This window comes from Bacillus sp. L381 (assembly GCF_030284525.1).
In the GTDB taxonomy this organism is placed as follows: domain Bacteria; phylum Bacillota; class Bacilli; order Bacillales; family Bacillaceae; genus Bacillus; species Bacillus amyloliquefaciens.
The window spans coordinates 1,725,896-1,956,581 of record NZ_CP127224.1 but is presented as its reverse complement, the minus strand read 5'-3'; the positions used below and the strand labels follow the sequence as shown (position 1 = coordinate 1,956,581).

The window sequence follows — 230,686 nt, the reverse complement described above, 5'->3', positions numbered from 1 at the left end:
TTTGACGACCCGGCCACATATCATTTTTATTTCGGCAACCAAAACGGAGAACCGGGCACGATTATTACATTTTTCCCTTTTCAGGGAAGCCGCCCGGGAACCGTGGGAAAAGGGCAGGCCGGAAGAATTTATTTCTCTGTGCCGAAAGGAGCACTCCCGTTTTGGCAGCGCCGGCTTGAAGAAAACGGCGTATCTGTAATAGAGGAGACCATGCTGTCTGAACAAGTGCTCCTCTTTGATGATACAGAAGATCTGCCGCTTGCCATAATGGAAGATGAAAGAAGCGGACAGAGTGAATGGACCCCTTCGGGAATTACTGAGAAAGAAGCGATTACAGGCATGAGAGGTGTTCTTCTGTACTCGTACCGTCCTGAAGCAACCATTCAATTTCTGATGGAACGCTTCGGTTATTCCAAGACAGGAGAAGAAAATCAGATTGTCAGACTGCAATCGGAGGCACGGATCGGACATATCATAGATGTTGACCTTGCACCGAAAGAAGCAGGTATCGGCGGTTACGGGACAGTGCATCACGTCGCATTCCGCACCACCAAAAAAGAGCAGGCGGAATGGAAGGATATTCTTGCTGATTCCCATCTTGCTTCATCTGATATTCTTGACAGATCTTACTTTACATCAATCTATTTCAGAGAAAGCGGCGGCATTTTATTTGAAATGGCAACCGATGAACCAGGCTTTATGACGGATGAATCCTTTGAAAATCTCGGAACAGAGCTGAAGCTTCCGGAATGGCTGGAAGAGCACCGCAGTCAAATTACCGCCATTCTTCCCAAAATGGTGAAAGGAGATTGATCTAATGAAACATGTGTTTGAACAGGGAACGTCAGAAAATGTCCTGCTGCTTTTGCACGGAACGGGGGGAAATGAACATGATCTCCTCTCACTCGGGCGTTTTATCGACCCGAATGCAAGTTTGCTCGGGGGCAGAGGATCAGTGCTTGAAAACGGCATGCCCCGTTTTTTTAAACGGCTGAAAGAAGGCGTATTTGACGAGAAAGATTTAATTGAACGGACGGAAGAATTAAAGAATTTTATCGATGAAGCGGCGCAAATGTACGGATTTAGCAGAGAAAACGTGATTGCTGCCGGCTATTCAAACGGCGCCAACATTGCAGCGAGTCTTTTGTTTCATTACAAAGACGTACTGAAAGGAGCGATTCTGCATCATCCCATGGTGCCGATTCGCGGAGTGAAGCTCCCTGATATGGCAGGGCAGCCTGTTTTTATCGGGGCAGGAAAACGGGATCCGCTTTGTACAAAAGAAGAATCAGAGGAGCTTTATCAGTATCTGACAGATGCTGGTGCATCCGTTTCTCTCGTTTGGCAGGAGGGCGGCCATCAGCTCACACAGCAGGAAGCCGAGCAGGCACGAATTTGGTACAGTGAGCGATTCTTATAAAAAAAACCTTAGTCTGCATAAGCGGACTAAGGTTTTTTTCGGCTTACAGCCAAGTTGACACTTGTGATACAGGCAGCCGGTTGCTTTTGTGCGCCGGTTTAACGGCTTTACCGATTGAAATCAGCATGACGGGCACGAAACGTTCACTCACGTCGAATTCCTTAACGAATTGCTCTTTATTGAATCCGCCGATCGCGCAAGTGTCATATCCCTTTGCTTTAGCAGCAAGCATCAGCTGCATCGCTGCTAAAGAAGCGTTTAAAAATGCTGAATCACGGGCAAACTGTTCATTTTGGTATGCACCGTTAATCTGGCCTAACAGCGTCTGTTTAATCTCTTCTGTGATATTGCCTTGCTCAGCCAGTTCAGAATAAACTTCTTCACCATTTTCGTTTGCTTTTAAGTCGCCTAATACGGCAATGACTGCTGATGAATCAATAATCTGTTTTTGATTAAAAGCAACCGGAAGCAGGGCGGCTTTTGCTTCATCACTGTGGAATACTTGGAAATGCCAATGTTGAAGGTTCCAGGCAGATGGGGCTTGCGTCGTAATGTCCAGAAGTTCTGTTAATTCTTCTTTTGTAATGACCGCATCTTTATCGTATTCTTTAACGGATGCGCGTTCTTTTAAAACGTCTAATACGGATGTCATCATGTTTCCTCCTTCGGATAAACGTGTTATCATAATAGAAAAGTTAGAAGCTTACTAAATGTAACTCGGGAACTAATTTTAATGGATTACAGAAAACTTGTCAATTCATAGATGAAGGGATGAACTTACGTGGGATATACAATGTGTCCTAAAATGGAATCCGCTTTTTCGCTTTTGGGAAAGCGCTGGAACGGCCTTATTATTCATGTACTGATGGATGGGCCGAAACGTTTTAAAGATATGACCGAAACCATACCGACGATCAGCCAAAAAATGCTCGCGGAGCGGCTCAAAGAGCTGGAACAAAATGAAATCATCGAACGCCAGGTGCTGCCTGAAACACCTGTCAAAGTCATTTACAAGCTGACTGATAAAGGCATGGCCCTGCAAGCCGTTTTTCAGGAAATGCAAAAATGGGCAGACAGTTTTTGCGAGCCCGGGGCATCTGTCAAAGACGAAACATGCCATGAATAACAAAGGCTGCCCTGAGGCAGCCTTTTCTTCATAATATGATGTTCACTCTTTGTAAAAACAGTTGATATCAAAATTGTCCAGAAGGAAATGATTCCCCCGGAATATCATTTTGAAGATTCTTTCCTCAATACCACTGTTTCCGGTACAGCTGAAATGCTGTTTCAATGAAATGATCCGGCGTTGCAATAACACCAAATCTTACGTCATAGACTTCACTATAGCCGAACTCAAGCCCGCAGCAGGAGCAAATATCGAATGTCATTATAAAACAGGACTTTTCTTTAATCCTTTACTTCCGCATACCAAACAAGGATACATACAACTCACTAGCTAAGGCGGAGAGGCGTTTTACATACTTCCGGTTAAAAACTGAGCCTCCCCAAGCCCGAAGCTCCAGTCGGCGTTCCCGTTTTCTGTAATGGAAATCATGACGTCCTCGGGTGATATACCGCATTCTGTTTGAAGCTGTTCAGCCATCAGTTTATACAACGTTTCTTTTTGATGTTCGGTGCGGGCTTTGCTGACAATGCTGATGATGACAAGGTCTTTGCTTCTTTTGAATCCGAGCCCGGTATCTTCAAAGATGAGCTCATGGGGCGGATGCTGGTGGACGATCTGATAACGGTCTGTTACAGGGACGTTAAACGCTTTAACCATGGCGCCATGGGCGGTATCCAGTAATTTTTTTAATGCTGCATCATCCCGTCCCTCAATGACGTCAAAACGAAGTAATGGCATATTTTTTCCTCCTGATGGTTTTATATTGTCGCAGTTTGAGAAAAAAGTATAACAGTTAATCAAAACATATTCAAATTATAACCGTAACTTTATATATTGATGTAATGGTTGAGAGACCCATCGTTTTACAATCGCCCAATCAATTTTCTCGCTTTATGAATACCTTTAAGAATAGGCAGACATAAAGGAGGAAAAAACATGTACCCTCGTCATGCATTGTATCGCGGGAATTTCGGACCTGCCGGATTTCCGGCGAGAAGTCCTTTTTTGTTCGGCGCTCCTTTATTCGGCGGATTTTTAGGCGGTCTTCTCGGAGGCGTGATTGCCACAGGTTTTACGAGACCCCGGTATCCGTACGGTTTCGCCGGTTACGGATACGGAGGCGCCCCATACGGCGGTTTCGGTCCGGGAGTGGGCGGTTATCCGCCATTTTATTAAAGAAAAAACGGCCCATCGCGCGGGCCGTTTTTTTTTATCTTAAAATCTCCACTTCCGATAAATTGTAGTCTTCCTGTTTTGAAAACATGACTTCAATCATCCCGTCTTTATAGACTGCTTTTGTTCCTTTCCGTTTGACGAGGCTCGGAAGAACGATTTCTTTTTTTCCCTCCGCCAGACTGCTGTTCTCTACAACAAGGCTGTGTGACGTATGCTTGATCCTGATCCGGTCGAGTTCATCCTGTTCGGCGGGAATTTTCACAAAAACATGATCTGATGTTTCAAACAGGTCAATTTCCGGCTTGGGCGGTTCTGCTTCGACCGGCTCGGCTTTCTTCGACATCGGATCACGAAAAGGGAATTGCCCGGCATAATCGGCACCGAATACGCTTTCCATTACTCGGTTGACATAGGTCTCGACATCTTTCGGATCAGCATTTTTAAACGTTTCTTTCGAGAACTGATTTTGGAAGGGAAAATATCTGTTCCAATCAAACACGGCATCTCACCCTTTCTTAACGGACAACATAGTATATGCCCGCCGGAAGCTTCCCGTGATATAATATAATCTGTTTACAGAAAGGAAGGGGAAGGCCGTGCAAGGGAATACCGCAAGAAAAGGAATCATTTATACCGCTTGTTCTTTCGCCATGTGGGGGCTGTTTCCGGTCTATTGGAAACTACTTGAACATATACCCGCATTGGACATTTTAGCTCACCGGATTTTATGGTCGTTTGTCTTCATGTGCGTGCTTTTAACTGTGCTTAAAAAGTGGAAAATCGGATGGCGTGAACTGCGTCTTTTGAAATCTGAAGGGGGCCTGCTGGCGCTGTTTTTCGCTTCCGTTTTAATTTCCGTTAATTGGTTTGTGTACATATGGGCCGTCAATCACGGCTTTTTGCTTGAAACAAGTCTAGGGTACTATATTAATCCGCTCGTTTCCGTTCTTTTGGGCATCCTATTTTTAAAAGAAAAGCTTAACAGGATGCAAACGGCAGCCGTTTCTATTGCCGGGGCGGCCGTCATTATATCCGCGTTTCAGTATGGCGCGGTTCCTTATATCGCATTGCTGCTTGCATTCAGCTTCGGTCTTTACGGCTTATGCAAAAAAAGAACCCGCATGTCCAGCACGATCGGGCTGACGCTGGAGACGCTTCTGATTACTCCCGTTGCCCTTATTTATTTAGGTTATACAGCTGACGGGAGCACTTCAGGGGCTTTGGGGGCAGGAACATGGACGCTGCTTTTTTTCGCAGGCGTATTTACGGCCCTGCCGCTGTTAATGTTTGCGGAGGGGGCAAAGCGTCTGCCGCTGTATCAAGTCGGCATTTTGCAATATATATCGCCGACCATCACCCTTATGCTCGGTGTATTTGTGTATCATGAACCGTTTTCCGGTCAAAAAGCGTTTACCTTTATTTGTATATGGGCGGCATTGCTCTTATTTACCTTTTCACAGATAAAATGGAAACGGCCGTTAAAAAGCCGCTAAGCCTTTCGCTTTCCAGCGGAAGCGTAAATTATGTATAATCATTACGAGTATGTAAAGGAGCTGTACAATGGGCACTGATAAAGACATAGCCAAAGCCTATCAAGAACTGTGGAATAACCGCACCCTCCCGGCTTCAACTCTTGAAGAAGCGGAGAAGGCAATTGATCTTGAACTGCTTGATCAAAGAACACATCCGAGGCTCCGGAAGACGCCCGAGGAAAAGTTTGCTCTGGCGGTGCAGCGAATTGTAGATTCCCGGCTGCAGCCGATTGAGAAATATGAATTGGTTGAACTACATACGAAGCGTTTGCAATTTTTACGAGAAGAAAGAGGGGAGCAGCTATGAAAGCGATCATAAAAGAAGATGTGCAAACTTCTTTAGAACGATATGCCGATCGTCCTGTATATATCCATTTGGAAACAACGACCGGTTCTTATTCAGCGCATCTGAATGAGAAAAATATGACGGTTGTAGCCTATATACGCAATGCCAAAGTGACGTACCATCAGGCGAAAATCAAAGGAAACGGCCCGTATCGCGTCGGTTTGAAAACAGAAGAGGGCTGGATTTATGCAGAAGGTTTGACTGAATATACAGTGGATGACGAAAACCGCCTGTTAATGGCAGGGCATCTGCCGGGCGGAAAATTGGCGATTTCGCTACAAATCAGCGAAAAACCGTTTACAGTTTAAAGAAAAGGGTGAAAATCATGAAAGAACATGTACTCGTCATCCTGCCTCACCCTGATGATGAATCATACGGAGTGGCAGGACTGATTGCTTTACACAGACAAAAAGATATTCCCGTTACGTATGCATGCGCAACACTTGGCGAAATGGGCCGGAACATGGGAGATCCCTTTTTCGCGAACCGTGAAACACTGCCGCTGTTAAGAAAGCAAGAGCTGATTGACGCATGCAAAGCAATGGACATCACTGACCTGAGAATGCTCGGGCTTCGTGATAAAACACTTGAATTTGAAGATGACGAGTGGCTCGCGGATATGATGGAAGAGATTATCGACGATGTAAAACCGAGTCTGATTGTCACATTCTATCCGGGACACGGCGTCCATCCCGATCATGATGCATGCGGCGAAGCGGTCATCAGAGCGCTCTACAGAAAGAAAAAAGAAGACCGGCCGCGCACGCTTTGCATGGCAATCACCCGCAACAGGGAGGAAGCCGTCGGCAAACCTGATGTCATTCTTGATATTAAAGAGGTCGCTGATATTAAAATGAATGCCTTAAAAGCACACCGCACTCAAACGGAAGGCATGCTGAGAGAGCTGGAAGAAAAAATAAAAAATAACGAGCCGGTTCTCCAGACCTGGTTTGAAGAAGAAGTGTATTGGACATATCCGTGGAAAGACTGATAAAAAAAGGATAAGGCATTTAGCCTTATCCTTTTTTACGTCAGATCGGAGGCGATCGCTTCGGCGAGCGAAGACCGTATTGACAAATTTGAAAAACTCAGTCCGAGCTGCACCGCGGTTTGGGCGATTTCAGGACGGATTCCGGATAATGTCGCTTTCACGCCGAGCATTCCGAGTGATTCAATTAAGGTGAAAAGCTGTTGGGCAACCATCGTATCAATCATGGCCACGCCTGATAAATCAATGTACAGCTGTGTTATCCGCTTCTCTGAACACTGGTGCAGCGTATTCTCCAAGATCATTTTGGCCCTTGCCGTGTCAATATCCCCAATCAGAGGCAGCAGTCCGACGTTGTCAAAAAGCACAATGACAGGTGAGCTCAGTTCGGTAATCAATTCTTTTTGAGCTTCAAGCTGAATGTTTGTGTTTTTATACATCTCCTCTATGAAAATATGAATGACCACATCAAACGATTTAATCAGCGTATGGAATATATCTTCGGCATCTTCTTCTGTCACGGTGTCTGAATGCAGTCTGGTAAACTGCTTCACATGGCCGACATACAAATCACGAACTCTGATAAACTCGCGAATGATGTAATGGATAGGAGTTTTTAAACGTTCTTTATCCTGTGCGGCTTCGAACGCCCACTTTTCCAATGCCGCCGTATAAACTTCTTTTTCTTCAGAAAAAATCCGATTGATTTGATAATTAAACGCCAGATTTTGTTTTTTCAGATTCGTGAGCACCGCCGGATCAGAAGAAGCGTAAACAGAATCAGGATCCGTTTCATGAAGGGTGTCAAACCATGTCTGACTGATGTCTTCTGCCCGTTCGGTTAAATAATCGTACAGCCGTGTATGTTTTGGCATGCTGTGCCTCCTTTATGAAATCATCATTTTTTTCATATAACGCTTTTGCAGCTTGAGCAGTCTGAAGAATAAACCGGCAGCTCCTGCGGCGAGTCCTGCAATTAACCCGATCCAATAGCCGAATGCCCCGAGGCTTGTGCAGGTGCCGACTGCGTAACCGAGAGGAAGCCCGATGATCCAATAAGAAACAAACGCCGCACCGAGTGTATAATTGACATCCTTATATCCTCTCAAAGCGCCTTGTATCGGAGCTGCTACGGCATCAGAAAGCTGGAAAAAGAGTGCATAGATTAAAAAATGCTGCGTCAAAATGAGCACGTCCGGATCAGATGTATACATTCCGGCGATCTGCGGTCTGAACAGCAAAATGAAAGCCGCCGTGCATAAAGAAAAACAAAGGGCCATCACAATCCCAATATAGCTGTATGAACGGGCATCCCTGTAGCGTTTTGCGCCTGCTTCAAAGCCGACTAATATGGTGAGCGCCATCGATACGCTGAGCGGCAGCATATACAAGAGGGAAGCAAAATTCATTGCCGCCTGATGGGCTGCAATCGTCACCGTTTGGAAATGGCTCATGAGCAGTGTGACAGCCGCAAAAATGCTCGTTTCAAAAAATACGGCAAACCCGATGGGCAACCCGATTTTCAAAAGCTTTCTGCATTCAGACGGAGAAAACCGGTACAGCTTCCGAAATACAGAGTATCCGGCAAACGGCTCAAATCTGCAGACGATAAAAAAGCTGATGGCGCAAATACACCAGTAAGTCAGGGCGGAGGCAAGACCCGCACCGACTCCTCCCAATGCCGGCATGTTGAATTTCCCGAAGATAAACACATAATTCAAGACAAAATTGATAGGCAATGAGCAGAGCGTAATAAGCATAGTGATTCTCGTTTTGCCGAGCGCATCAATAAACGATCGCAAAACGGCGTAGACAAACAAAGGAAAAATGCCAAGGGATAAAAACCCTAAAAAGTGTTTGGCGATCGTCCGGACATGCGGTTCCAGGCCCAAATGTCCCAAAATCAAATCAACAGTCAAAAAGCCGATAACGATAACCGCCGCACTAAGTATGGCCGCTACATAAACGGCCTGGATGACGGAAAACGGCGCTTCCTTTTGTCTGCCGGCTCCAAACAGCTGCGATACAACGGGCGTAACGGCCATCAATATTCCTGCAAGCCCCGTATAAACCGGTGTCCACAGGCTTGAACCGATTGCAACGCCGGCTAAATCAGCGGCGCTCACTTTCCCTGACATCACCGTATCCAAAAAGGTAATCAAAGAAAGACCCGCCTGTGTAATTAAAATCGGAACAAAGATATGTAACAGCTGTCTGACCTTTTGGCCGATCGAGTTTGTTTCTCTCAAGTTAGGTTCCCCGTTTCTTTATTTTAACGAGAGAAATTATAACATTTTATGTATAAAAAGCAATGAGGCCCGGCCTACTCTTTTTTATCCGGTTTCGGCTTTTTAAACATCTTGGCATAAATGAATGAAAGTGAAATGACCCCTAAAAAGGTGCAGATATACTGCATCAGCCGTGCGAATTCCATATCAAGTCCGCCTCCTTTCATAATTATCGTGCACACTGCGGCGCATATCCATGCGCGCGATGCAGAAAATAAGAGAAAGGAGCTGATGTGACATGCAACACATTCAAATGTCGGAAAGTGCGTTTACCGCTGCCGTTCAAACGTATTTGAAACAAATTACGGAGGATGCCGCAATGATACTGGGGACATTGGATGAAAAAGATCAATGCCTTCTTTGCGAACTAGATGAACTGGGACATACCTTTCAGGAAATGCAGGCTGTCGCTTCGTCATTTTACCTGCAGTCATATATCGAACATTTTACGCCTTCCTATATAGAGCTGGCGAAAGCCGTGCAGCATCTGGCAGAAGAAAAGCATGGGGCGCTGATTGTGATTGAACGTACAGAACCGTTGGACGGAATGATACAAAAAGGGACAAGTCTGCATGCCGAGATCAGTTCAGCTTTAATTGAGAGTATTTTTTATCCCGGCAATCCGCTTCACGACGGAGCCGTATTGGTGAGAGAAAACCGGGTGGTATCAGCAGCCAATGTGCTTCCGCTCACAACAAAAAATGTTGATCTTAAATACGGAACGCGCCACAGGGCCGCGATGGGTCTTTCAGCCGTGACTGATGCACTCGTGCTCGTTGTTTCAGAAGAAACGGGAAAAATGTCCTTTGCTAAAGACGGCGGACTGTATCCGCTTGTCTCGCCGCGGGCGCTTCACGCGAAATAATAAGAAAATGGGAATATTGTACCTATTTAATATTAATGAAGTGAACATCTTTACCTTTTTCTGTATTGATGTTATCGTTTAAATATACATAAAATTTAAAAGAATAGGGAGTGGAAAGATGGCAAATGTATTGATGATCGGTTTTCCGGGAGAAGGCCATATTAACCCGTCTTTAGGCGTTGTAAAAGAATTAAAGGCAAAGGGCGAACATGTCGTATATTACGGCGTGAAGGAATATGAGAACAAAATCGCGTCAAGCGGAGCTGAATTCCGTGAATATGAGGATTTCCGGCAAGATGAATTCGGAAAAAACGCAACGGGTGATGAACAGCGGGACGCTACAGAGTTTTTGCTATTAATGATTGAGACCTCTAAAAAAGCCGCACTCCGCATTCTTGAGGAAGTAAAAGATGAATCCTATGACTACATCATGTATGATCATCATTTTCTGGCTGGCAGGCTCGTGAGAAACCAGCTGAAACTGCCGGCATATTCACTTTGCACGACATTTGCAATGAATGAAGCATTTATTAAAGAGGTTTTCTCAAATACAAACCTTGTATCAGAGGAATCATCCCATTATCCGGCTTATACCGAAGCGGTCAGCATGCTCAATGAAGAATTCAGCGCAGACATTAAAACTGCGTATGATATTTTCTCGAATGACGGCAGAAAAACCATCGTGTTTACTTCAAGAGCTTTTCAGCCGAAAGAAGAAGAGTTCGGTGATTCTTATCTCTTTGTCGGTCCGTCCATAACTGACAGGGCGGCCGCTCATGATTTTCCGTTTGAACAGCTTGAAGGAGAGAACGTCCTGTTTATTTCAATGGGTACGATTTTTAATAACCAGAAGGAATTGTTTAATAAATGCTTAAAAGCGGTCAGGGACTTTAAAGGAAAAGTCGTCATGTCAATCGGCAAACATCTTGATCCGGCGGAGCTTGATGAAATTCCGGAGAATGTTATTGTAAAGCCTTATGTTCCGCAGCTTGAGATCTTAAAGAGAGCGGACTTATTTATCACGCACGGCGGAATGAACAGTACGAGCGAAGGGCTTTACTTCAAAACCCCGATGATCGTCATTCCGATGGGCGCGGATCAGTTTGCCGTCGGAAGCCAAGTGGAAAACACGGGCGCGGGCAAGATGTTTAAAAAAGAGAATGTTACGGCGGAACTGCTCACTGAAGCAATAAAAGAGTTGAGCGAAAACCCTGAATATCAGAAAAAAGCTGATGAAATCGGAGAATCCCTGAAAGCGGCCGGGGGAGCACAGCGTGCAGCAGAATTGATATTGGAAGACGTAAAAACTGCCGAGACCCGGGTTCTGTAATCAGCCATCTCCCGTTTCCTTTATAGGAAGCGGGTTTTTTTGATTGTTTTTCGGGAAGGATTTTTCCTGACACAAAGAGAATTGTATGAAAAACAGACAAGAAAGGTGGAATGTCGCGGAAAAAAGCCATGTTATGAAAATGATTCCAAAGTCTTTTGTGAAATATTCTCAATTTATGTAAAATGTGTGGCATTGGTAATGATCTAAGGTACTAAATGAAACAGAAATGATGTCGACTTCTGAATGAATTCTGCAAAACAGGCGGCGTTCAAAGAAAAGGAACGTCCCTTTCAGCAATGATAAATAGGAGGTTTTTCGTTATATGAAGAAAAAAATCGCAGCCGGTCTGGCTGTATCTGCAGTAATGACTTCAACCTTCGCCGTGCATCCCGCTGAAGCAAAAACCATTCAAGTAAAAAGCGGCGACTCTCTTTGGAAGCTTTCCCGACAATATCATACAAGCATTTCAGCTCTCCAGACGGAAAATAAATTGAAATCAACGATACTTCACCCCGGACAGCGGCTGAATATTCCTGGCGGCGGAAGCAGCACACATAAAACGGACCAAAAAGGAAAAAAAAGCACGGGTGCTTATACAGTTACATACGGAGATTCCTTATGGGTGATCGCAAAAAAATACCGCATGAGTGTTTCTGAGCTGAGAAGCCTGAACCGTTTGAGTTCAGATGTCATCTATCCGGGTCAAAAACTGAAAGTTAAAGGTTCTGCCGGCAGCACGGACAGAGGCGGCAAACAGACAAAGCCTGATAAAGGCGTATCAGGGACTTACACTGTAAAACCGGGTGACTCGCTGTGGAAAATCGCCAATCAAATCGGCATTACGATAGCTGAACTGAAAAAGCTGAATCAATTAACGTCAGACGTGCTGTATCCGAATCAAGTATTAAAAACCAAAGGCTCTTCACATAACGGAAACAGCGGCCCAACACCGCCATCTCATTCAAACCCTTCTGAGAAGCCATCCACTTACAAAGTAAAATCAGGCGATTCCCTCTGGAAAATTGCCAATCGGTTCGGCATCACCGCCCAGCTCATCAGAGAAAAAAATAAACTGACAACCGATGTGCTTCAAATCGGACAAGTTCTGGTGATTAACGGGACGGAAAAAACAGAAGACCCTGTTCGCCAGCCGGAAAACAAACCGGCCAAGCCAAACAAACCAAATACTCCAGAACCTCCGGTGACAGGATCGAAGATTGACAGAATGATAGGTGAAGCGAAAAAATATGTCGGCGTGCCTTACCGCTGGGGAGGCAATACGCCTGCAGGATTCGATTGCAGCGGCTATATCTATTACCTCTTAAATAAGGTAGGCTCCGTTTCCCGTTTGAGCACGGCCGGATACTGGAATACAATGAAACATATCAGCCAGCCGTCAGCAGGCGACTTCGTCTTTTTTACGACATATAAAGCGGGCCCTTCTCACATGGGAATTTATTTGGGCGGAGGAGATTTCATTCACGCCAGCTCCTCCGGGGTTGAAGTTTCAAACTTAAGCAATCCATATTGGAAAAAAGCTTATTTAGGAGCACGCAGTTATTTTTAAAAAAGCCTTTCGGGGCTTTTTTTTGTTTATCATTTTTACGTTTTGACAAGACTGATGGGTAAAAATAAGGTGGAGAAACCATGAATCGTCTCTTGTTTTTTCTCATGCTCACATCAATCACGCTTTGCGGCTGCAGGGGCGGACCCGCTCCTGTTCCGTCCAAAAAACATGGAGAAAGCCGCGCATTGGAAGCGTCCGCATACCGTGAGCATGCCGGACTCATCAATCAAAACGGAAAAAACATCGGTTATATTGAAGTAAAAGAATCTGATGATGAAGGGTCAGACATTCATATATCAGCGGGACATCTGCCCCCCGGCGCTTCTCTCGGATTTCACATTTATGAAAAAGGGGTGTGTCAGACACCTGATTTCGAATCAGCCGGCGGGCCGTTCAACCCTTTGAACAAAGAGCACGGCTTCAACAATCCGATGGGGCATCACGCCGGAGATCTTCCCAATCTTGAAGTGGGTGCTGACGGTAAAGTGGATGTCATTATGAATGCGCCGCAAACTTCGTTAAAAGAAGGGAGCAGACTCAGCCTGCTTGACCGGGACGGGAGCGCGTTCATCATTCATGAACATACGGACGATTATTTAACAAACCCGAGCGGAAATTCCGGAGCCAGAATCGCCTGCGCTCCTCTGAAAAAAAGCGCCCGCAGGGAATGAGCCCTTTTGTATTGAGAATACAAGGGCTTTTTTAGTATACTCGGTTATGGAATACAAATGGAAAGGAAACATCACCTATGACTTCAGAATTACAGCACTTATCACTGCCGGAAGATATACAAAACAAACTGCAAGCTTATCAAAATCATCCCGTTTCCCAAGAATTTCAGGATTTAATCGGATCATCGGGCTATGAAGCCGAAGATAAAGCGATTATATTCGATGCGGTCATCGCTTTGACAATGGGAAAAAATATTCTATTAAAAGGACCGACGGGTTCAGGGAAAACAAAATTGGCGGAAACGCTTTCGAACTATTTTCATAAACCGATGCACAGCGTCAACTGCTCCGTAGACCTCGACGCAGAAGCGCTTGTCGGCTATAAAACGATTGAAAATGAACAGGGCCAGGCGACAATTGAATTCGTTCCCGGACCTGTAACAACCGCAATGAACGAGGGACATTTTTTATACATTGACGAAATCAATATGGCGAAGCCTGAAACCCTTCCGATTCTGAACGGCGTGCTTGATTACAGAAAAATGATGACAAACCCGTTTACAGGAGAAGTGGTTAAAGCAAGCGAAGGATTCGGTGTCATCGCCGCCATTAATGAAGGCTACGTCGGCACCGTGCCGCTGAACGAAGCCCTTAAAAACCGTTTTGTCATTATTGATGTGCCGTATATTAAAGGAAGCCTTCTGAAACAGGTTCTGACCTCTCAATCTGTTTTAAAAGATGAGAAATTAATTGAGCGCTTTATGACATTGTCTTCTGATTTAATCGCACAAGCGCATAACGGACAAGTGTCAGAGGAAGCGGCGTCCATCAGGGCTCTCATTGATACGTGCGACTTGGCTGCGTATATTCCGCCGAAACGGGCGATTGAAAGAGGCATTGTGGAAAAACTTGATGACGACAGGGAAAAAGCCGCTGTCAGAAATATTGCAGAAACGCTGTTCGAATGAGGAATGTACAATGAAGTTTATCAAATTTAACGACAGCACGATCGATTCGTTTTTGTTCATGATGCTGACTGATCTGGCCAAAACACTGACCAGAAGCAGTGAAGTGGAAGTGGAATACGGCGTGCAGTCATACTACAATCCCTTTGAAAAGAAAATTTATATGAGCCACTTTTGGAAAGACAGGTCAGCCGGGGATATGGAAGCCGGCCTGAAAAGCGATGTGTATTTGCGCGCTGTCGGCACACGCAGCAGCTCATTCCGGGAATTTGCCGGGTTTTTAAATGACGTTCACCGGCGCTTCAACCGCCAAAGCTTTGCAAAGCAGCTGTTCATGCTGCTTGAGGATATCAGAATTGAAGAGCTGATCAAAAAAGAGCGGCCGGGGACGAAACGTGTATTTCAGAAGCGGAGGGAGATGTACAGGAAACATTTCACAACGCAGCTGACATTGAATTTAGAACGAAGCATTTTCACCGACGCTTTGTATTGCGCGATATTTGTCAAGCTGACGGCTGAGTCTCCGCTTGAAGGCATTCCTTCCATGCAGGAAGATATTGATATGATGATACCGTATATTGAACGCCAGCTCATCCGGGTGTATGAGGCGGATTCTACGGAACAGATCGCAAGAATAACAGAAGACCTCATGGAAGGCCTTGATGAAGTGCTGGAGAAAGATATGCTGAACACATACTTTTTTCTGCCGGAACTTGATTATGAGAAAGCGGCTGAAGAGCCTTTATTCGAAAGCATCAAAAGAGCGCCGTCATTAAGCGACGATATCACACTCCCAGAGTCTTCCGACGGAGATGAAGATATCCATGAAGAGAAAATGAATACGTGGCATCGGGAAACCGAAGCGCCGTCAAAAAGTTTCCTTCAATTTGATATTGAGCACGGCGCGAAATCAGATATTGGGAAAGACGCCGCCAGAGAAGGGGATGACGGTGATCAGGCGCTCGGCTCCGTTCAAGGCTCCGCACGGCAGACGAAAAGAGAGGATTACTCCAAGCTTGAGGCGCTTGAATCCAGACAGGATGAACATGAGGGCGCGGGGCTTGCCGACGGAAAAGAAAACAAGTTTGCTTTCCCGGTTTACCAAACACCTCATCAAGCGTCGCCCGAGGAGGAGCAGTCTTATAAAGAACAGGCGAAAACGATTGAATCATATCAAAAACGCCTGAAGCAGATGATACAAAAAACACTTGAACACAAAAAAACGCTTCCGCGAACCGACCTTCACGCGGGCCGGCTGAATCGCAAGCTGCTCCGCTACTTTACGGAACGGAATCCGCGTCTTTTCTATAAAAAGCAAGATCCCTCTTCGGAAATTGACGCTGTTTTTACGTTGCTTGTCGATTGTTCGGCCAGCATGTTCGACAAAATGGATGAAACAAAAAGAGGGATCGTTCTATTCCATGAAGCCCTGAAATCAGTGTCCGTCCCGCACCAGATCGTCGGATTTTGGGAGGATACAAACGAAGCGACCGAAACGAGCCAGCCGAATTTCTTCAATACCGTGATTCCGTTTGAAGAGTCGCTGCTGCAGGCGGCTGGTCCGCTGATCATGCAGCTTACGCCGGAGGAAGATAACAGAGACGGATATGCCATCAGACAAATGACGAAACAGCTGATGCGGCGGAGTGAGGCGCAAAAGTTTTTAATCGTGTTTTCAGACGGAGAGCCGGCGGCATTCGGCTACGAACAAAACGGCATCGTCGATACGAGCGAGGCTGTCATCGAAGCGAGAAAAAGAGGGATAGAAGTCATAAATGTTTTTCTGTCCAATACTGCGATAGAAGAATCACAGATGAAAACCATTCAGGATATGTACGGAAAGTACAGTATTTTTGTTCCGGATGTCGATCAGCTGCCTGATGTGCTGTATCCGCTCTTGAAAAAACTGCTTCATAAAAGCATAGGATAGGCTTTTTCCTATGCTTTTTCGCTTTTTATTTTAAAATGATTTAATTTTTTCGTTATGGATCTGTTTTTTTTACTATTTTGTGAACAATCAAGGTAGAATCCAAACGCAATCAGTGGTAAAATACCCTTGGAAGCGTTTTTATTACATAATTTTGGGCACAGCGTTCAAAAGTTATTTCAAGATAGTGAATTGATCACTTGATTATCTAGGTTGGGGGTAATATTCAAATGTTTCAAAATAATATGAAACAAAGAATGAATTGGGAAGATTTTTACGGACCGAACCTCGGCTACGCACTGGAGCTGTACGACCAATATGCTGAAGATCCAGACAGCATTGATCCGGATCTGAAAGACATGTTTGACGAACTCGGCGCTCCGCCAAGCCAAATAAAAGAGGCATCGGGAACAAAGGAACAGGGACGAGTCACCGCAGATCTGATTCAAAAGATCGCAGCAGCAGTTAAACTTGCAGAAGATATTCGAACCTATGGCCATCTGAACGCTTCCGTCAATCCGCTCAGAAAGGATCAAAAAAAGAGCGAGCTCTTTCCGCTATCCGAGTACGGGCTTACAGAAGAAGAAATGAAAGCAATACCCGCGTCTGTCATTTGTAAAGACGCACCTGCCAATATAACGAACGGCTTAGAAGCCATCCAGCATTTACGCAATACGTATAAAAGAACCATCTCCTTCGAATTTGACCATGTGCATGATTTCGAAGAGCGGGCATGGATTACAAAAATGGTCGAATCCGGAGAACTGTTCCGGAAGAATTCACCGGAAAAACTGTCAGCCGTTTTAGAAAGACTGACGGAAGTAGAAGGATTTGAACAATTTTTACACCGGACATTCGTCGGCCAGAAGCGTTTCTCAATTGAGGGATTAGACGCGCTTGTGCCGGTTCTTGACGACATTATCGCCCAGTCTGTGAAAGCAGGCACAACCAATGTCAATATCGGGATGGCGCACAGGGGCCGCTTAAATGTGCTCGCGCATGTGCTCGGCAAACCGTATGAGATTATTTTCTCAGAATTCCAGCACGCGCCGAATAAAGACCTTGTACCGTCTGAAGGCTCGACCGGAATCAGCTATGGCTGGACGGGAGACGTAAAATACCACCTCGGTGCAGACAGACAGTTACAGGATGCTGAAACCAAAAGCGCCCGGATTACGCTTGCAAATAACCCGAGCCATCTGGAATTCATCAATCCGATTGTTGAAGGAAGCACGCGGGCGGCACAGGAAACAAGAACGCAAAAGGGGTACCCGGTTCAAGACGAAACAAAATCGCTCGCCATTTTAATTCACGGTGACGCAGCGTTCCCGGGAGAAGGAATTGTCGCTGAGACGCTGAACTTAAGCTCTTTGAAAGGCTATCAGGTCGGCGGGGCCATTCATATCATCGCCAATAATATGATCGGCTTTACAACTGAAAGCGATGAATCACGCTCTACGAAATATGCCAGTGATTTGGCGAAGGGTTATGAAATCCCGATCGTTCACGTCAACGCCGATGATCCTGAAGCATGCCTATCAGCCGTTAAATTTGCGGTTGAATACCGGAAGCGGTTTAATAAAGATTTCTTAATCGATTTAATCGGGTACAGACGGTACGGCCACAATGAAATGGATGAGCCGTCCACGACACAGCCGATGCTGTATGACGCCGTAAGAAAACACCCGACTGTCAAGCGGATCTTTGCGGAAAAACTCGTAAGTGAAGGACTGATCAGTGAGGAAAAAGCGCAAAACATTGAAGCGGCAGTGACAAAACGAATTGAAGACGCCTATAAAAAGGTGCCCGCCAAAAAAGAAGATGCCGTACGGGAAATCGAATTGCCGGAACCGGTATCCAACGGTTTTCCTGACGTTGATACAGCCATTGATTTTGATGTTCTCCGCAAGCTGAACGGCGAACTCATCAATTGGCCGGAATCCTTTAACGTGTTCGGCAAGCTGAAAAGAATCTTGGAAAGACGTGCAAAAGCGTTTGATGATGACCGTAAAGTGGAATGGTCATTGGCTGAATCGCTTGCGTTTGCTTCCATTTTGAAAGATGGCACTCCGATCCGGCTGACCGGACAGGACTCAGAGCGCGGAACGTTCGCTCAAAGAAACCTTGTGCTGCATGACAGCGAAACAGGCAAGGAATTTGTTGCACTCCATCATTTAGACGACTGCGCTGCTTCATTTGCGGTGCATAACAGCCCGCTTTCTGAAGGATCGGTTCTCGGTTTTGAGTATGGATACAACGTGTATTCGCCTGAAACTCTTGTGATGTGGGAAGCGCAGTACGGGGACTTTGCCAATGCGGCTCAAGTCTACTTTGATCAATTCATATCTGCAGGACGGGCAAAATGGGGACAAAAATCAGGATTAGTCATGCTGCTTCCTCACGGTTACGAAGGACAGGGTCCTGAACACTCCAGCGGCCGTGTCGAACGATTCCTGCAGCTGGCGGCGGAAAACAACTGGACGGTGGCCAACCTGACAAGTGCGGCTCAGTATTTCCATATTTTAAGAAGACAAGCGAAAATGCTGCTTCGTGAGGAAATCCGTCCGCTTGTGATTATGACGCCGAAGAGTCTGCTCCGCAACCCGAATACAGTATCTGAAGTACAGGAACTGAGCGAAAGCAGATTCAAGCCTGTCTATGAGCAATCCGGTCTTTCCCACGCTTACGAAAAAGTGACTCGCGTCGTATTATCAAGCGGAAAAGTGTCAATTGACATCAGCGATCACTTTAACAAAATGGAAGGCGATAAGGATTGGCTTCATATTGCCAGAATCGAACAGCTGTATCCGTTCCCGGCAAAAGACGCGAAAGAGCTTTTCGCCAAACTGCCGAACTTGCAAGAGATCGTTTGGGTTCAGGAAGAGCCGCAGAACATGGGGGCATGGAGTTATATCAGCCCGTATCTGACGGAAATCGCGCCGAAAGGAGTAAATGTTCAATACATCGGCCGAAGAAGACGATCCAGTCCCGCAGAAGGAGATCCGACAGTCCACAAAAAAGAACAGGAACGCATTGTATCTGATAGCTTGACTCGCAAAAACTAAGGGGGAAATGAAAAAATGGCGGAAATTAAGGTACCTGAATTAGCAGAATCAATCTCAGAAGGAACGATAGCCCAATGGTTAAAGCAGCCCGGTGACTATGTAGAACAGGGTGAGTACTTGCTTGAACTTGAGACGGACAAAGTAAATGTTGAATTGACAGCAGAAGAATCGGGTGTTCTAAAAGAGGTATTGAAAGATTCGGGTGATACCGTCCAAGTAGGAGAAATTATCGGTACCATTACAGAAGGCGCTGGCGAAAGTTCTGCACCTGCCCCTTCCGAAAGTGCTCCAGCCAAAGAACAAACGAAAGAGGAAGCAAAAGCTGAACCGGCTGCACAAGAAGTCAGCCAGGAAGCACAATCAGAAGCGAAATCCAGAACGGTAGCGTCTCCGGCTGCACGCAAGCTGGCAAGGGAAAAAGGAATTGATCTTTCACAAATTCCGACGGGGGACCCGCTCGGCCGCGTGCGCAAACAAGACGTGGAAGCTTATGAAAAACCGGCTTCAAAACCTGCGGCACAGACGAAACCGCAGGCTCAAAAAACACAGCAAAGCTTTGACAAACCTGTTGAAGTGCAAAAAATGTCCCGCCGCAGACAAACGATCGCGAAACGATTGGTTGAAGTGCAGCAGACTTCTGCGATGCTGACGACATTTAACGAAGTGGACATGACGGCCGTTATGAATTTAAGAAAACGCCGTAAAGACCAATTCCTTGAGCAAAACGAAGTAAAACTCGGTTTCATGTCTTTCTTTACAAAAGCAGTAGTGGCAGCATTGAAAAAATACCCGCTCCTTAACGCTGAAATTCAAGGCGATGAGCTGATCGTGAAAAAATTCTATGACATCGGTATCGCCGTTGCGGCTGAAGAAGGGCTTGTCGTCCCAGTCGTGCGTGACGCTGATCGTCTGACATTTGCCGGCATTGAAAAAGAGATCGGCGAACTTGCGAAGAAAGCGCGAAACAATAAATTAACATTAGGTGAGCTGCAAGGAGGTTCCTTCACGATCACAAACGGAGGTACATTCGGCTCGCTTATGTCAACACCAATCCTAAACAGCCCTCAGGTCGGGATCTTAGGTATGCATAAAATTCAGCTGCGCCCTGTAGCGATTGATGCAGAGCGTTCTGAAAACCGTCCGATGATGTACCTTGCTTTATCATATGATCACAGAATCGTAGATGGTAAAGAAGCGGTCGGATTCCTTGTCACAATTAAAAACCTGCTGGAAGATCCGGAACAGCTGTTATTGGAAGGATAATTTGAGACAGGCAAAAAGTACACTGCCCTTATGAGCGGTGTACTTTTTTATTTGAGAGAAGGGGAGATGTACATGAAAAGCTGTTATCCGCTTGAGATTGAATTTGAATATAATGAAGAGTTGCATTCTATCACTCCGGTTCTTCTGCAAGACGAACATGACACGGTTTTAATAGACTGCGGATATCCCGGTTTTATAAATCATCTTCAAAATGCTGCTGCCCGGCATGGATTGTCGCTTCAGTCACTGACAAAAATCATTGCAACACATCACGATATAGACCATATCGGCTCACTCGCTGCACTGCACCGTCTGTACCCGGGTATCAGCGTGACAGCACATGAACATGAAGCGCCGTATATTGACGGCTCTAAAAAATCATTACGGCTTGAGCAGGCTGAATCAACGTTTTGTTCATTGCCAGAAGAGGCAAAACCTTATGCAAAACAGTTTATCTGCTCGCTTCAATCAGTCGAAGCGGCTCCTGTTCACCGGAAAGTAACTGATGGCGAGCTGCTGCCTTGGTGCGGAGACATTCGCATTGTGGCTACGCCGGGTCATACACCCGGCCATATCAGCCTTTATCTGCCTGCCGAAAAAACAATGATCGCAGGTGATGCGGTCGTCATTGAAGACGGAAAGCTGAACCTTGCGAATCCCCGCTATACGTTACATATGGATGAAGCGGTCCGTTCCGTAGAGCGCCTGCTTGATTACGATATCCGTCAATTGATTTGTTATCATGGAGGTGTGTTTCAGGGAAATGTAAAAAAAGCGCTCCTGCGCCTGCTTCGTGACCTGCAGAAAAAACAAGGATAGAGGCGGCAGCCGCCTATCCTTGTTCAGTTATTAAAGCGGAATCTTTGCCGTTTCATCCTCTCCGGTGCTGTTTTTCTCTTTTTTCTTTGACCAATAAGTGGCGAGAATTGATCCAGATAGATTGTGCCATATGCTGAAAATGGCGCTCGGTACGGCTGAAAGGGGGGAAAAGTGCGCTGTTGCAAGCGCCGCGCCCAATCCGGAGTTTTGCATTCCGACTTCTATCGCAATCGCTTTTTGCGAAGCATAATCCATTCTGAACAGCTTTGCACCTAGGAATCCTAACATATAGCCGATTCCGTTATGTAAGATGACGACGCATACAATCAGCAGTCCTGATTGAAGCAGGTGCTCACGATTTACGCTGACAACAGAGGATACAATCGCTACGATGCCGATTACCGACACGAGAGGAAGCGCGTGAACGGCTTGTCCGACCTGTTTTTTGAAGAACAGCTTCACAATCACTCCGAGGACGATCGGTAAAAGCACGGCCTGCATAATTGAAACAAACAATGAGCCGAAAGAAACAGGGAGCCACTCTTTCGCAAACAGCATAATAAGTGCCGGCGTTACAATAGGAGCAAGCAATGTTGAGATCGTGGTGACCGCAACCGAAAGCGCCGTATTGCCTTTTGCTAAAAAGGTCATGACATTTGAGGCGGTGCCGCCCGGACAGCAGCCGACCAGAATGACGCCCGCTGCAATTTCTGCGGGCAGGCGGAGCCCGACTGATAAACAGAAAGCCGTAAGCGGCATAATCGTAAACTGGGCAATGACTCCGATCACGACATGCCAAGGTTTTCTGATTAATTCTTTAAAATCGTCTGCTTGAAGAGTAAGCCCCATACCAAACATAATAATACCCAGAAATATTGTCATATAAGAACTGATCCAAGAAAACAAATCTGGATAGGCGAATCCTAAACAAGCAAAGACGATCACCCATAAGCCGAAAGTTTGTCCCGCAAACCCGCTTATTTTTTTCAACCATTCCATAAACACAGCTCCTTTTTCATCCAATCAGCCAAAAATAGACTGACTTTTCTGTATTCCATTATAAATAATATTCTGAATAATTCAATATTAAAGTTGAGTTTTTAATAATATTATTATGTAAACTAATATCTTCTTGACTATTCAGACATATATTCTTACAATTGATTTTTATACTGAAATGAATTGGGAGTGCTGAAGTGAAAGAAGCTAATCAATGGTCATCTAAGCTGGGATTTATTTTAGCTACGGCCGGCTCTGCAATCGGGCTCGGCGCAATATGGAAGTTCCCTTACGTAGCGGGAACCAGCGGAGGCGGCGCTTTTCTGCTCGTTTTTATTTTATTTACGATTTTAATCGGACTGCCGCTTCTGCTTGCTGAATTTATTATCGGCAGAAAAACACAAAAAAACGCCGTTGAATCCTACAAGGCGCTTGCGCCGGGGAAAAAGTGGCACTGGATCGGATATCTCGGAATCATTACGTGTTTTATTCTATTATCCTTCTACAGCGTAGTGGGGGGATGGATATTAATCTACATTATAAAAGGCTTTACAGGCGGTTTATCGCTCTCATCCGGATTTGATACGTTATTTATCAACACCATTTCAAACCCTTATGCAGCGGTTTTCGGACAGCTGCTGTTTATCGTGATGACGATTTTAGTTGTTGCAAAAGGGGTGAGCAGCGGAATCGAAAAAGTAAGCCAGGTACTTATGCCGGCTCTGTTTATTCTGTTTATTCTCTTAATGATCCGCTCCGTTTCGCTCCATGATGCAGCGAAGGGGTTAAAATTCTTCTTCATGCCTGATTTTGGCGCGATGGATGCCAATACCATTTTATACGCGATGGGACAGTCATTTTTCTCGTTAAGCGTTGGTGTGTCCGTAATGGTTACATACAGCGCGTATTTAGAAAAAGAAGAAAATATTGTTCAATCCGCAGTTTCGGTGACGATATTAAATGTCCTTGTTGCCGTGATGGCGGGAGTGGCGATTTTTCCGGCGGTGTTTTCATTCGGCCTCAAGCCGGATCAAGGTCCGCAGCTTTTATTTAACGTGCTTCCGACCGTCTTTAACCAAATGCCCTTCGGCATCGTGTTTTTACTCGCCTTTTTGCTGCTGTTTTTATTTGCGACGCTGACATCAGCATTTTCAATGCTTGAGATTTTGGTTGCCGTTTTGTCAAAAGGCGATTCGGCAAAACGGAAGCGGTATGCATGGCTCGGGGGACTTGCCATATTTATTGTCGGAGTGCCTTCGGCTCTGTCGTACGGAATTTTGAGTGATGTTTCCATTTTTCACCGCAGTATTTTTGACGCTGCGGATTTTCTGGTCAGCAATGTCTTAATGCCGCTGGGCGCGCTTTTAATTGCCGTTTTCGTACCGCTGAAAATTCCGAAACAGGCGCTGTTTGACGAACTGAAAAGCGGTTCAGGCATAAAACGAAAATGGTTTGCAGTGTGGCTCTTATTAATCCGTTACGTGTCTCCTGTAGCCATTATTATCGTTTTTCTGCACGTGCTCGGTATTTTTTAAATCAAAAGAAGCAGGCCCCCGTTCTAAACGGGGGCTTTTTTAATAAAGCGGCCACATCACGCGGTGCGCTTGCTCAAACCGTTTCTCCGCCTCCCGCCAATCCACGACATTCCACCATTGATCCACGTAAGCTGCGCGGTCGTTTTTATATTGTAAATAATAAGCGTGTTCCCACACATCCAGAGGGAGCAAAGGGATGATGTCCCATTGACTGAAGTGCTGATGCTTCTCAGCGGCCAAAATTTCCAGCCGTCCCGAGCGCGGCGCCCAGACAAGGATAGCCCAGCCGACTCCTTCGACTTTTTTCGCCGCCTGAGAAAATTGTTCTTTAAAAGCAGAATAGCTTCCGAATGATACATCAATCATTTGAAAGAGAGCGCCCGTCGGCCGTCTTTTTCCGTTTGGATTCATGGAAAACCAGAAAATACTGTGCAGATAATGGCCGGCGCCGTGAAATGCCAATTGCCGCTCCCAATGCGCCACTAAGTCGTACTGTTTCGTCTGGCGCGCGTTTTTCAGCTCAAGTTCAGCTTTATTCAGGCCGTCAACATAGCTTTGATGGTGTTTTGTATGGTGAAGTTTCATAATCTCCCTTGAAATATACGGTTCCAGTGCGGAATAACTGTAAGGCAGTTTAGGCAGAACATGCTTGCCGATCGGTACATAGGCTCTGCGCTCCTCCGGCTCTTCCGATTCGGAAATGTCCCGGTAAAGAGCTGATGCCTGTTCGTACCATTCCGCCTCCGTTAATCCATCATCCTGAAGGGTGTGAAAAATCCGGTCGATTTGTGCCGCGAAGCGATCGAACCGCCCTTGCTGAATGACTTGTTCCTTCAAGGTTTCACACCAATTCAGCATCTCGGTTTGATAAGCGTGCCGTTTCATTTTTCTTCCTCCTTTTCACTCATTTTCATAAAAGTGCTGAGCGCAAGCAAAGAAAACACATACGGGTAGCTGTGATACTTGATGTAAAACTGCTTCGGAAGGCCGATTCCAGTCGGATAGCTGAAATGAGCTCCTTCGTAATGCCGGTTTTCAATAAGAAACGATATACCTTTTGTGACGGCTTGGTGATGAGGTTTTTCGTATTGCAGCAAAGCTTCCGCCGCCCACGCCGTCTGTATAACCGTCCCGTAAGAAAGCGGGACATAGGTTTTGATTTCTGCGCTTTTACAGGATTCTCCCCAGCTTCCGTCCTCGTTTTGAATAGACTTCAGCCAGCGGATCGCTTTTTTCACGGCCGGGTGGTTATGGCTGACGCCGCAAGCCTTCATGCCCGTCAGCGCTGCCCATGTTCCGTAAATATAGCAGACACCCCATCTGCCGTACCACGATCCGTCCTCCTCTTGATGGCGGATCAGCCATTGGACGGCCTTTTCAACCTGGGGATGATCAGATGAAAGCCCCGCTTTTCCTAAACAGTGCAGCACCCGTCCGGTTAAATCGCTTGTTGAAGGGTCGACGGCAGCTTCTTCAGCCGATTCAAGCGGCAGCAAGCGGATCAGCGGATGATTCACATTTTTCTCAAAAGCAGAGAAGCCCCCGTCACTGTTTTGCATTGACAAAAGCCAGCTCAGTCCGCGCTCCCATGAGGCGGGATAAAGTTTTCGCGGGATGGCTTTAAGCACTGCGGCTGTGTCATCACAATCAGGATTATTCGTGTTGATGTTTGAAAAACCCCATCCTCCCGGTTCTGCATGTGGGTTGTGGACGGCCCAATCCGCTACTTTCGTCTGCTGCCGTTCACGTAAAAATCGGGCGGCGCTCGTGATCATCTGATCGTTATCTGAGATGCCGCTTTCCATAAGCGCATAGTTAAGAAGCGCTGTATCCCAAACAGTTGACGTTGAATTTTCCAGGTACGGTATATTGCCGCAAGACGTGAGTAAAGCTTTCGTGCCGGCAAGCGCCTTTCTAATAACGGGGGAGTGGCGTGATATACCGAGAGCGAGCAGGCTGTACACCATAAAAATAGTGGCGCTTGCATAGCTGTACAATGTGCCGTCTTCTTCTATCCGGTCAAGCATATATGTTTTGGCCGTACGCAGACCAAGCTGGTGAAAAGCGGCAGGAATCTGCAAAAGCCGCTTCCAGTGCGCAAAAAGAGAAGCGAGGTCTCTGTCCTCTGCCTGATCGGAACGAAGCCATGTAAACGGATTTTTGGTCATATGCTGATCTAAATGCTCAAGAGACGGAACGTTTGGGTTTTTCAGCGAAAATCTTTTGTTTAGCGTCACAGCCATCGGAACAAAATGAATACGCGCGTATGTACTGAACTGATAAAAATGGAGCGGAAAGGATGGGGGAATCACTAAGAAAGATAATGGCAGGTGCAGTGCGGGCCATGGATATAGGCCGTTTGCCGCAAGCATCCACTTTGTCATGAAGTGTACGTTACGCAAGCCGCCGTTTGAGATGATAAAGCGTTCGGCCTGAATCATATGCGCCTCAGAACGGTTATATAAGCCGGAAGCCAGCAAGCCGACATAGCCCTGTACAGTGGCGGTCACATTTCCTTTCCGTTCATCAGGATAGTTGGCAAATGTTCCGTCAGGGCGCTGCTTCGCGCGGATGCCTTCTGCAAGCTCAGCGATCAGGTCTTTATCATTGTCTCCGAGAGAAGTGAGAAGGAGGATCAGAAACGCGTTAGTCAAGATCGGGCCTTCAAAACAAAATGACCATGAGCCGTCCGCATTTTGTTTTTCTCTTAATAGGGAGATGGTTTTCTTTTGGCGGCTTCTGACTTTTTCATGAATTGTGCTCACACTCGCTCAACTCCTTCAGAAGCATATATATTCATATGCAAATGGCGGCATGACAAAAGAAAGAAACTGCTGGCAGGCAGCAGTTTCTTGTTTTATCAATCAATCTTCCAGACTGATCCAGACGCTTTTCACTTCTGTATAATTATCCAGCGCATAAGAGCCCATTTCCCGTCCGAGGCCGGATTGCTTATAGCCGCCGAAAGGTGACGCCGCATCAAATACATTGTAGCAGTTGACCCAAACGGTGCCGGCCTGAAGACGGTCAGCAATGTAATGGGCGTTTTTCACATTCTCGGTCCATAGTCCGGCTGCAAGGCCGTATTCCGAGCGGTTCGCCCGCTCAATGACTTCATCAACCGTATCATACGGAATGGCGGCTAAAACCGGACCGAAAATTTCTTCTTTTGCAATGGTCATGCTGTCATCCACGTCCGCAAATACGGTCGGGGAGACAAAATACCCTTCTTCAAACGGGCAGCTTCCGCCTGTGACAGCTTTGGCGCCTTCCGCTTTTCCTTTTTCAATATAAGAAAGCACGCGCTCATGCTGTTCCTGGCTGACGAGCGGGCCGATTTGCGTATCCTGATGAAGGCCGGCTCCTTGCCGAAGTGATTTCGCATATGAAACCATTTCGCTTACGACTTCATCATATTTGTCTTTATGAATGAAGACACGGGAGCCTGCACAGCATACCTGCCCCTGATTAAACATAACCCCGTTTAAAGCGCCGGGGATGGCTTTTTTTAAGTTGGCGTCAGGTAAAATGATGTTAGGTGACTTACCGCCAAGCTCCAGCGTTACGCGCTTAATATTTTTCGCGGCTTTTTCCATAATCTTTTTGCCGATTTCTGTAGAACCGGTAAAAGCGAGTTTATCAACATCGTCATGGTTGGTCAGCGCTTCCCCGGCTGTCTCGCCGAACCCGGGAACAATATTGATGACGCCGTCAGGGAAGCCCGCCTGATCTATTAATTCCGCTAAATAGAGGGCGGTCAGGGGTGTCTGCTCCGCCGGTTTCAAAACGATTGTGCAGCCTGTGGCAAGGGCGGCGCCCATTTTCCACATCGCCATAAGGAGCGGGAAGTTCCAAGGGATGATTTGCCCCACGACGCCGACAGGCTCATGGCGGGTGTAATTAAAATATGAGCCGGCGACCGGGATCGTTTGTCCGGTTATCTTTGTGGACCACCCGGCATAATAACGCATATGCTCGATTGCCAGCGGGATATCTCCATTCGTCGTTTCATTAATCGGTTTTCCGTTATCAAGTGTTTCAAGCTGCGCGAGTTCAGTTTTGTGCTCTTCCATTAAATCGGCAAGCTTATACATCAGCCTGCTTCTGGAAGCGGCCGGCATAGTGCGCCATTCGCCGTGATCAAAGGCTTTGCGTGCCGCTTTCACTGCGCTGTCAATGTCTTCAGCCTGTGCCTCGTAAAGCGTCATCAAAGTTTCTCCGGTTGCCGGATTCGGTGTGACAAATGTTGCTCCTGAAGCACTCGGAACAAATTTTCCGTCAATATAAAGCTTCTTCGTGCCCTGTAAAAATGTTTCCAGCCTTTTTGTGATCTGCATCGTTAAAGAACTCATTCGTAACAAACCTCCCGAAATTTTTTATGGTCTGTTTTGAGCATCTTGATGTCCGCGCAAAGTAAGCGCATACAGTCATTCTATAATACAGACCCCGGTAAAATCAATTGATAACCGTTATTGCAATTCACAGGAAAAAACGGCTACAATAAGCTTATCGATGAAGAAAAGGAGTTTTACAGATGATTCATAATAATTGGCAGACAAAAGAAAGCGTCAAAAAAGTAAAATGCGTACATACAGATGCGAAAAAATACATTGTCAAAAACGTGCTGACGCCCGGCAAAGAGTACGAAGTCAAAAATGAAACAGAAGAGTTCATTTTTGTGGTGGACAATACAAATAAAGTCGGGGGCTTCTATAAAGAGTATTTTGAAGAGGTCTGAAGCTGAATGAATTTATTTGCACAGCTTCAGCAGGTGTAATCAGAAGAAGGCTGACACTGCGATGGATCAAATCTCAGATACCTATAAAGAAAGAACAATGATACGGTTCGTTGATGTTTTGCAGAAACCGCGGCATTCAGAAGCCGCGGTTTTTTACCGTGAAAAGAAAAAACTGACTTTTCGAAAAAAATATGGTTTTCTTGAAACCTTTTCATCCGCTGAACCGTATTACTACATAACAGAGCACCTTTCGCGAAAAGGCTTATCTAATGAACGTTCTAAAAATGTAATCTGTTCGTAATGGTTTAAATGCCGCCTATGTCGTATTCTTATATAGGGATAAAGAACTTATTTTTTATGATTGTAATAAAACAATAGTATAGAAGCAGAAAGTGGGGTTCTTCATTGGGAATTTTTTCTGTCAGCAGATCAACCGACACAAAAAAGCTGGAGGCTTTGCTCGTTGAGGGAGAACGGATCGAAACGATTTATAAACTGCGGGTTGACCAAATTTGCTTTACAAATAAACGAGTGATTTTCTTTGATAATAAAATGTTCTCCAAAAAGAAAGTGCGCGTATTCCTTCCATATAAAACAATTGAAAGCTTCGCCATTCAAGAAGCCGGGATGTTTGATCCCGATACGGGTCTTGTTTTAATGACAAGAGGAAAAACATTCGAATTGGAATTTGCAAAAGAAACGGACTTGACCGAGGTTCAAGCCATCTTGACAAAATACTTATGCAGTTAAATATGACATAAAAGCCATCCGAATGCAGGCGGATGGCTTTTTTATTAGATAATGCTTGTTTTTCCGGAGTTCGAATCAATAAGATCCGGATCAGCAATAGAACTGATGGGGATATAAATCGGTGCCAAATCACCATTTTCCTCACCGAATCCGTAGTTGATCTTATTGGATAAAAAATAATCGATTTGCTGATACGGGCCGATCGTAATAGAAGAACCGCGGTCGGCCGCATTCACTTTAAAGCCCCCTACATTTACCAAAACCGGCGAAAACATCATAATGGGCCTCCTTTCCCGGCGGGAATTTTATCGCATGCTGACTCGAAGGTAGACGGAGAATCAATTTGATCCCTGTCATCCACTTTGCCGTTCGTGCCAAAAAAGCCGCTCGCATCCCCAAAATTCTGTCCGTATCCCTGATTCTTTTTATCAGAATTCTGCCATTCTGCCAGTAAATTTTGTCCGACATTCACCGCTGAAGCATTTTCAAAGGAATTAATTTTCAACATGAAAATATTAATATTGATATATGGAGTTGGTTGAACCACAGGCAAACCTCCTTTAATACAGGTGTATGCCGGCTGTTATGACCGTATGCTTAAGCAGGGGGCGATAAAAATGGACTTCGACAAGATGAAGCAATGGATGGAAATGGCACAAAACATGTCCGGCGGCGATTTTTGGAAAAACGTTTTTGATGATGAACAATTGAAATCATTTCAAAACGGCCATTCTAACTTTCCCTTTCAGCAGGGAGATGGGCAAATGAGAAGGAATGAGGATGCTTTTCCTCTTATAGATATTGTGGAAACCCATGATGAACTCCAATTTTTGCTGTATTTGCCCGGCTACCGGAAACAAGATGTTCAGCTGCTGTCCTACGGAGAATATATTGTCGTAAAAGGCACGAGAAAATCCTTCTTCAATGAACAGGATTTTAAACAGAAGACCGGAAAATACGGCGATTTCGAAAAAAAACTTGACCTTCCTCATTCCGCTCAGGGAACGAAGGGAATGCAGGCGGTGTTCAAAGACGGAATTTTATATATATCAATTGCTAAGCATCTGGGGGATGCAAGCCAAATCATTATCGAAGGCTGACCTTATTGGCGGTGCTGTCGATTAGATCTGTATCATCGATACTCATGATAGGGATAACAACAACGGTGCAATCTCCGCTTTGTTCACCGTACCCTTCATTTCTTTTATTAGCGGCTGTGCGCCTCAGTATCACGGTAGAACCGGTGTTAAACGTCGCTCCGCCGCTGACACCGTTCATTTTTATATGCTCAAAGTTGATAACGGATGGAAAAAACATCATGATTCACCTCCTTTTTGTATACCATGTTTATATATTCGCAATGCAGGACGCATAGAACTTTCCAAGAGTGACGGGGAAAGAAGTGATTTTTCTTGAAAAAGATAATGAAAGAGCTTTTCAAAAAAGTATGTGAAGAAGAATTAGACAGGCTTAAGAAAGTAGAGCAACAGCTTGATGAGCTTCAGGATAAATGTCATCCTGAGCCTCAAACGATTGAAGGGGAAAAAACATATGTCCATATCGAGCACGTCAAAGTGGACAAAGTCGTCTACAACATTGATTTTGAAAAGCTGAATATAGGAGAGCTGAGCGGAATGCTGAATATCGGCGCAACATACCATACGCCGGAGCATCAGCTCAAAAAAGCCTGCCCTGAAGAATTTCGGGACAACCAGCAAAATGATGGTGCAAAAGAAAAAAGACAGACAAAGCAGCCGGCACCGAATGTCACGATCAGGGGGAGAAAGCCCTGATCTCCATTGTTTCAGCCGCCTTTTTCGAGGGTATGTAATAACTGTGACTCTAGGAATACAGACGAAAAAGGAGATGCTGATATGTCATTATCAAAAGAACAGCGAGACAGTCTTTATCATAAATTAATCGATTTAAAGGAAAGTCTTCAGGGAGAATCAAAAGAAAATCATTCAATGAGTGAAGACACAGGGGAACTGTCGAACGGAGTAGATAATCACTTAGCTGATCACGGAAGCATTTATTTGGACAGGGTCACGAATCAGACCTTGGATGAAGTCGATCAGAATCTTTTAGATGAAGTGAACGACGCCCTCGAGCGAATGGATAAAGGAACATACGGAATATGCGAAAAAACGGGAAAAGAAATTCCGTATGAAAGGCTTGAAGCCGTTCCGTACGCCAGAATGACCGTCGAAGCGCAGCGAGAAGCAGAAGGGGATGTGAAAACAGACGCTCCGTCATATGAAAGGGAATTTCACGAGCAGGTGAAAGACCTCTCAAATAAAGAAACCGTTGATCAAAAAAGCTCACAAACTTACGAAATCCTGGATCGCGAGCAGGATTCACAATAATAACAGCAGGTACATTCACATGTACCTGTTTTTTTATTCCATAAAAAAATCTCGGAATCGAAATAAAAACGTTGACTTTATATAAAAAAGAAAGTAACATACTATTTGTAAGTAAATATTAAAAGATTACCGGGAGGAATTTAGAATGTCTCAAGTATTATTTGTAAAATCAAGTGACCGTACAGCTGAAGAAGGCGTATCCGTAAAATTATACGAAGCGTTTTTGGCTGCTTATAAAGAAAACAATCCGAATGATGAAGTGATCGAACTTGACCTTCATAAAGAAAACCTTCCTTACCTCGGAAGAGATATGATTAACGGAACATTCAAAGCTTCAAAAGGTATTGAAATGACAGACGAAGAGAAAAAACAAGCATCAACTGCTGACATTTACTTAAACCAATTCGTCAAAGCTGACAAAGTCGTGTTTGCATTCCCGCTTTGGAACTTCACAGTGCCTGCAGTGCTTCATACTTATGTTGATTACCTATCTCGCGCAGGAGTTACTTTCACATACACGCCTGAAGGGCCTAAAGGTTTGATGGGGGATAAAAAAGTAGCGCTCTTAAATGCACGCGGGGGTGTATATTCTGAAGGACCGATGGCATCTCTTGAAATGTCATTAAACTTCATGAAAACCGTTCTCGGCTTCTGGGGAGTTCAAGATCTGCACACTGTTGTCGTTGAAGGCCATAACGCCGCACCGGATAACGCTCAAGCGATCATTGAAAAAGGACTGCAAGAAGCGAAAGATCTGGCTGCAAAATTCTAATTTACAAAGACTCTTGCGCCCCTTAGGGTGTAAGAGTTTTTTCTATTATATATAGAAGAAACTGGTGACAACTTTCGCAGTGATCTTATATTGATATATTGATACTTTGTCGAAAAAACACCTTTTATGGAGATAAAAGCATTTTTTACACAGAAAAAAGGTTTTCTGTAAAAGAATTAACCCTCTTGCCAAAATACGACTGATGGTGTAGGATATAAGAGAAGCTACAGTGTTCGTATTGTTAATTAAGTTTTAACCTTTAAGCTGTAATAGGGAGTTTTATATCGGAGCCGGAATGTCATGCCTCCATTGCAGAGGACGACAAGAACGCTTCTGCAAACACCCACTTTGAGGAGTGGTGGTTTAAAACTTTCTTACTTGCGTACGGCATACGTAGCGAAAGCCATTTCCCTTGCGGAGATGGCTTTTTATTTTGGATTGCCTATGAGCTGAACTCTTTATCAGTATGATAAAATGAAAGAATCAAAGACAAAGTGAGGTTTTACAACATATGCTGGATAAAGCCCAATCCCTTCTGGCGCATTATTTTGGCTACGACAGTCTTCGCGCGGGCCAAAAGCAGGCGATACAATCAGTTGCGGAGGAGAGAAAAAACACGGTCTGCATTATGCCGACGGGGGGCGGAAAATCAATCTGCTATCAGATTCCCGCACTGCTGTTTGAAGGTACCACTATCGTTATTTCCCCTCTTATTTCCTTAATGAAAGATCAAGTCGACGCGCTTGAAGAAGCGGGTATCGCGGCAGCTTATATTAACAGCACTCAGACAAGCCGGGACATTCATAAGCGACTGACCGGTTTGAAAGAAGGGGCTTACCGGCTCTTTTACATAACACCGGAGCGTTTGACTTCTCCTGAATTCATTCACATCCTGCAGAATATTACGGTTCCTCTTGTCGCCATAGACGAAGCTCACTGTATATCGCAATGGGGGCATGATTTCAGGCCGAGTTACCGGAATATCGAAGTTCTTTTTAATGAATTAAAAGAACCTCCCGTCATTATCGCGTTAACGGCGACGGCTACGCCTGAGGTTCATGAGGATATCTGCAAGCAGCTTCATATTCATAAAGAACATACAGTCTTTACCGGTTTTGCCAGAGAGAATTTAACGTTCAAAGTAGTAAAGGGCGAAAACAAAGACCGTTTTATCGAGCAGTATCTGGAAAGAAATAAACACGAAGCCGGCATTATATATGCAGCGACCAGAAAAGAAACCGACCGTTTATATGAGAAATTAAAACGCAGCGGCATTAATGCCGGCCGTTATCACGGCGGTTTGGCAGATGATGACAGAAAAGAGCAGCAGGAACGGTTTCTTAACGATCAGATACAAGTGATGGTTGCCACGTCAGCTTTCGGAATGGGAATCGACAAGAGCAACATCAGATTCGTTCTGCACGCGCAGATTCCAAAAGATATGGAGAGCTATTATCAGGAAGCCGGACGGGCCGGGCGCGACGGTCTTGATAGCGAGTGCGTGCTCTTGTTTTCTCCGCAGGATATTATGGTGCAGCGTTTTTTAATAGACCAATCGGCCGCCGGAGAAGAAAAACAAAAGCAGGATCTCAAAAAACTGAGACAGATGGTGGATTACTGTCATACGGAAGATTGCCTGCAGCGGTTTGTTCTGAAGTATTTCGGCGAGAGTGAGGCAGAAGCTTGCGGAGCATGCGGCAATTGCACTGATACAAGAACAGCCCATGACGTCACAAAAGAAGCGCAGATGGTATTGTCATGTATTATCAGAATGAATGAGCGTTTCGGAAAAACGATGGTGGCGCAGGTGCTTAACGGGTCAAAAAATAAAAAAGTGCTGGAAAACGGCTTCGGCAGCCTGTCCACATACGGCATTATGAAGCATCAAACAACAGGGGAAATCAGCGATTTTATCGAATTCCTGATTTCAGATGAATATATCAGAATGGCGGATGGTACATTTCCGACGCTTATGGTCACACAAAAAGGCAGGGACGTTCTGCTTGGAAAGAGCGCAGTCGTGAGAAAAGAAGCCTTACAGGCCGCCGCCGTGACCGAAAACGATGAATTATTTGAGATTCTCCGGCGTCTCCGCAAAGAGATCGCAGCGGAACAGGGCGTGCCGCCATTTGTCGTGTTCTCAGATCAGACGTTAAAAGAAATGTCGGCGAAACTTCCGAAAACAGATCATGATCTTCTTTCCGTAAAAGGGGTAGGGGAACAAAAAAGATTGAAATACGGAGCGCTTTTTTTAGAAGAAATCCGAAATTATGTAAGAGAAACAGAGTGAAAAAAAGTTTTTTTAGAGATTTGCACATTATGTTTTCCGTTCGCAACGGAAAAATCAGAAGCTTGAAAACCCTTGCTGTATCAAGGTTTCAGCAAGACTTACCAAGCGAGAGAAATGTTTCATGTAAAGGAACTGTAATCTAAATCAAATCGTTTTGTTATTGAACTGACATTTTCATATGTTACGATATCACCTGTTAGCCGCCAATAAAAAGCTAACAAGGGAGGATTTACTTATGAAGAAGACGATTATGTCCTTTGTGGCAGTTGCAGCAATTTCAACAACTGCATTCGGAGCTCACGCTTCTGCAAAAGAAATCACGGTGCAAAAGGGTGATACGCTCTGGGGGATCTCGCAAAAAAACGGAGTGAACCTAAAGGACCTAAAAGAATGGAATCAGTTATCTTCTGATTTAATCATTGAAGGAGAGAAACTGACTATTTCTTCAGTAGAAACAACCACATCTGGGCAGTACACAGTGAAGCAGGGCGACAGCCTCTGGAAAATTGCTCAGAAATTCGGAACATCAGTCAACAATCTGAAAAGCTTGAATAACTTGCAATCAGATATCATTTACGCAGGCACAACGTTAAAGGTGAAAGGTCAGGCTCAGGCTGCACAGCCGGCTCAAGAAGCCAGCCAGCCGCAAACTGAACAAAAACCAGCTGCAGAGACAGCACAGCCGAAACAAGAAGCTGTCCAAAAAGAGCAGCCTAAACAAGAACCTGTTCAAGAACAACAACAACCTAAACAAGAAGCGAAGGCTGTCGAAGCAAAACAGCAGCCTGTTCAATCAAATACAAACCAACAAGAGCCTAAAAAGCAGCTGACAATGACTGCAACTGCTTACTCTGCTAACGACGGCGGCATTTCCGGTGTAACGGCAACCGGAGTTGACTTAAACAAAAACCCTGATGCAAAAGTCATCGCGGTAGACCCAAGTGTCATTCCGCTGGGCTCTAAGGTTTATGTTGAAGGTTACGGAGTGGCAACAGCAGCAGATACAGGCGGCGCAATTAAAGGAAATAAAATTGACGTATTTGTTGCAAAGAAAAGTGACGCTAACAACTGGGGCGTCAGAACAGTAAATGTTAAAGTATTAGACTAGTTTCATATAGAGAGTGAAGGACACAAGGCAAAATGCCTTGTGTTCTTTTTTCTTCCCTTTTTTGTCTGTGTATAACCGTTATATGCTGAAAAAGAAAAAGCGTTCCTCGAATATGATATGGAGGCAATGATTTTGAAAACGGCATCTGAAGGGATGAATCGAATGGAGCCGGAACTTATATTTTTATGGAATGCCTTCACAGAATCACCGATATTTCAAGCAGGTATATGCACCGCTTGCGCGATTGTACTGGTCATCGGATTGTCTATGCCGGCTGTGAGGCTGTCTCAGGCGCTTGAAAGAGGGAAGGGAAGACCCGCCGTTATTGAAAAGGTGAGACACACCGGCGTAACGATGAATGGCAGGCACGGACTTGTGCTCCTTTTAGACATGAAAAATCAAGACGGAACGCATGATAAACGCGAACTGGCACATGCCGTGTGTCATGAAGAAATCAGCCGTTTTTATGAAGGAGCGCCCGTATGGGTGATGACAGCGGCTGACGGCCGGGTCAAGATCGTTCCTCGCACGCCGGGGAATTAACAATAAAAAACGGGAAAGCAGCCCCGTCTTTTTGCATTAATGCCGGTCGATCCATATCCGTCCGCCTTCTGAGCCTGCTTCTATCCTGCATGTTCCTCCGATCGGGAATGTCATCAGAGGTGTGGTATGGCCGAAATCAGCATTTGCGATAACGGGCATGGACGACAGTTCTTCTTTTGTACGGATGACGGCCCGCAGAGCCTCCTCAGACACATTTGAAGCATGCTGGAACCGTCCGATGACAATTCCTTTTACGGCTGAAAAAGCGGGGAGATGGATGAGTGACTGCAAATCCCGATCAAACATATGAATGTCAGACATATGATCATCTTCTATGAACAGAATCACTTGTTCCATCTCCGGAAAGTATTCCGTGCCTTGCAGAAGATTCAGGGTGCATAGGTTTCCCCCGATCAGTGTTCCTTCCGCATAACCGGATTGAATGACGAGCGGTCCCGGATTCCGATAAAAACGTCTGTCCTCCTGATTCATATACCATTTGTCATCACTCCACTCGTCTGAAGGCATTACTTCATACGGAGTGTCAGAAGCACAGCAGGCTAAGAAAGAGTTAATCGTATAGTCCAATCCTTTTTTCATGGCGAATGAAGAAAAATGGGGGCCGGAATATGTAACAAGCCCGGTTTTTTGATAAATGGCATGGCCGAGGGCGGTAATATCTGAATAGCCGCAAAGGATTTTCGGGTGCCGTTTAATGTTTTCATAATTAAGATAACGGAGCAGCTGATTTGATTGGAATCCGCCGAGTGTCGTCAAAACGGCTTTGATGTCAGGATCAGCGAAAGCTTCGTGCAGATCCCGTACACGCGATTCAATGGATGATGAATCAAATTCATTTATTTCTTTCGCATGCTCTGAAAAAGAGACACAAAAACCCAGCTCCTCCAATTTTGTCTTCGCAGCGTTTATATTTTCTTCTGACATGACGGACATGCTTGTTGCCGGAGAAACAATACGAATGCCGTCGCCTTTTTTCAATTTTTCCGGGTACAAGAAAAAACCCTCCTCTTATGGTTTTATCTATTACACCATATAAAAGAGGGTTTTTCTATTGTTTTTTACAGGTCGACCCATTTAATGCCGCCTGATTGCGTATCATTGTCAATCCAGACATCAAACTGATGCTTCTCATAAAAATGAATGAGTCTGTCGACATGATCCCAATCACGCTTAGCAATGTCACCCGTCACTTTCGGGATATTCTGCTCTCTGGCGATATGTTTTAAAAATTTCATGCAGATCGAGCCGTAGCCGTGGTTCGGCGGGCCTTTAATGTCCCCGATATGAATGGCATTTTCATAATAGGAAGCGATCAGTGAAAAACACCCTCTTCCCCGGTAGGCTGATTCACAATCAGTCAGCATAATCTTACATGTTTGGCCATCATCAATCGAGGAAACAATGATCCAATCGTCATTGTTCGATTGATCAATACCAAGCACTCGCGCGTCTTTAGATACATCTTTCAGATTTTCCCGCATCCTGAAAATCTGAAATTCAAGCTTATGAAGTTCTTTTTCCAGCTCTTTCTGGTCTCTTTCTTCTGCAGTAAACAAAATCATACTCCTTTCACAGCACAATCTTAGTCAAACACAAGTATCCATTGTAGTAAATGATGTCTTGGTTTGTAAATGGGTTTTGCAAAAACTTTTTTTAGAAAAGTCTGCCGTGCATATGAGGATTGACGTTTTTAAAGCCGCCAGGTTAGGGAAAGGAACAGTGAGCAGCGGAAAAAGGAGGAATCTATAATGGCAATTGACTCACTCATCGGCAAATTGAAGTACGTGATGACGGAATCTCCTGATAAAATGCTCTCCTTATATGTAAATACGGATATGAGAAATCCGGATCAGCAGGGGGGAGAGTGGAAAATCGCCTTAAAAACCGGTTTTCGGAGACTAAAAGAGTATCTGTCTGCCAGTGACCCGGAAGAAGAAAAATCTCTCGTCCGAATCATGGAACGTGTCTATCAATATATTGATGGGCTCGGTAAAGAGATGCCGCGAAGTCTCGTATTTTTTGCATCGGGAGAAGGCAGTATCTGGGAGACGATTGAATTGCAGGTGCCTGTTGAAACACGGTTTTATTGGGAAGAAACGGCTGTTCTTGATCAACTAGAACATCTTCGTGAACAATATCCGAGCACGGCTTTTATTCTCACACAGCAGAATGAAGTGAAGATCATAGAAACAGTACTCGGAAAGATTGAGGGTGTGGAACATTATCAATACGATGTCATCAATGAATCGTGGAAACCGCAGGATGTAAGCGAAAACTCCGCATCGATGGACGAAGACGCTGCCAAATCCCACGTCGAAGAAAACCAAAAAAGGCTGTATAAACGATTGGCCTCAAACCTTGATCAAAAGGCCGCATCACACAAATGGGAGCGTCTCGTAATCGCGGGGGATAAGGAAACAGCCGATATTCTCGATCACCATATGAACAAACCGATTGATAGAATCATCCAAAAAAATCTGCTGAATGAAAACGAGCATAAGGTCATAGAAGAACTGTTAAAGGAAGCGTAACAAGACGAAAGGCCGGGTTTCTTAAGACCCGGTCTTTTTGGGGCTTAAGTTTGTCTAATTTCTGACGAAGCGGGCGAAACCGTTGACATCAAAGCTGAATTCTCATACCATTTGGATAGTCAGTAAAATTGAGAGAGGTCATAAGATGAACCAGACAGAAAACAAACCTAAAAGTTATACCGGTATCGTGCTGACATTGACCGTTCTGATCAACGGGTTAATTGCGGTGCTGTTTTTTATGCCGAAATCGGGTGAGGTCAGCATAGCCAATATTCATATTCTGCCAATGTTAAATGCTATTTTTAACAGCTTTACTTTTATCTTTTTGCTGGCAGCGCTCTTTATGATTAAGCAAAAGAACATTCAGGCGCATAAACGCTTTATTTTAGCCGCGTTTACGACGACTCTGCTGTTTTTGATCTGCTATGTCGTGTACCACTCGATAGCTGAGAATACTTTATTCGGCGGTCACGGCATTATTCGCGGAATTTATTTCTTTATTTTGATTACGCATATTTGTCTTTCCGCCATTATCGTGCCGCTTGCTCTGTTTACGCTGATCAGAGGCTTCAGTATGCAGGTGGAGCGTCACAAAAAAATCGCCAGATGGACGATGCCGCTCTGGCTGTATGTCAGTCTGACGGGTGTCATTGTATACTTAATGATATCGCCGTATTATTAAAAAACCGTGCTCTGCGCGGTTTTTTAATTGAAAAAAGGCGCCTCATACAGGGCGCCTTTTACTCTTCAAGCGTTTCAAGTGTTGTTACATTTAAGGATTGTTCAACGGTTTTGGTTTTTGCTTTTACTTTTTCTGCGTACGTGTAATCACCGTAGCAGTAGGGATAACGGAAATTGCCTTTATTCCCTCCGCAAGTGTATAATTTCGGATTTTTTTTGACCTGCTGCTCGGAGTATTGTTTTGCCAGTTCCTCAGTATGCGATCCTCCATGTTCAGCCACAAAATCAATATAGCCGGCTCCCATGTTGTAGCTTTGTATAATCGTATCCAAATCTACGCCTTTTTTCTTGCCTGCTTGATACATGAGAGTGAATTGTTTGATTCCCTGTTTGATACTGGTTTGAGGGTTTTTAATTTCATTTCGCTTTAAACCCAGAGATTCTGAAGACTGCATGGGATCATTTCCTCTTCCTTTTGACTCCTGATATATCATGCCGAGTACCAGCGATGTATATTTGGTGAGTCCTTTTTCATCCAGCTCGTCTTCTACGAGCGGTTTGTAATCTGTCAGCCGTTCAAGCACGATCGGTTTGACATCAAACGGAAGACTTTTGAGCAATTCATTATTTGAGAATAACAGGATGAGAAAGAAGGAAACCATGACAAAAACACATATCATCATAAGACCCGCGGCAGCGAAACAGCCTTTTTTCTTTTTCTTCACTGTGTTTCACCCTCAATTTCAGGAGCATTATGACTTTTTCATTATGACACAGATGAACGCACGAAACCAAGCAGAAACCCGTATTTGAAACATAAATTTAAAATAACGGTTCTTTTGCCAGGCGCAGGATGTATCTGCATCAATTGACATTTGGTATAATTGGGCTACTTAAAAAAAGAAGGGTGAGGTATATGACTGAATTTCACGAATCCGGAAACATGAATGACCCCGCTGTCGATTTAGATGAGGAAACATTATTTTTGGTTGCCCAGACCTTTAAGGCGCTGTCTGATCCGACCAGAATCAGAATCCTCCATTTGCTGTCACAGGGTGAGCATGCGGTAAATGATATCGCAGAAAGGCTGAATTTGCTGCAGTCCACCGTTTCTCATCAGCTGCGTTTTCTTAAAAATCTGCGCCTCGTCAAATCACGGAGAGAAGGAACATCCATTTATTATTCTCCTGAGGATGAACATGTGTTGGATGTGCTTCAGCAAATGATTCACCATACGCGGCACGATTAAAAAACATCCCTGCTTTTTAGACAGGGATGTCAGCCGTACTGGCCGTTATTGGTTTGGTCTCTGCTCGTTTTTAAAACATAAAAAGAGAATCCGCTGTAATAAACAGCAATGAAATAAAAGACACTGATGGTCAGCGGATCTGCGCCGACCGTTTGGCTGTACGCCTCCGGATGGGTGAAGTCCGCTGTGACTCGGTAAATTTCAATAACCCGATAAACAAACCTCGAGATGAATAACGTTAATAGAATAAGTTCAATCCACAGATGAGTGCGAAAATACATTTTTCCGCGGCGCTTTTCAAAAGAAATGTTCCGTTTGGCAAAAAGGACCAGAAGCCAGCCGCAAAAAGTGCCGAATAACAGATGACCGTATAAAGCCGGGTGTGTGATGCTGAAAAACGCCAGAGCGGCGGCCAGCAATGAAAACAAAATCATTCTTGTGTAAAGCCAACGGGGTTTCAAAGGCTGAAAGCCGACGGACCGTTTCACCTTTTTATACAGAAAAAAGGCAATCATTAAGACAGGGCAGATGCTTTGAAGTGTGATATGCATGGTGCGGAACTCCCCCTCCGTTGAGTAGTGTATGCTTATCCGGCTGGTTTTAGTAGTCTGATTTATTCGCAGGCTGCAAGCATCTTTTATCACAGTATGCGCGTTTCTTTTTTTGGCATAAGAGAAGCGCCTGCGCCTTTATCAGGATTTAAACAGAAAGTTCTTGAAAAACTAAGGGCATTAGTTATAATAAAACTAATAATATTAGTTTTTAGGGGGATATTGATGAGAATCTTACAATACGGAACCGTTTGGCAGCTGACCTTTTTTCCCGCGCTTTTCCCGGTGAATTGTTATTTGGTTGAAGAGGAAGAAGGAGTAACCCTGATTGACGCCGGACTGCCCAACAGTCATAAAGGAATCAAACAAGCATTACAGACGCTTAAGAAACCGCTGAATAATATCTTACTCACCCACGCGCATGGAGATCACGTAGGTTCGCTTGACTCATTATCCGCGGAATTTCCGGATGCTTCCGTCTATATTTCTGAACGGGATTCTTTCTTGCTGAAAGGTGACACTGCTTTATTTGAACATGAAGCACAAACGCCGATAAAGGGGGGAGTGCCGAAACATATTCAGACCGAACCTGATCAGCTGCTGAAAGGCGGCGAGCGGGTCGGATCTTTGCTTGTCATTCCCGCCCCCGGGCATACACCGGGAAGCCTCGCTTTTAAAGATCTGAGAAATGATATGCTGATCGTCGGAGATGCTTTTCAAGTACGGGGAGGCCTCGCTGTTTCAGGTAAGCTGAAATGGAGATTTCCGTTTCCGGCTTTTGCTACATGGAATAAAGAAGAAGCTGTCAAAACCGCAAGAACGCTTATCGCTCATAAACCAAGTATTTTGGCCGCCGGTCATGGAAACGTTCTTCATAATCCCGCTGATTTGATGGCTGAGGCGGCTGATGAAGCCGAACGCAGCCTGCCGGGAGGCCGATCATAATGTCGCCGAGAGTCGGAATGAGCCTTGACATGATTATCGGAGCCGCATCAAACATCGCTGACGAAAAAGGGCTTAACGAAGTGACGCTTGCGGCCGTTGCAAAGTCCTTAAACGTAAAACCGCCTTCCCTTTATAATTTTGTCGATGGTCTTCATGGAATTAAAACCGAGCTGGCCATCTCCGGTTTAAGCATGTTATATGAAAAAATGGCGGCCTCCTCAGCAGGCCTGTCAGGTGAAACGGCTTTGCTCGCTCTTGCTGATGCCTATATCCATTTTGGCGAAGCCAATCCCGGATTATATGAAGCAACATTTCAAAAAGTAAAAGACGGCCGAATGGAGAAGCTGTCCAGCCTGCTTGTGGATCTTGTTGTCAGGCAGCTGACAGCAAACGGTTTTGCACGTCCCGAAAACGCAATCCATGCCGCAAGAGGACTGAGAAGCCTGCTTCACGGTTTTGCCGTGTTAAGAAAACAGAGTGCATTTGAATTAACGGAATCAATTAAGGAAAGCCGGAAGTTTGCCGTTGTTGCTTTTTTAAGAGGTTTACAAACGAGTGAACAATAATAATATTATGTAAACTAACGAATGAAACGGCTTATCCAGAAGGAGGGACAAATGGATTCATTACAGCACCTCATTTGTGAACGGCGCACGTATTCACATATTTTTGATTCTCATACTCACACCTACTGTCAAATGCTCTTTCCGCTTGAAGGACAGCTGGACTTGGAGACAGAAAGCTGTGAGATTAGATTAAAACCGGATCAAATGCTGTATATTCCGCCTGGGCATGAACATCGGTTCCGTTCTATGGAACGAAATGAATGTCTCGTACTTGACATGCCGGCATATTTTTTAAAAGGATCATTTGAACCCGGCGTTATCAATAAGCTTGATTCTTTTTGGGCATCGATTCGGTTTCTGCTGACGGAAGAGACAAAGCAGCAGTCGGTTCATTCATTGAGTCTGCTTGCAGAATATATTGCTGAAAAGATGCAAGAAAGCGCTGCGAATGATTCAATCGCGTATATCCGCCGAAACCTCTCAAAGACATTTACAATTAAAGAGCTCGCCGCAATGGAACATTACCACCCGGCTTATTATTCCGACTGGTTTAAAAGGCAGACGGGGAAAAGCCCCAAAGCTTATATTGCCGAGCTCCGGATGAAGAAAGCGGAGCAATTGCTTATTGAAACAAAAGACCAGCTGACAGACATCGGACATGAGGTCGGCTTTCAAAATTTGTCTTCCTTTACCAGATGGTTTGTCAGACATAAGGGAATAACGCCGCGCGCTTACCGAAACACCTTTCAAACGGATAAATAAACCCGAAGATCGGTTAAAAAAACTGCGTCTTTTTTTGGTATCATGATTGTAAAAAAGGAGTTTTTGAAATGGCAGTCATCGAAGATTTTATCAAGCTCGATCTCAGAATAGGAACGGTGGTAAAAGCAGAAGTATTCCCTGAAGCAAAGATGCCGGCCATAAAGATGACAATAGATTTTGGCGAAGACATCGGTATGAAGCAATCAAGCGCCCAGATTACAAAACGGTATGAACCGGATGACTTGACGGGCAGGCAGGTCACCGCTGTTGTCAACTTTCCGCCTCGCCGGATTGCCGGATTTAAGTCAGAAGTACTCGTTCTCGGCGGCATCCCGGAAAAAGGAGACGTGGTCCTGCTTACGCCCGAGCAGACCGTACCGAACGGAACGAAAATCGGATAATAAAAAAAGACGTTTGCAGAAGCAAACGTCTTTTGCGTATTGAGGCGATACACCACACGCCACATTCGTGTGTGCCGCAAGGGCATGTGCATCGGCTTACACAATTCAGCTCATCGCTATATGAATATAGCATGGCGGGTGCAGAAATGCAAGAGAAATCGTCATATTTTGACGTAATCTGTGGAAATTAGGGTTGAATTACCGAATGACTATCTAATTGCAAAGAATAAATAGTTAAAATATGTAAGAAGGTATTCAGAAAAGCATTTGAGCGTGGCTTGAGTGCGGACCCAACTGTGACCTCAAATGCGCTTTTGTGAACTGCTAAAAACGTTATTAAATCAATCAAAATGTACTGAAAATTAAAGTGATTACAAGGTGTAAGTGTGAGCTGGAATCCATTCTGGATCTTTTTTAAAAAAAATGCCCTGCAAAGGACATCATTTTTAGTCTAGAGTTTTAGGTTTACCTAACGATGTTTTTGAAAAGAGTCGGAGTTTGAACCCAATTTACATCTTACTCTCTTGTACTAGCGAATAGATGCCATTAATCGTCCTCCTTGATATCATTATAACTATTAAATAATAAAATAAATATATACTCTTATTTTGTATATCCCCAAATGACTTTTCTAACGCACTATCAATGTAAATAAACCAGTAATTATTATAATTGCTCCACAAACTGTAATAAATGTGCCATTTTTTCGGTGTTCTGATTTAGCCGTTGTGATCCCTCTGATTAGATAATAAAGACCGACTAATATTAGAGTCCAATAAAAGAAGGCACCATTTAAGGTAAAGCCTAATATGAGAAATAAAAGAACCAATGCTAGCGATGTGTAGTGGAAAAGTCTGAATGCAAGATTAGTCATTATAGACCTCCTAGTTTAAATTCTCCTTAAAATACAATTAATAGGTTGAATTATACTCTATAAACCTCCGGAATTGTAAAATGTTCCTCCGAAATTCGGAAGAGCAGGATCTTCTCGAAGACCTCCCAGTATCCCTAACATATGAAATAGACGAGTCCTCAAATTGAGGATTTGCTCTAAACATTGGTTGCAGTCGCATTTCCGACGTCAATATTTGCAGGTTGGAGAGCAGGAAGTTACATCACCATTCAAAGCTTCTTATGGCGAGGCAGAGGGAAATTTTAATCAACGTAAATAATTATAATTTCTCGGGCATACGCATAGTGATGAAACTGGATTAGACAAGCTTTCACACGTATGTGTAAGTGTAGAGAACACTGATTTCAAGCCTGTTTCATCTGAATGGATTAACTCTAAAGGATGAGAGGGACTATTGGGAAAAATAGCTTAACGTAAGCTTCAAAAACAACATGAAAAAACGCCATAAAAACTTATTATGGCGTCTGTCCGAACTAGGAGGTACTGTTCATGGCGGAGAGGGGAGGTCTTACATGCCCACGAAGGCTGCACCAACGATGATTAATAAGATGAACAGCACCACAATCAATGCAAAGGAATTCCCATACATAATGTCTCACCTCCCTCTTGAGAGGATTAATACAAGTTATGCTGAATCGAAGTTTTTCGACAGGGATTGCGGTCTATTTGAACTCAAAATGATTATTTTATCCAAGTGATGGATGGTAACCAAAGGTTTACTCAAACGGAAAATAAGCTGAAAATACAATGAAGATAATGAGAAAAAACAAAAGTTGGAAACTAGACTGTTTATGTAGAGAGTGTCTACAAGAAAGGGTATGTAACCGGCTAGAAGCTGGGTGCACGAATCGTTCAGTCTGCTAAATCACAGTGTGTTAAAATATGGATGTGTATTCTGTTCATCATAACGGAGAAGCGAAGAAGGGATTACGAATGAATTAAAAAGATTACTTTAAAACAGCTATTAAGTCATACTGCAAGCGACATAATATATCACCCAAAAAGCAAGATTTACAAAGCAAGATGCGTTGTACCTATTAGTGTGAAAAACTATTTGGAAATGGGATAGATATAGACTGTTTTAAAGCCCTTGACTTAATTGTGGCCGAGAAAAATTGAATTTTAGCCAAATAATTTTTATGTTTGCAGACTCTAAAAAAGTACATAGAGTAACAGTTTCTTTTGCAGAAAAAGATTATAATGTATCAAACGCATTAAGTTCAGTATTCTAACTGCTCATTACCATTAGTTGAACATAGTTAAAACCAGTCTCTCATGATACTATTCCGTTGCATACATAATATACATTTTTGCAAATAAAATATAGAGAGTGTAAGCATGACGGAGAAAGAGTTAATCGAGAAGTACAACCTGCAAAATTGCACTTTCACATTTATTAATGAGCCTAACTTTGAACGAATGACAAAAGGATTTACGGTTGGTTTTCACAGGGGAGAGGGATGCAAAACCCTTGGAAAAGTTTGAAGGATACTTTATTAGGAAACAAAGATATCACAGGTAAGAGAAATAGTAGGGGACTCAAAGCTGAATCCAAAGTGAGAAGGTGTTTGACATGCAGAAAGTGAACTGGTCAGAACAGTATGAATGGTTCAATAAACAGGATGAAAAAGACGGGCGTTTGATGGCGCTCCTTCGTCATGAGCTTTCATATGGTGAGATCATACGATTATATAAGAAAGGGTTTTATTTGAAATCAAAAGGAGGGGGTGTTTCCTTAAATAAGGACGATATCCGGTGTATGTTTGGGGTTGAGGAGACATAGGACGGCATGTCTTAATGAACGGGAAGAGAAAAACTCTTCCCGCTTTTCGTGGCAGGTGTTAATCTTTTTCCAGCATGGCAGTCAGCCATTCTCTTAATGCAGTCTTTTGTACGTACCGCTTTCCGTTTCTGGTAATGTGCGGAATGCCGGAAGTGTCAGGCACGATTTGTTTCGCTTCTTCCTTAGTAACTCCTAAATAATAGCCAATATAGAAGTACAGATCTTTTTCTTTAATGAGAATTTGGTCAGTGTGTTCATGAGGGTCAGGTGATTTAAAGTTTTTTAATCCGTCTCCTATGAAATATCCGGCTAAAGCGATTCCGATGCCGGTAATGATATCCATACAGCAAACCTCCAATAAAAGTTATTATGTTTTATACGGTCAAATCCGCCGAAAGGATTCACCTTCAGTAAGACGGGGGGAGCTTATTTTTGCTTTCCGAGCTTTTCGATCTGCACCTTTCCGGAGAAGAAAACAGCGCCTCCGCCCATATCTGCAAGCCGATCGGGAGTGAGTGAATTGACCAGCTGTTTTTTATCATCCATGTCGGCCCAAAGACCTTGGCTGACTGCAACGCCGGGAAGGACCTGTTCGCCGACTGAAGCTGTCAATTCACATTCACCGCGGTGATTCCAAACCCTGACGGTTTCTCCGTCTTCTATGTTTAGGCGGGCAGCATCTTCTGTATGAATAAAAAGTTTTGGCGCCCTTTCCAGTTTTACGTGTTTTTCATTATTCGAAAATGTTGAATTTAAGAAATTATGATTCGGTCCCGGAACAAATAGAAACGGAAAATCGTCATCGCTCTTCAGAGGAATGTGCGTCGGCAGCGCCGGATAACCTTCCTGTTTCATCTTTTCAGAATATAATTCAATCTTTCCGCTTGGTGTCTTGAGCTTGCCCGGTAAAAGCGGTTTTTTCCGTTTGGCTCTCATAAAGGAATGGCGTGAGAGCGAATCGTAATCAATATCCTCGATATACGGGTTGTCGGGACAGTCCAGCGCCTGTTTGATTAATTCTTCATCAGAATCCTGAAGCTCCTGCTCGGTAAAACCCATCGCCCCGGCAAGCAAACGGAACACTTCTGTATTCGATTTGCTGTCTCCATACGGTTCGATCACCGGTTTTTGCAGCTGAATAAAATGATGCCAGTAAGACGTGTAAAAATCCGTGGTCTCAAAAGCAGATGCAGCAGGGAGCACAATATCCGCATATTTGGCGGTTTCCGTTAAAAATAAGTCATGAACGACTGTAAATAAATCCTCCCGCAGCAGGCCTTTTCTGACTTTATTCGCTTCCGGCGCAACCACTGCGGGATTGGTGCCGTATATAAACAGGGAGCGCACGGGCGGATTTGTTTCTAAAAGAACGCTTCCGAGCCTGTTCATATTAAATGATCTTGGCTTTCTGCCGTATAGCAGATCAGGACGCTGTAGCGCCTGTCTGTTATAGTTTAATACCGCGCTGTTATGTTTGATTGCGCCTCCCCCGGTGTTGAGCCACTGTCCTGTTACAGCCGGAAGACAGGCAACGGTGCGGACGATCATTCCGCCATTGTCATGATGCTGAATGCCGTTTCCGATCCTGATAAGGGAAGGGGAGGTTTCACCGTACATTCTCGCAAGACGTCTGATATCGTCGGCTTTAACGCCTGTAATAACAGAAACCGTTTCCGGATCATACTGTTTGACATGCGCTTTTAATTCTTCGCTGCCTTCAGTGTATTCTGTGAGAAATGCTTCATCGTGAAGGTTCTCATCGAATAAGACATACATGATACCGAGAGCGAGTGCGGCATCTGTGCCGGGACGAATGGGAATAAACCAATCGGCAAGCCGGCCGGTTTGATTCTTATGTACATCGATAACGACAATTTTAGCTCCTTTTTTCCGGGCTTTTTGAGCAATCATAACTTGGTGCATATTTGTGCTGACAGCATTGATTCCCCAAAAAATAAAAAGTTTTGCATGGATGGTCTCCTCAGGATCAGTACCCGCGCCTTCTCCCATTGTATAGTTATAGCCTTCAGATCCGGCTTTGCTGCAGATCGTACGTTCAAGATGACTCGCCCCGAGACGATGGAAAAAACGGCGGTCCATTCCCTCTGCCGCCAGTTTTCCCATATTGCCGTAAAAGCTGTACGGAAGAATGCTTTCTGCTCCTTCTTCGGCAATCAGCTCTTTCCAGCGCGCACTGATCGTATTGATCGCTTCCTCCCAAGAAATAGGCGCAAACTTGGCTTCGCCTTTTTCACCGATCCGTTTTAACGGAGCTGTTAAACGCTTCTCATCATAAATGCGCTCAGCCATGTGTCTGACTTTGTTGCATATGTTCCCTGATGTGACCGGGTGATCGGGGTCTCCCTGAATTTTTACGATTTTTCCGTCTTTTTTTGTCACAAGCAAACCGCATTGATCGGGACAGTCCAGTGAGCACACCGACTTAAAGACCCCGTTTGGCTGTTCTGCTGCAGAATTCATAGCCCATTTCTCCTCTTTTTTTATATTGTAAGCATTATAACATTTCGAAATCGAACGTCAATTCAGAAAAAAGTGTTGACATCCAAGAAAGACTTTTCTATGATGGGTTTATTCTTTTAAACAGCCTGACAATTTCATCATTTTATTTTCTATCAAGAGAGGTGGAGGGACTGGCCCTATGAAACCTCGGCAACATTTATTGTGCCAATTCCAGCAAGCGTACGCTTGAAAGATAGGAAAGAATGATCTATACATATTTGTGCGCTTCAAGCGGATAAAGACGGTATATGAATCTCTTTCCTTCTTCGGGGAAAGAGATTTTTTTGTGGAAAAATTTATGTGAAAAGGATGTTTTGCACCATGACGGTTTTAATTACCGCACCATATCACGATGAGGGGCTGAAGGAGCTGACAGAGCTGTTCGGCCGGACTGTGCACAGGCCGTGGAAGAAGCACGGCCGGGCTTATCGGGAAGACGAATTAATCCGGATGATCCAAGAGACAAATGCGGCGGGGCTTATTACTGAACTTGATGAGGTATCTGAGCGTGTCATTGACATATTGCCGGATTCCGCTTTTATCGGCGTCTGCAGAGGGATGCCGTCTAATGTGGATATTGAGGCGGCGAATAAAAGAAAGATTCCTGTTTTCTTTACACCGGCCCGAAATGCCCAGGCCGTTGCTGAACTGTTTATCGGAAATGTGATTTCATTTTTGCGTCATACGTATTCTTCTCATCAGTGGCTGAAGGATGGGAAATGGAATGGTGATTATTTGCAGGCTTACGTCAAATTCAGAGGATATGAGCTGACGGGAAAAACAGTCGGCCTTATTGGTTTCGGAGCTGTTGGACAGAGAATCGCCCGGCTATTGGCCGCCTTTGACTGTAAGGTGCTGTACTACGACCCATTTGTCAATCATGAAAACCGGGAGTATGAAAAAACGACGATGGAACGGGTATTTTCTGAAAGTGATATTGTTTCCGTTCACTTGCCGCGCACAGAAGAAACCATCGGCCTTATCGGCGCCAAGCACTTTCAGTTGATGAAACAAGAAGCTGTTTTTGTCAATACGTCAAGAGCGGCGGTAACAGACAGGGAAGAGCTGTTGCGGGTGTTGAAAGAACGGCGGATTAAAGGAGCGATCCTTGATGTATTTTATCACGAACCGCCTGAATCTTCTGATTATGAATTGATCTCTTTGCCGAATGTGTTAGCGACTCCCCATTTAGCGGGAGCAACATTTGAAGTGGAGGATCATCATGTGAGAATTTTAAATGATGCGCTTTTCAAATGGAAAAAAGATCAAACCTGCTCAATACGTGAACTTTATAACAAAAGAGAACTTGTAACAAAGGGATAGCAAAAGGAGGAATCTGTAATGGCCGGACAAAAAGGCTACCTTGTATTTGATATCGGGACGGGGAATGCACGAGTCGCGGTTGTGACTGCCGGCGGCGAAGTGACCGCACTAGAAAGGGAAGACATTGAATATGTGACGGAGCCGCTTTATCCAGACGGCCGCTATTTCTCGCCGGAAAGAATATGGACGAAAATCAGCGCGATGGCAAGGACGGTTATTGCCAAAAGCCCTCATATTACATTAATCGGAATTACCTCAACAAGCCAGAGGCAGGGAGTTGTTCTGATCAATAAAGATAAAAAAGCATTTCTCGGTCTGCCCAATATTGATAACAGAGGGCGCGAATGGGAAAGCGGAATTGAATTAAAAGATGAAGTGCATCAGCAAACCGGACGTCTCCCGAGCGCTCTATTTTCCGCAATGAAACTTGTGGGATTAAAAGAAAGACAGCCGTCATTATGGAAAGAAGTGGCGTATATCACAAGCATCAGTGACTGGGTGACATTTGAGCTGAGCGGAATTTTGAGCTATGAACCGTCACAGGCTGCCGAGACGCTGCTGTTTGACGTAAGGAAAAAAGCGTGGTCCGAAAAATTATGCAATATCTTCGGTGTTCCTTCTTCCATTCTTCCTTCACTCGTCCGCTCTGGGACGGTTGTCGGAATGTTAACGTTTAAGAAAGCGGAGGTTCTCGGCCTTCCGGAAAGAGTGCCTGTGATTGCAGGCGGAGGAGACACACAGCTTGCCATCAAAAGTGCGGGTGCAAAGCCGGGGGATATCGTCATCATATCCGGCACGACAACGCCGATTACAAAGATAACGGCGGAGGCCGGAACTGAAAGTTTAGAGAAAGCATGGCTGAATTGCCACACAGAAGAAGGTCAATGGCTTCTAGAAACAAATCCGGGTGTAACCGGGCTCAATTATCAAAAATTAAAATCCATTTTTTATCCGAATGAATCCTACGGCGTCATGGAACAGGAAATCGCAAAGCTGCCGAAATATGATCATGCCTGTGTTTCTGCGTTAGGCTCCTATTTATCGCCTGAGAAAAACGCACTTGCAAAAGGCGGATTTATTTTTGATGCCCCGCTGTCCCATAATTTAAGCAGAGCGCATTTTGTCAAAGCCGCACTGCTGGAAATTGCTTTTTCAATCAAATGGAACTATGAGGCGTTAACAGAGGTAACTTCCTTTTCACAAAATGATGTGAAGGTGTGCGGCGGCGGTTTCCAAAGTGATGCATTAACACAGTTTCTTGCTAACCTTCTGCAAAAGAAGATTTATAAGAGAGAAGGCTTCAGTCAGGCATCCGTAATGGGGGCGGCGGTGATTTGCAACGAGGCTCTCGGTGTGAAAGAAGAGCTTTCGAGCCGCACAAAGGTTATTGAACCGGAATCGGATCAGACGGATCTCTTCCTATATGAAGAATGGAAACATACGCAAAGGTTATTTACGCATTTTCAGCCGGCGGTGAAAGCCTGACTCGGGGCTGGGATATATTTCTGAATGATTAATGACAACATGAAAGTCTGCAGAGGAGGAACAAAAAATGCTTAATAAAATAGGAATTCCGAAACAGCTTGCCTGGGGGTTTTTGGGAGTTGTGCTGTTTATGATGGGAGACGGCCTTGAACAAGGCTGGCTCAGTCCGTTTTTAATTGAAAACGGCTTGACGGTTCAGCAATCAGCGTCCCTGTTTACGGTTTACGGTATTTCTCTTGCAGCAGCGTCTTGGTTTTCAGGCGTCTGCCTCGAAGCCTTCGGGGCAAAGCGGACGATGTTTATGGGGCTGTTATTTTACGTCATCGGAACAGCCGCGTTTATCGCATACGGATTTGAATATCTTAATTTGCCGGTAATGTATGTCACGTATTTTATTAAAGGGCTGGGGTATCCGCTGTTTGCCTATTCTTTTTTGACTTGGGTGATTTACCGGTCGCCAAAAAACAAGCTCAGTACGGCGGTCGGCTGGTTCTGGATTGCTTATTGCTGCGGCATGTTTGTGTTCGGCGCGTGGTATTCAAGCTGGGCGATCAAATCATTCGGCTATTTGAATACCCTTTGGAGTTCGATTTTTTGGGTATGCCTCGGCGCGTTTTTTGCATTGATTTTAAATAGGGACCGCTTTGAAAAGAAAAAAGCAGATAAGCAGGAAAAGGCGCATGAATTAATGAAGGGAATCACCATTCTTGCTGAAAATCCGCGTGTGCTTTCGGGAGGGATCGTTCGAATCATTAACAGCATCGGAACATACGGTTTTCCGGTTTTTCTTCCTATGCATATGGCGCAGCACGGCATCTCTACAAATGTATGGCTGCAGATCTGGGGAACGATTTTTCTAGGCAACATCGTATTCAATTTAATTTTTGGCGTGATTGGCGATGCATTCGGCTGGAAAAAGACCGTCATGTGGTTCGGAGGAGTGGGCTGCGGCATTTTTACCCTTTTATTATATTACGCTCCTGTTATATCACATGGGAACTTGCTTTTCGTCAGTATTATCGGCTTTATTTGGGGAGGCCTTCTTGCCGGATTCGTTCCGATTGGAGCCATTGTCCCGACAGCAGCTGGCCAAGATAAGGGGGCGGCCATGTCTGTATTAAATCTGGCTGCCGGCCTGTCAGCGTTTGTCGGCCCGGCGCTGGCTTGGGCATTTATCGGTCTTGTCGGCGCACAAGGTGTCGTATGGATTTTCGCGGCGCTATATTTTGCAAGTGCACTTTTGACAAAATGGATACATATCCCTGAAGAAAAAACGGCGAAACAAAATGACGCTTTGCCTGAATACGCATCTTAACTGCAGCGCCCCGAACCTTCGGGGCGTTTTTTGTTAGAGCTTATGCCAAGAGGGAGATTTGAGACTGCTTTCTTGTTCAGCGTTTTTCAGGCACACAGTTGCAGCATTAAAACTCAATTGAACAAGGATCTGCTTTCTTAGATAATAAATTGAAAATCCGTCATGCCTAAGTGAATTGTAAACGAACATATACTCTGGCTTCTGTGCCTTTTCCGCAGACCCATACGATTTTCTCCGTTGCCATTAACAAAAGCAATATTTCTCGAGCTCGAATAAGACAGCTTCTGTTTCTGGAATTTCAACTGTAATATACATAGCCTGATCGATTAAATTCCGGCTGAGGTCAGAAACTCAGGACGCGAAGTTTCTTTAAATCTGCGAGACGATGGTGCTCATCACGAAGTTTCAACATTGTGAGCGGCTCAACAGAATGTTTGATTCGCTTTATTGTAATTTACCGATTTTTTTGCTATATTTGATTGATTTTCTCAAAATGCTTATTGGGAGCGCTTTATTATTTACACGGTGGAGATATAACGAGATCGAAAAGCTTTCTATCTATTTACGTCAAATTAGCAGCGGGGATTATTCTCTTGATGTTCGAGATAATCAAGAAGGAGAGCTTAGTATATTAAAGAATGATATTTATAAAGTGACGCTTATGCTGTCAGAGCAGAGATCTCTTTTGCAAAAAGACAAAATCCAGCTGACAGATGCCATTTCTGATATATCCCATCAGCTTAAAACGCCGCTTACATCCATGATGGTGATGGCAGATTTATTAAGTGACCCTGATTTGTCTGATGAAAAAAGAACAGAATTCACTCGAAATATCCGTATTCAGCTTGAACGAATCGATTGGCTTGTTTCTTCATTATTAAAACTCTCGAAAATTGATGCAAAGACTGTTCAATTCAAAAAAGAGCAAATAAAGGCAGAAAACCTTATACAAAAGGCGTTAGAGCCTGTATTGATTCCTATGGATATTAAAGAGCAAACGGTTTCAATCAAGGGGGAAGAAATGGTTACTTTTCGGGGCGATCTCAATTGGACAGCTGAAGCGATCATCAATATTTTGAAAAACTGTGTGGAGCACACTCATGAGGGCGGAAAGATTTCCATTTCCTTCGCCGAAAATGCGTTGTTTACTGAAATTATCATTGCCGATAATGGCAGAGGAATTCTAAAGGAAGATATACCGTATATTTTTAAACGCTTTTATAAAGGGAAAAATGCCTTTGATGGCAGCATTGGCATCGGCCTTTCTATGGCTTATAGCATTATAACAAGTCAAAACGGAGTTATTGATGTGACGAGTGACAGTGAAAAAGGCACGAAGTTTCGGATTAAATTTTATAAACAGGTGATTTAACCATAAGTGACTAAATTGTCACTTTTACAGTCACTTGAAAGTCATTTTAGACAGATAAAATAAATCCATCAAGCTAAGTATGGAGGTTTTACAAATGGACATTTTAAACATCGAACATCTGTCTAAAATATATGGAAAAGGTGAATCATCGGTAAAGGCGCTTGATGATGTTTCTTTTTCAGTCAAAAAAGGTGAATTTGTCGCAATTATCGGTCCATCCGGATCGGGAAAGTCAACGCTTTTGCATTTGCTTGGCGGTGTGGATCGCCCGACAAGCGGAAAAGTCCTGGTTGAGAACACGGACATTTATAACTTGAATGAAACACAGCTGGCAATCTTCAGACGCAGACAAATCGGTTTGATTTACCAATTTTACAATCTGATCCCCGTACTGACAGTTGAAGAAAATATTACGCTGCCGCTCTTGCTTGATAAACATAAGGTCAATAAGAAGCAGTTTGATGATATCGTGAAAACGTTGAATCTGCAAAATCGTTTACACCACCTGCCTAATCAGCTTTCCGGCGGACAGCAGCAAAGAGTCTCGATTGGAAGAGCGCTGATTAGCAGCCCCGCTATTATGCTGGCAGATGAGCCGACCGGTAATCTGGATAGTAAAAATAGTAAAGAAATCATTGACTTATTAATCATGTTTAATAAAACCTATAATCAGACGCTGATTGTCATTACCCATGATGAACGAATTGCTTTGCAAGCTGACAGGGTCATTTCAATTGAAGATGGAAGGATTGCCAAAGATGAGGTGATCCGCCGATGAACATCGTAAATAAACTGACAGTCAGACATTTGAAAGAAAATAAGAGACGAACGCTTGTGACAATCATTGGTGTCATTATTTCAGTTGCCATGTTAACTGCCGTTGCAACACTCGGTTTCTCTTTTTTTGACTTAATGAAAAGACAAACGATTGCAGATTCAGGGGAGTGGCATGTTCTTTATAAAAATGTAAATAAGGAACAGCTTCAAAAGATAAAAAATGATAACGAAACAGAAGCGGCGGTGATTTCCAAAGATCTCGGCTATGCCTCCTTAAAAGGGGGGCAGAATACAAACAAACCCTATTTATTTATCAAAGCGTACAATTCACAAGGTTTTAAAAAATCTCCGATTGAATTGAGCAAGGGCCGTCTTCCGAAAACAGCAAATGAAATCGTTATTTCAGAGGCCATTGCTTCAGATGCAAAGGCAGAATATAAGATCGGTGAGCATGTAACTCTTGATGTTGGCGAACGTTTCATTAAAGGCAGCGACAATCCATTAGATCAATCTAAATCATTACGAATGGAAAATGGTAAAGTGACTGAAACATTAAAAGGTAAAACCACAAGGCATTATACTGTTGTAGGCTATATAAAACGTCCAATATGGGAACCAACTTGGGCACCGGGATATACAGTGATCAGCTATGTGGATGAAACCATAATAGGAGCAAACGATCAAGTCAATGTTGCAGTTATCTTAAAAAAAGTGAATAATTCCTTATTTGCTCACGCCGAAAATATAGCGAAGAAAAACAAAATCGAATCTGTTCAATTTAATTATGACTTACTTCATTATTACGGCATCAGCAATAAACCCGGCGTGCGGAGCACAATTCTTCCATTATCAGTCATCATTATTGGAGTTATTATGATTGGCTCAGTTTCGTTAATCTATAATGCTTTTGCAATTTCCGTCTCGGAACGTTCCCGTCACTTAGGCATGCTTGCAAGTGTAGGGGCTACGAAAAGCCAAAAGAGAAATTCAGTGTTTTTTGAGGGAATGATCATTGGTTTAATTAGTATTCCCGCTGGAATTATATGCGGGCTTGCCGGGATCGGAATTACCTTTCGGTTCATTAACTCCCTCATTCAAGGAGCTTTGGGGATTACTGAGAAGTTAACGATGATTATCACGCCATTATCGCTCTTGATTGCCTGTGCTGTTTCCATGTTGACGATTTTTGTTTCAACATATCTTCCTGCCGTAAGAGCATCTAAGATTACCGCCATTGATGCAATTCGGCAAACAATCGATGTGAAGCTTACAGGCAAAACAGTGAAAACGTCAAAGTTCGTTCGCAAGCTTTTCGGAATTGAAGCTGAGATAGGGTTGAAAAATTTAAAAAGAAACAAACGGAGATACCATGCAACCGTATTTTCACTTGTGATTAGCATCATTTTGTTTTTAGTCGTCTCATTTTTCACCTCCAATTTGAAAGAATCCTTAAAACTCTCACAAGATGGTGTAAATTATGATATTCAAGTATCGAATAACTATGGAAAATTAGCTGATCAATCGATTCAAACGATTGCAAACCTACATGACGTGACGGAATACAGTATAGTTAACGAGTTAACCGTGAATGCTTGGATCGAAGAGACGTCAATCTCCCGTGAATTGAAAGAAATAGTAAATAAGGATAAGAGCAGGCTTAAGGATGGAAAATATCCTTACAATATTACGATAAATACATTAAATGATTCGAATCTGAAGGCTTATGCAAAAGCAGTTGGCGCAGATTACAAACAGCTGACGGATCCGAAACATTTAGCTGCCATCGTGATTGACACAAACTATTATAAAGATATGGAAACAGAAAAATATGTCGAAACGAAGGCCATTCATACGAAACCTGGCCAAAGTATTGGCTTAACCTATACAGATGGGGGATCAGAAAAAGAAGTAAATTTAAAAAAAGTGAAAATAGCTGCGCTGACAGATCAATATCCTATGGGGATTTTTTCAGAAGTGGTAGGCGGATTAAATATTATTTCGTCAAAACAAGTCATGGATCAATTGATTAACGATAAGATGAAGGATGAGATTTACACATATCTATTCCTGAAAAGCTCGAATCCGATGAAAACACAACAAGAAATTGAAAAAATGAAAGATCATAATTTGCATGTTGAAAATAAGTATCAATATCGAAAACAAAACGAACAGATGGTAATGTTAATGTCAGTATTTTCTTATGGGTTTATTGCATTAATTTCAGTGATTTCGATTGCGAATATCTTTAATACAATTTCAACAGGCATATCCCTTCGAAAACGAGAATTTGCGATGCTGAAATCTGTTGGAATGACGCCAAAAGGCTTTAACAAAATGATGAACTATGAAAGTATTTTTTATGGAATGAAGGCGCTGATTTTCGGGATTCCAATCAGCTTTGCCGTGATGTATTTGATCTATAGGTCAATGATGAACAAATTCAGCTATGGATTCATCTTTCCCTGGATGAGTATTATTTATGTTATTGCTGCCGTATTTGTCATCGTTATTTCCGCGATGCTAAATTCCAGCACAAAAATAAAAAAGGAAAACATTATTGAAGCACTGAAGCAGGAGAATATATAGGGTGAGGGCGGAAGATCTCATTGAATAAGATACAAAAGCCGGTGACCTCACAAATAAGACGACTTTCTATAAACTGAGGAAGGAATATGAAAAATCTACCCCAAAACGAAAAAAATGAGCCGAACTTACATAAATAACTGTAGAGGATAAAAATTTCGTTTTGAAGGTAAATTCAAAATAATAGCTTGACGGGCATGCGGCAGATCCCTATTGAATAAGTTGCGCAAAGCGCTGTATTTGTTCTTGTAACGATTGTTTATTTTCTCTGAATTGCTTAAAACGATGTCCGTTTGCACCGGACGGATGCGGAAAGCCTTCTAAAATGACCGCATGATCCATCCTGCCGTTCTTTTTCAGCGTGCGGCAGGCGGTTTCTGCCGCTTTGCCGAGAGGGATGAGCAGAATATCCTTTTTCATCATTTCTATTTCATCCGGAAAACATTTCAGCGCATAACGGCTGAGGAGAGCCGACCTGCTGATTGTCGGCCGATGCCCCGTATAGTTTTTGTGTTTATAAAAAACAGGGTGTTTGATAACAGATGTTGTATGAAGCAGCTCCCGTTTCGCGTCAAATAACTGGGATGAATCCTCAAAGTGAAGCGCGGCCGGCAGTCCGCATTCATTAAGCATTTCAATGATGTGCTGTCTCATTGAACCGGAAAGGCCGGCCGCTTTTTTTGTCTCATATGCTATCATCTCAAGAGATGCACCCCTTTTTAAAAGATGCGCCGCTGCTTTGTAAGCCCGCTGCATCTGAGAAAAACCGGGTGTAATTCCGGAAATGGCAACCTCTGCGTGCGGATTGATATATTCATTATGAGGCGAATAATACATGTCCAGATCTCCGTCCTTGGCTAAATGGAAATTCGCAGTCAGCAAATCCGCCTTTGTAAATCCTCCTGAAAACGAAAGTGTTTTAAGCTTCTGCAAATAAAGCGAAAGCCGCTCACGGTCGCATATCATGTTACGCCTCCTTGAATCCATCAGTTCCTTATAGTGTCATCAAATACGGCGGACGACATGCAGGCTCATATTTCGCTTTTTCCGGCGTTCCAGAGCATTTTCAGGACGTGAGGCGTTCCTTTAACTTCGGCAGCCGTTGTTTGCATGGCTGTTTTTTTAGTGAGAAAGTCTTCCTGCAGTTCTTTCTGCTTTTGCGATAACAGACGGGTTTCTGTTTTGATTTCTTCAACGGACGTCTGCATGGACGCTGCTGTCCCGTTGATCTTGTTTATATCCGGCTTTGTGTTTCTTTTAAAACGCACGGCGGATACGGCTAAATAAATCAATGCGGCAGCCTCCACGGCAGCACTGATATACAAGATGATGATCATCTCTTTTTCACTCCTTTTTTCTCTGCTGATACCCTTTATGGAGAGTGTTGAATCATTTTATTTGCTAATTATTTTTTTTCTGCTTATAATGTGAAATCGTACATAAGGACATTCAGAAAGGGTGAAAGACATGGAAAGCTTACAGAACAAAACGGCTCTTATCACGGGCGCGGGCAGAGGAATCGGACGCGCCGCCGCTATTGCTTTAGCCAAAGAAGGAGTCAATATCGGTTTAATCGGCCGCACTGAAGCAAATGTCGAAAAGGTTGCAGAAGAAGTGAAAGCCCTTGGTGTAAAGGCATCCTTCGCTGCTGCCGATGTGAAAAAACAAAAAGAGGTTGAACAAGCCGTCTCCTCTATTAAAGAAGAACTCGGTGAGGTTGATATTCTTATTAACAATGCCGGAATCAGCAAATTTGGCGGATTTTTGGATCTTACGCCTGAAGAGTGGGAAGACATCATTCAAGTCAATGTAATGGGTGTATACCATGTGACACGCGCTGTTCTTCCTGAAATGATTGAAAGAAAATCAGGAGATATCATTAATATTTCTTCTACGGCAGGCCAAAGAGGCGCCGCGGCGACAAGCGCATACAGCGCTTCAAAATTTGCCGTTCTCGGCTTGACTGAATCTCTCATGCAGGAAGTCAGAAAACACAATATCCGTGTCAGCGCAATGACTCCGAGCACGGTTGCCAGCGACATGTCTATTGAATTAAATCTGACAGACGGCAATCCGGAAAAAGTCATGCAGCCTGAGGATCTTGCAGAATATATGGTTGCTCAATTGAAATTACATCCGCGTATTTTTATCAAAACTGCCGGTTTGTGGTCAACAAATCCTTAAACAAAAGGAGGCCTGTCTTCATGACGGGTCTTTTTTTATTTCCGCAAACCGAATGAACAGGCAAAAGAAGTGAAAAAGGGGCCGAGAACAGTTATAATTAAACTAAATGAACTATGTACCAAATGTTCATTCGGTTTATTTTCCCCGCTGCCAAAAAACAAATAAACACGAGTCAAACTGTTCGCGCGATAAAAGGAAAAACGGGGTATAAAGAGAATATTTAGTACATGGAATAATTTGTTAGAGGGAAGGGTGTGCACATATTGAAAGAAGAAAAAAGAAGTTCAACCGGTTTTTTAGTGAAACAAAGGGCTTTTTTAAAGCTTTACATGATTACGATGACAGAGCAGGAACGGCTTTACGGACTGAAGCTTCTTGAGGTGCTGCGCTCTGAATTTAAACCCATCGGTTTTAAGCCGAATCATACCGAGGTGTACCGTTCACTCCATGAACTTTTGGACGACGGGATTTTAAAGCAGGTAAAAGTCAAAAAAGAAGGAGCCAAACTCCAGGAAGTCGTTCTCTATCAATTTAAAGACTATGAAGCTGCGAAGCTTTACAAAAAGCAGCTGAAAGTTGAGCTCGACCGCTGCAAAAAGCTGATAGAAAAAGCCATTTCCGATAATTTTTAAATCCGTCCGGAACACATCGGCCTCCCGGGTTCAAACGGTGTGTTCTGTGATTCATTATACATAATGACAGGCAGGGGACAATACATTTAATAAAACCTCAAACTTGACATCGAGTCCTGACATGATAACATAAAAAACGTGTGAAAAATACGAACGAAATACGAACAAGGGAGATGTTACCGATCTTAGATCAAAAGAAAGTTGCTTTTATCGGAGCAGGATCAATGGCTGAAGGAATGATATCAGGCATGGTCCGTGCAAAAAAAATTCCCAACCAAAACATCTGCGTGACAAACCGCCGCAATACAGAGCGACTCGCTGAATTGGAACATCAATACGGAATTCAAGGCGTGGCTTTTGACAGCATGAAAACCGAAGACATTGATGTTTTTATTTTAGCCATGAAACCGAAGGATGCTGCAATCGCTCTGGCGACGCTGAAACGGCGTATTCAACCCCATCAAATCATCCTGTCTGTCCTGGCAGGCATAACGACCTCATTTATACAACAATCATTACATGATCGCCAGCCTGTTGTCAGAGTCATGCCAAACACATCCAGCATGATCGGCGAATCGGCAACAGCTGCGGCTTTCGGAGACCATGTCTCTCACAGTTCAGCAAAAACCGCGGTATCCCTTCTGGAATGTCTCGGGCAAGTGTATGTGATCAAAGAAGATCAGATGGACATTTTCACAGGCATCGCAGGCAGCGGTCCGGCGTACTTTTATTATTTAATGGAGTTTATCGAAAAAGCAGGTGAAGAAGCCGGCTTAGATAAACAGCTGTCCCGCAAAATCGGCGCGCAAACGTTATTAGGCGCAGCTAAAATGCTGATGGAGACGGGAGAAAAACCGGATGTGCTGCGGGAAAACATTACCTCTCCAAACGGCACGACGGCAGCCGGCCTCGATGCGCTCAGGTCAGAAGGCGGCGGGGAAGCTATCGCCAAAGCCATTAAACACGCGACCGAACGTTCTATTGAGATCAGCAAAACAATTGAAAAAACAGCAGCACTATAAAAGACAAAAACAGGAGTGATACAGTGACGTCTCGGACGGAGATCAAAAGAGTCGCGGTGAAAATCGGCAGCAGCTCACTGACGAGCCTGCACGGAGAAATCAGCAGAAGAAAACTGGAAACTTTGGTGGATCAAATCGCAGAGCTGAAAGACAGAGGCTATGAAGTGATTTTAGTATCTTCCGGCGCGGTGGCGGCAGGTTATCGAAAACTCGGGTTTATTCAGAAACCGGAAAGCCTCCCTGAAAAACAGGCTTCTGCTTCTATCGGGCAGGGATTATTAATGGAGGCATATTCAAAGCTGTTTTTAGCTCACGGTTATGTCGCGTCACAAATTTTAATTACAAGAAGCGACTTTTCCGATGAATACCGCTACCACAATGTCCGCAATACGATGAACGTCCTTTTGGAACGAGGCATTATTCCGATTATTAATGAAAATGACACCGTCACAGTCAACCGGCTGAAATTCGGTGATAACGATACACTCGCAGCAAAGGTGGCAGGTTTAATTGATGCCGATATGCTTGTGATTTTATCAGACATTGACGGATTATATAATGATAATCCGCGCAGCAACCCGAAAGCGCAAAGAATCCGGCATGTAAGTGACATCACCCCGGAAATAGAAGCAAGCGCGGGAGATGCCGGAAGTGAAATGGGAACCGGCGGAATGCGCTCAAAACTGGATGCTTTTAAAATTGTGATGGCCTCCGGTATTAAAGGCTTTCTCGGGCAGGCTAACGCTCCGGACATTCTGCTGCAGGCGGTAGAAGAGGCGGCTGAAGGAACTTATTTTGAAGCGGAAGGAACCCTGCCGTTAAGCCACAAAGAACAATGGCTTGCATTTAATTCCGGCCCCGAAGGCGAAATTGTGATGGAAAAGGAAAGCAGCCGCGATGTAGCGAACGGAAATGTGGCGCTGTCACCGCAGGACATTGAACAGATTAAGGGCAGATTCAGCAGCGGGGCGGTTGTCAGACTGCTTGATCAGCAGGGAGAAGAGCTCGGACTCGGCATCGTCAATTATTCCTCAGCCCAGTTGATGACATTTAAAGAAACACCGCACAAACAGACCGAGCAATCGGTTATTGATCCAGAAGCGTTTGTCTGCCACGTTGAGCTGTCCATCCCGATCGGCTGACAAAATTCAATATAAACATAAAAAAGCCCGAGGCTTCGTTTTGAAGCCCGGGTTTTATTGATATTGTTCAAGTTTGGAGAAAAATTGAATGACAAAATGATAGAAATCATTCGCAGATGGAGCCAGTTCTCTGTTTTTTGGTTTAATAATGCCTACGGTGCGCTTCACTTGAGGAAATTCAATGGGAATTTTGACCGTGAACCGAGGTGTGATTTCTGCAAAAGTGCTTTCAGGTAAAAGAGTAACTCCCATACCGGCGGAGACTAATCCTTTAATGGCATCTAAATCCTCGCCCTCCGTGGATACTAGCGGCGCAAAGCCGGCTTGTCTGCAAGCGTCAATTGCCATGTTGCGGAGAATAAATCCTTCAGGGAATAAAACAAATTGGTCGCCGCGCAGATCAATTAAATGGATATTTTTCTGTTTTGCAAGCGGATGATGCAGCGGAACAAGCGCGTAAATCTTTTCCGTGAATAAGATATTGCCTGTTATGTCGGGAAATTCCGTCGGAACGGGGCCGAGCAGCGCCGCATCTATATCCCTGTTTCTTACGGCTTCAATTAAAAACTTATAAGACCCTTGGCGGAGCAAAAACTCGACATTCGGGTATTCCTCTTTAAATGCCGAAATCACCGTCGGTAATAGCTGGCTCGCAAGGCTCGTCGGAAATCCTATTTTGACGGTTCCGCGATTCGGGTCAAGATATTCATCGATTTGTTCCTTCGCGTAATCAATTGCTTTCATTGCCGTTTTAACATGTTCTAAAAATTGTTTGCCGATCGGTGTTAATTTAATATTTCTGCCTTCCCGTTCAAATAAATTGACCTTCAGCTCTTCTTCAAGATTTGCAATCTGCCTGCTGATGGCGGATTGTGCGACATGCAGATGATCAGCCGCTTCTGACACATGTTCCCGTTCTGCTACCTCCATAAAATACCGAAGCTGGCGTAATTCCATTGCGCTCACACCTATCTATCTCATTTTGAGATGTATTTGATCTAAATTATATATTGTTTATATTGTTTTGAAAACTTACAATTAATTTAAAGTTGTCAGATTTTATGACCGATAATTAACGGAAACTGATCGGGGGAGAGAAATTATGACTTACAATCAAATGCCGAAAGCACAAGGTCTCTACCGTCCGGAATTTGAGCATGATGCATGCGGAATCGGCTTGTATGCCCATTTAAAAGGGAAACCTTCACATGACATTGTCAAAAAAGGACTGCAGATGCTTTGCCAGCTGGATCACAGAGGAGGGCAGGGCAGTGACCCGAATACGGGTGACGGCGCCGGTCTGATGGTTCAGATCCCTGATGCTTTTTTCAAGACAGAGTGCGGAGAAATGAAGCTGCCGGAAAAAGGCCGTTACGGGGTAGGAATGGTCTTTTTCTCGCAAAATGAAGAAGAAAGAAAAAAGATAGAAAAACAGGTAAATGCATTCATTGAGCAGGAAGGACAGACCGTTCTCGGCTGGAGAACCGTCCCTGTTAATGTCGGAAAAATCGGAACAGTGGCACAAAGTACTTGCCCTTATGTTCGCCAAGTATTCATCGGTGCCGCAAACGATTTGCAGGACAGCCTAGCTTTTGAACGCAAACTGTATGTCATCCGGAAACAGGCGGAAAATTGGGGCGTTCAAGAACAGCTTGATTTTTACTTCGCAAGCCTGTCAAGCCAGACTATTGTTTATAAGGGTTTGTTAACGCCTGAGCAGGTTGACGCATTTTATTTGGATTTGCAGGATGAGACATTCGTATCTGCATTTTCACTCGTGCATTCACGGTTCAGCACAAATACCTTTCCTACCTGGGAACGGGCCCATCCGAACCGCTATCTGATCCATAACGGAGAAATCAATACGCTCCGGGGCAATATCAATTGGATGAGAGCGAGAGAGCAGCAATTTGTTTCAGAAAGCTTCGGAGACGATCTTCAAAAAGTGCTGCCGATTTTGAATGCCGAGGGCAGTGACTCATCCATCCTTGATAACGCGTTTGAATTTTTCGTGATGGCAGGGCGGAAGCCGGCACATACGGCAATGATGCTGATTCCGGAACCATGGACGGAAAACACTCACATGTCTAAAGCGAAACGGGCTTTTTATGAATATCACAGCTCTTTAATGGAGCCGTGGGACGGACCGACCGCCATTTCGTTTACGGACGGAAAACAAATCGGCGCCATCCTTGACCGTAACGGCCTGCGCCCGGCACGTTACTATGTAACAAAAGATGACCATATTATTTTCTCATCTGAGGTCGGTGTTATTGAAGTAGAGCAGGAGAACATTCTTCATAAAAAACGCCTGGAACCCGGGAAAATGCTGCTCATTGACTTAGAGGAAGGCCGGATTATTTCAGATGAAGAAGTGAAAACAGAAATCGCCAATGAATTCCCGTATCAAAAATGGCTTGAAGAAGAATTGGTTCAAGTGAATCCTGATCCAGAAATTCGGGAAGAAGAACAATTTGATGATCTTCTCGTCCGTCAAAAAGCGTTCGGCTATACGTATGAAGATATTCAGAAATATTTAATTCCTGTTATTAAAGAAGGCAAGGACCCGCTCGGCTCCATGGGAAACGACGCGCCGCTCGCCGTTTTATCCGACCGCGCCCAATCACTGTTTCATTACTTTAAACAGCTGTTTGCGCAAGTCACAAACCCGCCGATTGACGCGATCCGTGAGCAGCTTGTGACGTCTACGGTAACCTGGCTGGGAGCTGAAGGCGATTTGCTGCATCCGAATGAAAGAAATGCACGCCGCATAAAACTGTACACACCTGTATTATCAAATGAACAGTTTAATGCGCTGAAAACACTTGTGCATCCTGATATTAAGAGCCAAAACATCCGCACGCTGTTTTCCGATGACCTTGAGAAAGGCCTGAAGGATTTGTTTCAGCAGGCGGAAAAAGCGATCAAGCAAGGCGTATCTCTGTTAATTTTATCTGACAGAGCAATGAGTAAAGAATTGACGCCGATTCCGCCGCTTTTGGCTGTCAGTGCGCTGCATCAGCATTTGATCCGCCAAGGCTTGCGTACAAAAGCAAGCATTATCGTTGAATCAGGCGAAGCGCGTGAAGTACATCACTTTGCGGCTCTCATCGGATATGGGGCCGATGCTGTCAACCCGTATTTGACTTACGCTACGTATAAGCAGGAAATCGATGAAGGCCGGCTTGACATTCCGTATGAAGAAGCTGTCAGCAAATACGGAAAAAGTGTGACAGAAGGCGTCGTGAAAGTGATGTCAAAAATGGGGATTTCAACTGTGCAAAGTTACAGAGGCGCGCAAATTTTTGAAGCGGTCGGCATTGGTGAAGATGTGATCGCCAAATACTTTACAGGGACTGCATCTCAGCTTGGCGGAATCGATATCGAAACCATCGCGCAAGAAGCGAAACAGCGCCATCAAGCGGCATACAAGGATGATTACAGCCAAACGCTTGAGCCGGGAAGTGAATTCCAATGGCGAAACGGGGGAGAGCATCACGCTTTCAATCCGAAAACCATCCATACTCTGCAATGGGCGTGCCGCAAGAATGATTACAGCCTGTTTAAGCAGTATTCTCATGCAGCGGATGAAGAACGAATCGGATTTTTACGCAATCTGTTCGCCTTCCAAGAAGACCGCAAACCTTTGAAATTAGAAGAAGTTGAATCAGCTGCGTCCATCGTGAAACGTTTTAAAACAGGTGCGATGTCATTCGGTTCATTAAGCAAGGAAGCCCACGAGGCTTTGGCGATAGCGATGAACCGGCTTGGCGGAAAAAGCAACAGCGGAGAAGGCGGCGAAGACCCGAAACGTTTTGTTCCTGATGAAAATGGTGACGACAGAAGAAGTGCGATTAAACAGATCGCATCCGGCCGTTTCGGGGTAAAGAGCCATTATCTCGTCAATGCGGATGAATTGCAGATCAAAATGGCGCAAGGAGCGAAGCCGGGAGAAGGCGGCCAGCTTCCGGGCAACAAAGTATACCCTTGGGTCGCGGATGTCCGCGGTTCTACCCCTGGTGTCGGGCTGATTTCACCGCCTCCTCACCATGACATCTATTCAATTGAAGATCTGGCGCAGCTGATCCATGATTTGAAAAATGCCAATCGAAACGCGCGAATCAGTGTCAAGCTCGTATCAAAAGCCGGCGTCGGCACTATTGCAGCCGGTGTGGCAAAAGGCACCGCAGATGTCATCGTCATCAGCGGATACGATGGCGGAACGGGTGCTTCCCCGAAAACGAGTATTAAACATACCGGTCTCCCGTGGGAGCTGGGTCTTGCAGAAGCTCATCAAACGCTGATGCTGAATGGTTTACGGGATCGCGTGGTATTGGAAACGGACGGTAAGCTGATGACAGGGCGTGATGTCGTGATGGCCGCCTTGCTCGGTGCGGAGGAATTCGGCTTTGCGACAGCGCCGCTCGTCGTTCTCGGCTGCGTCATGATGCGCGCCTGCCATTTAGACACATGTCCTGTAGGGGTCGCGACGCAAAATCCGGAGCTTCGCAAAAAATTCATGGGCGATCCTGACCATATCGTAAACTACATGCTGTTTGTCGCGGAAGAAGTGCGTGAATATATGGCGCAGTTAGGGTTTAAAACACTTGATGAAATGATCGGCCGTACTGACGTTCTTCATGTCAGTGAACGTGCAAAAGCGCATTGGAAAGCGGGGCAGCTTGATTTATCCACGCTGCTGTATCAGCCTGAAGGCATTCGCACTTTCCGCACGGCGCAAAACCATAAAATTGATCAGTCGCTTGATATGACGGATATTCTTCCGGCAGTGCAGGCTGCAATTGAAGCCGGTCAGGAAGCGGAAGCTGACATCAAGATCAATAATACCAATCGCGTAGCCGGAACCGTGACGGGAAGCGAAATTTCTAAACGCTACGGAGCGGAAGGGCTGCCGGATGATACGATCAGACTTCATTTCACAGGATCAGCAGGCCAGAGTTTCGGGGCATTTGTCCCTAAAGGGATGACGCTTCATTTGAACGGTGATTCAAATGACTACGTAGGAAAAGGGCTGTCAGGCGGAAAAATTATCGTAAAAGCACCTGATGCCTTCAATTGTGAAACGCATGATAACGTTATTATCGGGAACGTCGCCTTTTACGGCGCAACAAGCGGAGAAGCGTACATTAACGGGCGTGCCGGTGAACGTTTTGCAGTCCGCAACAGCGGTGTCAATGTCGTTGTTGAAGGTATCGGGGACCACGGCTGTGAATACATGACAGGCGGCCGGGTTGTCATCCTCGGTGAAGTCGGCAAAAACTTCGGAGCGGGGATGTCAGGCGGTATCGCATACGTCCTCTGTGATGATGCCAAGGCATTTAAACGCAAATGCAACACAGAAATGATTTCATTTGAAAAACTGACGGATGAGACGGAGATCAAAGAAGTGAAAGAAATGGTGAAACGGCATTCGGCGCTGACAAACAGCAAAAAAGCAGCAGGTCTTCTGGACAATTGGGAAGAAGCCGTACAAACCTTTATCAAAGTCATTCCGAAAAACTATAAACAAATGCTCCTCAGCATCGAAGAACAAAAAGCGGCGGGTTTATCAGAAGAAGACGCAATTATGTATGCTTTTGAAGCCAATACAAAGGCTCACCAAACGCCGGCCAAAGATCAAAAACAAGCGGTAGTGCAGTAAGAAAGGGGAGAGGAACATGGGGAAACCAACTGGATTCATGGAAGAAAAACGAGAAAAACCGGCTGAGCGGGACCCTCTCACTCGCTTAAAAGATTGGAAAGAATATTCGGCTCCATTTTCAGATGAAGCGTCAAAGCGGCAGGGGTCACGGTGTATGGATTGCGGCACACCGTTTTGCCAAATTGGTGCTGATATCAACGGTTTTACATCCGGGTGCCCGATTTACAATCTGATACCGGAATGGAATGATCTCGTCTATCGGGGGCGCTGGAAAGAAGCATTGGAGCGTCTTCTGAAAACGAATAACTTTCCTGAATTCACAGGGCGGGTCTGTCCCGCTCCTTGTGAAGGATCTTGTACGCTGGCCATTTCAGATCCGGCTGTTTCAATTAAAAACATCGAGCGGACGATCATTGACAAAGGTTTTGAAAACGGATGGATTCAGCCGAGAATTCCTGCGAAACGCACAGGAAAAAAAGTCGCAATCGTCGGTTCAGGCCCGGCAGGTCTGGCAAGCGCTGATCAGCTGAACCAAGCGGGTCATTCCGTGACGGTCTATGAGCGTGCTGACAGAGCCGGCGGCCTGCTGATGTACGGCATTCCGAGCATGAAGCTCGAGAAAAATGTCGTCGAACGCCGGATTAAGCTTTTGACGCAGGAAGGCATAGATTTCGTGACAAATACCGAAATCGGCGTTGACATAACCGCTGATGAGCTCAAAGAACAATTTGATGCCGTCATTTTGTGCACAGGCGCCCAAAAACAGCGCAATCTGCTGATTGAAGGCCGGGACGCAAAAGGCGTTCATTACGCAATGGACTATTTAACACTGGCGACGAAAAGCTATTTAGATTCTAATTTCAAAGATAAACAATTTATAGACGCTAAAGGGAAAGATGTCATCGTGATCGGCGGCGGGGATACAGGAGCTGACTGCGTGGCAACCGCCCTGCGCCAAAAAGCGCGCAGTGTGCACCAGTTCGGAAAACATCCTAAGCTTCCGCAGACGCGCACGAACGACAATATGTGGCCTGAACAGCCGCACGTCTTTACCCTTGAATACGCCTATGAAGAAGCGCAGGCAAAGTTCGGCAAAGACCCGAGAGAATATTCAATTCAGACGACAAAAATGGTGGCCGATAAACAGGGCCGCTTAAAAGAGATTCACACGGTTCAAATGGAAAAAGTCAGAAATGAATTCGGAAAGTACGAGTTTCATGAACTGCCGGGAACGGAAAAAGTATGGCCTGCTCAGCTGGTGTTCATCGCCATCGGTTTTGAAGGAACTGAACAGCCATTATTGAAACAATTCGGTGTCGATTCGGCAAATCATAAAATTCAGGCAGCATACGGGGATTATAAAACAAATGTTGACGGTGTTTTCGCCGCAGGGGATGCGAGAAGGGGTCAAAGCCTGATTGTTTGGGCGATTAATGAAGGCCGGGAAGCAGCGCGCGAAGTCGACAGTTATTTAATGGGGAGCACTGTTTTACCGTAAACAAAGGGGATTATTTATAAAACCGGCTGGAATCAGCCGGTTTTTTGCATTGAAACGAAACCTCTTTCTTCCTGCATTGGTCATATAAGGTAACACAATGGAAATGGAGGATAACAAATGGAATTTCAGTTTTACAGCTTGGAGAGATTATTTTCATAGAAATCAATCAGCAGTCAGAGAACTGAACTGTAAACATGATCAGCTCTCTAAAACTGAGCGCCGCGTTATTTGTTCTTCAGTTCAGCAGTTTCAAATCGGGGAAAGTTCAGAAGGCCTGTATTTGATAGCTGCTGCTAAACGTTTCTTAAAGGATTGTACTGACAAAAGTTATCTGGAAGCGCTGATTTTATTTATTCAGGAAGAACAAAGGCATGCGGGTGAATTGGAAATATTCATGAATCGGCACAATATCCCCAAGCTGAAAAAGCATTGGGTTGATCAAGTCTTCCGCAGACTGAGACGATTTTCAAGCCTTGAGCAGTCGATCATGGTGCTGCTGACAGCGGAAATTATCGCCGCCGTTTATTATGACGCCTTAAAAAACGTGACTGGCTCCGTGTGTCTGGAGTCGATTTGTGAGCAGATTTTAATTGATGAAGAAAAACATATTGAATTTCAAGCGGAAGCTCTGCGCCAGCTTGGCCGGCGCCGCTTAAAGATCACCAACATGTTTGCTGTGCTTTCCCGTTTTATTTTATTAACGTGCACTTTACCCGTCGTGTGGCTGTACCATCGAAAAGTTTTAAAAGCCGGGGGAAAACACTTTTTTATTTATTTGAAAGAAACATATCAAGAATATGTCAGAGCGGAAAGACTTATAAACAAAAAAGAGAACGGAAGGGTCCGCTCCTCTTTTTAGACATCTATACGAAAGCCGATATTGCCGAACTGCCGTCCGTCTCGGATTCTGTTAAAAGCTCCGGCTGCTTCTTTGAGAGGATACATACGGTCGATAATGGGACGGATGCCGTAGCGTTTTATCAATTCCAGCATTTCCGCGAATTCCTCATTGCTTCCCATTGAGGTTCCGAGAATATGAATCTGCGGAAAAAACAGCGAGCGAATAGGAAATTCGAGCTGATCGCCTGAACTGGCACCGAATGTTATGATCCGGCCGTTCGGTTTCATAATGTCAAGATAGTGTTGAAATAAAGCAGGGCCTACACCGTCAAGTATGATATCTGCTTTTTCGCCATTCAGCGTTTCATTCCAGTCACCGTAACTGTCAATTGCCCGGTCTGCACCGTATGTCAGCGCGGTTTGTTTTTTATTTTCACTGCGGGAGGTGACGCTGACTGTCGCTCCGATTGCTTTTGCCATTAATAAGGCGTATGTTGCCACGCCGCTTCCGATTCCCGGAAGAATCAGATGTTCGCCCTTTTTCAATTTTCCTTTTGTAAACAAGGCCCGATACGCGGTTAATGCCGATAACGGCAGTACGCCTGCTTCCTCCCATGTGAGGTGTTCGGGTTTTAAAACGGCATTTTCCGCAGGAACGATGACATAAGGTGAAAATGTTCCGTCGCTCGGTCCGCCTAAAATATCAGGGACGTCTGGTGCGTCCTCAACTGTCTTCCAATTCAGCACCGGGTTTATGATGACTTCTGAATGTAATAAATGAGAACGGACGCCGTGTCCTATTTCAGTTACGATTCCCGCGCCGTCTGAGCCGAGAATAAATTCACGGCTTCCAGTTCCGTGTTTTTTCATTAAAAACAAATCGCGATGATTTAATCCGGCTGTTTTCAACTTTATTTTTACTTCTCCGTTTCCCGGACGTTTGTTTGGTGTCTCCCTGAAATCAAAGCTATTTTCGTGTATGATAAGGGCATCCATAATTCATTTCTCCTTTATGATTGATGAGAAAAATTTTACAGGCTGTATCAGCTGCAGTAAATCGATGAAAATTGATAGCAGGCTATCAATAAAAATCATAACAAGAAGGTGCCCATACATGGAAAGCGGAGATTTAAAGGTTTTTCAGGCTGTTGCCCGCAAAGGCAGTATTTCAAAGGCTGCCGAGAGTCTGCATTATGTTCAATCAAATGTGACAAACCGAATTCAGCAGCTGGAACGGCATTTGCAAACACAGCTGTTTTACCGGACGAATCGGGGAATGACGCTGACACCAGCAGGTGAAAGCTTATTAAAAGACGCAGACAGAATTCTGCATCTGCTGCATGAGGCGCAAAAAACAGCGCAAGAGGCCGGCAATCCGAACGGCCCGCTCCGAATCGGTTCTCTTGAAACGGCGGCGGCCGTCCATCTCCCTCAATTTTTTACGGAGTATTGCAAACGTTATCCGAAAGTTCAGCTGTCCCTGTCAACCGGTGATACACATGCCTTGGTGCAGCGCGTCTTGCTTTATGAGCTGGACGGCGCTTTTGTTTATGGGCCGGTCGAACATGAAGACCTTAAGCAAATCGCTGTATTTCAAGAAGAGTTGGCCTTGGTCTCAAACACGCGGGAAGGAAGCTTGCCGGACTTGCTGCGAGAGCCGATTTTGTTTTTTGCGGCGGGCTGTTCGCACCGCCGTAAAATAAAAAACATATTGAAAGAAGAGGCAGTGCCTGTACATAAAATCATTGAATTCGGGACGTTGGAAACCATTATTAGTGCGGTGCAAGCGGGGATGGGAGTTTCCTTTTTGCCTGCTTCATCCGTCCGTTATTTTCAAACCCGGGAAAATCTTTTTCTTCATCAGCTCCCTGAACGTTTTCGGGAGATGAATATATCATTCATTTACCGGTGTGATTTATTTTAGACACCGGCGTTTGAAGAACTTCTGAATGGATTAAAAGCATTACCGAACGGAAGGTGAGAAAACCGGAAAGCTGTATACGCTAACCTTATCTTTATCGATATTTTTCAAAAAAACTTTCTTTTTCCGGAAATTTATGTATAATTAAAGAAAGTTTTTCTGATAAAAAATCTGCAATGATAAGGACATGAGCTATTTTAACCGGCATACAGAGAGGGAGGGCACGGCTGAGACCTTCCCGGCACGAAGAATGGACTTACCGCCTTTTGAGCTGTATCGGTGAACGAAAGCAGCCGATACCGTATAGCCGCGTTACGGCAAAAATGAGCCGCCGCTTGAAGTGGCGGGAATTTGGGTGGAACCGCGGGTCTGACACACACTCGTCCCTTGCTTTGGGATGAGTGTGTGTTTTTATTTTTATATTTGAAAAATGGCAATGATAAGGACATGAGTCATTCTAACCGGCAATACAGAGAGGGAGGGCGCGGCTGAGACCTTCCCGGCACGAAGAATGAGCTTACCGCCTTTTGAGCTGTATCGGTGAACGAAAGCAGCCGATACCGTATAGCCGCGTTACGGCAAAAATGAGCCGCCGCTTGAAGTGGCGGGAATTTGGGTGGAACCGCGGGTCTGACACACACTCGTCCCTTGCTTTGGGATGAGTGTGTTTTTATTTTTATCAAAAATAAAGGAGAGATCAGACCGTGAAGAAACTACACATTGTAATTACTTTTCCTGACGGGAAACAAAAAGAATACGAGAAAGGTATCACGTTAGAAGAGATTGCCCAATCAATCAGTCCGGGTTTGAAAAAGACATCAGCCGCCGGCAAGGTAAACGGATCGTTATATGACCTTAGAAGAAGCATCCATGAGGACGCTGAAATTGAACTGTGCAGCTTTCAGTCTGAAGAAGGACTTGAAGTGATGAGACACACAGCAGCGCACGTATTGGCGCAAGCTGTAAAACGTCTGTATCCGAAGGTCTGTTTAGGAATCGGTCCCGTTATAGAAAATGGGTTTTATTATGATTTTGATATGAAGGATACGATTACTGAAAAAGATTTGTCCGCCATTGAGAAAGAAATGAACCAGATTATTTCAGAAAATCCGAAAATCACTAGAGAAGAAATTTCCAGAGAAGAGGCAGAGCAGCTGTTTGCGCACGATCCGCTGAAGCTCGAGCTTTTAGCAGATATTCCGCAGACTGATACAGTCAGTATATACCGTCAGAGCGAATTCATGGATTTATGCCGGGGACCGCACTTGGCGTCTGCAGGACAGATAAAAGCTTTTTCGCTCACTCATGTATCAGGGGCTTATTGGCGCGGCGACAGCAATCAAAAAATGATGCAGCGAATCTATGGGAAGGCCTTTGCTTCAAAAAAGGAGCTGAACAGGCATTTTCAGCTGTTGAAAGAGGCGGAGAAGAGAAATCATCGAAAATTGGGAGCGGAATTACAACTTTTTATGTTTTCAGAAGAAGCGCCGGGTATGCCTTTTTATCTGCCGAACGGTCAGTTCATCCGAAATACGCTTGAATCATTTCTGCGTTCAAAGCAGGATGCCTATCATTATCAGGAAGTGCGCACCCCTATGATGATGAATCAGCGTCTGTGGGAGCAATCCGGCCATTGGGATCATTATAAAGAGAATATGTATTTCTCTGAAGCCGATCATCAGCGCTTCGCGTTAAAGCCGATGAACTGCCCCGGCCACATGCTCATATTTAAAGAAAGGCTTCGTTCTTATCGTGAACTTCCGATTCGGATAGCTGAGTTCGGCCAGGTGCACCGTCACGAATTCAGCGGGGCGCTCAATGGCCTGCTCCGCGTCAGATCTTTCTGCCAGGATGACGCACACATTTTTGTAACGCCGGATCAGATCGAGAGTGAAATCGCTTCAGTGCTGCAGCTGATTCACGAGGTGTACACCGCATTTGGTTTTTCCTATGATATTGAGCTGTCAACGAGATCGGAAGATTACATGGGAAGCGAACACTGGTGGGACCGGGCTGAGAGCGCATTAGAAAGAGTATTAAAAGAACAGGGATATGATTTTCGGTTTAACCAGGGGGATGGCGCATTTTACGGACCGAAAATTGATATTCATATAAAAGATGCGCTGAACCGAAGCCATCAATGCGCCACTGTCCAGCTGGATTTTCAAATGCCGGAGAAATTTGATTTAACATATATTGATGAAAAAAACCAAAAAGTGCGTCCTGTTGTCATTCACCGGGCAGTTTTCGGATCCCTCGACAGATTCCTCGGAATCATTACCGAACATTACGGGGGAGCGTTCCCTTTATGGCTCGCTCCGGTACAGGCAAAAATCATCCCCGTGTCAAACACCGCACACCGGGACTGCGCAGAACAGGTGCACCTGCAAATGAAGAAAGCGGGTATCCGGGCTGAGCTTGATCAGCGGGATGAAAAACTCGGCTATAAAATCAGAGAAGCACAAATGAAAAAAATACCGTATATTGCTGTTGTGGGGGATAATGAGTGCCGTCATCAAACTGTACACATAAGACAATACGGGCGGGAAGACACATTTGAAGAGAGTGTGAGTGATTTTGTTTCCCGGATCATAAATGAAACAAAACAAGAGATTCAAGTAAATCGACATTGACATATCGCAAAATCACGATATAATAAAACGTATGAAACCTATTGATGTTTTTAAAGCGTTGTCTAATGAGTCACGGCTTGAGATTTTACAATGGCTGAAAGAGCCGGACCGTCATTTCGCCCCGCATGATGGCATTGATATGAATGAGATCGGAGTATGTGTGAGTCAGATCACCGATAAGCTTCAGATGACACAGTCAACGGCGTCTCAATATCTTTCCATCCTTCAGCGGGCGGGCCTTATCCAAACAAAACGGATTGGCAAATACACCTATTATAAAAGAGATGAAGAAGCGATAAAGGCGATGGCCGATTATTTTCAGCGCGAAATGTAGGGCTGAATCCTTTAGAAAAGGGATTCAGTTTTCTTTTCCAACATTACATCGACATATTGCGATTTGTTTCTTTAATATATTATATCGATATATTCCAATATATCTTTATATAAAACATCTATGAAGGAGTGTGTCATGTGGAAAATACATGGAAGGTTTATATTTTGGCGATTATCAGCTTTTTAGTGGGGACGTCTGAATATGTGATATCCGGGGTGCTTGATAAAATTGCAGGTTCCTTGGGAGTCACTGTAGCAGCGGCAGGGCAGCTGATTACGATTTTTTCGCTCGTTTATGCAATCGGAACGCCCGTCATAATGGCTCTTACAGCAAGGCTGGACAGAAGGAAGCTCATGATCTATGCTCTTGGACTGTTTGTTATCGGGAATATAAGTTCGTTTCTTGTGCAGGGATACGGCTTATTTGCTGCAGCTCGGGTGATCATGGCGCTTGGAGCGGGAACTGTGGTGGTCACCGCGCTTACGATCGCAGCAAAAATCGCTCCTCCGGGAAAGCAGGCAAGCTCTCTCGCGACAGTCATTATGGGATTTACGGCAGCGCTTATTATCGGTGTGCCGATCGGAAGAACCGTGTCGGAAGCTTTTGGCTGGAAGATGGTCTTCGCCGGTATTGCGGCAATCGGAGTCATTGCCATGCTTATTATACGTTTCGCTTTGCCTGAGATAAAAGGAGATAAACCCGTGCCGCTCATCAAGCAATTCTCTCTCTTAAAGAAACGAAAGGTGGCTGTCGGCCTGGCTATCACGTTTTTTTGGCTCGGAGGCTATTCAGTTGCGTATACGTACCTTTCTCCGTATTTACTGAACGTCACTCATATCGGCAGCGGAATGCTGAGTACATTGCTGCTTATTTTCGGTGTCGCAAGTCTTGCCGGTTCTAAAGCCGGCGGTTTCAGCGCAGACAGATGGGGGGCGCGTGTCACATTAACCGGCGGAATGACGCTTCATGCTATCATGCTCATGTTATTGCCGTTTGTTACACATTCTGCTGCCGGAGCAGCGGCCGTGCTTATATTTTGGTCCTTCGCCGCCTGGTCATCAGGGCCTGCCCAGCAGTATCATTTGGCAACGATGGAGCCTGAATCCTCGGGGGTATTACTTGGCCTTAACCAATCTGTGATGCAGCTGGCTATGGCGGCGGGGGCAGGAATCGGAGGCATTGTTGTCACTCATCTGTCTCTTGCGTCAGTGACATGGATCGGAGCAGCCGGTGTTGTCATTGCGATGTGCAGCGTGCTTTCGCTTGCATCGTTAACATCTGAAAAAACTTCATCTGAATACAGCGCAGAATAAACAAAAGCCTCATTTCTCAGCTTGAGAAACGAGGCTTTTTGTCTTGTTATTTTTCACATTTTTTCAGGTTTACACCGATTGCGGCTCCGTTTCGGCTTGAGTCAGCAACTCCGGTGAAGGTGCCGTTCTCACGGTCGATTAGTATGCTTTGCACGTTTCCGATATCAACCGGACTTGCGCCGAATTTATGCCCCATTTCGTTCAGTTTTGTGCGGGCTTCTTCCGGCACTCCTTCTTCATATCGATAGGATGTCATGCTGTTTGTGTAAATTCTCGGCTCTTCGACCGCCGCTTTCAGATCCATGCCATATTCGACTTTGTTTAGGATCGTTTGCAGAACGGAAGAGATAATCGTTGCTCCGCCGGGGGAGCCGACAGTCAGGACAGGTTCGTTATTTTTGAATAAAATGGTCGGGGTCATGCTGCTGAGCGGACGTTTATTCGGCTGCACTTCATTTGCGCCGCCCGGCACCGCATCGAAGTCTGTTAATTCATTGTTCAAAACAACACCGTATCCGGGAACCATAATGCCGGAACCGAACAGCTGTTCAATCGTTGTCGTGTAAGATACGACATTTCCGAAGCGATCGGCTACCGTGAAGTGAGTCGTTTGGCCTTCTTGTTTGTCAGTCGGCTGCTCCACTTGTTTATAGTTTGCAGAACCTTCTTGATAGGCCCAAGGATCGCCGGCTTTCGGTTTTTTATTCACTTTATTAATATCTATCAGCTGTCTGCGGGCATTGATATAATCTTGATTCAAGAGACCTTTGAGAGGCACGTTGACGAACTCGGGATCCCCGGCAAATGCGGCTCGGTCAGCATAAGCTAAATGCATTGTTTCAGCGAGAAGCTGATATTTTTGCCAAGAACGGATATCATATTGAGAAAGCTTAAAATCATCCAGGAGGTTCAGCATTTGTAACAGGAAAACACCGCCGGAACTTGGAGGAGGAGCAGTCGCGATATGATAGCCCTGATAATCGCCCCAAATCGGCTCGTCAATCGTTACGTTGAAGTTTTTAATATCCTTTTCTGTCATTGAGCCGCCGAATTCCTGCACTGTTTCCGCAAGCTTTTTTGTGAATGCCCCGTCGTAGAATGCTTTTGTGCCTTTATACTTAATGGCAGTGAATGTTTTGGCTAAGTCTTTTTGGACGAGTGTGTCTCCTTCTTTCAGAGGTTCTCCGTTCGGAAGAAACACGTCTTTTGCAGCAGTGTGTGATAATTTGTCTTTATAATCTGAGATGGCATCAGCTAAAACCGAATCAATCGGAAAGCCCTTTGAGGCAAGTGCAATGGAAGGGGTGATGAGTTGTTTCATGGAGCGTGTGCCCCACTTGTCGAGCGCTTTTTCAAGACCTTTTAATGTTCCCGGAACACCGACGGCAGTCCCTTTTGTAACCCGTTCGGAGAAAGGAATGGCTTTGCCGTTTTCGTCAAGGAACATATCCGGTGTTGCGCCTGCCGGTGCGCGTTCCCGGCTGTCGATAATGGTGGTGTCTTTTGTCTTCGCATCATAAACCATCATAAATCCGCCGCCGCCGATTCCTGACATCATCGGTTCAGTAACGTTTAATGCGAATTGAATGGCAACCGCAGCGTCAATTGCATTGCCGCCTTTTTTCAGCACGTCAGCACCGATTTGTGAAGCTAGAGGATGGGCGGTGGCGACCATGCCGTCTTTGCCGACATCCACCTGTTTGTAGTCATCATAGGAAAACGGGTGTTTCTTAGCCTGAGCGTGATAAGGGATGCTGCCGGCCGTGAGCAAAGCACTGAGCAGAACGATAAAGCAGAGATTCATAAACTTTTTCTTTTTCATAGTCTGCCTCCTTTGTTTTCCGCTTACAATTATAGAGTAAGTAAAATGTGGTGTTTTCACAAGTGACAAACGGAATAGTCCGGTGTGCAAAAAGTCAGGGTTTCTGTGTGAATGTAATCAGTCGGGAATGGGATAAATGGGAAACCGGACAGTAAAAGCTGTGAAACAAGCATAAAGACAAAAAATAAGCTACAATAAACAAAACAGAATTCACTCACATGACATATGAAAGGAACGTGAGCCATGTATTTAACCATTAAAGAGACAGCGGAGTTTACCAATCTTCCTGAAGAATATGTGCATAATCTTGTTTTGACGAATAAAATAAGGGCCGTCCATGACGGACAGCAATATTTAATCAACAAGGAACAATTTCACACCCATCTCGAACAGCTGGAAAAATATAAGGAAATGATGCAGGAGTTTTTAAATGAACCGCTCCCTGAAGATATTGATGTAAAAGATGAAGATTAGGACACAATTTCATATTGTGTCTTTTTTTTCGGTTGTTCTCAAAAAACGGATGCTCAGATTTCGTTTTAAGGGCATTGTTTTTATTATTTAATACCATGTGTATCTATTTGGTTAAAATCACGTCACGGGGGTAAAAATGGTGTTTTTGAGGACCGTGCTGAAAAGACGTATCTTTTTCTTCTTATGTAACACTATGTATATTATGTTACATAAGAGGCTTTATCCTTTATCATTCAATGGGTTTCGGCTATAATAGTAACATAATGCTCAATATGTTACTTTACCATTTATAAGGGGTTTTTTGATGCACATCGTACAGCCGATCCGAAGTTTGGAGAAGATCCAGGAAGTCAAACAGTATTTAAAGAAGAAAAGTGAACGTGATTATTTTTTATTTATTTTCGGCATGAACAGTGCACTGAGGATTTCTGACGTACTGCCGCTTCGTGTGAGAGATGTCAGGAACAAAGATCATGTCTGGGCAACCGAAAGCAAAACGAGAAAGAAAAGAAAAATTCTGATATTGGAGTCTCTAAAGGCAGACATATACGCTTACACAAAAGACATGAAAGAGAATGACTATTTGTTTAAATCGAAACGGACGAACAAGCCCATTTCCCGGATTCAGGCATACAGAATTTTAAAAGAAGCGGCTTCTGCGTGCGGATTGGAGGAAATCGGGACGCATACGCTGAGAAAGACGTTCGGGTACCATTTTTATCAGCGGACGAAAGATATTGCTGAACTCCAGCGGATATTAAACCATTCTTCTCCGTCTATTACGATGCGTTATATCGGAATAGATGAAGATACGACGAGAGCCGCCTATAAAGTATTCGGAGGACTGTAGGCTTGAAAAAAACACCCGTCAGCGTTACTATAATAGAAGCAGGCTCTAGTAGCACAGCGGATAGTGCAGCAGTTTCCTAAACTGCAGGTCGGGAGTTCGAATCTCTCCTAGAGCGTTTTTGGCATAAGATAGGTGCAGATTAATAATATCAGCAAAACAGAAAAACCCTTGTGTAACAAGGTTTTTTGTCGTTTTTATAAGTTTTTTATTTGTGTAAGAACCCGCTGAAAAACGATGTGAATTTACTTTGTTTTCACATTATTTTCACATTAAAAGCCCGCTTTACAGCGGGCTTTTCTTATATAACAGCATCAAATTGATTGACTTTCCAAACGTTGTTTTCTTTTACGAATGTAACGTCGCGTTTTGCTGACGGAGAGCCGTCAAGAGTCGGTACAGTGAAGCGGTATGTTTGGACGCTTCCTTTTTTAGAAAGAAGGGTCATTTTGGCTTTTTTCCAATTCAGGAGGTTATCTCCGTCGCCGATCGGAACAGCCAATTTGCCGTCTTTTACAGTGAAGTGGTAATCTTTGAGCCCTTTATCAATCGCTTGCTTTGTAAATGCGGGTGTCAGGTATTTTACGGCTTTCACTTTTGTTCCGAGCTCTTTGCACATGAACACATATTGCATATTTTGATATTCGAACTGTTTAGATGTACAGTTTGTGTTTGATTTAAGCGCGCCTCCGCTCATCGTGTTCCAGAAATGTTCTCTTGCTGACAGAGCCAGCTGCAGTGCCTGTTTTTGTGTAAGGTCATTAGGTGTATTTTTTGCAGTCGCCGCTGTGCCCAGTGACAGAATCAAAGTAATAGTAGTGAGGAATAATAGCCATTTTTTCATGATATGATCTCTCCTTCAAATCTCTTTCTCTTATGTTACAAATGTTACAATAATTACGATTAGATTACAATACCTTTTCAGAAATATTTTCCGTACTTTTTATTTTTATGATTGATTTCCTGTAAGACGCAAGAAAAAGATAAAGAGTTTCATTGAACAAAAGGTTTTTACAATCTGTCTGCTGAATAATAAAATGGAACAAAATCAAAAAAGGAGTCCTACATATGGAAGTACAAGATAATCTGGAGACAGCGGAAGGCCGCGGCCAATCTGTCTGGCGATCGATGTCACTGTTTTTAGTGCCGCTGCTTTTAAGTAATGTATTGCAATCTGTCGGCCAATTGGTCGGAATGGTATTCGTCGGAAGGTGGCTCGGAGTCGATGCGCTTGCCGCCGTATCATCTTTTTTTCCGCTGTTTTTTCTGCTGATCTCCTTTACGATCGGAATCGGTTCAGGAAGTTCCATTCTGATCGGGCAGGCTTACGGCGCGAAAAACGAAGAGAGGATGAAGGCGATTGTCGGCACGACACTGACTTTTACCTTTATGCTCGGGATTGTGCTGGCAGTTGTCGGCAGTGTGTTTACACTTGATATTTTACGGCTGATGGGAACGCCGGAAAATGTAATAGATGTCAGTGTCCGATATGCGCGCATTTTGTTTTGCGCAATGCCGCTGATGTTTTTATATTTTGCTTATACGACATTTTTACGCGGAACGGGAGATTCAAAGACCCCGTTTTATACGTTAATCGTCAGTACAGTCATTAACATCGGGCTATTGCCGTTATTGATTCTCGGGCTTTTCGGGCTTCCGAAGTTCGGCATTTACGGATCGGCGTACGCAACGGTGATTTCAAACATCGTGACATTTATCGTACTCATGGTTTATTTGAGGAAAAAGAAGCATCCATTGGCATTTGACCGGGCTGCTCTCCGCTCTCTTAAAATGGACAAAAAGCTGCTTGCGCTTTTACTGCGGCTCGGTATTCCGTCGAGCATCAATATGATTCTCGTATCACTTTCTGAAATCGCGGTCATCTCTTTTGTCAATCATTACGGATCAAACGCGACGGCGGCTTACGGGGTCGTCAACCAAGTGGCGAGTTATGTGCAGATGCCGGCGGTAAGCCTCGGTATCGCCGTTTCAATTTTTGCCGCCCAGTCCATAGGGGCTAATCAATTCGGCCGGCTGAAACAGGTCATCAAAGTAGGCATCGGCCTGAATTATTTGATCGGCGGGGTATTGATTCTGCTGATCTACACCTTCACCCGGCAGATACTGGCCTTATTTTTAACAGATCAGGATACACTCCATATTGCCCGCAATCTTATTATGATTACACTTTGGAGCTATTTGATTTTCGGTCACGCTCAGATTGTTTCAGCGACAATGCGGGCGAGCGGTACGGTGTTATGGCCGACGATTATCAGCATTTTTACAATTTGGGGAATTGAAGTGCCTGTCGCCTTTATTCTTTCTCATTACACAACACTCGGTATTCTCGGCATTTGGGTCGGTTATCCGGCGGCTTTCGTCGTCAGCCTGCTGCTGCAATACGGGTATTACCGATTTGTATGGAAGAAAAAGCAGATTAGCCGGCTGATTCAATAAGGTTTTACAGCACATCGCTCAGTTCATACGGGCGATGTTTTTTTAGAGAAGGAAAATGAGTTTAGAAAATGGAATTCCTATACATGCTAGAAAACAAGGAAAGGGCAGGTGCTTATGAAGATTGAATATACGACTTATTTAGGGGTTTCAGCCGTAAAAGCGGAGACTGACCAGGCTGAATGTATCATTGTGCCGGAATGGGGCTCAAATGTCATATCGATTCGGGATAAAAGAACAGGTATGCGGCTTCTGAGAGAACCGGAAACTGCGGAACAATTCCGTGAAACACCTATTCTGTACGGTATTCCCGTTTTATTCCCGCCGAACCGGATTACAGACGGGACGTTTCGTTTTGACGGCCGCACATATCAATTTGAGATAAATGAAGAGGATAAACATAATCATATTCACGGCTTTCTTTACAATCAGCATTGGAAGTTGGCGGCTGCGAAAGAAGAGGGGGATGAATTGACAGTCGAAACAGAAATTGACCTTTCAAAGATTCCCCGTGTCCATAAACAATTTCCGCACGATGTTATTGTGCGGATGACATATACATTAAAAGACAATGTCTTTACCCAGCGGGCGCTGATTATCAATAAGGGAACGGAGGCTTTTCCGTGGGGGCTCGGCTATCACTCCTCATTTGTTTTTAATGAAGAGCGGGCACGCCTTTTTCTGACGGCTGACCGCATGTGGGAATTAAATGAACGTTTCGTGCCCACGGGCCGTTTATTGGATGTTCCTGATAAAGAAGCGTTCCGTAGGGGGATGTCTTTGAAAAATAAGCAATTTGATGATGTTTTTCTTTCTTCCGGACGGAATGGCGGCAATAACGAAGCGGTTATTTATCATCCGGATGAGCAGATATCTGTTTTGTATGAGGCAGATATGTCTTTCAAGCATTGGGTGGTATTTAACGGTGATGGTAAGCAAGGGTTTGTCAGTCTCGAGCCCTATACTTCCGTCACAGATGCGTTTAATCTGAATCAGCCTGCATCACTGACAGGGCTTCAGATTCTGAAACCGGGCGAAGAAGCGGCTGCGACATCCCGGATCACCATTTTGCATGACGAAGAATAGGAAAGAGGCGGGATAATATTGAAAACATATGTCAAACGCTTGAGCGCGGTGATTCTGCTTTTGATCATAGCCGCAGTTCCTTATATTGATGATTCCGCCAAAGCGGCCGAACAAAAAAATGCTTTGCAAAAAGAGCTGCAACAAATTCTGAATGAAGAGCCTGCTTTAAAAGGCGCTGCAGCGGGTGTCAGTATACGCTCAGCAAAAACGGGAGAGGTGCTGTTCGCAAGCGGGGAAGATATGCGGCTGAGGCCCGCATCACTGATGAAGCTGCTGACGGCATCTGCGGCGCTTTCTGTGCTCGGAGAAGATTACAGGTTTAAGACAGAAGTACGGGCAGACGGCGCCGTGAAAGGAAAACAGCTGCACGGAAACCTTTATCTGAGAGGAAAAGGCGATCCGACTCTATTGGCTTCTGATTTTGAGAAGATGGCAAAACAGGTCAGAGAAAGGGGCATCCGTGTCATTAAAGGAGAACTGATCGGGGATGATTCGTGGTATGACGATACCAGGTATTCAGTTGATCTTCCGTGGAGCGATGAAGGCCAATACTATGGCGCGCAAGTATCAGCTCTTACCGCTTCCCCAAACGAGGATTATGATACCGGAACGGTGATGGCGGAAATCAGCCCGGCAAAACAGCCCGGTAAAAAACCGCGTATTTCGATCTCCCCCAATACGGACGTCGTTCGCGTGAAAAATGAAGTGGAAACCGTCGCTTCTGATGAAAAGAAAGATTTGACGATTGAACGGGAGCATGGAGGCAATGTGATTACAGTAAAGGGAACCATACCGGCGGGCGCGGCAAAGGCAAAAGAATGGACTGCAGTGTGGGATCCGTCGTCCTATGCTTTAGACTTATGGAAACAAGCGCTTAAAAAACAGGGGATCACAGTAAAAGGGAAGGTCAAAACCGGACGCATGCCGCAGCACACCAAGCTAGTCACATCACGGACATCCATGCCTCTTTCAGAATTATTGATTCCGTTTATGAAACTGAGCAACAACGGCCACGCCGAAATTCTGATCAAGGAAATGGGAAAAGTAAAAAAAGGCGAGGGCAGCTGGGAAAAGGGCTTAGATGTGATGAAATCAGAGCTGAAATCGTTCGGGCTTAATCCGGATGAATTGATTGCAAGAGACGGATCCGGCGTTTCTCATGTTGACGGTGTATCCGCCGGCCAAATCGGAGAGCTTTTGTATGCGGTTCAAAAAGAAAAGTGGTACCCGGCTTTCCTTCGTTCACTCCCTGTCGCCGGGGCGAGTGACAGAATGACGGGAGGCACCCTTCGGAATCGGCTGAAGGATACTCCGGCAGAAGGCAAAATTAAAGCGAAAACCGGTTCATTAACATCAGTCAGTTCGATAGCCGGCTATGCAGATACAAAAACAGGAGATACTCTTATTTTTTCCGTGCTTCAAAATGGGCTGCTAGACGAAGATGACGGAAAAGACATTGAAGACAAAATCGCAGTCGTGCTGGCAAATCAATAAGAAAGCCGATCCTTACAGGATCCGGCTTTTTTAATGGAGAACGAAATCTGTGAAACATTATATTGCTTGTCTGTGCAGAATGTATTTCTCCTGCCGACAGTGCCGATTTATCAAGCTTGCCGTTCAGGGCCAAGGGCATGCTGTCTAAACCGATAATATGAGACGGCATCATATAAGCCGGGAGCTCCTGCATGATAGACTGGCAAAGTAATGAGATATCGGTCACTTTAGGAACGATGTATGCCGCTAATCGTCCTTGTCCTTCGGCATCCTTCATCACGGTAACAGCCGCTTCTTTAACGTGATCGTGATTCAAAAGCACCTTTCAATTTCTCCCGTCTCAATTCTGTATCCTCTGATTTTCACCTGCTTATCAATCCGCCCTTAACGGCAGGCCTGATCTCCGGTTCTGTACAGCGTTTCTCCCGTTTGAAACGGGTTATACGATATTTGTGCGGAGAATATTCATCCGGCAGCGTCTTGGATGATACTGCATATATCATATATACCTCTGGAACAACGGGAACGTCGAAAGGAGTCGAAGTCAGAAAATGAACGCAACAGCCGAAAATGTCCCGGAAGCGGTCATCAAAAAGACAGAGCGCTATCAAACGTACTGGGCGGACCTGATAAATGACGGCCAAATCGCGGCAAACCTCCACTTTATTGAGGCCGGCATAAAGGAAGAGCACAGCGATAAGACCGAGCCGAAGAAATGGGAAGGCGCCACAACGGGTCTCTATCAGGAATATCAAGGCGAAGGCGCCCATAAAGATATGTTTGAACCAGCCTTTGCACACCAAAATGCTGAGGTCATACTGGAGATCGTTGCAAACAGCGGCAGGCGTTTGGAACGGAATCTGTAACATCCGGAAGAATGGTTCAAGAAGACAGAGGGCAAGATAGGGGAATCAAACCCAGTTTTTTTGGAGGCTTGTCATGACGAACCTATCTTGGCTTACGTATGTAATGATCATCCTTGCCAGCTACCGGCTGACCCATTTAATTGTATTTGATAAGATTACGGAATTCATAAGAAAACCCTTTTTAAAGCAAGAAAAAACCGTCGATCAAAACGGGCGCACCGTGCAAAAAAAAGTCCCTTCCTCCGCATTCGGTTATATGCTGCAATGTTATTGGTGTGCAGGTGTCTGGTGCGCCATATTAATCGGTATCTGCTATTTGGTCTGGCCCCGTTTTGCTCATCCGGTTATTTTCATTTTGTCCATTGCCGGAGCGCAGGCCATTCTTGAGACGTGCGTCGGCGTCGGAACGAAGGTCATTGACGTGCTGGCCGCCATAAAACATAAAAAGTCCTGAGGCGATTTGTTTCGCTTTAGGACTTTTTTCTTTCTCTATTAGTCTTAGAGGAGCAAAGCAGACTTTCTGATTCACCGCCCGGAATGCTTCGGAATACCGTAAAGCAGAGAGGGGGAAAAACATGAAAGGCTGCCGTTCCAGCATGATATGGTTTTTGGCCGTTTTACTGACAGCCGGTATCTTTACAATGTCTGCATCAGCAAAAGCAAGCGGCACTCAGCCGGAGAGAGAAATGAGAGCCGTATGGATCGCGTCTGTCACCAATATCGACTGGCCCTCTAAAAAAGGGCTGTCACCCGATGAGCAAAAAAAAGAATACAGCAAACTGCTGGATGCCGTTCAGGCAATGGGGATGAACGCCGTTATCGTCCAAATTAAGCCGACGGCTGATGCTTTTTATCCATCAGATTACGGACCTTGGTCAGAGTATTTAACAGGAACTCAAGGTAAAAATCCGGGGTACGATCCGCTTGCTTTTTTAGTGGAAGAGACACACAAACGGAATCTTGAATTCCATGCTTGGTTCAACCCTTACCGGATCACGATGAATCACACAAATTTGAATGCGCTCTCAAAAGATCATCCCGCCCGTTCCCATCCGGACTGGGTCGCTGCATATGGAAACCAGCTGTATTATAATCCGGGCATTCCGGAAGTAAGGCAATTTATAACGGATGGAATCAAAGAGGTGGTCAGCCGTTATGACATTGATGCGGTTCATATGGATGATTATTTTTATCCTTATAAAATTGCCGGACAGGAATTCCCCGACCAGGCGGAATACGAACGGTACGGAAAAGCTCACTTTGCATCAATTGATGACTGGCGCAGGGATAACGTCAACCGTCTTGTAAAAGAGATCAATCAGACCATTAAACGAGAAAAACCTTATGTCAAATTCGGAATCAGCCCGTTCGGCGTATGGAGAAACGCCGCAGATGACCCGACAGGCTCCAAAACGGCCGCCGGGGTGCGGAACTACGATGACTTATACGCTGACACAAGAGAATGGATCCAAAAAGGATATATTGATTACATCGCGCCGCAGATTTACTGGAGCATCGGATTTAAAGCAGCAGCATATGACGTCTTAACTGATTGGTGGGGGAAAGAAGTGAACAATCGCCCGGTGCATTTATATATCGGGCAGGCGGCTTATAAAATCAATAACAACGCTGATCCGGCCTGGGCCGACCCGGAGGAATACGGAAGACAGATTGCTCTTAACAGGGGATCGGCATGGGTTAAAGGCAGCATGCATTTCAGTTTAAAGGATCTGAACCGTAATCCGCTCAATGTGAAAAGCCGTTTGCTCAAAGACATGTACAGCCGTCCAGCATTAATTCCCGAGATGCCATGGCTTGGACATTCCGTTTTAAAAAAGCCGGCTGTCAAGCGAGCGGAAAAAAATGCTTCAGGCAATACACTCTATATCGAAGATGCGAAATCCAACGGTAAGAAAACGGCTTATTACGCCATTTACCGCGCAGAAAAGGGAAAGCAGCCTTATTTAGTGGATACAGTCAGAAAAACAGCGTCACGGACGCAGACATTTTCAGATGCTGATATCCGGGCGAAAGGGGCCTGCACCTATATCGTTACTTCCGTTGACAGGCTTCACCATGAGAGCCGTCCCTCCGCAAAACGGACGGTTAAATAACATTTTTACAAAACTGACAGCGCAGGAGCTGTCAGTTTTTTGCGGATGAGTCGGAATGTTCAGACTTCATTTGGATGGAATGAATAAAGACCCCCATTAATAAAATGTAGAAAGCAGCAGAAGGAGGAAGGTTAATGAATTTTCAACTGACAAAAGAACAGCAGCTGGTGCGCGAAATGGTCAGAGATTTTGCCAAAAATGAAATTGCCCCGAAAGCCCATGAGGTGGATCAATCAGCCGTCTTCCCGGTAGACACATTTAAAAAAATAGGTGAACTCGGTCTGCTCGGAATTCCGTTTCCGGAAGAATACGGCGGGGCGGGCGGTGACACCATTTCATATGCGATAGCGGTTGAAGAAATCGGAAAAGCCTGCGGAAGCACGGGGCTAAGCTATGCGGCGGCCGTGTCACTCGGCGCAAGCCCATTATACTATTTCGGTACTGAACAGCAAAAACAAGAACACCTTACTCCGCTTGCTTCCGGAAAAGCGCTCGGATCATTCGGGCTGACAGAGCCAAATGCCGGTTCAGACGCTGGCGGAACACAGACAAAAGCCGAGAAAAAGGGCGATGACTATGTGATAAACGGTGAGAAATGCTGGATCACAAACGCCAATTACGCCCGCACGGTCATTGTCACCGCCGTGACGGGAAAGAACTCCGCCGGAAAACCGATCATCTCAGCCCTCATTGTTCCGACAGACACACCGGGATTTACGATTACAAATCCGTACGACAAGATGGGTGTGAGAGGATCGGATACGGCTGAACTTGTGCTGGAAGATGTCAGGGTGCCTGCCGACAACCTGCTCGGTGATCCTGAGAAGGGTTTTAAACAATTTTTATATACGTTAGACGGCGGACGGATTTCAATTGCGGCGCTTGCTGTCGGTATCGCTCAAGGGGCATTGGAGGCATCTCTGTCATATGCGAAGGAACGCAAGCAGTTCGGCAGCCCGATCTCATCATTTCAAGCCATTCAATTTAAACTCGCTGACATGGCGATGGAAATTGACCTTGCCAGACAGATGGTGCTTAAAGCGGCATGGCTGAAGGATCAAAACCTGCCATTTACGAAAGAAGCTGCATTCGCCAAGCTCTATGCGTCAGAAATGGCCGTCAGAACGTGCCTTCAGGCCATTCAAATTCACGGCGGTTCCGGATACATGAAGGAATGCGGGGTCGAACGCATGCTTCGTGACGCCAAGCTGATGGAGATTGGCGAGGGAACGTCAGAAATTCAAAGAATGGTCATCGCAAGACAGCTGTTGAAGTGAAATGAAAACGTTTACTAAAGCGAGAATGGAAGGAGGCAGGTCATATGGCTGAACTTATCCATTTAACAGCGGGAAAGCTGCTTGAGCGGACTGCGGAACTTTTCCCGGACCACGAAGCGGTTGTTTACCCTGAGCGCGGCCTCCGTTATACGTATGCCGAGTTTGACGGGTTATGCCGGCAGACCGCAAAAGGGCTGATGAAGCTGGGAATTAAAAAAGGAGATCATGTGGCCATATGGGCATCCAACATACCGGAATGGCTCGCGGCGCAATTTGCAACGGCGAAAATCGGCGCCGTTCTGATCACCATCAATACGAATTTTCAAATCGCAGAGCTGGATTACCTGCTGACCCATTCAGACGTCTCGGCCCTGATAATCATGGATTCCTACCGGCAGACATCTTATGTTGAGTTGGTGAATAAACTGATTCCGGAGCTGAAAACTTGTGAGCGCGGCAGACTGCGTTCGAAACGTTATCCTTTTTTACAGACGGTGTTATATATCGGTGATCAAAGCCCGCCCGGAATGCATCATTGGGATGCTCTGCTGAAGGATGCCGAAACCGTAACGGATGCAGAGCTTGACGGAAGGATGGACAGCCTGAAAAAGGATGATTGCATTCATATGCAATATACGTCAGGTACGACCGGATTTCCGAAAGGCGTCATGCTCTCACATTTTAATATCGTAAATAACGCGGCCAATATCGCAGAATGTATGAAGCTTACCTCAAGTGACCGTTTATGCATCCCCGTGCCGTTTTTCCACTGCTTCGGGTGTGTGCTCGGCGTGCTGGCATGTGTATCCGCGGGGGCGGCGATGATTCCGATCGAGCAGTTTTCTCCGCCATCCGTTCTGAAAACGGTGGAACAAGAAGCCTGCACGGCTCTGCACGGTGTGCCGACGATGTTTATCGCTCTGCTTCATGAAAGCCGTTTTTCTGATTATGACCTTTCTCACGTCCGAACCGGAATTATGGCAGGCTCGCCATGCCCGGCGGAAGTCATGAGAGAAGTAATCGGCAAAATGGGGATGACCGACATTACCATTGCCTACGGACAGACTGAAGCATCACCTGTCATTACGCAGACTAGAACGGATGATCCGTTTGAAAGAAGAGTGGAAACAGCGGGGCGCGCACTTCCCCATATCGAAGTCAGAATCGTTCGGCCCGGAACATCCGAGGAGGCTGCACGGGGCGAACAGGGAGAGCTCTGCACCCGCGGATACCATGTCATGAAAGGCTATTATAAAAATCAAGAAGCAACCGAAGAAGCGATAGATAAAGACGGCTGGCTGCATACCGGTGATTTGGCGGTCATGGACGAGGACGGGTACTGCAAAATCACAGGCCGTCTGAAAGACATGCTGATCAGGGGCGGCGAAAATATTTATCCCCGGGAGATTGAAGAAATGTTATATCGGCATCCCGCAGTAGCAGACGTTCAGGTCGTCGGCGTGCCTGATCCGAAATACGGAGAAGAGGCCGCGGCGTGGATCAGGCTCAAAGACGGACAAACCGCTTCTGCAGAAGACATCAGAACCTTTTGTAAAGAAAATATAGCCCGCTATAAAGTCCCCCGGTATGTTTTGTTCACAGATGAATATCCCATGACAGCCTCAGGAAAAATCCAGAAATTCAAACTGCGGGAAAAAACGATTGAAGAGCTCAAGTTAATTTAATGAAAAAGGAGTGCTTCACATTTGTTTAAAAAAGTTCTGATTGCCAATAGAGGAGAAATTGCCTTAAGAATAATCCGCACCTGCAAACGTCTCGGCATCCCCTCGGTATCTGTCTATTCAGAAGCCGACCGGGATGCGCTCCATGTAAAAGCGGCAGATGAGGCCTGCCTGATCGGTCAATCGAGAGTAAATGAAAGCTATTTACATATCGACAGAATCATAGAAGCCGCTAAAGCCGCCGGAGCGGACGCCATCCATCCCGGCTACGGGCTGCTGTCAGAAAACAGCCGGTTCGCCGAACGCTGCCGAAAGGAACACATCACATTTATCGGCCCGCCAGGTGACATCATCGCTAAGATGGGAAGCAAGATAGAAGCGCGAAAAACGATGCAGCAAGCAAAAGTTCCGATCGTTCCCGGTGTTTCAGAGCCATTGCCCGATGTTCACTCGGCCTTAGCCGAAGCCCGCGCCATCGGCTTTCCGGTCATGCTGAAAGCGTCCGCAGGAGGAGGCGGAATCGGCATGCAGATCGTACATTCGGAAGAAGAGCTGGCAAAAGCGTTTGAAGGCAATCAAAAGCGGGCCGCATCCTTTTTCGGAGACAGCGCAATGTATATGGAAAAAGTCATTGAAAACGCCCGTCATATTGAAATTCAGATTCTCGCAGATTCTTTCGGCAATACCATTCATCTGTTTGAACGTGACTGTTCAGTGCAAAGGCGCCATCAAAAAGTGGTAGAAGAAGCGCCATCGCCGTTTGTTGATGAGGAATTAAGACAAAGACTCGGTGAAACCGCCGTTAAAGCCGCTAAATCTATCGGCTACCAAAATGCGGGCACAATAGAGTTTCTCGTCGACCAAAAGAAACAAATCTATTTCTTAGAGATGAATACAAGACTGCAGGTAGAGCATCCGGTGACAGAAGAAATTACGGGGCTGGATCTTGTGGAAGAACAGCTGAAAATTGCCGCGGGACAGCCGCTGACTTTCTCGCAGAAAGACATCACCCATCACGGGCATGCGATAGAAGTGCGGATTTATGCGGAAGATCCGGTCACCTTTTATCCGTCACCCGGCACTATCTCCTCTTTCTCCGTTTTACGGCATCCGTCAGTGAGACACGAATGCGCCGTTGAAAAGGGCAGCACCGTTTCTCCTTTTTACGATCCGATGATTGCCAAGATGATCGTCACGGCAAAAACGAGAAAACAAGCCATTGAACAACTGAAAACCGCTCTTGGCGAATATCATGTAGAAGGAATTAAAACCAATATTCCGCTTCTTACAAAAATCGCCTGTTCAGAAGCGTTTGAAAAGGGTGAAGCGACAACCGGATTTTTACAAACAATAAACGGGGAGGCGTCAAAATGAGCGTCATAAAAATTCAGATGGCGGGTAACCTGTGGAAAATTCATGTGAAACCGGGCGATGTCATTGAGGAAGGACAGGAAGTGGCTGTCTTGGAATCTATGAAAATGGAAATTCCGATCATCGCTGATGCATCCGGAACCGTGAAAGAAGTGAAAAAAACGGAAGGCGATTTCACTGATGAAGGAGAGGTCCTGATTGAGCTTCAATAAAACGGGAGGTGCAGCATGAACTGTCCGAAGCATGTCCGCATCAACGAAGTAGGGCCTCGTGACGGCCTGCAGAATGAATCGGCGTGGGTGGATACAGAAGATAAGATTGAGTGGATCAACATGCTGTCAAAAACAGGACTTCCCTATATCGAAGTGACATCCTTCGTGCATCCGAGATGGATTCCGGCTCTTCGTGACAGCCTGGAAGTCGCAAAGGGTATTGCCAGATCAGAACATACGGTCTACGCGGCTCTCGTTCCAAACCTCATCGGACTGGAACATGCAGCAGAAGGAAGAATTGATCAAGCCTGTGTGTTTTTATCAGCAAGCGAAACCCATAACCAAAAAAACGTAAACAAACCCATTGACCGGACTGTTCAAGAACTCAGGCGGGTCATTACTGAAGCAAAAGCCGAAAAAATGGCGACGAGAGCGTATCTGTCCACTGTATTTGGCTGCCCGTACGAACAGAACGTGCCGGTCGAACAAGTCGTCCGCCTGGCAGACACTCTGATCGAAATGGGTGTTGATGAATTATCGCTCGGCGACACAATCGGCGCGGCAAATCCCTTGCAGGTCATCGCCGTGCTTGAAGCCCTTTTGCCGAGAATTCCGGCCTCAAACATCGCACTCCATTTCCATGATACAAGAGGCACGGCTCTTGCGAATATCATTCCCGCCCTTGATATGGGCATCACATCCTTTGATACCTCCTCAGGCGGGCTTGGCGGCTGCCCGTATGCCCCGGGATCAGCAGGCAACGCCGCCACAGAAGATGTCATTTATATGCTTGAACAAATGGGAATTGATACCGGGACGGACATGAATAAACTTCTTGAGGCCGCCGGCTGGATCGGGGACAAAATCGGCAAAGACCTGCCAAGCAGAAACCTGCAGGTATTCAGAACGAAATGAGAAAGGAGAACCCATGGGAGATTGTGTCTTGTATTCCGTCTGTCAAGAAACGATCGGACTGATCACACTGAACCGCCCGCATGCGGCCAACTCGCTGTCTTCTGAAATGATTGATGATTTACAGCGTGTAATTACAGACATCAGAAACTCGCCGTCTATTCGCTGCGTCATTCTCACCGGCTCTGGAAACACATTTTGCGCCGGTGCTGATTTAAAAGAAAGAGCAGGAATGAATCATGAACAAGTCAAGCAAAGCGTCAGGCGTATCGGCGAAACAGCCGCCTCAATTGAAGCTCTCCCGCAGCCGGTCATTGCAGCGCTGAACGGAACTGCTGTTGGAGGAGGACTTGAACTTGCTCTCGCCTGCGATATCAGAACAGCCGTCAGCCGGGCGGGCCTCGGCCTTCCTGAAACAGGCCTTGCGATCATTCCCGGGGCGGGGGGAACACAGAGACTGCCGCGGCTTATCGGTCCCGGCGCGGCAAAAGAATTGATTTACACCGGCCGAAAGCTCACGGCTCAAGAGGCAAAAGACATGAAGCTGATCGAGCATGTATGTGAAGCCGGGGAGCTTATGGAAAAAGTAAAAGCACTGGCCGGACGCATCGCCGCCAATGGACCGATCGCCGTCAGACAAGCAAAATTCGCGATAAACAAGGGTCTGGAGACAGATCTCAATACAGGGCTCACCATCGAACGAAAAGCATATGAACAAGTCATCCCGACACTTGACAGAGAAGAGGGCCTGCGCGCCTTTAAAGAAAAAAGACCCCCTGAATACAAAGGAAAATAAAACCTGGAGGGACTCGGATGGATTACGAAAAAGAACGGCAGACACGCAGCAAAACGATTGAAAAAGGAGGAGCGGAGAAATATCACGCAAGCAACGAAAAAAAGGGAAAACTTTTTGTAAGAGACAGGCTGAAGCTCCTATTCGATGACGGCATATCCGTAGAAGACGCTTTTTTCGCCGAATGTATGTCAGACGGACTGCCGGCTGACGGGGTCGTCACCGGAATCGGAACTATCGGCGGCAGAACCGTTTGTGTGATGGCAAACGACTCAACCGTAAAGGCGGGCTCGTGGGGCGCAAAAACGGTGGAAAAAATCATCCGCATTCAGGAAACGGCGGAAAAGCTGCAGTGTCCGCTTCTGTACTTAGTCGATTCAGCAGGTGCGAGAATTACGGATCAGGTCGACATGTTCCCGGGCAGGAGGGGAGCCGGACGCATTTTTTATAATCAAGTAAAGCTGTCGGGACGCATTCCGCAAATCTGCTTATTGTTCGGTCCTTCCGCTGCGGGCGGCGCTTACATTCCGGCATTTTGCGACATCGTCATTATGGTTGAAGGCAATGCATCCATGTACTTAGGCTCTCCGCGCATGGCGGAAATGGTAATCGGCGAAAAGGTATCGCTTGAAGAAATGGGCGGCGCCCGTATGCATTGTTCCGTATCAGGCTGCGGTGATCTTCTCGCCCGGACGGAACAGGAAGCAATTACGATGGCGCAGACATATCTCAGCTATTTTCCTGCAAATTATACTGAAAAAGCGCCCGTCAACACATCCAAGAACCCGAAAGCTTTTGAAAAACCGCTCTCAGATGTCATCCCGGCACATCAAAATGCACCGTTCAACATGATGGATTTAATTGAACGTGTCATCGATGAAGACTCCTTTTTTGAGATCAAACCATTATTTGCGCAGGAATTAATAACGGGGCTTGCGCGGATTCACGGACAGCCGGTCGGTATTATCGCCAATCAGCCGCGTGTCAAAGGCGGGGTTTTATTTCTCGATTCGGCGGACAAAGCCGCAAAATTCATCGCTTTGTGCGACGCATTTCATATTCCGCTTCTGTTTTTGGCAGACATCCCCGGATTTATGATCGGAACGAAGGTTGAGCAGGCGGGCATCATCAGACATGGCGCAAAAATGATCTCCGCAATGGCGGAAGCGACTGTTCCGAAGCTTTCCGTTATTGTCAGAAAAGCCTACGGTGCCGGATTATATGCGATGGCGGGGCCGGCTTTTGAACCGGATTGCTGCTTAGCGCTGCCGACTGCGCAAATTGCCGTCATGGGGCCTGAGGCAGCGGTGAATGCGGTATATGCAAACAAAATCAGCGAACTCGCTCCTGAAGAAAGATCGGCTTTTATTCAAGAAAAGCGTGATGAATATAAGGAAGACATCAACCTTTACCGCCTCGCCTCTGAAATGGTGATTGACGGCATCGTTCCCGCTGATTCCTTGCGGGAAGAACTTAATAAACGCCTCACTGCTTACATGTCCAAACAACTGACATTCACACACCGGAAACACCCCGTATACCCGGTATAAACATGAAAAAGACTGCATAGAAGAACGGCTGTCAGCCGGATCTATGCAGTCTCTTTTTTTATAATCTTGATCTCATTTTCTTTATGACAAAATATACTACAATAAATACAAGAGCCAATATAATAATCGGAGTTGTATACATTCCGGCATAGCTGTCTACATCTTTCCACTGTCCGCCGAGCTGATACCCGAGATAAACAAAAATGACGGACCACGGAATAATCGCAAGCGTCGTCAAAGTGACAAACTTGGAAAGCGGCATTTTCGCGAGTCCGGCCGGGATGGAAATCGCGTGTCTGACGACCGGGATAAACCGTGCCGAGAATACCACGCCCGCGCCGTAACGGCGAAACCAGTTTTCCGCAACATCAATATGATGCTTTTTCAGCAGTAAGTACTTGCCGTACTTGTCCAAAAACGGACGTCCTCCATAACGGGCGATCCAGTAAATAAAGCATTGCGCGATCGTTCCCCCGATGACACCGGCGATAATGGCGCCGATAAAACTGATCGTGCCTTCTGACACCATATAGCCTCCATAAGCCAGAACGATTTCACTCGGAATGATTTCGATCATTAACCCGAGCGCAATCCCTAAATAGCCCATACTTGTCAGCCAGGATAATATTTCACTAATAAAATTGCCCACACTGTTCACAACCTCTTTATCTTTTTACCCAATTATATGACTGATTGACAAGCAAAATGGTTACAAATTATTTTTTAATGCGTCCTATCTTCAGATTCTCTTTTTAACACCTCTTCTAAATAAGCTAAAAGTTTCGGTCTCATTTCTTTCCGCAAGCCCGATCTCCGTCCCGGCTTTAAAACACCCGATCTTATCGCCTATATCAAACCGGCTTCCTTCAAGCTCCCGCGCGTAAATGTTCCGGGTGCGGCACACTTTGCGCAGCGCATCAGTTAATTGGATGGCAGGGGTTAATATGTAACGGCCCATCACGGCAATACGTGAGGGCGCCTTATCAGCAGCCGGCTTCTCAATCAGGTCCTCAACCTGATACACATGACCGCTCTGCCGCCCCGTCTGTATAATACCATATTTGCTGACATCAGCAGGCTCGACGGGCTGTACGCCGATTGCTTCTGTGCCGTGCTGGTTATAGACGTCTATGAGTTGCGAAAGCGCAGGGGTGTCAGATACCATAATATCGTCTCCTAAGAGAACGGCAAAAGGCTCATCTCCGATAAAATGCTCCGCACACAATACCGCATGTCCTAAGCCGAGCGGCTCTTTCTGGCGGATGTAATGAATATTGGCCAAATCGGCAATTTGCTGCATTTCCTTAAGCATCTCCGTCTTGCCTTTTTCCTGCAGATTGAATTCCAATTCCGCCGACCGGTCAAAATGATCTTCAATCGAGCGTTTGTTTCTCCCCGTAATAATCAGTATATCTTCAATTCCTGACTCTGCGGCCTCTTCTACAATATATTGGATTGCCGGTTTGTCGACAATCGGCAGCATTTCTTTCGGCTGTGCCTTTGTCGCCGGCAGAAATCTCGTTCCTAAACCTGCTGCGGGAATGACCGCTTTTCTCACTTTTTTTCTCATTCATCTTCACTCCTGATCCTGTATGTTTTTCAGCGAATCTCCAAATACCCAGATTCGGTTTCCGATAAAATTCATCATCATTCCGCCGATAGTGGCGGCGAGCTTACTCACCAAAAGCGTACAGCCGCCTTTTTGAAACGCGTAAAGCAATAAAAAGGTGATCGCCGACGCGGCGGCATTAATCATGAGAAAGCGCACGATCTCTTTCACGCCGGCCTTGCGTTTTACACGAAACGTCCAATTTCGGTTCCACACATAGCTGTTGATGATCCCCGCCGAATAGGAACAGATCTGAGCCGGCAGATAAGGGACATGGCAAGCGGTGAGAAGGAAGAAGACACCAAAATCTATCAGCGTATTGCCGAAGCCCACGATGCAAAAACGGCCTAATGTCTTTATTTTTTCTTTCAGCATAACGGCACCCGGTGTTGACCTCCCTTCATAATAAAATGCGGATGGCTGTCATAGTTGTTGATAGGGATTACTTTAGCGGACAGTGTTGAATAAACAATTACTAAAATATGAACAAAACATGAAAACGTAATGAGGCCTTGTTGCCCTATTATGTTAACAATTTAATAGTTTTGGTTGACATATTTCGTAAGGAACACTAATATTCTGTATAAGTGTTAACCTGTATTTATTTTGGTTTACATTAATTTTCAAGGTGAGAGAAAGCAGGGGAGAGAATGGAGGAAGAGACATATTACAGCGTCAGAATGAGAGCTTCCCGGGACGCGCCACATGAGCAGGGAGGAAAACACATTTCCGGCGGAGAACGGCTCATCACTTACAGCGGATTACAAGAAGCGGTGAATGGCTTATTACACAAAGGCTTCTCGCATTCAAGAGGGACACCTGATTTTATGCAGATACAGCTTGAAAGCGTCAATCAACCGATCAAAACGATCCGCCCTTTGCCTGTTGCCGTACATCAAACAGATACGGCAGAGAAAGGACAAGCAGTCGCCCGGAAGCTTCTGCAAAAAGCCGGGATTCCTCCGCATCTGATAGAGAAAGCCTATCAAAATATCGCGGAATATGCAGAAGCAAGAGGAGCGGTCCTGTTCGACATTCGGACAGGAAAACGCATTGACGGCAGAAAGGAAAGAGGTGTACGGGTATCCCGCATGGATTGGCCTGCACACGATTTTCAAAAATGGGCTTTCGAGCACAAAATGCCGGAAAATCCAAGAATAAAAGAAGCGCATGCCATCGCGGCAAAGGTTTGTGCACATCCGGGCATCATTGCTGAACTGTGCTGGTCGGATGACCCTGATTACATAACAGGCTACGTTGCCGCAAAGAAGCTGGGCTATCAGCGGATTACCAAGATGAAGAATGCCGGAGATGAAAGCGGCTGCCGGATTTTCTTTACAGATGGATCCATAGATACGGAGAGCTGTATACATTTTTTAGAGAAGCAGCCTGTATTCATTCAGAGGGAGGGGAAAATATGAAACAATCAATGATTGAAAAAAGCAAAAAGCATCTTTGGCTGCCCTTCACACAAATGAAAGATTACGATGAGGATCCGTTAATCATTGAAAGCGGAAACGGAATTATGCTGAAAGACACAAGCGGCAAAGAATATTATGACGGCTTTTCTTCAGTATGGCTCAATGTACACGGCCACCGCAAAAAGGAAATGGATGAGGCGATTCAAAAACAGCTTGAAAAAATCGCTCATTCTACTTTGCTGGGCATGACGAACGTTCCCGCAACAGAACTTGCCGAGATGCTGACGAGCATCACACCGGAAAAGCTGACACGCGTTTTTTACTCTGATAGCGGAGCGGAAGCGATGGAAATCGCTCTGAAAATGGCCTTTCAATACTGGAAAAACATAGGGCGGCCTGAGAAGCAGACATTCATTTCTATGCAGAACGGCTATCACGGCGACACGATTGGAGCCGTCAGCGTCGGTTCTATTGAACTTTTCCATCATGTGTACGGCCCGCTGATGTTTGAAAGCTACAAAGCCCCGATTCCTTATGTATACAGATCTGAAAGCGGCGACCCCGTCCAGTGCCGGGATGAATGTCTTAGTGCGCTCGAACAGCTGCTTGCGGAGCATCACGAAGAGATTGCGGCACTTACGATTGAATCGATGGTGCAGGGAGCATCCGGAATGATCGTCATGCCTGAAGGCTTTCTGGCAGGCGTACGAAAGCTGTGTACGGCATATGATGTGTTAATGATCGTTGACGAAGTGGCGACGGGTTTCGGCCGTACCGGAAAAATGTTTGCCTGTGAGCATGAAAATGTTCAGCCTGATTTGATGGCGGCAGGGAAAGGAATTACGGGAGGCTATTTGCCGATTGCCGTGACGTTTGCCACAGAAGCGATTTATGAAGCCTTCTACGATGACTATGAAAAAATGAAAACATTTTTCCACGGTCACTCCTATACAGGAAATCAGCTTGGCTGTGCCGCGGCAATTGAAAATCTGCGTTTATTTGAATCAGAGCGCATCGTTGAACAAGTCGCCGAAAAATCAAAAACGGCAGCGATGTTTCTTCATGATCTGAAGCAGCTTCCTCATGTCGGCGATATCCGCCAGCTCGGTTTGATGTGCGGCATAGAGCTTGTGCAGGATAAGGAGACGAAACAGCCATATCCGTCAGAAAAGAGGATAGGGTACGAGGTATCTTTAAAAATGAGAGAGCTTGGTATGCTGACGAGACCGCTCGGAGACGTAATCGCCTTTCTGCCGCCGCTTGCCAGCACAGCTGATCAGTTAAAAGCCATGATCTCCATTATGAAAGAAGCGATAGCCGAGGTGACCGGCCGTGGATTTTGACGGATGGCTTCTCGGAAGGCTCGATGCGGTGAAAACAGACGGGCTGTATCGGACGCTGCGAACACAGGAAACCGCTCTCAAAACCAAGGGGCAAAAAAGGCAGATCTGGGCGTCCAATGACTATTTGGGCCTGTCAAAAGACGAACGGCTGATCACAGCCGCGCAAACGGCGCTGAGCCGATTCGGGGCAGGAAGCAGCGGCTCACGGTTAACCACGGGAAATACGCTATGGCACGAAAAACTTGAAAAAACAATCGCGGACTTTAAACAGACGGAAGCTGCTTTATTGTTTTCAAGCGGTTACTTGGCAAATATCGGCGTGCTTGCTTCACTGCCGCAAAAAGGCGATGTCATTTTAAGCGATCAGTTGAACCATGCGAGCATTGTGGACGGCTGCCGTTTATCAAAAGCGGAAACCATTGTGTACCGACATATTGATATGGCAGATCTCGAGGACAAACTTGCCTCCGTCCGGTCTCGGAACCGCCGCTTTATCGTTACGGACGGCGTATTCAGCATGGACGGCACCATTGCCCCGCTTGACAGCATAATGGCGCTTGCAAAGCAGTATCAGGCATTTGTAATAGTAGATGACGCGCATGCAACCGGGGTACTCGGGGAAAACGGCGGAGGAACCAGTGAATATTTTGGTGTTAGGCCTGATGTTGTCATCGGCACATTAAGTAAAGCCGTCGGAACGGAAGGCGGTTTTGCCGCAGGATCAAACATTTTCATTGATTTTTTGCTGAATCATGCGCGGACGTTTATTTTTCAGACGGCCGTCGCGCCGGCGATTTGTGCGGCTTCGCATACGGCATTTGACATCATAAAGGGCATGCACGATACACGCCGTGTATTGTTGTCATCTGTCAAAACGATAAAAACCCGTCTCGCCGATATGGGATTTACCGTAAGAGGCGGAGATACACCGATTCTCCCAGTCATCATCGGTGATGCAAAAACAGCGGTTTCAGCTGCTGCGTTACTGGAGAAAAAGGGAATCTGCGCCCCTGCCATCCGCCCGCCAGCCGTTCCGGGCGGTGAAAGCAGAATCAGGCTGACCGTCACGGCGGACCGCAGCTTACAGGACATAGATGAGCTGACAGAAGCATTTGATTCCATTAGAAAAGAGCTGAATATCAACCAATGAGAAGTTTTTTTGTCACAGGAACAGATACCGGCGTCGGAAAAACCATCGTTTCTTGCGGACTTGCCGCGGCATTCAGGCAGAGACAGGCGGATGTCGGAGTATTTAAGCCGTTTTTAAGCGGAGTGCCGCGGACTCATCCGGAAAGTGACACTTCGCTGTTGAAAGATATGTCACAAACCGTACTGTCTCATGAAGAAATTACGCCATTTGAATGGAAAGAGCCGCTTGCTCCGTACACGGCCGCCATGCTTGAGGGAAAATCCGTAAGTATGGAGGAGGTCATGGTTCACTGGAAAAAAATTAAAAATCATCATGAGTGTTTCATCGTCGAAGGAGCAGGCGGCATTTCCGTACCGCTCGGTGAAAAATACTTAGTCAGTGATTTGATAAAAGCCCTGGAATTGCCGGCAGTGATTGTGGCCAGGCCTGATCTTGGAACCATCAACCACACATATTTAACCGTTGAATACGCGAAAAACATGGGGATAGACGTTATCGGCATCATCATCAACGGCGTAAACAGCCGGCCGGGGCTGGATGAAAAGACAAACCCGAACATAATTGAAGCGCTGTGCGGAGTTCCGATTTTAGGAATCACACCGAAGCTGGAACACGTTTCAGCGGAAAATATTCAACACATGATTGAGAAACATGTAGATGTTTCCTCTTTCATGAATCTGACACAAATGGGGAGATAAACATGAATCAATGGATGGATCTTGCAGAGAGAGTGCTGGACGGGGCGGAAGTAACGAATCAGGAAGCGCTTGCTATTTTAAATTGTCCTGATGAGGATCTTTTATTGCTGATGCATGCCGCTTTCCATATCAGAAAACGATTTTACGGAAAAAAAGTAAAGCTGAACATGATTATGAATGCAAAATCAGGGCTGTGTCCGGAAAATTGCGGGTACTGTTCACAATCTTCAATATCAAAAGCGCCGATTGAGTCTTATCGGATGGTGGATAAGCATATATTGCTTAAGGGGGCAAAACGCGCCCATGACCTGAATATAGGGACATACTGTATCGTCGCCAGCGGACGGGGCCCGTCAAACAGAGAAGTAGACCAAGTGGTTGATGCCGTCAAAGAAATTAAAGAAACGTACGGTTTAAAAATTTGCGCATGCCTCGGTCTGCTGAAGCCGGAACAGGCAGAGCGGCTGAAACAGGCAGGAGTAGACCGGTACAATCATAACATCAATACATCACAAAGGAATCACTCAAACATTACCACATCTCACACGTATGACGACAGGGTTAATACAGTGGAAACGGCCAAACAATCGGGGATGTCGCCTTGTTCGGGTGTCATCGTCGGCATGAAAGAGACGAAACAGGATGTCGTTGATATGGCGAACAGCTTAAAAGTGCTTGACGCCGACAGCATCCCGGTTAATTTTCTGCATGCGATTGACGGAACCCCGTTAGAGGGGGTAAGCGAATTAAATCCGGTATATTGCCTGAAAGTGCTCGCTTTGTTCCGTTTTATCAATCCGGCAAAAGAAATCCGCATCTCAGGAGGCCGTGAAGTCAACCTTCGTTCACTGCAGCCGCTCGGTTTGTACGCAGCAAATTCCATATTCGTCGGCGATTACTTAACAACCTCAGGACAGCATGAAACAGAGGATCATAAAATGCTCCATGATTTAGGTTTTGAAGTCGAATCCGTTGAAGAAATGAAAGCCGGCTTACAATCCGCCTGCAATACGGAGGTATAAGATGACGGCGGGCCTATCGATTGCACATCCGTCCCTCCATGCGGATTCAGATTTTTGGAATAACCCTTATCCGTTTTATGACAAACTGCGGGCCGCCGATCCTGTGTATCAAGGAACCGTTTTAAAATACCCGGGGCGCTACATCACCGGATATCAAGAAGCGGAAGCCGTCCTGAAAGACACCAGATTTAAAAACCGCATTCCGATGCCTGAAGCGTCAGCTAAATATAAACACCTGAAAAACTTGCAGAAGGATATGCTGCTGTTTACAAATCACTCAGACCATAAGCGGCTTCGCATGCTGATCGGCAAAGCATTCACTCTGAAAAAAGCGGAGCTGCTGAAACCCTTTATAACTGCAACGGTTCATGATGTGTTAGACCAAATAGATCACAGAAAAACCGCAGACCTTGTATCAGACTTCGCCTTCCCAGTGGCGAGTCTCGTCATTGCGGAGATACTCGGGGTGCCGAAAGAAGACAGAGCAAGCTTCAGGGAATGGACCGCGGACGTCATTCAGGCCATTGACCTGACCCGTTCTAAAAAGGCGCTGCTTAAAGCCGGCGGTACGGCCGGAAAGCTGACGGCGTATTTTAAAGATTTGATTCACAAACGGAAAACAGAGCCTCAAAAAGACGTCATCAGCACACTTATCAGCGAAGAACAGCTTTCCGAAGATGAAGTGCTCGCATCCTGCATCCTGCTCATTATCGCCGGACACGAAACGACGGTAAATCTGATCTGCAATGGCGTGTTTTCATTATTGAAACATCCGGCCGAGCTCAGTAAATTGCGGGAAAACCCGCAGCTGATTGCATCTGCAACGGAGGAATTTCTTCGCTTTGAAAGCCCGGCGCAGCTGACGGCTCGTACAGCTTCAGAAGACTGTGTCATCAATCAGCACCTCATAAAAAAAGGAGAGCAGGTATATATTCTGTTAGGCGCAGCCAACCGCGACCCGGAGATATTTCATCGTCCCCATCAGCTGGATATTACGAGAAATCCCAATCCGCATCTGGCATTTGGAAAAGGCGCCCACGTCTGTATCGGCTCCTCATTAGCGCGGATTGAGGCCCAAACGGCCATCCTCACACTGCTGGAGCGGGCCCCTGATATTCGCCTTGTAAAAACAGATATTACATACCGCAAACTCTTCGGTTTCAGGTCGCTTTCAGCGCTTCCGGTTATTCTCAGCTGATGACATTGCAGAAGGGGCAGGTTTATCAAGCCCCTTCTCTAAGATGAAACAGTTCCTCTTATCATGTACCGGAAACATGTCACAATACACCCGCACTCAAACCCTTCAATATAACTGCAATCGCTTACAGATCTGCCGCCTGACAGTCCCTATGAGATATAACTGAAAGGAGAAGTGATTATGGGAAAAGGGAAAATCATGGATTCATTTAAAGAAGCCGCGGAGCTGATCAATGACGGTGACACTCTTATTGCAGGAGGATTCGGTCTTTGCGGCATCCCCGAGCAGTTAATTCTCGCCATCAGAGACCGGGGGACAAAAAACCTGACTGTCGTCAGCAATAACTGCGGCGTTGACGACTGGGGGCTGGGCCTCTTGCTTGCGAACCGTCAGATTAAAAAGATGATCGCTTCCTATGTCGGAGAAAACAAAACTTTTGAACGGCAATTTTTAAACGGAGATCTGGAAGTTGAGCTGGTTCCCCAAGGTACGCTCGCCGAACGGATTCGCGCGGGAGGAGCGGGTATCCCGGCATTTTATACCCCGGCCGGTGCGGGGACTTCAGTCGCTGAAGGAAAAGAGCAAAAAACATTTGACGGACGGACCTGCCTTTTGGAAAGAGGCATTAAAGGACACGCCAGCATTGTAAAAGCGTGGAAAGCTGATCCGCTCGGCAATTTGATTTTCAGAAAAACGGCAAGAAATTTTAATCCGCTCGCCGCCATGGCAGGCAGGGTAACCATTGCCGAGGCAGAGGAAATTGTCGAGGCAGGTGAGCTTGACCCGGATCACATTCATACGCCGGGTATTTTTGTCCAGCATGTGCTCAAAAGCACGAATCTCGAAAAAAGGATCGAACGCCGCACCGTCCGGGAAGCATGAAGAAAGGAGCTGATCAAATGAAAGATGGCAGAAAACGAATGATCGCACGGGCAGTAAAAGAGATTAAGGACGGAATGAATGTGAATTTAGGAATCGGCATGCCGACGCTTGTCGCAAATGAAATACCGGAAGATTATAACGTGCTGCTTCAGTCGGAGAACGGCTTGCTCGGAATCGGCCCTTATCCTCTTGCGGGAGCGGAGGACCCGGATCTCATTAACGCCGGCAAAGAAACCATCACCGAAGTTAAAGGAGCCTCGTATTTTGACAGTGCCGAATCGTTTGCTATGATTCGCGGGGGCCATATAGATGTCGCGATCCTCGGCGGTATGGAAGTATCCGAAAAAGGGGACTTGGCCAACTGGATGATACCCGGAAAAATGATCAAAGGAATGGGCGGGGCTATGGACTTGGTTCACGGAGCAAAACGGATCGTTGTCATCATGGAACACGTAAATAAATTCGGTGAATCTAAGGTTAAATCGGAATGCACTCTGCCTCTGACCGGCAGACAAGTCGTCCATCGGCTGATAACAGATTTGGCGGTGTTCGATTTTCACCAAGGCCGCATGATGCTGACAGAATTGCAGGAAGGCGCGGCATTAGAGGAAGTCATTGAGAAAACAGAAGGCCGTTTCACTGTCAGTGAAGCATTAACATCCGGGCGGAAATAAGGAGGCATTATCATGGACACATTGCTGAAAGACAAAGCGGCTGTAGTGACAGGAGCAGCCAGAGGAATCGGATTTGAAATCGCTCAAGAATTCACCCGTGAAGGAGCCGCCGTAATCATAGCGGATGTCAATGAACAGGCGGGAAAAGAAGCCGCTGCAAAACTCAATGAAGAAGGCGCTCATGCCAGAAGCATCACGTGTGATGTAACCGATGAAAAGCAAACGGCCGATATGATTCAAAAAGCCGTGACAGAATTCGGGCGTCTCGATATTCTCGTGAATAACGCAGGCATTCAGCATATCGCCCCCATTGAGGCATTTCCCGCGGAACAATTTGAACGGCTCATCCGTGTCATGCTGACTGCGCCATTTATCGCCATGAAACATGCATTTCCCGTCATGAAAAAACAGCAATTCGGACGAATCATAAATATGGCGTCTGTCAATGGGCTGATCGGTTTTTACGGAAAAGCCGCATATAACAGCGCCAAACATGGCGTCATCGGCTTAACGAAAGTCGGCGCGCTTGAAGGCGCGGCTGACGGCATTACTGTCAATGCCCTCTGTCCCGGGTATGTTGACACACAGCTCGTCCACAATCAGCTGAAGGACATTTCTGATACAAGAAATGTGCCGTATGAACGTGTTCTGGAGGACGTCATCTTCCCGCTCGTTCCCCAAAAACGGCTGCTGTCAGTGAAGGAAATCGCTGATTACGCCGTGTTTTTGGCCAGCGACAAAGCAAAAGGCGTCACCGGTCAGGCCGTCGTCATGGACGGAGGGTATACCGCTCAATAGTTCGTATACGTTTTGAAAAAACAGCCGCACTGAATGGCTGTTTTTTTGTGCCTTAAACCCTTGTTCACACAAGGATAACAAATTAAAAATGAAGAGTCTGAAAATAATGACATTGAAATCTTCCGAATGGTGCTTGATATCGCCAGCGGCCGCAAAAAACCATGGGCGGATTCACAATGATTTATGTCTGTTCAATCCCGCTCCCGTGACCTGATTTTCAGAAACGGCTGAAGAGCGATTACCGACGCGAGGAAAAAAAACGGAATTTATGATAAAGCGGTTTCGTGATAAACAAGATGACAACATATGACGGTTTTCGAAAGGAATTTACGGAATGATAACGAAATGCCTTACGATAAGCAGAAGAAATAACCGGAATTTAATAGATTGATAAGTTCCGCGTCATGATTCCATATGAGCCTCCAGCAAGACTCAACCAAAAACATTTTGCTTCTACGATAAATTCCTCTTATGATGATGCAGCTCGTATTCAGCAATGTGATGGGCCGATTTACTGCGGCAATCGGTATCCGGGCAGATCATCCATATATTCTGCGTCGCGTTTCATCCTTACAAATTTTCCTCATCCAGATCCATTCCTTGCGCATCAAAGCGCATCAGTTTACAATCCTTCACAGATATACAAATGAATTTTTACAATAAACATAAAATATGTAATTTCTGACACAATTATGCCAATAGACCTAAAAAATAAGCAGCATCAAGGGCGGCACTAAGTGAAGAAGAGTCGGTAACCGGCTTCCATTCTGGCTCTTATCACCTCTTTTTAAGACTGTTTTTTCAGTGTCAGCCCCATTTTATATTTTATGAATAATTGTAACCAGTTCGTTTGTAAAATCGAACAATAACTCCTTCGAAAGTATTCTATACACCTTTGTTATAATCATGCTAGGATGTTAGATAAAGGGATATATTGTATGATATTGGATCCCTGTTCAATGCGATCGGAGGGAGCTCATGAACAATCTTGCCTTTTTATTTCCTGGACAAGGGTCTCAATTTGTAGGAATGGGCAAACATTTTTGGGATGATTTTGCGCTTGCAAAGAGATTATTTGAAGAAGCGAGCGATGCGATCTCCTTGGATTTAAAAAAGCTGTGTTTTAATGGTGATATGAATGAATTGACAAAGACAATGAATGCGCAGCCCGCTATTTTAACAGTCAGTGTGATTGCTTTTCAAGTGTATATGCAGGAAATAGGGGTTAAGCCGCGCTTTCTTGCAGGTCATAGCTTAGGAGAATACTCAGCGCTTGTCTGCAGTGGGGCCCTTTCTTTTCATGATGCCGTTACACTTGTAAGGCGGCGGGGTATTCTTATGCAAAATGCGGATCCTCAGCAGCAGGGGACAATGGCCGCCGTGACGCATCTCTCTCTCCAAACATTGCAAGAAATATGTTCGAAAGTGTCGACGGAAGACTTTCCGGCAGGTGTAGCCTGTATGAATTCAGATCAGCAGCATGTGATTTCCGGACACCGGAAAGCTGTGGAACGTGTCATCAGGATGGCGGAGGAAAAGGGAGCTGAATACACTTATTTGAATGTCAGCGCGCCTTTTCACAGTTCGATGATACGATCGGCATCCGAACAATTCCAGACCGTATTACACCAGTATTCCTTCCGGGATGCGGCATGGCCGATTATTTCGAATGTCACCGCACGGCCTTACAGCACCGGAAATTCGGTCAACGAACATCTCAAGCAGCACATGACGATGCCGGTAAGATGGGCGGAATCGATGCATTACTTGCTTTTACACGGAGTCACGGAAGTTATCGAAATGGGCCCAAAGAATGTTTTAGGCAGTCTGCTGAAAAAAATAACGAATCATATTGCACCTTACCCTTTAGGACAGACATCTGATGTTCACCAGCTGTCGAATTCAGCGGAAAGAAATAAAAACATTGTCCATTTACGAAAAAAACAACTGAATAAATTGATGATTCAATCCGTCATTTCGCGAAATTACAACAAGGATTCATTGGCTTATTCCAACATGACGACGCGATTATTTACGCAAATCCAAGAGCTGAAAAAGAGAATGGAAAGAAATGAAGATGAGCTTTCAGAACAAGAGCTCGAACATTCGATCCATTTGTGCAAATTAATTTGCGAGGCTAAACAGCTTCCGGCTTGGGAACAATTGCGGATTTTAAAATAAAGCGCCCAGGAGGGGACCTATGTATACCAGTCAATTCCAAACCTTAGTCGATGTCATTCGGGAAAGAAGCAATATTTCTGATCGCGGAATCCGTTTTATCGAATCCGATAAAAACGAGACAGTTGTCTCTTATCGCCAATTGTTTGAAGAGGCGCAAGGGTTTCTTGGCTATTTACAGCATATCGGCATTCAGCCGAAGCAGGAAATTGTATTTCAAATCCAGGAAAACAAATCATTTGTCGTTGCTTTTTGGGCTTGTTTATTAGGGGGAATGATCCCGGTACCGGTCAGTATCGGAGAAGATGATGACCATAAGCTGAAGGTCTGGCGGATTTGGAATATATTAAATCATCCGTTTCTGGTTGCCTCTGAAAAAGTATTGGACAAAATAAAAAAATACGCTGCAGAACACGATTTACAGGATTTCCATCATCAATTAAACGAGAAATCTGACATTATTCAAGATCAAACCTACGATTACCCCGCTTCGTTTTATGAACCTGAAGCGGATGAACTGGCTTTTATCCAATTTTCTTCAGGATCGACAGGAGATCCAAAAGGAGTCATGTTAACGCATCATAACTTAATACATAATACGTGCGCCATTCGAAATGCTCTGTCCATTGACTCAAAAGACTCTTTCTTATCTTGGATGCCCTTAACGCATGATATGGGGCTCATCGCCTGCCACCTTGTTCCCTTCTTAGTGGGTACCAATCAAAATTTAATGCCTACAGAATTATTTATTCGCAGACCTATTCTTTGGATGAAAAAAGCTCATGAACATAAATGCAGTATTCTATCCTCTCCTAATTTCGGATACAACTACTTCCTTAAATTTCTGAAAAACGAACCAGACTGGGATTTATCCCACATCAGAGTCATCGCAAACGGTGCAGAACCGATATTGCCGGAGCTCTGTGACGAATTTTTAACAAGATGCGCAGCATTCAATATGAAAAGATCCGCCATTTTGAATGTTTACGGTTTAGCGGAAGCGTCGGTCGGCGCAACGTTCTCTAAAACAGGAGAAGAATTCGTTCCCGTTTATCTGCATCGCGATCATTTAAACCTCGGCGAAAAAGCTGTAAAAGTCAGCAAAGAGGACCAAAATTGCGCTTCATTCGTCGAAGTGGGACAACCCATTGACTATTGTCAGATTCGAATCTCCGACGAAGCAAATGAAAGATTAGAAGACGGAATCATCGGCCATATCCATATCAAAGGAGACAACGTGACTCAAGGGTATTATAACAACCCCGAAAGTACGGACAGAGCACTGACTTCTGACGGCTGGATAAAAACGGGAGACCTCGGATTCATTAGTGAAAGTGGCAACTTAGTCGTAACCGGAAGAGAAAAGGACATTATTTTCGTGAACGGAAAAAATATCTACCCTCACGATATTGAACGGGTTGCGATTGAACTGGAAGAGGTTGACTTAGGAAGGGTTGCCGCCTGCGGTGTATATGATCAAAATACGCGAAGCGGAGAAATCGTGCTCTTTGTTGTTTTCAAAAAATCACCTGAAAAATTTGCGCCGCTTGTCAAAGAGATCAAAAAGCATTTATACCAGCGGGGCGGCTGGAGCATAAAAGAAGTCCTTCCGATCCGAAAGCTTCCAAAAACAACCAGCGGAAAAGTGAAGCGATATGAACTGGCCAGACAGTATGAGGCAGGGGAATTCTCGATAGAGTCTGCCGCCATCAATGAATTTTTGGAGGGCAGCCCGGAAAAATCAGGACAGACACCCATTCATCAGATAGAAACGGAATTGCTGTCTATCTTTTCCGAAGTGCTGGACGGGAAAAAGGTTCACCTTACTGATAGTTATTTTGATATGGGCGCAAATTCTTTACAGTTATCGCAGATTGCCGAGCGCATAGAACAGAAATTCGGACGCGAGCTTGCCGTTTCCGACCTCTTTACGTATCCTTCTATCACTAATTTAGCGGCATATCTGTCTGAAAGCCGTGCTGAAATCAAGCCTGATGTGACAGAGGAGCCAAACCATGTTTCTTCGAAAGATATCGCCATTATCGGGATGTCGCTCAATGTTCCGGGAGCAGCGACTAAAAGTGATTTTTGGAATCTGCTTGAAAAAGGGGAGCACAGCATTCGAGAATACCCTGCATCTCGGATGAAAGATGCGGCGGATTATTTAAAGTCCATCCAAAGCGATTTCAATGAGAATCAGTTTGTTAAGGGCGGCTATTTAGATGAAATCGACCGATTTGATTATTCGTTCTTCGGGTTAGCTCCTAAAACGGCTCAGTTTATGGACCCTAATCAAAGACTGTTTTTACAGTCTGCATGGCATGCGATTGAAGATGCGGGCTATGCCGGCGACAGTATGAACGGGAGTCAGGTCGGGGTATATGCAGGGTATTCGAAGGTGGGCTACGATTATGAACGCCTCCTTTCTGCGAGTTATCCGGAGGAACTTCATCAATATATTGTAGGCAATCTTCCTTCCGTGTTAGCCAGCCGGATCGCTTATTTCTTAAATTTAAAAGGGCCGGCGGTCACAGTTGATACGGCCTGCTCTTCATCGCTTGCCGCCGTTCATATGGCATGCAAATCTATCATTTCCGGCGAATGTGAAATGGCTATTGCCGGAGGTGTCCGGACATCTCTCCTGCCGATCTGTATCGGGCTTGATATGGAATCTTCGGACGGGTACACCAAAACGTTCAGCAAAGATTCAGACGGCACGGGCACAGGGGAAGGGGCGGCTGCAGTCCTGTTAAAACCTTTGCAGGATGCGGTTCGCGACGGAGACCATATTTACGGCGTGATCAAGGGAAGCGCGATGAATCAAGACGGAACAACCGCCGGGATTACCGCCCCGAATCCGGCAGCTCAGACTGAGGTCATTGAGACGGCCTGGAAAGACGCGGGCGTTGCTCCTGAAACGCTGTCTTTCATCGAAGCGCATGGCACCGGGACTAAACTCGGCGATCCGGTTGAATTTAACGGACTTTGTAAAGCGTTTGAAAAGCATACGGCAAAAAAACAATTTTGTGCGATTGGTTCTGTTAAATCGAACATCGGTCATTTGTTTGAAGCGGCAGGCATCGTAGGGCTGATCAAATCTGTCCTCATGCTGAATCATAAGAAAAACCCGCCGTTAGCTCACTTTAACGAACCTAATCCGCTCATTCACTTTCACTCTTCACCTTTTTATGTAAATCAGGAAGCTGCAGAGTTCACATCTGGTGACGGACCTCTGCGGGGCGGAATCAGCTCGTTTGGTTTTAGCGGAACGAATGCGCATGTGGTGCTGGAAGAATATACTGCTCAAAGTGAGTATGCTCCCGAGGACGAAAATGAGCCGCACCTCTTTGTTTTGTCTGCTCAAACAGAAAGTTCACTCTATGAGCTCGCACAGCAGTACCGGCAATATGTATCGGATGACAGCCAAGCTTCATTGAAGTCCATTTGCTATACAGCCAGTACGGGCAGGGCTCATTTGGATCATGGGATGGCCATGATTGTATCCAGTAAGCAAGAGTTATCTGATAAGCTGACCTGCCTGGTTCAGGGAGACAGAAATATCCCCGGAGTATACGTTGGTTACAAGAATATGAAGGAAATGCTGCCTGCTCAAAAAGAAGAGCTGAATAAACAAGCCGCTGATCTGGCCGAGCGGCGTACACGTACACAGGATGAACAAATCACACGGCTGAATCGAGCCGCCGAATTATTTGTGCAAGGAGCCGTTATAGATTGGCGCGCATTTTATTCCGGTGAAACCGTACAAAAAACGCCATTGCCTTTGTATCCGTTTGAACGGAATCGCTGCTGGGCTGAAGCTGCCCCTTTGCGCGTAAACGAGGGAGAAGAGAGAGGAGAAGCAGTATTGAATATCAATCAATCGAAGGCGCATATTGAATCCTTCCTGAAAACTGTAATCAGTAATGCTTCGGGGATCAGAGCGGATGAAATCGATCTGAATGCCCATTTTATCGGGCTCGGAATGGATTCCATCATGCTGTCACAGGTCAAAAAGGCCATCGCGGACGAATTTGGGGTAGACATCCCGATGGATCGTTTTTTTGATACGATGAACAACCTTCAAAGTGTCATAGATTACTTGGCTGAGACCGCTCCAACATCCTTTGCATCCGCTCCGCCTCAAGAGAATGTTCCGGCGCGGGAAAAACCGGTCATTTCAGAAGCGCAGCCTGAATCAGAGCACAGAGAAGACCGTCAAGAGCATATGCTTGAAAAAATAATCGCTTCTCAGAATCAATTAATTCAGGATACCTTACAGGCTCAATTAAATAGCTTTAATTTGCTGAGAACCAGCGGACATCATTCCGATGAGAAAGAATACGCTAAAGCGCAAGAAAAATCAATTCCTTCTGTCGAGCAGGGACCTCCTGTTGCTGCCGGAGAAAAGAAATTGACTCAAGAAGTGAAACCCTATGTTCCTTTTCAGCCTCAGAGTCTGCATGAACAGGGACACTATACCACACAGCAAAGACAATATTTAGAAGATTTCATCAGGAAATACGCAGACAAAACGAAAGGTTCCAAACAATATACGGACAAAACCCGATTTGCTCATGCAAACAACCGCAATTTGTCCAGCTTCCGTTCATATTGGAAGGAAATCGTGTACCCGATTATCGCCGAACGTTCTGACGGCTCCAAGATGTGGGATATTGACGGAAACGAATATATCGATATCACCATGGGATTCGGAGTTAACCTTTTCGGGCATCATCCATCCTTTATTACACAGGTAATCGATGATTCAACCCGCTCATCCCTGCCTCCGCTCGGCCCGATGTCGGATGTCGCCGGGGAAGTTGCCGACCGAATCCGCACATGCACTGGCGTAGAAAGGGTCGCTTTCTATAATTCCGGAACAGAGGCCGTCATGGTTGCCCTGCGATTGGCAAGGGCGGCAACAGGAAGAAAGAAAGTTGTGGCGTTCTCGGGCTCTTATCACGGGACGTTTGACGGCGTATTGGGAGTTGCGAGCACAAAAGGCGGGGCTGCGTCTGCGAATCCGCTGGCTCCGGGCATACTGCAGAGCTTTATGGATGATTTGATTATTTTGCATTACAACAATCCAGATTCGCTGGACGTGATCCGCAGTCTCGGGGATGAATTGGCCGCCGTACTGGTGGAACCGGTACAAAGCCGCAGACCGGATTTGCAGCCGGAAGCATTTCTGAAAGAACTGCGGGCGATCACACAGCAATCTGGGACAGCTCTGATTATGGATGAAATTATTACGGGATTTCGGATCGGTCTCGGCGGCGCCCAGGAATGGTTCGGCATTCAAGCCGATTTAGTGACCTACGGAAAAATCATCGGAGGCGGACAGCCGTTAGGGATTGTTGCCGGAAAAGCTGAGTTCATGAATGCGATCGACGGAGGAACCTGGCAGTATGGGGATGATTCCTATCCGCAAGACGAGGCGAAACGCACCTTTGTGGCCGGCACCTTCAATACTCACCCGCTTACCATGAGAATGTCATTAGCCGTGCTTCGCCATTTACAAACCGAGGGAGAACATCTGTATGAGCAGTTAAATCAAAAAACAGCCTATCTGGTCGATCAGCTAAATCGCTGCTTTGAACAATCGGAAGTGCCTATCCGCATGGTTCGATTCGGTTCTTTATTCCGGTTTGTCTCATCGCTTGATAACGACTTGTTCTTTTACCACCTTAACTATAAAGGGGTCTATGTATGGGAAGGACGCAACTGCTTCTTGTCCGCGGCGCATACCGCGGATGATATTGAAAACATCATTCAAGCCGTTAAAGACACGGTGAAAGATCTTCGTCGAGGCGGATTTATTCCGGGAGGCCCGGATTCCCCTGATGACGGAGGCCATAACAAATCCGGAATACACGAGCTTTCACCTGAACAAAAACAATTGGTTCTGGCATCACATTATGGGAATGACGCTTCTGCGGCTTTAAACCAGTCCATTATGCTGAAAGTGAAGGGCAAACTGCAGCATACGCTCTTAAAACAAGCAGTCCGGCATATCGTCGGCCGCCATGAGGCTTTACGTACGGTGATTCATGTTGATGACGAAGTACAGCAAGTGCAGGAACGGATAAATGCAGAAATTCCTGTCATTGATTTTACCGGTTACCCGGAAGAGCAACGGGAGACGGAAATTCAGAAATGGCTGACAGAAGATGCCAAGCGGCCGTTTCATTTCCAAGAACAAAAGCCTTTGTTTAGAATCCATGTGCTTACATCGGCTCAAGACGAACATCTGATTGTGCTTACATTCCATCATATCATTGCCGACGGATGGTCAATTGCTGTCTTTGTTCAAGAGCTGGAGAGCAACTATGCGGCAATTGCAGAAGGAAAACCGATTCCCCCGAAAGCGGCCGCTGCTTCATTTCGCCAATATTTAGACTGGCAGCAGGCGCAGATTGACAGCGGCCGTTATGAAGAAGGAGTCCGTTATTGGCGTCACCATTTCTCTGAACCGATACAGCAGGCAGTCCTGCCGAGCATCGCTTCTGCCCGTTTTCCGAACGGGTATGAGGGTGACCGGTTCACCGTCAGGCTTGGGCGGCCTTTAAGCGAGGCTTTAAAGTCATTAAGCATTCGGAGGAAAAATAGCGTATTTGTCACGATGCTGGGCGCATTTCATCTTTTTCTGCACCAGCTTACCAAACAGTCCGGTCTTGTGATCGGAATCCCTACAGCCGGTCAATCACATATGAAACAGCATGATCTGATTGGAAATTGCGTCAATATGATTCCGGTGAAGAACACATCTTCTTCAGAAAACACCTTAGCCGGTTATCTTGGCAGTATGAAAGAAAGCGTGAATCATGCAATGCTTCATCAGGCCGTTCCGATGACACTGATAGCCAGAGAACTTCCGCACGATCAAGTGCCGGAAATGCGTATTATTTTTAATTTGGACAGGCCTTTTCGAAAGCTTCATTTCGGAAAGGCGGAAGCCGAGCTCGTTGCTTACCCTATGAAATGCATTTCATATGATCTATTTCTTAATGCAACGGATGTGGACCAAGAATATGTTCTAGATTTCGACTTTAATACGAATGTCATCAGTCCGGAGATCATGCAAAAGTGGGGAGTAGGCTTTACGAAATTACTGCAAAAAATGGTGGAGGGGGATTCAGTCCCTCTTGACGCCTTGATGATGTTTTCCGATGAGGAACAGCATGATTTACAGCAACTGTATGCCGATCATCAAAAGCGGGTCTCTTCAATAGTCAGCAATACGGCAAACTTCGCTGACGCCTACGAGGCGCCGGCAAATGAAACGGAGCGGCAGCTGGCGCAGATTTGGGAGGAACTTTTCGGCCTTGACCGGGTTGGCAGATCAGATCGCTTCCTGGCATTGGGAGGAAACTCACTCCAAGCGACGCTTATGCTTTCCAAAGTTCAGAAGACATTTCATCAAAAGGTTTCCATCGGACAATTTTTCAATCACCAGACTGTTAAGGAATTAGCAAGCTTCATTCAGAATGAAAAGAAAGTCATGCACCTCCCGATGAAGGCGGCTGAGAAAAAAGCGCATTACCCGACATCACCGGCGCAGCAAAGAGTATATTTCCTTCACCAAATGGAACCCGATCAATTGGCTCAGAATATGTTCGGCCAAATATCAATTATAGGGCAATACGATGAGCAAGCCCTGATTTCTTCTCTTCAGCAAGTCATGCAGCGGCATGAAGCGTTTCGCACGTATTTTGACATTTCTGATGGCGAAATTGTCCAGAAACTTGAAAACGAAGTTGATGTTAACATTCATGTCCGGACAATGAGCCGGGACGAATTTGATGCCTATGCAGACCGGTTTGTAAAACCGTTCCGTTTGGAACAAGCTCCTTTGGTCCGTGCGGAGCTGATCAAGATTGATAACGGGCAGGCCGAACTGCTCATCGATATGCACCATATCATTTCGGACGGTTATTCCATCAACATACTTACAAATGAATTGCTGGCTTTATATCATCAGAAACCATTACCGGACATTGAATTTGAATATAAAGATTTTGCAGAATGGCAGAACCAATGGCTGAATGAGGATGCCATGAAGCAGCAGGAGACATACTGGCTTGAACAATTTCAAGAAGAAATTCCGGTTCTTCAACTGCCGACAGACGGTTCAAAAGCGGCGGAACGATCTTCCGTCGGGCAGCGCGTGACGTGCTCCTTACAGCCGGATGTAATCCGTTCGCTGCAAGATCTGGCGCAAAAGGCGGGAACGACCCTTTATACGGTGCTTCTGGCCGCCTACAAAGTGCTGCTTCATAAATATACAGGGCAAGAAGATATTGTCGTAGGCACGCCTGCTTCAGGAAGAAATCATCCGGATGTCGAAAATATCATCGGGATTTTCATTCAAACTATCGGAATCCGGACGAAGCCGCTCGCCAATAGAAAGTTTACGGATTATCTGGAAGAAGTAAAGCGGCAGACGCTTGACGCTTTCGAAAACCAAGACTATCCATTCGACCGGCTGGTGGAAAAATTAAATGTACAGCGGGAAACAACAGGCAAATCACTGTTTAACACAATGTTTGTGTTTCAAAATATTGAATTTCATGAAATCCGGCATGATGAATGTACATTTAAAGTGAAAGAACGAAATCCAGGGGTCTCTTTATATGATTTGATGCTGACGGTTGAAGATGCCGGCCAACAGATCGAGATGCACTTTGATTTTAAACCGGGACAGTTTGAAAAAGAAACCATTGAACAGATCACAAAACACTATATCAGCATTTTAAAGAGCCTTGTGAAGCAGCCGGAGATGACGTTGTCTTCCGTTCCTATGCTGTCTGAAACCGAACGGTATCAATTGCTGACGGAGTTTAATGACACAAAGATGCCGTATCCGCATAACGAAACGGTATCCCGGTGGTTTGAAATCCAGGCGGAACAGCGGCCTGATCATGAAGCCGTTATTTTCGGCAATGAGCGGTATACGTACAGACAGCTCAATGAACGGGCAAACCAATTGGCGCGGACGTTACGGACAAAAGGCATACAAGCGGATCAATTCGTTGCCATCATCTCTCCGCATTGCATCGAGCTGATTGTTGGAATTTTGGCTGTTCTGAAATCCGGCGGCGCATACGTGCCCATTGATCCTGAATATCCGGAGGACCGTATCCATTATATGCTGAGTGACTCAAAAGCGGAGATTGTGTTGACACACCAGAGCCTGCAAGTTCAATTACCGTATGATGGTGACGTTGTGCTTCTGGATGAGGAAAACTCTTATCATGCAGACCGCTCAAATCTTGAATTGTTCAGCGATGCGCATGATTTAGCCTACATGATCTATACGTCGGGTTCGACCGGCAATCCGAAAGGTGTACTCATTGAGCACCAGGGGCTGGCCAATTATATTTGGTGGGCGAAAGAAGTTTATGTGCGGGGAGAGAAAACCAACTTCCCATTATACTCTTCCATCTCTTTTGACCTGACGGTGACTTCGATTTTTACACCGCTGGTGACGGGAAATACCATCATTGTCTACGACGGAGAAGATAAAAGCGCTGTCCTTTCTGCGATTATGCAGGACTCAAGAATAGACATGATCAAATTGACCCCGGCACATTTGCACGTCATCAAGGAGATGAATATAGCAAGTGACACCACAATACGGAAAATGATTGTGGGCGGAGAAAATTTAAGCACCCGTCTGGCCAAAAGTGTCAGCGAGCAGTTTAAAGGACGGCTGGACATATTCAATGAGTACGGACCGACGGAAACTGTCGTCGGATGTATGATTTACCGTTACGACGCAAAACGGGACAAGCGGGAATTTGTACCGATCGGCGCTGCGGCTGCCAACACGGACATTTATGTGGCTGATGCAAGCAGAAATCTGGTTCCGATCGGGGTAATCGGTGAAATGTATATCAGCGGACCCGGTGTTGCCAGAGGGTATTGGAATCGCCCGGATTTAACGGCAGAAAAATTTGTTGAAAACCCGTTTATCCCGGGAGCGAAGATGTACAAATCAGGGGACTTGGCTAAGCGATTGAGGGATGGAAATCTTGTGTATGTGGGCCGCATCGATGAACAAGTCAAAATCAGGGGACACCGAATCGAACTTGGTGAGATCGAAGCAGCGATGCATAACGTGGAAGAGGTGCAAAAAGCCGCGGTTACAGCCAGAGAAGCAGAAGACGGCTTAAAACAATTATGCGCGTATTACGTAAGCGACAAACCTATAGCGGCTGCGCAGCTTAGGGAACAATTGTCATCTGAGCTCCCGGACTACATGGTTCCGTCCTATTTTGTCCGTCTGGAGCATATGCCGTTAACGTCCAACGGGAAAATAAACCGCAAAGCACTACCTGCACCCGAAGCAAGTCTGCAGCAGACAGCTGAATATGTTCCGCCGGGCAATGAGGTCGAGTCCAAACTGACAGATTTGTGGAAGGAAGTGCTCGGAATAAGCCGTGCGGGGATCAAACATAATTTCTTTGATCTCGGAGGAAATTCCATTCGTGCGGCGGCCTTAGCTGCAAGAATTCATAAAGAGCTGGATGTGAACCTGACGTTAAAAGACATATTCAAGTTTCCTACCATTGAACAATTGGCTGACAAAGCATTACACATGGACAAAAATCGATATGTACCGATCCCGGCCGCAAAGGAAATGCCCTATTATCCGGTTTCTTCAGCTCAAAGGCGCATGTATTTGTTAAGTCACGCAGAAGGTGGCGAGCTGACTTACAATATGACGGGTGCCATGAGCGTGGAAGGGACGATCGATCCCGACCGGTTAAACGCCGCTTTCCAAAAATTAATCGAACGTCATGAAGCTTTGCGGACCAGCTTTGAATTATACGAAGGCGAACCGGCACAGCGTATTCATCAGAACGTCGAATTTACAATAGAACGAATTCAAGCTAGCGAAGAAGAAGCGAAAGACCGTGTGATTGATTTCATCCAAGCGTTTGATTTAGCTAAGCCGCCGTTGATGCGGGCCGGTCTGATTGAAGTTGAACCTGCGCGGCATGTGCTTGTGGTTGATATGCATCATATCATTTCTGACGGTGTGTCCGTGAATATTCTGATGAAGGATTTAAGCCTGCTTTACGCGGGGAACGAACCGGAGCCGCTTTCTGTTCAATATAAAGACTATGCGGTTTGGCAGCAATCTGACATTCAGAAACGGAATATCGAGAGCCAGGAAGCATACTGGCTGGAACAGTTTCGTGATGACATTCCTGTACTGGAAATGCCTGCGGATTACGAAAGACCTGATATACGCGATTACGAAGGAGAATCCTTTGAATTTGTTATACCGGAACACTTGAAACAACGTTTAAGCCAACTTGAAGAAAACACAGGAGCAACACTGTATATGATTTTATTGGCAGCCTATACGATTCTTTTATCCAAATACAGCGGACAAGAGGATATTGTCGTAGGAACGCCATCTGCCGGTCGGACTCATTTGGATGTAGAGTCAGTCGTGGGAATGTTCGTCAATACGTTAGTCATTCGCAATCACCCGGCGGGCCGTAAAACATTTGATGCCTACTTAAACGAAGTAAAAGAAAACATGCTGGATGCCTATAAAAATCAAGATTATCCGTTGGAAGAATTGATTCAGCACTTACATCTTTCAAAAGATTCAAGCCGCAATCCTTTGTTCGATACGATGTTTGTGCTGCAAAATCTCGATCACGCTGAATTGACATTCGATTCCCTTCAGCTCAAGCCGTATCAATTTCATCATCCGGTTGCCAAATTCGATCTGACCTTGTCGATTCAGGCAGACCAAGACAACTATCACGGTCTGTTTGAATATTCGAAAAAACTGTTTAAGAAAAGCAGAATCGAGGCTTTATCAAACGACTACTTACACATCCTATCAGCGATTCTAGAACAACCGAGCATTCCAATCGAACATATCGGATTGAGCGGCGGCGATGAGGAAGAAGAGAACATGCTGGATTCTATTCAATTGAACTTTTAGGAAAAGCATATATTTAGTTCCTTAAATTATACAAAACGAGGTGCTCCAATGTCGGTATTTAGAAATCAAGAAACGTACTGGGATAACCTGTTTGATGAAGATGACAGCCTAAGCATATTCCCTTACTTTAAAGCAGAGGATAATGCGTCATTGACCCGTATCGGCCATCAGGAAAAATACATCTGCCGTTCCTTATCTCCGGAAGTATCTCAAAGAATAATGACAATGGCGAATCATTCCGAAATGGCGGCCTATTTGATTTTATTGGCTGGTATTGAATGCTTGCTGTATAAATATACGGATCGAGCGAGTTTAATTCTCGGTATTCCAACGGTATCGAAGCAAAAAAGCAGCCAGTCAGCCGTTAATACCATCGTCCTCTTAAAAAATACGCTTACAAGCGAAAGCACGTTCAAAAGCGTATTCCAGCAACTGAAAGAAGCCGTTAATGAATCGCTGAAAAATCAAAACCTGCCGTTCCGGAAAATGGTTCAAAATCTAAATGTGCAATACAGTGATGAGCATATTCCGTTCATTCATACCGTCGTTTCGCTTAACGAAATTCATTCCTTGCAATTTAAGGAAGACGCTGCAACCGATACGCTGTTTCACTTTGATTTGGAGAACAACGGGATTCACTTGAAACTTTTTTATAACGGCAATCTGTACGATGAGCGCTATATGGATCAAATTGCAGCCCATTTGGATCAGCTGCTGTCCGTGATCTTGTTTCAGCCTCAAACTGCAATCCATACGGCAGAAATGATGCCCGAACCGGAAAAACAGAAACTATTGTTTGATTTCAATGACACCGGCGCAGATTACTCCGGGAGCAGAACCGTTTATCAATTATTTGAAGAGCAAGCAGAAAGAACGCCCGAGCATCCAGCCGTGAAGTTTAAAAACTGCCATTTGACGTACAGAGAATTGAATGAAAAAGCCAACCGTTTGGCAAGAACATTGCGCAACTGCGGGGTTCAAGCCGATTCGTTGGTCGCTATTCTGGCTGATCGTTCATTGGAGATGATCGTGTCTATTATAGCCGTTTGGAAGGCGGGGGGCGCTTATGTGCCCCTGGACCCTGAATATCCAAATGAGCGGCTTCAATATTTGCTTCATGATGCGAATGCAGATGTTCTCCTTGTACAGCATCATTTTAAAAACAGCCTCACCTTTGACGGTCCGACGATTGATCTGAATGATGAAGCATCTTACCATGCCGATTGCTCATTGTTATCACCTATAGCCGAACACAGCCATTTAGCCTATGTCATCTATACCTCAGGCACAACAGGAAAGCCGAAAGGGGTTATGGTTGAACACGGCGGCATTGCGAACTCGCTTCAGTGGAAGAAGGCGTTTTTTAAGCATTCTGCCAAGGACCGCGTGCTTGTCTTGTACCCCTATGTTTTTGATGCATTTATTTTAAATTTCTTCGGCCCGCTTATTTCGGGTGCAACCTTGCATCTTTTGCCGAATGAAGAGAATAAAGACCTTTTCGCCATTCAAAATGCCATGAAACAGGAGAGAATTACACATTTCTCAACTTCTCCCCGTCTTCTGAAAACGATGATCGAACAGATGAACGCAGAGGACTTCATTGCTGTCCGGCATGTTGTTGTAGGCGGAGAGCAGCTGGAAACAGATACAGTTGAGAAGCTGTATTCTCTGCAGCCTCACATTCGGGTCAATAATGAATACGGACCGACAGAAAATAGCGTGGTTTCTACGTTTCACCCTGTTCAGTCCGCTGATGAACAGATCACAATCGGCAAACCGGTGGCCAACCATCAAGCTTATATTTTAGGAGCGCACCAGCAAATCCAGCCGATCGGCGTACCGGGAGAGCTGTATGTCGGAGGAGCGGGAGTGGCCCGCGGCTACCTCAACCGGCCTGAATTGACGGAGGAAAAGTTTGTTCAGCATTTGCATCTCCCCGCTCAAAAGATGTACAAAACGGGTGATCTCGCAAGATGGCTGCCAGATGGAAGGATCGAATATTTAGGACGAATTGATCACCAAGTGAAAATTCGCGGCTACCGGATTGAGATCGGCGAGGTAGAGGCAGCCATGTTCAATCTGGAGAACGTTCGTGAAGCTGCAGTCGTTGCGCGGGAAGACGAAGACGGAGCCAAGCAATTGTATGCCTATTATGTCGGCGAGCCTTCTTTGACCGCTGCGCAGTTGAGAGACGAATTATCCTGTAAACTGCCGGATTATATGATTCCCTCTTACTTTATCCATTTGGAACACATACCGCTCACTTCCAATGGAAAGATTGATTTGAAAGCTTTGCCTGCTGCCGAAGAAAAAACGCGGACGGATAATGAATACATAGCCCCGCGAAACACAACAGAAGAACTGCTGGCGTCTATCTGGCAAGAAGTATTAGGGGCAGAACGTATAGGAATTCTGGATAATTTCTTTGATTTTGGCGGAGATTCGATTAAATCAATTCAGGTGTCTTCCAGATTGTATCAAGCCGGATACAAGGTTGATATGAAGCATTTGTTTAAATATCCCGTGATTGCTGAACTAAGTCCGTTTGTAGTGCCGGTCAGCAGGATGGCCGATCAAGGGGAAGTGAGCGGCAGGACAAATCTCACTCCGATTCAGCATTGGTTTTTTGAGCAAAAAATGCCGCATGCACACCACTACAATCAGGCCGTCATGTTATATTCGGCGGAAGGCTTTAAAGAGGATCCGCTTCGCCGGACGATGGAACACATCGCATCGCATCACGATGCCTTAAGGATGGTTTTTGAAGAAACGCCGAATGGATACACCGCGCGAATCACAGGAACAGATGAACATGAATTATACCATCTGGAAGTGATGAATTATAAAGAGGAAACAGATCCGGCTCAAGCGATTGCCGAAAAAGCGAATGAGATTCAAAGCAGCCTGGTATTAGAACAGGGGCCTTTAATGAAGCTTGGTTTGTTCCGATGTCCGGACGGAGATCATTTGCTGATTGCGATTCACCACTTGGTGATTGACGGGGTATCATGGCGAATTTTACTTGAGGATTTTGCAAGCGGTTATGAGCAGGCAGAGCAAGGGCAAACGATCAGCCTTCCGCAAAAAACAGACTCGTTTCCATTCTGGGCTGATCAATTGTCCAAATATGCGAAGGAAACCGACTTGGAGCAGGAGATTGCTTATTGGGCCGAGCTTTCAAGCACGAAGCCGCAGCCACTGCCTAAGGACAAAATAAGCGAAGATTCGTTATTAAGAGACAGCGAAGAAGTGACGATTCAATGGACAAAAGAGGAAACAGAGCAATTATTAAAACAAGCGAACCGCGCATACAACACGGAAATCAATGATCTGCTGCTGACTTCATTAGGACTCGCCGTACACAGATGGACTGGCATGGAAGACATTGTCGTAAATTTAGAAGGCCACGGGAGAGAACCGATTATTCCGGATGCGGATATTTCCCGGACGATAGGATGGTTTACAAGCCAGTACCCTGTCGTACTGAAGATGGAACCCGGCAAAGTCCTGTCACAGCGAATTAAGATCGTGAAGGAAGGACTGCGCCGTATCCCTGATAAAGGAATGAATTACAGCATCATCAAATATGTATCCGGGCGTCCGGAAGCCGGAACCCTGCAGCTGAATCCGGAAATATCGTTTAATTACTTGGGGCAATTTGACCAAAATCTGAAGGATCAAGCTTTGCGCATATCGCCATTTTCCACTGGGTTATCGATGAATGAAAACCAAGAGAGGTCGGCCGTGCTTGATTTGAACGGCATGATAGCTGAAGGGAAATTATCGCTGACACTGAGCTACAGCAGCAAACAATACGAAAAATCGACTATGGCGCAATTTGCCCGAATTTTGAAAGAAAGTCTGCGAGAAGTCATTGCGCATTGCGTAAGCCGGCAGCAGACTTCCCTGACACCGAGTGACATCCTGTTAAAGAACATCACAATAGATGAACTGGAACAGCTTTTGGAACAGACACGTGAATTGGGCGAAGCGGAAAATATTTATCCGTTAACACCGATGCAGAAGGGTATGCTGTTTCACAGCTTGTTTGACCCGAGTTCAGGTGCTTATTTTCAGCAAACGATGTTTGATCTGCATGGAGATCTGGATATTGATTCATTTTCGAAAAGCTTGGACGGCTTATCACAAAAATACGATATTTTCCGCACGAACTTTTACAGAGGCTGGAAAGATCAGCCGCTGCAAATCATCTTAAAAACGAAAAAGATCGGTTTTCAATTCATTGACTTAGGTGAGATGGAAGAATCACAAAAAGAAGAGATGATTCAGAAATACGCCAGAGAAGATAAATTACAGGGGTTCGACTTAGAGAAAGGCGAGTTAATGCGGTTACTCATTCTTCGTACGGATGATACGGCATACCGTTTTATATGGAGTTTTCACCATATTTTGATGGACGGCTGGTGCCTGCCGCTGATTACAAAAGAAATATTCGAACATTACTTTGCCTTGCTTCAGCAAAAGCAGCCTGAGCAATCGTCAATTACTCCCTACAGTCAATACATTGAATGGCTCGGCCGGCAAGATGCAGAAGAGGCCATGCGTTATTGGGATCAGTATTTGGAGGGATATGAAGAGCAAACCGGCCTTCCCAAGGATCACCATTCGGCAAAAGAACGATACATTCCGGAGAAAGTGACGTGTGAAATAAGCTCTGATCTCACTTTGAAAATGAAGCAGACGGCCGGCAAGCGCCACGTCACGCTGAATACGCTGCTGCAGACGGCATGGGCAGTTCTGCTGCAGAAATATAACCGAAGTAAAGACGTTGTTTTTGGAAGTGTCGTTTCCGGAAGACCGGCTGGAATTCCAAACGTGGAAACCATGATCGGCTTATTCATTAACACCATTCCCGTCCGGTTCCGATGTGAAGCCGGGACAACGTTTGCCGAGCTTATGAAAGAGGCGCAGGAAAGGGCAGTAGCGTCGCAAAAATTTGAGACGTACCCGTTGTACGATATCCAGGCACGGACAACGCAAAAGCAAGATTTAATTACACATTTAATGATATTTGAAAATTATCCCGTTGATCAGTATATGGAAAGCATAGGCCGGCAAAACGGATCATCCATCACCATTTCCAACGTGCAAATGGAAGAACAGACCAACTATGATTTTAATTTGACCGTTATACCGGGTGACGCGCTGAACATCTATTTTGAATACAACGCCAATGTGTATGATCGATCAAGTATAGAACGGATTCGGGAACATTTCATGCAAATCTTGCATCAAGTCGTGACAAATGCGGATATCCTGGTGGATCAAGTGGAATTGTTAACCGAAGGTGAAAAAAGAACCCTTCTTCATACGCTTAACGACACGTCTGCGCCATTTCCGCAGACACCGGTTTATCAATTATTTGAAGAGCAATCGCAGCGCACGCCCGATCAAGCGGCCGTCATCGATAAGGACAGGCAGCTTTCGTACGAAGAGCTCAATAAGCGCGCAAACCAACTGGCGAGAACATTAAGAGCGAAGGGCGTGCAGGCGGATCATCCTGTGGCTGTCATCAGCAGAAACAGTATCGAATCGGTGGTCGGAATCCTTGCCGTTTTAAAATCAGGCGGAGCCTACGTCCCTATCGATCCTGAATATCCGCAAGACCGCATCCGGTATATGCTGGATGACTCTCAAGCCGAAATCATTTTGATGCAGCGGGATGTCAGGGAGCAGCTTTCCTGTGAAGGCGTCACGGTTTTACTGGATGATGAAAGTTCGTATCACCAAGATGACGCTGACCTTGAACCGCTAAGTGATGAGAGCCATTTGGCGTATGTCATTTATACGTCAGGTTCCACAGGCCGGCCGAAAGGCGTATTAATCGAGCACCGGGGCTTGGCCAATTATATTTGGTGGGCGAAAGAGGTTTATGTAAAAGGCGAGAAAACCAACTTCCCGTTGTACTCGTCAATCTCTTTTGATCTGACGGTGACTTCTATCTTCACACCGCTTGTCACGGGCAATACGATCATCGTCTACGACGGTGAGGATAAAACAGCTCTGCTTGAATCAATTGTGCAGGACCCGAGGGTGGATATCATTAAATTGACCCCGGCCCATTTGCAGGTTTTGAAAGAAATGAACATCGCCGATAAAACCGCTGTCAGAAGAATGATTGTGGGCGGGGAGAATCTAAGCACCCGGTTAGCCCAAAGCATTCATGAACAGTTCGAAGGCCGGATTGAAATATGCAATGAGTACGGGCCGACTGAAACCGTTGTCGGCTGCATGATTTACCGTTACGATGCCGTAAAGGACAGGCGGGAATCGGTACCGATCGGAACGGCTGCAGCAAACATGAGCATTTATGTTCTTGATGAGAATAGGAAACCCGTGCCGATCGGTGTCCCTGGGGAAATCTATATCAGCGGCGCCGGCGTGGCAAGAGGATATTTAAACCGGCCGGAATTGACGGCAGAGAAATTTGTCGATGACCCGTTTGAACCCGGAGCCAAGATGTATAAGACCGGAGATTTGGCGAAGTGGCTTGCTGACGGAAACATCGAATATGCGGGGAGAATAGATGAACAAGTAAAAATCAGAGGCTATCGTATCGAATTAGGAGAGATCGAGGCGGCACTGCACCAAGAAGAAGCGATCAAGGAAGCGGTCGTGACAGCCAGAGAAGATGTCCACGGGTTCAAACAATTGTGTGCATATTACGTGAGCTGCGGACAAATAACGGTATCCAAGCTTCGGAAACAATTGTCTCAAACTCTGGCAAGTTATATGATTCCGGCTTATTTTATCGAGATGGATGAAATGCCTTTAACCTCCAACGGAAAAATAAACAGAAAAGAGCTGCCGGCTCCGGATTTCGGGCTGCAGGACAGAGCAGAGTATAAGGCTCCCCGAACGAAAGCGGAAGAAATATTAGTTTCTGTCTGGGAATCGGTATTAGGCGCAGAGAACGTCGGTATTCTGGATAATTTCTTTGATCTCGGCGGAGATTCGATTAAATCAATTCAAGTGTCATCCAGATTAAAACAGAGCGGATACAAAATGGAAATCAAAGACTTGTTTCAATATGCAACGATTGCCGAACTGAGTCCGCATATCAAGCAGAATGTTCGTATAGCCGATCAGGGTGAAGTCAAAGGAAAAGTCAGCCTGACTCCTATTCAGCATTGGTTCTTTGATCACATAACGATAGATCCGCATTATTATAATCAAGCCGTCATGCTGTTTGCGCCGGAAGGTTTTCAGGAAAAGCCGCTTCGTCAAACCCTGCAAAAGCTAGGAGAACATCACGATGCGCTTCGCATGACGTTCCGGCAGACAGAAAAAGGATACGAGGCACAAAATGCAGAGATCGCCCAAAGCGGGCTGTACCGCCTTGAAGTCCTGAATCTGAAAGCAGAGTCCTACCCGGGGCAGACAATTGAGGCCAAGGCTGACGAGATACAAAGCAGTATGCGTTTAAGTGAGGGGCCGTTACTGAGAGCCGGGCTGTTTCATTGTGCAGATGGAGATCATTTACTGATTGCCATTCATCATTTGATTGTAGACGGGGTTTCATGGCGCATTTTATTGGAAGATATCGTCAGCGGCTACAAGCAAGCCGAGAACGGGCGAGTGATTCAACTGCCGCAAAAAACAGACTCTTTCCAATTATGGGCCAAGAGACTTTCAGAATATGCGCAAAGTGAAACGATAAAACAAGAACAGAAATATTGGACAAAGATCGAACAAACCGAAGTAAAACCGCTGCCTACAGACTTTCATGAAACACAGACGACTGCAAAAGACAGTGAAACGGCAACTGTGGAATGGACTGAAGAGGAAACGGAGCTGTTATTAAAACAAGCGAATCGCGCCTATAACACTGAAATAAACGATTTGCTTTTAACCTCCCTTGGTCTTTCCCTATCGCACTGGTCAGGACTTGAACACATTCCGATTCATTTAGAGGGACACGGAAGAGAACAGATTTTTCAAGATATGGATATCTCCCGCACGGTTGGATGGTTTACAAGTCTGTATCCGGTTGTGCTTCACGCGCAGCCAGGCAAAGAAATCTCTGATTATATCAAGATGACCAAAGAAGGGCTGCGCCAAATTCCGTATAAAGGGATCGGATATGGGATAGCAAGGTACTTAAGCGGCGGGATGCCATCAAAATTGAATCCGGAGATTAGTTTTAACTACCTGGGGCAGTTTGACCAAGATTTGCAGCAGCATAGGATTCAATTATCTTCTTACTCCTGTGGTTCAGACTCAAGCGGGAATCAAGTCAGACCGTATGTATTGAATATAAACGGAATGATAACCGACGGCCGGCTGACGCTTACGATCAGCTACAGCAGCAAACAGTACGCAAGAGAAACGATCAAGCGGTTATCGGAAACGATTCAAAGCCGCCTGCGGACAATCATTACGCATTGCGTGCAGAAAGAACAATCGGAACTGACGCCAAGCGATATTTTGTTAAAAGGCATGTCCATTGACGAATTGGATCAGCTCCTCATTCAACTGCCGCATGCAGGTGAGATTGAAAACGTGTATCCGCTCACTCCGATGCAGAAAGGAATGCTCTTCCACAGCTTGCTGGATGAGGACTCGCATTCTTATTTCGAACAAGCATCATTCGATTTACAGGGAGAGTTAAAGATTGATTGGTTTAAAGCAAGCCTGGAACGATTATTTGAAAAATACGCCGTGCTCAGAACCCGATTTTACAGCGGCTGGAACGATACTCCTTTACAAATTGTCTATAAAACGCAAAAGCCGCAGATTCATTTTGCAGATTTGCGTGACAAAGAGGAGCACCGGCGCGAGGATGAAATCGCAGCCTATCAAAAAGAGGACAAGGAAAAAGGATTTGACTTGGCTCGGGGTCCGCTGATGCGCATAGCGATTTTCCGTATGGAAGACCGCAAATATCATTTGATTTGGAGCTTTCATCATATTGTTATGGACGGCTGGTGCCTGTCTCTTATCACGAAGGAAGTGTTTGAGCATTATAGCGCCTTGCAAGAAGGCAGGGAAACAGACCTTTCATCTGCAGCTCCTTACAGCGACTATATCGAATGGCTTGACCTCCAAGATCACAGAGAGGCCAAACGGTACTGGAGCGAGTATCTTGACGGTTATAAAGGTGAAACCAGGCTTCTTCATAAAAGAACGCAGCTTGAACAAAAAGAATATGCCTATGCCAATGTGATCTGCGAATTAGACCGAGAACAGACAAAACGGTTGCAGCAGATCGCAAATCAGCATCAAGTTACATTAAATTCACTGATCCAAACGGTGTGGGGAATTTTATTACAGAAATACAGCGGATCCGCAGACGTTGTCTTTGGCAGCGTCGTGTCCGGAAGACCGGCGGAAATTCCTGGGGTGGAACAGATGATCGGCCTGTTCATCAATACCATTCCGGTCCGCATCCGCTGTGATGAGGACAGTTCTTTTGCTGACACGATGCAAATGGTTCAACAAAAGGCATTGGCTTCCCAAGCATACGATACCTATCCTTTATATGAAATTCAGGCACAAACGGATCAAAAGCAAAACCTGATTGACCATATCATGATCTTTGAAAACTATCCGATAGGGGAGCAGGTCGAAAAGACAGGCCATGATGCTGCGGATTTAAATATCGTGAATTTCCATATAGAAGAACATACTCATTACGATTTTAATGTAGTTGTCATCCCTGGCGAACAACTTACCGTTCATTTTGATTTCAACCAAAATGAATATCGACAATCAGAGGCAGAGCGGATTCGCGGACATTTTGAACAGCTCATTCACCAAATTTTGCAGCAGCCATCTATCAAAATAGAAGAAATGGAACTTCTGACGCAGCAAGAAAAAGACCAGCTGCTCACTCCGCTTTCCGGGGAAACAGAGAAGCCTGAATACGAAACGATTCACACTATGTTTGAACGCCAGGCGGCACAAACGCCGCAAGAAATCGCAATTCAATACGAAGAGGCGGAGATTTCTTACAAAGAGCTGAACGAAACGGCCAATAAACTGGCGCGGATTCTCCGAAAGCGGGGTGTAAAGCATCAAGAGCCGGTGGCTGTGATCGCCGGGCGTTCACCATCATTAGCGGTTGCTGTTTTAGGCATTTTAAAAGCGGGCGGTGCCATTGTTCCGATGGATCCGAGCCATCCTGCCGAACGAATCCGCTATATCATTGAAAACAGCAGCTGCGCTCATGTTGTAACAGAGAAAGACCGGTCAGTCCCCGAGGCAGCAACGCAGATTGTCACATTCATAGAAGAAGCGGAGACAGAACCGGACGGGAGCAATGTGCAGACGATAAACACGGCGGAGGATCTGCTTTACGTCATTTATACATCAGGTACGACAGGGAAACCGAAGGGTGTGCTGCTTGAACATAGAAATATGGCCAATTTGCTGTATGACCAATTTACAAACTCAGGCATCGATTTCAAAACCAATGTGCTCCAATACGCATCTCCGGCATTTGACGTCTGCTATCAAGAGCTGTTTTCAGCCCTGCTCAGCGGCGGCACACTCCACATCGTGCCTGAATCAATAAAGCGGGACGCGGCTCAGCTGTTTTCGTTTATTAATAAACATCAGACGGACATCGTCTTTTTCCCGACTGCTTTTGTCAAAATGCTTTTTAACGAGGAGAGCTATGCATATTCATTTCCGGGCTGTGTGAAGCATTTGATTACAGCAGGAGAACAATTGACCGTATCCCGTTTATTTCAGCAAGTGCTCCGCACCCACGGCTTGCATTTGCACAATCATTACGGTCCGTCAGAAACTCATGTAGTGTCAACGTATACCATTCAACCGGGAGATGATATTCCTGAGTATCCGCCGATCGGCAAACCGATATGCCATAACAATATGTATGTCATCAGCAAGAACAAACAGCTTCAGCCCTTGGGCATTGCGGGAGAACTGTATATTTCCGGAGCAAATACCGGGAGAGGCTATGCGAATAACCCGGCTTTAACGGGAGAGAAATTTTTGCCTGATCCGTTCAGAAAGGGAGCCGTCATGTACCGCACCGGAGATTTGGCAAGGCTGCGTGAGGACGGCCAAATCGAATACATCGGCCGCATTGATGATCAGGCGAAAATAAGAGGCTACCGGATCGAACCGAAGGAAGTTGAGGTCATATTGGCCAATCACCCGGCGGTGAAAGAAGCAGCCGTCCTTATTCAAAAAAACGCTTTGGGTGAAAATGAATTGTGCGCGTACTACAGCGTCTCAAAAGCGATTGATCCTTCAGCATTACGGACAGATCTGGCCAAAGACCTTCCTGACTATATGATTCCCGTAAAATGGGCTTTTGTTGAATCGATTCCGCTCACGGTAAACGGAAAAGTCGACCGCAAAGCATTGCCAGTACCAGAAGGAGGCGTGCAAACGGGAGGCGAATACGTGGCTCCGCGGACAGCGGCGGAAGCGCAGCTGGCGCATATCTGGCAAGAGGTGCTTGGACTTCCGCGTATTGGCGTGAAAGACAACTTCTTCGACATCGGCGGTCACTCTCTGCGGGCAACGACGCTGACAGCGAAGCTGCACAAAAAGATGGGGGTCAGCCTGCCGCTGCGGGAAGTGTTCCGATCGCCAACAATTGAAGAAATGGCAGAAACGATTACCGGAATGAAACACACAGCATATACATCTATCCCGACCATTGAAGCAAAAGAATACTATGCCGTCTCCTCGGCGCAGAAACGGCTGTACATTTTGAATCAGCTGAAAGGCGGAGAGCTGAGCTACAATATGCCGAGTGTCATGAGAGCCGAAGGAGCTCTGGATCGGGAACTTGTCGAGAAGGCGATCTGCAAGCTGATTCAGCGCCATGAAACGCTGCGTACCGGATTTGAACTGATAGACGGAGAACCGGTGCAGCGGATTTATGACGACGTCCAATTTGCAGTGGAATACACTCAGGCGAAAGAAGAACAGGCGGAAGCCCTCGTCCATGGATTTGTGCGGGCATTTGATTTGGAGAAAGCGCCCCTGCTGCGGGTAGGACTCATTGAGCTTGCAAAAGACCGCCATTTGCTGCTGTTTGACATGCATCATATTATTTCAGACGGCGTATCTATCAAGAATTTGATTGAAGAATTCGTTTCATTATATGAAGGAAAAGAATTGCCGCCATTGCGGATTCAGTATAAAGATTATGCGGCGTGGCAGCTGTCGGATATGCAAAGCGAACGGATGAAGAAGCAGGAAGCGTACTGGCTGGATGTGTTCAGCGGAGAGGTTCCGGTGCTGGATATGCCAACCGACTATGGAAGACCGGCTGCGCGGAGCTTTGAAGGAGGACAAATCGAGTTTGTCATCGGACCGGCGTTGACGGAACAGCTGAAAGGCTTGGCGGTAAAGAGCGAAAGCACGCTGTATATGGTGCTGCTGGCTGCTTATACGACCATGCTTGCCAAATACAGCGGGCAAGAAGACATCGTAGTAGGCAGCCCGATTGCCGGAAGAACCCATTCGGATTTGGAAAGCTTAATCGGCATGTTCGTGGGCACGCTGGCGATACGAACGAAACCAGTCGGAGAAAAAACATTCCGGGAGTACGTGCAGGAAGTCAAAGAGCATACATTAAAAGCGTACGAAAACCAAGAGTATCCATTCGACGAACTGGTGGACAAGCTGAATGTGTCCCGGGATTTCAGCCGCCATCCGCTGTTTGACACGATGTTCATTTGGCAAAACACAGAACGGGGAGAATTGAGCCTCGATGATGTGCGTTTTACCCCTTATCCGGACAACCATGCGATGGCGAAGTTCGACCTGACGTTCCAAGCGGCAGAGAATGATGACGGAATTACAGGTATTATCAGTTACGCGGCAGCACTGTACAAGCAGGAAACTGCGGAACGCATGGCAATGCACTTTATCCAATTGATCGAGGCTATTGCGAATGATCCGCAGGCGCCGCTTTCATCGCTGGAGATGATCACGGCAAAGGAGAAAGAGCAGATTGTAGAAAGATGGGATCAACCGGCGATAGACTATCCAAGGGACAAAACAATCCACCAATTGTTCGAGGAACAGGCGGAGCGCACGCCGGAACATGTGGCCGCAGTTTACGAGAAAAGCCGATTAACATACCGTGGGCTGAATGAGCGGGCCAACCGCCTGGCTCGGATTTTAAGAAGCGAAGGCGTGCAGCCTGACCAGCCTGTGGGTATTCTGGCAGAACGTTCTCTGGAAATGATCGTGGGGATTATGGCGATCCTGAAAGCCGGGGGCGCGTATGTGCCGATGGATCCGGAAAGCCCGCAGGAACGCATCTGCTATATTCTGGAGGATTCAGGAACAAAGGTGCTGCTGGCACAGCCTCATTTACAAGATCGTGTATCGTTTGCCGGAGAGATTTTACTGCTTGATGACGAACGAATGAACAGCGGGGATGGCTCGAATCTGGTGACGGCAGCCGGACCGGATCACTTGGCGTATGTGATCTACACATCGGGCACAACCGGCAAGCCAAAAGGCACGCTGATTGAGCATCGCCAGGTACTTCATTTGATGGAGGGGCTCCGCGGACAAGTGTACGGTGCTTATGATGCGGGATTGCGTGTGTCTCTGTTGGCACCGTACTATTTCGACGCATCGGTCAAGCAAATCTTCGCAGCACTGTTAGGGGGACATGCGCTGTTTCTCGTCCCAAAAGCATCAGTATCAGACGGTCATGCCTTGTCAAGCTATTATCGCACCCACCGCATTGACGTAACAGATGGAACACCGGCACATTTGCAATTGCTTATCGCCGCAGACAGCCTTCATGGGGTAACGATCCGGCACATGCTTATTGGAGGAGAGGCGCTCCCGCAGTCGACGGTGGCGCAACTGCTGGAATTGTTCGCTTCGAATGGGTCATCAATGCCACTCATAACCAATGTATACGGTCCGACGGAAACCTGCGTGGATGCATCGGTCTTTCCTATCGTACCGGAGACATTGGCATCTGCTGACGACGGAGGTTACGTGCCGATCGGTAAGCCGCTTGGCAATAACCGTGTGTATATTGTTGATTCCAGTGATCGTATGCTGCCCATAGGTGTAAAGGGCGAGCTGTGCATCGCCGGAGACGGAGTAGGACGAGGGTATCTGAACTTGCCTGAATTAACGGGTGAAAAGTTTGTGGCCGATCCGTTTGTAATCGGAGAGCGGATGTATAAAACAGGCGATCTTGCCCGTTACCTGCCGGATGGAAACATTGAATATGCCGGGAGAAAGGATCATCAGGTCAAAATTCGCGGTTACCGGATCGAACTTGGCGAGGTGGAAGCCGCTCTACTCAACATCGAGCATGTACAAGAAGCTGTGATCCTGGCCAGAGAAAATGCAGAGGGGCAAAGCGATTTATATGCCTATTTTACAGGGGAGCAGTCACTGCCGATCAATGAGCTTAGAGAAAAGCTCTCCGATCAAATACCAGGCTACATGGTTCCTTCATACCTGATGCAATTGGAGCAAATGCCGTTAACCTCCAATGGAAAAGTGAATCGCAGTGCGTTACCGCTGCCTGAAGCAGGCTTGCAGACCGGGATTGACTATGTTGCTCCAAGGACAAAACCGGAAGAGCAGCTGGTTCACATCTGGAAAGAAGTATTGAAGTTAGAACAAGTCGGCGTGAAAGATAACTTTTTCGATCTCGGCGGGCATTCGTTACGGGGGATGACGCTCGTTACTAAGATCCATAAGCAATTCGACAAAAGCATTTCATTGAGAGAAGTGTTTCAATACCCGACGATTGAAGAAATGGCGAGGGTCATTGCAGGCACGGAAACCAGCGGGCCGGATGAAATCCCTGTTGCAGAAGCTAAAGATGTTTATCCTGTATCTTCTGTACAAAAGATGGTTTACCTGTCTACCCAAATTGAAGGCGGAGAACTAAGTTACAACATGCCGGGGATTTTGACATTGGAAGGCAGGATCGACATGAATCGTTTACAATCTGCGTTCCAAAGTCTGATCCAACGCCACGAATCGCTTCGTACCGGATTTGAAATGGTCCGCGGAGAGCTGGTGCAGGTGATCAAGCCGCAGGCGGATTTCTCTATAGAAAGGCACAAAGCAGCTGATAAGGAGGTCGAGGAGCTGTTCCGCAATTTCGTGCGGCCTTTCGATCTCAGTCAGGCTCCATTGCTTCGGGCCGGACTCATCGAATTAGAACAGGACAGACATGTTTTCATGTTTGACATGCATCATATCGTTTCAGACGGAGCTTCTATGAATATTTTTGTTGAAGAACTGATTCAATTGTATGACGGCAAAGAATTAGCTCCGCTCCGGATTCAATACAAAGATTTCACTGTATGGCATCAGCAGGCAGAGCAGAGGGAACGCATCAAGAGGCAGGAAAACTATTGGCTGAATGTATTTCATGAGGAACTCCCGCCATTTGAGTTGCCGAAAGATTTTGCCAGACCGCGAATTCGAAGCTTTGAAGGAAAGCGATACAATTTCGCTCTCGATGAGACCGTGATCCAGGGTATAAAACAGATCGAAGAATTGACCGGATCGACCCCTTACATGATCTTGCTGTCAGCCTATAACATACTGCTGGCCAAATACAGCGGTCAGGAAGATATCGTCGTCGGTACGCCTATTGCGGGGAGAATGCATGAAGATTTGCAGCATATTATCGGTATGTTTGTGAATACGCTAGCCATCCGTACGGCCCCGGCTGGAGAAAAGACCTTTATGAACTATGTAACGGAAACAAAAGAAACGATGCTGAAAGCTTATGAAAATCAAGAGTATCCTTTTGAAGAACTAGTTGAGAAACTTGGGGTGAAACGGGACTTAAGCCGTAATCCGTTATTCGATACGATGTTTGTTCTGCAAAATACGGAACAAACGGATATCGAAGTGGACTCTCTTGCGGTCAGACCATATGAACAAACGAATACGGCGGCCAAATTTGATTTGCAGCTGACCTTCGTGATGAACCCGCATGAGATTCAAGGAAGCTTTGAGTACTGTACGAAGCTGTTTAGACAGAAAACCATCGCTACGCTGAGCAAGGATTACGCCATGATTCTGTCGGCGATCATAAAAGACCCATCGATTCCTTTAAAAGAAATTCAATTAAGTGAGAAAGGAAACAAAAGTGAACATCTTGCAAGCGAAATCGAATTGAATTTCTAAAAACGGACGGCACCGGCTGTCCCCGGCATGATGTTTTTGCGGGGACAGCGGTCAGCCGGCTAAAACTTACTGGAGGGATATTAATGTCAGAATTTAAGCAACAGGAATTGTTCTGGAGCAGCATGTTCGATGCGGAAGATCGTCCCAGTGCAATCCCCTCGTTTCAAATATCGGACTCAACAATAGAGCACAACGCGTTGAGTGCACCTAACCGTATTCACAGTTCATTGAGCTCCGATGTATCCCTGCGTATCATGAAAATGACGAATAAATCGCCAATGGCCGTTTATATGGTTCTCTTGGTCGGAATCGAGTGTCTTTTGTACAAATATACGGGGGAAGAAGGCGTTATTGTAGGCGTTCCGACCTTTGAAGACGAAACCGATGAAGACCTTCGTTTAGACCAAGTCATGTTAATCAAACAAAACATAAATGCGGACAGTACGTTTAAATCCATATTTAATGAATTCAAACATACGCTGAACGGAGCCATCTTAAATCAGCACGTTCCTTTCGATCAAATGGCCGGTTCATTAAATCTGAACTACGATTCAAATCATTTGCCAATGATCCATACGATCGTATCACTAGATCAACTTCACCCCAATCGTTTTATAGAAACGGCTGCTTCTGATACGTTATTTCAGTTTTCCATAGAAAATGATTCGATTCATTTAAAGTTAACTTATAATGAACAAGCTTATGATCGCCAGTATATGATGCAAGTGATCGAACATATAAACCGGATTTTTTCAATCTTGTTATTCCAACCCGACCTTATGATCCGACAGCTTAATATTCTCTCAGACTCAGAGACAGATAAACTCATCGGCTATAATCAAACGGCTGCCGAGTATCCAAGGGAAAAAACGATTCATCAATTTTTGGAGGAACAAGCGGAACATACCCCTGATCAAACGGCTGTTGTATACGAGGATAGCCGGCTGACGTACCGGGAATTGAATGAAAGGGCGAATCAACTCGCTCGGACGCTGCAGTCTGAAGGCGTGCAGCCGGATCAGCCGGTTGGGATTATGGCCGAACGTTCTTTGGATATGATTACAGGGATCTTTGGGATCTTGAAAGCCGGCGGGGCGTATGTGCCGATTGACCCGAGCTATCCGGAGCAACGGATTCAATACATATTGGAGGATTCGGATACGAAGTTGTTATTGGTGCAGGATCGTTTGCTGAGAGAGAGAGTACCTTTTACGGGGAAAATATTGGATTTGAATGATCCGCAAAACTTTTGTGAAGACGGTTCGAATGTAGAGCCGGCTGCTGGTCCGGATCATTTGGCCTATGTTATTTATACATCAGGGTCAACGGGCAAGCCGAAAGGTGTAATGGTAGAACATCGATCAGTGATCAATCGGCTGGTGTGGATGCAGGAAAAGTACCCTCTTGATGAGCGGGATGTAATTCTGCAAAAAACCGCAATCACCTTTGATGTATCGGTTTGGGAACTGTTCTGGTGGACGATGGCAGGTTCCAGATTGGTTCTGTTGCCAAGCGGAGGAGAAAAGAACCCCGAGCTGATTTTAGATACAATTGCACAAAACGGCGTCAGCACAATGCATTTTGTACCGGCGATGCTGCATGCCTTTCTGGAATCTATGGATCAGAAGCCAAGCGAGATGCTGAAACAAAAGTTAGCGTCATTAAGGCATGTGTTTGCAAGCGGTGAGGCTTTGAAGCCTGTACATGTCGCAGGCTTCAAACGCATCATTACGCCGGTGAGCCAGGCTCAAATCATCAACTTGTACGGACCGACTGAGGCAACAATTGATGTATCATACTTTGATTGCCAGACGGAAGAAACGTATACATCGATTCCGATAGGCAAACCGATTTCCAACATTCAATTGTATATATTACACGCCGATTTGGAACATATGCAGCCGACCGGTGTGGCGGGAGAACTGTGCATAGCGGGCGATGGGCTTGCAAGGGGCTACTTGAATCGTCCCGAACTGACGGCAGAGAAGTTTGTAAACCACCCGATTGCAGCAGGAGAACGGATATACCGGACGGGAGACTTGGCAAGATGGCTGCCTGACGGCAATATCGAGTATTTGGGCCGGATCGATCATCAAGTAAAAATCCGCGGTTACCGCATTGAAATCGGCGAAGTCGAAGGCGCTTTTTTTCAGCTGCCTGCGATCCAAGAGGCCATCGTTATCGCCCGAGAAATCGATGGAGAAACCTCCTTGTGCGCTTATTATACCGCACAACATGCTTTAACTGCAGGCGAGATCCGTGAAGAGCTGTCACGACAGCTTCCATCCTATATGATACCTGCTTATTTCGTTCAGCTGGAAGAGATGCCGCTTACTTTCAACGGGAAAATAGATCGTAAATCCCTTCCTTCTCCAAGAGAGAATCTTACAGGTATGAACTATGAAGCTCCTCGAACAGAACTGGAAAACATACTGGCCGTAGTGTGGGAGTCGGTCTTAGGCTTAGAACGGGTCGGAATCTCAGATCATTTCTTCGAATTGGGGGGCGATTCCATTAAATCGATTCAAGTGTCCTCAAGATTATACCAAGCCGGGTATAAGTTTGAAATCAAACACTTGTTTAAATACCCGACGATCTCCGAGCTTGTTCCATACGTAGAGCCGGTAACCCGAATCGCAGAACAAGGAGAAATCAAAGGCCGGGCGCTGCTGACACCGATTCAGCATTGGTTTTTTGCCCAGAAATACCCTGAATTACACCATTATAATCAAGCGGTTATGCTTTATTGGAAAGAGGGACTGGATGAATCGAAGCTTCGGGAAGTCATGAAGAAGATTACAGTGCATCACGATGCTTTGCGCATGGTCTATGTTCCGACAGAAGATGGATATGAAGCCCGGAATCGGGGGATCGATGAAGGTGATCTGTTCAGCCTTGAAGTGATCTCATTACGCGAAGAAAAAAATGTGTCCCAGACGATAGAAACCATGTCCAATGAGATTCAGCAATCCATTCATTTAGCCGAAGGACCGCTCATGAAACTGGGATTGTTCCGGTGTCAAGAGGGAGATCATTTGCTTATTGCGGTTCATCATCTGGTCATCGATGGCGTATCGTGGAGGATTTTGCTTGAGGATATAGCGGCAGCTTATGAGCAGCTTCAAAACGGCGAATTGATCCGGCTTCCGAGGAAAACGGACTCTTACCTATTATGGGCTGAACAGTTGAAACGTTATGCAGAAAGTCAGGAATTCGAAGCGGTAAATCAATACTGGTTCAGGCAGAAACATAATCCGCAGCATACATTGCCAAAGGACAATGAACAGGAGACCGGTCTGGCCAAAGACCGGGAAACGGTCATCGTTCAATGGACGGTCGAGGAAACCGAACGTTTATTAAAAAACGCTCACCGGGCTTATTCAACCGAAATGAACGATTTATTACTGACCGGTCTGGGAATTGCTATTCATCGTTGGACCGGATATGAAGACATTCTCATTCATCTTGAAGGACACGGCAGAGAGTCTATCATTCCGGATCTCGATATTTCGCGTACGGTGGGCTGGTTCACAAGCCTATATCCGGTTTCGCTCCAAATCAAGGCTGATCAGGATATCTCGCAGCGGATTAAAACAGTGAAAGAAAATTTGCGTCAGATCCCTCAAAAAGGAATAGGTTACGGCATGATCAAATATTTGTCCGAACACCCGAAGGCACATGAATGGACCGGACATCCGGAAATACGTTTCAATTATTTGGGTCAATTTGATCAAGATATCCGGAACGGCAAGATGGAGGTATCCCCTTACTCAAGCGGAGAAACAGCCAGTGACAGGCGTCCCTTAACCTATACACTTGATATCAACGGCATGATATCAGACGGCCGATTGTCGCTGGCCATCAGTTATTGCGGTAAACAATATCAAAGAGAAACAATGGAAACCTGTGCCGATCTCTTGAAAAGCAGCTTGCAGCAAGTCATCGCACATTGTGATGAACAAGGGCAAATTCACCTGACGCCAAGCGATATTTCGTTAAAAGATATAACGATCGATGAACTGGATCAATTTGTACAGCAAACGAATCATCTCGGTGACATTGAAAATATATACCCACTAACCCCGATGCAGAAAGGAATGCTGTTCCACAGCTTGATCGATTCAGCTTCCGAAGCTTACTTTGAACAAGCCGCTTTTGATCTGAAAGGTTTCTTGGATATCGATGCATTCAGGAGGAGTTTGGCGCATCTGGCCGATAGATATGACATTCTTAGGACTCTTTTTTATACAGAATGGAAAGATCAGCCTTTGCAGATCGTATTCCGGCAAAAGCCGATTGAAACGGCCGTTGAAGATATTCGCAGCATGAACAGTCATCAACGCAGTGAGTTTATTGCCGATTTTACAAGAAGAGATAAAGCGCGGGGATTCAATCTCACCCGGGATCCATTAATGCGCGTATCGATCCTGCGGACAGAGGAAGACCAAGCGCGATTGATATGGAGCTTCCATCATATTTTAATGGATGGCTGGTGTTTGCCTCTTGTTACGAAAGAAGTGTTTGAAACCTATTATGCGATACTTGAGCAAAGACAGCCGAAGCGGGGAGCCGTCACTCCATACAGCCGATATATCAAATGGCTGGATCAGCAAGATCACAAGCAGGCGGCAGCCTATTGGCGTAATTATTTGGAAGGTTATGAAGGACAAACTGTTTTGTTACAAGAACAATCTTCCGGCCAGGCGAAAGGATATGAAAAAGGAGAGCATGCGTTTCGTTTAGGAAAACAGCTCACTGCCGAAATTAAACAGGCCGCAAGCCGCCAGCAAGTCACCGTCAATACATGGATACAAACCGCATGGGGCTTATTGCTGCAAAGATATAACGGGAGTCAGGATGTCGTCTTCGGCACGGTCGTATCCGGCCGGCCGGCAGAAATTCCGGGAATTGAAACCATGGTCGGTTTATTTATCAATACCATTCCCGTACGTATTCATACGCAGCCTGAAATGACAGCAGCACAAGTATTGAAAATGAACCAGGAGCGGGCGCTGGCTTCTCAAGCATATGATACATTTCCGTTGTATGAAATTCAGGCTCAAACTGAGCAAAAGCAGCAGCTGATCAATCATATTATGGTATTTGAAAATTACCCGGTCGAGAAACAAATAGAACATATGAAGCAGGATGACAAAGCATTAGACATTATTGATTTTCATATGGAAGAACACACTCATTACGATTTTACTTTTATAGTGATGCCGGATGGAGAAATTGACATTCGTTTTGTATACAATCGCGATGTTTATGATCAAGCAAGTGTCGAACGGATGCAAACGCATTTCATGCAAATCATGAAGCAAATGGCGGACGATCAGGAAATTCGCGTTCAGAATCTGGATATACTTACGGCGGATGAACGATCGATCCTGTTAGATAAGTTCAACGATACGGCGGCTGAGTATCCAAAAGAAAAGACGATTCATCAATTGTTTGAAGAACAAGCGGAGCGAACGCCTGCGCACGTGGCGATTGTTTTTGAAGATAAGGAGCTGACGTATCGGGTATTAAATGAACGCGCAAATCAGCTGGCCCGGACCTTGGTTGCCAATGGGCTTCAGGCCGAAGAGCTTGTTGGCATTATGGCGGAACGTTCACCGGAAATGGTGATAGGCATCCTCGCTATTTTGAAAGCGGGGGGCGTTTACGTACCGATCGATCCGGATTATCCGAAGGAACGCATCCATTATATGCTTGAGGATTCTAATGTCTCTATCTTATTATTGCAAAATCATCTTCTGGAAGGTACCGATTATCAAAGTCATACTGTCTTCCTTGACGATCCGTCATCATACGACGCCGAAGCATCTAATCTCAATCTGAGCGTGGTGCCAAATCAATTAGCCTACGTCATTTATACATCAGGAACAACGGGGAATCCGAAAGGCACGCTCATTGAACATAAAAACGTGGTCCGTCTGTTATTTAACAACAAAAACGTTTTTGATTTTAACGCATCGGACACATGGGCTTTGTTTCATTCCTTCTGCTTTGATTTTTCAGTATGGGAAATGTACGGGGCGCTGCTGTATGGGGGAAAATTAGTGATTGTTCCGAAACAAACAGCAAAAAACCCTGAAAGGTATTTGCAATTGTTAAAATCGCAAGCTGTGACCATTTTAAATCAAACGCCGAGTTATTTCTACCAACTGATGCAGGAGGAGAGAGCAGATCCCGAATCCAATTTAAACATCCGAAAAATCATATTTGGCGGAGAGGCGTTAAATCCATCCTTCTTGAAAAACTGGAAGCTTAAATATCCTTTAACCCAATTAATCAATATGTACGGCATAACCGAAACCACCGTTCATGTCACATATAAAGAAATCACGGAACGAGAAATCAACGAGGGCAGAAGCAACATCGGACAACCTATTCCTACTCTGCAAGCGTATATTTTGGACGAATATCAACGCATTCAGGTAATGGGCATACCGGGGGAGCTCTATGTTGCAGGAGAAGGACTGGCCAGAGGATATTTGAACCGCCCGGAATTAACGGCCGAGAAATTTGTTGAACACCCGTTTGCCGCAGGCGAAAAAATGTACAAAACGGGAGATGTCGCCCGATGGCTGCCTGACGGCAATATCGAGTATTTGGGAAGAATTGATCATCAGGTAAAAATCCGGGGCTACCGGATTGAAATTGGCGAAGTCGAAGCGGCTTTATTGCAACTGGAATCTGTCAAAGAAGCGGTCGTCATCGCGATTGAAGAAGAGGGCTCCAAGCAGCTGTGCGCCTACTTGTCAGGAGACGAGTCATTAAATACGGCGCAGCTGAAGCGTCATCTGCTGCACAAACTGCCCGCGTATATGATACCGGCTTATTTTGTACAAATAGAGAAGATGCCGATAACCGCTAATGGAAAAATCGATCGAAAAGCTTTGCCGGCCCCTGAGGGAAATAGGCTTACCGGAACCGAATACGAAGCGCCCGGAACGTTAGTTGAAAAGCAGCTGGCCGAAATATGGGAGAACATTTTAGCTCTCAGTGACCCGGGAATTAAAGATAACTTCTTTGACGTTGGCGGCCATTCGCTTAAAGTATTGCAAGTTATTCATCAAATTAACGACCGTCTGGGAATCAAAATGCATTATCAAGCCGTATACGATTTCCCTACCATCGAAACAATGGCACGCGCCATTCAAGCGGCAGTTTTCGAGTCCAAGACGGATAACGTATTCGTCAAGATGAATCAGAACGGTTCAATCCCTGTGTTCTGTTTCCCGCCTTTAATCGGGTACGGGCTGGTTTATAATGAAATGGCGAAAAGACTTGACGGCCATTGCACCGTCTATGCCGCTGATTTCTTAGAAGAGCCGTCTTACGAGCAAGAGGTAGTTGACCGGTATGCAGAAAGCATGATAGGCATTCAGGAACAAGGGCCTTTTGTTTTACTTGGTTACTCCTCGGGATCGAATTTGGCTTTTGAGGTTGCCAAAGCCTTAGAGAAGCGCGGGCGCATCGTATCGGACATTATGATGCTGGATTCTAAAAGAGCCGTTTCGGTGACTTATTTATCGGAAAAGGAAACCGAAGAGATCATTCATCGGAATCTGGATATCATTCCGGACTATTACAGAGAAATATTAACCATTCCTTCGATTAAGGATAAAATCAGAAGCTATCTCACGTATCACAATAAACTGATCAATTCCGGCGCGGTTAACGCCAACATCCATCATTTTCTATGCGGCGATTTGTCCGGACGGGGATGGACGCAATCAACCGCACAGAATTACCTTGAGTACAAATTAAAAGGAGACCATGTGACGATCTTTGACCCTCACAATATCGAAGAAAATACGGATGCCATTCGATCTATTATCAAGAGGATTGAAGAACGGCATCATCACGGACTTGTTCTTGAAGAACAACTGTCAACGGGATCGTTTGCTGGTGACACGAAGTTTGACAAAATGTAAATGATCCAGTGCAAAATGCCGCTGACTGTCAGCGGCATTTTTTATAAAAGAGGGTCAGATATTTGCAACATTTTCACTCTAAAAATCATTCATTTTACACATTCTTCATGACCTGTTGTTGTCATATTTTTAAAAAACCAAATAAGTGGAAACAGGAGGATGTTAAGCTGATGAAAAAGTGCAGCGTATGTTTATTGATTCTTGCTTTATTATTGAGCTGTTTACCTGGGGAGTATGCGAATGCGGTAAGCACTCCAATTGCAAAACATGCAGGAAATTCAAACCCGCTTATCGACCATCATTTGGGAGCAGATCCGTTTGCGCTGACCTATAACGGAAGAGTCTATATTTATATGTCAAGTGATGACTATGAATATAATAGCAACGGAACGATTAAAGATAATTCATTTGCCAATTTGAATAAAGTATTCGTCATTTCTTCAGCGGATATGGTGAACTGGACAGATCACGGAGCAATTCCCGTAGCAGGTGCTAATGGAGCTAATGGCGGCCGTGGGATAGCAAAATGGGCAGGGGCGTCATGGGCACCGTCAATCGCAGTTAAAAAAATCAATGGCAAGGATAAATTCTTCCTTTATTTCGCAAACAGCGGCGGAGGCATCGGGGTTCTCACCGCAGACAGCCCGACCGGCCCATGGACAGATCCGATCGGAAAAGCGCTGGTAACGCCAAGTACACCAGGAATGTCCGGTGTTGTATGGCTTTTTGATCCGGCAGTATTCGTAGATGATGACGGTACTGGTTACCTATATGCCGGCGGAGGCGTTCCAGGCGGTTCAAATCCCACACAGGGGCAATGGGCCAATCCTAAAACAGCAAGAGTCATGAAATTAGGGCCTGATATGACCAGTGTTGTCGGAAGTGCGTCTACGATTGATGCGCCTTTTATGTTTGAAGATTCGGGAATGCACAAGTATAACGGAACATATTACTATTCCTATTGCATCAATTTCGGAGGCGCGCACCCGGCCGATAAACCTCCAGGTGAGATCGGCTACATGACCGGCTCAAGTCCCATGGGTCCCTTTACGTATAGAGGGCACTTCTTGAAAAATCCGGGAGCATTTTTCGGAGGCGGCGGAAACAACCACCATGCTGTTTTCAATTTTAAAAACGAGTGGTATGTGGTGTATCATACTCAAACTGTCAGCTCCGCTCTGTTCGGAGCCGGGAAAGGATACCGTTCTCCCCATATTAATAAGCTGATGCATAATCCAGACGGAACCATTCAAGAGGTAACGGCAAATTATGCAGGCGTAACACAGCTTTCTAATTTGAATCCATATAACCGGGTAGAAGCTGAAACGTTTGCCTGGAATGGACGGATTTTGACCGAGAATTCCTCTGCACCCGGCGGGCCGGTAAACAATCAACATATAACAAACATTCATGACGGAGACTGGATTGCTGTAGGGAATGCAGACTTCGGGTCAGGCGGTGCCAGGGCGTTCAAAGCAAATGTAGCATCCGCTGCAGGCGGAAGAATAGAAGTGCGACTTGACAGTGTAAACGGTAAGCTTGCAGGAACACTGAATGTCCCTTCCACAGGCGGAACGCAAAATTGGAGAGAAATAGAAACTGCGGTAAGCGGCGCAACCGGTGTGCACAACGTATTCTTTGTATTTACCGGAACAGGTACAGGAAACTTGTTTAATTTTGATTACTGGCAGTTTACGCAAAGATAACACCAGTTATGGCACCGCTTGTTTTCGAAATAAAAGCAGACAGAACACATTTTCCTAATACGGCAAAAGACATATGAAGGAGAGGAAAAAATGATTTCGAGCGTAAAAAAAACGATTTGTCTATTATTGGCATGTTTCACTATGCTGTCAGTACTGTTAATGGGCCCAGGCGCTGCTGAGGTCTTGGCGGCAAGTGATGTAACAGTTAATGTATCTGCAGAAAAACAAGTGATTCGTGGTTTTGGAGGAATGAACCATCCTGCTTGGGTTGGAGATTTGACAGCTGCTCAAAGAGAAACAGCATTTGGCAATGGACAGAATCAGTTAGGCTTTTCGATCTTAAGAATTCATGTGGATGAAAATAGAAATAATTGGTACAAAGAAGTAGAGACTGCAAAGAGTGCGATCAAACATGGAGCAATCGTTTTTGCCTCCCCTTGGAATCCGCCAAACGATATGGTTGAGACTTTCAATCATAATGGTGACACTTCAGCTAAGCGGCTGAAATACGATAAGTACGCCGCATACGCGCAGCATCTTAACGATTTTGTTACCTTCATGAAGAATAATGGTGTGAATCTTTATGCGATTTCTGTGCAAAACGAGCCTGATTATGCACACGAATGGACATGGTGGACGCCGCAAGAAATACTTCGTTTCATGAGAGAAAATGCCGGTTCCATTAATGCCCGCGTGATTGCGCCAGAATCATTTCAATACTTGAAAAATATATCGGACCCCATTTTGAACGATCCGCAGGCGCTTAGTAATATGGATATTCTCGGCACCCACCTGTATGGTACGCAGATCAGTCAGTTTCCTTATCCTCTTTTCAAACAAAAAGGAGCGGGGAAGGACCTTTGGATGACGGAAGTATACTATCCGAACAGTGATAACAACTCGGCGGATCGATGGCCCGAGGCCCTGGATGTTTCACAGCATATTCACGATTCGATGGTTGAAGGGGATTTCCAAGCTTATGTTTGGTGGTACATCCGAAGATCATATGGTCCTATGAAAGAAGATGGCACGATCAGCAAACGAGGCTACAATATGGCTCATTTCTCAAAGTTTGTGCGCCCCGGATATGTAAGGGTTGATGCAACGAAAAACCCTAATCCGAATGTTTACGTGTCAGCCTATAAAGGTGACAACAAGGTCGTGATTGTGGCCATTAACAAAACCAATACAGGGGTCAACCAAAACTTTGTGCTGCAGAATGGATCTGCTTCGCAAGTATCTAGATGGATCACGAGCAGCAGCAGCAATCTTCAACCCGGAACAGATCTCAATGTAACCGACAATCATTTTTGGGCTCATCTCCCAGCTCAAAGCGTGACAACATTTGTTGTAAAGCGTTAAAGACAACATTATAGCAATAAGCCAATTTTCTCACACGAAAAAGAAAATTGGCTTATTTTCTGTGGTACAAGAGAATTTTAACTATGCACGGACATTGGGTATAATAATGACAATGACTTCAAGGAGTGATCAATGTATGTCGCAGACTCAAAGCAAAGTATTAATAATAGATGACGAAAAAGAAATTTTGGAACTGATCAAAACAGTATTAATAAGAGAAGGCATTGATCGCGTGATTACGGCTTCTACTGCCCGTGATGGATTGGCTCAATTTCATCAAGAAAATCCAGATCTGGTTATATTGGATATCATGCTGCCAGACGGTGAAGGCTATGATATCTGCAAGCAAATAAGAGATATTTCACATGTTCCGATTATTTTTTTGTCAGCAAAAGGAGAGGAAACGGACAAAATTGTAGGACTCGCCATCGGTGGGGACGACTACATTACAAAACCCTTCAGCCCTAAGGAAGTCGCATATCGGGTCAAAGCACAGCTAAGAAGATCCTCTTACTTACAGCCTTCTCAAACCGACACCCTTATAAAAGCAGGGCCCTTTGAATTACATCAGCAGCAAGCCGAGCTCACCAAAAACGGAGCGGCTATTGAGTTAACACCTAAAGAGCTCATGCTCATGACATATTTTTTGCAGCATCCCAATCGGGTGATCAGTAAAGAAACACTTTATCAAGCTGTATGGGGAGAGGATTTCTTCGGTTCTGACAATACGGTGATGGTTCATATACGCAGACTCCGGGAGAAAATAGAAACCATCCCATCCACACCAGACTTTCTCGTCACTGTAAAAGGGTTAGGCTACAAATTTGTTGTAAAGGATGCTTAAGTATGAATTGGCGATTAACGGGCAGGTACATGGTATCTGTCATCATAGTAACCATCATTACTGTTTTCATTAATTTATTTGTTTTCATGATTTGGCTCGTTTTTCAAGCGAACAGTCAACATGAAGAAGAAAATACGCCAGAATCCTTTACAAGATCATTTCAACAATATGTCACATTTTCCAATAATGAAATTTCAGTAAACAAAGAGGGCCACAAAGCCTTGGAGGAACAGAATGCCTGGATTCAGATATTGGATGAAAACGGACAAGATGTTTATCATGCTAGAGCACCTAAAGGATTGAAGGAAAAATATACCCCTTTAGAAATAGTGAACTTATATAAATATAAGGATGAGCAATTATTATCAACCATTTACGCCAGCGGAAAAAAAGTGAACGGCAAGAAATACAGTTACTTTATAGGGTTTAAAAATCCCTCTCTCGCAAAGTATATCCTCTCATATGACGCTAAGGAATTAGTGACGAAGTTCAATGCAGGGACCATCATTTTATTATCAATAGATGCAATGATCGCGTTATTGATCGGGTATCTATTCAGCCGGCAGCTCACAAAACCGCTAAGCAGTGTCATTCAAGGAATCCAAAGATTAGCTAATGGAGATTACACGATCAAATTGAAATCCAAAGGAATTTATAAAGATGTGTTCTATAATGTCAATCACTTATCGGAACAACTCTCTTCAAGCAAAAAAGAAAAAGATAAATTAGAGCAAATGCGTGAAGAATGGATCAGTCATATTTCTCATGACATTAAAACACCATTAGCCTCTATACAAGGCTATGCAGAAATCATCAAAGATCCAAATTACCGTCTTTCAGTCGATCAGATCAGAGATTACGCCCAAATCATTGAGAATAAATCCCTCTATATGAAAGAGGTTGTGGAAGATTTAAATTTAACGACAAGGCTGAAAAACAACGATGTGATGTTAAATAAAGAGCAGGTAAATCTTGTTTCGCTGCTGCGGGAAACATTAATTGATATTTTAAACGATTCCAGATATGCGGATAAGACGATTGAGCTTCAAACCAGCCTGGAAAAGCTGATTCTGAACCTTGATGTGATATTGATTAGAAGAGCGGTCACGAATCTCATTTTAAATGCACTCGTTCACAATGATCCTGATGTGAAGATCGTTGTACAGCTTGAACAAAAAGAACGAACCCATGTGACAATTAAGGACAACGGCAAAGGGATAGAAGAGGAGGAGCTGGAGAAAGTGTTTGACCGCTATTACAGAGGGACAAATACAGGAACAGCGCATGCAGGCTCTGGTCTAGGGATGGCGATAGCAAAGGATATTATCCAAAAGCACGGCGGGGACATCACCATTCACAGCACCGCGGGGAAAGGGACAACGATAGATATCCAATTATCATAATGGCCACACAAAAAAACGGTTCTGCTGATCAATAACAGAACCGTTTTTTTACTTATTGTTCCGAAAACACTTTGATTCCTTTGACAATGTTCCAGATGAAAAAATAGATCGCCAAAATAAATGTAACGGCATATGTCGCAAGCAGGAAAGGCCCAGCATGTCTGATGTCATTCATACCAAGTAAACCTGAACCGATGATGCCAATTCCGAAAATCAAATAAGGAATCAAATGCGTCCACAAAGATTTTTTCGCATGATATTTCACATCGTCCTGACCTAAGAAATAGACGATAATCGGAAACAGAAACGGCGCAAAAAATATACTGAAGTAACATAATGAAGACAAAATTTTATTTTCTCTCAAAACTTTTCACCTCTATTATTTATTGAAGGGGAATTCTTTTGACTGAATCCCTTACTGAAGTACAAACTTATTGTACAACCTCAATCTTAACCTGTATTAATCTGAACCTTACATCAACCTTAAATTAATAAGCACTGCTTAAATAAAAATAAGATTCATTGAGACTCATCACATGCAGCGTGCAAATAGAAGAAGACTTAATACAATTGTAGAGGAAGGAGACCCGGCTCCAATATGAATTTCATTTTATTAGTTTACATAATATATATTCTAGGAAGTTATACAAAAGAATGAAATCTCTGTCTCAACACTTAAGTATACTTTAGTTATTGAGACAAAAAAGAAATTTATAACAACATAATCGGTATGTTGCGTTTACGGTCATTTTGTTAACCTGTTGTACAAAGATAATTGCCGGTCGATACAAACCTAAACTGCAAACGGTACAAAAGCAATTTTCAAATTATCAAAAGCAAACCATCTATTACACCAATTGCCGCTTTTCTGCATTTTATCCAATGAAAACGCGCACAAATGCAAAATTCATGTCTGATAATACTCTGCCGCATCTTCCCTGCACTTTTCCGACGATTTTTTCGCATCGGCTCCCCGCATATGAGCAAGTATAACAGCCGTCAGGCCGAGTGCTGCTGCGAAATAAAATCCGGTTCTAAGCCCCAGTCAATCATTAAAAAAAGCCCGCGGCCAAAGGTTCGCCGAAAATGCCGAGTGCATAAAGCGCCTGATATGCCCCCAGCGCTTTCGGTCGGTATTTTCAGAATGTTCCCGCACCCATATGATGAGAAAAAGCCGCCATATGAACAGACGGCTTTGCAGCTTGTTATTTGCTTCCGGGAGCGTGAGTGATCCGATAATGCACCGTTAAAAACTTTAGGCCGAACAGCCACATATGATGAACGGCCTTTAGTGTTGTTTCGTTCTGGGCCGCAATAAGAAATGTCTCTGCCAGCGGAAGATGACATGCCCCCCATTTCGTTTGAAGATAAATTCCTTCATCACCCGCTCCGCTTTTTCGGCGTCTGCTCGTCAAAACAAGATTCTGCTTATGCGCATAAGGCTTTAAAATGCCCGTCATTTGGCTGTACGGCAGCGGGAGAGAAATATTCATGTATCCCTCCCCATTTGACCTGTACACTGAATACAATGCAGTAAAGACGGTTTCCTGCCTTTCATTTGTTCTGATCCACGCACGGACATGCTTTCGTCCGTCTCTGTCAGAGTCAACACCTTTCATATTGCTGTGCATGATATACCAATCCGGATTCATTGACAGATGGATCTGCCCCGCTCTTCTGCTGAACGGCTCGTACATGCGCGCAAACGGACGAAACCATCTGTTCCACGTCACTTTTGCCTTGATGTCATAATCAATTGTCTTTTCATAAAAGGAAATAACGGCCGGCGACAGTTTTTCGGCAGAAAAGTCTTCAGAATGCAGCTCTCTCATCTGATCTAGAAGGCCGGTATAATGTAAGTCATTTGCTGCGTGAATATCATTCAAAAAATTTTTGCCTATCGTCCTCTTTCCGTAAATACGGCTGAACGTTCTTTCACTGCCCTCATCGAACGGTCTCGGATTTTCTATTCTCCAGCCGGCCAAAGCCGGCAGAATAACGCCGAATGCATTGACGGCCCCGTGAATCCAAATCATCTGGCTGATCGTAAACGTTGCCTCCCCACGGAAGACACCGAACGAATATATTAAAGAAAAAACAATTGTGATCATTAACACAGCTGAAGAGCCCCTGATTAAGATACTGCCTGTTTTCGTAACAAACGGCGCCTTAAAGACGAGATATGCATTAACATACAGACCCGCCAGATACAGAGCGACGGCAATCACATCAAGTGTCTTTGAAAATGTAATCCCCATGGCAATAAGAATCGGCGAAATCAAAATGATGACCGTGCTCCACCTGTAAAGGACACGGTTCTCCCGGATGATCCTGCCGAGCAAACCATTGAAGATCGGAATAAGAAAAGCGGAATAGTGAAAGTGCACAGCCGTCAGCAGCACGATAAGCGGACTGAAATCCATGACGGGAATCTGAAGAACGTAAGCGAAAAACCAGAATCCACCGCCGGCTAAATAAACAAAGCCTGCCATAACTGACATCTCTTCTGTTCTGTGAATATTTGTTTTCATCAGCCGCAGTACAGCATAAAGTGCCAGCCCAAGCGTATAAATGAGCCACACAAAGGCAAAAAGGCTGAAGCCTGTGATCAGCGCAAGCGCCGCACTTAAAGCGGCAATAGGATAACTCCGTAATAACACGTTCTCTAAAGTTTTTGAAGACCGAAAAGCAAAACGGAATACAGCAGGAACGAAAAAAAGGACGGATAATAAAACAAACGTCTCAGCAGCTGATAGATGCGGAGCTTCAGCCGCTGCAAATCCCAAAAAGCAAACCGCGCTTACAATGAGATGACGTTTCAGCATATTTCTCCCTCTGTTTCCCGGAAAGTTCCCCGGTAAAAGAAAAGTGTGCCGAGTATCCGATTTTTCACATGTACCTTTATGCTGAAGCAATTCATCTCCTCATCATAAGCCTCATAAACGGTTGAACTGCCGCACAGCCATGCCGGCAGCGGGATTTTCTTTCCGCCTATCAGGAGCCACTGCTTTCCGGATGTAATGATAAGCCCTCCGTCTGAAGACGCTTCTAAATGCAGTTCAGACAGAAGGACGTGAGGCTTGCCGAAGTAATCAAGAATTCTATTTTCCCGCTCGTCATATTCCATGACTGCATCAAAATAACGCGTTTTTCCTTTAAAGAAAAAGGTACGGTTCCATTCCACACCATTTTGCCTGTTTTTGTTTTCGATGGTAAAAGGGATATCTTTGCCCCTCTCTGAGAAAAAACATCTGAAAAAAACGCCGGTCTTTAAAAGCATTCTGACAAACAAAGATCCTCCCTTAATTTCTGACATAACTCCTTCTCCGCAAAATGTGCTTGATCCGCCAAGCCTGTATCGTTTCTGCAGCATCGGATGCAGTGATTGATAATGGATAATTGCTTTTTCATACATTGAATCCGTCATTTCGCTTCTTCTCTCTCTTTCGTTTTGTATGTCTGGCGCTCGGCAGCTTAAACTCAAGAATCAAACCAGCTATCGTAAGTATTCCTAACGGGATCGCGAATCCGCCGCCGGAATATAACATTGCCGTTACACAAAAGAAGGCTGACTGCCCGGCGTGAATCAGCCGCTCTTCTCCGCATGGGAAACAGCCATAATACTCCTACCCCTGTCTCCAGCGCGCCCCTCACTATCTCTGAATCGGCAAAGCAATCATAAAAGCCTTCAAAAAACCAATACAGACTGAATATCAGACACGTCAAGACATAGACAAACCCGAAACGGACGGATACCTTCGGATGTCTGTTTTGTTCTATCCAAAGCCGCAACGCATCAAAGCTCCATGCGGTAGCCCAGCCCAGCAGAGGACGAAATAAAAAACGGTCTATCAATCTTCCCGACAGACCGCCGGCCGTTTCATATTGATATTGAGTCAAAAATGTGATGTTTCCGTTATCCCGCTCTATATACTTTCAGAGACAGCGGGTGATCAGAGGAAAATGAAAGCGCTGAGACCCTCTCTGACGATTGAGGCCTTTTATCCCCCATTGATTCGCCCGTCCCAGATACCTTCAGCCCAAAACCGATCCGCGTTTCATATAGGAATCTTTGCGGTTCACCTGGCAACCTATGAAGATATGTAATGTCAGAAAAGCGCAGGTCCCATTCCTTATGAAGAATCGGGTTTTGCGTATATTCCCAAAGCGTTTCTATATCAGATGCAATATTGATTTCGACATATATCGGCTTCTGTTTCATGCCCCCTCCTCTTCCCTTCTTTTGTAAACAATTCCTATATTATCATAGGAACAGATAAAGCGGCAGAACGAAAAGGCCATTCCGTTACCAGCAGGACAGCCTCTGTGACTTTGTTGACTTATATATATGTGATTGTGTCTTTTTATCTTTAGTTAAACATAGCAACTCCGACAGAGAAACTGGTGAAAATCAGCCCCATTTGGATTGCCAATGTGAGATCCTTATGTATAAACGGTGCTGCAATAGACAGCGCTGAGCGGTCTTAAATATAACCGGAGTAGTTACCGGTTTACGCAATGAAAACCGGTTACCCGGATTGCCTGGCGATCAGCACAGGCTTATATCGGTGCATCCGCTTTTGACCGTTATCTTTTTCTTGAATCTGGCTAAGAAGCAGGCTTCCCGCTTTTCGCGCCATTTCTTCCGCAGGCTGGACGATCGTCGTAATCGGCGGAGTAAAAAAACCCGCAAAAGGAACTTCATCAATTCCGATAACGGCTGCCTTATCCGGAATTGCCATATCATGCTCCTTCATGTACTTTAGCACCTCGACGAGAACGATTCGGTTTAGTAAACCTGTTTTTAGTCACACTTTATACGAAAACCCTTACAGATACAAGACGAAAATACAATAAATTCAAAAAAGTCTGTTTACAAGAACGATTTTTCACATAAAAAGCCCCTCACAGAAAAATATGAGGGGCTTTGAAAAATATATGCATATTTCCTTAGTTAGCAGTCTTGCGTTCAGGGCTTGTACCTTCTTCTTCCGCCCATGTTTCAATTTGCTTCAGCTCTGGGGCATTCTCAGCTTTGAATACGGGATCAAGACCTTTTTTGCGCTGAGCGGCATAATCCTTATAGATCTTGTAGGCTACATTACTCAGCAGCAAGATTGCCACTAAGTTAATGAGAGCCAAGAGTCCCATAAACAAGTTTGCCATATCCCAGACAATCTGGAAGTCAGCCAAACATCCGTATACCACCATCACTATGACGAATACGCGGTAAATGTTAAGCCATGTTTTGCTTGTTTTAATAAATTCAATGTTCGTCTCACCATAGTAATAGTTGCCGACGACTGAGCTGAATGCGAATAAAAACATCGCAATCGCAATAAATGTCGGCGCCCAGCCGCCAAGATGGTGCTGCAGTGCGGCTTGTGTCACTTGGATGCCGTCGCCTTTAGGCGTAACGCTGTACAATAAAATGATAAAAGCAGTCGATGTACAAACGATAAAAGTATCAAAAAACACGCCGAGCGTCTGGATGAATCCCTGTTTAGCAGGGTGCGACACGTGTGCAGTTGCTGCGGCATTCGGCGCGCTCCCCATACCCGCTTCGTTTGAAAACAGGCCGCGCTGCGCTCCGATAATAATGATGCTTCCTAAGCTTCCGCCGACGATCTGCTCAAGACCGAACGCATTTTTCACAATTGTAACCAGCAGCTCAGGTACCGCCGTAATATTCACAATAACGACATACAGCGCGATCAGAATATACATACCCGCCATGACGGGAACGATTAATTGTGAAACGGATACAACACGTTTCAGACCGCCGAATATGATGAAAGCCGTTAATACAGCTAAAATGATTGCGATAACTGTTTTATTCACATGGAAAGCTTCGTCAAACGCGACGGAAATCGTATTTGACTGTACGGCATTAAATATTAGCCCGAAAGAAACGGTAATCAATACTGCGAATAAAATACCGAGCCAGCGGGCGCCAAGGCCCTTCGCCATGTAATATGCCGGACCGCCGCGGAAATCTTCGCCTGAACGCACTTTATAAAGCTGCGCCAACGTACTTTCCACAAAGCTGGAAGCCATACCGACAATCGCTACGATCCACATCCAAAATACTGCGCCGGGACCGCCTGTTGCAATCGCCAGCGCGACACCGGTCAAGTTTCCGGTTCCGACACGGGAAGCTGCCGAGATAAAGAATGCCTGCATTGAAGACACTCCTTTATTTCCTTGCGGCTTCTCCCCGACGATTCTGAACATTTCAATAAAGTATCGGAATTGAATAAAGCGAAAACGGAACGTAAAATACAATCCGATTCCTACTAAAATATAAACAAGATACTTCCAAATAAAATCATTTGGAACATTTATGATTTCACTGATGAAAGCCTCCATGTTTAACCTCCCTTTTACATATCTTTTACTGTCATTTTGCTGCATATGTTAGATTTTTTAACACAACGAGTATTATTATATCACAACAACAGGTGTTGAGAAGTTTTTTTAAGAAAATGTTTCGGTTTCTTCAATATACCTTCCTTATTGGTATGCTCTATTTTTTATCCCTCAGACTGAAAAATGTTGTCACGTCAGAAGGCTTGCGTGCATATAATAACAAATAGCCTTTAAGAGAAAAGAGATGAAAAGACGGACGGAATGGTATATACTTAACCAGGATAATATTTTTTTAAATTTAATAAATGTGTTTACTTTTAATTTAAATTAGGGTATTATAATAAAAATATTCAGACTTATGAAGGGGGGAGAACATTTGAAAAAAATCTTGTTTCTAAAAGCATCTATTTTATTTTTAGCGATTGCAAGCTTTCATTTGCTCTCCATTCCCCATGCGTTTGACACTGCTCATCATTTTAAAGCGGTAGCCGATCAGCAGGAAATGCACGAAATGAAGGCCGGCCAAAATGTTGATGATGAGAAAAAATCGCTGACGGGCTCATTTATTTTGACGGCGCTTTTTGCCGCTTCTGTCTCACTGATGGTGATATCAGACAGAAAACGCCCCGCTTCCCGGAGAAGACAGCGTAAGAAAAGCTTTTTAATCGCTAAATTTTATCAGTCCTCGTATTTCGATAAGCTTCATGTTCAACATCGCCTATCTATGTAACATAAAATGAGGAGGTCGTTAAACATGTTGTTTATCTTACGAATGGTGATTTTAGGCTTATTTTCATTCACTGCATTGAACTTATTTGTATGGCAGGGAATTGAAGTCGTTCACGCTATCACCGACTTATTCGGCAGCCACGAAAGCTAAAAAGCAAAACCTCCGCTCAGGACCAATTGAGCGGAGGTTTTTTTATTTTATTTTTACTCTTAAACATCAGACGCGGGTATGCGCCATACATCTGTTACCGGCCCTGTCTCATCTTCATCTGTAAAGAAGGAGCCGTTGCTGTACCGGTCATTAGCCCGCAAGGATTTCACGGTGGTTTCAATTCTCTCGCCTTTTTCTGTTTCCGCAGCGATCATGTCGCCTAAAGCGCAAGCGAATACTCCGACAACACGATGCGGGTTCTTTTTAAGCTCACGCAGCATGATAACGCCGCGCTTTGCTCTGGATGTTTTTTCGAATTCAGAGAGATTCATCCGTTTGATGGCTCCCCGCTGTGTGACGAGGATAAGCGAATCTGTTTCATGCAGGATTTGTCCTGATACGACGGTATCACCGTCTTTTAAATTAATGCCCTTCACGCCGGCAGCACGGGCTCCGACTACATTCACTTCATCTTCACCGAACCATAAGCCGTACCCGAGGCGGGTAGCGATAAACAGCTGGCAGCCGCCGTCTGTGACATGAACATCAATCAGCTCATCGTCCCCTTTAAGGTTGAGAGCAACAAGTGCTTTCGAATAGCGCTGCGCTTTGTAATGCGTCATTTCAGTTCTTTTCACCATACCGTTTTTCGTCATAAACAATAAATATGAAGCTGGATCAAATTCTTTTACCGGTATAGCTTTCACGATCGTTTCGTCACGGTCAATCGTGGTGATATTCGTTACGTGCTGCCCCATGTCTTTCCACCTGATATCCGGAAGCTGGTGTACCGGACAATATATATAGCTTCCCTTATTGGTAAAGAGCAGGAGAACATCTGTTGTATTCATTTCAAATTGGTGAATCAGCCTGTCCGTGTCCTTCATCCCGAAATCCTGGCCGTTGGAAGCGGCAAATGACCGCTGGCTTGTTCGTTTAACATAGCCGTCTTTCGTGACTGTCACATATACGTCCTCAGAGGCAACCATGACTTCCAGATTGATTTTAATTTCCTCAATCTTCTCTTCAATCACCGAACGTCTGCTGTCAGCATAGGTCTTTTTCAATTTTTTCAGGCTGCTGGTAATGACTTTTAACAGCTTTTTATCATGACTTAAAATGGCCTCAAGCTCCTGAATTTTCTTGCTGAGCTCTTCCGCTTCTTCTTTTAACGCTGTAATATCCGTGTTTGTCAGACGATACAGCTGCAAGGATACGATCGCTTCCGCCTGAGGCTCCGTAAATGCGAATTTAGAAATTAAATTTTGTTTTGCATCCTTTTTATCGCTGCTTGCCCGGATAACGGCAATGACCTCATCTAACACAGACAGTGCCTTCATCAGTCCCTCAACGATATGATGCCGCTCTTTTGCTTTTTGCAATTCAAAAACGGAGCGGTTTGTCACAACTTCCTTCTGATGGGAAATATACGCGTCCAGAATGGCCGTAAGACTCATCAGCATCGGCCGGCGGTTATGTATGGCGACCATATTAAAGTTATACGTTGTCTGCAGATCAGTGTTTTTATATAAGAAATTCAAGATGCCTTTTGCGTCGGCTTCTTTCTTTAATTCAACGACCACCCGAAGCCCCGTTCGGTCCGTTTCATCCCGGACTTCAGAAATGCCTTCGACTTTTTTGTCAATGCGGTATTCGTCCATTTTCTTTACAAGATTGGCTTTGTTTACTTCAAACGGGATTTCTGTAATGACGATCTGCTCCCGTCCGCCTCTTATAGCTTCCACTTCAGCCTTTCCGCGGATAATAATTTTGCCTTTACCGGTTTCATAGGCCTTCCGAATACCGTCGACACCTTGAATAATGCCTCCTGTCGGAAAGTCAGGCCCTTTAATCACCTGCATCAAGTCATCGACGGTGCAATCGGGCGATTCAATCCGCTTAATGACGGCATCAATGACCTCACCCAGATGATGAGGGGGAATATCAGTCGCATAGCCCGCCGAAATCCCGGTTGATCCGTTGACCAACAAGTTAGGAAACATGGCAGGCAAAACAACCGGCTCTTTACTTGTGTCATCAAAGTTCGGAACGAATTCAACCGTGTTTTTATCAATGTCCCGCAAAAGCTCTGATGCGATAGAAGATAATCTTGCTTCCGTATAACGCATGGCAGCCGGCGGATCACCGTCAATGCTGCCGTTATTGCCGTGCATTTCAATCAGCACATTCCGCACTTTCCAATCTTGGCTCATCCGCACCATCGCTTCATAAACGGAGCTGTCTCCGTGCGGATGATAATTACCGATAACATTCCCGACCGTTTTCGCCGCTTTCCGGAAATTTTTATCGAATGTATTTCCGTCTGCGTGCATGGCATATAAAATTCTCCGCTGCACCGGCTTTAAACCGTCACGTGCATCAGGCAGCGCCCTGTCTTGGATAATGTATTTACTGTAGCGTCCGAAACGGTCGCCGATTACTTCTTCTAACGGTAAATCATGAAATATTTCTGGCTGTGCCACTATTAAACCTCCTCAGCGACCGACAAGTTTTCATTTTCTAAAATATTGCTTTCCTCGTCTAATCCGAAGGCAACATTCTTTTCAATCCATTTTCTTCTCGGTTCTACTTTGTCTCCCATTAATGTCGTTACGCGGCGCTCTACGCGTGCCGCATCGTCAATCTTGACTCTGACGAGCGTTCGTGATTCAGGATTCATCGTCGTTTCCCAGAGCTGGTCTGCGTTCATTTCTCCCAGACCTTTATAGCGCTGAATGGTATAGCCTTTGCCGACTTTCTTTAAAACGCCGTCCATTTCTTCGTCGGACCAAGCATATTCAATAATCTCTTTCTTGCCGCTCCCTTTGCTCACTTTATAAAGAGGCGGAAGCGCGATAAAGACTTTTCCTTGCTCAATTAAAGGTTTCATATAGCGGTAGAAAAACGTTAACAGCAAGACTTGAATGTGCGCGCCGTCGGTATCCGCGTCCGTCATGATGATGATCTTGTCATAATTAATGTCCTCTATTTCAAAATCTGCGCCGACTCCGCCTCCGATCGCATGAATAATTGTATTGATTTCTTCATTTTTGAAGATGTCAGCAAGCTTTGCTTTCTCTGTGTTGATGACCTTTCCGCGAAGAGGCAGCACGGCTTGGAATTTCCGGTCTCTTCCCTGTTTTGCAGAACCTCCTGCAGAGTCTCCCTCCACGAGATACAATTCATTCTTCGCCGGATTTCTGGAACCGGCCGGTGTGAGTTTTCCGCTCAGCGTCGCTTCTGATTTTTTGCGTTTTTTGCCGCTTCTCGCTTCTTCTCTCGCTTTCCGGGCCGCTTCACGGGCCTGGCTTGCCTTAATTGCTTTTTTGACGAGCAGGGTAGCCGTATCGCGGTTTTCTTCCAAGAAATAAGCAAGATTCTCAGAAATGACAGCGTCTGCGGCTGATCTCGCTTCACTTGTGCCAAGCTTTCCTTTTGTCTGGCCTTCAAATTGCAACAGTTCCTCCGGGATCCGCACGGAAATGATTGCTGACAAACCTTCCCTGATATCGGCGCCTTCAAGGTTTTTGTCTTTTTCTTTCAGAAGCGCGACCTTTCGCGCATACTCATTAAACGCTCTTGTCATTGCCGTTTTGGCCCCTGATTCGTGGGTTCCGCCGTCCTTTGTTCTGACGTTATTAACAAATGACAGCATATTTTCTGAGTATCCGTCATTAAATTGGAACGCAAAATCGACTTCAATGTCATGATGCTCACCTTCAAAGGAAACCACTTCGCATAAAGCGTCTTTTTCTTCGTTTAAATAAGCGACAAATGCTTCAATTCCGTTCTCATAATAAAATACTTCTTTCACGTCGTTCCGCTCATCAATTAATTCTATTTTCAACCCTTTTAATAAAAAGGCGGATTCCCGCAGACGTTCTGACAGCGTGTCAAAATTATAAACCGTTGCGCTGAACATTGACGGATCAGGTTTAAAATGGGTAAGCGTTCCCGTTTTTTTGGTCGTTCCGATCTTTTCAAGTGAAGTCACAGGCTTGCCGCCGTTTTCAAACCGCTGTTTATAAACATGGCCGTCACGCTCAATGGTAACTGTCAGCCACTCTGATAAAGCGTTTACGACAGATGCGCCGACGCCGTGGAGACCGCCGCTTGTTTTATAGCCGCCCTGTCCGAATTTACCTCCCGCATGCAGCACGGTGAAAATAACTTCCGGTGTCGGCTTTCCGAGCTTATGCATCCCGGTCGGCATTCCGCGCCCTCTGTCCTGCACGGAGATGCTGTTATCCTTATGTATCGTTACGATAATATGATCTCCGTAGCCGGCAAGAACCTCATCGACGGAATTGTCGACGATCTCATATACCAGATGGTGCAGGCCGCGTGCGTCCGTCGAACCGATGTACATTCCCGGTCGTTTTCTGACGGCTTCCAGGCCTTCAAGCACCTGTATGGCATCTTCGTTGTAATCAAATTGCTGTTTTCTAGCCAAACGTACAAACCCCTTTCAAAAAAACTGCTCTTAATCATTCTCTTTTTTAAGTGTTTTCATGTCTTTGTTTTTCAGTATGCGCAAGCTTCGGTCCAATTCTCCTCGGACTCACAATTATAACCAATATGCTTGATTTCGCAACATATTTAAGCGAATGGCTCGTTTTTTAGGCCGCAAGACATACATTCGAACGACTTTTCATCTTTTTGGTGCCCTTTTCGGCAAATAAGAACATGAGTTCGCTTTCTATTATATAGATTTTTGCCGGCCATCGCAAACAGACTGTAAACCCCTGTATAAAGGGGTTTCTAAAAAAGCTGTTCATGCTTTATTGTATCTGTTTCAACACCATACGCAAAGAGTATTCTTTCAATAAAAAAGCAAAAACCCCTGATTTGCCAAGGATTTTTGCCTTTTTTGTTCCTATTTTGTAACAGCGCGGGCGACTTTTATACATAAATCCATAACAGCCGTCCTTCCTTTGTCTGTAATCATGCGATACGCTTCTTCATTTGCAAGGCCCTGCTGCGCCCAAAAAACGGGAGCGTCTGTCTGTAAAAATTCTTCAGCGACACCCGGAAGCTGCTCAGAGCGTCTAAATACATTCACGATATCAATCGGTCCCTCCACGTCTTTTAATGAAGCGACGGCTTTCACGCCAAGCGCCTCATCAATCGTCGGATTGACAGGGATAATCTCGTACCCTTCATCCTGCATCGCTTTGGAAACCATGTAAGAAGTCCGGTCGGGACGGTCTGACAGCCCGACGACAGCGATCCGTTTGCTTCGGTCAAGAATGTCTTTAATCTCTGATTTTGAAGGATTTTGCATCTTTACCATCTCCTTTTGATTTATTGTACACGACACCTTCACCGGAATCAAAAAAAGCGGTTTGTCAGCTTAATTCTCAAAAAACTTGTCATCAGACGGTAACAACTCGTGTTAAAATAGAGTGAAGGGACATTGAAAAGGAGAAATGTAGATGTTGATTGCTTTATTGATTATTTTGGCCTATGTATTAGGCAGCATCCCGTCAGGTTTAGTGGTAGGCAAACTTGCAAAAGGGATTGATATTAGAGAACACGGAAGCGGAAATTTAGGCGCGACAAATGCTTTTCGCACGCTTGGCGTTAAAGCGGGATCTGTCGTCGTTGCAGCCGATATTTTAAAAGGCACCTTGGCCGCGGCGCTGCCGTACTTACTGCACGTTCCCATTCATCCTCTTCTCGCAGGGGTGGCAGCAGTGATCGGCCATGTATTCCCCGTGTTCGCAAAATTCAAGGGCGGAAAAGCCGTAGCCACATCGGGAGGCGTCCTGCTGTTTTATGCTCCGCTGTTATTTGTAACGATGGTTGCAGTATTTTTCGTATTTTTATTCCTTACGAAATTTGTTTCTCTGTCTTCAATGTTAACAGGGATTTATACGATTATTTACTGTCTGTTTGTAAAAGATCCTTATTTATTAATCGTAGTGACGCTCCTGACCGCGTTTGTTATTTACAGACACAGAGCAAACATCAAACGGATTATAAACAAAACAGAACCGAAGATCAAATGGTTTTGATGAAACTTAAATTTTGACATCAAAATGCCGTATGCGTTTATAATAGAGATAATTTCTTTATGAGAAACAAAAAGGGAGTGTTCCGGATGAACATGAAAGTAAATAAAGACGCGCTGGATTGGTACAAAGAAGAGCTTGAACTGGAAACAGGCGATCAGGTCCGTTTCTTTGTCCGTTACGGAGGGTGCAGCAACGTCCAGAAAGGCTTTTCTCTCGGCGTATCAAAAGACCAGCCGATGAACGCCGGCATCAGCACGGAAGTTGAAGGCATTACCTTTTTTATTGAAGAAAGCGACTTATGGTACTTTGATAACCACGATTTGTCCGTCACATATTCAGATCAGTCAGAAGAGCCGGTATTTAATTACGTATAAGAAAAAAGAACGCAGCGGATGCGTTCTTTTTTTACAGCTTAAACCTTCTGATATGATCAGTCAGGCGTTCTTTTTCTAATATGCGTTTTTGGGTTTCACCGAGCAGGTCAAAATGCGGAAACTCAGTTTTATGGTGAATCCACTCGGGCTTCAGCCCGTATTCAGCTCCCCATCTGATCAGCTTATTGAGATCGCTTGAACCGGCCTTCGTCACGGTCTTAGCCTGCGGAAAGCGGTCGTCCAGCCAGTAATGCGTTAAAAAAGCGATTTTTCCTTCCGATACATTCCGTTTCCATCTATCCAGTTCTTTGCGCGTAATTCCAAATGCCATAACTGTAGCCGCTCCTTATTTTTTTGCCTTTTCGTAAGCGGCGTGCCAATCAGGAAAGGCCTTGCGGAACTGAATCGGTTTAAAGCTCTGTTTATCAACGCATATGTGCGAGGATGTCGCTTTAATCGCAAGCTCTTGATCCGGGTTATAGATATGGTAGCCGTAAACGGTTTTAAATCCGTTATATTCTTCAATCCACGTATGTACGACAGCCGTTTCTCCGTAGCGTAGCGGTTTTTTATAGGAAATGCTGATATCCACTACAGGTGACAGCACCCCTCTTTCTTCCATTTCCTTGTACAGAAATCCGAGGTCTTTAATCAATGCCGTTCTGCCGACCTCCATCCAGACTAAGTAATTGGCATGATAGACGATGCCCATTTGATCTGTTTCTGCATACCGCACTTCTATTTCTTTTTTTGACACATGCAACGTTCTCTGCTCCCTTATTATCAGATAGCCCTATTTTATCACAACATGACAGAAAGAGAAAAAACCAGGTTTCCCTGGTTTTTATTACGATTGATATCCGTTTTCTCTCGCAGCTGATTCATCCTGAATTTCATTACGGAACGATTCAATGCTTTCATTGCGTCTGGCATTCTTCTCCTGAATGCGCTGTTTTTCCTCATCTGTCGCAAATTCCATTGATTCTTTCGCTTCTTCTATATTTTCAATTGTATTCTGAACCATATCCTGCAACTTTTCAACGTTATCGGATCGGTCATCCGGATTCGGTTTTTGGTAATTATTTGTCATAATGTCTGCTCTCCTTTGTTGATGTTATTCACCTTTCGTCTGCATGACAATCGGATGTCCGTTTGACTTGTCATGAAACTTTTCCCCTTTGTTGCGTTTATATTTAACGGGTTTTGTCCCTAAGTGGCTCGGAGCGTATTGCGGCTGGCCGTCTTTCTTGTTTGTGCCCATGTTCATCCCTCCTTAAGAGTATATTTCGCAAAAGGAGGCGCAAACATGACTGCAAATTAAAGGTTATTTTTGTTTGAACCGCTGCTCCAGCTTTTCTTCAAGCTGATTCAAATATTCCGTATTGGTCATCAGCTCACGTTTATTCTCCATAACCAATTCATGAAAAGAGCGTTTTCTCATTTTTTTCAATCTTCTCACCTCCGTGTTTTCATTCATTTTTTCCAATTTTTTAAAAGATAAGCCTTTCGCACATAAAAAAACTGAACCTCTACTTGAGATCCAGTTTTTCTTTCATTTCTTTTTTTGTCATCGTGCCTACTCGTACGTGCTGGATGGTTCCTTTTTCGTCTAATATGTATGATGTCGGATAAGAAAGCACGTTGAAATCTCCGTTAATCCCGCTTTTGTCAATCAGAATAGGAAAGGTCAGCTGATAAGTCTCAGCAAATGATTTCACAGCCTGTATATTTTTTTCAGAGGATGTGAAATTAACGGCTACTACCGCAATATCAGGATATTCCTTCTGGAGCTCCTGCATATCGGGCATTTCCATTCGGCATGGCTTGCACCACGTTGCCCAGAAATTAAGGAGCACTTTTTTTCCTTTATAATCAGAAAGGGAGCTGCTTTTTCCTGCCAGTGTGTCAAGTGTAAAGTCAGGAGCCTTCATCCCTTCTTCTGTCCCTTCTTTCGGACTTGTTTGTACGGAATAAATATTCCAGCCCGCATACACCAACAACCCGATAAGCAACACTCCGCCCAGCCATTTCGCAAGCATCTCAAAGCCTCCCGCATAAAAAGAGAGAAAGCGGATTGCTTTCTCTCTTTTGTTCATTCTGTTACTGTTTCATTTTATCGCGAAGCACCATTTGTAAAATGCCGCCGTGGCGATAGTAATCAATTTCCACTTCACTGTCAAAACGGACAACCACTTCAAATGTTTTTACCGTACCGTCTTCACTGATTGCTCTGACAGTCAGCAAGTCGCGGGGACGTACAGTTTCATCAACATCCACCTCAATGACTTCCTTACCGGTTAAGCCCAGTGTATCTGCGTTTTCACCCTGTTTGAACTGGAGCGGCAGCACACCCATAAAGACGAGGTTGCTTCTGTGAATTCTTTCAAAGCTTTCCGCAATGACTGTTCTGATGCCAAGCAGGTTTGTTCCTTTTGCAGCCCAGTCACGTGAAGAGCCCATTCCGTAATCTTTGCCGGCTAGGACAACAAGACCCGTTTTATCATCTTTATACCGCATGCAGGCATCATAAATAGATGTCACGTCACCGCTAGGCCAGTGTGTTGTATATCCGCCTTCTGTGCCCGGTGCGATCTGGTTTTTAATGCGGATATTGGCGAATGTTCCTCTCATCATGACTTCGTGGTTTCCGCGGCGTGAGCCGTAAGAGTTAAAGTCCCGAGGAGAAACGCCTTTTTCCTGCAGGTATTTGCCCGCCGGTGTGTCTTTTCCGATTGCTCCAGCCGGAGAAATGTGGTCAGTCGTCACGGAATCGCCGAATTTGCCGACAACGCGAAGCCCTCTTAAAGGCTCAACTTTTCCGGGCTCTACAGACATTTCTTCAAAGAACGGCGGATTTTGGATATAAGTGGAATCCTGATCCCATTTATACAGTGCTTCATCCGTCGTTTCGATTTCATTCCAGCGCTGGTTGTCATCAAATACCGTTTCATACTCTTTACGGAATAATTCAGGCGTAACAGTCTGTTTAACGAGAGAATTGATTTCATCCATTGACGGCCAGATGTCATCGAAATAAACGTTTTGTCCGTCTTTTCCGACGCCGATCGGATCAGATTTTAAGTTGATATTCACAGTGCCTGCCAATGCGTACGCAACAACAAGCGGCGGTGAAGCAAGGTAGTTTCCTTTGACAAGCGGATGGATCCGGCCTTCAAAGTTTCTGTTTCCTGACAGGACAGAAGTGATCAGCAGATCATTTTTAGCGACCGCTTCTTCAATCTCAGGAGAAAGCGGGCCGGAGTTTCCGATACATGTCGTACAGCCGTAACCGACAAGGTTAAAACCGAGCTCCTTCATGTAAGGAAGCAGGCCTGAATTGACTAAGTATCCGGTAACAACCTTAGATCCCGGCGCAAGTGATGTTTTAACGTAATTCGGCACTTTCAGTCCTAATTCAACCGCTTTTTTGGCTACCAATCCGGCACCGATTAATACATAAGGATTTGATGTGTTCGTACAGCTTGTAATGGCGGCAATCGCGATAGCCCCTGTTTTCATAACTGCATCTTCGCCGCTGTTAAGTTTAAATGAGATTTCTTTGTTCTCTTCAGCAGCATCCATTCCGAATCCTTGGTTGCCTGCCGGGCTGACGAGATGTTTTTTAAACGTTTCCTGCATGACAGAGAGCGGGATTAAATCCTGCGGACGTTTCGGGCCTGAAAGGTTCGCTTCAATTTTTGACAGATCAATTTCTACAACGTCAGTAAAAATCGGCTCTTCTGCGTCAGGCGTATAGAATAAACCGTTGTTGCGGCAGTATGCTTCTACGACATCGATCTGTTCTTCTTCACGGCCGGTCAGACGCAGGTAAGAAAGTGCTTCCTCATCAACCGGGAAGAATCCGCAAGTCGCTCCGTATTCCGGCGCCATATTGGCAATAGTCGCCCGATCCGCAAGCGGAAGCTCAGCAACACCTGGGCCGAAGAATTCAACAAATTTATTGACTACGCCTTTTTCGCGCAGCACTTGAGTGACTTTCAGCGCCAAGTCAGTCGCCGTTGTACCGTTAGGCAATTTTCCGACAAGTTTCGCGCCGATGACCTCAGGAACAGGGAAATATGAAGGCTGGCCGAGCATCCCCGCTTCCGCCTCAATACCTCCGACACCCCATCCGAGAACGCCGATTCCGTTAATCATTGTTGTATGGGAATCTGTCCCCACCAAAGTATCAGGATATGTCACAAGCTCTCCGTTTTCCTCTTTCGTATGGACGACACTTGCCAAAAACTCAAGGTTTACCTGGTGAACGATACCTGTTGCAGGCGGAACAGCCTGGTAATTGTTAAACGCTTTCTTTGCCCAGCTTAAAAATTTATAACGTTCTGCATTTCTTTCGAATTCTAAGTCCATATTAATGGCTAACGCGTCTTCCGTACCGGCTTTGTCTACTTGTACGGAGTGGTCAATGACAAGGTCAACCGGAATTTCCGGATTGATTTTATCCGGATCTCCGCCGACAGAGGCCATTGCTTTTCTTAAAGATGCCAGGTCTACTACTGCCGGAACGCCGGTAAAGTCCTGAAGGATAACACGTGACGGTTTAAACGGCACATCAATATCTTTTAATTCAGCAGTACCCCATCTTGCCAAATTTTCAACATGTTCTTTTGTAATGACGCGTCCGTCTACCTGACGCAAAACGGATTCCAAAAGAACCTTAATAGAATAAGGAAGTTTTGAAACATTGCCGACGCCTGCGTCTTCCAATGCTTTTAATGAATAGTAGTTGTATGTTTTCCCATTTGAAGAAAATGTTTTTCTTGCTTGGAAAACGTCTTGTGTTGCGACTTTTTGCTGATTTGTCATTCCCCAAAATCCCCCTTCAAAGATCAAGATCGTTCTTTAGATGAATGTTCACATTGCATCACAATTTTCTCACAATTTCATCTTAGTATAAAATCATACATAAGTAAATATCAATGTTTTTATTAAATACAATAAGATCGTCTTATCATCGTGATTTTCGGTAAATTTTGTCCTATTTTACACCTCATACAACGGGCTGCAAAGAGCCATATTAATGTTGAGGTGATGATCATGGTAAAACGGAAAGCCAATCATGTAATAAACGGCATGAATGACGCGAAAAGCCAAGGCAAAGGCGCGGGTTATATAGAAAATGACCAGCTTGTCCTGACGGAAGAAGAACGGCAGAACAATAAAAAAAGAAAAACAAACCAATAGCCGTCACACCTTAAAAAGGAGGCTTTAACATGACAAATAAAAACACGAGCAAAGATATGCATAAAAATGCTCCGAAGGGCCATAATCCCGGGCAGCCGGAACCGCTAAGCGGAAGCAAAAAAGTGAAAAACCGCAACCATACAAGACAAAAACATAATACAAGCCACGATATGTAAAACAGACCTTGGTGTCTGTTTTTTTGTGCCATTCACCCATTCAAAGTGTCTGCATACGTTATAGCAAGTCTTTTTAATATGGAGGGATGCTTCCATGAATCATTCAAAAAACGCTGAAGAATTTGATGATATCGAGGAATGGCTGCGGCAGTTTTACGAGGATCCGTATGCTTGGCATGACGAGTCGCTGCCGATCGATCTATATGAAACAAGCCGTCAATATATTATTGAAGCTGACCTGACGGCGCTAAAGCCGGTGCAAGCGATGACCGTCACTCTTTCGGGACATGAATTCATGCTCTCTGTTAAAACGCTTGAACGGACGTTAAACAAACAAATGATGCTTCCTTTTTATCTGAATGACAAACATATTTTCACTGATTTCACAAACCATATTCTGACCGTCTCCATGAACAAGGAGCCAAATGAGACCCCTGCCTCTTTTTCCTTTCAATTTCCTCTTTAACATAAAAAAGCCGCTTTCATCCCTCAATGAAAGCAGCTTTTTTGTCCGTTCATATCAGTCATATACCCTCAAAGTGAAACTCCCATGGCCAAATAGCAGAATCACTATACGATAGAATATGTTCTAGCAACCGGATTGACTGGACATCTATCATTTTTTCTATTCTTTTTTTCATGTGTTCTTCTATTATGTCTTCGTTTACAATATGGTTAAAGTGAGGAGGTGGTGGAACAATGCTTGAAGGCTGGTTTATGTGGTTAATTTTATTTTGGGTCGTCGTGATGATCGGATTGCTGTCCATCGGCGGATTTTTTATGTTCCGAAAATTTTTAAAGCGCTTACCGAAAGAAGACGGCCGGTCAGAACTGGATTGGCAGGACTATTATATTGAAAAAAGCAGACACTTATGGAATGCGGATGACAAGGCGTTTTTGGATGAATTGGTCGCCCCCGTACCGGAGCTCTTTCGGGATGTAGCCAAAGCTAAAATCGCCGGAAAAATCGGTGAACTTTCCTTACAGGAGGAAGCTGAACGAATCAACCTGGATTTAATCATCAGGGGTTACATTCTGGCTACTCCTAAGCGGGATCATCAATTTTTAAAAAAGCATCTCCGCGAAAAACAGATTGATCTTACGCCTTATCAAACCCTGCTCAAATAAAAAACCTTTCCGGCGGACGGAAAGGTTTTAATTCATCTGAATATCAGCGGTCTTCAGTTCATTGGAAAGTTTGCGGTACGACATAAACATCGCGATGCGCCACGGGACAATCATTCCGAACGCCAGAATCCAAAACATTCCGCTTAAAGCTCCATAATCAATCGTCGTGCTCAAAATGGATTTCATAGCGATTCTGATAACCAGCAGACCAATCAGGATAAATACAAATGCTTTTGACCGTTTTAAATAAATTTCATTATTTTTAATCTCAAATTTAGATGTTTTTATCAGAAAAATAGAGAAGATCACGCCCAGCGTAATGGCCTCCAAAAATTCTTCGCCCGTCACTCTGAAGATCGGAAAAAGAAACATAAGCGCTCCCGTACTCATAAAAATCGGCGGGAGAATTATTTTTTTAGGAGAAGCGGGCTTGTCGGAGGATTTAATCCTGACGATCATCACGCAAATTGCCATAACCGCTGCAATAACGGATGAAATTATAATCATCATCTTTATCATTCCTTTGCTTGCACGGAGTTTGATACTATATACTATACTCCAAAAACATAAAAAAAACCAATTTGAAAAGAAAACACGTTTACGTTCCCGTTACCCTGCCTACGGCCTCCAGCACTTTAGAAGCTTCAAACGGTTTAACGATAAAGTCTTTAGCGCCTAATTCAATCGCTTCCAGAACAATCCGCTGCTGCCGCATGGCGGTGCACATGATGACATGGGCTTTCGGGTCAAAAGCTAAAATATCCTGCAGCGCCTGTATACCATTTTTGACCGGCATGGTAATATCCATTGTCACCAGGTCGGGACGTATTTTTTGATATACCGCCAGGGCTTCCTCGCCGTCAGCCGCTTCTCCGGCCACTATGTAATTCGCCGATTCCAGAATTTCTCTGATTTTCACCCTCATGAACTTGGCGTCATCTACAACTAAAACTCGTGTCATATTCCCCTCCACATATTTAACATTAACTAGTCTTATTGTACCAAAAACGAAAGGGTATATAATAGTTCAAAAGTTATCATTCCGTTACAGCCCCTTAAACCCTCCGAAAAGATTTGACAGAACGATCAGGATATAGCTCATCCAGTTAAAAAACAGCATAATTCCAATGACAATCATAAGGATGCCCCCGGTTCTCATGATAAGCAGCTGGTGCTTACGAATCCAATTCATTCTGGTAATAAAAAATGAAAGGACAAGAAAAGGAATCGCAAATCCGAGAACATATAAAAACATATATGGTACTGCTGAAGAAGGATTTGTACCGGCCAGCGAAAAAACGGCTCCTAAAATAGGCCCGCTGCACGGCGACCAGCCGGCTGCAAACGCAAGACCGATCAGAACGGACCCGATAAACCCCTCCGGCCTGTGCTTAAAGTGAATGCGCCGCTCTTTCATCATGAATTTCGGCTGAAACACTCCGGCAGTAATCAGCCCGAAAAGGATCAGCATAATAGCGCCGAACTGGCGGATCGCTTCATGATAATGGGTAAAAAAACTGCCGATAAACGAGGTTCCGTACCCCAATGCAATAAAAATCACGGAGAAACCGAGCAAAAAACAAAGTGTATGCATGAGTCCCCGCTTTTGCAGCATCACCTTTTCTGTTTTAACCTCGTCCATGCTGACACCAGTTATGTACGACAAAAAAGCGGGATACAGCGGCAGACAGCATGGAGAAATGAAAGACAGAAACCCTGCCCCGAATGTCAGAAAGTAATTAAAACTCACGATGACACACTCCTTTCAAGTTATGACAAAATCATTTCATTTTTTTAACACTTTCCTGAGAAGGATTACTTTTTATAGAAAAAGCTTATATAATTTAATTTGACATCAAGATATTATAATCCTTCTTATTTGAAAAACAGTATAAATGTGGATATAATAATAGAAACTCAGGTGAAAGATTTATGTATGAAAGGATATATCCCTGTGATTAGAGAGCATCTATTAAATGAAATTGAAAAAAAACGGGCAGAGCTGCTTAAAATCGTCATGTCAAACGGAATGACATCAAACATTACGATAGAACTCAGCCAGGAGCTTGACCACCTTCTCATACAATATCAAAAGGAACTGCACACCGGCAGTTGGGGTGAAACATGACGCCAAAATAAAAAACCCTCTCCGGGTTTTTTATTTTTATAACCATGTATCTCTATATCATAATCTTTACGTATTATTTCGCTTGATTATTCATGGCTTTCATCATTTGATTAATTTTCTTTTGAGAAGGTTTCATTCCCATTTGCATCATCATCATGCGTAACATTTGTTCATTAATAGGCGGATTCTTTTTCAAATAGCTCATCATATATTTACGAGCAATAAAAAACCCGAGTGCAACACCTATGAGCAATGCGACAACGCCCACTAGGATGCCAACCCATAAAGTCATTTTATTTCCTCCTTCATGTTGTCTAGTTTAAAGTGTACTAAACCAAAGGCTATTATACAACATTTACATCTCTTTTTCCTCGATTTTAGACAAAATTTCTTTCTCTGACCGGATTTAACCACCCGTAGCGCCTTGTCTTAAAATCCATCGCAAGAAAACAGGGGCTGATTTTACGCAGAATCTCAAAGAAAATCGTTTCCGCCTCATAATCTCCCGAAGCCGCAATCTCAATTAAGCTGTCTTTCATCATGAAGGTGGCGCGGCCCTTTTCACGGGGCAGTGTAAGCCGGTAAATTGAATCCAAACGGCTGTAACTCATACGGTTTAAATGAAGCTGGAGATGCTGATGCATATGTATTACCGGAATCGGCTCTGTTATATATTGAACTTGCTTTTTTGTCATTTGATATTCTTGGGGTGTCAGATTTGTCCAATGATAGTCTCGAAACAATTCAAACATAGCGGTTTCCCGTCCGAAGTAGTGGTTCGCAAACTCATCCTTAATCAGGTGTGTATAGTAATGACGTTCCATTTCCTCATCCCCTTTTACAGCGCTTCTTATTGCTTTCTATTATACAAAAGGAGAAAAGAAAGAATTGTCTATTACTGTTACGGCGCCACTTCTATTTTTGTCGTATAAACAGGAAAAAGAGGATGATTTGACTCATCCTCTTTTGTCTTCTTATTTGTTTAGCAGTTTTTTCACGCGGCCAGCCACGTTTTCTGCAGTGAACCCGTATTCTTTCATAATTGTTTCTCCCGGAGCTGAAGCGCCGAAACGGTCAATTGCGAGAACGTCTCCTTCAAGACCGGTAAATTTGCCCCATCCGAAGCTTGATCCCATTTCAATCGCAAGACGTTTCGTTACGTTCGGAGGAAGTACGCTGTTTTTGTACTCAGCCGATTGTTTTTCGAAGCGGTCCCAGCTCGGCATGCTGACTACAGATACGTGAACGTTTTCTTCAGCAAGCTTCGCCTGAGCTTCAATCGCGAGTCCGACTTCAGAACCCGTCGCTAAAAGAAGTGCGTCCGGTGAATCCGTTTGTGCTTTGGAAACGATATAAGCCCCTTTTTCCACTCCGGCATACGCTTCTTCAGGCTGCTGATCAATTGTCGGCAGGTTTTGGCGTGTCAATACAAGAGCTGTCGGGTGATCCTGGCTTTGAACGGCAAGCTTCCACGCAGCTGCGGTTTCATTTCCGTCAGCAGGTCTGATCACAGAAAGGTTAGGAAGTGCGCGTAAAGAAGCAAGCTGCTCAATCGGTTCGTGAGTCGGTCCGTCTTCTCCTACGGCAATACTGTCATGCGTAAATACATAAGTGACAGGCAGCCCCATTAATGACGCCAGACGAATAGCAGGTCTTAAATAGTCAGAGAACACAAAGAATGTGCCGCCGAATACGCGGAGGCCGCCGTGAAGCGCCATTCCGTTTAAAGCAGCGCCCATCGCGAATTCACGGACCCCGAACCAGAAGTTTTTCCCGGCGTAGTCTTTGGCTGTGAAGTCTCCTGCATTTTTGATTGTCGTTTTGTTTGAACCCGCAAGGTCAGCAGATCCCCCGACAAAGAAAGGAATTTTCTTAGCGATGCCGTTCAGCACCTCACCTGAAGATGCGCGGGAAGCAAGACTGCTGCCTTTTTCATAAACGGGAACTTCCTGATCCCAATCTTTCGGAAGCTCGCCTTTGATGCCGAGTGACAGCTGTTCAGCAAGCTCAGGATATTTTTCTTGATAAGCCGCGAACAGTTCATTCCATTCCTGTTCTTTTTTCGAGCCGGCTTCTTTTACAGCTTGGTTGAAATGCGCGTATACTTCTTCCGGAACATAAAAATCTTCTTCAAATGTCCAAGCGTACGCTTCTTTCGTCAGCTTGCTCTCTTCTTGTCCTAATGGAGCGCCGTGAACGCCAGATGTACCCGCGCGGTTTGGAGAACCGAAACCGATTGTGGTCTTCACTTCAATTAAAGTCGGTTTTTTATCATTCTGGCGCGCTTTTTCAATTGCAGCCGTCAATTCAGCGATGTTGTTTCCGTCCTCAACATAAAGGACTTCCCAGTTCATTGCTTCAAAACGCTGTTTTACATTTTCAGAGAAAGAACGGTCTAAATCACCGTCTAAGGAAATATCATTAGAATCGTATAATACGATCAGGCGGCCTAATTCCAGATGGCCTGCTAGAGAAGCTGCTTCAGAAGAAATGCCTTCCATCAAATCGCCGTCTCCGCAAATACTGTATGTATAATGATCAACTACGTTGAATGAATCACGGTTATATGTTTCAGCCAGATGGCGTTCTGCGATTGCCATTCCCACTGCCATCGCGATACCCTGTCCGAGAGGCCCGGTTGTTGCGTCTACTCCTGCTGTATGCCCGAACTCCGGATGCCCCGGTGTTTTGCTGCCCCATTGACGGAACTGTTTCAGATCATCAATGCTGAGTTCATATCCGCTTAAATGCAGCATGCTGTATAAAAGCATTGAACCGTGTCCTGCTGATAAAACAAAACGGTCGCGGTTAAACCAGCCTGGATTCTGCGGATTCACATTCATAAATTTCGTCCACAGCGTGTAAGCCATCGGAGCGGCTCCCATCGGCATGCCCGGGTGTCCGGAATTAGCTTTTTCAATTGCGTCTATAGACAGTGTACGTATGGTGGCAACTGATTTCTTTTCAATTGTATCCATTATAATCCCCTTCCTTATTGTTGTACCTTTTCATCATAAAGCGATGATGACTTTTTCTCAACTCTTTCAGCTTAAATTTGAGATAAACTTGTTGAAAATTGTCGTAAAGCACAGTCTGATATTAGTATATACGAAAAAAGAATACGTATTGCCGTATTCTTTCTGTTTAATGAAGATTATTTTTCTGTTGTTCCCTTTTTAATTTTTCAGGAGTGACATCATTACCTTCCGGATCAATAACTTTTACGCTCTTAAGCGTATTTTTCATTGAAGAACGGAATCCTTTCAAATACTCTTGGCGAAGCTTTTGCTGTTCGGCTTTTTCCTCATCCGTTATCGTGTTTGATTTAGCTTTTTGAGCCAATTCGTTTATTCTCGCGATTTTTTCTTTAGAAATCATAATAAGCTCCTTTGGTGCGTGTTGATTATATACTACTAAAACGTAATCGTTTTTACAACTGATGCACGTCAGCTGCCTTCGCTGTCTGCGGTATATTCCTGAAAACGCCGGTGAACCGTGGCTTTGGACACATCATAGCCAAATCCTCTTAAGGTGGCTGCGATTTCTGCAAAGGTGAGCTTGTTGGCTCTCAGCCTGACAATTTCCGAAACCGGAACCTCTTTTTTTTCTTTGCCGCTGTTTTCATGCCTGTTTTTCAGATTCCGTTCAGGTTTATAACCGTTTTTTACGGCTCTTTTCATTCCCCGCCGTATCTTCATATTGTGAATTTTTCTTTGATATTCCTCTACAATACTGACGATTTCGAGTACCATCGTATCAGCTTCGGAAAGCTCCAGCTCGCCCTTATGAGCCATCGTATATATTTTTACGTTTTCCCTGTAAATACAATGCAAAAGCGCGATCTTGGCGTTTCCTCTTCCCAGCCTTGTTTCGTCCTGCACCAATATCGCGTCAATATGTGATTTTTTAATATCATCAAGCATTTCAAATACTCCGTCGCGGTCCATTTCGTAACCGCTGGCTTTCTCAGAAATGACTTTTACGACTTCCATGCCGTTTGCCGCAGCGATCTCACTAAGCTCCTCTTCCTGTCTTTTTAAAGACGTTTGCTGCTGTTCTTTGTTTGTGCTAACCCTGGCATAAATGAGCGCCTTCATTTCTCTCTTTCCTCTCTAATTGACAATGGCCAGCTGATATACGGCCGGATGCTTCTTCTTAACCGGAAGAATAAGTTCGTCTCCGGGCTTTATATCAGCAGTTTGGAGATGATTATTCTCCGTCACCCACTCAATGAACTCTTCCTTATTAATATTTTTCTTTTCTGCTACATGATCCGCAAGTGACCAGAGAGTATCGCCGTCCTGAACCTTTATTTTAACATATTGGCTGAGCGTCTGATCATTCCCCGCACATGAAACAAGTAAAATAGCGGCACTTAAAATCGCAGTAAACAGTCCGACAAATATGATAGATTCCTTCGCCATTTATACAACCTCCGATAAGAATGTTTGTTCGCTTTTTATATCTTTCAGTATATACGAACAAACGTTTCTGTCAATCGTTTTTTCGAACCTATGTTTGTACTGTCAGGAAAATCATGCTATAATCTACTTAAAATCGACGTTTTGAGGTGCGAAATATGACGAAGCTATCAAAAAGGCAGCTTGATATCCTGCGTTTTATTAAAGAAGAGGTAAAAACGAAAGGATATCCGCCTTCTGTAAGAGAGATAGGAGAAGCAGTAGGACTGGCTTCCAGTTCAACCGTGCACGGACATTTGGCACGGCTGGAGACAAAAGGCCTGATCAGACGGGACCCTACTAAACCGAGGGCCATTGAGGTATTGGATGAAGAAGAAGTTCAAATTCCGAAAAGCCAGGTCGTAAATGTTCCGGTAATCGGGAAAGTGACGGCGGGTATTCCGATTACGGCTGTTGAAAATATCGATGAGTATTTTCCGCTTCCTGACCGGATGGTTCCTCCGGGCGAACATGTATTTATGTTAGAAATCATGGGAGAAAGTATGATTGACGCCGGCATTTTTGACAAAGATTATGTCATTGTCAAACAGCAGAACACGGCTAATAACGGGGAAATCGTGGTGGCTATGACCGAAGATGATGAAGCGACGGTCAAGCGCTTCTATAAAGAGGACAATTATGTGCGGCTGCAGCCGGAAAATCCGACGATGGAACCGATTATCCTGCAAAACGTAAGCATTTTAGGGAAAGTCATCGGCGTATTCAGAGCCGTCCATTAATTCTATTAAACTTTATTTATCGTAAAACCCCTCACATAGGGGTTTTTCTTTTGCATAAAAAAGAGCAGGTTCGCCCTGGCTTGGAAACGAACCCGCTAAGGAGGAAAAACTTACATCATGCTTACATTCTTATTATCCGACATCTGACTTTTGAAGTCAACAAATAATGTTTCCCTAAAGAAACTTTTTATATAATTTTCGGGCTGAATTTGTTTATGTCATCTTTATTTTGGGCGGGCGGATCAAATCTATATATGAATATTTAGTACATAGTACAATGTGTATCGAATATGCGTAAAAAATCCCGCTTCTTTTTAGCGGGTATCTATTTTTAATCAAAATGATAATATTCGACGCCGTATAACCCTTTAATATAGACAGGTTCACAGATGTTTGAAGAGCTTTCAATCAGAATCCTGTATTTGTGATACGGGTCAATTGATTTTTTATCCTGTGCACTGAGGTTTAACCAGCTGCCGCTGTAGCTTTTAGAACTTAATGTATAAAAATTTCCGTTCAGCGCCATCCGCTGGAGTTTCATGTTTAAACCGCATGAAGAGTTGTTCATTATGGTGAACTTGTATCCTAAAAAGTAATCGTCAGCTGATACAGTCCCCGGATTTTCAATATAAAACTCTTTTGCATTTCCCTCTAATGTGAAGCTCGTTTTTGATCCGAATTCAGTGGTAGCCGCTTTGGCTGAGTGTATTCCGCAAAAACATAATAAAAAAACAGCAATACATATCCAGCACCTTTTCAATTTGCATCCCCCTTTTTACATATTTTAACTTGTGAATACAATGACGTCTATCCATATTTTATTAAATCGCATACTTTATAACCACAATATACCAGTTTAAAAATTTTTGGATTGCCTACAATGAAGACTAAACGAAATAACGAAGGTGGTTCAAATGAAACACGTAATTGCTTTCGCTTCTAAAACAGCGCTCACACTTGCTTTGCTGTACATTGTTCTGGATCTTATGTACCAAGTAACTTTTTTAAACGTTCTGTTTATTACATTGATCTTGAGTTTGATCACTTATTTTGCGGGCGATTACATGATTCTGCCGAGAACAAGCAATTTCACAGCTGCTGCAGCTGATTTCGGAATTTCATTCATTATATTATGGATATTCCTTATGAACATTGGCGGTTTTAATGTTTCTCCTGCCGCGGCATCGGTTATTTCTGCACTTTGCCTTACTGTTTTTGAGGCATTTTTTCACCGGTATTTGCAGCAATATGTGCTTCCTGAAGATTATCCGGCCACAACAGAGACAGACAGCACGCTATTGAGCTATCAAACCGAGGCGTCTGAAGAGTTAATGCCGGAAAAGGATCCTCAGGAAAAAACATAAAAAGGAGGCATTCGCCTCCTTTTCTTTTTATTTTTGCTTCTGATCGTCCAGCGGCAGCTGCAGCAGTGAGTCTGTGCCTGTCGCTTTCGGCGTTTTTCCGTCCCATTTTTCAATCCATTTATATTTGATCATTTCATCAGACATTGATTTTTTTATAATTTCGTTATAATCAGCGATCCCTTCCGCTTCAATTTTTTTCTTTTTCGCTTCGGCTTCGGCTATTTTAATTTCAGTTTGTGTCCGTTCAAGCTCCTGTGAAGACTTCACCCTTGCATCAATGGCTTCCTGTGTGGCTTTATCCGGCTTCGGTACGCCAAGCGTCAGATCATCAATTAAAAATCCGAGATTCTTCATATCATCAGCAAATCTTTTTTGAACATCTGCAGCGGCTTCCGCAGATTTTTGCCCGTATGTGTCAATAACCGAGTATTTGCTGATTGATTTTCGCGCCGCGTCCCACAGCCTTGTTTTTAAATATGTATTTTCAATCGTTTCAACGTCTACCGCCCCGAATTTGTTAAACAGATCCACTACTTTGTCAGGCTGAACGACATAGTTATAAGCAATATCCATTTCAATATTTTTACCGTCTGAAGTTGCCACTTTTATATTTTCATTATTCACTGTCTGCATACGCACCGGATATTCCGTTACTTTATTAAATAGACCGACTAAGTGCCAGCCTTGGTCCAATGTTTCGGATTTTACCCCGCCGTTCGGTGAATATACAACCCCGACATAACCATTCGGTATTTTTTCAATGAAAAGTGACGCTGTAACGCCCGCAATCAAAAGGGCTGCGCCTATTATCACACCGCCGAGTATTTTTTTTGTGTTTCTCCGCTTATTTTCGCTCATGCTGGTCTTCTTCCTCCCATGACTTTTTAAATTTTTTGGCTTTGCTTCCCACTTGTTTAAAGATAGGACTCAGCATCAGCCATAAACCGAACCCGATAATGACAAGAAGAATGATAGACCCGATCATCACTTTCATTTGCCCACCTCTTTTCTTTCACCCTGTCAGTTATGTATACGATCTTAAGAACTTAAAGTTTCATAAATTTCAAAAGAAAAAGCTCCGCCACCCAAATGCGGCGTGCTTATTTATAATTGTCACTGATAAAATCAGAAATCGTTTTTGTGAATTGGTAAAAGGTATTGTTCTGTGTGGACGCTCTGCTTTTCAGCGTAAAGGTATCAAATAGTGATTTTCTGAAGCCGGTGCTCATTTCGATTTGAATACTCAACCCGGATGAAGAATGATTGGCAAGGTTGTTCGGACTGACGCCTGCATACTTATCATTTGTGTCGAGAAAAACGGCTGGATACCCATGCCCTTTCAGCACATCTGTCAAAAGTTCGGCCCGTGCTCTGTCTGTACCGCCGATTTTTATCTTTTTATCGACGCTGCCGTAGCCGTGCAAAGAAATGACATTTGAGTGCTCTTTCACCATTTGAACAGCCCTAGGTTCGTCAAAATGCGAACTGGTCAAATGCAAATCAGCATTACCGGCTGATTTTAATCCTTCAAATAAATACAGGCTCCGGTTTTCGGCAATTTCTCTGGCTAACTCACTGGTCCCCGGCTCTATGCCTCCGCCGTGTATGGCTAATATGAGAACAGAAGGGTCATGCTCTTTCGTTGAAATGGAATAAACAGAGGGGTTCTCATGCAGCTTTAATTCCTCGAAACTGCCGTAAGTATCTGAAGCGGCATCAGCCCGTAAAAACGGCAGAAGCAAAAACGATAAAATTAAAACTAAAATTCCTTTTTTGGTTATTGATGGCAATTGTATGTTTATGTTACAATACAAATGCTTCAGCCTTTGAAGCGAACGGCAGAACAGGGTGACTTTGGACGGTTTCTTCTGCTCTGCCTCTTTGCCAGCAGCTCGGTTTTCTCTTCTAACCCTTTTTTTCATAACATCATCCTTTCTTTTATTTACACTTTTGTCACAATATTATATACCTTGGACAAGACCTCCGTTCATCTTAAAGAATAAAAACATCAGAGCAACCTCCATCCTTTACGTAAAAAAGTCTTTCCGTTCAGAAAGACGGAATGCTTACATGATAAACATGAAACCTTCTCCCTTTGTTCCGTATAAAAATAAGAGTGCGGCTGGTTCAAATATTTGCTCCCAGCATGACGGATATGGGGCAGCGGCTTATTTCGAAATTATATTTGAACGTGCCATATGACTTTTTATTTCCATAGAAAAAAGACTGCCGTTGAGCAGTCTTTTTTCATTTATTTTGTGCCTGTTGATCCCAGTCCGCCGCGGTCCTTGTTCCCGAGCTTATCTACTTCGATCAGCTCCACTTGAGGCATTTTCTTCATGATTCTGAATTGGCAGATCCGCTCTCCTTTGGCTATGACGGTATCCCGAAGTGCGTATGCAGGAAAAAACCAGAAATCATTGTCGCCTTTATAGGATTCATCAATGACACCCATTGAATTTGTCTGAATAATACCGAAATGCTTATAGGTACTTGAACGCGGAACGACATGGGCCTCGTATCCTTCCGGCAGCTCCATCGCAACTCCCAGCGGAATAAGTTTGAATTCATCTTTTTTGATTGTTATATCCTCTGCTGCCCGGAGATCAATCCAATCGCCCTGTTCAATTTTACTGATTCTCGTTTGTGTATCATCTGAATATTTAATTTTGATTTGTAAAGTCATGTTCGCTGCTCCTTTTGATTTCCTATTTCAGTCGTATTTATGACCAATCCGTGCCCCATTATACCATTTAATGTTGCTTTTTGAAGCCAGAGCAGCTGAAGAAAGATTAACCGTGAGGAAAAGAAAATGCAGAATTGAGAAGAAGCCTGAAATGAGGGGGACATCCACCTGTCAGGCTTTTGATTGCTGTTGGTAATAATAAAAATTATACTTTTGATCAAATGCTTCTTCACTTCCGCACAGATAAATAATAAATTCAATAAATGCAATAATTGAAGGAATTGAAGTCCAGCAAAACAAAAGATAGAGAATTCCTTGTCCGACTCTTCCTAAATAAAACTTATGAATGCCGAAACCGCCTAGAAAAAATGCTAATATTGCAGCCACAATCCTGCTTTTCTTACTTACCATCATGTCCTCCTACGAGTCTTTTTTCGTCATTTTCATATGACAGCTCTAATTATAATACAATTTCTCTATATAGAGTAAAATTTTTTATATATTATACTGGTTTTCCCAGAACTTTTTCAGATCCGTTCTTTTCACTGAAATATTGGCATTTTTTTAAAATTCACCCAGATGCAAAAAGGAATTTCGTTCCGAATAAAGAATTTGATGAATAAGCGCATAAGGCGCGCGGCTATTTTCTGTCCTCTGCGTCAGGCGCTTATATCAAAAGAAAGAGGTGTCTTTAGAATGGTTCAATTTAAAAACTTTCCTGATCCGTCTTTAAACGCCGCATTGCAGTCTCACCCTGCCCATTCCTCTGAATTGGAACATCTCAAAGCAAGGATGCAAAATTTTATTAAGCATTCCGCAACAGATGATAATCTTGAGATCGCAGATGCCCGGGTGACGGCGGAAGGAATGGTCACCTCACTTTTAAAAGATCGGCTTGATACAGAATACAAAATGCTTATGAATAAAATCACCCGGGAAGTGAATGTGGAGGATTACGGAGCGGTCCCTGACGGCCGGGACAATACGGAAGCCTTTCGGAGAGCGATCGGGAACGGCCGCGTCAAAGTCAATGTTCCCTCAGGAGAATTTTTGGTTCAAGGGATAAAACTCCCTTCGTGGACAACCATCTCCGGTGAGGGACAAGGGATTACCGTGATTAAACTCCATGAGGACGCTCCCGCATATGAATGGGTCATAACTAACAATGATTACGAAAATGGAAACCGTAATATTTTTGTAGAGGGCATGACTTTAGACTGGAATCCGGATCGTCAATGCGGAGTCAGAAACCCGGGAGGACAGTTTTCCAGCTGTTTAACGTTTGCTAACGTGCAATACGGCTGGATTAAGAATGTTGAAGCAGTTAACGCAGGTCTGCATGGTATTGATATCACATCTCCCGCATACGATCATTTGCCTGAAACAGAATGGACAAAAGACGGCTGCCGTTATATATGGATAGATAACTGTGTGGCGTACGGCGCCGGAGACGACGGCATTACCACCCATTACAGCGAATATATTTTTATTTCCAACTGCCATTCCGGAAACCCCCGCGGCACAGAGCATGCCGAGGGCAGCGCAAATTCAAACGGTATTGAAATTGATGACGGCTCTAAACATGTGTGGCTTTTGAATAACTATACGAGCGGAAATATCCGCGGGATTGAAGTAAAAGCGCACAGCCTGTGGCCGGCTTCTCAAAATGTTCATATTATCGGCCATGTGTCGTATCGTGATGTACGTTCTTTTGATATTCGTCATATCGGTCACCATCAGGCCTCAGACCCTGAAAGCACGACGGCTTATGATGTTACTTTAACCGATTGCACCGCGATTGAACCGGTGTTCAACGCTCTCTATGACGGCGTAACCCCGCGGGCGCTGGTCATCTCTGCCTATAAAAATGTCAATGTAAACGGATTCACAGCTATTGGCGATCCTTCATACGACTATGGCGGAAATCCTGTCGTAGCTCTTCAATACCGCAGTCAAAATATTACGATCAGCGGCATTAAAATACGCGGCTTTACACAAGCCGGTGTTGACATCAATATATCCGGCGGATCAAATAAAACCGATTATGTTAAAATTTCAAATTTTGATATTTACAAGTCTTCTCCTAAAGGCATTTCAATTGGCGGAGGGCAATATAACGTAAATATTATGAATGGAACGATGATCGGAGACGGCGGTTCCGTCGGAATTACGTCCCCTAACAGTCAGGCTGTCATTCTCGGCGTGCAGGCGGAAGGTTACAGCGCTGCCGCTTCTATAAAAGGACAGACTTACGAGCAGATCCCGGTCAATTTAAAGGGAGGCGCACAGCTTGCGACGAGCTCTGGTTTTGCATTTAACCCGACAAGCGCCGTTATTGCGGGAACAGGCGATATTACGGCCAAGGGTGACAGAAATACGATCATCAGCTCTTCGGGAGGTTCAAGTTCTGAAGGTTCAAGGGCATTTATCGCCGCTTCAAACAATGCCCATATTACGGGCAGTAAAGTCTCCAGAACGATTCTGTCATCAGAAAGCATTACCTTGGAAGAACCGTACACAGTTGCCGGAGGGCATCAGTCCATTAAATGGAAACTGGACTCAGCGGGCGGCCACGGAACTTTCGCCGGAGCTGTCACCTCTTCCCTGTCAGGATACGGAGAATATTTTGAAAGTGTAAACGGCCAGTTTATCCCCGCTGGGACGATCGTCACAGTAAGGGGTGAAAAAATCGAACCGGCTCATGTTGGCGATTATATGCTCGGCGTCATTTCAGAAACAGCCGCCTTTATATCAGGAGCTGCAAGCTTCGGATGGCAAAGCCGCTTTTTGACGAACGAGTTCGGCGGTTTTATATATGAAAGCGTGACTGACGAAGAAACAGGAGAAACGATACGCGTGCCGAAACAAAACCCAGACTACAGTCCGGCTCTTGAAGCTGACTACGAAGCACGTGCTGCCAGGGACGAATGGCATATTGTCGGACTCAGCGGCCGGCATTACGTACGGATTGACAGTACGGTCAACCCGGGAGATTATATCACGGCTCATAACGGAATCGGGACTAAAGCAGCTGAAGGCTGGAAAGTATTGAAACTGACGGCTTTATACAGTCCTGAAAAAGGGTACGGCATTGCCATTGCGGTTATCAAATAGCGAGCGGTTTCAATATCAGGATCATCTTCTCTCTTATCTATTTGACGGGTATGATCCTGTTCTTTTATACCGAGCGAGCCGCCTCTTTTTCAGCATATCGTTTTATTTGTCCAAGCCATCCGATCCTTCTGTCATAGAATAGTACCGTCAGATGAAAAAGGAGGATGAATATGGATATGGGTATGGAAATGGAAATGGATATGAATATGGATATGAAGATGGATGGGCATTATGATCACGGTGAAAAAGAACAAAAGCAACCTAAACAAAAGAAAAAAAAGAAAAAGAAACAAGATAAAAAGCATCTTGATTATGATTACATCGTCGTCTATAAAAGAAAATGCAAAAAATGCTGCTGACCTGATATATCAACGCTTGGTACACCCGGTAAACACCGGGTGTTTTTGTTATTATGCGTTTCTGTATGGGCATGGAAGGAATACAGCCAAAAGAGTTCAGGTTTCCGGGCCATTTTCACCTAAAATCTAGTCATTCTATCACGATACATAGAAGCATTCTATTATTTACTTCCCATTCCTGCCGAATTAAAAGTATTTTATTTACAGAAAACAACACAAATAGAATGACATGGCATTTGAGAAAATGTGCTCTTTGCTTGATTAATTTTTCTGCGATACCATGAATTTGCAAAAATTTTTCAAAAATTTCCTCAGGAGGTCATAGCCATGAAAATCGCCAGAACAGCAATCGGATCATGCTTAGCTTTATCTCTAACAATTCCTTTCACAGCCAGTGCCTCAGCAGCCAGTCAGTCTGAACACGCGAATGCGCCTCAAGTTGCACCCGTTGCAAATCCGTTAGAAAGTAAATTATCTCAAAAAGCAGACCCAAACGTGAAAGCAGCAGGTGTGGATGCCGGGCTGAATGTAGACGTAGACGTTCTCGGAATCTCTGATCGCATTGCTGAAGCGGTTAAATCAAATCAAAATCGAACCGGCTGGGTAAAAAATGTCATGGAAACAACATTTTACGCATCAGGACAGAAGTATAACGTCATGGTGTTTAATTTAAATCAAGAATACGAAGACCGCTTTAACGGCGTTCAATTTTACGGATCAGCCGTTTATGACGGCATTACTTACGGAATCTGGGTCTTCGAAGACGGCTCCTTTGATAACAAGGGAGACGGAGGCTGGATTAACTGGGCATTCAGAGGCTGGTTCGATCGTGATAATCAGCATATTGAATTCCACAGACCTTAACACGAAAAAACTTGCGGCAGCGCACCGCAAGTTTTTTTATTGCACCGGATTGTTACACATTTTTCAACGTTATAACGACTATACTTGAAGTGCGGGCCTCCGATCGCGGACCCAGTAAAGTGTTTCAAAGTGAGGGTGCGACATGTCAAAATTTTTAAAAATAACTTTGTGGAGCATATTGGTGTTGATCATCTTGTTAGTGATTATCGGAATAGTTTCTTACAATCAAACTCCTTCCGCAGGAAGCACAGCTGAAAGAATGCTTTATGGCGTCTTATCAGTTTAAAGTTCTGCATACTCCTCTATCGATTTTTTCTATTCGGATACAACAAGACATTCCTTTTAAAAATTTTTCAGAAAAACAAACTACCATCCCTATCAAACTTTTACATTGCGGCATAATATGTATCATCCTCTTTAGGGAGGTGTGATCATATGGGATTCTCAGGCGGTTATGGTAGCTCCTTTGCGTTAGTCGTGGTGCTATTCATTTTATTAATTATCGTCGGGGCTTCTTTCCTCGGCGGTTATTAAGAGTCCCCTTACCTCCGCATCCATGTAGCAGCACCTTCATGATCGTACGGCGCCATAATGAACTTTTATGGCGCTTTGCTGTTTTTCCTCTTTTAAACGAAAAAGATCGGCGATGCATGAACATGCTGCCGATCAGTAATTTCATAGATTATTGTGTGAGATTTACATCAATGACGTTATAGAAGGCATTAGAAGTATCCGCAACATCCCACACCCCTAAAATGATATGGTAACCGCTTCGATCAGTCGGCACAAAAATCTTATGAGTCAGATTCGTATCTGCCTTGGAGCCGTCGTGGTTTACCGTACCGATTAATTCGAATTCATCTCTTGACAAAGGTTTATTCGGATTCCAGTTTTTCTTGGTGATATAATAGTGCCACTTTGATGTCGCATGAGGTGCGGTGTAGTGCCAAGTAAATGTGTTAAAGCCGCCGCGGATGTTTTGTTTTACCCAATGATCTGCAGTCTGCTTGTCCAAACCGAAATCAATTTGTCCAGATCCTCCGTTTGCAGACGCAATTCTACCATCCGGCGGACCTGCAGCCGGAAATCCTTTCGGCCCTTCCACAGACTGAGGATTATCAATGACGGAGCCATATTTCTGCGCAGCAGCCGTCCAGCCCATTTTTTGCTTCTCTAATGCCCCCATGTACGCTCTGCTGACGGGCTCTTTTATATACCCGTGTGCAGACGCATCACTTGAATAGAAAGCGCCTCCAATACCAAGAGTAACAGTTAAAACTGCAGCTTTGACTAAACCCTTCATCTCTTCATCATCCTCCCTTTTTGGTTAATAAAAACCTTTCAGTATATACATTTCACGATGGAGGATGAAAAGACCTTCCTTTTCTTGATAGGAAAAAGCAATGAGGTTTGCGCTCTTCCCTTTGTTTTTTATAATCATAAAAAAAGACGGGCCGTTTCTGTTGTCGAAAATCCGGCCCGCTCCGCCTGACTTCATTCAACCGCTTGCTTTACTGGTTTCTTTTCGGATAACCGGTGCTACTTCTGTTGCTAATCGTTCAATGTTTTCCGCGGCTTTTTTAAACGGCATACCGCCTATATCGATTTGCGCGAGGAACCGCTGATGTCCGAACAGCTCGTATTGGCGCATGATCTTTTCAATAATCTGCTGTGAGCTTCCCACAAATAAGGCTGTTTCTTTACCGGATGCCCGCTCAAAGTCTTCCTTCGTTAAAGGCTCATGAATCCCATGATATGAATGTACACGAGACCAGTAATTAGAATGATACGGATAAAACTCTTGTATTGCCTGTTCATTCGTTTTTGAAATGAACGTATGTCCGGTTACGGCAACCTTCACATTTTCCGGCGGATGACCGGCTTTAGAAGCCGCTTCCCGATATTTGTCCACAAGCGGTTTAGATGACCTCGGATCACCGCTCAGTACAGCTAATGCCAGACCGGCCCCTGCACTTCCGGCCCGTTCCGCACTTTCCGGAGTTCCCGAAACACCTAACCACAGCGGAATGCTTCCATGAAAAGGCTGCGGAGAAATTTCTGCATTGTTAAGCGGCGGCCGGTAACGTCCTTTCCAGGTAATCACTTCTTCCTTGGAATTTAAAGTTAAAAAAAGCTCAAGGTGTTCTTCAAACAATTCTTTATAATGACCCACGTCATAACCGAAAAGAGGAAACGAGTCTAAAAATGCGCCCCGTCCCGCAATGATTTCTGCCCTGCCGTTTGATATCAGATCAAGTGTTGCAAAATCCTCAAATAAACGAACGGGATCTTCGGTAGATAATACAGTCGTGGCACTCGTCAGCTTAATGTTCTCGGTGAGCTGTGAAATCGCTGATAAGATGATCGGCGGTGACGACACTGCATAATCAAGACGATGATGCTCGCCTACGCCGAATACATCAAGACCTGCATCGTCAGCCAATTTCGCCAGCTTTATCAATTCATCTATCCGCTGCTTTGCGCTGGCTGTTTTCCCTGTCAGAGGATCGGGGTATAATTCTGCAAATGAATAAATTCCAATTTCCATACAATCATGATGTTCAGCCCTCACATTTCTCTCCTCCTGCACTGTGTAAAAAAAGCTTTTATTTGTTATTCTATTCAGCCGTTTTCAAAAAGGAATTCATCCTAATAAATACAACAGCTTAGAATCCAGAAGTTCCGAGTTTCAAGCCGCCTTATGCTTATGCTCTGCTCATTAGATTCATGCTGCCAGACCCGGATGCGATACCGTGCCGAGCAAGAACACGCCTCCAATTTCATGTCATGCGTTCATCTTCAATCCAATCATGATATTGATCATAAAGCGGACGTATTCTTCCGACATCAAGAGCGATGACTTCACACCCTCTGTCATCATATATAAAGAAAATAATGTCTTTTGTGATATTCACAAAGAAAACATGGGATAATCAACGGAGCAACCCCCGAATCTTGGCTTCAGCGGAAAATCTTCGTGGGCAGCCGCCTTAAGTAATTGAGTAATACGCAAATCTTTCCGTTTACATAATAAAGAAAACTGCTGCATTTCGTATTCTTCTGCATCATCTGCTTCAAACGGGTACGGGCATGTTTTCACCTGAATCCGATATAAATCATCCTTACACTTCAGAAACGGCTGATAAATTTTTAATTTTCTTGCGTAAATATCCTTAGTTTTGTACTTATATACATTTGCAACAAGGAATAAGTCATCATTTTGTTCAAACAGTTCATCGAAAATAGCGGAAGTTTGATGATGGACAAGCTGAAAATACTCAAGATTCAAACCCCCGCTTTCATCAAATTGATACAGATTGCCGCCAAGAGAAAGATGGATTCCAACGCCCCATTGGTGATAAATGCCGGGCATTAATTTTAAAGTTGGAAACCTTTCCTTCAGATAATCCTTTATTTCCATTCAAACATTCTCACTTTTTGTTATTGATCGGCTCACCTTTTTCTTTTTCTCCGTTGTAATATTATTCCGATTGGAATACAATGAAATAGAACACTGTAAACCCCATTGATCAGGATGGATGCTGGTCACATTCATCTTGATCCTTTCTTTTTCAGAAGATCGCCTCAAACTGCGGTTTCCTTCATTTCTGACCAAATGCGTTCTTCTCAGCTAAATTCCTCTTTATAGGCTCATGATCGGTTTTCCATGTTACTTAAACAGTTATTTCATGACCGATGACTTCATTTTCCGGCATATGGTCCGGATATGGTCTTCTCCTTCAAGAAATCATTAGAGCCGATAGAGGTCTTGTCGGATTTTTCAATTGTCGCTTCCCGCGTCTTGTTCTGGCTATCACCGATATATTTGACTTTTTCTCCTGAAATTAAAGAAAATATTGCAAATCCGGCCGCTATGATGAGAACAGTGATAATGATCAGCAATGTTTTAATGACTTTGTATTTTTTTCACTGCATGATCATAAAAATACTAAGAAGAAATATTCCCTCTTAGCATCACATCCCAGATTGCCACGCAATCATGATAAAAGTCGTCCAAAAAATTGTGACTAACAAAAGCATAACAGTTACAATCATTAAAAGGAGACAACTTATCGATAGAACTGAATCTTTGTTTTTGTTAAGAATCAGAGTAACCGCTGATCCGGCAGCAAATATATACGACAAAATCGCACCGATCCAATACCACAACATTGAGTCATTGCTCCAATTAGCCATTGATTGCATATAAATGCTGAATATAAATCCTATCAAAGCTAATACGAACGAAATTAAATTTGACTTCGAGTCAGAGATAATTTCATCATAAGTTTTATTTTTTAGCAACGACTTCGGACAACGCCCCTTTAATCATTAGCTCCTGATCATAATAATGTAAGCAATACAATAAAAACCATCTTCAAATAAGTTATATCTGAATGCAGATGTACTTCCCCATCATTTCCAATGAGATTCCGTACTTTGGTCAACCGTCAGGGGTCTTTTAAAAAATTAAATAGATGTTTTATACGCGTTCATTGCTTGATTTCTCAAAAGCATATTGTCTTTCGTAACCATTCCAAGATTGTATGCTTGTTTGATTATATCTAACACTTGATTATCAGTTTCAGTTACAGCTTGTCCTCCAGTTATTCTGGACTTCCAGTAATCGAACTGGTGATGTAACTCTGAACTGCTTTTAAGATTTTTATGATCAACCACTTTCCCCTTCTCCAGCGCTTCTTTAAATTCATCAAAATTAATTGAACATTGCTGATTCGAACTAATTCCTGCACCTTCTGTCGCTAAACTGCAAAACGCTAAAAAATTCGGATCTTTCGTGATATTGTAAGAGTTATTTAGACCTTCCATAACATTCATCCTCTCTCGAATTTTACAACGTTGCTACAAATGATTTCCTTGTCCCACTTTATTACAACCTTGTTTTACCCATGTATAGCGGTCATATTTTATATGTTCACTTCATTACGGTGTCGCTTCAACTGCTTCTGCTTTCGATATATTATGGTATTATTTCACATATTATTTATCGGTAGCACCATCGAAGTATTTAACTCAAATACAAAAAAACCTGCTTCTAGCAAGTTTTTTCCGTTGATCTTTATTTTTCAGCTTTGTCATTAAAGTATGAAAACCACAGTAAACTTAGGAATCCGGCCGCTCCTATGATTGTAAATATGACATATAACCAAGCAGATAAATCCATAAAGTTTCCCTCCTATAGAATATTCAGAAGCTTATTGAGTAATTTTTTAAACTTATTCACGCTCATAATCTCATGAGTGAGAAATCCTCCATAAAAAGCCAATGTGAGAGCATAACATCTGATGTTGCTCCAAGTCGCCATTTTCATTTATTTCACCTGCTTTTTAAACTAAGGTCTCGAATTTACAATTTCTCCCTATTGTTTAAATCAGTATATATTGATCGCTTTAAAAGATCTATGATTTTTTAGACCTTTTTTGCAGATCAGCAATCCAATCAGCTCAATATCTAAATACCTGCAATTTTATGGCATAAAAAAAGGTCAAGGATATACCTTGACTATGATCTTCATGGGGCTCGTTATGTTGAAATCTGTAGTAATCCTACACGTCATGTCAGCCGCGCTCTTTCAAAAAATCTCCCAAGAAATTCTTTGAATGGTGAACCTGTATCCCTGCATAGTCGGCCAATACTGGATCTTAAGATAAAGGATAAAATCAATATAACGGAACTTACTCTTTCAAGAAAGCCCCGTTTTATGACTATTCCAAGTTTTGATCAATAGTTCCTTCAAAATAGTCATCGCTGACTTGTTCATGTGTTTCAGCCAATCCTTTTTCCAATTGCGTTGTTCCCTCATAATCTGATGAATCAAAATATTTTCCAGCGACATTTGTTGTTTCAGTTTCTTTATGATTAGTTTGTGTTTCCGTGTCTGTCTGGTTTGTTTTGGTGTCGCCGGCCGTTGACTGCTGCTGAAAATCATAATCCTTATCCAAAGAAGAAAATCTTTTATAGTCGTCCGGTCTGTCTGCTCCATTTTTTTCAGCCATGTTATTCACCCCATATTAATAAATTTTGTTATTTCATTTGTTTGTGGTTTGAACCTTTTTTGGGATCATCCGCTTTAAAAGCTGTTTCGGTCTCATGGTCTTTTTTCAATTGTTCAATACTTGAATTTTGAATTCCTTTTTTGCTCATTGATTCTCACTCCCTTACCAATAGAATATAGACTGTTCTTATTGTGTCTATGGAGACCATATTCATGCGCTATTCAATGAATTTTTCTAAAAAAGAAGCTTCAGACAAAAAGGTCAAGGATATATCCTGACTATGTATCAGGCTCACCAATCTTCATCCGGCTCATCATGTTCAAATCCGTAAAAGCCTTTAATCCATACGTCACCGCAGCCGGCTCCTTTTGTGATCTTTAAGTAATGGTTTCTATTTGCATCACCATTCACCTTGTCAGTTGCGCTTAAATGTAAGTGATTACCCGTAAAATTCTTTTCACTAAGAGTAAATTCATACCCTGCCAGCGTGATTCGCTGAAGTTTCACATTCAATGTACAGCCTTCTGCATTGTAAATGGTAAACCTGTACCCCAGCTTAGTCGGCCAATACCGCTCATTTGTATCATCCGTCATAAAAAATCCCGCTTCATTCTCTGTCATTTTAAAGCTGACCTTATGCTCATCTTTTGTCATTTTGGCCGAAACAGCTCCGATGCCCAAACACCATGTTACGAAAATTGCGGCAATACTCAAACCTAACTTTTTCATATTTCACTCCCCCTCTTCCAGATTATAGAATTTTCACAATTCGATGATTCTTACTTCACAAAAAATAATCCCCTCCTTATGAGATGGGGTTTTTCTGTCAGCTTTTTCTTGTGTATCTATGTCGGCTCCGGGAGGAAAAAACAATTTGGTGCAATTCGCGGCCTTTTTTGAAAGCGTATCTATACTATGTAAATTCCGTTCATTGGGAGATGACAAAAAATCCGTGGGAATTTCCCTGCATGCCCCCCGCAATCGATTTTTAGAAACACTTGTCTGTAAAAATATGTAAGGGTTTTCAAAAAGGATTTATTGTGCTAAATTGTAATCCAAGTATTATTTTTCCAACGATGAAAGGGGTGTATTTTTTGAAAGCGGTAATAGCGACGAAAGACAAAAATATAGCGATCGTACAAAAAGAATTACGTCCTTTGCGACATGGTGAAGCCAAAGTTAAGATGGAATACTGCGGTGTATGTCATACTGACTTGCATGTTAAAAATGCTGATTTCGGGGATGTGACAGGCGTCACTTTAGGTCATGAAGGAATAGGCATTGTAACCGAGATTGGTGAAGGCGTATCAAGCCTGAAAAAAGGAGACCGCGTCTCTATTGCGTGGATGTTTGAAAGCTGCGGCCGTTGTGAATATTGCTTAACAGGCCGTGAAACCCTGTGCCGCGAAGTAAAAAATGCCGGCTATACAGTTGATGGCGCGATGGCTGAAGAAGCAATCGTAGCGGTTGATTATGCAGTGAAAGTGCCTGAACATTTAGATCCGGCAGCAGCAAGCAGCATTACTTGTGCAGGCGTAACAACTTATAAAGCAGTAAAAGTCAGTGAAATTAAGCCTGGTCAATGGATCGGTGTATTCGGAGTCGGCGGTTTGGGCAACTTGGCTGTTCAATATGCAAAGAATGTTTTTAACGCTAAAGTGATTGCTTTCGACATTAGCGATGAAAAATTGAATTTCGCTAAGAGCTTAGGTGCTGATGCAGTTGTAAACAGTTTAAACGAAGACCCCATCGAGAAGGCTAAAGAAGTGACCAGCGATCTAGGCCTTGATGCTGCGGTCATTACCGCTGTCTCTAAAACCCCTTTCAATCAAGCGATTGATGTTGTAAAAGCAGGAGCGCGTGTAGTTGCTGTCGGTTTACCGGTGGACAAGATGGACTTAGATATTCCCCGTCTTGTTTTAGATGGAATTCAGGTAGTAGGTTCATTAGTAGGTACCAGAGAAGACTTGAAGGAAGCTTTCCGATTCGCTGCAGACGGTAAAGTTGTACCTAAAGTGACAAAACGCCCGATCGAAGACGTGAATGATATATTTGAAGAAATGGAGCAAGGTAAAGTGACCGGCCGTATGGTTATAGATTTTACTTGTTAATATATAGATTTCTAATCATTGAAGCTGCCGGGAATGAGCCGGCAGCTTTTGGTTCTATTCTTGCTCATTGCCCCATCTTGGCTGAAGGAGACTTGCCAATTTTTTAAAAAGAAGTTTTAAGAGCCGCTTAACCGTTATTAATTTGCAATGACTATCTGGTCTCATCCTGATACCAATATAAAAAAAGGTCATTCATTGCCGAAGCGTAACCTTGTTGTCTTAACATAGTTGTTATGTTACCTCGATGATAAGTACCGTGATTCGCAACATGGAATAAAATTTCTGAATAAGCAGTTTCTCTGGAACCTAACCAAGGATTCTTCAAATTTATTTTTTGTTCGAAATCTGTTTGGCTATTAATCCATTCTTCAAACTGTGAAGCCAGTTCTTCATAAGACTTAGCAAATTCATCTGCAGAATATAAATGAGACCTTTCTGCATAAGCCATAGAAGGTTCTAATGCTTCCTGCATGTCTATTCCTTTAAGTACTTGCAGCCACATAACATCCGCCGCGTAGATGTGACTAAACGTTTGAGCAATTGTAGGATATGAACTGCGAACCTCTTCGTAAAGAACGCCGCTTGGTAACTCCTTCATTCTTTCTAATAACGCCTTATTCGCCCAAACATGGTACTGATACATATTTTTCGCATGGTTCATTTAAGCATCTTCTCCTTTAAGTTGGTACTGGCATTATAAAAAAAGATGTATGACAGCAGATTGTCATACATGTTTATATACTTTCATTATTTTTTCGGCTTCAGCGATCAATTTTGATTGCAGCTGCGCCGGTTCTGCTAAATGTTTGGCTTCAGAACATGGGGGTGAAATCATCTTCATGCTTTGAACCAGTCTGCTTCAGTATATGTATGTCATTTTTTTGTCTACCTTAAATCTTTCTTATTTCCTTAACTTGAAAAAGGAAGAATTTTTTATAAATATTGTAAATATATAACTGTATCATATTCACTATTAAGAGGAGGAATACTAATGAAAAAGAAAATTATTGCCGGTGCTCTTGCTTTTGGATTAATTCCACTGATGGGGACTGCAGATGTATCTGCAAAAGCCTTGCCAAATCAAGATAAAATCATGAAACCTGCTGGCTGGTCATGTGACGCTCCGTATATTGCTTGTCAGCCTTTTTCTGGTGGTACTGGTAAGGTTTCATTCAACTATCAGAGCAGCTCTCCGGGGAAAATCAGAGTTTTTGTTGCGAATGACGGCAGCAAATCTTTCAAATTCACAATTTATTATCCTAATGGGAATACACTCTTATCCACTACGACACTGAATGCAGGGAAAACTTTTATTCAAGAATTTAGTGTTAACCAAAAAGGAGAATACCTCCTGAAATATGATAGCGGCACTGGTGATAGTGTCGATGGTTTCTTTAGATCTGTTGAGATTTAAATTTTTTAGGAAGTCGGCTGTTTTGCCGACTTCCTTTTACAGCCAGCCGTTCTCTTCAAACCGGATAGATAATGTGTCTTCAAACGTTCTCGCACTTCCACTCATTTGTTTCTTTTTTGTTATTTGTCGTATATTGCGCTTGCCCGGGAAATGAAGAATCATTATTTCTGATTTCCCTTACCTTATTCATTTCGTGCGAGGTAACTCCCTCAAGGAGTGAATGTGTTCCAATTAAGAAATCGCAAAGGTAAAACGGCATGCCCTCTTTAAAGGTTCTTACTCTCAACTAAACATGCATGTCCATTGCTTAAGAACTGAAAGTGATATTTCATTCATCTCCCCTTCTTAGTTAACTCTTCATTTTAGACAAAAACTTCATTTTTTCTCCTTTAGACTTAAATCTATGTCGAAATTTATAGTTTGGCATATTATGTACTATCCTAACAACAGGAGGTGGCAATATGGGATACTACGGTGGAAACTACGGTGGAAATTATGGTGGAAGCTCTTTCGTATTGATCGTTGTGCTTTTCATTTTGTTAATCATTGTAGGTGCTTCTTTCCTTTAATGGAACATTGACGAACCATATACGTCTCCCAAGAAAATTGCATCTCTCAGTTCGGACAGACGCCATAAGATCTTTTTATGGCGTCTTCACTTTTGAAAAACAGATCCATATAAAATAAATATTAGGAGAGTTTTCTCCCTTTCTATAGCTGCTAATGTCTTGATTTGGCTACATACAAAATCTCAATATCTAAACAAAGCACGAACTTTTCTTAGGAAAAGCAACCAGGCGCTCTTATGTTTCTGGAGGGACAAAGGTGATACTGGCGCAACAGGTGCTGCCGGTAAAGATTGAAAATCTGCATATGATTTAGCTGTTCAGCAAGGATCCATTGGAACATTAGATGAGTGGCTTGCTCAGTTAAAATCAATAAATTAAACAAACGATCCCCTCCTCGTAATGAGAGTAAGGGATTTTCAAAAGAGAAAACCCCGAAAACCTTACATCCTTTTACAATTTTTTCAATAGCTATGTTATGATTATCCTCGAGAGATTTTTGAAATTTTCAGAAAGAGGGGTTTGGATGAGCAAGATCGCTTCAGAAGTTGTTGCAACTACACTGAATGATTGGTACATTGCTATAAAGAAACAAAAGGCAGATGAGTCAATAAAATATTACTCAGAGATAAAGAAACTGTTTGATGAGATGGAAGAGGATCAAGAAGTTCTTGCATATTACAGTTTGTTAGAAGAAAGACATAAAATGTTACTGCATTCCTCACGTGGAGAACCATTACCAAAACACACTTATTTCACTGCAGACAATGAAAGTTTCATAAAAAGAACAAACGATAAATTGGAATATAACTTTTATTTATTTGAAGGAATGTACGAGGCATACAACAAAAACTATGATCGAGCAATTAACTTATATGGATTAGCTGAGAAAAAACTTGCAGAAATTCCAGATGAAATCGAAGCAGCTGAATTTTACTCCAAAGTCTCCTACTTATACACTCTAGTTAAACAAAGCATTGTGGCACAACACTATATAAAGAATGCAATTACAATATATAAACGACACCCTGATTATAAATGCAAACTGGCTACTTCAACAATGATTGCGGCTGCAAACTATGCTGATATGAAACGGTTTGAGGAATCAGAAATATATTACTTAGAAGCAATTGATATTGCAAAAGAAACAAAAGATGAATTTTTAGAATCTCAGTTATTTCACAACCTTAGCATTGTTTATTCTGATTGGGACAAACCTGATAAATGCATTAAATCTCTTGAAAAAGCTGTAGGAAATGAATCCTGGTTGAATTCAATTTATTATATAAATTCTTTATTCATGATGATTAAGGAGCTATTTAAAATTGACGAAAAAATGAAAGCCATTGATTTTTACAATAAAGCACAGGAAAGACTCATATTAATGGAGAATAAGATATACGAAGCCAAAATCAGCATCCTATATCACCTTTATTGTGGTGAGTTAAAAAATAACTTCAATAATTGCATTCGTTATATTGAGTTTTTAAAACAACAAAATGACCTTGAAAGTGTAGATGAATTGGCCTACTTAGCTGCAAAAAGGTTTGAATCAATAGGTGCTTTTGAAGAAGCAACAAGCTTTTTCAATGAAAAGATTTGGGCTGAACAGAAAATGAATCAGGTGGAGGGAATCTTATGAAAAAAATTGTGCTTTGCGTATCTATTTTAACTGTAATTTTAAGCGGGGCAGCTTTAACGCAATTGAGTACGGATTCACCATCTAACATCCAAGTAGCTGAAAGGCCAGTCGGAGGTTAAAAAATGAATTTAGCCCTACTCATATGAGTGGGCTTTTTATTTTGTCTCCACCTGTCAGCCTATCTTGTGAAAGCGTAGTTCCTGCAGGTGTTTCTTTTCTTTTCATTATCCAATTCAAATAAACTCAACTATTGTTTTGGTTCGATGAAATCCACTACAAAGCGCACTTTTGACTAACTTGCCTTCTTGCGATTTCCTCACAAATTTCCAAGAGAACAGCTTTAACCCCTTCCTCGGGGAGCGCCAATTTCCGACAAATAATTCCCTATACATGATAATAAATTGAATCTTTATTATTCTAAATTTCTTCCCAATGCAACTCTTCTTTATTCGACCAAAACAAGAACAATGTTCGATTTAAATGTGTGGTAATAAAATTTTCCTTTTTCCCGCCCATGCCTATCCAGCTAAGCCTGTTTAAATTTAATTTCACGTGAGATTTTTCTAAAATATAAGGTCAGTTTATTTAAAAACGGGAAAATCCCGTATTAATTAAAAATACGGGATTTTTATAAATCGGTTTCTTGTTTAACGTAACACTTATTCGAAAAAATTCAGATTCCAGCCTAAACATCTTGTATCGTCCTTCACGTTACAAATGATTCAAGCAACTGCTTGTCTCTTGTTAACTGACTTCATAAATGCTTGATATGCTTGACAAAAAGTATCTTTTACACCTGAGCCATCCGGCTTTCATCACCACATAAGCAAAAGGTAAGCTCCATTATTTAATATCAAGATTAATGTGCGCCACTTAATTTAACTAGAATTTTCGCTTGAGATTTATCATGAATTAACGCTTCAAAGCCTTGTTCAGCGATATTATCTATATCAATTTTACTTGTAATAATTGATTGCGCGGGTAATCTTCCATTAGCAAATAATTCAATGACCTCATTGTAAGTTTCATTGCTGTATCCTACAGATCCCATTAATTTTGCACCACTAAAGATTAGTGAAGAAGGAACATTAAATTGGATATCTTGCGTGTGGAAGCTGATAACCATCATTGTGCCACGAACTTTAGTTGATTGAATAGCTTGATGAAATGTTGATTCGACACCTGCAGCTTCAATTGCAACATCTGCTCCATCTGGGAATAATCTCCGAATTTCTTCATCAGGTTTTACTTCTTTAGCATTAAAGACGTGTGTCGCGCCCATTTCAGTTGCTCTATCAAGTCGACTATTAAATAGATCAATAACAATAATATTAGAAGCGCCTGCAGCTTTTGCACCTAAAACAGCAAATAGCCCAATAGGTCCCGCTCCATAGACAACGACAGTATCGCCTTCTCTTACATTTGAATCCTTAATGGATTGGAAAGATACAGCTGCTGGTTCAACCATGGCTGCCAATTCTAGCGGTAAATGATCTGGAATTTTAAAAATCGTTTTTTGTGGAAGTATCACATATTCAGCAAACCCTCCGTCGATTTGTGCACCAACTGCGTCTAAAGTGATGAAACGTTCAGTTTCAGCATTTGAAGGATCTTTAAGCATCATTGGATAGATACATACTCTGTCACCTTTTTTAAATTTTGTTACATGAGAGCCAACCTCTGCAATTTCACCAGAAAATTCATGTCCAAGTACCGTCTTCTTATTCATTGGTACTGAATCTGGATGCAAGTATGCATGCAAATCAGAACCGCAAATACCAGCCCATGCCACTTTAACTTTCACATCATTTGGTTGTAATTCTTTCGTTCCTCTTTCCTCAATACGAATATCTCTTTCACCATACCACACTGCAGCTTTCATCAAAACTCCTCCTTTAATTCATTTTTTAAAGCATGAAAGCAATTTTCTTTTGCTCTTTACCTACTCATAACTCCTCTCCTCCTTTGCTATGTTCATTAATCTATCACAGGTTTTGACGAAAACGATGAGCAAAAAATAACACATGTCTCAAAGTGAGACATGTGTTTTAAAGTGGTTCATTAATCTATAAATTCTTAGAAATCTGAATTAATTCTTCTTTTGTATATGAATATTCATTGCTTAACCATTTTTTTATAATCTCAAAAAAACCACTGCAGTAGAAATCGCATAGTACCATTGGGTAATCAGAATTTTGGATTTGTTTAGAAAGCGGATCATTATATTCCATTGAAATTTCATATAAATTTCCTGCACCAAATTGAATCAATTTTTCGTATAACTCAAGGCTATTATTTTTACTGGTAAGATTAAAAAACAATTCCCGATTTAGATCTACGTATTCGATTATTTCCTCAAACAATGTATGTTCTTGATCTAAACCTCCTTTTGTTTGTTCAAAGAGGTTTATCGCGATGGAATTTGATGCATCACTAAATAGCTCATATTTATCTTCATAATGACGGTAAAATGTGCTTCTATGAATCATTGCTTTTTCACAAATATGATTAATTGTGATAGATGAAAATGTTTTTTCTTTTAATAACTCCAAAAACGCATCCTTTATTATGGTTTGTGTGCGTAAACGTGTAAAATTACTCAAGTCAAGTTTTCCTCCTATATTTAACTCCTAAGTAATGCTTGAAATTTTAATAGTTTTCATAGTCCTTCTTTTCTTTTAGTATGCCTAAATTAATAATAATTATGAAACGAGAAGAATAAAATAAATCTGGAATCATGTGAAGCGGAACGGTTTTATAATTTCCTGCACTTGTTCTTTTGCCCTACTATAATATGTCCAAATAAAAGCCCAGCTACAGGGGCATTTCCCCATAAAAAAAGCCGGATTCCTCCTTAAGAGGTTCCAGCTTTTTTTATTGTTCGATCTTTGTTAGTTCAATGGAAACTTTTTATCATTGGTGCAAATGCTGCTCCCACTACCAGTAACTCCTAGTTTAGGGCATATGAGGAGGATATCTGACGGCTATAATATTTCAATGCAGCCTTCTGTTCCATGAACGCGGATTCGCTGCCCATCTTTTATCAATCGGGTAGCATTTTCAACTCCGACAACTGCAGGTAAGCCATATTCACGCGCTATAACCGCTCCATGAGTCATCAGTCCGCCAACTTCGGTAACCAGGCCTTTTATGGATACAAACAACGGTGTCCAGCTGGGGTCAGTAAAAGAGGTGACTAATATATCTCCATCTTCCAGATCAGCATCTTCCATGTTTAAGATGACACGTGCTCGCCCCTCTATAACTCCGGAGGAAACAGGCAGACCTGCAATCGCACCGGCGGGGAGATTTTCTCGTTTGTACTCGCCTGTAATGATTTCACCATCAGACGTGATAACACGCGGCGGGGATAGTTTTTCATATAATTTGTACTCATTTTTTCGTTTGCTGATGATTTGATAATCCAGTTTATTTGCGCGTACGACTTCATGAAGTTCTTCAAAAGTGAGATAGTATATGTCTTCTTTTTCATGAATAACGCCCGCTTTCACGAGTTGTTCGGCCTCTTTCAGTAAAGCCTGCTTATAAACGAAGTAGCGACTGACCATGCCGTATTTCGGATATTCCCTAAACCCGCTGAAATTCCGGATGATGTTGATCATTCGTTTTGTTTCTTTGGCTTTTTGTTCACCATCCGGTAATTGCTTCAATCGATCTAATAACTCTTGTTCTTTCTTCAAAGCTTCCTGTCGCCCTTGCTCAAATTTCCGATGGCTGGCATTAGGCACACTGTTATTGATATTATTTAGAATCATTGGGATAAGTGCAGCCGGTTTTTCGCTCCATCGGGTTCTTGTAATATCAATTTCTCCGACGCACCGCATTCCGTATTTGTTGAGATAATCATCAATAGCGTCCCTGGTTTCCTGCCCGCCCTCAAACTTAACCAGCTCATCCATAAAGTGATCATCTTTTACCTGTTGCAAATAATCAATGACTTCCGGATACGGACGGATCACATCTGCGACATCCAATAATGCCAAACCCATTTCCGAAGTAATATTGCCTGGTACAGATTGAGAAAGCATATCTGCTGCGTTTTTTTCACCTAACCACTCGTTCATTTTTTCGTTAATCCATGATGAAGCATTCATGGCAGCTCGAATCACAGCCGAACTTTTTGGGTCAAATAAAATCTTCTTTAATTGCTGCCCGATATCTTCCAGAATAAATTCAAACAAATCCGCTCCAGATTTCGTTGTGATATTTTGTTTTAACTCTTCGATCGATGTTTGGCTTCTTTTGATCAAATCCGAAACTATTGTCGGATCGTTTTCAACTTGAGCCAGCATATCTGTATTGCCTTTGAAGGGATTCGGTGCTGTTTTATCAGGTATCGACTTAATGAAATCACGTCGCTCTATTATGGTCATAAGTGCGTCTTTTAAGAGCGGATCGTGCTGTCCCATGCCATTTAATAATACGTCTCTGCTGTCAGGTGATGCCAGATGATGTGTGACATCAACAAATAACCTTCCGCCAGCTTTACGCATGGGTGCAGGAGTAGTCAGCAGCCAAAAAGACAATCCAAGCGGTTTTATGGGATCCGTCATCATTTGTTGATGACCGACAGAAATATAGACGTGATTTTCTTGATCGCTCGCTTCAGGAACGGGGTATAACGTTGTGATCGGACGGCTCTGGACAATATAAAAAGTATCGCGGGCCAAACACCATTCGATATCTTGCGGCTGGCCAAAATAAGCTTCGATCTGTCTTCCTATGCGTGCCAGCTGTAAAATTTGTTCATCAGTCAGTGTTTGAGTCTTTTGCTGTTCAGGATCGATCTGCTGTGTTTCTGTTCCGCCTTCTTTTCGTCCATAGATAGCCAATTTTTTGGTTTCTATTCTCTTATCGACGATTTGCCCATCCCGTACTTTATAACAATCGGCAGATACCAAGCCAGAGACCAATGCTTCACCAAGTCCAAAACCGGCATCGATGGATAGCACCTTTCGGTTGGAGGTGATCGGATCAGCGGTAAATAAAATCCCCGAAGCCTGAGGGTACACCATTCTTTGAATGATAACTGATAAATAAACTTGGCTGTGGCCGAATCCATTTTGCATCCGATAGATTACCGCGCGATCCGTAAATAGGGAAGCCCAGCATTTGCTGATATGCTGCAAGATTGCATCGACGCCGATAATATTTAAATAGGTGTCTTGTTGACCGGCAAAAGAGGCATGTGGTAAATCTTCAGCAGTCGCACTAGAACGTACGGCATATGCATGTTCCTCGCCAAACCGGGAGAGATAGTGAGAAACTTCCATCACGACATCGGAAGGAATTTCTGCTTCCATAATGATTTGCCGAATTTTTCTGCTGATTTTACCAATTTGATCTCGATCCTCAACTTTCAGCATGGTCAATTGATCCAACAACGATTGTAACGTTTCGTTTTGTTCGATGGCTTTTTGATATCCTGCTGTTGTGACACAAAATCCTTCTGGGACTTGTATACCTTGAATTTTTGATAATCCCCCTAAATGTAACCCTTTTCCTCCAACGAGCAAACGCTGCATTTTTTCCAGTTCATGTAAACCGAGTACCAAAGAACTCATTCTGCATCTTCCCTTCAAAAAAAATTGACAAGAGCTTCCTAGCATGATATAATCATAATATAAGATGGATATCTATAACTATTTATCAAGAAAGCGCACGTAGACTGATTATATCACCGTGTCTGTTTTTGCGCAATATAAAAAGAACCTGGCCAAATTGGCCAGGTTCTTTCTTACTTTCCCGCTACATTAGATCATACCTTCCGATTTCATCGTACGTTTAGATTGATACCATATCAGAACCTACAAGGGTTTTCCGCCAATAGTCAGTACATTTGCAGTTACATTAGCACTGCCATTGCTTTGATATCCTTCTACCGTAAGCGCGGTTTCATACATCTTACCCATTGGCATCCCTAAGCTTTCCCACTTCTTGAAATGTTCGCTGACAGATACGGTTCCGCTCGTTCGTTTTGTCTGCCGGACACTCCAATACTGTTTAAAGGTGGCGATACCTATAATCGAAGGTTGGTTGATTCGAGTGGTCTCATAAATGTCATATGTGCCCCCATCAACAGTAAAAGTACCCTTCGGCGTTCCCGTCGGTCTGTAGGTGCCCCAATTATCGACGATGTAATATTCTATGAGCGGATCTTTCGTCCATCCATAAACACACAGATAGGAATTTCCCCCGGGATTGAAAGTTGCGTTGTAATTGATTGATATGTTTCCAAGTTGTGAGTGAGTCTTCGTTGAATCGAATTTCTTGCCTTTTCGGAATAAAGCATTCCCAATGTTACTCCACTGGGCACTGAACGCACCGCCGCTATTAAGCGTCATACTGGTATTCCCAGAGTCCTTCCACAATTCATAGTCATAGCCATCATGGGTGCCGGTCTGATTTGAGGTGATTGTAGTTGCCGCCTGTGCTGACCATGCAGGCAATGTCAGCGCCAGACTAAATAAAACCGCTAATAAAAACTTCATTCTTTTTTGTTTCATTTTGCATTCCTCCCGTTTGATCAGATTGTAATCAGGTCTTACCGTAATGTTTTGTTTATCCTCACCACCTTTCAAAAGAAGGCAGCCAGAGCGGTTATATGATTGTCCTGTTATCCCCCTAAAAAGTTTAGTTTATATTGTAATAGCTTAGCGTTTTGTATGGGAAATAGAGTAGCATTCAATGATTTTTCAAAGCCGCTTTCAATCTTATTAACACCAACTTATCTATGATGCAGCTGTAGGTATGTCAAAGTTTTCATGACCCATTACGAACCATACTTATCATTAGTTTTTTCGAAAGCTCTGCAAAGCCGTATTGAGATCCTTTGTGTGAGTATAAATTTTCTTATACAAATCGAATAGTGTTTTATATTTTTGAACATTTTGTTCTATCGGATAAAATGCAGCAGCCTCACGAATGAACTGCTCTACACATTCTTCAAGGGATTCAAACCACCCGCTTCCAAAGGCAGCCAGCATAGCAGCCCCCATGGCTGGACCTTGTTCATTTTCTAACTTAATCACCCGCGCATTGAAAATATCCGCTTGCATTTGAAGCCATGTTTCATTTTTAGCTCCCCCGCCAATAGAAACCACAGTATCAACTGATTTTCCCGCTTCACGGAACAGCTCAATTGATTCATGCAAAGAGAATGTGATGCCTTCCATTACCGCCCTCAAAAAATGCTCTCTTGTGTGGGCTCCATCCATTCCGATCAAGCTTCCCCGAATGGATGAATCAGCATGCGGCGTTCTCTCACCAACCAAATAAGGGGTGTACAGCAGTCCATTTGCTCCTATCGGAATAGATTCCACTCCCTGAAGTAATTGCTCAAACGATTCGTTTGGTGCAAACGTTCTTTTAAACCAGTCCAAGCTGTATCCTGCAGCGAGCGTGACTCCCATCGTATAAAAAGAATCCTTTTTTCCATGATTAAAAAAGTGCACTTTCCCTTTAAAGTCTCTTCCTTTGTCTTCTTCACATGAAAGTATGACCCCTGACGTCCCAATACTGCATAAAGTTTTTCCGGGAGAAAGGATACCGGCTCCAACAGCACCGCAAGCATTATCTGCTCCCCCAGCGTACACTTTTGTTTTTTCCGACAGCCCGGTCTCCGCCGCAACGTTTGGAAGCAGTGATCCCACATAATCATGGGATTCAACGAGCGGGGGACAAATATCCGCTGAAATACCAAATTGTTTGCAAATCTCATCACTCCACTCCTTGCGGGTAATATGTAAAAGCAAAGTTCCTGCCGCATCGGAGTATTCGGTGTGAATGACTCCAGTCATGCGGAATCTCACATAGTCTTTCGGAAGTAAAAAAACAGCAGTTTTTTTAAAGAGTTCGGGCTCATGTTCCTTCACCCATAACATTTTAGGTAATGTAAACCCTTCCAGAACACGGTTCTTTGTGATGTCAAGCAGTCGATCACCACATTTCTCCGTCATTCTGATACATTGAGGCGTCGTTCTGGTATCATTCCAAAGAATCGCATGACGCAACACCTGCCGATCTTGGTCAAGCAGGACTAACCCATGCATTTGTCCTGAATAGCTTATTCCGTCAATATCCTCGGCTTGAACGTTAGATATCGAAACCAATTCAGCCAATGCATTAATTGTTTGCTGCACCCAGTCTTCAGGATTTTGCTCACTATATCCCGCCTTCTCTTGGATGAGCGGATAACTTTTGGACGTTTCTGCACAAACCTTGCCGTTTTGATTAACTAAAATGGTTTTAACAGCACTCGTTCCAAGATCTATTCCAATGACATACTTCATTTTTTTACTCCTTCCCCTCTAAATAAATCCCCAATTATAGAAATTACCCGTCATAACATAACGATAAAGGAATCATGACGGGCAGTTCAGGGGTGGCTCAACTATCCCTGCTATAACTTTTTAGCGGGATCTGGAGCTTCTTTTTCATTTGTTATACTTCTAAAATGTATTGGTTTAATATCGCTTTTAATCGCTCCTGTCTCCCTGATTCGTTTTTAATTGGTTTATTATTCAGCGCATATTGCTCAAGTGTCTTGAAATTAGCTCTTCCTTCTGCAATTTCAAGACCAATCCCTTCAGAAAAGCTGCGGTAACGGTGTTGAATCACATCTTCAAACACACGATCTTCGATTAATTTGTGGGCGACTTTCAATCCTCTTGCAAATGCATCCATCCCTGCAACATGGGCATATATTAGATCATCAGGCTCAAAAGAAGATCTTCTGACCTTCGCGTCAAAGTTTAATCCGCCGCTTCCAAGGCCGCCATTTTGCAGGATTTCGTACATTGCCAATGTCGCAGAATATAAATCCGTCGGAAATTCATCCGTGTCCCAGCCTAAAAGAGGATCACCCTGATTTGCGTCAACAGAGCCAAGAAGACCATGCACTCTGGCCATGCGTAACTCATGTTCGAATGTATGCCCGGCTAATGTGGCATGATTGGCTTCAAGATTTAATTTAAAATGATTGTCCAAGCCATATTGCTTCAAAAAGGCAATGGTTGTAGCTGCATCTGTATCATATTGATGAGTAGTCGGCTCTTTTGGTTTCGGTTCAATCAAAAACTGCCCGGTATACCCGATTTCCTTCGCATAATCCACTGCCATATGCATGAATCTGGCCAAGTTATCAAGCTCAAATTTCATATCGGTGTTTAGCAATGTTTCGTATCCTTCACGGCCGCCCCAAAATACGTAGTTCTCGGCGCCAAGCTCTTTTGCCGTTTCTAACCCTTTTTTTACTTGTGCTGCAGCATATGCAAATACGTCTGCATTGCAAGAAGTCGCGGCGCCATGGACGAAACGCGGATTCGTAAACATGTTTGCAGTATTCCATAATAGCTTAACGCCGCTGTTTTTCATGTACTCTTTTATCATGCTCACGATAATATCTAAATTTTGATTTGTCTCTTTTAACGTACTGCCTTCCGGTGCAATATCCCGGTCATGAAAAGCAAAAAAAGGCGCATCCAGTTTTTCAAACATTTCAAATGCCGCTTCTACTCTCGCTCTCGCGAGATCCATACCTTTATAGTGATCCCACGGCCTTTGCATCGTAGCTGCTCCAAAAATGTCTGTGCCGTCAGCGGTAAAGGTATGCCAATAAGCAATTGAAAATCGCAAATGCTCTTTCATCGTTTTTCCGCCGATTACTTCTTGAGAATTATAATATTTAAATGCTAAAGGATTAGTGGAACCTTTCCCTTCGTAAATCACTTTGTTTACGCTTTCAAAATAGTTGACTGAACCAGAATGAGAGTGAGCCATGTGGTTTCCCCCTTAAAAATAAATTCAAAACAAATAATTCAAATTCAGGCGCATTTTATGACATACTGTAAGTAAGGCGCATGTTAGTTTGTTGCTCAAACAAACTAACATATTTTTATCTTATATAACCTCGTCAGTATTTTCAATATTTTTTTAGTTTTTTACGGATACATTAGATATAATAAAGATTAGATTCGCTATGTACTATGTTTCTCACTACAATAAAATTTCAACTTAATTTAAAGATTATACAAATGGAGTGGATTAAGTGGATATCGCTGATCAAACCTTTGTCAAAAAAGTAAACCAAAAGTTATTATTAAAGGAAATACTTAAGAATTCACCTATTTCAAGAGCAAAATTATCCGAAATGACCGGATTAAATAAATCAACTGTTTCATCACAGGTAAACACATTAATGAAAGAAAATCTTGTATTTGAAATAGGTCAGGGACAATCAAGCGGCGGAAGAAGACCGGTCATGCTTGTTTTTAATAAAAAAGCAGGATACTCCGTAGGCATAGATGTTGGTGTGGATTATATTAATGGCATTTTAACAGACCTTGAAGGGACGATCGTTCTTGATCAGCACCATCATTTGGAATGCAGCTCTCCAGAAATAACGAAAGACATTTTAATTGATATGATTCATCACTTTATTGCCAATATGCCGCAATCTCCGTACGGGCTTATCGGTATAGGCATATGCGTGCCCGGACTCATTGATAAACATCAAAAAATTGTTTTCACTCCAAACTCCAATTGGAGAGATATTGACTTAAAGTCTTTCATACAAGAGAAATTCAACGTGCCCGTTTTTATTGAAAATGAGGCAAATGCCGGTGCATATGGTGAAAAAGTATTTGGCGCAGCAAAAAATCACGATAACATGATTTATGCAAGTATCAGTACAGGGATAGGGATCGGTGTTATTATCAACAATCATTTATATAGAGGGGTTGGCGGATTCTCCGGTGAAATGGGACATATGACAATAGACTTTAATGGTCCTAAATGCAGTTGCGGAAATCGAGGCTGCTGGGAATTGTACGCTTCAGAGAAGGCTTTATTAAAATCTCTTCAGACGAAAGAGAAAAAAGTGTCCTGCCAAGATATCATAGACCTCGCCCATCTGAATGATATTGAAACTTTACATGCATTACAGAATTTTGGATTCTATTTAGGAATAGGCCTAACCAATATTCTGAATACATTCAATCCGCAAGCGATCATTTTAAGAAACAGCATCATTGAATCGCACCCTATGGTTTTAAATTCAATCAGAAGTGAAGTGTCGTCCAGGATTTATTCTCAATTAGGCAGCAGCTATGAATTATTACCATCATTCTTAGGAAAAAATGCACCAGCTTTAGGAATGTCCTCTATTGTGATTGATCATTTTCTTGATATGGTTAATCATTAATTAAAATGTTTCAATCTCTATGTTTTACGCTCATCTTTTAAGATGAGTTTTTTTGTTTTTTAAACCGAGCAGGAGAATTTCTGAAGGAATTTTCACATAGGTCACTTTCTAATATGAAAAAGGAGTTCTGAAATAGAAGCCTCCTTTTTCATGAACACATTATTTTTCTTTATAGCGAAAATATTTGAAGTCGGCCGGAATATGATTACCGCTGGTATCTTGGCATTGCATCCCTACAAAGGCTCCTGTGAAGAATCCTCCTCCACGGATGTAATCATCTGATAATTTTTTCGATTCCAATGCAATGTCAATTTTGTGCCAGTCTTCTTTGTTCAATGAATAGAAATAATAGTATTTTTCCTTTTCAATTTTCGCTTTTAAATATACATATTTTACTTCATGAGGAATAACAATTTTATTTTTTAATGGTTGTGAAAAAGAAAAGTTATCACATATTGTTAATTCAAGAATTCGGCCAAGTTCTTCATCATGCGTGACTTGAAGAGCCGTCCAGTTCTCTGTATTGTAATAGTTCACCAAACCAGCGGCTTGCTGAAAATTTTCAGGATAAAACTCAACAGCAGTTTCCGCTTCAAAATGGAAACTTTGCCACCGTCTGGTTACAAATGCCTGAGTAAATGTCGAGGTTAATGATTCATGACCGTATAATCGTAAATGATTTGGCACTTGAGTCAATGAACCTAATTCATTCGTGAACGGGATCCTTAACGTTTGAAAATTTATATTTAATTTTGCATCCTCAAATTCATCAACTTCCGGGTACGTTGCTTCAAACTCGGTTTTGTGTATAGACGGCGCTTCTGCCTCCAAGCTTCCTTCTTTTCCGCCTGCTACATAAGGCCATTCATCTTTCCAGCAGAGTTTTTGAATAGCTGTTTCTCTGCCCAAAGGGCAATATCCTCTCTGCTGAAAAATGGAATCATCGTCAGGATGAATAGGGCGTCCCGTTAAATGAGCTAAATACCACTCACCTGTATGTGTTTGAACAATGGATGCATGGCCGCATTTTTGCAGCGGATTTCCTGGATCATGCCATGACGTTAAAATTGGATTATCGGGATGAACTTCATATGGGCCCTCAATATTTGCAGAGCGGGCAATTGTAGCAGCATGTTCGAACCGTGTTCCCCCTTCTGCGGTTAATAAATAATAATAGTTCCCGATATGATAAAGGTGCGGAGCTTCTGTCAGTTTTCTATCAGTTCCTTTAAATATTACTTTCGGTTTTCCAATTAATTTTTGCTCCTCATCAGAATATTCCTGCATGACAATTCCTCCGAATGAGTGCCGATCAATACGCTGATCCCATAACATATTTAATAAATATTTTTTCCCATCCGTATCATGGAACAAAGAAGCATCAAACCCCGAGCTATTTAATCTAATCGGCTCCCCCCAATCACCATTAATCGTTTCACAAGTAACTAAATAATTATGACAATCTTTCCAAGCGCCATCTACTACCTTAACATCCGTATAGATGAGCCAAAACTTTCCGTCGCTGTAACTTAAACATGGTGCCCAGACCCCGCCTGAATCAGGGTTTCCTTTCATGTCTAATTGCGAAACTCTCTGTAATGGATGGGCAACTAAGTGCCAATTTACTAAATCTTTTGAGTGGTGTATCCGGACTCCCGGAAACCACTCAAATGTAGATACAGCGATATAATAATCCTCTCCAACCCTGCAAATACTCGGATCCGGATTAAATCCTTTAAGTACTGGATTGATAATCTTCATGCGAAACGCCTCCTCAGCTGTTTTCTGTTGATTCATCATGTTTTAAGCTTTGAAATCATCAATATGATCCAAATAAACTTTGTCTCTATTCTCTAATTCCCGTACCATGTTTTTATATTTTTTCTCATCTAAGTTATAGAAATTAATATCAATCATGGCTAAAACCAGTAAGAACACGGGAATAATGGTTGTTGTAATTAAAATTCCCGTTAATGCCTGCGGGGTTTGTGCCTGATTTGCCACATACCCAAACTTATCGAGAACCAGACCAGGTACAACCCCTCCCAAGGCCATGCCGAATTTAAAGAAAAATCCGATAATAGCGTATATGAGCCCCCCCATTCTTTTCCCTGTTCTGTACTCTCCATATTCTATTGTTTCAGGAATCAGCGCCCACATATATCCCCCGGCAGTGAGACTTCCGGCAGCGGCAATTAATCGAAAGAAGAGTATAAGATACACATTGCTTGGCGGAACAAACAGTAAAGCCAAGAGGCCGATCATATTCAGTAATAATGCATAATTTAGTAATTTCTTCTTCCCCAATAATTGATGAAGCTTAGGTATAAACGGTAAAATGACCAAAGCAGGCAAACTTCCGATCAAACCGTACCACTTCACTAAATCCTCTCTTTCTAAGTTATACGTTACATAATAGATGCCAACTGAATTACTGATTGAATTCACTCCAAAAATTATAATAAAGAAAATACTTAATACAACAAGCGGACGATTAACACGAAATTGCTCAAATATATCCGTTAATTTAATTTTTTCTTCAGTCTTTTGAAGAGTGACGCGCTCTTTTGTACTTTTAAAACAAAAGATTAAAAGGCACCCGCCTATCATTCCCATAATACCCATGGTCAGCTGCCAGCCAAGGGCTTCGTTACCCGAAGTATCGCTTAAATAAGCAGCCAATAAGGGAACAAAAAATGCAACGACAAGTCCGCCAAGATTCGCAAATAACATACGGACAGATGTTATACTAACAACTTCTTGATTATTTCTGGTCATTGCGGAAGTTAACGCGCCATATGGAACGTTTATCGTTGTGTATGTAAGCGACAAGCCGACATAGGTTATATAGGCATATATTAATTTCCCCATATCCGAAAAGTCCGGGGTTGTAAAACAGAGTATTGCCAGGATGACAAATGGAAATGCTCCGAATAAGAGATATGGTCTAAAGCGTCCAAACCTGCTATTTGTTCTGTCTACTATTGTTCCAATAAAAGGATCAGCGAGAGCGTCGATGATTCTAACCACTAAAAACATAGTACCAGCTGTTGCTGCCGATAAACCAAATATATCTGTATAGAAGAACAAAAGGTAAGTAGATACTGTTGCATAAATCAAATTACATGCAAAATCTCCAGACGCATATCCAACTTTTTCAACCATGCTAATCTTTTTTACATTTTCACCGAGCATGATTTCCTCTCCTTTTCGGCCCTTTAATATGGAACAGTAAGAAATGGAACACTTCTTCAAAAACACCAGATAGTAAGCGCTTTCAACAAAACGATAGTGATTACCTTTCACAGAGCATTTTCATCCTGAAAATGATGATCGGCAAGCAGTATATTCATCATATGCCTGAAAAAGGATAAAAGTCTTATTGTTTCGTTTTACCTCCAGCTAAAATCGAGCCTCTTATCCCCCTTCCATCCATGTTTAAAAGATCGTTATCTCATGGATGATTAAAGTGAATTTCATTAGTTTGTTGCGTGAACAAACTAACTTGATTTAATATTATAAAATCCTTTCGGCTTTTTCAATGTTTTTTTCAGAAAATTTAAATTGGCCTGAAATAAAATGATTGATGCTCTGCGGCAACTAAGTAATAAACCTCATGTGTCTCCACATTTTGCACGGCCGCATACCCAACGGGGTTAATATCCCCTTTCTTTTGTTTGGGGATTGGCAGTTGAAATCCTCATTCGGTTTAAATTGCTCTGCATCCCCCCTCCTATTACCCGCATTTCGGAGGAAACACCAAAGCTTTTTGGGAACATATCCGTTCCTTCGATTGGGTTAATGCATTTGCGGTTTGCGGTTCCCCAATGATTATTATCCTCATAAAATGTATCTGTAACAGCGGTTTGTGAGACTGAAAACAATTAAAAACACCGATAGAATGAAACTATTGGTGTTTGGAGACATGTTTTTTTATGTTGCAGCGTTTATAATGATTTACTCTTATTAACGAGATAATATGTGAAGATCACATGTCCATCAAAAAATTAGCGGCAGTTCTTCGAGTGCTCGCATCAGAAAATTCCCTTTCCATTTTATTTGTTCCTTTTCGCATTTTATCTGTATATTTGGACAGCGGCGTAATAAGGTGGAAATAGCAATCTTTGATTCTAAGCGGGCAAGCTGTGCACCAAGGCAAAAATGGATGCCATGGCCAAAAGCAATATGGCGGTTATTCTTTCTTTCAATATCAAACATGTCGGCATTTGGAAATATCTTTTCATCGCGGTTTGCTGATGCTAAGGAAATGATGATCACGTCTTTCCGTTTAATTTCCTGCCCATGCAGTATAAACGGTTCAGCCGTCCAGCGAATCGTCGTTAACTCAACCGGGCTGTGAAACCGCAATGCTTCTTCTATGGCTGAGTTCATCAAATCCGGCTGCCGGCGGAGCTTTTCCAGTTGATCATGGTGACACATCAAAGCATATGTCATGTTGGTGATTAAGTTTACGGTTGTTTCATGACCTGCAACGATAAGCAGCATAATCATCGAGTACAATTCTTCTGTACTTAATGGTGTGCCTTCACTTTCCGCTTGAATTAATGCACTGATTAAATCTCCTGCAGGCTCGCTCCTTTTTTTACGAACTAAGCATTCCAGATATTCAACAAATTCCCCTAACAAATGGTCATTCTCCTTAAGCCTTTCAGGGGCATCTGAAAAATCAATAATTGCTTGCGACCAAATTCTGAAATTTTGACGGTCTTCCAGGGGAATACCAAGCATTTCACTTATGACGATAATCGGCAAAGAGAACGCATAATCGTCCACTAGGTTCATGAATTTGCTGGGCTGTACTTTATCCAATAAAGAATCTGCTATATGTTGGATTTTGTCTTCCAACTGTAAAATCATCCGATGAGTAAATGCTTTCTGAACAAGAGTTCGCAAGCGGTTGTGATCAGGGGGGTCCGAATTAAGCATATGCTTTCTTAAAGGCCCTTCATTCTTAAATAGAACAGGTCGTTTCTCTTCTTTTGCGGTAATTACATTTTCATAGTTTTTCTTTAATTTTTCATTCTTTAATAAATGTACTGCATCATCATATCTCGATATAAGCCAGCCTTCCCCAAGACTTCCTAAAGATAATGGGCAGAGAGGGCGGGATTTTCGCAGTTCTTTATAAAAAGCATACGCTTCATCTTTAAATGCTCTGGAAGACAATTGACTTTCCGTCAAAACCGTTAAACTCTTGTTTTGTTTTGAAAACATTGATTCAACCTCCATCTCTATGAAAGGTTATGATAATCTTCAAATAAAATTTCTCAAGGAACGATCAGCAGCCCGTTAGCTACCCCTGATTAAAGATAATCTGTTACCACACTGTTACGTTAGAACTTCCACTACTTTGATATCCCTCTGTCGCTAAGACTTGGTAAGACCAATTACTGCCCAGATTCATTCCATGACTCTTCCATGCGTTAACATGATTGCTGAAAGTGATTGCAGCGTTGCTTCCAGTTGGTCTCTTCGTCTGACGGACGCTCCAGTACTGTGTAAAAGTAGTGCTTGGGCCCTCAATGGAAGGTGCGTTATAACGTGTAGTTGTATATATGTCATATGTACCCCCATCACTGTTTACAGTACCTTTATACGTTCCAGTAGGTCTATAAGTACCCCATGAATCCACTACATAATATTCTATGAGTGGTGATCTCGTCCAACCATATAAAGTCAAATATCCATTGCCATTAGGCGCCCAAACTCCGGCATTATAGTTTATTGTCCTAAATGGCGAACCTGTAGTCCAACCTTTACCAACAACGAAATTTCCGGTATTAGACCAATTAACACTGTAATTCCCACCAGACCCATTGACAGCGTTTACTGTTCCGCCCCCATCAGTCCAATTTTGCCAGTAGTCTGTGCCAGCTGCAGAAGCGGTTGCTGAAAACAAGCTAATACTCATTAAAGCTGCCGTTAATCCAACTAAGAAATTCTTTTTAAACTTAAACATATGTTGCCTCCTATAATTTTTTTCTGGCTTTGACATGAGGTTGACCTCGTATATATTTAAAACATTCTTATTCCTAACGCCAAAGCTTTTGATCGTTCCCTTCAATATAATAGCACGAATCAACGAGTGAATATTATGAATATTTGTAATTTAATTACAAAGGCCTAAAAAATTATATTATAGGTGGTCTTGTTCCCCCATGGCCTTACTTTTTTCGTAAAATCACAATTCTTGTTTCTAAATCTGAGAATATATGACTCTCTCATGTCTTAAACGGCCAAAAGACGGTCAACTTGACCGCCTATCCTTCATCCAGATCTTTTAATAAAAATTTAAAATCCCCTGACACCAATAGTGCCAAGGGATTGAAAGATTAATATTGAGACATGTATTGTTCGCGCTCCCACGGATGAACCTGTGTGCGGAACATATCCCATTCGATTTCTTTTGCTTCGATGAAGTGTTCGAACAGGTGCCCGCCGAGAGCTGCAACCATAACTTCGTTTGATTTGAATTCGTCGAGGGCTTCCGCCAGTGTCGCCGGAAGGTCTACGATTCCGTTTTCCATGCGCTCTTCTTTGCTCATAACGTAGATGTTGCGATCAATCGGAGCCGGGGCTTCAAGTTTGTTTTTGATTCCGTCAAGACCTGCTGCAAGCAATACGCTTAACGCCAAGTACGGGTTTGCCGCCGGGTCTACGCTGCGGACTTCAACACGCGTGCTGATGCCGCGGGAAGCCGGGATACGGATCAGCGGGCTTCTGTTTTGCGCGCTCCATGCCACGTAGCAAGGAGCTTCATAGCCCGGAACAAGACGTTTGTAAGAGTTCACTGTCGGGTTTGTGACAGCTGTAAAGCTTGTCGCGTGTTTTACGATACCGGCAATGAAGTGTTTTGCTGTTTCACTCAGCTGAAGATCAGCGTCTTTATCAAAGAATGCGTTAACGCCTTCTTTAAAGAGTGATAGATTACAGTGCATACCGGATCCGTTTACGCCGAACAGCGGTTTTGGCATGAATGTCGCATGCAGACCGTGTTTGCGGGCAATCGTTTTGACAACCAGTTTGAAAGTTTGGATGTCATCACAAGAACGGATGGCACCGGCATATTTAAAATCGATTTCGTGCTGACCCGGAGCAACTTCATGGTGAGATGCTTCGATTTCAAAGCCCATTTCTTCAAGCTCAAGCACGATATCGCGGCGGCAGTTTTCTCCCAAGTCGGTCGGAGCCAGGTCGAAGTATCCGCCTTTATCATTCAATTCAAGCGTCGGTTCGCCTTTTTCATCTAATTTAAACAGGAAGAATTCAGGCTCAGGTCCAAGATTGAAATCGCTGAATCCGAGTTCTTTCATTTCTTTCAGAATCCGTTTGAGGTTGTTACGCGGATCACCTTCGAACGGCGTACCGTCCGGATTGTAGATATCACAGATGAAGCGTGCTACTTTACCTTTTTCAGCCGTCCACGGGAAGATGACAAATGTGTTCAGATCAGGATATAAGTACATATCAGACTCTTCGATACGGACAAAACCTTCGATGGAAGAACCGTCAAACATGCATTTATTATCAAGTGCTTTTTCAAGCTGGCTCACAGGAATTTCTACGTTTTTAATCGTTCCGAGAATGTCTGTGAACTGAAGGCGGATATACTTTACGTTTTCCTCATTTACTAATTTTACGATGTCTTCTCTTGTGTACTTTGCCATTTCGTAAAACTCCTCCTCTAAAAGGTAAATGTATATAGCAAAACAGTTGCTAACGGATTAATGAAAGAATCGGGACATGTCACCTTGGCGGAAAGTATTCCCCCGCTGGAAACGGCCTGCCTGCATCAGTTCGTTTTTCAAAAGCTTTCTGAGTTCATCATCAGACAGATCATGCTTCATCGGTTTGGCCGTTTTTTCGGATTTTTCTTCCGGTTCGGCAGATGCCTTATCCAGAATTTGTTTGATACCCGCCATATTGACGCCTTGTTCAATCAGATTTTTGATTTCTAACAGTTTATCTACATCATGGAATGAAAATAATCGTCTATTCCCTTCGCTTCTCGCTGGAAATATCAATCCATTTTCCTCATAATATCGAATTTGCCGGGCAGACAGTTCTGTTAACTGCATGACAATCCCAATCGGAAATAAAGGCATTGAGCGGCGAATGTTATCACTCATCTCAATTTCCCCCTTTTCTTATCTTAGTCTCATTATAGGTGATGTTATATTTTGTGTCAACACAACGTAAGGAAACTTAACATCAAATTCTTTGAAAATTGCAAACGGGTTAGATCAGCCCTTTTTCCATTAACGCATTTACGGCGCTGCAAATCGCATTTTTCACGTGCGCATAGGTTAATCCTCCTTGGACATAAGCGACGTAAGGCGGTCTGATAGGGCCATCTGCTGATAATTCAATGCTTGCCCCCTGCACGAAAGTGCCCGCTGCCATGATAACATCGTCTTCATATCCCGGCATATAACTTGGATACGGCGTCACATGCGCATTAATCGGAGAAGCATATTGTATCGCCTGGCAAAAAGCGATCATCTTATCAGGATCCTGAAACTCAACTGATTGGATCAGATCCGTTCTCGGCGTATTCCACGCGGGGTTTGACGTAAAGCCCAGCTTTTCGAGAAAACGGGCGGTAAATACCGCTCCCTTCAAGCTTTGCGCCACTACATGCGGAGCAAGAAAGAAACCTTGATACATTTCCTGCAATGAATAAAGCGAAGCGCCGGCTTCACTTCCGATTCCCGGTGAGGTCATCCGGTAAGAGCAGGCTTCAATCCACTTGGCTTTTCCTACAAGATAGCCGCCCGTCTTGGCAAGACCGCCGCCCGGGTTTTTAATTAAGGAGCCGGCCATAAGATCCGCACCGACGTGGCAAGGTTCCCGCTCTTCCGCAAATTCTCCGTAGCAATTGTCGACAAAAACAATGACATCTTCTTTGATTTCCTTTACGAAACGAATCATTTCTTCAATTTCATTTATTCTGAAGGACGGACGATTCGCATATCCTTTTGAACGCTGAATACCGATCACTTTTGTGTTCGGACGGATTGCAGCCCGGACCGCTTCGAAGTCGACCTTGCCTTCTGAAGTTAAATCGACTGCATTATACCCGATTTGAAATTCCTTCAGCGAGCCTGAATACTCCCCGCCTCTCACCCCGACGATTTCTTCAAGTGTATCGTAAGGCTTGCCTGTTATATAAAGCAATTCGTCTCCAGGTCTCAGCACACCGAACAGCGCGATTGAAATCGCATGCGTCCCGGAAATGATTTGCGGCCTCACCAGCCCAGCCTCTCCTCCGAACACATCAGCATAGATCTCTTCCAGTGTATCTCGGCCGATGTCATCATAGCCGTACCCGGTTGAAGGCGTAAAATGCGTATCGCTTACCTTATGCTTTCTGTAGCTTTGCAAAACTCTCCATTCATTCCGTTCACTGATCTCTTCTATTTTTTTATGAACGGCGGCGATTTCCGCTTCTGTTTCTTCGGCGGTTTTTTGTAAAAGAGCGCCGTGTGTCAGTGTCTCAAACATGTTGTGTATACCTTCCTTACATGAATTTCTTCAGTTCTCCAAGTATGCTTTGTTCTTCTTGTACGTAACCCGAGACTTCGTATCGCTCATTTTCTTCATTAAAATAAAGGCCGTCGATCATAGTCTCTGATTTGATGCGTGACATCAATTTGCCTTCAGCCGCAGGCACATGAACTTCATACGGCGTCATCAGCTCCCGGCGCAAATAAGCTTCGATTTCCGCTTTTAGTTTCGCTTCATCCCCGGCGATTCTGGCGCTGATCATAATGTGGCCTTCTCCTGCTGTCGGAATGAAGTCAGGAAATGTCTCATCCCGTTTGTTATAAGCGGTCAACACCGGAATATCATCCGCCTCAAGCTCTTTTAACAGGCCGAGAACTGTCTGTTCATGCCCGGCATAATCTTCATTGGAAGAATCAATGACATGGATGATCAAGTCCGCTTCCTTCACTTCCTCAAGCGTTGAACGGAAAGCGGCAATCAGCGTGGTCGGGAGATCCTGAATAAAGCCGACCGTATCAGACAGCAGGACGCTGTAGCCGCTCGGGAGCGCCATCTTTCTTGTCATCGGATCAAGTGTTGCAAACAGCAGATCTTCTTCATAGCTGTCTGAGCTTGTTAATTTATTGAACCATGTTGATTTTCCGGCATTGGTATACCCGACGAGCGCCGCCTGAAGCACGCCATTTTTCTTGCGTCTCTCCCGGTAACGGCTTCTGTGGCGGATAACCGTTGACAGCTGCACGTTAATTTCGTGTATGCGGTTTCTAATATGGCGCCGGTCTGTTTCAAGCTTTGTTTCACCGGGCCCTCTCGTCCCGATTCCGCCTCCTTGTCTGGAGAGATTGATTCCTTGTCCGCTCAGTCGCGGCAGTGCGTATTGAAGCTGGGCTAATTCGATCTGAAGCTTTCCTTCCCTCGTCTTCGCTCTTTTTGCGAAAATATCCAAAATAAGCTGCGTGCGGTCAATGATTTTCGCTTCAATGGCAGCGGCGAGTGATTTAAGCTGGCTCGGTGACAGTTCATCATTAAAAATGACCAGATCAGCTTCAAGCTCCTCGCACAGCGCCTTCAGCTCGTCTGCCTTCCCCTTGCCTATATATGTAGCGGCATCCGCTCTGTTCCGTTTTTGCGTAATCCGGGTCAGCACCGTTCCGTCAGCCGTTTTTGTCAATGAAGCAAGCTCGTCCATCGAATGGTCAAAGTGCTCGTCGGTCATGTGCGGAAGCTGACAGCCGACCAGAATGACCGTTTCTTTTTTTTCTTCCTGTTCGTTCAAATGGATGTTCCTTTCTGTGTCGTATTGGGCAGTAGTACTATCATACCAAACCCGCAGGGCGTATACCACACATCCGGCGGGTTTTAAAGAGAGAAATAAAAAAGAGGCCTCTCAGACCGGCTGAGAGGATTATTCATGAGCTGCCGTCTCATCTTTTATAAATAAATCCTGGCTCTTGATCGTCATCAGATCGTTTTTTAAGTATTGGTCTCCCATTAAAAGCCTCATGGCCTGAGCGCGGATTGATTTTTCAATCACATTTCTGACAAAGCGGCCGTTGCTGAATTTAATGGGGCTTGTCGTGCTTTTCACTGTCATTAAGTAATCTTTTAACTTCCATTCGGCTTCCTGACTTAATTGATACTCCCGTTCTGCTATCATGCGCTTGGCAATGTCCATCAGCTGAGTGACAGAGTAATCCGGAAAATCGATGCTGATAGGAAAACGCGATTGCAGGCCGGGGTTTAATGAAAGGAAATGTGTCATTTCTCTCGAGTACCCTGCCAGAATCAGGATAAATTCATGCTGTTTGTCTTCCATATGCTTGACAAGCGTATCGATGGCCTCTTTACCGAAATCCTTTTCTCCGCCCCTTGCAAGTGAGTACGCCTCATCAATGAATAAAATGCCGCCGAGCGACTTTTTAATCAGATCTCTCGTTTTTTGCGCCGTGTGTCCGATGTATTCACCGACCAGATCAGCACGTTCTGCTTCGATCAGATGTCCTTTGGAAAGAACGTTCATTTCGAAGAAAAGCTTGCCGATCAGTCTCGCCACGGTTGTTTTCCCGGTGCCGGGATTCCCTTTGAACATCATATGAAGAGCTTGTTTTCCGACTTTCAGCCCTTGTTCGGCCCGTTTTTGATTGACGAAGATCCATGCGTAAATTTCTTTAATGTTGCGTTTCATCTCTTCCATTCCCACTAATGTGTTCATTTCTTTTTCAATTTCTTTCAGAATGCTGTGCTTGGCTTCATTTTTTTGCAGGGCGGCCTGGTATTCCGCCTCAGCTTCCGCATTTGTCAGCACTTGCTTTTGTCCATTAAGAATGATGTTAATTTGTCCGTTATTTTTATAGGTTACAGCGCGCTCCAACATGCTCACCTCTCTGTTCTCTCTTTATCTTATTCATGATGAAGACGTTCTGTGACATCCGCCTATCATCATGAGGCCCGTTTTCTCCTATATCTGTCACATTTTCCGTTCTCTTCGGGAATGATGTTGAATCCTGCGCTTTCCCGAGAAATATTTTTCATTTCTTATTGTATTCAGCTGAAACGGGAGGACAAACCATTTATTTTTATTTTCCGGGAAATGTTAGGCGGTTTTCTTATTTTTCTCCTGAATGACAGCCGTACAAGCACCTTTTGAATCTCATCATATGCTGTAATGAGGTGATGGAGAATGGTTAAAATTTTTATAGACCCCGGTCATGGCGGAACTGATTCAGGTGCAACCGGGAACGGCCTTCAGGAAAAAGCGATCACTCTGGAGATCGCGCTGGCTTTGCGCACAATTCTGACGAATGAGTATGAAGGGGTTTCTGTCATGATGAGCAGGACAAGCGATAAGACGGTCAGCCTGACGGAAAGAACAGATGCCGCCAACAGCTGGGGCGCAGATTATTTTTTATCCATTCATATTAACTCAGGAGGCGGAACCGGATTTGAAAGCTATATTTATCCGGGAGTCGGAGCGCCGACCTCGACTTACCAATCAGCCGTCCACACACAAGTGATCCACGCATCCGGTTTTTATGACCGCGGGAAAAAAACAGCCGACTTCCATGTGCTGCGGGAATCAAATATGCCGGCGATTTTGACGGAGAATGGTTTTATTGATACGGCAGCTGACGCAAACCATCTGAAAACATCCAGTTTTATTGAAAGCCTTGCAAGCGGACATGCCAAGGGCTTGGAGCAAGCTTTCAGTCTAAAAAAAAAGGCTGACTTATATAAAGTGCAAATCGGCGCTTTCAAAGTGAAAGCAAATGCTGATGCGCTTGCCGCCAACGCGGTGTCTAAAGGTTTTGACGCGATAGTGCTTTCAACAGGCGGCTTATTTAAAGTACAGATTGGCGCATTCTCTTCCAGAGATAATGCTGAATCGTTAGCAGCTCGGGCAAAAAAAGCGGGGTTTGATACCGTCATTACGCTAAACTAACGAAAAACCCCTGTTCTCCCTTTTTTAGGAGGAACAGGGGTTTTTCTGTTATTGAAGAATATCGGCGACAAACTGTGACCAAGTTTCAAGACGCTGATATACGTCTTGTTCTTTTAATTCGCTCACTTTCATCCAGCGGCCGGCGATTTGATCTTTTTCTTTCACTTCGACTTGTGCTCCAGACGCTAATTGGAGCGCAGAAAGGATGCCGATATGTACCTTCCCAACATTGTTTTCATCATCGTTGATTAAACCGAGTGTGACAATATGTTGTTTGTCCTCCTCACGAATGTACAGTTCTTCCGCCAGCTCCCGGTCGGTATTCTCTTTCAGCACCTCTGAAAAAGAAGCCGCCCCTTCCATAGGATTCATGTGTCCGCCGAAGCCGAGGGAAAGCTTATTATGGAGGCGCGATTCCCCGCCGCCCGCCAGCCGTTCATACACAAACACCTCATCATCACGGCGGATGACGACATATGGAATCGGCTGTTTAAAACGCGGGTCCTCTTCCGCGTCGCCTCTTCTGATGTCAATAAAATGCTCCTCAATTTGAGCCATGATCTTTACGATACATTCATCTTCGCTGTTAACTCCCTGAAATGCCAGCGTTTCATTTTGAAAGACGTCACTTCGCGGTGCAGCCAAGATGATTTCATCCATTTTATTCATGTCCGTTCCTCCTGTCTTACCTCTCCATTCAAGCCAAAAGAGCAGATATTATATCTGCTCTTCATCTTGGCCGAAATAAAAATCTTCGTCTTTAATCGGTTCTACCGTCGCTTTTTTGTAGCCGTTCCCTTTCATGGAGAAGAAATCATGTGATTTCGTTTTGGTGTTTAATCCGTTTAATACGATCGGATTAATATCCTCTTCTTCAAAGTAAGGATCGAATCCTAAGTTCATCAACGCTTTATTGGCGTTATAGCGGATAAATTTCTTTACGTCATGAGACAGGCCGACTTGGTCGTACAGATCCTCGGTATACTCAAGCTCATTATGATAAAGCTCTTCTAAAAGCTCAATCGCAAATTCGCGAAGTTCCGCTTTTTTCGCTTCTGTTTGTTTATTGTATATTTCTTGAGCAAGCAGTCCGACATAGACACCGTGGATCGCTTCATCACGAAGAATCAGGTTGATGATTTCACCGCTTTGCATCAGTTTTCCCTGTCCGTAGAAATATAACGGATAATAGAAACCGCTGTAGAAAAGGAAGCTTTCTAAGTAAACGGAAGCGACCATCGCTTTAAACAGCGAAATCTCATCATCTTTTTTTATGGCGCGGTACAGTCCGACGACGGTGTGGGCTTTTTTCTGCAAGTATTTATTCTGCTTCACCCATTCAAACACTTCGTTGATCGTTTCAGTTGGTGCAAGCGTCATAAAAATATTTGAATATGATTTTGCGTGCACCGCGTTTTCCATCATCGCCATGAAATTAAGAACCGCTTTTCGCTGATGGCCTTCTACGTGCTCGGCCACAATCGGCATGCCCGTGTTCCCCTGCTCTGTATCAAGCAGTGTCAGGCCGGCGAGGACCTTCATGTACGTATCCTGTTCATTTTTACCCAAATACTTCCAAGTGAGGAGATCGCCGTTTAATGCGATCTCTTCCGGAAGCCAAAACTGCTTTACGTTTTGGTTGTAAAACATTTGGGTGAAATCATCTTCATGCTTTGACCAGTTTGCTGCGTCATAAATTTTTGTCACTGTAAACTCTCCTTTAATCAAACAACACAAGAAAGACAGCTGTCCTGCCCGGTATCTTTCGTTCTTGCATAGTAAATGGTTTTGATGCCTCTATGGTGGGCATACAGATCAATACGGTTCAGATCACGAGTTGTCATCGTATCTTTCAAAAACAGGGTGAAGCTGATTCCCTGATCGATATGCTGCTGGATTGTCGCGATCATATCCACCACTTTGAACATGTCCATATCATAAGCTTCTTTGTAGAAGAACCAGTTATTAGACGCTAACCCCGGCATCGGGTAATACGTTTTTGAGTTTCCGTATGTTCTTTCTTCGATCCGTTCCATAATCGGCATAACGGATGCCGTGCTGGATTGGACGTAGGAAATGGAGCCTGTCGGCGCGATACACAGTCTGTAGCTGTGGTACATGCCGTGTTCAGCGACAAACGCCTTCAGCTCTTTCCAGTCTTCGATTGTCGGAATGTGCATGCCTTCAAAGAGCGCAGCGATTTTTTCGTATGCCGGCGAGAACTCTTTTTCGATGTATTTATTGAAATATTCTCCCGTTGCATAAGTAGAGCCTTCATAATGCTCAAACGTTTCGCCTTTTTCTTTCGCAAGTTCAGCTGAACGCTGGATGGAATAAAAGTTTACCATCATAAAGAACGTATTCGCGAAGTCTCTTGCTTCCGGGCTTTCATAAGCGATGCCGTTTTGGGCAAGGTAGCCGTGCAGGTTCATCGCGCCTAAACCGATCGATTTCATCGCTTTGTTCGCGCGTCTGACCGCCGGCGCGTTGCGGATATCCGTCGTCTCGGACACATGAGTCAGAGAATCCGTCGCGAGTTTCACCGTGCGCTCAATCGATTTATGTTTCATGACATTCAAAATATTTAAAGAACCTAGGTTGCAGGAAATGTCCAAGCCGATTTCATCTTCTTCGTCATAATCTGTGTAAGCTGAAACTTGTGACGCTTGAAGCACTTCAGAGCAAAGGTTCGAGAATTTCACTTTTGAGACGTGGTTATTCGCGTGCTCTTTATTTACGTTGTCCTGGAACATAATGTACGGATAGCCTGACTCAGAGCGGAGAACGGCAAGCTTTTCAAGCAATTTGCGCGCATTCACTTTTTCTTTTTTGACGCGCGGATTGTCGACAAGCTCCTCATACATCGCCGTCATGTCCATTTCGTCCATATGCTGGCCGTATTCTTTATAAATCGTATGCGGATAAAAGACATAAGCGGCTTTATCCTCTCTCGCAAGCTCGACGAACTTGTCCGGAATCACGACGCCGATGGAAAGGGTTTTAACGCGGACGTCTTCATCAGCCGAGATTTTTTTCGTATCAAGAAAATCATTAATATCCCGGTGGAAAATGTTCAGGTATGCCGCGCCTGAGCCTTGTCTTTGCCCCATTTGGTCAGCATAACGGAACGCATTATCAAGAAGTTTCATCACGCCTACGACGCCTTTTGTGGCATTTTCCACATCTTTAATCGCTTCGCCTTTGGCACGGAGCTTCGACAGGTTAAGTGACACGCCTCCTCCAAGCTTCGAAAGCTGCATGGAGATGTCGATCGCTCTTGAAATATCATTCAGCGAGTCATTGACTTCCAAAAGGAAACAGCTGACCAGCTCGCCGCGGCGTTTGCGTCCGGCATTTAAGAATGTCGGCGTGCTCGGCTGATATTCCTGGTTAATCATTAAGCGCACATAGTCTTTCGCTTTTTCCGCGTCGCCGTTTGCAAAAAACAGGGCCACGATGGAAATTCTGTCCTCGTACCGCTCAAGGATTTTTTTCTTGTCATTCGTTTTCAATGCATAATCGTTATAAAATTTAAAAGCACTCATGAAGGATGGAAAACGAAATTTCTTCGCGTAAGCTGTCTTGAAAACATCTTTTATCTCTTCAAACGAATAGAGGCTCAAAAACTCTTCTTCGTAATATTGATTTTCAATCAGATAATCCAGCTTTTCTTTCAAATCGTGAAAGAATACCGTGTTTTGATTGATATAGTCAACAAAATAGCTATGTACAGCCTCTTTATCTTTATCAAACTGGAATTTTCCATCTTGTTGGATCATAATTTCGTTATTTAACTGAATCCATTTTGGCACTTGGTTTTGTGACAACTTTTTCTACCTCCTGAGTAAACAATTCAACGTCTTTCGCTGTGCCGCTGAGTTCAAATTTAAGAAGGACCGGCACCTGATACTGCTTTGAGATCGTGTCGGCGCTTTTGGCAAAATTCTCACCCCAGATTTTATTTCCGCTCGCTGCGACTCCTTGCAGAAGATGGGCGTTTTTTTCAAGAAATGCCTGCGTTGATGCCGGCACCTGTCCGAAGTTTGTCGTGTAGGTCACCAGTACAAACGGAGTGTCCAGATCTTCAATTTCGTCCACCTTGCGGATCAGCTGAAAGTCTGTTTTATTCACAAAACGCTGAACATTCCCTGTCTTTGAATCAAATATGATTTGAACCATCCATATCACGACCTATCAAAAATAATGAATCTCTTAACACTATATATAGTATACTAACCTCTCAGAAAAACACAACATATTGAGATCGATTTATAAAAAGTTCATATTTTTGAAAGAGCGGACCTTGGTTCTGACCCGATTAACGCCCAAAAAAGAGAGCAGAACGAGAATCATCTCTCATCCTACTCAAGGTGTCATGTGTAAGCCGATGTCTATCATAACATGAAAAAAAACTGCTTAGTAGTCTAGACTTTTATTCTTATTTTTTGTAAGAATCACATTTTTTTTCGCTTTCAACGGTTTCTTCTATTTCCACATCAGCACCGATTTCTTTCAGTACGGCTTTCAGAGCGCTTGTAATGGAAGCCTCTCTAATCAGTTCTTTGCCGTCAACGATGATGCTGGTTCCATATTCATAGCAGGAATCATCTTCACAGGTTTCTTCCCAATGGTTGATTATCACCTTGTGTTTCAATCGTCTCACCCTCTGCATGATCAATGTCAGTACCTAGTGTAGCTTGTGCGGCCCGCTTTGTAAATTCGAACGCTTGTGAAATTTATTCAAGCTCATCCAGCGCCGTTTCTTTTTTCAGTTTGATTTTATTCGTTTTTTCATCGTAGCGGTATATTTTCATGTAACCGCCCTCGACTACGCCGAAATGGTTATGTTCCAGCTGCACCGTGCCTTCTGTCAGCGGTTCGGTATCCGTTGAGCCGCCGTCATGATCCGTCACCACCGTCTCATGATTGCTGCATGCTCCGAACAGCAAAAAAACAGCGATCCAAACGAGCGTAATCCTGATTCTTCTCAGTTCATTCTCACTTTCAAACATGGTTTTCCGATCCCCCTTTTATGTTTCCGATCTCCAGGCGCCAATATACAGGCGCGCATAAAAAAAGACCATGCTTCATGGTCTTTGGCAAAAAGTCTATTCAAGCTCAAGCTGAACGTTTTTTTGCGGGGCGAACGTGGAGATAGCATGTTTATAAATAAGCTGCTGCTTCCCCTCTGTTTCGAGCAAGACGGTAAAGTTATCAAAGCCTTTTACCTGGCCGCGAAGCTGAAAGCCGTTGAGTAAAAACACCGTGACGAACGTATTGTCTTTTCGGATTTGATTCAAAAACTGATCTTGAATATTAATCGGTTTCATGTTTCGTCCTCCTTGGTTCTCAATACAATACTGTTTCGATTAAATTTCCAGTTTTCCTGCTATACACTCGAAAATTTCCTTTTTTTTCTGTTCGATATCCACAGGCGGGGTCATATCGGTCCATGAGACGGACATTTTATTGCGAAACCAGGTCAGCTGGCGTTTCGCATAACGTCTTGAATTCTGTTTTAATTGTTCCACAGCCTGAGGGAGCGGTACTTTTCCATCCAGATATTCATACAGCTCTTTATAGCCGATCGCCTGAATCGATTGGCTGTCCCGGATATTCATATCATACAGCCGCTTGACTTCATCAAGAAGGCCGGCTTCCATCATCAGGTCAACACGATCATTAATCCGGCCGTACAGCACTTCTCTGTCCATTGTAAGACCGATGAGAACCGCATTGTAAAGCAGCTCCCGTTTTTGGGTTTTAAGATGCTCTGACATTGTTTTTCCTGATATATGCAGAATTTCGAGCGCGCGAATGACTCTTCGCGTATTGTTTTGATGAATGGCCGCCGCCGCTTCCGGATCGGCTGCCGTAAGCTTGGCATGAAGAGCTTCCGCCCCTTCTTCTGTCGCCAGTTTCACCATGCGCTCCCGGAATACAGGATCGCCGGAGTGTTCCGTGAACGTATAATCATACAGCACAGACTGTATGTACAGACCAGTCCCTCCGACAATCATCGGGAGCTTTCCTCCACCGGCAATCTCGCTGATTTTTTCCCTCACCATTTTTTGATAATCCGCCGTTGAAAAAGTGTCGGACGGCTCCAAAATATCAATCAGATGATGCGGCACGCCTTCTGTCTCTTCTTCGGTGACTTTGGCCGTACCGATATCCATCCCCTTATATACCTGCATGGAATCTCCGCTGATGATTTCCGCATTCAGCATTTTTGCGAGTCCGATGCTCAGTTTTGTTTTTCCGACTGCCGTCGGGCCGACGAGTATGACGACAGGCTGTTTTGTATTTTTCAATATGTATCACTCTCTTTTATAAATCTCCCCCTGATTATAGCATTCATTTCTCCATGCACCTATCCATTTTGCCCTTTTTTCTGAGTGCTAAACGTCAATTACCACCCGAGCGGCTCGTTGCCGACAACCTCTCTCGTTTTTCCTTTAAGCTTGTGGTGATGTGTTTTCCGGTCTTGCTCCCGCGGATCGTAAACGACCCCGCCATAGCGGATCTGAATCGGCTCATTGTAAGCGGCAAAGGTGGTCTCTGCAAGCTCATGATAATGTGTTCCGTCAACCCTCGGAATGGCAGGGCCGGAAATACCGTAATACCTATGGAAATGGCCGTTTTCAAAAGAGGTGATGCCCTTATAGAAATGTGTATGCTCATCTGTATTGCTGCCGTTCTCAGGCTGCGAAAAGCCTTCAATCAAATGGTAATGCCCCTGCACAACATCCGTTTTAGCCCGATATGCGTGTGTGTGCGGAGGTTTTTTTGACCAATCGGACTGATACAAGCCCACAAAGCTCACTCCTTTATTTTTTTGATAAACGCCCAATCAAAAATTGGTGGGCTGAATACTCTGTTATCATCTAAAATTTATTCTTGGAGGTACCTTAATTATGAATGAAGAATACGCATACGCAGCAGATAGTGATATGAGACAGTTTGGACGGCCTGGTTTCGGGTTTGGCCGGCCTGGTTTTGGGTTCGGACGTCCCGGATTCGGATTCGGACGGCCGGGTTTTGGTTTTGGCCGGCCTTGGTTTGGCCGCCCTTGGTTTGGCTATGGATTCGGACGTCCGTTTGGATTTTTCGGCGGTCCGTTTGCCGGAGGGCTTGTCGGGGGTCTGGTCGGAAGCGCCTTATTAAATCCGTATTTGTACGGGGGTTACGGCTACCCTTACTATCCGTATTACTACTAAGACAATCAAAAAGGGCTCCTCTTCAGGGGCCTTTTTATATAGGCCAAATGTCTTGACTTGCCGGGCAAAGTTCGGATATCATTTTATTTTACTGCCTTGAACGAAAGGCATGAAGATGATGATGAGAGGGGGATGGGATATGATTCTAGGTTATATCTTCCTCACAATTGCTATTTTATCAGAGTCAATTGGTGCGGCCATGCTGAAGATCTCCCGCGGATTTACGCGGTTTTTGCCGAGCGCGCTTGTAGTGGCAGGCTATTCATTGGCCTTTTATATGCTTTCACTGACACTGAATCTCATTCCGCTCAGCTTATCCTATGCAACATGGAGCGGAGCCGGAACGGTGCTAGCATCCATTATCGGAGCGAAGTGGTTTCATGAAAAACTGGACAAGCAGGCTGTCATCGGGCTCTTTTTCTTATTGGCCGGTGTCATTTTGATGAATTGGTAGAAAGGAGAGGCATGATAATGAAAGGATTACTCTGCTTGGCATTAGCCATTGTATCAGAAGTGTTTGGAAGCACGATGCTGAAGCTGTCGGACGGTTTTACCCACCTATGGCCCGCTCTCGGCGTCATTGCCGGAATCGGAGCCTCTTTTATGTTTTTGAGCTTCTCTTTGAAAAGCCTTGATTTATCCAGCGCATACGCGACATGGTCAGGTGTCGGCACGGCTTTAACAGCGATTGTCGGCTTTATCGTTTTTAAGGAGGCCATGACAGTCAAAATGATAATCGGTCTCATATTGGTCATCACGGGCGTTATCCTGCTGAACCGTTCCAAGTCTCAAAAAGGTAAAAAAAATCAAACGGCCCGGAGCTGACCGTTTGAACTCATCAATCGCGGGCGGCTTTTACTTCCACTTCAAGCTCCATCTCCACGTTTCCCTGGACCGCTCGTGAAATCATACACGAGGACTCCGCTTTTTGCGCTAGCTTCCTGGCCAGCGTAA

The 230,686-nt window shown here is 44.3% G+C and carries 197 protein-coding genes, 1 tRNA gene, 1 other RNA gene, 11 pseudogenes, 1 riboswitch and 1 other annotated feature (2 of these 212 cut by a window edge); of the genes and pseudogenes, 113 read left to right on the top strand and 97 right to left on the bottom strand.

Going from position 1 to position 230,686, the window contains the following annotated elements; all coding sequences use genetic code 11:
* Both QRX25_RS09515 and QRX25_RS09510 read left to right on the top strand, forming a co-directional pair.
* A protein-coding gene (locus QRX25_RS09515; protein WP_212097928.1) for a ring-cleaving dioxygenase crosses the window boundary here: on the top strand, window positions 1-813 show its 3' portion. Its footprint begins 111 nt before the window's first position; 813 of the gene's 924 nt are visible here — the last part of the coding sequence; its start codon lies off the left edge, out of view; it ends in the stop codon at window positions 811-813.
* A 4-nt stretch (window positions 814-817) separates the two neighbouring features.
* On the top strand, window positions 818-1,420 hold the full coding sequence (locus tag QRX25_RS09510; RefSeq protein ID WP_212097925.1) for an alpha/beta hydrolase: 603 nt from the start codon (window positions 818-820) through the stop codon (window positions 1,418-1,420).
* Window positions 1,421-1,463: 43 nt separating this feature from the next.
* Here QRX25_RS09510 and QRX25_RS09505 read toward each other — a convergent pair whose 3' ends face one another.
* On the bottom strand, window positions 1,464-2,072 hold the full coding sequence (locus tag QRX25_RS09505) for a nitroreductase family protein (protein WP_014470290.1): 609 nt from the start codon (window positions 2,070-2,072) through the stop codon (window positions 1,464-1,466).
* A 129-nt stretch (window positions 2,073-2,201) separates the two neighbouring features.
* Here QRX25_RS09505 and yodB point away from each other — a divergent pair, with 129 nt between their 5' ends.
* On the top strand, window positions 2,202-2,546 hold the full coding sequence (gene yodB, locus QRX25_RS09500) for a transcriptional regulator YodB (RefSeq protein WP_014470291.1): 345 nt from the start codon (window positions 2,202-2,204) through the stop codon (window positions 2,544-2,546).
* 130 nt (window positions 2,547-2,676) lie between these two features.
* Here yodB and QRX25_RS09495 read toward each other — a convergent pair.
* Together QRX25_RS09495 and QRX25_RS09490 are read right to left on the bottom strand one after the other, a co-directional pair.
* A pseudogene (locus QRX25_RS09495) lies at window positions 2,677-2,864 on the bottom strand (hypothetical protein); the annotation flags it as partial.
* A 30-nt stretch (window positions 2,865-2,894) separates the two neighbouring features.
* Complete coding sequence (locus tag QRX25_RS09490) at window positions 2,895-3,284, bottom strand: tautomerase family protein (protein WP_212097922.1); 390 nt, start codon at window positions 3,282-3,284, stop codon at window positions 2,895-2,897.
* A 198-nt stretch (window positions 3,285-3,482) separates the two neighbouring features.
* On the opposite strand from QRX25_RS09490, the gene QRX25_RS09485 reads away from it, so the two are divergent.
* The gene (locus QRX25_RS09485; protein ID WP_013352546.1) at window positions 3,483-3,722 is read left to right on the top strand and encodes a hypothetical protein; all 240 of its coding nucleotides are present in this window, start codon (window positions 3,483-3,485) and stop codon (window positions 3,720-3,722) included.
* Window positions 3,723-3,756: 34 nt separating this feature from the next.
* On the opposite strand, the gene QRX25_RS09480 is transcribed toward QRX25_RS09485, so the two are convergent.
* A complete protein-coding gene (locus QRX25_RS09480; protein ID WP_212097919.1) occupies window positions 3,757-4,221 on the bottom strand; it encodes an Hsp20/alpha crystallin family protein in 465 nt (154 codons plus the stop codon).
* A 97-nt stretch (window positions 4,222-4,318) separates the two neighbouring features.
* On the opposite strand from QRX25_RS09480, the gene rarD reads away from it, so the two are divergent.
* The 4 genes from rarD to bshB2 all read left to right on the top strand — a co-directional run bounded on the left by rarD (window position 4,319) and on the right by bshB2 (window position 6,591).
* Window positions 4,319-5,215, top strand: a complete 897-nt coding sequence (gene rarD / locus QRX25_RS09475; RefSeq protein WP_212097916.1) for an EamA family transporter RarD — start codon at window positions 4,319-4,321, stop codon at window positions 5,213-5,215.
* 67 nt (window positions 5,216-5,282) lie between these two features.
* Window positions 5,283-5,561 (top strand): protein YoyC, encoded by a 279-nt coding sequence (gene yoyC, locus QRX25_RS09470; protein ID WP_065981674.1) that lies wholly within the window; start codon window positions 5,283-5,285, stop codon window positions 5,559-5,561.
* The gene (locus QRX25_RS09465; RefSeq protein ID WP_007407960.1) at window positions 5,558-5,908 is read left to right on the top strand and encodes a YojF family protein; all 351 of its coding nucleotides are present in this window, start codon (window positions 5,558-5,560) and stop codon (window positions 5,906-5,908) included. The genes yoyC and QRX25_RS09465 overlap by 4 nt, the downstream gene beginning before the upstream one ends.
* 17 nt (window positions 5,909-5,925) lie before the next feature.
* Window positions 5,926-6,591 (top strand): bacillithiol biosynthesis deacetylase BshB2, encoded by a 666-nt coding sequence (gene bshB2 / locus QRX25_RS09460; RefSeq protein WP_015417637.1) that lies wholly within the window; start codon window positions 5,926-5,928, stop codon window positions 6,589-6,591.
* A 35-nt stretch (window positions 6,592-6,626) separates the two neighbouring features.
* Here the strand turns inward: bshB2 and QRX25_RS09455 are convergent, their stop codons facing one another.
* Both QRX25_RS09455 and QRX25_RS09450 read right to left on the bottom strand, forming a co-directional pair.
* Window positions 6,627-7,463, bottom strand: a complete 837-nt coding sequence (locus QRX25_RS09455; protein WP_065981673.1) for an STAS domain-containing protein — start codon at window positions 7,461-7,463, stop codon at window positions 6,627-6,629.
* Between the two features lie 12 nt (window positions 7,464-7,475).
* Window positions 7,476-8,837, bottom strand: coding sequence for an MATE family efflux transporter (locus QRX25_RS09450; RefSeq protein WP_212097914.1), 1,362 nt, complete (start codon window positions 8,835-8,837; stop codon window positions 7,476-7,478).
* Window positions 8,838-9,114: 277 nt separating this feature from the next.
* Here QRX25_RS09450 and cdaS point away from each other — a divergent pair, with 277 nt between their 5' ends.
* The 9 genes from cdaS (at window position 9,115) to QRX25_RS09405 (ending at window position 21,348) form a co-directional block, all read left to right on the top strand.
* Window positions 9,115-9,741, top strand: coding sequence for a sporulation-specific diadenylate cyclase CdaS (cdaS, locus tag QRX25_RS09445; RefSeq protein WP_212097910.1), 627 nt, complete (start codon window positions 9,115-9,117; stop codon window positions 9,739-9,741).
* A 118-nt stretch (window positions 9,742-9,859) separates the two neighbouring features.
* Window positions 9,860-11,071 carry a macrolide family glycosyltransferase gene (locus QRX25_RS09440; protein WP_212097907.1) on the top strand — a complete coding sequence of 404 codons (1,212 nt, stop codon included), beginning with the start codon at window positions 9,860-9,862 and terminating at the stop codon, window positions 11,069-11,071.
* Window positions 11,072-11,393: 322 nt separating this feature from the next.
* The gene (locus tag QRX25_RS09435; protein WP_212097904.1) at window positions 11,394-12,638 is read left to right on the top strand and encodes a C40 family peptidase; all 1,245 of its coding nucleotides are present in this window, start codon (window positions 11,394-11,396) and stop codon (window positions 12,636-12,638) included.
* 80 nt (window positions 12,639-12,718) lie between these two features.
* Complete coding sequence (locus QRX25_RS09430; protein WP_212097901.1) at window positions 12,719-13,309, top strand: superoxide dismutase family protein; 591 nt, start codon at window positions 12,719-12,721, stop codon at window positions 13,307-13,309.
* A gap of 77 nt (window positions 13,310-13,386) precedes the next feature.
* A complete protein-coding gene (locus QRX25_RS09425) occupies window positions 13,387-14,277 on the top strand; it encodes an AAA family ATPase (protein ID WP_125122730.1) in 891 nt (296 codons plus the stop codon).
* A 10-nt stretch (window positions 14,278-14,287) separates the two neighbouring features.
* A complete protein-coding gene (locus tag QRX25_RS09420; RefSeq protein WP_115997519.1) occupies window positions 14,288-16,204 on the top strand; it encodes a vWA domain-containing protein in 1,917 nt (638 codons plus the stop codon).
* Window positions 16,205-16,431: 227 nt separating this feature from the next.
* Entirely contained in the window at window positions 16,432-19,266 is a 2,835-nt protein-coding gene (sucA, locus tag QRX25_RS09415; protein WP_065521099.1) for a 2-oxoglutarate dehydrogenase E1 component, read from the top strand.
* 15 nt (window positions 19,267-19,281) lie between these two features.
* A complete protein-coding gene (gene odhB, locus QRX25_RS09410; RefSeq protein ID WP_013352532.1) occupies window positions 19,282-20,529 on the top strand; it encodes a 2-oxoglutarate dehydrogenase complex dihydrolipoyllysine-residue succinyltransferase in 1,248 nt (415 codons plus the stop codon).
* A gap of 72 nt (window positions 20,530-20,601) precedes the next feature.
* Complete coding sequence (locus tag QRX25_RS09405) at window positions 20,602-21,348, top strand: MBL fold metallo-hydrolase (RefSeq protein WP_212097898.1); 747 nt, start codon at window positions 20,602-20,604, stop codon at window positions 21,346-21,348.
* A 30-nt stretch (window positions 21,349-21,378) separates the two neighbouring features.
* On the opposite strand, the gene QRX25_RS09400 is transcribed toward QRX25_RS09405, so the two are convergent.
* Window positions 21,379-22,347, bottom strand: a complete 969-nt coding sequence (locus tag QRX25_RS09400; protein WP_212097896.1) for a bile acid:sodium symporter family transporter — start codon at window positions 22,345-22,347, stop codon at window positions 21,379-21,381.
* Window positions 22,348-22,544: 197 nt separating this feature from the next.
* On the opposite strand from QRX25_RS09400, the gene QRX25_RS09395 reads away from it, so the two are divergent.
* Window positions 22,545-23,882, top strand: coding sequence for a sodium-dependent transporter (locus QRX25_RS09395; protein ID WP_212097894.1), 1,338 nt, complete (start codon window positions 22,545-22,547; stop codon window positions 23,880-23,882).
* Window positions 23,883-23,921: 39 nt separating this feature from the next.
* Here QRX25_RS09395 and QRX25_RS09390 read toward each other — a convergent pair whose 3' ends face one another.
* The 3 genes from QRX25_RS09390 to QRX25_RS09380 form a co-directional block, all read right to left on the bottom strand.
* Window positions 23,922-24,767, bottom strand: coding sequence for a superoxide dismutase (locus QRX25_RS09390; RefSeq protein ID WP_013352528.1), 846 nt, complete (start codon window positions 24,765-24,767; stop codon window positions 23,922-23,924).
* Window positions 24,764-26,647: a terpene cyclase/mutase family protein gene (locus tag QRX25_RS09385; RefSeq protein ID WP_212101604.1), complete on the bottom strand. Its 1,884-nt coding sequence runs from the start codon at window positions 26,645-26,647 to the stop codon at window positions 24,764-24,766. Before QRX25_RS09385 ends, QRX25_RS09390 begins: the two co-directional genes overlap by 4 nt.
* A 99-nt stretch (window positions 26,648-26,746) precedes the next feature.
* Window positions 26,747-28,234 (bottom strand): aldehyde dehydrogenase family protein, encoded by a 1,488-nt coding sequence (locus QRX25_RS09380; protein WP_065981661.1) that lies wholly within the window; start codon window positions 28,232-28,234, stop codon window positions 26,747-26,749.
* A gap of 182 nt (window positions 28,235-28,416) precedes the next feature.
* Here QRX25_RS09380 and QRX25_RS09375 point away from each other — a divergent pair, with 182 nt between their 5' ends.
* Together QRX25_RS09375 and QRX25_RS09370 are read left to right on the top strand one after the other, a co-directional pair.
* Entirely contained in the window at window positions 28,417-28,620 is a 204-nt protein-coding gene (locus tag QRX25_RS09375; protein WP_007407979.1) for a DUF6501 family protein, read from the top strand.
* Between the two features lie 405 nt (window positions 28,621-29,025).
* Complete coding sequence (locus QRX25_RS09370; RefSeq protein ID WP_003153783.1) at window positions 29,026-29,370, top strand: PH domain-containing protein; 345 nt, start codon at window positions 29,026-29,028, stop codon at window positions 29,368-29,370.
* Window positions 29,371-29,414: 44 nt separating this feature from the next.
* Here QRX25_RS09370 and QRX25_RS09365 read toward each other — a convergent pair whose 3' ends face one another.
* Entirely contained in the window at window positions 29,415-29,648 is a 234-nt protein-coding gene (locus QRX25_RS09365) for a hypothetical protein (RefSeq protein WP_013352524.1), read from the bottom strand.
* Window positions 29,645-29,917, bottom strand: coding sequence for a hypothetical protein (locus QRX25_RS09360; RefSeq protein WP_014470303.1), 273 nt, complete (start codon window positions 29,915-29,917; stop codon window positions 29,645-29,647). Before QRX25_RS09360 ends, QRX25_RS09365 begins: the two co-directional genes overlap by 4 nt.
* Window positions 29,918-29,987: 70 nt before the next feature.
* Between QRX25_RS09360 and QRX25_RS09355 the strand changes: the two genes are divergently transcribed.
* Window positions 29,988-30,470 carry an Hsp20/alpha crystallin family protein gene (locus QRX25_RS09355; protein ID WP_045511334.1) on the top strand — a complete coding sequence of 161 codons (483 nt, stop codon included), beginning with the start codon at window positions 29,988-29,990 and terminating at the stop codon, window positions 30,468-30,470.
* Here the strand turns inward: QRX25_RS09355 and QRX25_RS09350 are convergent.
* Window positions 30,457-30,690, bottom strand: coding sequence for a hypothetical protein (locus tag QRX25_RS09350; protein WP_212101601.1), 234 nt, complete (start codon window positions 30,688-30,690; stop codon window positions 30,457-30,459). The genes QRX25_RS09355 and QRX25_RS09350 overlap by 14 nt on opposite strands.
* Window positions 30,691-30,782: 92 nt before the next feature.
* Between QRX25_RS09350 and QRX25_RS09345 the strand changes: the two genes are divergently transcribed.
* The 7 genes from QRX25_RS09345 (at window position 30,783) to QRX25_RS09315 (ending at window position 36,449) form a co-directional block, all read left to right on the top strand.
* On the top strand, window positions 30,783-31,163 hold the full coding sequence (locus tag QRX25_RS09345; protein WP_212101598.1) for a hypothetical protein: 381 nt from the start codon (window positions 30,783-30,785) through the stop codon (window positions 31,161-31,163).
* 81 nt (window positions 31,164-31,244) lie between these two features.
* Window positions 31,245-31,736, top strand: coding sequence for a TraR/DksA family transcriptional regulator (locus tag QRX25_RS09340; protein WP_065521107.1), 492 nt, complete (start codon window positions 31,245-31,247; stop codon window positions 31,734-31,736).
* Between the two features lie 145 nt (window positions 31,737-31,881).
* Window positions 31,882-32,508, top strand: coding sequence for an FMN-dependent NADH-azoreductase (locus QRX25_RS09335; RefSeq protein WP_003153791.1), 627 nt, complete (start codon window positions 31,882-31,884; stop codon window positions 32,506-32,508).
* A 218-nt stretch (window positions 32,509-32,726) separates the two neighbouring features.
* A non-coding RNA gene (gene ssrS / locus QRX25_RS09330) (6S RNA) lies at window positions 32,727-32,912 on the top strand.
* A gap of 107 nt (window positions 32,913-33,019) precedes the next feature.
* Entirely contained in the window at window positions 33,020-34,798 is a 1,779-nt protein-coding gene (recQ, locus tag QRX25_RS09325) for a DNA helicase RecQ (protein ID WP_212101595.1), read from the top strand.
* Window positions 34,799-35,033: 235 nt separating this feature from the next.
* On the top strand, window positions 35,034-35,906 hold the full coding sequence (locus QRX25_RS09320; protein WP_013352516.1) for a 3D domain-containing protein: 873 nt from the start codon (window positions 35,034-35,036) through the stop codon (window positions 35,904-35,906).
* 162 nt (window positions 35,907-36,068) lie between these two features.
* Window positions 36,069-36,449, top strand: a complete 381-nt coding sequence (locus QRX25_RS09315) for a hypothetical protein (RefSeq protein WP_212101695.1) — start codon at window positions 36,069-36,071, stop codon at window positions 36,447-36,449.
* Window positions 36,450-36,485: 36 nt separating this feature from the next.
* Here the strand turns inward: QRX25_RS09315 and QRX25_RS09310 are convergent, their stop codons facing one another.
* Window positions 36,486-37,463: a S66 family peptidase gene (locus QRX25_RS09310; protein WP_212101592.1), complete on the bottom strand. Its 978-nt coding sequence runs from the start codon at window positions 37,461-37,463 to the stop codon at window positions 36,486-36,488.
* Between the two features lie 65 nt (window positions 37,464-37,528).
* The gene (locus QRX25_RS09305) at window positions 37,529-38,032 is read right to left on the bottom strand and encodes a hypothetical protein (RefSeq protein ID WP_373418702.1); all 504 of its coding nucleotides are present in this window, start codon (window positions 38,030-38,032) and stop codon (window positions 37,529-37,531) included.
* Between the two features lie 186 nt (window positions 38,033-38,218).
* Here QRX25_RS09305 and QRX25_RS09300 point away from each other — a divergent pair, with 186 nt between their 5' ends.
* The gene (locus tag QRX25_RS09300) at window positions 38,219-39,001 is read left to right on the top strand and encodes a VLRF1 family aeRF1-type release factor (protein ID WP_212101589.1); all 783 of its coding nucleotides are present in this window, start codon (window positions 38,219-38,221) and stop codon (window positions 38,999-39,001) included.
* A 145-nt stretch (window positions 39,002-39,146) separates the two neighbouring features.
* Entirely contained in the window at window positions 39,147-39,683 is a 537-nt protein-coding gene (locus QRX25_RS09295) for a DUF420 domain-containing protein (RefSeq protein WP_013352511.1), read from the top strand.
* A gap of 58 nt (window positions 39,684-39,741) precedes the next feature.
* Here QRX25_RS09295 and QRX25_RS09290 read toward each other — a convergent pair whose 3' ends face one another.
* Window positions 39,742-40,407, bottom strand: coding sequence for a lysozyme family protein (locus tag QRX25_RS09290; RefSeq protein WP_065981653.1), 666 nt, complete (start codon window positions 40,405-40,407; stop codon window positions 39,742-39,744).
* A 218-nt stretch (window positions 40,408-40,625) separates the two neighbouring features.
* Here QRX25_RS09290 and czrA point away from each other — a divergent pair, with 218 nt between their 5' ends.
* Window positions 40,626-40,931: an ArsR/SmtB family transcription factor gene (gene czrA, locus QRX25_RS09285; protein WP_212101691.1), complete on the top strand. Its 306-nt coding sequence runs from the start codon at window positions 40,626-40,628 to the stop codon at window positions 40,929-40,931.
* 29 nt (window positions 40,932-40,960) lie between these two features.
* Here czrA and QRX25_RS09280 read toward each other — a convergent pair whose 3' ends face one another.
* Window positions 40,961-41,482, bottom strand: a complete 522-nt coding sequence (locus QRX25_RS09280) for a CcdC protein domain-containing protein (protein ID WP_065981652.1) — start codon at window positions 41,480-41,482, stop codon at window positions 40,961-40,963.
* A 225-nt stretch (window positions 41,483-41,707) separates the two neighbouring features.
* Here QRX25_RS09280 and QRX25_RS09275 point away from each other — a divergent pair, with 225 nt between their 5' ends.
* From QRX25_RS09275 to csaA, 4 genes are all read left to right on the top strand, one after another.
* Window positions 41,708-42,427 (top strand): MBL fold metallo-hydrolase, encoded by a 720-nt coding sequence (locus QRX25_RS09275; protein ID WP_212101586.1) that lies wholly within the window; start codon window positions 41,708-41,710, stop codon window positions 42,425-42,427.
* Window positions 42,427-42,993 carry a TetR/AcrR family transcriptional regulator gene (locus QRX25_RS09270; RefSeq protein ID WP_212101583.1) on the top strand — a complete coding sequence of 189 codons (567 nt, stop codon included), beginning with the start codon at window positions 42,427-42,429 and terminating at the stop codon, window positions 42,991-42,993. The genes QRX25_RS09275 and QRX25_RS09270 overlap by 1 nt, the downstream gene beginning before the upstream one ends.
* A gap of 51 nt (window positions 42,994-43,044) precedes the next feature.
* Window positions 43,045-43,755, top strand: a complete 711-nt coding sequence (locus QRX25_RS09265) for an AraC family transcriptional regulator (protein WP_212101580.1) — start codon at window positions 43,045-43,047, stop codon at window positions 43,753-43,755.
* Window positions 43,756-43,823: 68 nt separating this feature from the next.
* On the top strand, window positions 43,824-44,156 hold the full coding sequence (csaA, locus tag QRX25_RS09260) for a chaperone CsaA (protein ID WP_212101577.1): 333 nt from the start codon (window positions 43,824-43,826) through the stop codon (window positions 44,154-44,156).
* 1,421 nt (window positions 44,157-45,577) lie between these two features.
* Here the strand turns inward: csaA and QRX25_RS09255 are convergent.
* From QRX25_RS09255 to QRX25_RS09245, 3 genes are all read right to left on the bottom strand, one after another.
* Window positions 45,578-45,658 carry a YjcZ family sporulation protein gene (locus QRX25_RS09255; RefSeq protein WP_076983235.1) on the bottom strand — a complete coding sequence of 27 codons (81 nt, stop codon included), beginning with the start codon at window positions 45,656-45,658 and terminating at the stop codon, window positions 45,578-45,580.
* 1,252 nt (window positions 45,659-46,910) lie between these two features.
* Window positions 46,911-47,195, bottom strand: a complete 285-nt coding sequence (locus QRX25_RS09250; protein WP_065981644.1) for a hypothetical protein — start codon at window positions 47,193-47,195, stop codon at window positions 46,911-46,913.
* Between the two features lie 83 nt (window positions 47,196-47,278).
* Window positions 47,279-49,333 carry a molybdopterin oxidoreductase family protein gene (locus QRX25_RS09245; RefSeq protein WP_212101574.1) on the bottom strand — a complete coding sequence of 685 codons (2,055 nt, stop codon included), beginning with the start codon at window positions 49,331-49,333 and terminating at the stop codon, window positions 47,279-47,281.
* 146 nt (window positions 49,334-49,479) lie between these two features.
* Window positions 49,480-49,572: riboswitch (SAM riboswitch) on the top strand.
* 121 nt (window positions 49,573-49,693) lie between these two features.
* Here QRX25_RS09245 and QRX25_RS09240 point away from each other — a divergent pair.
* The 6 genes from QRX25_RS09240 (at window position 49,694) to QRX25_RS09215 (ending at window position 58,230) form a co-directional block, all read left to right on the top strand.
* Complete coding sequence (locus tag QRX25_RS09240; protein WP_212101571.1) at window positions 49,694-50,695, top strand: 2-hydroxyacid dehydrogenase; 1,002 nt, start codon at window positions 49,694-49,696, stop codon at window positions 50,693-50,695.
* Window positions 50,696-50,713: 18 nt separating this feature from the next.
* Window positions 50,714-52,180 carry an FGGY-family carbohydrate kinase gene (locus QRX25_RS09235; protein WP_212101568.1) on the top strand — a complete coding sequence of 489 codons (1,467 nt, stop codon included), beginning with the start codon at window positions 50,714-50,716 and terminating at the stop codon, window positions 52,178-52,180.
* 67 nt (window positions 52,181-52,247) lie between these two features.
* A complete protein-coding gene (locus QRX25_RS09230; RefSeq protein WP_212101565.1) occupies window positions 52,248-53,495 on the top strand; it encodes an RbtT/DalT/CsbX family MFS transporter in 1,248 nt (415 codons plus the stop codon).
* A 385-nt stretch (window positions 53,496-53,880) separates the two neighbouring features.
* Window positions 53,881-54,867, top strand: coding sequence for a sensor histidine kinase (locus QRX25_RS09225; RefSeq protein WP_212101562.1), 987 nt, complete (start codon window positions 53,881-53,883; stop codon window positions 54,865-54,867).
* Between the two features lie 94 nt (window positions 54,868-54,961).
* Window positions 54,962-55,645, top strand: a complete 684-nt coding sequence (locus QRX25_RS09220) for an ABC transporter ATP-binding protein (RefSeq protein WP_065981637.1) — start codon at window positions 54,962-54,964, stop codon at window positions 55,643-55,645.
* Window positions 55,642-58,230 (top strand): ABC transporter permease, encoded by a 2,589-nt coding sequence (locus QRX25_RS09215; RefSeq protein ID WP_212101559.1) that lies wholly within the window; start codon window positions 55,642-55,644, stop codon window positions 58,228-58,230. The genes QRX25_RS09220 and QRX25_RS09215 overlap by 4 nt, the downstream gene beginning before the upstream one ends.
* A 207-nt stretch (window positions 58,231-58,437) precedes the next feature.
* On the opposite strand, the gene QRX25_RS09210 is transcribed toward QRX25_RS09215, so the two are convergent.
* Both QRX25_RS09210 and QRX25_RS09205 read right to left on the bottom strand, forming a co-directional pair.
* Complete coding sequence (locus QRX25_RS09210; protein WP_212101556.1) at window positions 58,438-59,193, bottom strand: hypothetical protein; 756 nt, start codon at window positions 59,191-59,193, stop codon at window positions 58,438-58,440.
* A gap of 65 nt (window positions 59,194-59,258) precedes the next feature.
* A complete protein-coding gene (locus tag QRX25_RS09205) occupies window positions 59,259-59,564 on the bottom strand; it encodes a DUF948 domain-containing protein (protein WP_212101552.1) in 306 nt (101 codons plus the stop codon).
* Between the two features lie 130 nt (window positions 59,565-59,694).
* On the opposite strand from QRX25_RS09205, the gene QRX25_RS09200 reads away from it, so the two are divergent.
* The 4 genes from QRX25_RS09200 to proB all read left to right on the top strand — a co-directional run bounded on the left by QRX25_RS09200 (window position 59,695) and on the right by proB (window position 63,207).
* Window positions 59,695-60,411 carry a 3-ketoacyl-ACP reductase gene (locus QRX25_RS09200; protein ID WP_212101549.1) on the top strand — a complete coding sequence of 239 codons (717 nt, stop codon included), beginning with the start codon at window positions 59,695-59,697 and terminating at the stop codon, window positions 60,409-60,411.
* 263 nt (window positions 60,412-60,674) lie between these two features.
* Window positions 60,675-61,043 (top strand): replication termination protein, encoded by a 369-nt coding sequence (gene rtp, locus QRX25_RS09195; protein WP_014470319.1) that lies wholly within the window; start codon window positions 60,675-60,677, stop codon window positions 61,041-61,043.
* A 173-nt stretch (window positions 61,044-61,216) separates the two neighbouring features.
* The gene (gene proC, locus QRX25_RS09190; RefSeq protein ID WP_115997499.1) at window positions 61,217-62,065 is read left to right on the top strand and encodes a pyrroline-5-carboxylate reductase; all 849 of its coding nucleotides are present in this window, start codon (window positions 61,217-61,219) and stop codon (window positions 62,063-62,065) included.
* Window positions 62,066-62,088: 23 nt separating this feature from the next.
* Window positions 62,089-63,207, top strand: a complete 1,119-nt coding sequence (gene proB, locus QRX25_RS09185) for a glutamate 5-kinase (protein ID WP_065981631.1) — start codon at window positions 62,089-62,091, stop codon at window positions 63,205-63,207.
* Between the two features lie 54 nt (window positions 63,208-63,261).
* On the opposite strand, the gene gltC is transcribed toward proB, so the two are convergent.
* A complete protein-coding gene (gltC, locus tag QRX25_RS09180) occupies window positions 63,262-64,164 on the bottom strand; it encodes a glutamate biosynthesis transcriptional regulator GltC (RefSeq protein WP_212101546.1) in 903 nt (300 codons plus the stop codon).
* 145 nt (window positions 64,165-64,309) lie between these two features.
* Here gltC and gltB point away from each other — a divergent pair, with 145 nt between their 5' ends.
* The 3 genes from gltB to QRX25_RS09165 all read left to right on the top strand — a co-directional run bounded on the left by gltB (window position 64,310) and on the right by QRX25_RS09165 (window position 71,226).
* The gene (gene gltB, locus QRX25_RS09175) at window positions 64,310-68,869 is read left to right on the top strand and encodes a glutamate synthase large subunit (protein ID WP_212101543.1); all 4,560 of its coding nucleotides are present in this window, start codon (window positions 64,310-64,312) and stop codon (window positions 68,867-68,869) included.
* Between the two features lie 16 nt (window positions 68,870-68,885).
* The gene (gltD, locus tag QRX25_RS09170) at window positions 68,886-70,367 is read left to right on the top strand and encodes a glutamate synthase small subunit (protein WP_014470321.1); all 1,482 of its coding nucleotides are present in this window, start codon (window positions 68,886-68,888) and stop codon (window positions 70,365-70,367) included.
* Window positions 70,368-70,464: 97 nt separating this feature from the next.
* Window positions 70,465-71,226, top strand: coding sequence for a hypothetical protein (locus QRX25_RS09165; RefSeq protein WP_249199311.1), 762 nt, complete (start codon window positions 70,465-70,467; stop codon window positions 71,224-71,226).
* On the opposite strand, the gene QRX25_RS09160 is transcribed toward QRX25_RS09165, so the two are convergent.
* The gene (locus QRX25_RS09160) at window positions 71,223-72,203 is read right to left on the bottom strand and encodes a zinc-binding dehydrogenase (RefSeq protein WP_212101541.1); all 981 of its coding nucleotides are present in this window, start codon (window positions 72,201-72,203) and stop codon (window positions 71,223-71,225) included. The two genes, QRX25_RS09165 and QRX25_RS09160, sit on opposite strands and share 4 nt — an antisense overlap.
* Window positions 72,204-72,321: 118 nt before the next feature.
* Here QRX25_RS09160 and QRX25_RS09155 point away from each other — a divergent pair, with 118 nt between their 5' ends.
* The 4 genes from QRX25_RS09155 to QRX25_RS09140 all read left to right on the top strand — a co-directional run bounded on the left by QRX25_RS09155 (window position 72,322) and on the right by QRX25_RS09140 (window position 77,408).
* Window positions 72,322-73,131, top strand: coding sequence for a LysR family transcriptional regulator (locus tag QRX25_RS09155; RefSeq protein WP_212101538.1), 810 nt, complete (start codon window positions 72,322-72,324; stop codon window positions 73,129-73,131).
* A 424-nt stretch (window positions 73,132-73,555) separates the two neighbouring features.
* Window positions 73,556-73,780: a binding site (T-box leader), on the top strand.
* A gap of 52 nt (window positions 73,781-73,832) precedes the next feature.
* Window positions 73,833-75,761, top strand: coding sequence for a threonine--tRNA ligase (thrS, locus tag QRX25_RS09150; protein WP_212101536.1), 1,929 nt, complete (start codon window positions 73,833-73,835; stop codon window positions 75,759-75,761).
* Window positions 75,762-75,792: 31 nt separating this feature from the next.
* The gene (locus tag QRX25_RS09145) at window positions 75,793-76,095 is read left to right on the top strand and encodes an ArsR/SmtB family transcription factor (protein ID WP_007407355.1); all 303 of its coding nucleotides are present in this window, start codon (window positions 75,793-75,795) and stop codon (window positions 76,093-76,095) included.
* Between the two features lie 137 nt (window positions 76,096-76,232).
* Window positions 76,233-77,408: an MFS transporter gene (locus QRX25_RS09140; protein WP_212101533.1), complete on the top strand. Its 1,176-nt coding sequence runs from the start codon at window positions 76,233-76,235 to the stop codon at window positions 77,406-77,408.
* Between the two features lie 46 nt (window positions 77,409-77,454).
* On the opposite strand, the gene ggt is transcribed toward QRX25_RS09140, so the two are convergent.
* The gene (gene ggt / locus QRX25_RS09135; protein WP_212101530.1) at window positions 77,455-79,230 is read right to left on the bottom strand and encodes a gamma-glutamyltransferase; all 1,776 of its coding nucleotides are present in this window, start codon (window positions 79,228-79,230) and stop codon (window positions 77,455-77,457) included.
* A gap of 243 nt (window positions 79,231-79,473) precedes the next feature.
* On the opposite strand from ggt, the gene QRX25_RS09130 reads away from it, so the two are divergent.
* The 3 genes from QRX25_RS09130 to QRX25_RS09120 all read left to right on the top strand — a co-directional run bounded on the left by QRX25_RS09130 (window position 79,474) and on the right by QRX25_RS09120 (window position 80,669).
* A complete protein-coding gene (locus tag QRX25_RS09130; protein ID WP_065981621.1) occupies window positions 79,474-79,704 on the top strand; it encodes an excisionase family DNA-binding protein in 231 nt (76 codons plus the stop codon).
* 304 nt (window positions 79,705-80,008) lie between these two features.
* Window positions 80,009-80,554 (top strand): site-specific integrase, encoded by a 546-nt coding sequence (locus QRX25_RS09125; protein WP_212101527.1) that lies wholly within the window; start codon window positions 80,009-80,011, stop codon window positions 80,552-80,554.
* A 42-nt stretch (window positions 80,555-80,596) separates the two neighbouring features.
* Window positions 80,597-80,669, top strand: a tRNA-Arg gene (locus QRX25_RS09120).
* Between the two features lie 183 nt (window positions 80,670-80,852).
* Here QRX25_RS09120 and QRX25_RS09115 read toward each other — a convergent pair.
* Complete coding sequence (locus QRX25_RS09115) at window positions 80,853-81,395, bottom strand: DL-endopeptidase inhibitor IseA (protein ID WP_212101524.1); 543 nt, start codon at window positions 81,393-81,395, stop codon at window positions 80,853-80,855.
* Between the two features lie 224 nt (window positions 81,396-81,619).
* Between QRX25_RS09115 and QRX25_RS09110 the strand changes: the two genes are divergently transcribed.
* The 3 genes from QRX25_RS09110 to dacB all read left to right on the top strand — a co-directional run bounded on the left by QRX25_RS09110 (window position 81,620) and on the right by dacB (window position 85,585).
* On the top strand, window positions 81,620-83,008 hold the full coding sequence (locus QRX25_RS09110; protein ID WP_212101521.1) for an MATE family efflux transporter: 1,389 nt from the start codon (window positions 81,620-81,622) through the stop codon (window positions 83,006-83,008).
* A 114-nt stretch (window positions 83,009-83,122) separates the two neighbouring features.
* Window positions 83,123-84,091 (top strand): aldose 1-epimerase, encoded by a 969-nt coding sequence (locus QRX25_RS09105; RefSeq protein WP_212101519.1) that lies wholly within the window; start codon window positions 83,123-83,125, stop codon window positions 84,089-84,091.
* Between the two features lie 18 nt (window positions 84,092-84,109).
* Window positions 84,110-85,585, top strand: a complete 1,476-nt coding sequence (dacB, locus tag QRX25_RS09100) for a D-alanyl-D-alanine carboxypeptidase/D-alanyl-D-alanine endopeptidase (RefSeq protein WP_212101516.1) — start codon at window positions 84,110-84,112, stop codon at window positions 85,583-85,585.
* Here dacB and QRX25_RS09095 read toward each other — a convergent pair.
* Complete coding sequence (locus QRX25_RS09095; RefSeq protein WP_249199328.1) at window positions 85,494-85,862, bottom strand: hypothetical protein; 369 nt, start codon at window positions 85,860-85,862, stop codon at window positions 85,494-85,496. The genes dacB and QRX25_RS09095 overlap by 92 nt on opposite strands.
* Before the next feature lie 152 nt (window positions 85,863-86,014).
* Between QRX25_RS09095 and QRX25_RS19770 the strand changes: the two genes are divergently transcribed.
* The 11 genes and pseudogenes from QRX25_RS19770 to QRX25_RS09045 all read left to right on the top strand — a co-directional run bounded on the left by QRX25_RS19770 (window position 86,015) and on the right by QRX25_RS09045 (window position 96,362).
* Entirely contained in the window at window positions 86,015-86,140 is a 126-nt protein-coding gene (locus QRX25_RS19770; RefSeq protein WP_212101513.1) for an AMP-binding protein, read from the top strand.
* Window positions 86,131-86,451, top strand: a pseudogene (locus QRX25_RS09090) (hypothetical protein); the annotation flags it as partial. The gene QRX25_RS19770 and the pseudogene QRX25_RS09090, both read left to right, overlap by 10 nt.
* Window positions 86,452-86,524: 73 nt before the next feature.
* The gene (locus QRX25_RS09085; protein WP_065981614.1) at window positions 86,525-86,905 is read left to right on the top strand and encodes a DUF1360 domain-containing protein; all 381 of its coding nucleotides are present in this window, start codon (window positions 86,525-86,527) and stop codon (window positions 86,903-86,905) included.
* Window positions 86,906-87,026: 121 nt separating this feature from the next.
* Window positions 87,027-88,565: a glycoside hydrolase family 10-like protein gene (locus QRX25_RS09080; RefSeq protein WP_212101510.1), complete on the top strand. Its 1,539-nt coding sequence runs from the start codon at window positions 87,027-87,029 to the stop codon at window positions 88,563-88,565.
* A 134-nt stretch (window positions 88,566-88,699) separates the two neighbouring features.
* Window positions 88,700-89,842 (top strand): acyl-CoA dehydrogenase family protein, encoded by a 1,143-nt coding sequence (locus QRX25_RS09075; RefSeq protein ID WP_212101508.1) that lies wholly within the window; start codon window positions 88,700-88,702, stop codon window positions 89,840-89,842.
* 41 nt (window positions 89,843-89,883) lie between these two features.
* Window positions 89,884-91,527: pseudogene (locus tag QRX25_RS09070) on the top strand (AMP-binding protein); the annotation flags it as partial.
* 21 nt (window positions 91,528-91,548) lie between these two features.
* Window positions 91,549-92,898 (top strand): acetyl-CoA carboxylase biotin carboxylase subunit, encoded by a 1,350-nt coding sequence (locus QRX25_RS09065; RefSeq protein WP_065981610.1) that lies wholly within the window; start codon window positions 91,549-91,551, stop codon window positions 92,896-92,898.
* The gene (locus QRX25_RS09060) at window positions 92,895-93,107 is read left to right on the top strand and encodes an acetyl-CoA carboxylase biotin carboxyl carrier protein subunit (protein WP_065981609.1); all 213 of its coding nucleotides are present in this window, start codon (window positions 92,895-92,897) and stop codon (window positions 93,105-93,107) included. Before QRX25_RS09065 ends, QRX25_RS09060 begins: the two co-directional genes overlap by 4 nt.
* 15 nt (window positions 93,108-93,122) lie before the next feature.
* Window positions 93,123-94,022 (top strand): hydroxymethylglutaryl-CoA lyase, encoded by a 900-nt coding sequence (locus tag QRX25_RS09055; RefSeq protein WP_065981608.1) that lies wholly within the window; start codon window positions 93,123-93,125, stop codon window positions 94,020-94,022.
* Window positions 94,023-94,035: 13 nt separating this feature from the next.
* Window positions 94,036-94,815: an enoyl-CoA hydratase gene (locus tag QRX25_RS09050; protein ID WP_212101506.1), complete on the top strand. Its 780-nt coding sequence runs from the start codon at window positions 94,036-94,038 to the stop codon at window positions 94,813-94,815.
* A 17-nt stretch (window positions 94,816-94,832) separates the two neighbouring features.
* Entirely contained in the window at window positions 94,833-96,362 is a 1,530-nt protein-coding gene (locus tag QRX25_RS09045; RefSeq protein WP_013352465.1) for an acyl-CoA carboxylase subunit beta, read from the top strand.
* A gap of 58 nt (window positions 96,363-96,420) precedes the next feature.
* Here the strand turns inward: QRX25_RS09045 and uptA are convergent, their stop codons facing one another.
* The 3 genes and pseudogenes from uptA to QRX25_RS09030 all read right to left on the bottom strand — a co-directional run bounded on the left by uptA (window position 96,421) and on the right by QRX25_RS09030 (window position 98,398).
* Complete coding sequence (gene uptA / locus QRX25_RS09040) at window positions 96,421-97,011, bottom strand: undecaprenyl phosphate transporter UptA (protein WP_065981606.1); 591 nt, start codon at window positions 97,009-97,011, stop codon at window positions 96,421-96,423.
* A gap of 74 nt (window positions 97,012-97,085) precedes the next feature.
* Window positions 97,086-97,932: pseudogene (galU, locus tag QRX25_RS09035) on the bottom strand (UTP--glucose-1-phosphate uridylyltransferase GalU).
* A gap of 6 nt (window positions 97,933-97,938) precedes the next feature.
* Window positions 97,939-98,398: pseudogene (locus QRX25_RS09030) on the bottom strand (GtrA family protein).
* Window positions 98,399-98,621: 223 nt separating this feature from the next.
* On the opposite strand from QRX25_RS09030, the gene QRX25_RS09025 reads away from it, so the two are divergent.
* The 18 genes and pseudogenes from QRX25_RS09025 to QRX25_RS08940 all read left to right on the top strand — a co-directional run bounded on the left by QRX25_RS09025 (window position 98,622) and on the right by QRX25_RS08940 (window position 150,707).
* On the top strand, window positions 98,622-99,392 hold the full coding sequence (locus tag QRX25_RS09025) for a 6-carboxyhexanoate--CoA ligase (RefSeq protein ID WP_115997483.1): 771 nt from the start codon (window positions 98,622-98,624) through the stop codon (window positions 99,390-99,392).
* Window positions 99,389-100,735: an adenosylmethionine--8-amino-7-oxononanoate transaminase gene (gene bioA, locus QRX25_RS09020; RefSeq protein WP_212101502.1), complete on the top strand. Its 1,347-nt coding sequence runs from the start codon at window positions 99,389-99,391 to the stop codon at window positions 100,733-100,735. Before QRX25_RS09025 ends, bioA begins: the two co-directional genes overlap by 4 nt.
* A complete protein-coding gene (bioF, locus tag QRX25_RS09015; protein ID WP_115997481.1) occupies window positions 100,725-101,885 on the top strand; it encodes an 8-amino-7-oxononanoate synthase in 1,161 nt (386 codons plus the stop codon). The genes bioA and bioF overlap by 11 nt, the downstream gene beginning before the upstream one ends.
* On the top strand, window positions 101,882-102,583 hold the full coding sequence (bioD, locus tag QRX25_RS09010) for a dethiobiotin synthase (RefSeq protein ID WP_115997480.1): 702 nt from the start codon (window positions 101,882-101,884) through the stop codon (window positions 102,581-102,583). The genes bioF and bioD overlap by 4 nt, the downstream gene beginning before the upstream one ends.
* A 2-nt stretch (window positions 102,584-102,585) precedes the next feature.
* Window positions 102,586-103,605: a biotin synthase BioB gene (gene bioB / locus QRX25_RS09005; protein ID WP_115997479.1), complete on the top strand. Its 1,020-nt coding sequence runs from the start codon at window positions 102,586-102,588 to the stop codon at window positions 103,603-103,605.
* 1 nt (window position 103,606) lies between these two features.
* Complete coding sequence (locus tag QRX25_RS09000) at window positions 103,607-104,803, top strand: cytochrome P450 (RefSeq protein WP_212101501.1); 1,197 nt, start codon at window positions 103,607-103,609, stop codon at window positions 104,801-104,803.
* 180 nt (window positions 104,804-104,983) lie between these two features.
* Complete coding sequence (locus QRX25_RS08995) at window positions 104,984-105,685, top strand: CoA transferase subunit A (protein ID WP_013352455.1); 702 nt, start codon at window positions 104,984-104,986, stop codon at window positions 105,683-105,685.
* A gap of 17 nt (window positions 105,686-105,702) precedes the next feature.
* The gene (locus QRX25_RS08990; protein WP_065981597.1) at window positions 105,703-106,359 is read left to right on the top strand and encodes a 3-oxoacid CoA-transferase subunit B; all 657 of its coding nucleotides are present in this window, start codon (window positions 105,703-105,705) and stop codon (window positions 106,357-106,359) included.
* A 12-nt stretch (window positions 106,360-106,371) separates the two neighbouring features.
* The gene (locus QRX25_RS08985) at window positions 106,372-107,157 is read left to right on the top strand and encodes a 3-hydroxybutyrate dehydrogenase (protein ID WP_065981596.1); all 786 of its coding nucleotides are present in this window, start codon (window positions 106,372-106,374) and stop codon (window positions 107,155-107,157) included.
* A 114-nt stretch (window positions 107,158-107,271) separates the two neighbouring features.
* Window positions 107,272-107,371: pseudogene (locus QRX25_RS08980) on the top strand (hypothetical protein); the annotation flags it as partial.
* A 764-nt stretch (window positions 107,372-108,135) separates the two neighbouring features.
* Window positions 108,136-109,338, top strand: coding sequence for an ACP S-malonyltransferase (gene fabD, locus QRX25_RS08975; protein WP_115997477.1), 1,203 nt, complete (start codon window positions 108,136-108,138; stop codon window positions 109,336-109,338).
* Window positions 109,339-109,357: 19 nt separating this feature from the next.
* Window positions 109,358-121,306, top strand: a complete 11,949-nt coding sequence (locus QRX25_RS08970) for a non-ribosomal peptide synthetase/type I polyketide synthase (RefSeq protein WP_212101499.1) — start codon at window positions 109,358-109,360, stop codon at window positions 121,304-121,306.
* 48 nt (window positions 121,307-121,354) lie between these two features.
* Window positions 121,355-137,446 (top strand): non-ribosomal peptide synthase/polyketide synthase, encoded by a 16,092-nt coding sequence (locus tag QRX25_RS08965; RefSeq protein ID WP_212101497.1) that lies wholly within the window; start codon window positions 121,355-121,357, stop codon window positions 137,444-137,446.
* A gap of 83 nt (window positions 137,447-137,529) precedes the next feature.
* Window positions 137,530-145,392 carry a non-ribosomal peptide synthetase gene (locus QRX25_RS08960; protein ID WP_212101494.1) on the top strand — a complete coding sequence of 2,621 codons (7,863 nt, stop codon included), beginning with the start codon at window positions 137,530-137,532 and terminating at the stop codon, window positions 145,390-145,392.
* 167 nt (window positions 145,393-145,559) lie between these two features.
* On the top strand, window positions 145,560-147,098 hold the full coding sequence (locus QRX25_RS08955; protein WP_212101674.1) for a glycoside hydrolase family 43 protein: 1,539 nt from the start codon (window positions 145,560-145,562) through the stop codon (window positions 147,096-147,098).
* A 90-nt stretch (window positions 147,099-147,188) separates the two neighbouring features.
* Window positions 147,189-148,460: a glucuronoarabinoxylan endo-1,4-beta-xylanase XynC gene (gene xynC, locus QRX25_RS08950; RefSeq protein WP_212101491.1), complete on the top strand. Its 1,272-nt coding sequence runs from the start codon at window positions 147,189-147,191 to the stop codon at window positions 148,458-148,460.
* A gap of 136 nt (window positions 148,461-148,596) precedes the next feature.
* Window positions 148,597-149,304 (top strand): response regulator transcription factor, encoded by a 708-nt coding sequence (locus QRX25_RS08945; RefSeq protein ID WP_065981590.1) that lies wholly within the window; start codon window positions 148,597-148,599, stop codon window positions 149,302-149,304.
* 2 nt (window positions 149,305-149,306) lie between these two features.
* Window positions 149,307-150,707 carry a sensor histidine kinase gene (locus QRX25_RS08940; RefSeq protein WP_212101488.1) on the top strand — a complete coding sequence of 467 codons (1,401 nt, stop codon included), beginning with the start codon at window positions 149,307-149,309 and terminating at the stop codon, window positions 150,705-150,707.
* 52 nt (window positions 150,708-150,759) lie between these two features.
* Here the strand turns inward: QRX25_RS08940 and QRX25_RS08935 are convergent, their stop codons facing one another.
* The 7 genes and pseudogenes from QRX25_RS08935 to QRX25_RS08905 form a co-directional block, all read right to left on the bottom strand.
* Window positions 150,760-151,071, bottom strand: a complete 312-nt coding sequence (locus tag QRX25_RS08935) for a magnetosome magnetite crystal formation protein family (protein WP_065981588.1) — start codon at window positions 151,069-151,071, stop codon at window positions 150,760-150,762.
* A gap of 841 nt (window positions 151,072-151,912) precedes the next feature.
* Window positions 151,913-153,532 carry a YndJ family protein gene (locus QRX25_RS08930; protein WP_212101485.1) on the bottom strand — a complete coding sequence of 540 codons (1,620 nt, stop codon included), beginning with the start codon at window positions 153,530-153,532 and terminating at the stop codon, window positions 151,913-151,915.
* Window positions 153,526-154,134 (bottom strand): DUF4166 domain-containing protein, encoded by a 609-nt coding sequence (locus QRX25_RS08925; protein WP_212101481.1) that lies wholly within the window; start codon window positions 154,132-154,134, stop codon window positions 153,526-153,528. Before QRX25_RS08925 ends, QRX25_RS08930 begins: the two co-directional genes overlap by 7 nt.
* A pseudogene (locus QRX25_RS08920) lies at window positions 154,115-154,929 on the bottom strand (hypothetical protein). Before QRX25_RS08920 ends, QRX25_RS08925 begins: the two are co-directional and overlap by 20 nt.
* A gap of 151 nt (window positions 154,930-155,080) precedes the next feature.
* Window positions 155,081-155,191, bottom strand: a pseudogene (locus QRX25_RS08915) (hypothetical protein); the annotation flags it as partial.
* 45 nt (window positions 155,192-155,236) lie between these two features.
* A pseudogene (locus tag QRX25_RS08910) lies at window positions 155,237-155,497 on the bottom strand (substrate-binding domain-containing protein); the annotation flags it as partial.
* Between the two features lie 160 nt (window positions 155,498-155,657).
* Window positions 155,658-157,076, bottom strand: a complete 1,419-nt coding sequence (locus QRX25_RS08905; RefSeq protein WP_212101475.1) for an alanine/glycine:cation symporter family protein — start codon at window positions 157,074-157,076, stop codon at window positions 155,658-155,660.
* 376 nt (window positions 157,077-157,452) lie between these two features.
* Between QRX25_RS08905 and QRX25_RS08900 the strand changes: the two genes are divergently transcribed.
* Both QRX25_RS08900 and QRX25_RS08895 read left to right on the top strand, forming a co-directional pair.
* A complete protein-coding gene (locus QRX25_RS08900; RefSeq protein ID WP_065981583.1) occupies window positions 157,453-157,806 on the top strand; it encodes a hypothetical protein in 354 nt (117 codons plus the stop codon).
* Between the two features lie 24 nt (window positions 157,807-157,830).
* Window positions 157,831-157,956 (top strand): hypothetical protein, encoded by a 126-nt coding sequence (locus QRX25_RS08895; protein ID WP_013352436.1) that lies wholly within the window; start codon window positions 157,831-157,833, stop codon window positions 157,954-157,956.
* A 59-nt stretch (window positions 157,957-158,015) separates the two neighbouring features.
* Here QRX25_RS08895 and parC read toward each other — a convergent pair whose 3' ends face one another.
* The 3 genes from parC to QRX25_RS08880 all read right to left on the bottom strand — a co-directional run bounded on the left by parC (window position 158,016) and on the right by QRX25_RS08880 (window position 163,240).
* Window positions 158,016-160,439: a DNA topoisomerase IV subunit A gene (parC, locus tag QRX25_RS08890; protein WP_115997466.1), complete on the bottom strand. Its 2,424-nt coding sequence runs from the start codon at window positions 160,437-160,439 to the stop codon at window positions 158,016-158,018.
* 2 nt (window positions 160,440-160,441) lie between these two features.
* Window positions 160,442-162,409 carry a DNA topoisomerase IV subunit B gene (gene parE, locus QRX25_RS08885; protein WP_013352434.1) on the bottom strand — a complete coding sequence of 656 codons (1,968 nt, stop codon included), beginning with the start codon at window positions 162,407-162,409 and terminating at the stop codon, window positions 160,442-160,444.
* A 423-nt stretch (window positions 162,410-162,832) separates the two neighbouring features.
* Window positions 162,833-163,240, bottom strand: coding sequence for a CoA-binding protein (locus QRX25_RS08880; RefSeq protein WP_212101472.1), 408 nt, complete (start codon window positions 163,238-163,240; stop codon window positions 162,833-162,835).
* Window positions 163,241-163,391: 151 nt separating this feature from the next.
* On the opposite strand from QRX25_RS08880, the gene plsY reads away from it, so the two are divergent.
* Together plsY and QRX25_RS08870 are read left to right on the top strand one after the other, a co-directional pair.
* On the top strand, window positions 163,392-163,973 hold the full coding sequence (gene plsY / locus QRX25_RS08875; protein ID WP_013352432.1) for a glycerol-3-phosphate 1-O-acyltransferase PlsY: 582 nt from the start codon (window positions 163,392-163,394) through the stop codon (window positions 163,971-163,973).
* 86 nt (window positions 163,974-164,059) lie between these two features.
* Window positions 164,060-164,347 carry a HesB/YadR/YfhF family protein gene (locus tag QRX25_RS08870; RefSeq protein WP_065521205.1) on the top strand — a complete coding sequence of 96 codons (288 nt, stop codon included), beginning with the start codon at window positions 164,060-164,062 and terminating at the stop codon, window positions 164,345-164,347.
* Between the two features lie 31 nt (window positions 164,348-164,378).
* Here QRX25_RS08870 and QRX25_RS08865 read toward each other — a convergent pair whose 3' ends face one another.
* The 7 genes from QRX25_RS08865 to acnA form a co-directional block, all read right to left on the bottom strand.
* Window positions 164,379-164,678 carry a hypothetical protein gene (locus tag QRX25_RS08865; RefSeq protein ID WP_212101468.1) on the bottom strand — a complete coding sequence of 100 codons (300 nt, stop codon included), beginning with the start codon at window positions 164,676-164,678 and terminating at the stop codon, window positions 164,379-164,381.
* 15 nt (window positions 164,679-164,693) lie between these two features.
* Window positions 164,694-165,110: a YbgC/FadM family acyl-CoA thioesterase gene (locus tag QRX25_RS08860; RefSeq protein ID WP_212101465.1), complete on the bottom strand. Its 417-nt coding sequence runs from the start codon at window positions 165,108-165,110 to the stop codon at window positions 164,694-164,696.
* Window positions 165,111-165,194: 84 nt separating this feature from the next.
* The gene (tlp, locus tag QRX25_RS08855) at window positions 165,195-165,437 is read right to left on the bottom strand and encodes a small acid-soluble spore protein Tlp (RefSeq protein WP_045505885.1); all 243 of its coding nucleotides are present in this window, start codon (window positions 165,435-165,437) and stop codon (window positions 165,195-165,197) included.
* Window positions 165,438-165,461: 24 nt separating this feature from the next.
* Window positions 165,462-165,608 carry an acid-soluble spore protein N gene (locus tag QRX25_RS08850; protein WP_013352427.1) on the bottom strand — a complete coding sequence of 49 codons (147 nt, stop codon included), beginning with the start codon at window positions 165,606-165,608 and terminating at the stop codon, window positions 165,462-165,464.
* Between the two features lie 63 nt (window positions 165,609-165,671).
* Entirely contained in the window at window positions 165,672-165,797 is a 126-nt protein-coding gene (locus QRX25_RS08845) for an FbpB family small basic protein (protein ID WP_012117651.1), read from the bottom strand.
* 79 nt (window positions 165,798-165,876) lie between these two features.
* Entirely contained in the window at window positions 165,877-166,386 is a 510-nt protein-coding gene (locus QRX25_RS08840) for a TlpA family protein disulfide reductase (RefSeq protein ID WP_065981577.1), read from the bottom strand.
* A gap of 61 nt (window positions 166,387-166,447) precedes the next feature.
* Window positions 166,448-169,174, bottom strand: coding sequence for an aconitate hydratase AcnA (acnA, locus tag QRX25_RS08835; protein ID WP_014470353.1), 2,727 nt, complete (start codon window positions 169,172-169,174; stop codon window positions 166,448-166,450).
* Between the two features lie 231 nt (window positions 169,175-169,405).
* Here acnA and sspO point away from each other — a divergent pair, with 231 nt between their 5' ends.
* From sspO to QRX25_RS08815, 4 genes are all read left to right on the top strand, one after another.
* Window positions 169,406-169,552, top strand: a complete 147-nt coding sequence (gene sspO, locus QRX25_RS08830; RefSeq protein ID WP_003153982.1) for a small acid-soluble spore protein SspO — start codon at window positions 169,406-169,408, stop codon at window positions 169,550-169,552.
* Window positions 169,553-169,581: 29 nt separating this feature from the next.
* Window positions 169,582-169,728: a small acid-soluble spore protein P gene (locus QRX25_RS08825; protein WP_003153984.1), complete on the top strand. Its 147-nt coding sequence runs from the start codon at window positions 169,582-169,584 to the stop codon at window positions 169,726-169,728.
* Window positions 169,729-169,822: 94 nt separating this feature from the next.
* The gene (locus tag QRX25_RS08820; protein WP_115997462.1) at window positions 169,823-170,194 is read left to right on the top strand and encodes an Hsp20/alpha crystallin family protein; all 372 of its coding nucleotides are present in this window, start codon (window positions 169,823-169,825) and stop codon (window positions 170,192-170,194) included.
* Between the two features lie 233 nt (window positions 170,195-170,427).
* Window positions 170,428-170,856: a DUF2621 domain-containing protein gene (locus QRX25_RS08815; protein WP_115997461.1), complete on the top strand. Its 429-nt coding sequence runs from the start codon at window positions 170,428-170,430 to the stop codon at window positions 170,854-170,856.
* A 27-nt stretch (window positions 170,857-170,883) separates the two neighbouring features.
* Here QRX25_RS08815 and QRX25_RS08810 read toward each other — a convergent pair whose 3' ends face one another.
* The 3 genes from QRX25_RS08810 to QRX25_RS08800 all read right to left on the bottom strand — a co-directional run bounded on the left by QRX25_RS08810 (window position 170,884) and on the right by QRX25_RS08800 (window position 172,609).
* Entirely contained in the window at window positions 170,884-171,375 is a 492-nt protein-coding gene (locus QRX25_RS08810) for a CcdC family protein (RefSeq protein ID WP_115997460.1), read from the bottom strand.
* Window positions 171,376-171,454: 79 nt separating this feature from the next.
* On the bottom strand, window positions 171,455-171,817 hold the full coding sequence (locus QRX25_RS08805; protein WP_013352421.1) for a response regulator: 363 nt from the start codon (window positions 171,815-171,817) through the stop codon (window positions 171,455-171,457).
* 84 nt (window positions 171,818-171,901) lie between these two features.
* Entirely contained in the window at window positions 171,902-172,609 is a 708-nt protein-coding gene (locus QRX25_RS08800; RefSeq protein WP_115997459.1) for a cytochrome c biogenesis protein CcdA, read from the bottom strand.
* Window positions 172,610-172,810: 201 nt separating this feature from the next.
* On the opposite strand from QRX25_RS08800, the gene QRX25_RS08795 reads away from it, so the two are divergent.
* Window positions 172,811-172,984: an aspartyl-phosphate phosphatase Spo0E family protein gene (locus QRX25_RS08795; protein WP_088030684.1), complete on the top strand. Its 174-nt coding sequence runs from the start codon at window positions 172,811-172,813 to the stop codon at window positions 172,982-172,984.
* 73 nt (window positions 172,985-173,057) lie between these two features.
* On the opposite strand, the gene QRX25_RS08790 is transcribed toward QRX25_RS08795, so the two are convergent.
* The 6 genes from QRX25_RS08790 to yneA form a co-directional block, all read right to left on the bottom strand.
* Window positions 173,058-173,276 carry a YneF family protein gene (locus QRX25_RS08790; protein WP_003153994.1) on the bottom strand — a complete coding sequence of 73 codons (219 nt, stop codon included), beginning with the start codon at window positions 173,274-173,276 and terminating at the stop codon, window positions 173,058-173,060.
* 85 nt (window positions 173,277-173,361) lie between these two features.
* Window positions 173,362-173,808 (bottom strand): sporulation inhibitor of replication protein SirA, encoded by a 447-nt coding sequence (sirA, locus tag QRX25_RS08785; protein WP_013352418.1) that lies wholly within the window; start codon window positions 173,806-173,808, stop codon window positions 173,362-173,364.
* 150 nt (window positions 173,809-173,958) lie between these two features.
* Window positions 173,959-175,962: a transketolase gene (gene tkt, locus QRX25_RS08780; RefSeq protein WP_115997458.1), complete on the bottom strand. Its 2,004-nt coding sequence runs from the start codon at window positions 175,960-175,962 to the stop codon at window positions 173,959-173,961.
* 166 nt (window positions 175,963-176,128) lie between these two features.
* Complete coding sequence (locus tag QRX25_RS08775) at window positions 176,129-176,362, bottom strand: DUF896 domain-containing protein (protein WP_003153997.1); 234 nt, start codon at window positions 176,360-176,362, stop codon at window positions 176,129-176,131.
* A gap of 68 nt (window positions 176,363-176,430) precedes the next feature.
* Window positions 176,431-177,081, bottom strand: coding sequence for a YneB family resolvase-like protein (locus QRX25_RS08770; RefSeq protein WP_065981568.1), 651 nt, complete (start codon window positions 177,079-177,081; stop codon window positions 176,431-176,433).
* Between the two features lie 15 nt (window positions 177,082-177,096).
* On the bottom strand, window positions 177,097-177,408 hold the full coding sequence (gene yneA, locus QRX25_RS08765) for a cell division suppressor protein YneA (RefSeq protein ID WP_071346711.1): 312 nt from the start codon (window positions 177,406-177,408) through the stop codon (window positions 177,097-177,099).
* Between the two features lie 155 nt (window positions 177,409-177,563).
* Here yneA and lexA point away from each other — a divergent pair, with 155 nt between their 5' ends.
* Entirely contained in the window at window positions 177,564-178,184 is a 621-nt protein-coding gene (lexA, locus tag QRX25_RS08760; RefSeq protein WP_007611720.1) for a transcriptional repressor LexA, read from the top strand.
* Window positions 178,185-178,515: 331 nt separating this feature from the next.
* On the opposite strand, the gene QRX25_RS08755 is transcribed toward lexA, so the two are convergent.
* On the bottom strand, window positions 178,516-178,944 hold the full coding sequence (locus QRX25_RS08755) for a hypothetical protein (protein ID WP_065981566.1): 429 nt from the start codon (window positions 178,942-178,944) through the stop codon (window positions 178,516-178,518).
* 154 nt (window positions 178,945-179,098) lie between these two features.
* On the opposite strand from QRX25_RS08755, the gene QRX25_RS08750 reads away from it, so the two are divergent.
* Window positions 179,099-179,548: a YndM family protein gene (locus QRX25_RS08750; protein ID WP_065981565.1), complete on the top strand. Its 450-nt coding sequence runs from the start codon at window positions 179,099-179,101 to the stop codon at window positions 179,546-179,548.
* Window positions 179,549-179,575: 27 nt separating this feature from the next.
* On the opposite strand, the gene QRX25_RS08745 is transcribed toward QRX25_RS08750, so the two are convergent.
* From QRX25_RS08745 to QRX25_RS08735, 3 genes are all read right to left on the bottom strand, one after another.
* Window positions 179,576-180,406 carry a prohibitin family protein gene (locus QRX25_RS08745; protein ID WP_045505921.1) on the bottom strand — a complete coding sequence of 277 codons (831 nt, stop codon included), beginning with the start codon at window positions 180,404-180,406 and terminating at the stop codon, window positions 179,576-179,578.
* Complete coding sequence (locus QRX25_RS08740; RefSeq protein ID WP_013352411.1) at window positions 180,393-180,542, bottom strand: DUF8570 family protein; 150 nt, start codon at window positions 180,540-180,542, stop codon at window positions 180,393-180,395. The genes QRX25_RS08745 and QRX25_RS08740 overlap by 14 nt, the downstream gene beginning before the upstream one ends.
* A gap of 106 nt (window positions 180,543-180,648) precedes the next feature.
* Complete coding sequence (locus QRX25_RS08735; RefSeq protein WP_193351835.1) at window positions 180,649-181,470, bottom strand: poly-gamma-glutamate hydrolase family protein; 822 nt, start codon at window positions 181,468-181,470, stop codon at window positions 180,649-180,651.
* Between the two features lie 197 nt (window positions 181,471-181,667).
* Between QRX25_RS08735 and QRX25_RS19835 the strand changes: the two are divergent.
* Window positions 181,668-181,750: pseudogene (locus tag QRX25_RS19835) on the top strand (DUF4177 domain-containing protein); the annotation flags it as partial.
* 49 nt (window positions 181,751-181,799) lie between these two features.
* Here QRX25_RS19835 and QRX25_RS08730 read toward each other — a convergent pair.
* Together QRX25_RS08730 and QRX25_RS08725 are read right to left on the bottom strand one after the other, a co-directional pair.
* Window positions 181,800-182,234: a dUTP diphosphatase gene (locus QRX25_RS08730; protein WP_212101461.1), complete on the bottom strand. Its 435-nt coding sequence runs from the start codon at window positions 182,232-182,234 to the stop codon at window positions 181,800-181,802.
* Window positions 182,235-182,405: 171 nt separating this feature from the next.
* Window positions 182,406-182,645 carry a TM2 domain-containing protein gene (locus QRX25_RS08725; protein WP_013352407.1) on the bottom strand — a complete coding sequence of 80 codons (240 nt, stop codon included), beginning with the start codon at window positions 182,643-182,645 and terminating at the stop codon, window positions 182,406-182,408.
* Between the two features lie 285 nt (window positions 182,646-182,930).
* Here QRX25_RS08725 and QRX25_RS08720 point away from each other — a divergent pair, with 285 nt between their 5' ends.
* From QRX25_RS08720 to QRX25_RS08705, 4 genes are all read left to right on the top strand, one after another.
* Window positions 182,931-185,348 carry a peptidase G2 autoproteolytic cleavage domain-containing protein gene (locus tag QRX25_RS08720; RefSeq protein ID WP_212101459.1) on the top strand — a complete coding sequence of 806 codons (2,418 nt, stop codon included), beginning with the start codon at window positions 182,931-182,933 and terminating at the stop codon, window positions 185,346-185,348.
* A gap of 170 nt (window positions 185,349-185,518) precedes the next feature.
* A complete protein-coding gene (locus QRX25_RS08715) occupies window positions 185,519-185,707 on the top strand; it encodes a hypothetical protein (protein ID WP_212101837.1) in 189 nt (62 codons plus the stop codon).
* Window positions 185,708-186,202: 495 nt separating this feature from the next.
* Complete coding sequence (locus QRX25_RS08710) at window positions 186,203-186,571, top strand: stress protein (RefSeq protein ID WP_373925700.1); 369 nt, start codon at window positions 186,203-186,205, stop codon at window positions 186,569-186,571.
* 435 nt (window positions 186,572-187,006) lie between these two features.
* Complete coding sequence (locus QRX25_RS08705) at window positions 187,007-187,105, top strand: YjcZ family sporulation protein (RefSeq protein ID WP_076983233.1); 99 nt, start codon at window positions 187,007-187,009, stop codon at window positions 187,103-187,105.
* Window positions 187,106-187,253: 148 nt separating this feature from the next.
* Here the strand turns inward: QRX25_RS08705 and QRX25_RS08700 are convergent, their stop codons facing one another.
* From QRX25_RS08700 to QRX25_RS08660, 9 genes and pseudogenes are all read right to left on the bottom strand, one after another.
* Window positions 187,254-187,874, bottom strand: coding sequence for a lytic polysaccharide monooxygenase auxiliary activity family 9 protein (locus QRX25_RS08700; protein WP_065981560.1), 621 nt, complete (start codon window positions 187,872-187,874; stop codon window positions 187,254-187,256).
* Window positions 187,875-188,069: 195 nt separating this feature from the next.
* On the bottom strand, window positions 188,070-189,143 hold the full coding sequence (locus tag QRX25_RS08695; protein ID WP_212101456.1) for an LLM class flavin-dependent oxidoreductase: 1,074 nt from the start codon (window positions 189,141-189,143) through the stop codon (window positions 188,070-188,072).
* 208 nt (window positions 189,144-189,351) lie between these two features.
* Window positions 189,352-189,992 (bottom strand): annotated as a pseudogene (locus QRX25_RS08690) (DUF3885 domain-containing protein).
* 281 nt (window positions 189,993-190,273) lie between these two features.
* Complete coding sequence (locus QRX25_RS08685) at window positions 190,274-190,474, bottom strand: hypothetical protein (protein ID WP_289707645.1); 201 nt, start codon at window positions 190,472-190,474, stop codon at window positions 190,274-190,276.
* 72 nt (window positions 190,475-190,546) lie between these two features.
* Window positions 190,547-190,876 carry a DUF3902 family protein gene (locus tag QRX25_RS08680; RefSeq protein WP_115997448.1) on the bottom strand — a complete coding sequence of 110 codons (330 nt, stop codon included), beginning with the start codon at window positions 190,874-190,876 and terminating at the stop codon, window positions 190,547-190,549.
* A 165-nt stretch (window positions 190,877-191,041) separates the two neighbouring features.
* Complete coding sequence (locus QRX25_RS08675; RefSeq protein WP_115997447.1) at window positions 191,042-191,401, bottom strand: YolB family phage-derived protein; 360 nt, start codon at window positions 191,399-191,401, stop codon at window positions 191,042-191,044.
* Between the two features lie 896 nt (window positions 191,402-192,297).
* Entirely contained in the window at window positions 192,298-192,588 is a 291-nt protein-coding gene (locus tag QRX25_RS08670) for a YozQ family protein (RefSeq protein WP_065981556.1), read from the bottom strand.
* Window positions 192,589-192,616: 28 nt separating this feature from the next.
* Window positions 192,617-192,736, bottom strand: a complete 120-nt coding sequence (locus QRX25_RS08665) for a biofilm-forming protein (protein WP_065981555.1) — start codon at window positions 192,734-192,736, stop codon at window positions 192,617-192,619.
* A 143-nt stretch (window positions 192,737-192,879) separates the two neighbouring features.
* Window positions 192,880-193,317: a hypothetical protein gene (locus QRX25_RS08660; RefSeq protein ID WP_065981554.1), complete on the bottom strand. Its 438-nt coding sequence runs from the start codon at window positions 193,315-193,317 to the stop codon at window positions 192,880-192,882.
* 365 nt (window positions 193,318-193,682) lie between these two features.
* Here QRX25_RS08660 and adhP point away from each other — a divergent pair, with 365 nt between their 5' ends.
* Window positions 193,683-194,699 carry an alcohol dehydrogenase AdhP gene (gene adhP / locus QRX25_RS08655; protein WP_115997445.1) on the top strand — a complete coding sequence of 339 codons (1,017 nt, stop codon included), beginning with the start codon at window positions 193,683-193,685 and terminating at the stop codon, window positions 194,697-194,699.
* A gap of 151 nt (window positions 194,700-194,850) precedes the next feature.
* On the opposite strand, the gene QRX25_RS08650 is transcribed toward adhP, so the two are convergent.
* Complete coding sequence (locus tag QRX25_RS08650) at window positions 194,851-195,360, bottom strand: DinB family protein (RefSeq protein ID WP_065981552.1); 510 nt, start codon at window positions 195,358-195,360, stop codon at window positions 194,851-194,853.
* A gap of 330 nt (window positions 195,361-195,690) precedes the next feature.
* On the opposite strand from QRX25_RS08650, the gene QRX25_RS08645 reads away from it, so the two are divergent.
* From QRX25_RS08645 to QRX25_RS08630, 4 genes are all read left to right on the top strand, one after another.
* Window positions 195,691-196,113, top strand: a complete 423-nt coding sequence (locus QRX25_RS08645; RefSeq protein WP_065981551.1) for a hypothetical protein — start codon at window positions 195,691-195,693, stop codon at window positions 196,111-196,113.
* A gap of 461 nt (window positions 196,114-196,574) precedes the next feature.
* The gene (locus QRX25_RS08640) at window positions 196,575-196,682 is read left to right on the top strand and encodes a YjcZ family sporulation protein (RefSeq protein WP_076983232.1); all 108 of its coding nucleotides are present in this window, start codon (window positions 196,575-196,577) and stop codon (window positions 196,680-196,682) included.
* A 523-nt stretch (window positions 196,683-197,205) separates the two neighbouring features.
* Window positions 197,206-198,321: a response regulator aspartate phosphatase gene (locus QRX25_RS08635; RefSeq protein ID WP_115997444.1), complete on the top strand. Its 1,116-nt coding sequence runs from the start codon at window positions 197,206-197,208 to the stop codon at window positions 198,319-198,321.
* Window positions 198,318-198,440 carry a PhrK family phosphatase-inhibitory pheromone gene (locus QRX25_RS08630; RefSeq protein WP_038462791.1) on the top strand — a complete coding sequence of 41 codons (123 nt, stop codon included), beginning with the start codon at window positions 198,318-198,320 and terminating at the stop codon, window positions 198,438-198,440. The genes QRX25_RS08635 and QRX25_RS08630 overlap by 4 nt, the downstream gene beginning before the upstream one ends.
* 740 nt (window positions 198,441-199,180) lie before the next feature.
* Here the strand turns inward: QRX25_RS08630 and QRX25_RS08625 are convergent.
* The 6 genes from QRX25_RS08625 to xylA all read right to left on the bottom strand — a co-directional run bounded on the left by QRX25_RS08625 (window position 199,181) and on the right by xylA (window position 208,122).
* Window positions 199,181-200,203, bottom strand: coding sequence for a 2,3-butanediol dehydrogenase (locus tag QRX25_RS08625; RefSeq protein ID WP_115997443.1), 1,023 nt, complete (start codon window positions 200,201-200,203; stop codon window positions 199,181-199,183).
* A gap of 184 nt (window positions 200,204-200,387) precedes the next feature.
* Window positions 200,388-200,924 carry a TetR/AcrR family transcriptional regulator gene (locus QRX25_RS08620; RefSeq protein ID WP_115997442.1) on the bottom strand — a complete coding sequence of 179 codons (537 nt, stop codon included), beginning with the start codon at window positions 200,922-200,924 and terminating at the stop codon, window positions 200,388-200,390.
* Window positions 200,925-201,305: 381 nt separating this feature from the next.
* Window positions 201,306-203,906 (bottom strand): phosphoenolpyruvate synthase, encoded by a 2,601-nt coding sequence (gene ppsA / locus QRX25_RS08615; RefSeq protein ID WP_212101453.1) that lies wholly within the window; start codon window positions 203,904-203,906, stop codon window positions 201,306-201,308.
* 243 nt (window positions 203,907-204,149) lie between these two features.
* Window positions 204,150-204,848, bottom strand: a complete 699-nt coding sequence (locus QRX25_RS08610) for a glycoside hydrolase family 11 protein (protein ID WP_115997440.1) — start codon at window positions 204,846-204,848, stop codon at window positions 204,150-204,152.
* A gap of 285 nt (window positions 204,849-205,133) precedes the next feature.
* A complete protein-coding gene (gene xylB, locus QRX25_RS08605) occupies window positions 205,134-206,633 on the bottom strand; it encodes a xylulokinase (RefSeq protein WP_115997439.1) in 1,500 nt (499 codons plus the stop codon).
* 151 nt (window positions 206,634-206,784) lie between these two features.
* Window positions 206,785-208,122 (bottom strand): xylose isomerase, encoded by a 1,338-nt coding sequence (gene xylA, locus QRX25_RS08600; RefSeq protein ID WP_115997438.1) that lies wholly within the window; start codon window positions 208,120-208,122, stop codon window positions 206,785-206,787.
* A 268-nt stretch (window positions 208,123-208,390) separates the two neighbouring features.
* On the opposite strand from xylA, the gene xylR reads away from it, so the two are divergent.
* Window positions 208,391-209,545: a transcriptional repressor XylR gene (gene xylR / locus QRX25_RS08595; protein ID WP_115997437.1), complete on the top strand. Its 1,155-nt coding sequence runs from the start codon at window positions 208,391-208,393 to the stop codon at window positions 209,543-209,545.
* A 159-nt stretch (window positions 209,546-209,704) separates the two neighbouring features.
* On the opposite strand, the gene xynB is transcribed toward xylR, so the two are convergent.
* The 9 genes from xynB to spoVK form a co-directional block, all read right to left on the bottom strand.
* Window positions 209,705-211,306 carry a xylan 1,4-beta-xylosidase gene (gene xynB / locus QRX25_RS08590; protein ID WP_115997436.1) on the bottom strand — a complete coding sequence of 534 codons (1,602 nt, stop codon included), beginning with the start codon at window positions 211,304-211,306 and terminating at the stop codon, window positions 209,705-209,707.
* A gap of 42 nt (window positions 211,307-211,348) precedes the next feature.
* Window positions 211,349-212,740, bottom strand: a complete 1,392-nt coding sequence (locus QRX25_RS08585) for an MFS transporter (RefSeq protein WP_115997435.1) — start codon at window positions 212,738-212,740, stop codon at window positions 211,349-211,351.
* An 804-nt stretch (window positions 212,741-213,544) separates the two neighbouring features.
* Window positions 213,545-214,780 (bottom strand): cytochrome P450 family protein, encoded by a 1,236-nt coding sequence (locus tag QRX25_RS08580; protein WP_212101451.1) that lies wholly within the window; start codon window positions 214,778-214,780, stop codon window positions 213,545-213,547.
* Between the two features lie 103 nt (window positions 214,781-214,883).
* Window positions 214,884-215,525 (bottom strand): endo-1,4-beta-xylanase XynA, encoded by a 642-nt coding sequence (xynA, locus tag QRX25_RS08575; RefSeq protein ID WP_212101449.1) that lies wholly within the window; start codon window positions 215,523-215,525, stop codon window positions 214,884-214,886.
* Between the two features lie 373 nt (window positions 215,526-215,898).
* Window positions 215,899-217,233 carry a type I glutamate--ammonia ligase gene (gene glnA / locus QRX25_RS08570; protein ID WP_045505994.1) on the bottom strand — a complete coding sequence of 445 codons (1,335 nt, stop codon included), beginning with the start codon at window positions 217,231-217,233 and terminating at the stop codon, window positions 215,899-215,901.
* Between the two features lie 57 nt (window positions 217,234-217,290).
* On the bottom strand, window positions 217,291-217,695 hold the full coding sequence (glnR, locus tag QRX25_RS08565) for a transcriptional repressor GlnR (RefSeq protein WP_007611631.1): 405 nt from the start codon (window positions 217,693-217,695) through the stop codon (window positions 217,291-217,293).
* Between the two features lie 109 nt (window positions 217,696-217,804).
* A complete protein-coding gene (locus QRX25_RS08560; protein ID WP_013352361.1) occupies window positions 217,805-219,070 on the bottom strand; it encodes a methionine gamma-lyase family protein in 1,266 nt (421 codons plus the stop codon).
* A gap of 16 nt (window positions 219,071-219,086) precedes the next feature.
* Window positions 219,087-220,349 carry a GTPase HflX gene (gene hflX, locus QRX25_RS08555; protein ID WP_212101447.1) on the bottom strand — a complete coding sequence of 421 codons (1,263 nt, stop codon included), beginning with the start codon at window positions 220,347-220,349 and terminating at the stop codon, window positions 219,087-219,089.
* Window positions 220,350-220,478: 129 nt separating this feature from the next.
* Complete coding sequence (spoVK, locus tag QRX25_RS08550) at window positions 220,479-221,447, bottom strand: stage V sporulation protein K (RefSeq protein WP_038462785.1); 969 nt, start codon at window positions 221,445-221,447, stop codon at window positions 220,479-220,481.
* Between the two features lie 306 nt (window positions 221,448-221,753).
* Between spoVK and QRX25_RS08545 the strand changes: the two genes are divergently transcribed.
* The gene (locus QRX25_RS08545; protein ID WP_065981526.1) at window positions 221,754-222,512 is read left to right on the top strand and encodes an N-acetylmuramoyl-L-alanine amidase; all 759 of its coding nucleotides are present in this window, start codon (window positions 221,754-221,756) and stop codon (window positions 222,510-222,512) included.
* Between the two features lie 48 nt (window positions 222,513-222,560).
* Here the strand turns inward: QRX25_RS08545 and QRX25_RS08540 are convergent, their stop codons facing one another.
* From QRX25_RS08540 to QRX25_RS08500, 9 genes are all read right to left on the bottom strand, one after another.
* Window positions 222,561-223,181: a hypothetical protein gene (locus QRX25_RS08540; protein WP_065981525.1), complete on the bottom strand. Its 621-nt coding sequence runs from the start codon at window positions 223,179-223,181 to the stop codon at window positions 222,561-222,563.
* Window positions 223,182-223,229: 48 nt separating this feature from the next.
* A complete protein-coding gene (gene nrdF / locus QRX25_RS08535; protein WP_013352356.1) occupies window positions 223,230-224,219 on the bottom strand; it encodes a class 1b ribonucleoside-diphosphate reductase subunit beta in 990 nt (329 codons plus the stop codon).
* A gap of 17 nt (window positions 224,220-224,236) precedes the next feature.
* Window positions 224,237-226,339, bottom strand: a complete 2,103-nt coding sequence (gene nrdE, locus QRX25_RS08530) for a class 1b ribonucleoside-diphosphate reductase subunit alpha (protein ID WP_045506021.1) — start codon at window positions 226,337-226,339, stop codon at window positions 224,237-224,239.
* Window positions 226,299-226,691: a class Ib ribonucleoside-diphosphate reductase assembly flavoprotein NrdI gene (gene nrdI, locus QRX25_RS08525; RefSeq protein WP_013352354.1), complete on the bottom strand. Its 393-nt coding sequence runs from the start codon at window positions 226,689-226,691 to the stop codon at window positions 226,299-226,301. Before nrdI ends, nrdE begins: the two co-directional genes overlap by 41 nt.
* 259 nt (window positions 226,692-226,950) lie before the next feature.
* Window positions 226,951-227,166 carry a hypothetical protein gene (locus QRX25_RS08520; protein WP_003154062.1) on the bottom strand — a complete coding sequence of 72 codons (216 nt, stop codon included), beginning with the start codon at window positions 227,164-227,166 and terminating at the stop codon, window positions 226,951-226,953.
* Window positions 227,167-227,248: 82 nt separating this feature from the next.
* Window positions 227,249-227,524 (bottom strand): YmzC family protein, encoded by a 276-nt coding sequence (locus QRX25_RS08515; protein ID WP_212101445.1) that lies wholly within the window; start codon window positions 227,522-227,524, stop codon window positions 227,249-227,251.
* Between the two features lie 96 nt (window positions 227,525-227,620).
* Window positions 227,621-227,842, bottom strand: a complete 222-nt coding sequence (hfq, locus tag QRX25_RS08510) for an RNA chaperone Hfq (RefSeq protein ID WP_003154064.1) — start codon at window positions 227,840-227,842, stop codon at window positions 227,621-227,623.
* 39 nt (window positions 227,843-227,881) lie between these two features.
* The gene (gene miaA, locus QRX25_RS08505; protein WP_212101443.1) at window positions 227,882-228,826 is read right to left on the bottom strand and encodes a tRNA (adenosine(37)-N6)-dimethylallyltransferase MiaA; all 945 of its coding nucleotides are present in this window, start codon (window positions 228,824-228,826) and stop codon (window positions 227,882-227,884) included.
* Window positions 228,827-228,924: 98 nt separating this feature from the next.
* The gene (locus QRX25_RS08500; protein WP_115997810.1) at window positions 228,925-229,338 is read right to left on the bottom strand and encodes a YmaF family protein; all 414 of its coding nucleotides are present in this window, start codon (window positions 229,336-229,338) and stop codon (window positions 228,925-228,927) included.
* A 91-nt stretch (window positions 229,339-229,429) separates the two neighbouring features.
* Between QRX25_RS08500 and ymaG the strand changes: the two genes are divergently transcribed.
* From ymaG to erbB, 3 genes are all read left to right on the top strand, one after another.
* Window positions 229,430-229,732: an inner spore coat protein YmaG gene (gene ymaG, locus QRX25_RS08495; RefSeq protein WP_212101441.1), complete on the top strand. Its 303-nt coding sequence runs from the start codon at window positions 229,430-229,432 to the stop codon at window positions 229,730-229,732.
* 139 nt (window positions 229,733-229,871) lie between these two features.
* Window positions 229,872-230,186 (top strand): SMR family multidrug efflux transporter EbrA, encoded by a 315-nt coding sequence (gene erbA, locus QRX25_RS08490; protein ID WP_212101438.1) that lies wholly within the window; start codon window positions 229,872-229,874, stop codon window positions 230,184-230,186.
* 17 nt (window positions 230,187-230,203) lie between these two features.
* Window positions 230,204-230,557, top strand: a complete 354-nt coding sequence (gene erbB, locus QRX25_RS08485; RefSeq protein ID WP_249199304.1) for an SMR family multidrug efflux transporter EbrB — start codon at window positions 230,204-230,206, stop codon at window positions 230,555-230,557.
* A gap of 13 nt (window positions 230,558-230,570) precedes the next feature.
* Here the strand turns inward: erbB and QRX25_RS08480 are convergent, their stop codons facing one another.
* Window positions 230,571-230,686, bottom strand: the final stretch of a protein-coding gene (locus tag QRX25_RS08480) for an OsmC family protein (protein WP_212101435.1). The gene runs 337 nt beyond the window's last position; only the last 116 of its 453 coding nucleotides appear in the window; its start codon lies off the right edge, out of view — the gene reads right to left on this strand; its stop codon occupies window positions 230,571-230,573.

Excerpts from the sequence above, each read along its gene's own strand:
- QRX25_RS09510 (WP_212097925.1), top strand. The coding sequence starts at position 818 with ATGAAACATGTGTTTGAACAGGGAACGTCAGAAAATGTCCTGCTGCTT.
- QRX25_RS09505 (WP_014470290.1), bottom strand. The coding sequence starts at position 2,072 with ATGACATCCGTATTAGACGTTTTAAAAGAACGCGCATCCGTTAAAGAA.
- QRX25_RS09490 (WP_212097922.1), bottom strand. The coding sequence starts at position 3,284 with ATGCCATTACTTCGTTTTGACGTCATTGAGGGACGGGATGATGCAGCA.
- QRX25_RS09485 (WP_013352546.1), top strand. The coding sequence starts at position 3,483 with ATGTACCCTCGTCATGCATTGTATCGCGGGAATTTCGGACCTGCCGGA.
- yoyC (WP_065981674.1), top strand. The coding sequence starts at position 5,283 with ATGGGCACTGATAAAGACATAGCCAAAGCCTATCAAGAACTGTGGAAT.
- QRX25_RS09465 (WP_007407960.1), top strand. The coding sequence starts at position 5,558 with ATGAAAGCGATCATAAAAGAAGATGTGCAAACTTCTTTAGAACGATAT.
- bshB2 (WP_015417637.1), top strand. The coding sequence starts at position 5,926 with ATGAAAGAACATGTACTCGTCATCCTGCCTCACCCTGATGATGAATCA.
- QRX25_RS09455 (WP_065981673.1), bottom strand. The coding sequence starts at position 7,463 with ATGCCAAAACATACACGGCTGTACGATTATTTAACCGAACGGGCAGAA.
- cdaS (WP_212097910.1), top strand. The coding sequence starts at position 9,115 with ATGCAACACATTCAAATGTCGGAAAGTGCGTTTACCGCTGCCGTTCAA.
- QRX25_RS09440 (WP_212097907.1), top strand. The coding sequence starts at position 9,860 with ATGGCAAATGTATTGATGATCGGTTTTCCGGGAGAAGGCCATATTAAC.
- QRX25_RS09435 (WP_212097904.1), top strand. The coding sequence starts at position 11,394 with ATGAAGAAAAAAATCGCAGCCGGTCTGGCTGTATCTGCAGTAATGACT.
- QRX25_RS09430 (WP_212097901.1), top strand. The coding sequence starts at position 12,719 with ATGAATCGTCTCTTGTTTTTTCTCATGCTCACATCAATCACGCTTTGC.
- QRX25_RS09425 (WP_125122730.1), top strand. The coding sequence starts at position 13,387 with ATGACTTCAGAATTACAGCACTTATCACTGCCGGAAGATATACAAAAC.
- QRX25_RS09420 (WP_115997519.1), top strand. The coding sequence starts at position 14,288 with ATGAAGTTTATCAAATTTAACGACAGCACGATCGATTCGTTTTTGTTC.
- sucA (WP_065521099.1), top strand. The coding sequence starts at position 16,432 with ATGTTTCAAAATAATATGAAACAAAGAATGAATTGGGAAGATTTTTAC.
- odhB (WP_013352532.1), top strand. The coding sequence starts at position 19,282 with ATGGCGGAAATTAAGGTACCTGAATTAGCAGAATCAATCTCAGAAGGA.
- QRX25_RS09405 (WP_212097898.1), top strand. The coding sequence starts at position 20,602 with ATGAAAAGCTGTTATCCGCTTGAGATTGAATTTGAATATAATGAAGAG.
- QRX25_RS09400 (WP_212097896.1), bottom strand. The coding sequence starts at position 22,347 with ATGGAATGGTTGAAAAAAATAAGCGGGTTTGCGGGACAAACTTTCGGC.
- QRX25_RS09390 (WP_013352528.1), bottom strand. The coding sequence starts at position 24,767 with ATGAAACGGCACGCTTATCAAACCGAGATGCTGAATTGGTGTGAAACC.
- QRX25_RS09380 (WP_065981661.1), bottom strand. The coding sequence starts at position 28,234 with ATGAGTTCTTTAACGATGCAGATCACAAAAAGGCTGGAAACATTTTTA.
- QRX25_RS09375 (WP_007407979.1), top strand. The coding sequence starts at position 28,417 with ATGATTCATAATAATTGGCAGACAAAAGAAAGCGTCAAAAAAGTAAAA.
- QRX25_RS09365 (WP_013352524.1), bottom strand. The coding sequence starts at position 29,648 with ATGATGTTTTCGCCGGTTTTGGTAAATGTAGGGGGCTTTAAAGTGAAT.
- QRX25_RS09355 (WP_045511334.1), top strand. The coding sequence starts at position 29,988 with ATGGACTTCGACAAGATGAAGCAATGGATGGAAATGGCACAAAACATG.
- QRX25_RS09350 (WP_212101601.1), bottom strand. The coding sequence starts at position 30,690 with ATGATGTTTTTTCCATCCGTTATCAACTTTGAGCATATAAAAATGAAC.
- QRX25_RS09340 (WP_065521107.1), top strand. The coding sequence starts at position 31,245 with ATGTCATTATCAAAAGAACAGCGAGACAGTCTTTATCATAAATTAATC.
- QRX25_RS09335 (WP_003153791.1), top strand. The coding sequence starts at position 31,882 with ATGTCTCAAGTATTATTTGTAAAATCAAGTGACCGTACAGCTGAAGAA.
- recQ (WP_212101595.1), top strand. The coding sequence starts at position 33,020 with ATGCTGGATAAAGCCCAATCCCTTCTGGCGCATTATTTTGGCTACGAC.
- QRX25_RS09320 (WP_013352516.1), top strand. The coding sequence starts at position 35,034 with ATGAAGAAGACGATTATGTCCTTTGTGGCAGTTGCAGCAATTTCAACA.
- QRX25_RS09315 (WP_212101695.1), top strand. The coding sequence starts at position 36,069 with ATGGAGCCGGAACTTATATTTTTATGGAATGCCTTCACAGAATCACCG.
- QRX25_RS09305 (WP_373418702.1), bottom strand. The coding sequence starts at position 38,032 with ATGATTTTGTTTACTGCAGAAGAAAGAGACCAGAAAGAGCTGGAAAAA.
- QRX25_RS09300 (WP_212101589.1), top strand. The coding sequence starts at position 38,219 with ATGGCAATTGACTCACTCATCGGCAAATTGAAGTACGTGATGACGGAA.
- QRX25_RS09295 (WP_013352511.1), top strand. The coding sequence starts at position 39,147 with ATGAACCAGACAGAAAACAAACCTAAAAGTTATACCGGTATCGTGCTG.
- czrA (WP_212101691.1), top strand. The coding sequence starts at position 40,626 with ATGAATGACCCCGCTGTCGATTTAGATGAGGAAACATTATTTTTGGTT.
- QRX25_RS09280 (WP_065981652.1), bottom strand. The coding sequence starts at position 41,482 with ATGCATATCACACTTCAAAGCATCTGCCCTGTCTTAATGATTGCCTTT.
- QRX25_RS09275 (WP_212101586.1), top strand. The coding sequence starts at position 41,708 with ATGAGAATCTTACAATACGGAACCGTTTGGCAGCTGACCTTTTTTCCC.
- QRX25_RS09270 (WP_212101583.1), top strand. The coding sequence starts at position 42,427 with ATGTCGCCGAGAGTCGGAATGAGCCTTGACATGATTATCGGAGCCGCA.
- QRX25_RS09265 (WP_212101580.1), top strand. The coding sequence starts at position 43,045 with ATGGATTCATTACAGCACCTCATTTGTGAACGGCGCACGTATTCACAT.
- csaA (WP_212101577.1), top strand. The coding sequence starts at position 43,824 with ATGGCAGTCATCGAAGATTTTATCAAGCTCGATCTCAGAATAGGAACG.
- QRX25_RS09255 (WP_076983235.1), bottom strand. The coding sequence starts at position 45,658 with ATGTATGGGAATTCCTTTGCATTGATTGTGGTGCTGTTCATCTTATTA.
- QRX25_RS09250 (WP_065981644.1), bottom strand. The coding sequence starts at position 47,195 with ATGGATATCATTACCGGCATCGGAATCGCTTTAGCCGGATATTTCATA.
- QRX25_RS09245 (WP_212101574.1), bottom strand. The coding sequence starts at position 49,333 with ATGAATTCTGCAGCAGAACAGCCAAACGGGGTCTTTAAGTCGGTGTGC.
- QRX25_RS09240 (WP_212101571.1), top strand. The coding sequence starts at position 49,694 with ATGACGGTTTTAATTACCGCACCATATCACGATGAGGGGCTGAAGGAG.
- QRX25_RS09235 (WP_212101568.1), top strand. The coding sequence starts at position 50,714 with ATGGCCGGACAAAAAGGCTACCTTGTATTTGATATCGGGACGGGGAAT.
- QRX25_RS09230 (WP_212101565.1), top strand. The coding sequence starts at position 52,248 with ATGCTTAATAAAATAGGAATTCCGAAACAGCTTGCCTGGGGGTTTTTG.
- QRX25_RS09225 (WP_212101562.1), top strand. The coding sequence starts at position 53,881 with ATGGTGCTCATCACGAAGTTTCAACATTGTGAGCGGCTCAACAGAATG.
- QRX25_RS09220 (WP_065981637.1), top strand. The coding sequence starts at position 54,962 with ATGGACATTTTAAACATCGAACATCTGTCTAAAATATATGGAAAAGGT.
- QRX25_RS09215 (WP_212101559.1), top strand. The coding sequence starts at position 55,642 with ATGAACATCGTAAATAAACTGACAGTCAGACATTTGAAAGAAAATAAG.
- QRX25_RS09210 (WP_212101556.1), bottom strand. The coding sequence starts at position 59,193 with ATGATATGCGACCGTGAGCGGCTTTCGCTTTATTTGCAGAAGCTTAAA.
- QRX25_RS09205 (WP_212101552.1), bottom strand. The coding sequence starts at position 59,564 with ATGATCATCATCTTGTATATCAGTGCTGCCGTGGAGGCTGCCGCATTG.
- QRX25_RS09200 (WP_212101549.1), top strand. The coding sequence starts at position 59,695 with ATGGAAAGCTTACAGAACAAAACGGCTCTTATCACGGGCGCGGGCAGA.
- proC (WP_115997499.1), top strand. The coding sequence starts at position 61,217 with ATGTTACCGATCTTAGATCAAAAGAAAGTTGCTTTTATCGGAGCAGGA.
- gltC (WP_212101546.1), bottom strand. The coding sequence starts at position 64,164 with ATGGAATTACGCCAGCTTCGGTATTTTATGGAGGTAGCAGAACGGGAA.
- gltB (WP_212101543.1), top strand. The coding sequence starts at position 64,310 with ATGACTTACAATCAAATGCCGAAAGCACAAGGTCTCTACCGTCCGGAA.
- gltD (WP_014470321.1), top strand. The coding sequence starts at position 68,886 with ATGGGGAAACCAACTGGATTCATGGAAGAAAAACGAGAAAAACCGGCT.
- QRX25_RS09165 (WP_249199311.1), top strand. The coding sequence starts at position 70,465 with ATGGAAATGGAGGATAACAAATGGAATTTCAGTTTTACAGCTTGGAGA.
- QRX25_RS09160 (WP_212101541.1), bottom strand. The coding sequence starts at position 72,203 with ATGGATGCCCTTATCATACACGAAAATAGCTTTGATTTCAGGGAGACA.
- QRX25_RS09155 (WP_212101538.1), top strand. The coding sequence starts at position 72,322 with ATGGAAAGCGGAGATTTAAAGGTTTTTCAGGCTGTTGCCCGCAAAGGC.
- QRX25_RS09145 (WP_007407355.1), top strand. The coding sequence starts at position 75,793 with ATGAAACCTATTGATGTTTTTAAAGCGTTGTCTAATGAGTCACGGCTT.
- ggt (WP_212101530.1), bottom strand. The coding sequence starts at position 79,230 with ATGAAAAAGAAAAAGTTTATGAATCTCTGCTTTATCGTTCTGCTCAGT.
- QRX25_RS09130 (WP_065981621.1), top strand. The coding sequence starts at position 79,474 with ATGTATTTAACCATTAAAGAGACAGCGGAGTTTACCAATCTTCCTGAA.
- QRX25_RS09125 (WP_212101527.1), top strand. The coding sequence starts at position 80,009 with ATGCACATCGTACAGCCGATCCGAAGTTTGGAGAAGATCCAGGAAGTC.
- QRX25_RS09115 (WP_212101524.1), bottom strand. The coding sequence starts at position 81,395 with ATGAAAAAATGGCTATTATTCCTCACTACTATTACTTTGATTCTGTCA.
- QRX25_RS09110 (WP_212101521.1), top strand. The coding sequence starts at position 81,620 with ATGGAAGTACAAGATAATCTGGAGACAGCGGAAGGCCGCGGCCAATCT.
- QRX25_RS09105 (WP_212101519.1), top strand. The coding sequence starts at position 83,123 with ATGAAGATTGAATATACGACTTATTTAGGGGTTTCAGCCGTAAAAGCG.
- QRX25_RS09095 (WP_249199328.1), bottom strand. The coding sequence starts at position 85,862 with ATGAAGGATGCCGAAGGACAAGGACGATTAGCGGCATACATCGTTCCT.
- QRX25_RS09085 (WP_065981614.1), top strand. The coding sequence starts at position 86,525 with ATGACGAACCTATCTTGGCTTACGTATGTAATGATCATCCTTGCCAGC.
- QRX25_RS09080 (WP_212101510.1), top strand. The coding sequence starts at position 87,027 with ATGAAAGGCTGCCGTTCCAGCATGATATGGTTTTTGGCCGTTTTACTG.
- QRX25_RS09075 (WP_212101508.1), top strand. The coding sequence starts at position 88,700 with ATGAATTTTCAACTGACAAAAGAACAGCAGCTGGTGCGCGAAATGGTC.
- QRX25_RS09060 (WP_065981609.1), top strand. The coding sequence starts at position 92,895 with ATGAGCGTCATAAAAATTCAGATGGCGGGTAACCTGTGGAAAATTCAT.
- QRX25_RS09055 (WP_065981608.1), top strand. The coding sequence starts at position 93,123 with ATGAACTGTCCGAAGCATGTCCGCATCAACGAAGTAGGGCCTCGTGAC.
- QRX25_RS09050 (WP_212101506.1), top strand. The coding sequence starts at position 94,036 with ATGGGAGATTGTGTCTTGTATTCCGTCTGTCAAGAAACGATCGGACTG.
- QRX25_RS09045 (WP_013352465.1), top strand. The coding sequence starts at position 94,833 with ATGGATTACGAAAAAGAACGGCAGACACGCAGCAAAACGATTGAAAAA.
- QRX25_RS09025 (WP_115997483.1), top strand. The coding sequence starts at position 98,622 with ATGGAGGAAGAGACATATTACAGCGTCAGAATGAGAGCTTCCCGGGAC.
- bioA (WP_212101502.1), top strand. The coding sequence starts at position 99,389 with ATGAAACAATCAATGATTGAAAAAAGCAAAAAGCATCTTTGGCTGCCC.
- bioD (WP_115997480.1), top strand. The coding sequence starts at position 101,882 with ATGAGAAGTTTTTTTGTCACAGGAACAGATACCGGCGTCGGAAAAACC.
- bioB (WP_115997479.1), top strand. The coding sequence starts at position 102,586 with ATGAATCAATGGATGGATCTTGCAGAGAGAGTGCTGGACGGGGCGGAA.
- QRX25_RS09000 (WP_212101501.1), top strand. The coding sequence starts at position 103,607 with ATGACGGCGGGCCTATCGATTGCACATCCGTCCCTCCATGCGGATTCA.
- QRX25_RS08995 (WP_013352455.1), top strand. The coding sequence starts at position 104,984 with ATGGGAAAAGGGAAAATCATGGATTCATTTAAAGAAGCCGCGGAGCTG.
- QRX25_RS08990 (WP_065981597.1), top strand. The coding sequence starts at position 105,703 with ATGAAAGATGGCAGAAAACGAATGATCGCACGGGCAGTAAAAGAGATT.
- QRX25_RS08985 (WP_065981596.1), top strand. The coding sequence starts at position 106,372 with ATGGACACATTGCTGAAAGACAAAGCGGCTGTAGTGACAGGAGCAGCC.
- fabD (WP_115997477.1), top strand. The coding sequence starts at position 108,136 with ATGAACAATCTTGCCTTTTTATTTCCTGGACAAGGGTCTCAATTTGTA.
- QRX25_RS08970 (WP_212101499.1), top strand. The coding sequence starts at position 109,358 with ATGTATACCAGTCAATTCCAAACCTTAGTCGATGTCATTCGGGAAAGA.
- QRX25_RS08965 (WP_212101497.1), top strand. The coding sequence starts at position 121,355 with ATGTCGGTATTTAGAAATCAAGAAACGTACTGGGATAACCTGTTTGAT.
- QRX25_RS08960 (WP_212101494.1), top strand. The coding sequence starts at position 137,530 with ATGTCAGAATTTAAGCAACAGGAATTGTTCTGGAGCAGCATGTTCGAT.
- xynC (WP_212101491.1), top strand. The coding sequence starts at position 147,189 with ATGATTTCGAGCGTAAAAAAAACGATTTGTCTATTATTGGCATGTTTC.
- QRX25_RS08945 (WP_065981590.1), top strand. The coding sequence starts at position 148,597 with ATGTCGCAGACTCAAAGCAAAGTATTAATAATAGATGACGAAAAAGAA.
- QRX25_RS08940 (WP_212101488.1), top strand. The coding sequence starts at position 149,307 with ATGAATTGGCGATTAACGGGCAGGTACATGGTATCTGTCATCATAGTA.
- QRX25_RS08930 (WP_212101485.1), bottom strand. The coding sequence starts at position 153,532 with ATGCTGAAACGTCATCTCATTGTAAGCGCGGTTTGCTTTTTGGGATTT.
- QRX25_RS08925 (WP_212101481.1), bottom strand. The coding sequence starts at position 154,134 with ATGACGGATTCAATGTATGAAAAAGCAATTATCCATTATCAATCACTG.
- QRX25_RS08905 (WP_212101475.1), bottom strand. The coding sequence starts at position 157,076 with ATGGAGGCTTTCATCAGTGAAATCATAAATGTTCCAAATGATTTTATT.
- QRX25_RS08895 (WP_013352436.1), top strand. The coding sequence starts at position 157,831 with ATGTTGTTTATCTTACGAATGGTGATTTTAGGCTTATTTTCATTCACT.
- QRX25_RS08880 (WP_212101472.1), bottom strand. The coding sequence starts at position 163,240 with ATGCAAAATCCTTCAAAATCAGAGATTAAAGACATTCTTGACCGAAGC.
- plsY (WP_013352432.1), top strand. The coding sequence starts at position 163,392 with ATGTTGATTGCTTTATTGATTATTTTGGCCTATGTATTAGGCAGCATC.
- QRX25_RS08870 (WP_065521205.1), top strand. The coding sequence starts at position 164,060 with ATGAACATGAAAGTAAATAAAGACGCGCTGGATTGGTACAAAGAAGAG.
- QRX25_RS08865 (WP_212101468.1), bottom strand. The coding sequence starts at position 164,678 with ATGGCATTTGGAATTACGCGCAAAGAACTGGATAGATGGAAACGGAAT.
- tlp (WP_045505885.1), bottom strand. The coding sequence starts at position 165,437 with ATGACAAATAATTACCAAAAACCGAATCCGGATGACCGATCCGATAAC.
- QRX25_RS08850 (WP_013352427.1), bottom strand. The coding sequence starts at position 165,608 with ATGGGCACAAACAAGAAAGACGGCCAGCCGCAATACGCTCCGAGCCAC.
- QRX25_RS08840 (WP_065981577.1), bottom strand. The coding sequence starts at position 166,386 with ATGCTTGCGAAATGGCTGGGCGGAGTGTTGCTTATCGGGTTGTTGGTG.
- acnA (WP_014470353.1), bottom strand. The coding sequence starts at position 169,174 with ATGACAAATCAGCAAAAAGTCGCAACACAAGACGTTTTCCAAGCAAGA.
- sspO (WP_003153982.1), top strand. The coding sequence starts at position 169,406 with ATGGTAAAACGGAAAGCCAATCATGTAATAAACGGCATGAATGACGCG.
- QRX25_RS08825 (WP_003153984.1), top strand. The coding sequence starts at position 169,582 with ATGACAAATAAAAACACGAGCAAAGATATGCATAAAAATGCTCCGAAG.
- QRX25_RS08820 (WP_115997462.1), top strand. The coding sequence starts at position 169,823 with ATGAATCATTCAAAAAACGCTGAAGAATTTGATGATATCGAGGAATGG.
- QRX25_RS08815 (WP_115997461.1), top strand. The coding sequence starts at position 170,428 with ATGCTTGAAGGCTGGTTTATGTGGTTAATTTTATTTTGGGTCGTCGTG.
- QRX25_RS08810 (WP_115997460.1), bottom strand. The coding sequence starts at position 171,375 with ATGATAAAGATGATGATTATAATTTCATCCGTTATTGCAGCGGTTATG.
- QRX25_RS08805 (WP_013352421.1), bottom strand. The coding sequence starts at position 171,817 with ATGACACGAGTTTTAGTTGTAGATGACGCCAAGTTCATGAGGGTGAAA.
- QRX25_RS08790 (WP_003153994.1), bottom strand. The coding sequence starts at position 173,276 with ATGACTTTATGGGTTGGCATCCTAGTGGGCGTTGTCGCATTGCTCATA.
- sirA (WP_013352418.1), bottom strand. The coding sequence starts at position 173,808 with ATGGAACGTCATTACTATACACACCTGATTAAGGATGAGTTTGCGAAC.
- tkt (WP_115997458.1), bottom strand. The coding sequence starts at position 175,962 with ATGGATACAATTGAAAAGAAATCAGTTGCCACCATACGTACACTGTCT.
- QRX25_RS08775 (WP_003153997.1), bottom strand. The coding sequence starts at position 176,362 with ATGATTTCTAAAGAAAAAATCGCGAGAATAAACGAATTGGCTCAAAAA.
- QRX25_RS08770 (WP_065981568.1), bottom strand. The coding sequence starts at position 177,081 with ATGAAGGCGCTCATTTATGCCAGGGTTAGCACAAACAAAGAACAGCAG.
- yneA (WP_071346711.1), bottom strand. The coding sequence starts at position 177,408 with ATGGCGAAGGAATCTATCATATTTGTCGGACTGTTTACTGCGATTTTA.
- lexA (WP_007611720.1), top strand. The coding sequence starts at position 177,564 with ATGACGAAGCTATCAAAAAGGCAGCTTGATATCCTGCGTTTTATTAAA.
- QRX25_RS08750 (WP_065981565.1), top strand. The coding sequence starts at position 179,099 with ATGAAACACGTAATTGCTTTCGCTTCTAAAACAGCGCTCACACTTGCT.
- QRX25_RS08745 (WP_045505921.1), bottom strand. The coding sequence starts at position 180,406 with ATGAGCGAAAATAAGCGGAGAAACACAAAAAAAATACTCGGCGGTGTG.
- QRX25_RS08740 (WP_013352411.1), bottom strand. The coding sequence starts at position 180,542 with ATGAAAGTGATGATCGGGTCTATCATTCTTCTTGTCATTATCGGGTTC.
- QRX25_RS08735 (WP_193351835.1), bottom strand. The coding sequence starts at position 181,470 with ATGAAAAAAAGGGTTAGAAGAGAAAACCGAGCTGCTGGCAAAGAGGCA.
- QRX25_RS08730 (WP_212101461.1), bottom strand. The coding sequence starts at position 182,234 with ATGACTTTACAAATCAAAATTAAATATTCAGATGATACACAAACGAGA.
- QRX25_RS08725 (WP_013352407.1), bottom strand. The coding sequence starts at position 182,645 with ATGGTAAGTAAGAAAAGCAGGATTGTGGCTGCAATATTAGCATTTTTT.
- QRX25_RS08720 (WP_212101459.1), top strand. The coding sequence starts at position 182,931 with ATGGTTCAATTTAAAAACTTTCCTGATCCGTCTTTAAACGCCGCATTG.
- QRX25_RS08715 (WP_212101837.1), top strand. The coding sequence starts at position 185,519 with ATGGATATGGGTATGGAAATGGAAATGGATATGAATATGGATATGAAG.
- QRX25_RS08705 (WP_076983233.1), top strand. The coding sequence starts at position 187,007 with ATGGGATTCTCAGGCGGTTATGGTAGCTCCTTTGCGTTAGTCGTGGTG.
- QRX25_RS08700 (WP_065981560.1), bottom strand. The coding sequence starts at position 187,874 with ATGAAGGGTTTAGTCAAAGCTGCAGTTTTAACTGTTACTCTTGGTATT.
- QRX25_RS08675 (WP_115997447.1), bottom strand. The coding sequence starts at position 191,401 with ATGGAAGGTCTAAATAACTCTTACAATATCACGAAAGATCCGAATTTT.
- QRX25_RS08670 (WP_065981556.1), bottom strand. The coding sequence starts at position 192,588 with ATGGCTGAAAAAAATGGAGCAGACAGACCGGACGACTATAAAAGATTT.
- QRX25_RS08665 (WP_065981555.1), bottom strand. The coding sequence starts at position 192,736 with ATGAGCAAAAAAGGAATTCAAAATTCAAGTATTGAACAATTGAAAAAA.
- QRX25_RS08660 (WP_065981554.1), bottom strand. The coding sequence starts at position 193,317 with ATGAAAAAGTTAGGTTTGAGTATTGCCGCAATTTTCGTAACATGGTGT.
- QRX25_RS08650 (WP_065981552.1), bottom strand. The coding sequence starts at position 195,360 with ATGAACCATGCGAAAAATATGTATCAGTACCATGTTTGGGCGAATAAG.
- QRX25_RS08645 (WP_065981551.1), top strand. The coding sequence starts at position 195,691 with ATGAAAAAGAAAATTATTGCCGGTGCTCTTGCTTTTGGATTAATTCCA.
- QRX25_RS08640 (WP_076983232.1), top strand. The coding sequence starts at position 196,575 with ATGGGATACTACGGTGGAAACTACGGTGGAAATTATGGTGGAAGCTCT.
- QRX25_RS08635 (WP_115997444.1), top strand. The coding sequence starts at position 197,206 with ATGAGCAAGATCGCTTCAGAAGTTGTTGCAACTACACTGAATGATTGG.
- QRX25_RS08630 (WP_038462791.1), top strand. The coding sequence starts at position 198,318 with ATGAAAAAAATTGTGCTTTGCGTATCTATTTTAACTGTAATTTTAAGC.
- QRX25_RS08625 (WP_115997443.1), bottom strand. The coding sequence starts at position 200,203 with ATGAAAGCTGCAGTGTGGTATGGTGAAAGAGATATTCGTATTGAGGAA.
- ppsA (WP_212101453.1), bottom strand. The coding sequence starts at position 203,906 with ATGAGTTCTTTGGTACTCGGTTTACATGAACTGGAAAAAATGCAGCGT.
- QRX25_RS08610 (WP_115997440.1), bottom strand. The coding sequence starts at position 204,848 with ATGAAACAAAAAAGAATGAAGTTTTTATTAGCGGTTTTATTTAGTCTG.
- xylB (WP_115997439.1), bottom strand. The coding sequence starts at position 206,633 with ATGAAGTATGTCATTGGAATAGATCTTGGAACGAGTGCTGTTAAAACC.
- xylA (WP_115997438.1), bottom strand. The coding sequence starts at position 208,122 with ATGGCTCACTCTCATTCTGGTTCAGTCAACTATTTTGAAAGCGTAAAC.
- xynB (WP_115997436.1), bottom strand. The coding sequence starts at position 211,306 with ATGAAGATTATCAATCCAGTACTTAAAGGATTTAATCCGGATCCGAGT.
- QRX25_RS08585 (WP_115997435.1), bottom strand. The coding sequence starts at position 212,740 with ATGCTCGGTGAAAATGTAAAAAAGATTAGCATGGTTGAAAAAGTTGGA.
- QRX25_RS08580 (WP_212101451.1), bottom strand. The coding sequence starts at position 214,780 with ATGTTTTCAAAACAAAACAAGAGTTTAACGGTTTTGACGGAAAGTCAA.
- xynA (WP_212101449.1), bottom strand. The coding sequence starts at position 215,525 with ATGTTTAAGTTTAAAAAGAATTTCTTAGTTGGATTAACGGCAGCTTTA.
- glnA (WP_045505994.1), bottom strand. The coding sequence starts at position 217,233 with ATGGCAAAGTACACAAGAGAAGACATCGTAAAATTAGTAAATGAGGAA.
- glnR (WP_007611631.1), bottom strand. The coding sequence starts at position 217,695 with ATGAGTGATAACATTCGCCGCTCAATGCCTTTATTTCCGATTGGGATT.
- QRX25_RS08560 (WP_013352361.1), bottom strand. The coding sequence starts at position 219,070 with ATGTTTGAGACACTGACACACGGCGCTCTTTTACAAAAAACCGCCGAA.
- spoVK (WP_038462785.1), bottom strand. The coding sequence starts at position 221,447 with ATGTTGGAGCGCGCTGTAACCTATAAAAATAACGGACAAATTAACATC.
- QRX25_RS08545 (WP_065981526.1), top strand. The coding sequence starts at position 221,754 with ATGGTTAAAATTTTTATAGACCCCGGTCATGGCGGAACTGATTCAGGT.
- QRX25_RS08540 (WP_065981525.1), bottom strand. The coding sequence starts at position 223,181 with ATGAATAAAATGGATGAAATCATCTTGGCTGCACCGCGAAGTGACGTC.
- nrdI (WP_013352354.1), bottom strand. The coding sequence starts at position 226,691 with ATGGTTCAAATCATATTTGATTCAAAGACAGGGAATGTTCAGCGTTTT.
- QRX25_RS08515 (WP_212101445.1), bottom strand. The coding sequence starts at position 227,524 with ATGTTTGAAAGTGAGAATGAACTGAGAAGAATCAGGATTACGCTCGTT.
- hfq (WP_003154064.1), bottom strand. The coding sequence starts at position 227,842 with ATGAAACCGATTAATATTCAAGATCAGTTTTTGAATCAAATCCGAAAA.
- ymaG (WP_212101441.1), top strand. The coding sequence starts at position 229,430 with ATGAATGAAGAATACGCATACGCAGCAGATAGTGATATGAGACAGTTT.
- erbA (WP_212101438.1), top strand. The coding sequence starts at position 229,872 with ATGATTCTAGGTTATATCTTCCTCACAATTGCTATTTTATCAGAGTCA.
- erbB (WP_249199304.1), top strand. The coding sequence starts at position 230,204 with ATGAAAGGATTACTCTGCTTGGCATTAGCCATTGTATCAGAAGTGTTT.